At 64.5% G+C, this 228904-nt stretch carries 201 protein-coding genes (1 of these 201 cut by a window edge); 78 read left to right on the top strand and 123 right to left on the bottom strand.

The features are described from left to right. The 5 genes from shc to ACFDR6_RS21120 form a co-directional block, all read right to left on the bottom strand. Window positions 1–1854, bottom strand: partial view of a squalene--hopene cyclase gene (gene shc / locus ACFDR6_RS21140; protein ID WP_317240408.1) — the 5' portion only. Its footprint begins 99 nt before the window's first position; the window shows 1854 of its 1953 coding nt (coding positions 1–1854); it begins with the start codon at window positions 1852–1854; its stop codon lies off the left edge, out of view. A gap of 65 nt (window positions 1855–1919) precedes the next feature. Then, on the bottom strand, window positions 1920–3176 hold the full coding sequence (gene hpnE / locus ACFDR6_RS21135) for a hydroxysqualene dehydroxylase HpnE (RefSeq protein WP_375859375.1): 1257 nt from the start codon (window positions 3174–3176) through the stop codon (window positions 1920–1922). Then, window positions 3176–4015, bottom strand: coding sequence for a presqualene diphosphate synthase HpnD (gene hpnD / locus ACFDR6_RS21130; RefSeq protein ID WP_375859374.1), 840 nt, complete (start codon window positions 4013–4015; stop codon window positions 3176–3178). The genes hpnE and hpnD overlap by 1 nt, the downstream gene beginning before the upstream one ends. After that, window positions 4005–4889, bottom strand: a complete 885-nt coding sequence (gene hpnC, locus ACFDR6_RS21125) for a squalene synthase HpnC (RefSeq protein WP_375859373.1) — start codon at window positions 4887–4889, stop codon at window positions 4005–4007. Before hpnC ends, hpnD begins: the two co-directional genes overlap by 11 nt. Window positions 4890–5077: 188 nt before the next feature. After that, a complete protein-coding gene (locus tag ACFDR6_RS21120; RefSeq protein WP_212081253.1) occupies window positions 5078–5311 on the bottom strand; it encodes a hypothetical protein in 234 nt (77 codons plus the stop codon). Window positions 5312–5769: 458 nt separating this feature from the next. Between ACFDR6_RS21120 and ACFDR6_RS21115 the strand changes: the two genes are divergently transcribed. Then, on the top strand, window positions 5770–6267 hold the full coding sequence (locus ACFDR6_RS21115) for a hypothetical protein (RefSeq protein ID WP_212081252.1): 498 nt from the start codon (window positions 5770–5772) through the stop codon (window positions 6265–6267). Window positions 6268–6359: 92 nt separating this feature from the next. Then, a complete protein-coding gene (locus ACFDR6_RS21110; protein WP_375859371.1) occupies window positions 6360–7193 on the top strand; it encodes a hypothetical protein in 834 nt (277 codons plus the stop codon). A gap of 113 nt (window positions 7194–7306) precedes the next feature. Here the strand turns inward: ACFDR6_RS21110 and ACFDR6_RS21105 are convergent, their stop codons facing one another. The 4 genes from ACFDR6_RS21105 to ACFDR6_RS21090 all read right to left on the bottom strand — a co-directional run bounded on the left by ACFDR6_RS21105 (window position 7307) and on the right by ACFDR6_RS21090 (window position 13789). Then, the gene (locus tag ACFDR6_RS21105; protein ID WP_375859370.1) at window positions 7307–9673 is read right to left on the bottom strand and encodes an efflux RND transporter permease subunit; all 2367 of its coding nucleotides are present in this window, start codon (window positions 9671–9673) and stop codon (window positions 7307–7309) included. Between the two features lie 207 nt (window positions 9674–9880). Continuing rightward, window positions 9881–10666, bottom strand: coding sequence for an ethanolamine ammonia-lyase subunit EutC (gene eutC / locus ACFDR6_RS21100; RefSeq protein ID WP_375859369.1), 786 nt, complete (start codon window positions 10664–10666; stop codon window positions 9881–9883). Continuing rightward, window positions 10663–12249, bottom strand: coding sequence for a B12-binding domain-containing radical SAM protein (locus tag ACFDR6_RS21095; protein WP_375859368.1), 1587 nt, complete (start codon window positions 12247–12249; stop codon window positions 10663–10665). Before ACFDR6_RS21095 ends, eutC begins: the two co-directional genes overlap by 4 nt. Window positions 12250–12406: 157 nt before the next feature. Next, complete coding sequence (locus ACFDR6_RS21090) at window positions 12407–13789, bottom strand: ethanolamine ammonia-lyase subunit EutB (protein ID WP_375859367.1); 1383 nt, start codon at window positions 13787–13789, stop codon at window positions 12407–12409. A 223-nt stretch (window positions 13790–14012) separates the two neighbouring features. Here ACFDR6_RS21090 and ACFDR6_RS21085 point away from each other — a divergent pair, with 223 nt between their 5' ends. Further along, window positions 14013–15752, top strand: coding sequence for a methyl-accepting chemotaxis protein (locus ACFDR6_RS21085; protein WP_375859366.1), 1740 nt, complete (start codon window positions 14013–14015; stop codon window positions 15750–15752). A 66-nt stretch (window positions 15753–15818) separates the two neighbouring features. Here the strand turns inward: ACFDR6_RS21085 and ACFDR6_RS21080 are convergent, their stop codons facing one another. The 14 genes from ACFDR6_RS21080 to hpaR form a co-directional block, all read right to left on the bottom strand. Next, window positions 15819–16310: a septal ring lytic transglycosylase RlpA family protein gene (locus ACFDR6_RS21080; RefSeq protein WP_317243973.1), complete on the bottom strand. Its 492-nt coding sequence runs from the start codon at window positions 16308–16310 to the stop codon at window positions 15819–15821. Window positions 16311–16639: 329 nt separating this feature from the next. After that, entirely contained in the window at window positions 16640–17854 is a 1215-nt protein-coding gene (locus ACFDR6_RS21075; RefSeq protein ID WP_375859365.1) for an acyl-CoA dehydrogenase family protein, read from the bottom strand. 185 nt (window positions 17855–18039) lie between these two features. Next, window positions 18040–19251, bottom strand: coding sequence for an ABC transporter substrate-binding protein (locus tag ACFDR6_RS21070; RefSeq protein ID WP_375859364.1), 1212 nt, complete (start codon window positions 19249–19251; stop codon window positions 18040–18042). Between the two features lie 130 nt (window positions 19252–19381). Continuing rightward, complete coding sequence (locus ACFDR6_RS21065) at window positions 19382–19957, bottom strand: HdeD family acid-resistance protein (RefSeq protein ID WP_317240418.1); 576 nt, start codon at window positions 19955–19957, stop codon at window positions 19382–19384. Window positions 19958–20111: 154 nt separating this feature from the next. Further along, window positions 20112–21008, bottom strand: a complete 897-nt coding sequence (locus ACFDR6_RS21060; protein ID WP_375859363.1) for an alpha/beta fold hydrolase — start codon at window positions 21006–21008, stop codon at window positions 20112–20114. Window positions 21009–21042: 34 nt separating this feature from the next. Further along, window positions 21043–21870 carry an HD domain-containing protein gene (locus ACFDR6_RS21055; RefSeq protein WP_212081241.1) on the bottom strand — a complete coding sequence of 276 codons (828 nt, stop codon included), beginning with the start codon at window positions 21868–21870 and terminating at the stop codon, window positions 21043–21045. 214 nt (window positions 21871–22084) lie between these two features. Next, window positions 22085–22963, bottom strand: a complete 879-nt coding sequence (locus tag ACFDR6_RS21050) for a transglutaminase family protein (protein ID WP_212081240.1) — start codon at window positions 22961–22963, stop codon at window positions 22085–22087. After that, entirely contained in the window at window positions 22960–25485 is a 2526-nt protein-coding gene (locus ACFDR6_RS21045; RefSeq protein ID WP_375859362.1) for a circularly permuted type 2 ATP-grasp protein, read from the bottom strand. Before ACFDR6_RS21045 ends, ACFDR6_RS21050 begins: the two co-directional genes overlap by 4 nt. A gap of 27 nt (window positions 25486–25512) precedes the next feature. Then, window positions 25513–28782: a transglutaminase family protein gene (locus ACFDR6_RS21040; protein WP_375859360.1), complete on the bottom strand. Its 3270-nt coding sequence runs from the start codon at window positions 28780–28782 to the stop codon at window positions 25513–25515. Between the two features lie 341 nt (window positions 28783–29123). After that, entirely contained in the window at window positions 29124–30428 is a 1305-nt protein-coding gene (locus ACFDR6_RS21035; protein WP_375859359.1) for a methyl-accepting chemotaxis protein, read from the bottom strand. Continuing rightward, on the bottom strand, window positions 30406–30924 hold the full coding sequence (locus ACFDR6_RS21030; RefSeq protein ID WP_212081236.1) for a PAS domain-containing protein: 519 nt from the start codon (window positions 30922–30924) through the stop codon (window positions 30406–30408). Before ACFDR6_RS21030 ends, ACFDR6_RS21035 begins: the two co-directional genes overlap by 23 nt. 227 nt (window positions 30925–31151) lie before the next feature. Beyond that, window positions 31152–32675 (bottom strand): UxaA family hydrolase, encoded by a 1524-nt coding sequence (locus ACFDR6_RS21025; RefSeq protein ID WP_212081235.1) that lies wholly within the window; start codon window positions 32673–32675, stop codon window positions 31152–31154. A 98-nt stretch (window positions 32676–32773) separates the two neighbouring features. Beyond that, complete coding sequence (locus tag ACFDR6_RS21020) at window positions 32774–33550, bottom strand: HpcH/HpaI aldolase family protein (RefSeq protein ID WP_008549964.1); 777 nt, start codon at window positions 33548–33550, stop codon at window positions 32774–32776. 184 nt (window positions 33551–33734) lie between these two features. After that, window positions 33735–34253: a homoprotocatechuate degradation operon regulator HpaR gene (gene hpaR, locus ACFDR6_RS21015; RefSeq protein ID WP_317240426.1), complete on the bottom strand. Its 519-nt coding sequence runs from the start codon at window positions 34251–34253 to the stop codon at window positions 33735–33737. Between the two features lie 110 nt (window positions 34254–34363). Between hpaR and hpaH the strand changes: the two genes are divergently transcribed. The 6 genes from hpaH (at window position 34364) to ACFDR6_RS20985 (ending at window position 40768) form a co-directional block, all read left to right on the top strand. Then, window positions 34364–35170, top strand: a complete 807-nt coding sequence (hpaH, locus tag ACFDR6_RS21010) for a 2-oxo-hept-4-ene-1,7-dioate hydratase (protein ID WP_212081233.1) — start codon at window positions 34364–34366, stop codon at window positions 35168–35170. A 32-nt stretch (window positions 35171–35202) separates the two neighbouring features. After that, window positions 35203–35601: a 5-carboxymethyl-2-hydroxymuconate Delta-isomerase gene (locus ACFDR6_RS21005; RefSeq protein WP_212081232.1), complete on the top strand. Its 399-nt coding sequence runs from the start codon at window positions 35203–35205 to the stop codon at window positions 35599–35601. Next, the gene (gene hpaE / locus ACFDR6_RS21000) at window positions 35594–37132 is read left to right on the top strand and encodes a 5-carboxymethyl-2-hydroxymuconate semialdehyde dehydrogenase (protein WP_375859358.1); all 1539 of its coding nucleotides are present in this window, start codon (window positions 35594–35596) and stop codon (window positions 37130–37132) included. Before ACFDR6_RS21005 ends, hpaE begins: the two co-directional genes overlap by 8 nt. 129 nt (window positions 37133–37261) lie before the next feature. After that, the gene (gene hpaD / locus ACFDR6_RS20995; protein ID WP_375859357.1) at window positions 37262–38245 is read left to right on the top strand and encodes a 3,4-dihydroxyphenylacetate 2,3-dioxygenase; all 984 of its coding nucleotides are present in this window, start codon (window positions 37262–37264) and stop codon (window positions 38243–38245) included. Further along, window positions 38245–39114 (top strand): fumarylacetoacetate hydrolase family protein, encoded by an 870-nt coding sequence (locus ACFDR6_RS20990; RefSeq protein ID WP_375859356.1) that lies wholly within the window; start codon window positions 38245–38247, stop codon window positions 39112–39114. The genes hpaD and ACFDR6_RS20990 overlap by 1 nt, the downstream gene beginning before the upstream one ends. A 25-nt stretch (window positions 39115–39139) precedes the next feature. Next, entirely contained in the window at window positions 39140–40768 is a 1629-nt protein-coding gene (locus ACFDR6_RS20985) for a thiamine pyrophosphate-dependent enzyme (protein WP_375859355.1), read from the top strand. On the opposite strand, the gene ACFDR6_RS20980 is transcribed toward ACFDR6_RS20985, so the two are convergent. From ACFDR6_RS20980 to ACFDR6_RS20960, 5 genes are all read right to left on the bottom strand, one after another. Next, window positions 40746–41987 carry an MFS transporter gene (locus ACFDR6_RS20980; RefSeq protein ID WP_375859354.1) on the bottom strand — a complete coding sequence of 414 codons (1242 nt, stop codon included), beginning with the start codon at window positions 41985–41987 and terminating at the stop codon, window positions 40746–40748. The genes ACFDR6_RS20985 and ACFDR6_RS20980 overlap by 23 nt on opposite strands. A 55-nt stretch (window positions 41988–42042) precedes the next feature. Next, on the bottom strand, window positions 42043–42696 hold the full coding sequence (gene alkB / locus ACFDR6_RS20975; RefSeq protein ID WP_375859353.1) for a DNA oxidative demethylase AlkB: 654 nt from the start codon (window positions 42694–42696) through the stop codon (window positions 42043–42045). A 9-nt stretch (window positions 42697–42705) separates the two neighbouring features. After that, on the bottom strand, window positions 42706–43452 hold the full coding sequence (locus ACFDR6_RS20970; RefSeq protein ID WP_375859352.1) for a 2OG-Fe(II) oxygenase: 747 nt from the start codon (window positions 43450–43452) through the stop codon (window positions 42706–42708). A 180-nt stretch (window positions 43453–43632) separates the two neighbouring features. Then, on the bottom strand, window positions 43633–44319 hold the full coding sequence (locus ACFDR6_RS20965; RefSeq protein WP_375859351.1) for a DUF2848 domain-containing protein: 687 nt from the start codon (window positions 44317–44319) through the stop codon (window positions 43633–43635). After that, entirely contained in the window at window positions 44312–45661 is a 1350-nt protein-coding gene (locus tag ACFDR6_RS20960) for an amidase (RefSeq protein WP_375859349.1), read from the bottom strand. The genes ACFDR6_RS20965 and ACFDR6_RS20960 overlap by 8 nt, the downstream gene beginning before the upstream one ends. A gap of 177 nt (window positions 45662–45838) precedes the next feature. On the opposite strand from ACFDR6_RS20960, the gene ACFDR6_RS20955 reads away from it, so the two are divergent. From ACFDR6_RS20955 to ACFDR6_RS20945, 3 genes are all read left to right on the top strand, one after another. After that, complete coding sequence (locus ACFDR6_RS20955) at window positions 45839–46252, top strand: Zn-ribbon domain-containing OB-fold protein (RefSeq protein WP_375859348.1); 414 nt, start codon at window positions 45839–45841, stop codon at window positions 46250–46252. Window positions 46253–46255: 3 nt separating this feature from the next. Further along, complete coding sequence (locus ACFDR6_RS20950; protein ID WP_375859347.1) at window positions 46256–47395, top strand: thiolase C-terminal domain-containing protein; 1140 nt, start codon at window positions 46256–46258, stop codon at window positions 47393–47395. A gap of 141 nt (window positions 47396–47536) precedes the next feature. Next, on the top strand, window positions 47537–48451 hold the full coding sequence (locus tag ACFDR6_RS20945) for an SDR family oxidoreductase (protein ID WP_212081220.1): 915 nt from the start codon (window positions 47537–47539) through the stop codon (window positions 48449–48451). A 133-nt stretch (window positions 48452–48584) separates the two neighbouring features. Here ACFDR6_RS20945 and ppc read toward each other — a convergent pair whose 3' ends face one another. After that, window positions 48585–51383 (bottom strand): phosphoenolpyruvate carboxylase, encoded by a 2799-nt coding sequence (ppc, locus tag ACFDR6_RS20940; RefSeq protein WP_375859346.1) that lies wholly within the window; start codon window positions 51381–51383, stop codon window positions 48585–48587. 1166 nt (window positions 51384–52549) lie between these two features. Between ppc and ACFDR6_RS20935 the strand changes: the two genes are divergently transcribed. Beyond that, window positions 52550–53404 (top strand): arylamine N-acetyltransferase family protein, encoded by an 855-nt coding sequence (locus ACFDR6_RS20935; RefSeq protein WP_212081218.1) that lies wholly within the window; start codon window positions 52550–52552, stop codon window positions 53402–53404. A gap of 312 nt (window positions 53405–53716) precedes the next feature. On the opposite strand, the gene ACFDR6_RS20930 is transcribed toward ACFDR6_RS20935, so the two are convergent. The 4 genes from ACFDR6_RS20930 to ACFDR6_RS20915 all read right to left on the bottom strand — a co-directional run bounded on the left by ACFDR6_RS20930 (window position 53717) and on the right by ACFDR6_RS20915 (window position 57668). Next, complete coding sequence (locus ACFDR6_RS20930) at window positions 53717–54121, bottom strand: YccF domain-containing protein (RefSeq protein ID WP_212081217.1); 405 nt, start codon at window positions 54119–54121, stop codon at window positions 53717–53719. Between the two features lie 140 nt (window positions 54122–54261). Continuing rightward, window positions 54262–55065, bottom strand: coding sequence for an enoyl-CoA hydratase/isomerase family protein (locus tag ACFDR6_RS20925; RefSeq protein ID WP_375859345.1), 804 nt, complete (start codon window positions 55063–55065; stop codon window positions 54262–54264). 110 nt (window positions 55066–55175) lie between these two features. Continuing rightward, window positions 55176–56720 carry an acyl-CoA synthetase gene (locus ACFDR6_RS20920; RefSeq protein WP_212081215.1) on the bottom strand — a complete coding sequence of 515 codons (1545 nt, stop codon included), beginning with the start codon at window positions 56718–56720 and terminating at the stop codon, window positions 55176–55178. A gap of 138 nt (window positions 56721–56858) precedes the next feature. After that, complete coding sequence (locus ACFDR6_RS20915; RefSeq protein WP_317240438.1) at window positions 56859–57668, bottom strand: crotonase/enoyl-CoA hydratase family protein; 810 nt, start codon at window positions 57666–57668, stop codon at window positions 56859–56861. Window positions 57669–57784: 116 nt separating this feature from the next. Here ACFDR6_RS20915 and ACFDR6_RS20910 point away from each other — a divergent pair, with 116 nt between their 5' ends. Then, a complete protein-coding gene (locus ACFDR6_RS20910; RefSeq protein ID WP_212081213.1) occupies window positions 57785–58657 on the top strand; it encodes an SDR family oxidoreductase in 873 nt (290 codons plus the stop codon). Between the two features lie 283 nt (window positions 58658–58940). Beyond that, the gene (locus tag ACFDR6_RS20905; RefSeq protein ID WP_212081212.1) at window positions 58941–60518 is read left to right on the top strand and encodes a fatty acid--CoA ligase; all 1578 of its coding nucleotides are present in this window, start codon (window positions 58941–58943) and stop codon (window positions 60516–60518) included. A 176-nt stretch (window positions 60519–60694) separates the two neighbouring features. Here the strand turns inward: ACFDR6_RS20905 and ACFDR6_RS20900 are convergent, their stop codons facing one another. Continuing rightward, complete coding sequence (locus ACFDR6_RS20900) at window positions 60695–61969, bottom strand: acyl-CoA dehydrogenase family protein (protein ID WP_375859344.1); 1275 nt, start codon at window positions 61967–61969, stop codon at window positions 60695–60697. Between the two features lie 215 nt (window positions 61970–62184). On the opposite strand from ACFDR6_RS20900, the gene ACFDR6_RS20895 reads away from it, so the two are divergent. Beyond that, complete coding sequence (locus tag ACFDR6_RS20895) at window positions 62185–62964, top strand: enoyl-CoA hydratase-related protein (RefSeq protein ID WP_375859343.1); 780 nt, start codon at window positions 62185–62187, stop codon at window positions 62962–62964. Between the two features lie 130 nt (window positions 62965–63094). Here the strand turns inward: ACFDR6_RS20895 and ACFDR6_RS20890 are convergent, their stop codons facing one another. From ACFDR6_RS20890 to ACFDR6_RS20880, 3 genes are read right to left on the bottom strand one after another with little or no spacing between them, the layout of a single operon-like run. Further along, window positions 63095–63472 (bottom strand): DUF6285 domain-containing protein, encoded by a 378-nt coding sequence (locus ACFDR6_RS20890; protein WP_375859342.1) that lies wholly within the window; start codon window positions 63470–63472, stop codon window positions 63095–63097. Between the two features lie 3 nt (window positions 63473–63475). Continuing rightward, window positions 63476–64462, bottom strand: coding sequence for a phosphotransferase family protein (locus tag ACFDR6_RS20885; protein WP_375859341.1), 987 nt, complete (start codon window positions 64460–64462; stop codon window positions 63476–63478). Further along, window positions 64459–65247: an enoyl-CoA hydratase/isomerase gene (locus ACFDR6_RS20880; protein ID WP_375859340.1), complete on the bottom strand. Its 789-nt coding sequence runs from the start codon at window positions 65245–65247 to the stop codon at window positions 64459–64461. Before ACFDR6_RS20880 ends, ACFDR6_RS20885 begins: the two co-directional genes overlap by 4 nt. A gap of 202 nt (window positions 65248–65449) precedes the next feature. On the opposite strand from ACFDR6_RS20880, the gene ACFDR6_RS20875 reads away from it, so the two are divergent. The 5 genes from ACFDR6_RS20875 (at window position 65450) to ACFDR6_RS20855 (ending at window position 69764) form a co-directional block, all read left to right on the top strand. Next, the gene (locus ACFDR6_RS20875) at window positions 65450–66229 is read left to right on the top strand and encodes an SDR family NAD(P)-dependent oxidoreductase (RefSeq protein ID WP_375859339.1); all 780 of its coding nucleotides are present in this window, start codon (window positions 65450–65452) and stop codon (window positions 66227–66229) included. 131 nt (window positions 66230–66360) lie between these two features. After that, window positions 66361–66741, top strand: a complete 381-nt coding sequence (locus ACFDR6_RS20870) for a VOC family protein (RefSeq protein WP_212081205.1) — start codon at window positions 66361–66363, stop codon at window positions 66739–66741. A gap of 267 nt (window positions 66742–67008) precedes the next feature. Beyond that, window positions 67009–68286, top strand: a complete 1278-nt coding sequence (locus ACFDR6_RS20865; RefSeq protein ID WP_212081204.1) for an acyl-CoA dehydrogenase family protein — start codon at window positions 67009–67011, stop codon at window positions 68284–68286. Between the two features lie 113 nt (window positions 68287–68399). Beyond that, on the top strand, window positions 68400–69017 hold the full coding sequence (locus ACFDR6_RS20860; protein ID WP_375859337.1) for a flavin reductase family protein: 618 nt from the start codon (window positions 68400–68402) through the stop codon (window positions 69015–69017). A gap of 21 nt (window positions 69018–69038) precedes the next feature. Beyond that, complete coding sequence (locus tag ACFDR6_RS20855) at window positions 69039–69764, top strand: N-acetyltransferase (RefSeq protein WP_375859336.1); 726 nt, start codon at window positions 69039–69041, stop codon at window positions 69762–69764. Window positions 69765–69850: 86 nt separating this feature from the next. Here ACFDR6_RS20855 and yghU read toward each other — a convergent pair whose 3' ends face one another. Continuing rightward, window positions 69851–70726 carry a glutathione-dependent disulfide-bond oxidoreductase gene (yghU, locus tag ACFDR6_RS20850; protein ID WP_375859335.1) on the bottom strand — a complete coding sequence of 292 codons (876 nt, stop codon included), beginning with the start codon at window positions 70724–70726 and terminating at the stop codon, window positions 69851–69853. A 280-nt stretch (window positions 70727–71006) separates the two neighbouring features. On the opposite strand from yghU, the gene ACFDR6_RS20845 reads away from it, so the two are divergent. Further along, the gene (locus tag ACFDR6_RS20845; RefSeq protein ID WP_317240447.1) at window positions 71007–72140 is read left to right on the top strand and encodes a nitronate monooxygenase; all 1134 of its coding nucleotides are present in this window, start codon (window positions 71007–71009) and stop codon (window positions 72138–72140) included. A gap of 47 nt (window positions 72141–72187) precedes the next feature. Continuing rightward, window positions 72188–73696, top strand: coding sequence for an acetyl-CoA acetyltransferase (locus ACFDR6_RS20840; RefSeq protein WP_375859334.1), 1509 nt, complete (start codon window positions 72188–72190; stop codon window positions 73694–73696). Between the two features lie 45 nt (window positions 73697–73741). Here the strand turns inward: ACFDR6_RS20840 and ACFDR6_RS20835 are convergent, their stop codons facing one another. From ACFDR6_RS20835 to ltnD, 7 genes are all read right to left on the bottom strand, one after another. Continuing rightward, window positions 73742–74938: an efflux RND transporter periplasmic adaptor subunit gene (locus ACFDR6_RS20835; protein ID WP_212081199.1), complete on the bottom strand. Its 1197-nt coding sequence runs from the start codon at window positions 74936–74938 to the stop codon at window positions 73742–73744. Continuing rightward, window positions 74925–78104, bottom strand: a complete 3180-nt coding sequence (locus ACFDR6_RS20830; protein ID WP_212081198.1) for an efflux RND transporter permease subunit — start codon at window positions 78102–78104, stop codon at window positions 74925–74927. Before ACFDR6_RS20830 ends, ACFDR6_RS20835 begins: the two co-directional genes overlap by 14 nt. Window positions 78105–78274: 170 nt before the next feature. Further along, window positions 78275–79972, bottom strand: coding sequence for a methyl-accepting chemotaxis protein (locus tag ACFDR6_RS20825; protein ID WP_317240450.1), 1698 nt, complete (start codon window positions 79970–79972; stop codon window positions 78275–78277). Window positions 79973–80222: 250 nt separating this feature from the next. Beyond that, entirely contained in the window at window positions 80223–81914 is a 1692-nt protein-coding gene (locus tag ACFDR6_RS20820; protein WP_317240451.1) for a methyl-accepting chemotaxis protein, read from the bottom strand. A 167-nt stretch (window positions 81915–82081) separates the two neighbouring features. Next, window positions 82082–83359: a 3-oxo-tetronate kinase gene (gene otnK / locus ACFDR6_RS20815; RefSeq protein WP_375859333.1), complete on the bottom strand. Its 1278-nt coding sequence runs from the start codon at window positions 83357–83359 to the stop codon at window positions 82082–82084. Next, window positions 83356–84138, bottom strand: coding sequence for a 2-oxo-tetronate isomerase (otnI, locus tag ACFDR6_RS20810; RefSeq protein ID WP_212081194.1), 783 nt, complete (start codon window positions 84136–84138; stop codon window positions 83356–83358). Before otnI ends, otnK begins: the two co-directional genes overlap by 4 nt. A gap of 11 nt (window positions 84139–84149) precedes the next feature. Next, window positions 84150–85067, bottom strand: a complete 918-nt coding sequence (gene ltnD / locus ACFDR6_RS20805) for an L-threonate dehydrogenase (RefSeq protein ID WP_212081193.1) — start codon at window positions 85065–85067, stop codon at window positions 84150–84152. A gap of 105 nt (window positions 85068–85172) precedes the next feature. On the opposite strand from ltnD, the gene otnC reads away from it, so the two are divergent. Next, on the top strand, window positions 85173–85859 hold the full coding sequence (gene otnC, locus ACFDR6_RS20800; protein ID WP_375859332.1) for a 3-oxo-tetronate 4-phosphate decarboxylase: 687 nt from the start codon (window positions 85173–85175) through the stop codon (window positions 85857–85859). A gap of 163 nt (window positions 85860–86022) precedes the next feature. Here the strand turns inward: otnC and ACFDR6_RS20795 are convergent, their stop codons facing one another. The 6 genes from ACFDR6_RS20795 to ACFDR6_RS20770 form a co-directional block, all read right to left on the bottom strand. Further along, window positions 86023–86727 (bottom strand): ABC transporter ATP-binding protein, encoded by a 705-nt coding sequence (locus ACFDR6_RS20795; protein ID WP_212081191.1) that lies wholly within the window; start codon window positions 86725–86727, stop codon window positions 86023–86025. Next, on the bottom strand, window positions 86711–87442 hold the full coding sequence (locus ACFDR6_RS20790; protein WP_212081190.1) for an ABC transporter ATP-binding protein: 732 nt from the start codon (window positions 87440–87442) through the stop codon (window positions 86711–86713). The genes ACFDR6_RS20795 and ACFDR6_RS20790 overlap by 17 nt, the downstream gene beginning before the upstream one ends. Then, complete coding sequence (locus ACFDR6_RS20785) at window positions 87439–88422, bottom strand: branched-chain amino acid ABC transporter permease (RefSeq protein WP_212081189.1); 984 nt, start codon at window positions 88420–88422, stop codon at window positions 87439–87441. The genes ACFDR6_RS20790 and ACFDR6_RS20785 overlap by 4 nt, the downstream gene beginning before the upstream one ends. Further along, entirely contained in the window at window positions 88422–89300 is an 879-nt protein-coding gene (locus ACFDR6_RS20780; protein ID WP_212081188.1) for a branched-chain amino acid ABC transporter permease, read from the bottom strand. The genes ACFDR6_RS20785 and ACFDR6_RS20780 overlap by 1 nt, the downstream gene beginning before the upstream one ends. Window positions 89301–89449: 149 nt before the next feature. Continuing rightward, window positions 89450–90694: an ABC transporter substrate-binding protein gene (locus ACFDR6_RS20775; RefSeq protein WP_375859331.1), complete on the bottom strand. Its 1245-nt coding sequence runs from the start codon at window positions 90692–90694 to the stop codon at window positions 89450–89452. A gap of 88 nt (window positions 90695–90782) precedes the next feature. After that, window positions 90783–91598, bottom strand: coding sequence for a putative hydro-lyase (locus ACFDR6_RS20770; RefSeq protein ID WP_212081186.1), 816 nt, complete (start codon window positions 91596–91598; stop codon window positions 90783–90785). A gap of 120 nt (window positions 91599–91718) precedes the next feature. Here ACFDR6_RS20770 and ACFDR6_RS20765 point away from each other — a divergent pair, with 120 nt between their 5' ends. The 4 genes from ACFDR6_RS20765 to ACFDR6_RS20750 all read left to right on the top strand — a co-directional run bounded on the left by ACFDR6_RS20765 (window position 91719) and on the right by ACFDR6_RS20750 (window position 96064). Next, a complete protein-coding gene (locus ACFDR6_RS20765) occupies window positions 91719–92636 on the top strand; it encodes a LysR family transcriptional regulator (RefSeq protein WP_212081185.1) in 918 nt (305 codons plus the stop codon). 32 nt (window positions 92637–92668) lie between these two features. After that, complete coding sequence (locus tag ACFDR6_RS20760; RefSeq protein WP_212081184.1) at window positions 92669–93919, top strand: Zn-dependent hydrolase; 1251 nt, start codon at window positions 92669–92671, stop codon at window positions 93917–93919. A 12-nt stretch (window positions 93920–93931) separates the two neighbouring features. Then, window positions 93932–94843 (top strand): NAD(P)-dependent oxidoreductase, encoded by a 912-nt coding sequence (locus ACFDR6_RS20755; RefSeq protein WP_212081183.1) that lies wholly within the window; start codon window positions 93932–93934, stop codon window positions 94841–94843. Window positions 94844–94990: 147 nt separating this feature from the next. Next, on the top strand, window positions 94991–96064 hold the full coding sequence (locus tag ACFDR6_RS20750; RefSeq protein ID WP_375859330.1) for a malate/lactate/ureidoglycolate dehydrogenase: 1074 nt from the start codon (window positions 94991–94993) through the stop codon (window positions 96062–96064). Window positions 96065–96260: 196 nt separating this feature from the next. Here the strand turns inward: ACFDR6_RS20750 and ACFDR6_RS20745 are convergent, their stop codons facing one another. Further along, complete coding sequence (locus tag ACFDR6_RS20745) at window positions 96261–97334, bottom strand: tartrate dehydrogenase (RefSeq protein WP_212081181.1); 1074 nt, start codon at window positions 97332–97334, stop codon at window positions 96261–96263. 155 nt (window positions 97335–97489) lie between these two features. Between ACFDR6_RS20745 and ACFDR6_RS20740 the strand changes: the two genes are divergently transcribed. The 3 genes from ACFDR6_RS20740 (at window position 97490) to ACFDR6_RS20730 (ending at window position 100458) form a co-directional block, all read left to right on the top strand. Continuing rightward, the gene (locus ACFDR6_RS20740; RefSeq protein ID WP_194407007.1) at window positions 97490–98266 is read left to right on the top strand and encodes an SDR family oxidoreductase; all 777 of its coding nucleotides are present in this window, start codon (window positions 97490–97492) and stop codon (window positions 98264–98266) included. A gap of 112 nt (window positions 98267–98378) precedes the next feature. Continuing rightward, window positions 98379–99797: an amidase gene (locus ACFDR6_RS20735; protein ID WP_375859329.1), complete on the top strand. Its 1419-nt coding sequence runs from the start codon at window positions 98379–98381 to the stop codon at window positions 99795–99797. A gap of 10 nt (window positions 99798–99807) precedes the next feature. After that, the gene (locus ACFDR6_RS20730) at window positions 99808–100458 is read left to right on the top strand and encodes an aspartate/glutamate racemase family protein (RefSeq protein ID WP_375859328.1); all 651 of its coding nucleotides are present in this window, start codon (window positions 99808–99810) and stop codon (window positions 100456–100458) included. Here ACFDR6_RS20730 and ACFDR6_RS20725 read toward each other — a convergent pair. Next, on the bottom strand, window positions 100455–101102 hold the full coding sequence (locus ACFDR6_RS20725) for a TetR/AcrR family transcriptional regulator (protein ID WP_212081177.1): 648 nt from the start codon (window positions 101100–101102) through the stop codon (window positions 100455–100457). The genes ACFDR6_RS20730 and ACFDR6_RS20725 overlap by 4 nt on opposite strands. A gap of 153 nt (window positions 101103–101255) precedes the next feature. On the opposite strand from ACFDR6_RS20725, the gene ACFDR6_RS20720 reads away from it, so the two are divergent. The 4 genes from ACFDR6_RS20720 to ACFDR6_RS20705 are packed head-to-tail and all read left to right on the top strand — an operon-like array spanning window position 101256 to window position 104702. Beyond that, window positions 101256–101465, top strand: coding sequence for a ferredoxin (locus tag ACFDR6_RS20720; protein WP_212081176.1), 210 nt, complete (start codon window positions 101256–101258; stop codon window positions 101463–101465). Window positions 101466–101522: 57 nt separating this feature from the next. Then, a complete protein-coding gene (locus tag ACFDR6_RS20715) occupies window positions 101523–102752 on the top strand; it encodes a cytochrome P450 (RefSeq protein ID WP_212081175.1) in 1230 nt (409 codons plus the stop codon). Window positions 102753–102788: 36 nt separating this feature from the next. Beyond that, entirely contained in the window at window positions 102789–103451 is a 663-nt protein-coding gene (locus ACFDR6_RS20710; RefSeq protein ID WP_212081174.1) for a sulfite oxidase-like oxidoreductase, read from the top strand. A gap of 27 nt (window positions 103452–103478) precedes the next feature. Continuing rightward, complete coding sequence (locus ACFDR6_RS20705) at window positions 103479–104702, top strand: bifunctional alpha/beta hydrolase/OsmC family protein (protein WP_212081173.1); 1224 nt, start codon at window positions 103479–103481, stop codon at window positions 104700–104702. Between the two features lie 9 nt (window positions 104703–104711). On the opposite strand, the gene pdxR is transcribed toward ACFDR6_RS20705, so the two are convergent. Then, complete coding sequence (gene pdxR / locus ACFDR6_RS20700; protein ID WP_375859569.1) at window positions 104712–106142, bottom strand: MocR-like pyridoxine biosynthesis transcription factor PdxR; 1431 nt, start codon at window positions 106140–106142, stop codon at window positions 104712–104714. Between the two features lie 101 nt (window positions 106143–106243). Here pdxR and ACFDR6_RS20695 point away from each other — a divergent pair, with 101 nt between their 5' ends. Then, entirely contained in the window at window positions 106244–107158 is a 915-nt protein-coding gene (locus tag ACFDR6_RS20695; protein WP_375859327.1) for a DMT family transporter, read from the top strand. Here the strand turns inward: ACFDR6_RS20695 and ACFDR6_RS20690 are convergent. The 16 genes from ACFDR6_RS20690 to ACFDR6_RS20615 form a co-directional block, all read right to left on the bottom strand. Beyond that, entirely contained in the window at window positions 107137–108195 is a 1059-nt protein-coding gene (locus ACFDR6_RS20690) for a YeeE/YedE family protein (RefSeq protein WP_375859326.1), read from the bottom strand. The two genes, ACFDR6_RS20695 and ACFDR6_RS20690, sit on opposite strands and share 22 nt — an antisense overlap. A 2-nt stretch (window positions 108196–108197) precedes the next feature. Beyond that, entirely contained in the window at window positions 108198–109202 is a 1005-nt protein-coding gene (locus ACFDR6_RS20685; RefSeq protein ID WP_375859325.1) for a quinone oxidoreductase family protein, read from the bottom strand. Window positions 109203–109278: 76 nt separating this feature from the next. Next, window positions 109279–110610, bottom strand: coding sequence for a phenylacetate--CoA ligase PaaK (gene paaK, locus ACFDR6_RS20680; RefSeq protein ID WP_375859324.1), 1332 nt, complete (start codon window positions 110608–110610; stop codon window positions 109279–109281). 25 nt (window positions 110611–110635) lie between these two features. Then, window positions 110636–111085 carry a hydroxyphenylacetyl-CoA thioesterase PaaI gene (paaI, locus tag ACFDR6_RS20675; RefSeq protein WP_375859323.1) on the bottom strand — a complete coding sequence of 150 codons (450 nt, stop codon included), beginning with the start codon at window positions 111083–111085 and terminating at the stop codon, window positions 110636–110638. Window positions 111086–111186: 101 nt separating this feature from the next. Beyond that, window positions 111187–112269, bottom strand: a complete 1083-nt coding sequence (gene paaE / locus ACFDR6_RS20670) for a 1,2-phenylacetyl-CoA epoxidase subunit PaaE (RefSeq protein ID WP_375859322.1) — start codon at window positions 112267–112269, stop codon at window positions 111187–111189. Between the two features lie 2 nt (window positions 112270–112271). After that, window positions 112272–112775, bottom strand: coding sequence for a 1,2-phenylacetyl-CoA epoxidase subunit PaaD (gene paaD, locus ACFDR6_RS20665; protein WP_375859321.1), 504 nt, complete (start codon window positions 112773–112775; stop codon window positions 112272–112274). After that, on the bottom strand, window positions 112769–113545 hold the full coding sequence (paaC, locus tag ACFDR6_RS20660; RefSeq protein ID WP_375859320.1) for a 1,2-phenylacetyl-CoA epoxidase subunit PaaC: 777 nt from the start codon (window positions 113543–113545) through the stop codon (window positions 112769–112771). Before paaC ends, paaD begins: the two co-directional genes overlap by 7 nt. Next, complete coding sequence (paaB, locus tag ACFDR6_RS20655) at window positions 113545–113832, bottom strand: 1,2-phenylacetyl-CoA epoxidase subunit PaaB (protein ID WP_008136594.1); 288 nt, start codon at window positions 113830–113832, stop codon at window positions 113545–113547. Before paaB ends, paaC begins: the two co-directional genes overlap by 1 nt. 9 nt (window positions 113833–113841) lie before the next feature. Beyond that, complete coding sequence (gene paaA, locus ACFDR6_RS20650; protein WP_212081164.1) at window positions 113842–114834, bottom strand: 1,2-phenylacetyl-CoA epoxidase subunit PaaA; 993 nt, start codon at window positions 114832–114834, stop codon at window positions 113842–113844. 77 nt (window positions 114835–114911) lie between these two features. Further along, a complete protein-coding gene (gene paaX, locus ACFDR6_RS20645) occupies window positions 114912–115778 on the bottom strand; it encodes a phenylacetic acid degradation operon negative regulatory protein PaaX (protein ID WP_317240469.1) in 867 nt (288 codons plus the stop codon). Between the two features lie 90 nt (window positions 115779–115868). Beyond that, window positions 115869–116639, bottom strand: a complete 771-nt coding sequence (locus ACFDR6_RS20640) for an esterase/lipase family protein (protein ID WP_317240470.1) — start codon at window positions 116637–116639, stop codon at window positions 115869–115871. Between the two features lie 202 nt (window positions 116640–116841). Beyond that, the gene (locus tag ACFDR6_RS20635) at window positions 116842–118128 is read right to left on the bottom strand and encodes a DUF445 domain-containing protein (protein ID WP_375859319.1); all 1287 of its coding nucleotides are present in this window, start codon (window positions 118126–118128) and stop codon (window positions 116842–116844) included. Between the two features lie 182 nt (window positions 118129–118310). Further along, on the bottom strand, window positions 118311–118766 hold the full coding sequence (locus ACFDR6_RS20630; RefSeq protein WP_375859318.1) for a phasin: 456 nt from the start codon (window positions 118764–118766) through the stop codon (window positions 118311–118313). A gap of 199 nt (window positions 118767–118965) precedes the next feature. Further along, window positions 118966–119559 carry a GNAT family N-acetyltransferase gene (locus ACFDR6_RS20625; RefSeq protein WP_375859317.1) on the bottom strand — a complete coding sequence of 198 codons (594 nt, stop codon included), beginning with the start codon at window positions 119557–119559 and terminating at the stop codon, window positions 118966–118968. Then, on the bottom strand, window positions 119556–120638 hold the full coding sequence (locus tag ACFDR6_RS20620; RefSeq protein WP_375859316.1) for a PHA/PHB synthase family protein: 1083 nt from the start codon (window positions 120636–120638) through the stop codon (window positions 119556–119558). Before ACFDR6_RS20620 ends, ACFDR6_RS20625 begins: the two co-directional genes overlap by 4 nt. Beyond that, entirely contained in the window at window positions 120635–121018 is a 384-nt protein-coding gene (locus ACFDR6_RS20615) for a hypothetical protein (RefSeq protein WP_375859315.1), read from the bottom strand. Before ACFDR6_RS20615 ends, ACFDR6_RS20620 begins: the two co-directional genes overlap by 4 nt. A 163-nt stretch (window positions 121019–121181) precedes the next feature. Between ACFDR6_RS20615 and ACFDR6_RS20610 the strand changes: the two genes are divergently transcribed. Next, on the top strand, window positions 121182–122096 hold the full coding sequence (locus ACFDR6_RS20610; RefSeq protein ID WP_212081156.1) for an alpha/beta fold hydrolase: 915 nt from the start codon (window positions 121182–121184) through the stop codon (window positions 122094–122096). A gap of 118 nt (window positions 122097–122214) precedes the next feature. Next, window positions 122215–122679, top strand: coding sequence for a nuclear transport factor 2 family protein (locus tag ACFDR6_RS20605; RefSeq protein WP_317240474.1), 465 nt, complete (start codon window positions 122215–122217; stop codon window positions 122677–122679). 20 nt (window positions 122680–122699) lie between these two features. Here the strand turns inward: ACFDR6_RS20605 and ACFDR6_RS20600 are convergent, their stop codons facing one another. From ACFDR6_RS20600 to ACFDR6_RS20575, 6 genes are all read right to left on the bottom strand, one after another. After that, window positions 122700–123374, bottom strand: coding sequence for a spermidine synthase (locus ACFDR6_RS20600; RefSeq protein WP_375859314.1), 675 nt, complete (start codon window positions 123372–123374; stop codon window positions 122700–122702). 99 nt (window positions 123375–123473) lie between these two features. After that, the gene (locus ACFDR6_RS20595; protein WP_375859313.1) at window positions 123474–126710 is read right to left on the bottom strand and encodes a bifunctional cytochrome P450/NADPH--P450 reductase; all 3237 of its coding nucleotides are present in this window, start codon (window positions 126708–126710) and stop codon (window positions 123474–123476) included. Between the two features lie 140 nt (window positions 126711–126850). Further along, the gene (locus tag ACFDR6_RS20590) at window positions 126851–127846 is read right to left on the bottom strand and encodes an alpha/beta fold hydrolase (protein ID WP_317240477.1); all 996 of its coding nucleotides are present in this window, start codon (window positions 127844–127846) and stop codon (window positions 126851–126853) included. Between the two features lie 10 nt (window positions 127847–127856). Further along, a complete protein-coding gene (locus ACFDR6_RS20585; RefSeq protein WP_375859312.1) occupies window positions 127857–129407 on the bottom strand; it encodes a WS/DGAT/MGAT family O-acyltransferase in 1551 nt (516 codons plus the stop codon). 47 nt (window positions 129408–129454) lie between these two features. Further along, on the bottom strand, window positions 129455–130255 hold the full coding sequence (locus ACFDR6_RS20580; RefSeq protein ID WP_212081150.1) for an esterase/lipase family protein: 801 nt from the start codon (window positions 130253–130255) through the stop codon (window positions 129455–129457). Further along, window positions 130256–130513, bottom strand: a complete 258-nt coding sequence (locus tag ACFDR6_RS20575) for a DUF6489 family protein (RefSeq protein WP_212081149.1) — start codon at window positions 130511–130513, stop codon at window positions 130256–130258. 304 nt (window positions 130514–130817) lie between these two features. Between ACFDR6_RS20575 and ACFDR6_RS20570 the strand changes: the two genes are divergently transcribed. The 12 genes from ACFDR6_RS20570 (at window position 130818) to ACFDR6_RS20515 (ending at window position 144890) form a co-directional block, all read left to right on the top strand. Next, window positions 130818–132413, top strand: a complete 1596-nt coding sequence (locus ACFDR6_RS20570) for an ABC transporter substrate-binding protein (protein ID WP_375859311.1) — start codon at window positions 130818–130820, stop codon at window positions 132411–132413. 103 nt (window positions 132414–132516) lie between these two features. Further along, window positions 132517–133497 carry an ABC transporter permease gene (locus tag ACFDR6_RS20565; RefSeq protein WP_212081147.1) on the top strand — a complete coding sequence of 327 codons (981 nt, stop codon included), beginning with the start codon at window positions 132517–132519 and terminating at the stop codon, window positions 133495–133497. 11 nt (window positions 133498–133508) lie between these two features. Next, window positions 133509–134480, top strand: a complete 972-nt coding sequence (locus tag ACFDR6_RS20560) for an ABC transporter permease (RefSeq protein WP_375859309.1) — start codon at window positions 133509–133511, stop codon at window positions 134478–134480. 28 nt (window positions 134481–134508) lie between these two features. Then, the gene (locus ACFDR6_RS20555) at window positions 134509–135495 is read left to right on the top strand and encodes an ABC transporter ATP-binding protein (RefSeq protein ID WP_317240481.1); all 987 of its coding nucleotides are present in this window, start codon (window positions 134509–134511) and stop codon (window positions 135493–135495) included. After that, the gene (locus ACFDR6_RS20550) at window positions 135492–136481 is read left to right on the top strand and encodes an ABC transporter ATP-binding protein (protein WP_375847627.1); all 990 of its coding nucleotides are present in this window, start codon (window positions 135492–135494) and stop codon (window positions 136479–136481) included. The genes ACFDR6_RS20555 and ACFDR6_RS20550 overlap by 4 nt, the downstream gene beginning before the upstream one ends. Window positions 136482–136562: 81 nt before the next feature. Beyond that, on the top strand, window positions 136563–138368 hold the full coding sequence (locus ACFDR6_RS20545) for a gamma-glutamyltransferase family protein (protein ID WP_375859308.1): 1806 nt from the start codon (window positions 136563–136565) through the stop codon (window positions 138366–138368). 9 nt (window positions 138369–138377) lie between these two features. Further along, a complete protein-coding gene (locus tag ACFDR6_RS20540) occupies window positions 138378–139088 on the top strand; it encodes a DUF1028 domain-containing protein (RefSeq protein ID WP_375859307.1) in 711 nt (236 codons plus the stop codon). Beyond that, a complete protein-coding gene (locus ACFDR6_RS20535) occupies window positions 139085–140074 on the top strand; it encodes an ABC transporter ATP-binding protein (RefSeq protein ID WP_375859306.1) in 990 nt (329 codons plus the stop codon). Before ACFDR6_RS20540 ends, ACFDR6_RS20535 begins: the two co-directional genes overlap by 4 nt. Before the next feature lie 175 nt (window positions 140075–140249). Further along, entirely contained in the window at window positions 140250–141353 is a 1104-nt protein-coding gene (locus ACFDR6_RS20530; RefSeq protein ID WP_375859305.1) for an ABC transporter ATP-binding protein, read from the top strand. Window positions 141354–141376: 23 nt separating this feature from the next. Then, the gene (locus ACFDR6_RS20525) at window positions 141377–142900 is read left to right on the top strand and encodes an ABC transporter substrate-binding protein (RefSeq protein WP_375859304.1); all 1524 of its coding nucleotides are present in this window, start codon (window positions 141377–141379) and stop codon (window positions 142898–142900) included. Window positions 142901–143057: 157 nt separating this feature from the next. Continuing rightward, on the top strand, window positions 143058–143999 hold the full coding sequence (locus ACFDR6_RS20520) for an ABC transporter permease (RefSeq protein WP_375859303.1): 942 nt from the start codon (window positions 143058–143060) through the stop codon (window positions 143997–143999). A gap of 3 nt (window positions 144000–144002) precedes the next feature. Beyond that, window positions 144003–144890 (top strand): ABC transporter permease, encoded by an 888-nt coding sequence (locus tag ACFDR6_RS20515; RefSeq protein ID WP_375859302.1) that lies wholly within the window; start codon window positions 144003–144005, stop codon window positions 144888–144890. 49 nt (window positions 144891–144939) lie between these two features. On the opposite strand, the gene cnbZ is transcribed toward ACFDR6_RS20515, so the two are convergent. From cnbZ to ACFDR6_RS20470, 9 genes are all read right to left on the bottom strand, one after another. Further along, complete coding sequence (gene cnbZ / locus ACFDR6_RS20510; RefSeq protein ID WP_212081137.1) at window positions 144940–145686, bottom strand: 2-amino-5-chloromuconate deaminase CnbZ; 747 nt, start codon at window positions 145684–145686, stop codon at window positions 144940–144942. A gap of 9 nt (window positions 145687–145695) precedes the next feature. Beyond that, window positions 145696–146946 carry an adenylate/guanylate cyclase domain-containing protein gene (locus ACFDR6_RS20505; protein ID WP_375859301.1) on the bottom strand — a complete coding sequence of 417 codons (1251 nt, stop codon included), beginning with the start codon at window positions 146944–146946 and terminating at the stop codon, window positions 145696–145698. Then, window positions 146943–147332 carry a response regulator gene (locus ACFDR6_RS20500; RefSeq protein WP_212081135.1) on the bottom strand — a complete coding sequence of 130 codons (390 nt, stop codon included), beginning with the start codon at window positions 147330–147332 and terminating at the stop codon, window positions 146943–146945. Before ACFDR6_RS20500 ends, ACFDR6_RS20505 begins: the two co-directional genes overlap by 4 nt. After that, a complete protein-coding gene (locus tag ACFDR6_RS20495) occupies window positions 147329–149377 on the bottom strand; it encodes a sensor histidine kinase (protein WP_375859300.1) in 2049 nt (682 codons plus the stop codon). The genes ACFDR6_RS20500 and ACFDR6_RS20495 overlap by 4 nt, the downstream gene beginning before the upstream one ends. 155 nt (window positions 149378–149532) lie before the next feature. Continuing rightward, window positions 149533–152628, bottom strand: coding sequence for a MexW/MexI family multidrug efflux RND transporter permease subunit (locus tag ACFDR6_RS20490; protein WP_212081133.1), 3096 nt, complete (start codon window positions 152626–152628; stop codon window positions 149533–149535). 72 nt (window positions 152629–152700) lie between these two features. Continuing rightward, the gene (locus tag ACFDR6_RS20485; RefSeq protein ID WP_212081132.1) at window positions 152701–153894 is read right to left on the bottom strand and encodes an efflux RND transporter periplasmic adaptor subunit; all 1194 of its coding nucleotides are present in this window, start codon (window positions 153892–153894) and stop codon (window positions 152701–152703) included. Between the two features lies 1 nt (window position 153895). Beyond that, complete coding sequence (locus ACFDR6_RS20480) at window positions 153896–154582, bottom strand: TetR/AcrR family transcriptional regulator (protein ID WP_375859299.1); 687 nt, start codon at window positions 154580–154582, stop codon at window positions 153896–153898. Between the two features lie 158 nt (window positions 154583–154740). After that, on the bottom strand, window positions 154741–155331 hold the full coding sequence (locus ACFDR6_RS20475; protein WP_375859298.1) for a thiamine pyrophosphate-dependent enzyme: 591 nt from the start codon (window positions 155329–155331) through the stop codon (window positions 154741–154743). Beyond that, window positions 155328–155870, bottom strand: coding sequence for a phosphonopyruvate decarboxylase (locus tag ACFDR6_RS20470; protein WP_212081129.1), 543 nt, complete (start codon window positions 155868–155870; stop codon window positions 155328–155330). Before ACFDR6_RS20470 ends, ACFDR6_RS20475 begins: the two co-directional genes overlap by 4 nt. A gap of 105 nt (window positions 155871–155975) precedes the next feature. Here ACFDR6_RS20470 and ACFDR6_RS20465 point away from each other — a divergent pair, with 105 nt between their 5' ends. Both ACFDR6_RS20465 and rocD read left to right on the top strand, forming a co-directional pair. After that, window positions 155976–157196, top strand: coding sequence for a cytochrome P450 (locus ACFDR6_RS20465; RefSeq protein WP_375859297.1), 1221 nt, complete (start codon window positions 155976–155978; stop codon window positions 157194–157196). 206 nt (window positions 157197–157402) lie between these two features. After that, a complete protein-coding gene (gene rocD / locus ACFDR6_RS20460) occupies window positions 157403–158617 on the top strand; it encodes an ornithine--oxo-acid transaminase (RefSeq protein ID WP_212081127.1) in 1215 nt (404 codons plus the stop codon). 367 nt (window positions 158618–158984) lie between these two features. Here rocD and ACFDR6_RS20455 read toward each other — a convergent pair whose 3' ends face one another. Further along, entirely contained in the window at window positions 158985–159752 is a 768-nt protein-coding gene (locus tag ACFDR6_RS20455; protein WP_249153043.1) for a hypothetical protein, read from the bottom strand. Between the two features lie 12 nt (window positions 159753–159764). Here ACFDR6_RS20455 and ACFDR6_RS20450 point away from each other — a divergent pair, with 12 nt between their 5' ends. Then, window positions 159765–160682 (top strand): Spy/CpxP family protein refolding chaperone, encoded by a 918-nt coding sequence (locus ACFDR6_RS20450; RefSeq protein ID WP_375859296.1) that lies wholly within the window; start codon window positions 159765–159767, stop codon window positions 160680–160682. A gap of 18 nt (window positions 160683–160700) precedes the next feature. Here the strand turns inward: ACFDR6_RS20450 and ACFDR6_RS20445 are convergent, their stop codons facing one another. The 9 genes from ACFDR6_RS20445 to ACFDR6_RS20405 form a co-directional block, all read right to left on the bottom strand. Next, window positions 160701–161564, bottom strand: coding sequence for a sugar phosphate isomerase/epimerase family protein (locus tag ACFDR6_RS20445; protein ID WP_375859295.1), 864 nt, complete (start codon window positions 161562–161564; stop codon window positions 160701–160703). Further along, complete coding sequence (locus ACFDR6_RS20440; RefSeq protein WP_375859294.1) at window positions 161564–162754, bottom strand: dihydrodipicolinate synthase family protein; 1191 nt, start codon at window positions 162752–162754, stop codon at window positions 161564–161566. Before ACFDR6_RS20440 ends, ACFDR6_RS20445 begins: the two co-directional genes overlap by 1 nt. 136 nt (window positions 162755–162890) lie before the next feature. Continuing rightward, window positions 162891–164042: a Gfo/Idh/MocA family protein gene (locus ACFDR6_RS20435; protein WP_375859293.1), complete on the bottom strand. Its 1152-nt coding sequence runs from the start codon at window positions 164040–164042 to the stop codon at window positions 162891–162893. Next, entirely contained in the window at window positions 164039–165436 is a 1398-nt protein-coding gene (locus tag ACFDR6_RS20430; RefSeq protein WP_375859292.1) for a hypothetical protein, read from the bottom strand. The genes ACFDR6_RS20435 and ACFDR6_RS20430 overlap by 4 nt, the downstream gene beginning before the upstream one ends. A gap of 4 nt (window positions 165437–165440) precedes the next feature. Next, entirely contained in the window at window positions 165441–166271 is an 831-nt protein-coding gene (locus ACFDR6_RS20425) for an ABC transporter ATP-binding protein (protein ID WP_375859568.1), read from the bottom strand. A gap of 14 nt (window positions 166272–166285) precedes the next feature. Then, window positions 166286–167278: an ABC transporter substrate-binding protein gene (locus ACFDR6_RS20420; protein WP_212081121.1), complete on the bottom strand. Its 993-nt coding sequence runs from the start codon at window positions 167276–167278 to the stop codon at window positions 166286–166288. A gap of 71 nt (window positions 167279–167349) precedes the next feature. Then, entirely contained in the window at window positions 167350–168159 is an 810-nt protein-coding gene (locus ACFDR6_RS20415) for an ABC transporter permease (protein WP_375859291.1), read from the bottom strand. A gap of 224 nt (window positions 168160–168383) precedes the next feature. Further along, window positions 168384–169043, bottom strand: a complete 660-nt coding sequence (locus ACFDR6_RS20410) for a TetR/AcrR family transcriptional regulator (protein ID WP_249153134.1) — start codon at window positions 169041–169043, stop codon at window positions 168384–168386. A 247-nt stretch (window positions 169044–169290) separates the two neighbouring features. Continuing rightward, window positions 169291–170139, bottom strand: a complete 849-nt coding sequence (locus tag ACFDR6_RS20405; protein WP_375859290.1) for a VOC family protein — start codon at window positions 170137–170139, stop codon at window positions 169291–169293. Window positions 170140–170358: 219 nt separating this feature from the next. On the opposite strand from ACFDR6_RS20405, the gene ACFDR6_RS20400 reads away from it, so the two are divergent. Together ACFDR6_RS20400 and rbsK are read left to right on the top strand one after the other, a co-directional pair. Further along, window positions 170359–171252 (top strand): sugar kinase, encoded by an 894-nt coding sequence (locus ACFDR6_RS20400; protein ID WP_212081117.1) that lies wholly within the window; start codon window positions 170359–170361, stop codon window positions 171250–171252. A gap of 17 nt (window positions 171253–171269) precedes the next feature. Continuing rightward, on the top strand, window positions 171270–172184 hold the full coding sequence (rbsK, locus tag ACFDR6_RS20395; protein ID WP_212081116.1) for a ribokinase: 915 nt from the start codon (window positions 171270–171272) through the stop codon (window positions 172182–172184). Here the strand turns inward: rbsK and ACFDR6_RS20390 are convergent, their stop codons facing one another. After that, window positions 172185–173405, bottom strand: a complete 1221-nt coding sequence (locus tag ACFDR6_RS20390) for an NAD(P)/FAD-dependent oxidoreductase (RefSeq protein WP_375859289.1) — start codon at window positions 173403–173405, stop codon at window positions 172185–172187. It lies immediately after the preceding gene. Window positions 173406–173645: 240 nt separating this feature from the next. Here ACFDR6_RS20390 and ACFDR6_RS20385 point away from each other — a divergent pair, with 240 nt between their 5' ends. Both ACFDR6_RS20385 and ACFDR6_RS20380 read left to right on the top strand, forming a co-directional pair. Then, on the top strand, window positions 173646–174440 hold the full coding sequence (locus ACFDR6_RS20385; protein ID WP_375859288.1) for an enoyl-CoA hydratase/isomerase family protein: 795 nt from the start codon (window positions 173646–173648) through the stop codon (window positions 174438–174440). Then, a complete protein-coding gene (locus ACFDR6_RS20380; RefSeq protein WP_375859287.1) occupies window positions 174437–175042 on the top strand; it encodes a histidine phosphatase family protein in 606 nt (201 codons plus the stop codon). The genes ACFDR6_RS20385 and ACFDR6_RS20380 overlap by 4 nt, the downstream gene beginning before the upstream one ends. Before the next feature lie 62 nt (window positions 175043–175104). Here the strand turns inward: ACFDR6_RS20380 and ACFDR6_RS20375 are convergent, their stop codons facing one another. After that, on the bottom strand, window positions 175105–176823 hold the full coding sequence (locus ACFDR6_RS20375) for an IlvD/Edd family dehydratase (RefSeq protein WP_375859286.1): 1719 nt from the start codon (window positions 176821–176823) through the stop codon (window positions 175105–175107). Window positions 176824–177644: 821 nt separating this feature from the next. On the opposite strand from ACFDR6_RS20375, the gene ACFDR6_RS20370 reads away from it, so the two are divergent. Next, a complete protein-coding gene (locus ACFDR6_RS20370; RefSeq protein ID WP_375859285.1) occupies window positions 177645–178640 on the top strand; it encodes a DUF6662 family protein in 996 nt (331 codons plus the stop codon). 77 nt (window positions 178641–178717) lie between these two features. On the opposite strand, the gene ACFDR6_RS20365 is transcribed toward ACFDR6_RS20370, so the two are convergent. Further along, window positions 178718–179143: a hypothetical protein gene (locus ACFDR6_RS20365; protein WP_375859567.1), complete on the bottom strand. Its 426-nt coding sequence runs from the start codon at window positions 179141–179143 to the stop codon at window positions 178718–178720. Between the two features lie 220 nt (window positions 179144–179363). Continuing rightward, the gene (locus ACFDR6_RS20360) at window positions 179364–180188 is read right to left on the bottom strand and encodes an NAD-dependent epimerase/dehydratase family protein (protein ID WP_375859284.1); all 825 of its coding nucleotides are present in this window, start codon (window positions 180186–180188) and stop codon (window positions 179364–179366) included. Window positions 180189–180277: 89 nt separating this feature from the next. Between ACFDR6_RS20360 and ACFDR6_RS20355 the strand changes: the two genes are divergently transcribed. After that, window positions 180278–181255 carry an SMP-30/gluconolactonase/LRE family protein gene (locus ACFDR6_RS20355; RefSeq protein ID WP_375859283.1) on the top strand — a complete coding sequence of 326 codons (978 nt, stop codon included), beginning with the start codon at window positions 180278–180280 and terminating at the stop codon, window positions 181253–181255. 197 nt (window positions 181256–181452) lie between these two features. Here ACFDR6_RS20355 and ACFDR6_RS20350 read toward each other — a convergent pair whose 3' ends face one another. Further along, window positions 181453–182883: an aldehyde dehydrogenase family protein gene (locus tag ACFDR6_RS20350; RefSeq protein WP_212081108.1), complete on the bottom strand. Its 1431-nt coding sequence runs from the start codon at window positions 182881–182883 to the stop codon at window positions 181453–181455. Window positions 182884–183182: 299 nt separating this feature from the next. Continuing rightward, window positions 183183–185546 carry a thiamine pyrophosphate-binding protein gene (locus tag ACFDR6_RS20345; protein ID WP_317240510.1) on the bottom strand — a complete coding sequence of 788 codons (2364 nt, stop codon included), beginning with the start codon at window positions 185544–185546 and terminating at the stop codon, window positions 183183–183185. A 134-nt stretch (window positions 185547–185680) separates the two neighbouring features. On the opposite strand from ACFDR6_RS20345, the gene ACFDR6_RS20340 reads away from it, so the two are divergent. Both ACFDR6_RS20340 and ppk2 read left to right on the top strand, forming a co-directional pair. Then, window positions 185681–186142, top strand: a complete 462-nt coding sequence (locus ACFDR6_RS20340) for an Lrp/AsnC family transcriptional regulator (protein ID WP_317240511.1) — start codon at window positions 185681–185683, stop codon at window positions 186140–186142. 92 nt (window positions 186143–186234) lie between these two features. Then, window positions 186235–187155 (top strand): polyphosphate kinase 2, encoded by a 921-nt coding sequence (gene ppk2 / locus ACFDR6_RS20335; protein WP_317240512.1) that lies wholly within the window; start codon window positions 186235–186237, stop codon window positions 187153–187155. 47 nt (window positions 187156–187202) lie between these two features. On the opposite strand, the gene ACFDR6_RS20330 is transcribed toward ppk2, so the two are convergent. The 11 genes from ACFDR6_RS20330 to ACFDR6_RS20280 all read right to left on the bottom strand — a co-directional run bounded on the left by ACFDR6_RS20330 (window position 187203) and on the right by ACFDR6_RS20280 (window position 200002). Beyond that, the gene (locus ACFDR6_RS20330) at window positions 187203–188282 is read right to left on the bottom strand and encodes a zinc-binding dehydrogenase (protein WP_375859282.1); all 1080 of its coding nucleotides are present in this window, start codon (window positions 188280–188282) and stop codon (window positions 187203–187205) included. A gap of 59 nt (window positions 188283–188341) precedes the next feature. Further along, the gene (locus ACFDR6_RS20325; RefSeq protein WP_375859281.1) at window positions 188342–189283 is read right to left on the bottom strand and encodes a DMT family transporter; all 942 of its coding nucleotides are present in this window, start codon (window positions 189281–189283) and stop codon (window positions 188342–188344) included. Between the two features lie 187 nt (window positions 189284–189470). Next, window positions 189471–190310 (bottom strand): aldo/keto reductase, encoded by an 840-nt coding sequence (locus tag ACFDR6_RS20320; RefSeq protein WP_375859280.1) that lies wholly within the window; start codon window positions 190308–190310, stop codon window positions 189471–189473. A 45-nt stretch (window positions 190311–190355) separates the two neighbouring features. Next, the gene (locus ACFDR6_RS20315; RefSeq protein WP_375859279.1) at window positions 190356–190550 is read right to left on the bottom strand and encodes a hypothetical protein; all 195 of its coding nucleotides are present in this window, start codon (window positions 190548–190550) and stop codon (window positions 190356–190358) included. Between the two features lie 142 nt (window positions 190551–190692). Then, complete coding sequence (locus ACFDR6_RS20310; protein ID WP_375859278.1) at window positions 190693–193395, bottom strand: molybdopterin-dependent oxidoreductase; 2703 nt, start codon at window positions 193393–193395, stop codon at window positions 190693–190695. Between the two features lie 27 nt (window positions 193396–193422). Then, window positions 193423–194640: an NAD(P)/FAD-dependent oxidoreductase gene (locus ACFDR6_RS20305; protein WP_375859277.1), complete on the bottom strand. Its 1218-nt coding sequence runs from the start codon at window positions 194638–194640 to the stop codon at window positions 193423–193425. A 10-nt stretch (window positions 194641–194650) separates the two neighbouring features. Next, entirely contained in the window at window positions 194651–195079 is a 429-nt protein-coding gene (locus ACFDR6_RS20300; RefSeq protein WP_212081099.1) for a globin family protein, read from the bottom strand. Between the two features lie 122 nt (window positions 195080–195201). Beyond that, complete coding sequence (locus ACFDR6_RS20295; protein ID WP_317240518.1) at window positions 195202–196581, bottom strand: MFS transporter; 1380 nt, start codon at window positions 196579–196581, stop codon at window positions 195202–195204. A 335-nt stretch (window positions 196582–196916) separates the two neighbouring features. Beyond that, on the bottom strand, window positions 196917–197711 hold the full coding sequence (locus tag ACFDR6_RS20290; protein WP_212081097.1) for an ABC transporter ATP-binding protein: 795 nt from the start codon (window positions 197709–197711) through the stop codon (window positions 196917–196919). 11 nt (window positions 197712–197722) lie between these two features. Then, on the bottom strand, window positions 197723–198619 hold the full coding sequence (ntrB, locus tag ACFDR6_RS20285; protein WP_317240519.1) for a nitrate ABC transporter permease: 897 nt from the start codon (window positions 198617–198619) through the stop codon (window positions 197723–197725). Window positions 198620–198679: 60 nt separating this feature from the next. Next, window positions 198680–200002 (bottom strand): CmpA/NrtA family ABC transporter substrate-binding protein, encoded by a 1323-nt coding sequence (locus ACFDR6_RS20280; RefSeq protein ID WP_212081095.1) that lies wholly within the window; start codon window positions 200000–200002, stop codon window positions 198680–198682. A 670-nt stretch (window positions 200003–200672) separates the two neighbouring features. Here ACFDR6_RS20280 and ACFDR6_RS20275 point away from each other — a divergent pair. The 3 genes from ACFDR6_RS20275 (at window position 200673) to ACFDR6_RS20265 (ending at window position 205689) form a co-directional block, all read left to right on the top strand. Continuing rightward, window positions 200673–201512 carry a formate/nitrite transporter family protein gene (locus ACFDR6_RS20275; protein ID WP_212081094.1) on the top strand — a complete coding sequence of 280 codons (840 nt, stop codon included), beginning with the start codon at window positions 200673–200675 and terminating at the stop codon, window positions 201510–201512. 60 nt (window positions 201513–201572) lie between these two features. Then, window positions 201573–203309 (top strand): bifunctional protein-serine/threonine kinase/phosphatase, encoded by a 1737-nt coding sequence (locus ACFDR6_RS20270; RefSeq protein ID WP_375859566.1) that lies wholly within the window; start codon window positions 201573–201575, stop codon window positions 203307–203309. Window positions 203310–203469: 160 nt separating this feature from the next. Then, window positions 203470–205689: a heavy metal translocating P-type ATPase gene (locus ACFDR6_RS20265; RefSeq protein ID WP_434056902.1), complete on the top strand. Its 2220-nt coding sequence runs from the start codon at window positions 203470–203472 to the stop codon at window positions 205687–205689. 3 nt (window positions 205690–205692) lie between these two features. On the opposite strand, the gene ACFDR6_RS20260 is transcribed toward ACFDR6_RS20265, so the two are convergent. Continuing rightward, on the bottom strand, window positions 205693–206166 hold the full coding sequence (locus ACFDR6_RS20260; RefSeq protein ID WP_375859276.1) for an SRPBCC family protein: 474 nt from the start codon (window positions 206164–206166) through the stop codon (window positions 205693–205695). Window positions 206167–206208: 42 nt separating this feature from the next. Further along, window positions 206209–207078 carry an SDR family oxidoreductase gene (locus ACFDR6_RS20255; RefSeq protein WP_375859275.1) on the bottom strand — a complete coding sequence of 290 codons (870 nt, stop codon included), beginning with the start codon at window positions 207076–207078 and terminating at the stop codon, window positions 206209–206211. 102 nt (window positions 207079–207180) lie between these two features. On the opposite strand from ACFDR6_RS20255, the gene ACFDR6_RS20250 reads away from it, so the two are divergent. Then, window positions 207181–208071 carry a LysR family transcriptional regulator gene (locus ACFDR6_RS20250; protein WP_375859274.1) on the top strand — a complete coding sequence of 297 codons (891 nt, stop codon included), beginning with the start codon at window positions 207181–207183 and terminating at the stop codon, window positions 208069–208071. A 131-nt stretch (window positions 208072–208202) separates the two neighbouring features. Then, entirely contained in the window at window positions 208203–208673 is a 471-nt protein-coding gene (locus ACFDR6_RS20245) for a MaoC family dehydratase (protein ID WP_375859564.1), read from the top strand. 16 nt (window positions 208674–208689) lie between these two features. Here ACFDR6_RS20245 and ACFDR6_RS20240 read toward each other — a convergent pair whose 3' ends face one another. Then, window positions 208690–209607, bottom strand: a complete 918-nt coding sequence (locus ACFDR6_RS20240; protein WP_375859273.1) for an intradiol ring-cleavage dioxygenase — start codon at window positions 209605–209607, stop codon at window positions 208690–208692. Window positions 209608–209765: 158 nt separating this feature from the next. Here ACFDR6_RS20240 and ACFDR6_RS20235 point away from each other — a divergent pair, with 158 nt between their 5' ends. Then, window positions 209766–211040, top strand: coding sequence for a serine hydrolase domain-containing protein (locus tag ACFDR6_RS20235; RefSeq protein WP_212081088.1), 1275 nt, complete (start codon window positions 209766–209768; stop codon window positions 211038–211040). 51 nt (window positions 211041–211091) lie between these two features. Here ACFDR6_RS20235 and ACFDR6_RS20230 read toward each other — a convergent pair whose 3' ends face one another. The 3 genes from ACFDR6_RS20230 to ACFDR6_RS20220 all read right to left on the bottom strand — a co-directional run bounded on the left by ACFDR6_RS20230 (window position 211092) and on the right by ACFDR6_RS20220 (window position 214005). Next, window positions 211092–212411, bottom strand: a complete 1320-nt coding sequence (locus tag ACFDR6_RS20230) for a TRAP transporter large permease (protein ID WP_212081087.1) — start codon at window positions 212409–212411, stop codon at window positions 211092–211094. Beyond that, complete coding sequence (locus ACFDR6_RS20225; protein ID WP_212081086.1) at window positions 212408–212923, bottom strand: TRAP transporter small permease; 516 nt, start codon at window positions 212921–212923, stop codon at window positions 212408–212410. The genes ACFDR6_RS20230 and ACFDR6_RS20225 overlap by 4 nt, the downstream gene beginning before the upstream one ends. An 83-nt stretch (window positions 212924–213006) precedes the next feature. Next, window positions 213007–214005 carry a TRAP transporter substrate-binding protein gene (locus ACFDR6_RS20220; protein WP_375859272.1) on the bottom strand — a complete coding sequence of 333 codons (999 nt, stop codon included), beginning with the start codon at window positions 214003–214005 and terminating at the stop codon, window positions 213007–213009. 370 nt (window positions 214006–214375) lie between these two features. Between ACFDR6_RS20220 and ACFDR6_RS20215 the strand changes: the two genes are divergently transcribed. The 7 genes from ACFDR6_RS20215 (at window position 214376) to ACFDR6_RS20185 (ending at window position 220669) form a co-directional block, all read left to right on the top strand. Beyond that, window positions 214376–215833 (top strand): sensor histidine kinase, encoded by a 1458-nt coding sequence (locus ACFDR6_RS20215; RefSeq protein ID WP_212081847.1) that lies wholly within the window; start codon window positions 214376–214378, stop codon window positions 215831–215833. 158 nt (window positions 215834–215991) lie between these two features. Next, on the top strand, window positions 215992–216813 hold the full coding sequence (locus tag ACFDR6_RS20210; RefSeq protein ID WP_212081084.1) for a FadR/GntR family transcriptional regulator: 822 nt from the start codon (window positions 215992–215994) through the stop codon (window positions 216811–216813). Between the two features lie 87 nt (window positions 216814–216900). Beyond that, window positions 216901–217722 (top strand): ABC transporter permease, encoded by an 822-nt coding sequence (locus ACFDR6_RS20205; protein ID WP_212081083.1) that lies wholly within the window; start codon window positions 216901–216903, stop codon window positions 217720–217722. Beyond that, window positions 217719–218525: an ABC transporter permease gene (locus ACFDR6_RS20200; protein WP_212081082.1), complete on the top strand. Its 807-nt coding sequence runs from the start codon at window positions 217719–217721 to the stop codon at window positions 218523–218525. Before ACFDR6_RS20205 ends, ACFDR6_RS20200 begins: the two co-directional genes overlap by 4 nt. After that, the gene (locus ACFDR6_RS20195) at window positions 218522–219280 is read left to right on the top strand and encodes an ABC transporter ATP-binding protein (RefSeq protein ID WP_212081081.1); all 759 of its coding nucleotides are present in this window, start codon (window positions 218522–218524) and stop codon (window positions 219278–219280) included. Before ACFDR6_RS20200 ends, ACFDR6_RS20195 begins: the two co-directional genes overlap by 4 nt. Continuing rightward, the gene (locus ACFDR6_RS20190; protein ID WP_212081080.1) at window positions 219277–219609 is read left to right on the top strand and encodes a hypothetical protein; all 333 of its coding nucleotides are present in this window, start codon (window positions 219277–219279) and stop codon (window positions 219607–219609) included. The genes ACFDR6_RS20195 and ACFDR6_RS20190 overlap by 4 nt, the downstream gene beginning before the upstream one ends. Before the next feature lie 4 nt (window positions 219610–219613). Further along, a complete protein-coding gene (locus ACFDR6_RS20185) occupies window positions 219614–220669 on the top strand; it encodes an ABC transporter substrate-binding protein (RefSeq protein ID WP_212081079.1) in 1056 nt (351 codons plus the stop codon). A gap of 219 nt (window positions 220670–220888) precedes the next feature. Here the strand turns inward: ACFDR6_RS20185 and ACFDR6_RS20180 are convergent, their stop codons facing one another. The 4 genes from ACFDR6_RS20180 to ACFDR6_RS20165 form a co-directional block, all read right to left on the bottom strand. Then, a complete protein-coding gene (locus ACFDR6_RS20180; protein ID WP_317240528.1) occupies window positions 220889–222649 on the bottom strand; it encodes a peroxidase family protein in 1761 nt (586 codons plus the stop codon). 46 nt (window positions 222650–222695) lie between these two features. Then, window positions 222696–222968 (bottom strand): hypothetical protein, encoded by a 273-nt coding sequence (locus tag ACFDR6_RS20175; protein WP_212081078.1) that lies wholly within the window; start codon window positions 222966–222968, stop codon window positions 222696–222698. A 141-nt stretch (window positions 222969–223109) separates the two neighbouring features. Beyond that, window positions 223110–223841 (bottom strand): cytochrome c biogenesis CcdA family protein, encoded by a 732-nt coding sequence (locus tag ACFDR6_RS20170; RefSeq protein WP_212081077.1) that lies wholly within the window; start codon window positions 223839–223841, stop codon window positions 223110–223112. Between the two features lie 205 nt (window positions 223842–224046). Continuing rightward, entirely contained in the window at window positions 224047–224313 is a 267-nt protein-coding gene (locus ACFDR6_RS20165) for a hypothetical protein (protein WP_212081076.1), read from the bottom strand. A gap of 483 nt (window positions 224314–224796) precedes the next feature. On the opposite strand from ACFDR6_RS20165, the gene ACFDR6_RS20160 reads away from it, so the two are divergent. From ACFDR6_RS20160 to ACFDR6_RS20145, 4 genes are all read left to right on the top strand, one after another. Further along, the gene (locus ACFDR6_RS20160) at window positions 224797–225846 is read left to right on the top strand and encodes a LysR family transcriptional regulator (protein ID WP_375859271.1); all 1050 of its coding nucleotides are present in this window, start codon (window positions 224797–224799) and stop codon (window positions 225844–225846) included. A gap of 29 nt (window positions 225847–225875) precedes the next feature. Next, window positions 225876–226247 carry a helix-turn-helix domain-containing protein gene (locus ACFDR6_RS20155; protein WP_020608151.1) on the top strand — a complete coding sequence of 124 codons (372 nt, stop codon included), beginning with the start codon at window positions 225876–225878 and terminating at the stop codon, window positions 226245–226247. 275 nt (window positions 226248–226522) lie between these two features. Then, on the top strand, window positions 226523–227344 hold the full coding sequence (locus ACFDR6_RS20150) for an enoyl-CoA hydratase (protein WP_375859270.1): 822 nt from the start codon (window positions 226523–226525) through the stop codon (window positions 227342–227344). Between the two features lie 104 nt (window positions 227345–227448). Continuing rightward, the gene (locus ACFDR6_RS20145) at window positions 227449–227736 is read left to right on the top strand and encodes a hypothetical protein (protein WP_212081073.1); all 288 of its coding nucleotides are present in this window, start codon (window positions 227449–227451) and stop codon (window positions 227734–227736) included. 34 nt (window positions 227737–227770) lie between these two features. Here the strand turns inward: ACFDR6_RS20145 and ACFDR6_RS20140 are convergent, their stop codons facing one another. Continuing rightward, a complete protein-coding gene (locus ACFDR6_RS20140; protein ID WP_375859269.1) occupies window positions 227771–228850 on the bottom strand; it encodes an isocitrate/isopropylmalate dehydrogenase family protein in 1080 nt (359 codons plus the stop codon). Window positions 228851–228904: the final 54 nt, after the last annotated feature.

Genomic DNA, 228904 nt, shown 5'->3' with positions numbered 1-228904 from the left:
TAGATAGAACACGCGGGGGAAGCCTGTGGCGGTGTACCGCTGCTCATCCCACAGTCCTTTTTCGTTCTGTGTTGCAATCAGGTACTCCACCCCGCGGGCGACGGCCGGGTGATCAACCTCGCCTGCCGCCATGAGGGCAAGCAAGGCCCATGCCGTTTGCGAGGCGGTCGAGGGCGCAGCTTCCCATCCCCGGTAGTCCAGGCGGTAGCTGACGGCATCCTCGCCCCAGCCGCCGTCCTCGTTCTGGATCGAGGCCAGCCAGTCGGCGGCCTTCCGAATCATGGGATCGTCATGGCGGACGCCGGCCATGTTCAGGGCGCAGAGCACCGACCACGTTCCATAGATGAAATTCATGCCCCAGCGGCCGTACCAGGACCCCTCCGGGTGCTGGGTCTTCCGCAAGTAGGCGACCCCGTCGGCCACATGCTTGCTGGTCGCCTCGGTCTCGCCGAGCTGGGCCAGCATCGAGATGCAGCGCGCGGTGACGTCCTCGGTCGGCGGGTCGAGCAGCGCGCCATGGTCCGAGAACGGGATGTTGTTCAGGTAATATTCGAGGTTGTTGACGTCGAAGGCAGCCCAGCCGCCGTCGTCGCTCTGCATGCCCTCGATCCATTCCCGGCCGCGGGCGATCGCGGCATCGTAGCCGGTGGCGCCGTGCTCCCGGCGCATGCGGTCCATCGACATCACGACCACGGCGGTGTCGTCGAGGTCGGGGTAATGCGCATTGTTGTACTGGAAGGCCCAGCCGCCCGGACGCACGTCGGGCCGCTTCACCGCCCAGTCGCCCTTCACCTCGAGCTCCTGCCTCGGGATCAACCAGTCGAGGCCCTGCTTGGCCGCCGGCACCGCCTTGTCACCGCCGGCTTCCAGCAGCGCATGCGCGGTCAGCGTCGTGTCCCACACCGGCGAGACGCAGGGCTGGCAATAGGCCTCCTCGCCGTTGATGACGAGCAGCTTGTCGATGCCGCGGCGCGTCGTTGCCCGCGGCGGATAATTCTCGTCCTTGCCGAGCGCGTCGTACATCATGACGATGTTGGCCATGGGCGGATAGATCGCGCCCATGCCGTCCTCGCCGTTGAGCCGTTCCTCGGTGAAGGCGAGCGCCGCATCGATCGCGCGCTTGCGCAGGCTCCTGGGAAACATCGGCTCGATCACGCGCAAAATGCCATCGAGCGCGCGGAACAGCACGAACCAGGCCATGCTCTGGTGCGGCGCCTTGGCGGTCATGCCGATCGAACGCGGATCCTGCAGGAACAGCTCGTCGATGCCGACGCCCTTCGGATTCTTCGCGCGCGGCTTCAGCGCCGCGAGCACCATCAACGGCACCATGGTGGTGCGCGCCCAATAGGAGATCTTGTTGAGGTGGAACGGCGACCAGAACGGCAGCAGCACGATCTCGATCGGCAGCACCGGCACCGCACGCCAGGTCACCACTCCGTACATCGCAAGCAGGAAGCGCGTGAAGACGTTGCTGTGGATCGCGCCGCCGCGGGCATGGATCGCCTCGCGCGCACGCACCATGTGCGGGGCGTCGACGGGATCGCCGATCATCTTCAACGCGAAGTAGGCCTTCACGCTCGCGCTCATGTCGAACTCGCCGTCATGCACCAGCGGCCAGCCGCCATGGGCGCCCTGGATGCGGCGAAGATAATTGGCGATCTTGGCTTCGAGCGCGGCATCGACCGGCTCGGCGAGATAATGGCGCAGCAGGACGTATTCGGCGGGGATCGTGCAGTCGGCCTCGAGCTCGAAGACCCAATGGCCGTCGGATTGCTGAAGGCCAACGACGCCTTGCGTCGCCGATGCAATGCTCGATTCCAAAGCTTCGCGGCTGGTCGCGTTCACGGAATCCATCTCGCTCGATTGCTCCGATAGTCGATTGAATTTGGCCGGGGATTTTTGCCCGTCAGGGCCGCCTTTCAGGATCCTTTGGCGGCGAGAACCAGATCGGCTGCGCGATCACCGGACCGCACCGATCCCTCGATGGTCGCAGGCAATCCCGTAGCAGTCCAATCCCCTGCAAGAAACAGGTTTTTCAGCGCCGTGACCGGCCCCGGGCGCAGGGCATTCTGGGCCGGCGTCGCCGCAAATGTGGCACGGCGCTCGCGCACGATCTGCCACGGAGGCAACTCGCCGGAGACGCCGCCGGCCTTGCAGACGTCGTTCCAGATCGCCTGCGCGAGTTCCTCGCGCGGCATGTCGACCAGACGGTCGCCGTTGCTGATGGTGACGGACAGCCGGTTCGGGAACGCGAACAGCCACTCCACGACGCCGCCGATCACGCCGAGGATCGGCGCCGACCCTGGCGGCGGCGTGATGCGGAAATGCGCATTCACGATGGCGCGGAATTCGGTCGGCGTCTTCAGGCCCGGCAGCAGGCTGGCGGCGGCGCGCGGCGGCACCGCCATCACGACGACGTCACCCTCGCCGAGCTGGATCACATCCTCGCCGCCGAAATTCAGCGCACCGGCCCTGCCGTCACTGGTCGCAAACGAACGCAGCTCATGGCCGAGCTGAACGGTGTGGCCGCGATCAACCAGGAATTTCACGGCCGGCTCGATCAGCACGGCGCTGAGGCCGTCGCGCGCGATCAGGGGACGGCAGGCCTGTCCACCGGCAAGCAGCGTCTCGCGCACGATCGCACCGGCAAGCCCGGCCGAGCCCTCGGGCGGATCGACGTTGAGGGCTGCGAGCAACAGCGGCTGGACCAGGCGCTGATAGAGCACGCCCTCGGTCGGAATCGACTTGCCGACCAGCGTCTCCTCCGACGCCCAGATCAGCGGAGCCAGCTTCAGATAATCGGTGAGCCCCGTATCAGGCACGCGGCGGCTCTCGTCGAGCACCCAGGTCGGCAACCGGCCCGCGCCGAGATCGATCTGCCAGCGCTGCCCGGTCTTGATGTCGACGAAGGGAAACTGCGCGCTCTCGGGGCCGACGAGACCAGCCTCGCTGCCGATCGCTCGCGCATAGGCACGCGCATGGCTGTTGCCCGACAGCAGCAGATGATTGCCGTTGTCGATGGTGAGATTGGTGGCGCCGTCGAAAAAGGAACGGCAGCGGCCGCCGGCCTGCTGCGTCGCCTCGTGCACGGCAACCTTGAATCCGGCATTGGCGAGCCGGACGGCGGCGGAGAGGCCGGAAATTCCAGCACCGATGATGTGAGCTGTGTTTTGCATCAGATGAAAGCGTAGCGGAGCAGGATCAGGATGCGCGTGATCTTCGACACACGCACCGGCTCGCGCGGCGCATTGAAACCGCGCGCAATCAGCAGATCCAGAATGGAATGATAGTATTTCGACATGATCCGCGGCGCGCGCACGGCGCGGCGCTTGTTGCGGTTCATGATCTCGTCCGACTTCTCGAAATGCATCTTCGCGCGCTGCGTCAGCGGCAGGCAGACTTTCGGCAACGCACGCTCGGCGATCACGCGGTTCGGGTCGTCGGAGGTGATGCCGGCATGCAGCAGCGCCTCGCGGGGCAAATAGAGTCGGCCAAGGCCCGCGTCCTCGTCGATGTCGCGCAGGATGTTGGTGAGCTGAAGCGCGCGGCCCAGATGATAGGCAAGCTGGATCCCGTCCTCTTCCGGCAGGCCGAAGACCCGCACCGACAGCCGTCCCACGGCGCTGGCGACGCGATCGCAATAGAGATCCAGCGTCGCCAAGTCGGGCGCGCGGATGTCCTGCGGCACGTCCATTTCCATGCCGTCGACGATCGCCAGGAAATCCTCGCGCTTGAGGCCGAAGGTCTTCACCGGGGCGACGTAGTCCTTCAGCCTCGGCGGCGGATTGCCCTGATAGAGCGCGTCGATGTCGTTGCGCCACTGCTGAAGCGCGGCGAGACGCTCTTTGCGCGGGCCGTCGGAATCGGCGATGTCGTCGACCTGGCGGCAGAAGCTGTAGATCTGGAACATCGCTTCGCGCTGGTCATGCGGCAGGATGCGCATCGCGGCATAGAACGAGCTGCCGGATGCGGTCGAGCCATAATTGGCGCCGGGCGAGGTCGCCTCAAGCGTCATGCGCAGTCCCCGGTCTGGAAATGGCCTTGCGTCCGATCGCGCGACGGCCGACTTCGCCGATCATCCCGGCGAGGCTGAAAGTGAGCAGCTCGAATTTGTTCAGGTGCACGCGCTCGCGCAGGGGATCCCGCACCTTGAGCAGGCGCACGATGCGGTCGGCATAGGCCTGGATCACCGCGACATCGACGCCGAGGCGGATATCCCGGATCTCCGCAGCCAGCGACCTGCCCTCCTCGAGCAGCGCTTCGTTGCGAACGGCGAGCGCCTGCAGGCACGCCAGCATCGCCGGCGGCGACTGCGCGAGGGCGAGCTGCTCGACGGAGGCGCCGTGTGCTGCCAGCGCATCGCGCGGCAGATAGACGCGGTTGAGCTCGCGGAAATCCTTGCCGCAATCCTGCAGGTGGTTGTTGATCTGCAGCCCCGCGCAGAGCGCATCCGATGCGGCCCAGGTCGAGGTGCTCTCGCCGTGGACGTCGAGCATGAAACGGCCGACCGGCATCGCCGAGTAGCGGCAATAGTGAATAACCTCGTCCCAGTTCTCGTAACGGAGCTTGGTCACGTCCATGCGGAACGCGATGAGCACGTCGAGCGCATGGCGCGGCGCCATGCCGCGTTCGGCGAGCGCGCGGCGCAGGGTCACGGCCTCGGCCTGGGTGTCGCCCTTGCCGAGCAGCTCGGCCTCGAGCAGGTCGAGATAGGCCAGCTTCTGGTCAGGCGGCAGTGTCGCGTGGTCGGCGATGTCGTCGGCGGTGCGGACGAAATTGTAGTACGCCAGGATCAGGGCGCGATGACGCGGATGAATGATCCAGGACGCGACGGGAAAATTCTCGTCGCGGTCACCCTTGCCGGATCGCAATTCGCTCGCAGAGGTCATCGAGGGCTGGCTTACAATCGTTTGGATAGAAAGGGCTTCTTCGCTCGCGGGCTCATGCCGGCGATCCGCGGCGGCCCCCATATAGGGGAATACGGCCGCAAAACCAATCCTGTCTCTCGATGGCTGCCGTTTGCGGATTGCACCCGAAAAGCGGCCCTGGGGCCGCTTTCATGGGCCAATGGCCGAGCTTACTGGTTGTGGTTCTTCAGGACCTGGTCGCAGGCCTGCGAGATCTTGGCCCGGTTCTCCTTGAGGCAGGCCAGGATGGTGAAATCGCCCTGGTCGATGACCGGACGGCAGAACTTCTGCACGTCGCGCGTGCAGGCCTTCTGCTCGGACTCGGAGCCGCGCCCTTGCTGGGCCAACGCCGCCGTCGAAACAGATGCCGACAGCAGGGTGAGAGCGACGAGAAGCTTACGCATTGTATTCCTTCATTCTGACAGCAGAATCGCACCGGACCCGGCTGCACAGGGCGGACGACCGGAGCGGATTGTTCTGATGGCAAGTCGCCGCGGGAGGTGCGGCCTCAGAGAAGGCACAAGCACTGGCAAATGCGGCCAAATTGGCGCCACGTCCACCAGATCAGGTCTTCCCCGAGCCCTCATTGGCAAATGTAAGGGGTTGATACTACGTCATAATTCAGGGACACTGCGTTTTACTGCATACCTGTTGCAGAGCTGCATCTCTGCGCCCCATCTTTCCTGCCGGAAACGTGCGGAAACAGGGCAAATCGGCGAATCCGAGCCTGGCGCGGGGCGTCGTGAACCACCATCTCTGGCGGCTCGGCTTTGAACCTGACACTGGCTCGGAGCACTAAACTTTCGATGTGGCGAGACGTTCTCAAGGGTAAGCGGGCGTCGTTCCAAAACGGGATATTGAGATGACATTCTTTGGGCGATCTGGACTGGCCATCAAGGCGGCGGGAATCGGGGCGGCGCTGCTCTTTTCGGTTTCGACGAGCCACGCACAGTCGTCTGGCCCGTTTGCCGGTTTCGACGGCGCGTGGACCGGCACCGGCACGGTGTCGCTGTCCGACGGCTCCACCGAGCGGATTCGCTGCAAGGCAGACTATAAGGTCGCCGGCAGCGGCCTCAACCTGAAGCAGGCTCTGCACTGCGCCTCCGACAGCTACAAGTTCGACCTCACCAGCGACGTGACGAGCCAGGGCGAGCGGATCTCCGGCAATTGGAGCGAATCCAGCCGCAACATCTTCGGCAATCTCCAGGGCACCGCCGGCGGCGGCCAGATCGACGTGTTCGTGGAGGCCAACGGTTTTGCCGCCAACCTCTCGCTGCGCACCAACGGCACCAAGCAGACGGTGCAGATCTCGTCCAAGGGCGAGATCCGCGGCGTCAACATCACCATGACGAAGAGCTGATCCGCTCTTCTCGGCCAGAGAAATACGGCCCCCGGTTCGCGCGAGCCGGGGGCTTTTTGCTGGCATGAACTCACCGGGGCGAACTTGCCGAGATGGATCCGATACGCAGACATCTGCTCACGGCCGCCGGGCTCTTCGTGGCCACCCGGGCCTTCGCCAATGACCAGCAGGGAGCGACCATGCCGCCTTCAGCGGTGAAGCCGCGCCACGTGCTCTGCTTCCTCGGCAAGGACGAAAGACTGCTACAACCGCCGAAGGCGCTGGCCAGGACCATCGCCGATTTCGACTTCGAGATCGACCGCACCCATTCGCAGGCCAGGCCCGACGCGAACATGGCGCGATCGTTCGGGGTGTGCTGGGACCGCGTCTTCCCGAAAGCATGGACCGCCTCGGACGAGGCCGCCGTGGCCAATCACAAATCGGTCCTCTACGTGCTGAGCCCGCCGATGGCTCAACAGAAGACGGCAGCGTATTCGGCCGCCGCACTGCAGATCGTGGACGAGATGTTCGACGCGGGAGCCGTTGCCGCAAAAGGCGAGAGCGCCGGAATTGCCCACGGCGTCGCGCGGTGGCGCGCTCTCATGGATCAGGCGCGCAAGGGCTCGATCACCAGCCAGGGCCTGCGCATGACCCCCGCTGTCACCAAGGCGTGCCGTCTCGCCTTTGCCAAGCGCCCGCTCGCCGGCGATCGTTATTACGAGACCGTCGGTTATCACCTCGTCGGCTTGCCCGAGGTCTATGTCGCGACATCGCGCGGCAGCGATCGCGACGCGGTCAAGCTGATGGACGAGATCGCCGACGCCATGAACGAGCATGGCATCGAGACCACGCTACGCGACCGCAAGCTCACACTGTCGCGGGAACAGGACTACGCCGAGGGCGATTTCAAGTTCAATCCCTACGGGATCGTTCGGATCGACGCGTGAGCGGGACAACAGCGACCAGCAATCCGAGCAGTCCGTATGCCGCACCCAGAGCGCCGAGCTCAACAGCCCAATAGGCGTCATCGCGGCATTGGCCCGATCAGAAGATCGCTGCGCTAGATCGCCGGCTTGTCCGGTCCGTGCAGCTTGGCGTGCAGATTGATCAGCCACATCGCGGTCGGCCTGAGGATGAAGAGGTCGGCGACCAGCGCCATCACCATCGAGAAGGCACTGAGCCAGCCGAACAGCCGCAGCGACGGCAGGTCGGAGAACACGGTGACGACGAGCCCGCAGGCCAGCACCACCGTGGTCAGAATCAGCGCAGGGCCGACCAGCACGGTCGCCCGCTCCACCGCCAGCGCCGAGCCGACGCCTGGCTTGTTCTCCAGCCTGAGCCGGTTGAGGAAGTGGATGGTGGCGCTGAGCCCCAGCCCGAACGAGACGGTGAGCGCGACGACGCTGGCGAATTGCAGGCCCTCGCCCATCGCCCACAGCACCGTTCCCGACATCACGACGGGGAAGATACCCGGCAGGATGCAGGCGAACATCACCACCCAGGATCGGAAGGCAAGGCCGATGAAGATCGCGACCAGCGCGAATTCGATGGTGAGCCCGTGGTTCAGCTTCTGGATCATGTTGGCCGAATTGCGCGCGGCGATCGCGGCAAGGCCCGTCACCGCGACTTCGTAGCCCGGGTGCTTCTTGCGGACAGCGTCGAGCTCGGAATCGAGCTTGTCCACGATCGGCAGGAGCTGGCTGGAATCCTTGTCCGGCACACGGCCGGCCACCACGACCGCGTCCTGCTCGGCGTCGATGAAGCGCCGCACCAGATGCTCGGGGATGACGCCGACATATTCCTTCAGCGTCGCGACGTCGGCGGTGCCGGCCTTTTCCGCGAGCCAGCGGCGCAGGGTCTCGACCGACCAGACATTGCCGACACCGGCCGCCTTCTCCACGGTCGCATGCACGTCCGCGATGGTCTGGAGCGTCTCCGGCGAATAGAGCGATTCACCCTTCGGGAACTGGATCAGCACGTTGACCGGATTGGCGCCGGTGAGCTTGGCATCGAGCCGGTCGCTGGCGGCGACCGCCTGCCGCTTGTCCGGCACCTGATCAGCGAGCCGGTAGCGCGGCTCCAGATTGGCGTAGATGACGCCGAGGCCACCGACGAACAGCACAGCGATCAGGCTGAACAGGCCGGGGCGGCCGACCATGCGCACCGCGATCCAGTAGCAGAAATTGCGCAGCGCCTGGACACCGGCATCCGCGCTCTGGAACTTGACCGCGAACGTCTTCTCGTTGCGCACCAGCAGCACGCCGAACACCGGCACCAGCGACAGCACCGCGACCAGCGCGATGATGGTGGCGGCCAGACCCGCCTCCCCGAACTTGCGGATCAGGTCGGAGTCGGAGAACATCAGCGCGATGAAGGAAATGCCGGCGGTGCCGTGCGTCAGCACGCAGGCCGGGCCCACCACCAGCACCGCGTTCTTGAACGCGGTGAACTTGTCCTGGCCCGCGATCAGCCGGTCGCGCGCGGCGAAGGTGAGCTGCATCGAGTCCGAGAAGCTGATGACCATGATGAGCGGCGTCATCACGTTCAGGAACATGTTGAGATTGAAATTGGCCCAGCCGAGCGCGCCGAGCGCCAGCAGGATCGCGATCATCGGCGGGAATGCCGCAGCGACCATGAACGAGATCTTGCGGAAGAAGATGATGGCGATGACGCAACCGGCGAGGATGCCGAGGATGTTGTAGGTGAGGCCGTCGCGCTCGACCGCGTTGCGGATCTCGAGCTGCATCACGGGCACGCCGGAAAGCTGCACGTTGAGCCCGGTGTCGCCGAGATCCTCCTTCATCAGCGCGCGGATGTCGGCGACGGTCTTGGTCAGCTTGTTGGAGGCGACCACCTCCGGATCGAGCGACAGCACGATCAGCGCCAGCGTGCCGTCTTCCGACAGCAGCTTGCCGCGGATGATCTCGTTGTTTTTGACGGTCTCGATGAACCTGTCGTAGTCGGCGCCCTCGGGCAGTTCGGCCGGGAAAAGCGCCGCCGGCAGCTTGCCCGGCGCCGGCGCCTGGCGCGCCGAGAACAGCGAGACCAGCCCGCGCGTGCCTTCGACCAGTTGCATGTCGGTGACGAAGTCGCGCAGCTTCTCGAGGTTATTCCGGGCCAGCAGGGTCTTGCCCTCGACCACCACGAGAACGTCGAATTCCTCGGCCGGGAACTTCTTCGTCACCTCTTCATATTGGCGGAATTCACGGCTGTCGGAGCGGAAGAGCTGCGACAGCGAATCGTCGATCTTGATCCGGTGGATGCCGAATATGGCGCCGACGATCAGGACGAGCAGGACGATGCAGGAGACGATCGGCGCCCGGACAGCGATCAGCCCGAGACGCTCCAGCCCGAAGGCGATCGAGGACGTAGGTCCCTGCTCGACCTTGTCGACATGAACCTCATTCTCGCTGTGCTTTTCGAGCATGCCTTATCCAGTTCCTAAATCGGCTCGGTCTTGAGAGCTTATCGCGCCCCGCGAACGGCTTGAAAACGCCATACCAATGGGAGGCTTGCCCCTTGAAAATGCGCGGAAAATCGCCGTGGGGGGTTTAGCAGGTCAATCGCCCTTCTCGCAAGCAGGCGAAGTGTGGGCGAATCGATCAAGATGCGGCGATTTCGGGTCTGCCCCCGGTCATCCGGGCGAGATTGTGCCAATTCGACGCGGCGCGCGGTCCGCGCTCTCGTCCTTGAGCGCCACGCCGCTGACCTGCCGCGCCAGCCCCTCTCGGACCAGCCAGGCGATCTTGAAGGCGGCCTCGTCATAGCCGAGCCCGGCGTGGTGAATGTTGGACACGCAATTGCGCTCGGCATCGGTCCGGCCGGGCTTCGGCGCGAACGTCAGATAGGCGCCGAGACTGTCGGGCGCCGACAGACCCGGCCGCTCGCCGATCAGCGTCGCCACCATGCGCGCGCCGAGAATAGCGCCGATCTCGTCGCCGAGCGCAACGCGGGCCCCCGAGGCGACGACGGCATGGCCGACCGCGACGTCATCCCCTTCCGCGAGCAATGGCAGCAGGCGCCTCACCAGGGCCACCGCATGGGCGTGGACCGCGGCCGCGGACAGGCCGTCGCCGATCACGAGCGCGAGCTGGCACGGCGCCGCGGCCGCTTGCGCCAGAACCTCGACCGAGCCGGATTCAAGCCGTCGTCCCAGATCCGGCCGCCGCAGATAGTCCCCGCGGTCAACCGCCTGGCTCCTGACCTCGGTCACGGCAAGTCCAAGCGCGCCGAGATCGGCGACCAGACGCGACGCGTCGAAGGCGGCGTGCACGGCATCGCGGGCGCGGGCATGATCGAGCGTGAAATCGAGCAGCGCCTTGGTCGGCACGCTCGCGCCGCTGCGCCCGAGCGCGACGCGCGCGGGCGTGAACGACCTGAGGTCGAGGGTCGGGCGAGCCGGGACGGACTTCTCACTCATTCGGCGGGAACGGCGGCCTCACGCAGCCGGATCGAGTAGTTCGAGGCGTTCTGCCTGCCGCTGGAGGCCGCGCGCGCAAAGGTGATGAGATGGTGCGCGATCAGGGTGCAGCCGATCAGGCCTTCGAGATCGCCGCGCTTGATGCGCCCCACCGCGAACTTCCAGAACACGCGCCTGTAGTCGCCGAGCACACCGACCTTCCAGAAGATGTTGCGCAGCATGACGAGGCCGCGCCGGATGTTGGGCCAGGTCTTCATCTCGTCCGGCCTCGGCATCTTGAGCCGGCGCACATAGACGTGGTCGCATTGATGCTGGTAGCGTGCGTAGACCTTCTCGGGCGCATAAGCGACCGCCATGGCGTGCTTCCAGGATGCGACGACCTCGTCGTACGGCAGCAGGAAATCGACGTTGGAATCGCGCGCGTCGTCCTCGATCAGGCGTCCCTCGCGTTCCAGCCGGTCCCATAGCGGCGTCTTCGGCAGCGCCTGAAGCAGGTTGATCGTGAGCAGCGGAATCCGGGACTCCTCGACGAAGTCGAGCAGCGCCTCCGACGTATTCGGCTTGTCGGTGTCGAGCCCCATGATGATGCCCGAGACGACCTCCATGCCGTAGGAGTTGATGGTGCGCACGCCCTCCAGGATCGGGACCATCATGTTGTGGTCCTTCTGCATCGCCTTCAACGCGTCGGGATCCGGCGTCTCGATGCCGCAGAAGATGGTGACGAAATAGGCCTCGCGCATCTTCTCGAGGATCTCTGGTCTCTTCGCGATGTTGAGCGTCGCCTCGCAGGCGAGCCGCACCACGTAGCCGGTCCGCTTCTGCCATTCGATCAGGTGCGGCAACAGGTCCAGGGCTGCCTTGCGGTTGCCGATGAAGTTGTCGTCGACGAAATAGACGGTGTCGGTCATGCCGCATTCGCGCAGGCGATCGAGCTCGGCGATGATCTGCTGCGGCGACTTGATGCGCGGATTGCGCCCGTAGAGGCCGGGGATGTCGCAGAACTCGCACTGGTAGGGACAGCCGCTGGAGTATTGGATGCTGCCGAGGAAGTATTTCTTGACGTCGGCAAGCTCGTAGGCCGGGATCGGAAACTCCGTCATCGGCACGCGGTCTTTGGTGGTCAGCACCACCTGCTGCTCGGGCCGCGAGGTGTCGCGCGACAGGATGTCGATCAGCTGGTTGGTGGCATCGCCGAGTTCGCCCACATGGAGATAGTCGAACGACGGATAATAATCCGGGCAGGCGCTGACGGAGGGGCCGCCGAGCACGACCGGCAGGTCGAACTCATGCGCACGGCGGCAGATGTCGTTCATCTGCTGGCGCTGGATGTGCATGCCGCTGACGAAAACCGCCTCGGCCCATTCGAACTCTTCCCTGGTCGTGCGGCGGAGGTTCTCGTCGACAAATTTGACCTGCCAGTCTTTCGGCAGATAGGCGGAGATCAGCAGAAGCCCTTGCGGCGGCATGAAGGCGCGGACGCCGTCGGTCAGGGGATAGGAATGCTCGAACGTCCCGAATGAAGAGGTGTATCGCGGAAATACGCAGAGAATCCGCCGTGACGTTCCGTTACTTTCAGCTCGCATCAAAGCTCCCCCGCCACGCTCGACCGAATGGTGCGGAAATTGCCAGCCAGACATATAGCGTAATGCTGCCGCCGGAATTTCTCAATATTGTGGCATAAGCACAATTCCGAAAGACGCCGATGGTTTCCTGAAGGGAAACTTTGATGCTTCGGACCGCTCACGCGATCAGCCGCGAGGCAAAATCGGGCAGCAGGCCTGCATCGCCGGCAAGTCGGAAATCGGCGCCTGCAATTCCCGACCGCGCCAGCCAGTCGTCGAATTCCGGCGCGCGGCGCAGACCGAAGACGTCGCGGACATAGAGCGCGTCGTGAAAAGACGTCGATTGATAGTTCAGCATGACGTCGTCCGCGCCGGGGACGCCCATGATGAAGGTGACGCCGGCCGCGGCGAGCAGCGTCAGCAGATTGTCCATGTCGTCCTGGTCCGCCTCGGCGTGGTTGGTGTAGCAGATGTCGATCCCGAGCGGCAGGCCGAGCAGCTTGCCGCAGAAATGATCCTCCAGTCCCGCACGGATGATCTCCTTGCCGTCATAGAGATATTCCGGGCCGATGAAGCCGACCACGCTGTTGACCAATAGCGGGGCAAAGCCGCGGGCGACCGCATAGGCGCGCGCCTCGCAGGTCTGCTGGTCGAGGCCATGATGGGCGCCCGCCGACAGCGCCGAGCCCTGGCCGGTCTCGAAATACATCACGTTCTGCCCGACCGTACCGCGCCGCAGCGACAGTCCGGCCTCCTGCGCCTCTTTCAGAAGCTTGAGGTCGATGCCGAAGCTGCGGTTGGCGGCCTCGGTGCCGGCGACCGACTGGAAGACGAGATCGACCGGCACGCCCTGCCCGATCAGCGACAGCGTCGTCGTGACATGTGTCAGCACGCAGCCTTGCGTCGGGATCTTCAGCCGCGCGATGATCTCGTCGAGCAGCCGCAGCAATTGCCCGATGACGGCGGGATCGTCGCTGGCGGGGTTGATGCCGATGCAGGCATCGCCGGCGCCAAGCAGGATGCCGTCGAGGATCGAGGCGGTGATGCCCCTGGCATCGTCGAACGGATGGTTGGGCTGCAGCCGCGTGCTCATCCGGCCCTTCAGGCCGATGGTGTTGCGGAAGGCGGTGGTGACCTCGCATTTCCGCGCCGCCAGGATCAGGTCCTGGTTGCGCATCAGCTTCGACACTGCAGCCGCCATTTCCGGCGTGATACCGCCCGCCAGCCCGCGCAGGACGTCTGGCGTTGCGGCATCCGACAACAGCCAGTCGCGGAAGCCGCCGACCGACAGGGATGCCACCGGTGCGAAGGCCTTGGCGTCGTGGCTGTCGATGATGAGGCGGGTGACCTCGTCGGCCTCATAGGGGATGACGGCTTCCTGCAGGAACTGGGCGAGCGGAACGTCGGCGAGCGCCATCCGCGCCGCGATCATCTGCTCGGCAGTGTCGGCGGCGATCCCGGCCAGCCGGTCGCCGGAGCGCGGTGGCGTCGCCTTGGCAAGGAGATCGCGCAGGTCCGGGAAGGTGTAGCTCGTCGCATCGATGGTGTGACGGTAGATCAAGGGCCTCTCCGGGGTTCGTCGGCCAACGGCCGCGTCCAGCGCGATCCCGAGACTATACCCTCAGATCAAGGCGCTGAAATATCTTACTTTTCTTTCGACTAAGGGCGAGGGGCCAAACCCCGCCGTTAACGCCGCATCCATCTTCGTTCTGCATAGTTTTGCATCAAATCCAAACGACCGTGCTCACCGGCCGCTCCAGGCCATCTCAGGCCCCTTGAACGCCATGACATCAGACCGATCTGGGAATGCCGCCGGCCTCGTCGGCCGCTTCACGCTTGCCACCAAGCTCTATGCGATCTTCGCACTGTTCGCCCTGCTCACGGCGGCGATCGCGGGGCTGTCCGAGTATAACAGCCGCCGCAGTGCCGACCTGGCCAGCGCGATCGAGACGGCGAATGCTGCCGCACTGAACGTCGAGCGGGTCAACTCGCTGGTCTATGCGGTCGTGATGGAGTCGCGCGGCGTCTACATGTCCACCGAGCCCGCCGTCGTGAAGAAATACGGCGAGGGTCTGCTCAAGTTCAACGCCCAGATCCTCGACGTCGTGAAGCGCTGGGAAACCATCGTCAAGGCCGACGACGCCGAGCAGTTCGCCACCTTCAAGAAGCGCATCGAGCAGTTCGTCGAATTCCGCAAGGAGTTGGTGCGCCGCGGCGTCGAGATCAATGCGGCCGCGGGCCGCGAATGGGGCGACAACGACGCCAATCGCAGCGTCCGCTCGGCGCTGAACAAGGACCTCGAAGCGCTCTCCAAGGTCTATGCCGAACGCGCCAGGCAGATCGCGCAGCAGACCGAGACCAATCGCACGCTGACCTTCGTGCTGACCTGTCTCGGCGGCGTGGCGCTGGCCCTGGTCGTGATCGGCATCGTCATCATCGCCCGCTCGATCGCACGGCCCCTCTCGGCCATCACCGCGACCATCAAGCAGGTCGCCGACGGGACCGAGGACGTCGTGGTGCCCTATAGCCGCCGCGCCGACGAGATCGGCGCACTGGCCCGCGCGATCGAGGTCTTCCAGAAGGCGATGGGCCGCAACCGCAACCTCGCCTCGCAGGTCTCGCAGGACGCCGCCGCACGCGAGGAGCGCGCCCGTCACATCGAACGATCCGTCGAGGCGTTTGGCGAGGCGATCGGCGCGATCATGCGCGGCCTCAGCGACAACGCTTCGGTCATGCGCGAGACGGCACAGACCATCACCCGTGTCACCGCGGACGCCAGTAGCCGCGCCGGCACGGCGGCGAACGCCACCGAGCAGGCCTCGCACAACGTCACGGCGGTGGCGGGCGCGGCCGAGGAACTGTCGGCCTCGGTGGTGGAGATCGGCCGCCAAGTCCGCCAGAGCGCCGGCGCAGTCGAGCAGACCGGCCAGCGCACCGAGAAATCGATCTCCGAGATCGAGAGCCTTGCCGCGGCCACGCAGCGCATCGACGGCGTGCTCAGCCTGATCCAGGCGATCGCCGAGCAGACCAACCTGCTCGCGCTCAACGCCACCATCGAGGCCGCCCGCGCCGGCGATGCCGGCCGCGGCTTTGCCGTCGTCGCCCATGAGGTGAAGGCGCTGGCGGGACAGACCGCGAAGGCGACCGCCGAGATCGGCGAGAACGTCGCGATGATCCAGACCTCGACCCGCAACGCGGTCGACGCCGTGCGCGAGATCGGCGGCGCGGTGCGCGAGATCAACGAGGTCACCTCGGCGATCGCCGGCGCCGTCAGTCAGCAGGATCAGGCCACGCGCGAGATCTCGTCCAACGCGCAGAGCGCCGCACAGGGCAACGAGACGCTCGTGGCGAACATCACCTCGTTGCGCGACGCCATCGGCGAGACCGACACCGCGGCGGCGTCCGTGCTGACGGCGGCGAGCAGCCTGACCGAGACGGCGGACACGCTGTCGCGCGAGGTGGAGAAGTTCTTCCAGAACCTGCGCGCCGGATCGGCGGAGAGCCGCATCACCAAGGCGGCATGACGAAGCGCCCGCCGCTCACGACGACGGCGGTCGACATGGGAACGCGGTCCTCCTCCGGCATAGCGTTCAGCCAACGGGCCCAGGGATCCAATAGTCGCCAGACAGCGGCTTGACCGACACATCAGGAATGACTCCGAGTTCCATGCTCGGATCGAAGTGGCGCATCGTCCGCTCATTGAGGTCGATGATGCGACCGGGCCTGAGCGGCCCGACGTCGTTGATCTTGACGATGACCTTCTTGCCGACGGCCTCGACGAGAGCATATTTCGGTCTCGCTCCAAATTTGATTCCACCAAATTTCTGACGCAAGCTCGTCTTGATGGCAGCCGTCCAAACCGAGGGATCATAACGCTCGCCGGAGGCTGTGCTCGGGCCGCCCTCCTCCTTGCCGGGCTTGAACGGATTATACGTGGATGCTGCGCCGACGATCGCTTCCCCGGAGGCGGCATCGACGACGGCGCTTGAATGAACCCTACCTGTTTCGCTTCGAGCGACCGTTACAGAAACGACAAGCGCAATCAGGGCGCTGCAAATCGCAGCGCTCCAGCGGAACACCATTACATCTCCTTTGATTTTCTCGATCGTCCGGTTCACGACGCCGCAACATGGGCAAGCGAACGCGAAAGCGTTCGGGGCTTGCGCCAATCTCGTGCGGAATCCAGCCAACCCGACTGCGGAACCGTCGTGGGAACCAGAGCAGTCCCCACACAGTGTTTTAGTTGCCACCGTCTAAGACAGCGATTGCGTCAGCAGCATGACACCGGAAGCGAGGCTCGGCGTCGCAGTCTCACGTGTTCGGCGGTATGAGCGCTTTGCGCCACTTCCCAACAGCGCGAGATTGCAGGACACGTTGCATATCGTTGTTCGGCAACAGGAGGCTTCTCCTCCTACCCCATCACCCCGCCGCGCCTGATCAGCTCCTTGCCCACCGCCGCCAGATGCACCTGGTCCGGGCCGTCGCCGATGCGGATGAAGCGGGCGTAGACATAGGCACGGGCGAGGAAGGTGTCCTGCGAAACGCCGGCGGCGCCGTGAATCTGGATGGCGCGGTCGATGACGCGCGCGGCCATGCTGGGCACCACGATCTTGGCAGCGGCGATGAGGTCGCGCGCCGCCTTGTTGCCCTCGCGGTCCATCTTGTCGGCGGCCTGCAGCGTGAGCAGGCGCGCCTGCGCGATCTCGCAGAAGGAGTTTGCGATGTCCTCGCGCACCGAGCCCTGCTCGGCCAGCGGCTTGCCGAAGGCAACGCGCGAGACCGACCGCTGGCACATCAATTCCAATGCGCGCTGGGCGCAGCCGATCAGCCGCATGCAATGATGGATGCGGCCGGGCCCGAGCCGCCCCTGCGCGATCTCGAAGCCGCGGCCCTCGCCGAGCAAAATGTTCTCCGCGGGCACGCGGACGTTCTCGTAGACGATCTCGGGATGGCCGACAGGGGCGTCGTCATAGCCGTAGGTGAGCATGTCGCGCACGATGCGCACGCCGGGCGTATTTTTCGGCACCAGGATCATGGATTGCTGGCGGTGGCGGTCGGGATCGTCGGGCGCGGTCTTGCCCATCACGATCAGGATCTCGCAATCCTCGTTCATCGCGCCCGAGGTGAACCATTTGCGTCCGTTGATGACGTAGTCGCCGCGATCACGGCGGATCTCGCACTGGATGTTGGTCGCATCGCTGGAGGCGACCTGCGGCTCGGTCATCGAGAAGCCGGAGCGGATGCGCCCCTCGAGCAGCGGCTTCAGCCAGCGCTCCTGCTGCGCCGGCGTGCCGTAGTTCGCGAGCACCTCCATGTTGCCGACATCGGGCGCCGAGCAGTTGAAGACCTCGGGCGCCCAGAGAATGCGGCCCATGATCTCCTTCACGGGCGCATATTCGAGATTGGTCAGGCCCGGTCCGTGCTCGCCTGACAGGAACAGGTTCCAGAGCCCCTGCTCGCGCGCCAGGTGCTTCAGGTCCTGGAGGATTAGTGGCGTCTTGTAGCGCGATGCTTCCGGCTTGACCTGCTCGTAGTAGAGCTCCTCGACCGGCTCGACATGCGTTCGCATGAACTGGCGGACACGTTCCTGGAGCTCCAGCGAACGGGGAGAGTGTTGAAAGTACATGGTAGCCTCCTTCTTCCTTCTCCCCTTGTGGGAGAAGGTGGCGCGAAGCGCCGGATGAGGGGTTCTCTCCTCCGGCAACACCGTTCGCGAGGAGAGAGACCCCTCACCCGGCTGCGCTTCGCGCATCCACCCTCTCCCACAAGGGAAGAGGATGAACCGTTTCTGTGGTCGCTATCTGTCCCGCCTCACGTCCCCTTCAGCAGCTCGCTCGCGACGACCCAGTCGTTGCCGTCGAACTGCAGCATATAGCCGTCCTTGATCGGGCGGAAATCCTGCGGCGTGGTGTTGAGCGTGATGCCTGGCATCAGCAGCGACAGCGGCACGTTCTTCAAATTCGCCGCCTGCGCCATGATGTTCTCGCGCGTCAGATTGTCCTTGCACTGCTTCAGCAGCACCACCAGTGCCTCGGCCACGGTGTAGCCGTAGAGGCCGGCGACGTTGTTGATGTCGGCGTTGGGCAGGCGCTTCTTCATCAAGTCGATATAGGCCGTCATCGCCGGATCGTTCTTTGGCTGCTCGACGAACGGCTTGAGCGCACCGAGCGAGAGCACGCCCTTGCCGGCATCGAGGCCCGCCGGCGCCATCACGGTCGCCTTGTTGGCGCAGCCGGAAGCGAGGAAGCGCGTCGGCTGCCAGCCGACCTCGTGCGCCTTGCGGATCGCCTGCGCACAGGCGCGCGGTGTCACCGAATAGATCATGAAGACATCGGCCTTGGTGTTCGCCAGCGTCAGCACCTGGGAATCGACGGTGGGGTCGGCGACCTCGAAGCTCGAGGCCATCGCGATCGCCTTGTCGGCGTCGGCACCGAGCGCCTCCTTGACGCCGCGCAGATATTCCTTGCCGGCGTCGTCGTTCTGATAGAGCACCGCGAAACGCGCATTCGGGTTTTTGGCGCGGGCATAGGCGACGTCGATCGCGGCCTCGCTGGTGTAGTTCGGCGCCCATGGCAATGCCATCGACCAGGGCATGTTGGCGGGATCGTTCCACTTGGAGGCCGAGCTGATCAGGAAGAGCTGCGGGACCTTGTTGCTGTTGAGATATTTCGCGATCGCCGAGCTCGGCGCCGTGCCCATGGTCGCGAAGATGAAGGCAACGCCGTCGCCCTCGACGAGGCGCCGTGCCGCTTCCATGGTCTTGGGCGGCGAGAACGCGTCGTCGAGCGAGATCAGATTGAGCTTGCGGCCATTGACCCCGCCTTTCTCGTTGACCTCGTCGAAATAGGCCGCAATGACCCGCCCGGTGATGCTGAGCGGCGAGGCCGGGCCGCTATAGGGCATGGTATTGCCGATCTTGATCTCGGTGTCGCTGACGCCGGGACCGTAGGATTTCTGCGCGGCGGCGGGCGTGGACAGGCAGGCGGCAGCCAGCGCTGCGGCCAACACCAATGCGGCTTTCATGGTTTCTCCCCGATGATTGTCGCCGCTAAGCCATGAGGCGGTCGCGCGGCGCGCTGCTTTTTGTCAGCGCGTCAGATCAACGGAGTTGCGTCACACGGTCTTGCGTCGAGTTGCTGATGACCCGGCGCGGTCAACGACGCCGCTTCAGACCGAGGCCCAGACTGATCCATCCGGCTCCCGCCATGATGAGGTCGATGCCGAGGAACAGGCCGAGGATGTAGACGCTGTTGACCGGCCAGCGCGCGACGATCAAGAGGCCAAGCAGAAGCGTGATCGCGCCCGAGACCGCCACCCACACCCACGGAGTCTCACGCTTCATGTTGAAGGCGAGGAACAACCTGATGGCGCCGGAGGCAATCAGTGACGCACCCAAAAAGAGCGTCAACAGCACTGCCGCGAGCAGCGGGTTCTGAAAGGTCACGAAGCCCGCGATGACGTAGAGCACGCCGAGCAGGGCCCAGATCAGGAACTTGCCCCAGCTTTTCAACTGGAATGCGCCGATGATTTCGGCGACACCGGCGACGATCATCATGGCGCCGACCACGACCACGCTCGCAATCGTCGCCATCGCCACGCTGCCGAGCGCGACGAAGCCGGCGATCAGATAGACGACACCGAGCGCGACGATCCAGCCCCATTTGGCATGCAGCGCAGCAATGCCCGAGCCCAGACTCCCGTGGGGAGACGTATCCGAAGCACTTGTCATGGCGGTTCACTCCTGCTGCGAAGCCCCCGACGCACAATTCAAGATAGCACGAGCCGTACCGGGACGACAGCAAGCAGAACACCGCCGTCCGGCAGCAACATTGATGCAGGTCAAGATCGAATGCAGCGAAAATGTCTGGTCTCGCCTTCGATGGTCAGGCGCGCTCGGCCGCCTTGCGCACGTCGATCACGGCCCGCGCCCATTCGGCCGGCCGCTCCTGTGGCAGATTGTGGCCGGCATCGGTGAAGACGCGCCGCTCGAACGAGCCTTCGAATTTGCGCGCGTGATGGGCGGTGCCGGGATTGACGCCGTCGCTGTCGCCGTCGATCGCGATGGTCGGGACGCGGATCGCCGGCTGGCCTGCGAGCCTCGCCTCGATCGCGGCATAGGCAGGATCGCCCGCGACCAGTGCGTAGCGGTGGCGGTAGGAGTGGATCACGACATCGACGAAATCAGGATTGTCGAAGGACACCGCGCTCCGCTCGAACGTGGTGTCGTCGAACGCCCATTTCGGCGACCACATCGACCAGAGCTGTCGCGCGAAACCGCGGCGGTTGCGTTCCAGCGCAAGGCGGCCGCGCTCGTTGTGGAAGAAATATTGATACCAGAGCGCGGCTTCCTCCGGCGGCGAGGCCGGCTCCATGGCGCGGGCGATGTTCTGGATGTTGTAGGAATTGCCGGAAACGAGACCGATCACGCGCTCCGGATGAAGCGCCGAGACCACGCAGGCCGCGCGTCCGCCCCAGTCATAGCCGCCGACCACCGCGCGCGTGATGCCGAGCGCGTCCATGAAGGCCAAGAGATCGGCGCCGAGCGCCGCCTGCTCGCCGGAGCGCGGCGTCCCGGGAAAGCGAAACCGCGTCGGCCCATAGCCGCGCAGCCAGGGCACCAGCACCCGCGCGCCTCCTTGCGCAATGAGGGGCGCCGCCTCGGCATAGGCGTTCACGTCGTAGGGAAAACCGTGACCCATGATGCAGGGCCAGCCGTCCGGCGCGCCGTATTCGCGATAGGCGATGTCGAGGATATCCGTGGCGATCGTTTTTTGTTGCATGGTTGCTCGCGGCGCCGGGAGACAGTCGCCCGAACTATCTCTGCGGGCCGGACAGCGAGATGTCGCGCTCGGCGCGGAACACGTTGCTGTAGAGATTGGCGATCCATTGCCGACCGATCTCGGTCTTGTTGAGATAGCCGATCTCGGTCTGGATGTGGGGCGCGACGCTGTTCCAGTAGAATTGCGGATAGCGGTTCACGATGTCGGCGGGCGAGTCGTAGCCGAGCTGGCGGTTCATGCCGACCTCCTCGAACTCGTAATAGAGCGCGTTGGCCTTGCGCAGATAATTCGGATCGCCGAGCTGCCCAATGAAGTCGGCGGCGCGCAGGATCGAGGCTTCGTCGTCATAGTCCTGGCCTTCGCGGGCCGGAAAGCGCGTCCCCTCGATGGCGCGGGCAACGCGCTCCGGATCTACACCGGGAATATGCCGCAGCCTCCGGGTCACGTAGAGCTTCGAGCGATCGACGTGATACATCATCAGGCTCGCATCCGATGCACCACGCGGTAACGATATCTTGGTGTCGGCCGCGTCGATGACGAAGCCGTCGGAATCGTCCTCCTCGAACAGCCCGCGCACATAGCCGATGTCGTGGGCGAGGCAGGCGATCAGGACATGGACGTAATCCTCGGCCGACAGGTGGGTATGAAGGCTTCGGCCGCCGAGGATCGCCTGGGCCGCCAGCGTCACCAGCATCGTGTGCTCGATATTGTGGTAGAGCGCATCGCTGTTGCCGATGCATTCCATCGCGGTGCGGGTCGCGCTCTCGACGATATTGGCAGAAGTCTCATCGTACCGGCGACGCATGAACTTGCCGAGGAATTGCTCCAGGGATTCAGCCGCCAGTCTCGGTAAGGTTATCATGGATGCAGCCCCGTCCGCTGGTGTCCCATGCCATCTCCCGACGTCTCATAATTGTCCGCGACGCAACGGGAAGCATAGCCCATCTTGGGCCGGCTGGCCAAACCCTTGGGAACGCGATTACGGAAATATGTTACCGTTGTGCTATGCGACATCGCGGTTGCGGCAGCGGCCCGATACATCCTCGCGGGCAGGCAGCGGCACGGGAGCCCCGCTTCTACTCCACCAGCACCACGTCGACGGCGACGCCGAGCTTCTGCTTCGGCGAGCCGACGATGATGCCGTCGACCGGCGAGACGTCGGAGAAATCGCGCCCCACTGCAAGCACGATATGGTCGTTGCCAATCAGCAGATCGTTGGTCGGATCGAAATCGACCCAGCCAAGCTCGGTCCCGCACCACAGCGACACCCAGGCATGGGTGGCATCGGCACCTTGCAGGCGTGCCTGGCCAGGCGGCGGAATGGTGCGCAGATATCCGCTGACATAGGCCGCTGGCAGACCGAGCCCGCGCAGCCCCGCGATCATGACATGGGCAAAATCCTGGCAGACGCCATGACGCTTGTCGAAAACCTCGCCAAGCGGCGTCGAGATCACCGTCGCCTTGGAGTCGTAGCGAAACTGGTTGTGAATACGATGCATCAGATCAACCGCGCCTTGGAGGATGCCTGCGCCGGGCGGAAAGCTTTCCGCCGCATAGGCGCTGACGGGACGCAGCACCGGCACCAGCGGGCTGGCGAAGACATAGCCGACCGGCGAGGCCGGCCCGAGGCTCGTCGCCTCGAAGGCGATATCGCGAACGCTCTCCCAGGGCGGACTGAGCGCATCGCGCGCCGGCGGCTGGCGCGACACCGTGACGCGCGAGCGCGAGTCGATGCGCAGATTGCGATGCGCGGCCTCGATCACGACGCTCTCGGTGAGCGTGCCGAAGAAATCGCGCCGCACCGTCCGCTCGGCAGGCCGCGGACGTATCTCGACACGGTGCGAGATCAGCTGCTGGCCGCCGCCACTGCGCGGCTCCAGCCGCAGCGTGCAGCGGGCAAAGCTGACGGGATACTCGTATTCATAGGTCGTGACGTGACGGATGTCGTAGATCACGCCAGCCCCGTCAGCTTTTCCGGCCGGCTGGCATTGGGACCATGCGGGAAATAGTGCTGCCCGATCGCCTCGGCGAGGCTGAGCAGATCCTGCTCCAGCGCGAACAGCGTCTTGACCTCGAGCTTCTCGGCCTCCGCGGTCGCAAGCATCGCCTCCATGGCGACCGCAAGGCGTTGCGGCTTCTCGATCAGGCCGTGCTCCTTCAGGCTCGGCAGCGCCGCGATGTGCTCGTTCAGCGTCGTGACCTGGAACGCGACCGAGCGCGGATTGTAGGGATCGAGCACGGCAAGATCGCGCACCGGCGCCAGGATCGGCGCCAGCAGATAGCGCGAGCGATAGGTGATCTGGCAATCCACCAGCGTCAGCAGGATGTCGAGATCCTCGTCGCCGGCCTCGTCATAGGCGAACTGGCGCGTGAAACGCGTGGTGTTGATGGCGCGCTCGGTGCGGCGGCCGATGTCGAGGAAGCGCCAGCCGGCGGCGCGGTTCATGTTCTCCTGTGCCAGGCCGGCAAAGCTGGCGAGCTCCTGCAAGGTCAGCTCGGCCGCGCTGACCACGCTGTCGTCGTCCTCCACCTCGTAAGCCAGCCGTTCGGCCATCTCGGTGATGACCTGCCAGGCGTCGGGCGACAGCCGCTCGCGCAAGGAGGTCGCCGTGCGCTGCGCCGCGCGCACCAGCGACAGCGCCGAACCGAAGCGATCCGGACTCTGCAACGCCTCGGCGACGATGCGCCCGTGCGCGGTGCGCGATGTTTGCGAAACCGCGCCCCAGGCCACCAGAAGCCGCTGGATGCGTTCGGTCGATTGCAGCGAGGCCGCCGTGCCCTTGTTGGGGCCGCTCGGCGAGCCCAAGGCGCGCACGAGGCGCAGCGTCGCCTCGGCGCGTTCGAGATAGCGGCCGAGCCAGAACAGATTGTCGGCGGCGCGGCTCGGCAGCACGCCCGCGATGCGGCGGATTCGTACCTTGTCGGTCGCCGGCAGCAGGGTCGCGGTCGAGACCTGCTTGTCGGAGACGACCCAGACGTCGGCAGCGCGCGCACCGTCGCCCATCGACACCGCGCGCGCGTCGGGCTGCTCGGCGATGCGGCAGAAGCCACCGGGCATGATGGCCCAGCCATCCGGCGTCGCCGCCGCGAACACGCGCAGCACGAACGGACGCGGGCTGATCTGGCCCTGGTCCCACACCGGCATGGTGGAGAGCCGCACCACCTCCTGGCCGACATAATCCATGCCGCGCGCACTGATGGCCTCGACCAGACGCTGGCGATCGCCGGCATCCAGTTCGCTTGCCAGCACCGGGCCCGCGCGGTCGAGACCGGGCACGGCGCGCTGATAGGCGCCTTCGATCGCGACCTCGTCGAGCCGCGCCAGCACCTCCTCGCGCGCCGATCGCTGCCCGCACCACCAGGTCGCGATGTGCGGCATCTTCAGCTCTTCGCCAAGCAGGCGGCGGCTGAGTGCCGGCAGGAAGCCGAGCAGCGCCCGCGCCTCCAGGACGCCCGAGCCCGGCATGTTGGCGACGACGACGCCGTCCTTGCGCAGCACGTCAATGAGGCCGGGGACCCCGAGATGCGAGGAGGCATCGAGCTCGAGCGGGTCGAGCGAGTTGGAATCGACCCGGCGCAGCAGCACGTCGAGCCGCTTCAGCCCGGCGACGGTGCGGATGTGGATACGGTTGTCGCTGACGGCGAGATCGTCACCCTCGACGAGGAGGAAGCCGAGATAGCGCGCCAGCGTCGCGTGCTCGAAATAGGTCTCGCTGAAACTGCCGGGGGTGAGCACACCGATGCGCGGCTCGTCGCGATCGGCGCGGGCGCGAAGTGAATCGCGAAAGGCCTCGAAGAACGGCGCAACGCGCGGCACGTTCATCGACTTGTAGAGGTCGGAGAGGGCGCGCGAGAGCACCAGGCGGTTCTCCAGGGCGTAGCCCGCGCCCGACGGCGCCTGGGTGCGGTCGCCGAGCACCCACCAGCGGCCGTCGGGCCCGCGGCCGACATCGGCGGCATAGACCGAGAGATAACGCCCACCCGGCGGCGGCACGCCGCAGACGGGGCGGAGATATTCGGGACTGCCGGCGATCGCAGCCGCCGGCAGCGCGCCTTCGGCGACCAGCCGGCCTTCGCCATAGATGTCGCCCAGCACGCGCTCGAGCAGCTCGGCGCGCTGGGTGATGCCGGCGCAAAGCTGCCGCCAATCGGCCTCGTCGATCAAAAGCGGCAGATGGCTGATCGACCAGGGCCGATCGGCGCTGTCGCCGGGGGCGCGATAGGTGACGCCGGCCTCGCGGAGGTGACGGTCGGCCATGCCGAAGCGCCGCTCGATCTCGTCGGGCGCGAGCGCGCCGAAGGCATCGAAGAAGCGGCTCCAGACCGCGCGCGGGGCGCCGTCGGGCCCCAAGAACTCGTCGGGAATACCGGGCAGGCGCCTATAATCGCGGACCCACTGCGCAAGGCGGCGCTGGCCTTCGCGCTGGCCTTGCGTTCTACCCGCCTTGTCGTCCTGTTCGGCCGCGCCCTCGCCCATGCGCCTCTCCCTGCCCCACCATCATACTCATTGCAGGAGCGGGGTCCGCAAGTCGAGGGTCAGCGGAAACTCATTTGTGCGTTCCTCGGGCGGTGGCCGGACCGGTCCCGGCGTATGGCCGTGATCCTGGAAGCGCGCCAGCCGCCGCGCCTCGGCCTCATAGGTGTTGACCGGCTTGGTCTCGTAGCTTCGGCCGCCCGGATGGGCGACGTGATAGACGCAGCCGCCGAGCGAGCGGCCGTTCCAGGTGTCGATCAGATCGAAGGTCAGCGGCGCGTGGACCGGGATGGTCGGGTGCAGGCCGGAGGCCGGCTGCCAGGCCTTGAAGCGGACGCCGGCCACGGCCTCGGCCGAGCGGCCGGTCGAGGTCATCGGCAGGCGGCGGCCGTTGCAGGTGACGATGTGGCGGCCCTCGACGAAGCCCTCGGTCTTGACCTGGAGCCGCTCGACGGATGAGTCGACATAGCGCACGGTTCCGCCGGCCGAGCCCTCCTCGCCCAGCACGTGCCAGGGCTCCAGCGCCTGGCGCAGCTCCAGCGTCACGCCGCCATGATGGACGCGGCCGAAAGCGGGAAAGCGGAATTCGAGCTGGGCCAGATACCATTCCGGCTCGAAAGGGTAGCCGAACTGCTTCAGCTCGGTGAGCACGTCCAGAAAGTCTTCCCAGATGAAATGCGGCAGCATGTAGCGGTCATGCAGCGCGGTGCCCCAGCGCACGAACTTGCCGGTTTGTGGCTCGCGCCACATCTTTGCGATCAGCGCGCGGATCAGGAGCTGCTGCGCCAGCGACATGCGCGGATCGGGCGGCATTTCGAGCGCGCGGAATTCGACGAGCCCGAGCCGGCCCGTGGTCCCGTCGGGCGAATAGAGCTTGTCGATGCAGATCTCGGCGCGATGAGTGTTGCCGGTGATGTCGACGAGCAGATGCCGGAACAGCCGGTCCACCAGCCACAGCGGTGCCTGGGTGCCCGGCGGCGGCACATGCGAGAGCGCGATCTCGAGCTCGTAGATGCTGTCGTGGCGGGCCTCGTCGATGCGCGGCGCCTGGCTGGTCGGGCCGATGAACAGGCCGGAGAAGAAATAGGACAGCGACGGATGCCGCTGCCAGTACAGCACGAGGCTCTTGAGAAGATCAGCCCGGCGCAGGAATGGTGAATCCTGCGGCGAGGAGCCGCCGACCACGACGTGGTTGCCGCCGCCGGTGCCCGTGTGGCGGCCGTCGACCAGGAAGCGGTTGGCGCCGAGGCGCGTCTTGCCGGCGTCCTCATAGAGCCCGACGGTGATGTCGACCGCGTCGCGCCAGCTCCTGGCCGGCTGGATGTTGACCTCGATGACACCGGGGTCGGGCGTCACCTTGATGACTTCGATGCGCGGATCGAACGGCGGCGGATAGCCCTCGACATGAACCTGAATCTGCATCTCTTCGGCGGTCGCTTCGAGCGCCGCGATCAGTTCGAGATAATCCTCGATGCGCTCGACCGGGGGCATGAAGGCGCAGAGCACGCCGTTGCGGACCTCGACCGACATCGCGGTGCGCACGGGGACCGAGGTGTTGAGATGCTCCGGCTCGACCCGCGGTCGCGCTTCCGGACGCGCCGGTGACGTGAACACCGGCAGCTTGCCCCGTACCTCCATCGGATCTTGCTCGACGATGTAGGGATATTGGTTGGGCGGGACATAACCGAGCGAGCCGATCGGCAAGCGCAAGCCGAGAGGCGAATCGCCGGGCATCAGGAACAGATGATTGCGCCGGAGTTGCCAGCGCTCGCTGCGCCAGCGCGGCGGCGCGTTCCAGCGCTGCACCGGCAGCACGAAACCCCGCGGCGTGTTGAGACCCTCGTCGAACACGCGCGCCATGCGCGCGCGGGCCTCCGGATCGGACAATTTGGAGTCGGAGGGATCGACGTTGACGGGAAGCTCGGCCTCCTTCTGGAGCCAGTACGCAGTGTCCTCATAGGCCGGCATGATGTAGCCGGGATCGAGGCCGAGCCGCAACGCCGCACCCTCCACGAACGCCTGGGCGTCCTTGACCTCGGCGCGCCGCGGATTCTCGATCTTCGCGATCAGGTCGCCATTCTTCCAGATCGGCACGCCGTCCTTGCGCCAGTACAGGCCGAAGGCCCAGCGCGGCAGGCTTTCGCCGGGATACCATTTGCCCTGGCCGTAATGCAGCAGCCCGCCGGGCGCGAAGCGCGTGCGCAGGCGGCGGATCAGATCGTCGCCGAGCCCGCGCTTGGTCGGACCGACGGCTTCCGTATTCCACTCCGCCGCTTCGAGATCGTCGACCGAGACGAAGGTCGGCTCGCCGCCCATCGTGAGCCGCACGTCCTGCGCGGCGAGATCGCCGTCGACCTGCTCGCCGAGATCGTTGAGCCGCGCCCAGGATTCGTCCGAGAACGGTTTTGTGATGCGCGGCGCCTCGCGGATGCGCTTTACGCTCATGTCGAATTCGAACTCGACCTCGGCAAAGCCGGCGCCGCCGGAGATCGGTGCGGCCGAGCGATAATGCGGCGTGGCGGCGACCGGGATGTGGCCCTCGCCCGCGAGCATGCCGGAGGTCGCATCGAACCCGATCCACCCCGCGCCCGGCAGATAGACCTCGGCCCAGGCGTGCAGGTCGGTGAAGTCGTTCTCGACCTCGGGGGGGCCCTCGATCGGATCGATGTCGGGACGGATCTGGATCAGGTAGCCGGACACGAAGCGCGCGGCGAGCCCGAGATGACGCAGCGTCTGGATCAGGAGCCAGGCAGAGTCGCGGCACGATCCGGCGCCGGAGGAGAGCGTCTCCTCCGGTGTCTGCACGCCCGGCTCCATACGGATGATGTAACGGACGTGCTTCTGAAGCTCGCGATTGAGATCGACCAGGAAGTTGACGGTGTTCGGGGCGTCATGCGGGATCGTGTCGAGAAATTTGGCGAACAGGCGATCGGGTTTGACGGTCTCGAGATACGGCGCAAGCTCGGTCTTCAGGTCCTTGGGGTACTCGAACGGAAAGCTGTCGGCGTAAGGCTCGACGAAGAAGTCGAACGGGTTGACCACCGTCATCTGCGCCGTGAAGTCGACCTCGATCTTCAGCTCGGTCGTCTTCTCCGGGAAGACGTAGCGGGCGAGCCAGTTACCCTGCGGATCCTGCTGCCAGTTCACGAAATGGTTGGATGGCGTGACCTTGAGCGAATAGCTCAGGACCGGCGTGCGCGTATGCGGCGCCGGCCGGAGCCGGATGGTCTGCGGTCCCAGATCGATCGGGCGGTCGTATTTGTAGTGCGTGACGTGATGTAATGCGACGTAGATCGACACGGGGTGCGGTGCTCCAGCAGCTTTTTTGAGCAGAACACCTGATGTGGGTGCGATCAAGCACTAACAACGGGCAAAGGGTGCCTAGGAAGTATCCCGGTCACATCGTAGACCGGGCGGCACGGCGCAAGTGCGCCTTTGCCCACCCCACGAGACCGCCAGGTAAGATGCGGGCTAGGTGCTTTCTTCCTTCTCCCCTTGCGGGAGAAGGTGGCGCGCAGCGCCGGATGAGGGGTATGTCACCGCTCGCAGAGCTGTTCGTGAGGAGAGAGCCCCTCACCCGTCTCGCCGCTTTGCGGCGAGCCACCCTCTCCCGCGAGGGAAGAGGGAACGAGAGCGCCTCCCTACGCCGCCGAGGTCAGCCGCTGCAGAAACTGCGTGACCTCGCGCCGGAGCGTCTCGACCTCGCCACGGACGCGTTCGGAGGCGCTGTTGACGCGGCTGGCCACCCGGCCGGTATCGGCGGCGGCTTCGCTGATGCCCGACACGTTGGAGGAGACCTGCGAGGTGCCGGCCGAGGCCTCCTGGACGTTGCGGGCGATCTCGCGCGTCGCAGCGCCCTGCTGTTCGACTGAGGCCGCGATCGCGGCGGTGATGCCGTCGATCTCGCCGATGGTCTGCGCGATCGCCTCGACGGCTGCGACCGAATTGGTCGTCGATTGCTGCATCTCGCCGACCTTGGCGCTGATCTCCTCGGTCGCCTTCGCAGTCTGGTTGGCGAGGCTCTTGACCTCGGAGGCCACCACCGCGAAGCCGCGGCCCGCCTCACCTGCCCGCGCCGCCTCGATCGTGGCGTTGAGCGCGAGCAGGTTGGTCTGCTCGGCGATCTCGCTGATCAGCTTGACGACGTCGCCGATCCGCATCGCGGCATCCGCGAGGCTGCGAATTTCGCTGCCGGCACGATTGGCCTCGTCGACGGCGCGCCCGGTGCTCGTGGTCGAACCGGCGACCTGGCGGCTGATCTCCGCGATCGAGGACGCGAGCTGCTCCGCGGCGCTCGCCACCGTCGCGACATTGCTCGAGGCCTGATCTGACGCGCTGCGCATGCCCGAGGTCTGGCGGCTCGTGATCTCCGCCGCCGCCGCCATCTGGCCGGCATCGGATTCCAGATCGGTCGCGGCGCTCATGAGCGTGCCCGCAACCTCGTCGAGATGCGTGCCGAAGTGCTTTGCGAGGCCGGCGATCTCGACCACGCGGCGGCCGAGGCTGTCGGTGCCGGCATTGATCACGCTGGCCGAGCGGCGGAACGAGCCGGGCAAGCCGCGCGCGAGGATCTTGCGGAAATACTTGCCCCGGCTGGCATAGTCCATCGACGCCGAAGCCTCGCGGACGAAGGCGTCGGTGATGTCGAGCATGTCGTTGACCGACTTCTGGATGGCGCCGATCCGCCCGGCCTGGCGCTCGCTCAGGATCCGCGCTTCGAGATCGCCGCGCGCCGCCTTGCGGCACACATCGGCCACCTCATCAACGGCCATTGCCGCGCGGTGCTGACACCAGAGGGCATAGCCGAGCAGCGTGATCGCCGCGCCGAGCGGCGCTGCGCTGACGATTCCGCTCCAGCCGAGCAGTGAGACGGCGAACGCGACGGCGACGAGAAGACACGCGAGCGCGGTCGCTGCTTTCGCCTTAGAGAGAGAGCACGAATTCATCGTAAGCAACACCGTTTTGCTTGAGCAGAGCGACCATCACGTCGAAGCTTGCGCGCATGCCGTCCTTGGCATTGGCGTGGCGCGCCTCTTCCGCGCAGAGCGCTTTGTAGATCGGCTTGATGCGCTCGACAGGCGCCGGATCGGGCCTGCGTCGATTGGAGTGATAGCCGATGATGTTGCCGCGATCGTCGAGCGTCGGGGTGACATGGGCGAACACCCAATAATGGCTGCCGTCCCCGGCGAGATTGACGACGTAGGCGAAGATCTCCTGCTTGGCCTGGAGCGTATCCCACAGCAGCTTGAAGACGCAGCGCGGCATGTCCGGATGGCGGATCAGGCTGTGGGGCGCGCCCATCAGCTCCTTCCAGGAGTACTTCGCCATGCGGAGAAAGACGTCGTTGGCGTAGGTGATGCGGCCCTTGAGATCGGTCTTCGATACGATCAGCTCCTCCTCACCGAGGAGATTTTCCACCCCCGTGGGACGTATCGCTTGCATCGCTTGATCCTTGAACACAGGCTGGCCCCACCACGCTGTGGAGCCGCATCACACCCTGTCTACGGCAACAGTGTTAATCAGGTGTGAGTTTGGGAACCTCGGGGCGGGATGCGCGCCTCCGTATCATTACTTAGCGAGGGATCGTTGCATCCCGCGCAACCACACGCGCCCCTGTTATCACTTGATTCAATTGCGACTGCGTCGCGATTGCGCCGCACGCCGCGCGACTACATCGTCGCGCCGAGCACCCAGGGCGCGAACTCGGCGCCGCCGAAATCGAAGCTTTCGCTCTTGGTCGGTTGACCCGAGGCGGTCTTGAGGATGAGTTCGAAGATGCGCTGGCCGCATTGCTCGACGCTCTCCTCGCCTTCGAGGATGGTGCCGCAATTGACGTCCATGTCCTCTTCCATGCGCTTGTACATCGGCGTGTTGGTGGCGAGCTTGATCGAGGGCGCCGGCTTGCAGCCGAACACGCTGCCGCGGCCCGTGGTGAAGCAGACGAGATTGGCGCCGCCCGCCACCTGGCCGGTCGCCGCGACCGGGTCGTAACCGGGCGTGTCCATGAAGACGAAACCCTTCTTGGTGATGGGCTCGGCGTAACGCAGGACCTCGACGAGATTGGTGGTGCCGGCCTTCGCCATCGCGCCGAGCGACTTCTCCAGAATGGTGGTGAGACCGCCGGCCTTGTTGCCGGGGCTCGGATTGGCATTCATCTCGGCGCCTTCACGCGCTGTGTATTCGTCCCACCAGCGCATGAGGTCGACCAGCTTCTCGCCGACCTCGCGGCTGACGGCGCGGCGCGTCAAGAGATGCTCGGCGCCATAGGTCTCCGGCGTCTCCGACAGGATCACTGTGCCGCCGTGGCGCACGATGAGATCGCTGGCAGCACCGAGCGCGGGATTGGCTGACACGCCGGAATAGCCATCCGAGCCGCCGCATTGCAGCGCCACGGTGAGCTCGCTCGCCGGCACCGTTTCGCGCTTGACCTTGTCAGCATCAGTCAGCGCCTCGCGCACGAAGGCGATGCCGGCCTCGACCGTCTTGCGGGTGCCGCCGACCTCCTGAATGTCCATCGCGCGCAGGCGGCCGGCGAGCTTCTGCTCTTCCATCAGGCCGCCGATCTGGTTCACCTCGCAGCCCAGCCCAAGCACGATGACGTGGGAGAAATTGACGTGGCGTGCGTAGCCGCCGAGCGTGCGGCGGAGCAGCGCGAGCGGCTCGTTCTGCGTCATGCCGCAGCCGGTCTTGTGGGTCAGCGCGACCACGCCGTCGACATTGGGGAACTCGGCCAGCGGATTGTCGCCGGTGAAGGGATTCTTCTTGAAAACGTCGGCGACGAGGCTCGCGACATGCGCGCTGCAATTCACCGAGGTGAGAATGCCGATATAGTTGCGCGTGGCGACACGGCCGTCCGGGCGGCGGATGCCCTCGAAGGTCGCCGGCAGATCGAAATTCGGCGTCGGCTTGACGTCGGCGCAATAGGCATAGTCCTTGGCGAAATCGCCCATGCCGCAATTCTGCACGTGCACGTGCTGGCCCGGCGCGATCGGCACCGTCGCAAAGCCGATGATCTGGCCGTAGCGCTTGACCGGCTCGCCGACCGCGATCGGCTTGATCGCGACCTTGTGGCCGGAGGGAATGCGTTCGACCGTGGTCACGCCATCCGCCACCACCGTCCCCGGCGGCAGGCTGGCGCGCGCGATCAGCACGCCATCATCGGGATGCAGGCGGATGACTGGGCTGATGGTCATGGCAGGTCTCCTTCGGAGGCGAGTAGCGAATGGTGAGTGGCGAATGGAAAAAGGGAGTAGCCCTATTCGCTACTCCCCATTCGCCATTCGCGAGTTTCTTAAGCCTTGCCGCCCGAATCCTTGCGGGTCGCGTTGACCTGCATCTTGGCGTAGGTCGTCATCAGGCCGACCTCGTTCGACAGCGTCACCAGCTTGAAGCCCATGTTGATGGCGCGCGCCGCGCCTTCGGCGCCGCTGCAATGGATGCCCGGATTGAGGCCGCGCTTGCCGCACTCCTTGATGATCTTCTCGTAGATCGCGAGGATCTCGGGCTCGCTGCGGTCGAGCTTGGGTTCGAGGCCGTAGGAGAATCCGAGATCGGATGGCCCGATATAGACGCCGTCGATGCCTTCGACGTCGAGGATCGCTTCCATGTTCTCGACCGCGGTCTTGGTCTCCATCATCGGCAGCAGGATGGTGTCGGCATTCGCGGTCTTCTGATACGAGCCCGCGGTGCCGTACATGCCGGCGCGGATCGGGCCGTTGGAGCGCACGCCCTGCGGCGGATATTTGGAATAGGAGACCAGGTTCCTGGCTTCCTGCGGCGTGTTGACCATCGGGCAGATCACGCCATAGGCGCCGCCGTCGAGCACCTTGCCGATGATGCCGGGCTCGTTCCAGGGCACGCGGACCATCGGGGTCACGGGATGCTTGTCCATCGCCTGGAAGCACTGGACCATCGATAGATAGTCCTGCACGCCGTGCTGCATGTCGACGGTGACGCTGTCGAAGCCGCATTGCGCGATCATCTCGGCCGAGAAGCCGGAGGGAATTGCGAGCCACGCGTTGACCACGGCCTTGCCCGACTTCCAGATTTCCTTGACCTTGTTCGCCACGTTGCCTTCCTTCTTTGTTGTTTGGACCGTCGTCATTGCGAGCGACAGGGAGCAATCCAACATCCCTCGGCGGTGACACTCTGGATTGCCTCGGGGGCCGAGCCCTTCCCGATGGGCCGCACTTTGAGCGAAAAAAAGCGTGAATGTCCATGGCTATCGGCCGCGCGCGCGCGCATATCTGGCTTCACTCCTCGGCACTTGCCTCCTCGCCTGTCCCCAGCCCTGCGAGACTCTGTTCGAGCGCGCCTAGCATGTCCTGCAATTCGGCGAGCTTGCGTGCGCCAAAGCGCCGCGTGATCTCGGCATAGATCGCCTCCGAATTCGGCGCCACCGAGGCCATCAGCTTCACCCCCTCTTTCGAGATCGAGACCATGCTGCGGCGCTGGTCCGCCTTCGCGGTCTTGCGCTCGATCAGATTGCGCCCCTCGAGATCGCGCAGGATGCGTGACAGGCTCGGTCCGAGCAGGAAGGCGGTGCGCGCGAGTTCCGTAACCTCGACCGCTTCGATCGCCGCCAGCGCGCGCAGAATGCGCCATTGCTGCTCGGTCAAGCCGTGCTCGCGCAGCGAGGGGCGGAACTGCCGCATTACCGCTTCGCGGGCCCGCAGCAGCGACATCGGCAGCGAGCGCGAGAAATCGCGCATCGGCACCTGGCGCGCGGCAGGCGCGCTTCCGTTCGCTGGATCAGCCAGTCTCTTCACCATGACGCCCTTTCAAACCGCAATACGTTTGCAGTGCAGCAAGCCGAAATTGTGTTTGACGCATTCACTTAACATGTTAAGTATCTCCCGGCATCCCGATTTGTAAGATCACAATGGCGCTCTCCAACGACGATATCCAAGCTTGCGCGAGGCGTCTGCACCAGGCGGAGAAGACCCGCACGCAGATCAGGCAGCTCTCGCAGGACTTCCCTGGCATCACCATCGCTGATGCCTACGCGATTCAGAAGGCCTGGGTCGACGTCAAGATCGCCGAGGGCCGCATCGTCAAGGGCCACAAGATCGGCCTGACCTCGAAGGCGATGCAGAGCGCGCTCAATATCGACGAACCCGATTCCGGGGTGCTGCTCGACGACATGTTCTTTGCCGATGGCGGGCTGGTGCCGACCGAGCGCTTCATAGCGACGCGCGTGGAAGCCGAACTCGCCTTCGTCATGAGCAAGCGGCTTTCAGGCCCCGACTGCACGCTGTTCGACGTGCTCAATGCCACCGACTTCGTCGTGCCGGCACTGGAGATCCTGGATACGCGGATCGAGCGCGTCGATCCCAAGACGAAGGCGACGCGGAAGATTTTCGACACCATCGCCGACAATGCGGCCAATGCGGGCATCGTGCTCGGCGGACGGCCGATCCGCCCGCTCGACACCGATCTGCGCTGGATCGGCGCGCTCTGCTTCAGAAACGGACAGCTCGAGGAAACCGGCCTTGCCGCCGGCGTGCTCAATCATCCCGCGACCGCCGTTGCCTGGCTCGCCAACAAGATCGCGCCGCTCGGGCTCGCGCTGGAGCCCGGCCAGGTCGTGCTCGCCGGCTCCTTCATCCGGCCGATCGAGACCCGCAAGGGCGACACAATTCAAGCCGATTATGGCGCCTATGGCTCGGTGAGCTGCTACTTCGCGTAAAGCAATAAGACGACACAGGGAGTGAAGCTGCGATGCCGCATTTCACGATCGAATATTCGGCCAATCTCGACGGCCGTCTCGACATGAAGCTGGTGTGCGAGGTCGTGCGCAAGGCGGCGGTTGAGACCGGTATCTTCCCGCTCGGCGGCATCCGCGTGCGCGCCATCCGCTGCGAGCATTATGCGATTGCGGACGCACGACAGGACTACGGCTTTCTCGACATGGTGCTGCGCATCGGCGAGGGCCGCGATCTCAAGACGCGCCAGAAGGCCGGCGAACACGTCTTCCAGGCGCTCTCCCGCCATCTCGATCCCGTCTTCGCCGCCGGCAAGTTCGCTCTGTCGTTCGACATGCAGATCAACGACAAGGACACGAGCTGGAAGCGCAACAACATCCACGACGCCCTGAAAGCGGAAGCCGCCCATGGATAAGCCCAGCCCCAAAGCCGATGTGTTCCAGGCCAACTGCGACCGCGTCGCGCCGCTGTTGAAGCAGCTGCGTGCCGACGGAATCGGTCACATGATCGACGGCAAGACCGTTGCCTCGACCTCGGGCGAGACGTTCGAGACGAAATCGCCGGTCGATGGCACGACGCTCGCGAGCGTCGCGCGCGGCAGCGCCGAGGACATCGACCGCGCCGCAACGGCCGCTGCGCTCGCCTTCAAATCCTGGCGCGACATGGGTCCGGCGATGCGGAAGAAGCTGCTGCATCGCGTGGCCGACGCGATCGAGGACAATGCCGAGGACATCGCGGTGCTCGAATGCATCGACACCGGCCAGGCCTATCGCTTCATGGCCAAGGCCGCGATTCGCGCCGCCGAGAATTTCCGCTTCTTCGCTGACAAATGCGCGGAGGCGCGCGACGGCCTCAACACGCCGAGCGACGAGCACTGGAATGTCTCGACGCGCGTGCCGATCGGACCGGTCGGCGTGATCACGCCGTGGAACACCCCATTCATGCTCTCGACCTGGAAGATCGCCCCCGCCCTCGCCGCTGGCTGCACCGTCGTGCACAAGCCGGCCGAATGGTCGCCGGTCACCGCCGACATGCTGTCGAAGCTGGCCAAGCAGGCCGGTATTCCCGACGGCGTGCTCAACACCGTCCACGGCTTCGGCGAGGAAGCCGGCAAGGCGCTGACCGAGCATCCCGCCATCAAGGCGATCGGATTCGTCGGCGAGAGCGCGACCGGCTCGGCGATCATGGTCCAGGGCGCACCGACCCTGAAGCGCGTGCATTTCGAGCTTGGCGGCAAGAATCCGGTGATCGTGTTCGACGATGCCGATCTCGACCGCGCGCTCGATGCCGTGGTTTTCATGATCTACTCCCTCAACGGCGAGCGCTGCACGTCGTCGAGCCGACTCCTGGTTCAGGCCAGCATTGCGGACAAGTTCACCGAGAAGCTGACCGCGCGCGTGAAGGCGCTGAAGGTCGGCCATCCCCTCGATCCCGCCACCGAGATCGGACCGCTGATCCACGAGCGGCATCTGGCGAAGGTCTGCTCCTATTTCGACGTCGCGCGCCAGGACGGCGCGACGATCGCGGTCGGCGGCAAGGCCCATGACGGCCCGGGCGGCGGACATTATGTCGAGCCCACCCTGGTGACCGGCGCGCACGGCAAGATGCGCGTGGCGCAGGAGGAGGTGTTCGGCCCCTTCCTCACGGTGCTGCCGTTCAGGGACGAGGCCGACGCGATCGAGATCGCCAACGACATCCGCTATGGCCTGACCGGCTATGTCTGGACCAACGACGTCGGCCGCGCGTTGCGTGTCGCCGACGCGCTGGAGGCCGGCATGATCTGGCTGAACTCGGAAAACGTCCGCCATTTGCCGACGCCGTTCGGCGGCATGAAGGCGAGCGGCATCGGCCGCGACGGCGGTGATTATTCGTTCGACTTCTATATGGAAACCAAGCACGTCTCGCTGGCGCGGGGCACGCACAAGATTCAGAAGCTGGGCGTTTAGCGGCGGTGTCATTCCGGGGCGGCTCGAAGAGCCGAACCCGGAATCCATCGAGCAGCAGAGTTGGTGGATGAATGGATTCCGGGTTCGCGCTTCGCACGCCCCGGAATGACAGAATGAGGGGAAACGCACATGCCCGTACCGCAACACGTCTTCGAGCCGCCGTTCAACATCATCCGTTCCAGCCACGTCGTGCTCGACGTGACCGATCTGAAATTGAGCCGCGAGTTCTACGAGACCATTGTCGGCCTGCATGTCGAGGACGCCGACGACAAGGTCGTGTACTTGCGCGCCGCCGAGGAGCACCAGCATCACTCTCTGGTGCTGCGGAAGGCCGCGGTGCCGGCCTGTGCCCGGCTCGGCTTCAAGGTCGGCAATGACGGGGATCTCGACAAGGCCGCCGCCTTCCTCTCCGAGAACGGCCTCGGATACGCGTTCGTCGATCAGCCCTTCCAGGGCCGCACCCTGCAATTCACCGACCCCTTCGGCTTCCAGATCGAGCTCTATGCATCGATGGACCGGCGGCCGCATCTCTTGCGCCGTTACGACCTCTATCGGGGCTGCCATCCGCAGCGGCTGGATCATTTCAACGTCTTTGCCGCCGAGGTGCAGGACACCGTCGATTTCTATGCGCGGCTCGGCTTCCGCCTCACTGAATACGCCGAGGAGGATGGTCCGAACGGACGCATCGCCGCCGCCTGGATGCATCGCAAGGGCAACGTCCACGATTTTGCGATCACCAATGGCAAGGGCCCTCGCCTGCACCATTTCGCCTACTGGACGCCGACGGCGATGAACATCATCCATCTCTGCGACGTCATGGCTTCGCAAGGCTTCGTCAAGAACATCGAGCGTGGCCCGGGCCGCCACGGCATCTCGAATGCGTTCTTCCTTTACGTGCGCGACCCCGACGGGCATCGCCTCGAGCTCTACACCAGTGACTACTTCACCGGGGATCTCGACCACGAGCCGCTGCGCTGGTCGCTGCGCGATCCGCGCCGCCAGACGCTGTGGGGCGCGCCGGCCCCGCGCTCGTGGTTCGAGCAAGGTTCGCCTTTCTCAGGGCAAGCCGTGCGCGAGCCGAAATTCGTGGCCGACGTGCTGGTGGCGGACTGATGAAGCTGCCTCGTCTCGCCACCTATTCCGTCAAGGGTGATGTCAGCTATGGCGCCGTTCTGGAAGGCGGCATCGTCGATCTCTCCGCGCGTCACGCGAGAGACTATCCCACGCTGCGCGAGGTGATCGCTGCGGGCAAGCTCATCAGCCTTGCCGAAGAGGCCGCCGGCCGCAAACCGGATCACGCGCTCGGCGACATCACCTGGCTGCCGCCGGTGCCTGCGCCGGAGAAGATCATCTGCATCGGCGTCAACTATCCCGACCGCAATGCCGAGTACAAGGACGGCCAGGAGGCGCCGAAATATCCGAGCATGTTCATGCGCTCGCCCCGCTCCTTTGTCGGCCACGACACGCCGCTGGTGCGCCCGCGCGCCTCCGCGCAGCTCGACTATGAGGGCGAGATCGTGCTGGTGATCGGCAAGGAAGGCCGGCACATCCCGGAGAGCGCAGCGCTCGATCATATCGCCGCGCTCACGCTGTGCAACGAAGGCTCGGTGCGCGACTGGCTACGCCACGCCAAGTTCAACGTGACGCAGGGCAAGAACTTTGATTCCAGCGGCAGCCTGGGGCCGTGGCTGGTGCCCTACACGACGGAAGCGCAAATTGCGGACGTCAGGCTCACCACGCATGTCAACGGCGAGCTCAGGCAGGACGATCGCACCAGCCGGTTGATGTTTCCGTTCCGCTATCTCTTGAACTATATCTCGACCTTCGCAACCCTCGTCCCCGGCGATATCATCGTCACGGGCACGCCGACCGGCGCTGGTGCCCGGTTCGATCCGCCGCGTTACCTGAAGCCCGGGGACATCGTCGAAATCGAGGCCGAGGGCATCGGACGCTTGCGCAACGGTGTCGTCGACGAAGCCTGACCAACAATCGAAGTGGAATAGCCAGATGACCACCCTCACCGGCGGCGAAGCGATCGTAAGCGGGCTCGTCGCCCATGGCGTCGACACTGTGTTCGGCCTGCCCGGCGCGCAGGTCTACGGCCTGTTCGACGCCTTCCACCAGGCCCAGCTCAAGGTGATCGGCGCACGGCACGAGCAGGCCTGCGGCTACATGGCGTTCGGCTATGCCCGCTCCAGCGGCAGGCCCGGCGTGTTCAGCGTGGTGCCGGGCCCCGGCGTGCTCAATGCCAGCGCGGCGCTGCTCACCGCGTTCGGCTGCAACGAGCCGGTGCTGTGCGTCACCGGCCAGGTGCCGACGCAATTTCTGGGCAAGGGCCGCGGCCATCTGCACGAGATGCCGGACCAGCTCGCGACCTTGCGAACCTATGTGAAGTGGGCTGATCGAATCGAGTATCCCGGCAACGCGCCGACGGTCGTCGCGCGCGCCTTCCAGGAGATGATGTCGGGACGGCGTGGTCCGGCCTCGGTCGAGATGCCCTGGGACGTCTTCACCCAGCGCGCAGACACCGCCGCTGCCCGGATGCTGGAGCCCCTGCCCGCTCCGCAGCCCGATGCCGATCTCGTCAAGCAGGCCGCGGCGCTAATCAAGGCCAGCAAGGCGCCGATGATCTTCGTCGGCAGCGGCGCGATCGAGGCGGGCGAGGAGATCCTCGAGCTCGCCGAGATGATCGATGCGCCCGTGGTTGCTTTCCGCAGCGGCCGCGGCATCGTCTCCAACGCGCACGAGCTCGGCCTGACCATGGCAGCGGCCTACAAGCTGTGGCCGACAACCGATGTGATGATCGCGATCGGCACCCGCGCGGAACTGCCGGCGTCGGGCTTCCGCTGGCCCTTTCAGCCGAAGGGGCTGAAATCCATCCGGATCGACATCGATCCGGCCGAGATGCGCCGGCTCGCCTCCGATGTCTCCATCGTCGCCGACGCCAGGGACGGGACAGCCGATCTCGTCGCAGCCGTGAAGAGGGCCGGCTATTCCAAAAGCGGCACGCGGCGCCAGGAGATCCGCGAGGCCACGGCGACGGCGCAGGCGGAGATCCAGCGCATCCAGCCGCAGATGGCCTATCTCAACATCCTGCGCGAGGTGCTGCCCGCGAATGCGATCGTCACTGATGAACTGTCGCAATTCGGCTTCGCGTCCTGGTACGGCTTTCCGGTCTACCAGACGCGCACCTTCATCACCTCGGGCTATCAGGGCACGCTGGGCTCGGGTTTCCCGACCGCGCTTGGCGCCAAGGTCGCCAATCCCGACAAGCCCGTGGTGGCGATCACCGGCGACGGCGGCTTCATGTTCGGCGTGCAGGAGCTTGCCACCGCCGTTCAGTTCAACATCGGCGTGGTGACGCTGGTGTTCAACAACAACGCCTACGGCAACGTCCGCCGCGACCAGCGCGAACGTTTCGACGGCCGCGTGGTGGCGTCCGATCTCGTCAATCCGGACTTCGTCAAGCTCGCCGAGTCATTTGGCGTCGCGGCGGCGCGTGTCACCGCGCCGGATCAGTTCAAGGCCGCGATGGAGAAGGCGCTTAGCCACGGCGGGCCGTATCTGATTTCGGTGGAAGTGACGCGCGATTCGGAAGTCAGCCCCTGGGCGTTCATCCACCCGCCGAAGCCTTGAGCTCGACACCGGCCTGTAGCCGCGCGGCTGCGATCACCAGGAGGCCTGCACCTGCGACCGACCAGCAGGCGACCGGCGTCCAGTGCAACAGCGGCGCATATTCCGGCATCTTCTGCAGGCCGCCGGCGACCGCCGCCATGCGCGCAAACGTGCCAAACGCGAGTGCGGAGAAGACCAGCCCCGTCACCTTGCCTTCCGCGCCCGTCGAGCCGATCGCGAGCGCGGCCGAGATCGCGCTCATCAGCATGCAGCCCCACGCGGCGCCGGCGAGAAACTGCGCCGCGATCAGCGCGTTGAGGCTGCCGGCAAGCTCGGCCGCCGCGATCGCGACTGCGCCGAGCAATCCGGCGGCGCCCATCACGATCAGGCCGCCGCGATGCTTGACGACGAGGCTCGCCGGAAACATCGCGATGTTGAAGCCGATCCAGAATACCGGCATCAGCCATTGCAACTCGCCGGGGCTGGCGAACCGCAAGTAGGACGGTGCGCTGTTCATGGCGAAGTGCAGCTGGTAGCCGAGTGCGAGTGCGACCATCGCGACGATGAAGGCGATGGGCACCAGTCCGAGCGGCTTTGCTGCTTCGTCCGGCCGGGGCGGCACGGTGTCGCGCGCCACGTCATGCTCGATCCGCGACAGCCCGAGCGCCGTGAGCAGCAGCACGACGCTGGAGATCACGAACGGCAGCCGCGCATCGTGCTCGCGCAGCACGACGCCGAGATAGGGCGAGACCGCGCCTGCCACGCCGTAGCCGAGCATCGCAAGCGCCGCGAGGAACGGCACCTGCGGCTTGGCGCGATACTTGCCGAGCAAGGTCAGCGGCGGCGCGCGCAGCGCGGACGACGTAACCGACCAAACCACGATCAGTGCGATGAACCAGCCTTGCGCGGCCGCACCGGCTCCGGCGACGAAGGGCAGCGCCACGAACGCGGCGCAGGAGACGGCAGCCACGACCCCGACGAACAGGCCGAGCCTGCCGACATAAGGCGCGACCTTGTCGGCGGCGATACCCATTGCGGTGTCGGCAATGGTGAAGATCGCCTGATCCAGCATCAGAATGAAGATGACGGCGGACGGCGCAATGCCGACCTCGGCGGCAAGTTTCGGCAAGTAGACGACATAGGTCGTCCAGCCCAGCGTGAACACCAATTGCAACAGCGCCAGATAGAGACCGGTCCGGCGTGCCGTTCCCGTATCGCCCGAATGCTCCGTGGTCGTCATGGCGCCGCTTCCCCCTGACGCCAGCTTAGCGCAAGCAGGCCGGCGAGCAAACGCGTCACCGCGTTCTCCGGAACGTCAGATTGATCCGCTTCCGCCCGAGCAGCGCATGCTCGCCGTCGGCGAGCGGCGCGACACCGTGATAGGCCAGCCTGCTGGCCCCGCCCCAGACCACGACGTCGCCATGCACCAGCCGGAAACGGCGCGGTTTGTCGCTTCGCGCGAGCCCGCCGAACAGGAAGGTCGCTGGCAGTCCGAGCGAGACCGAGACGATCGGCGCGGAATAATCCAGCTCGTCCTTGTCCTGATGCAGCGACAGCCGCGTGCCGGGCTCGTACCGGTTGACGAGGCACGCATCGGGCGCGAAGTCTTTGAAGCCACCTTGCTCTGCCGCGCGGCGGGCGAGATCGCGCAGCACCGGCGGCATCGCCGGCCAAGGCGCGCCGGTGCGCGGATCGATGGGATCATAGCGATAGCCGGTATGATCGGTGATCCAGCCGCGCTCGCCGCAATTGGTCATCGCCACCGACATCAGATGGCCGCCGGGCGTCGTCATCCGCCGGAACGGCGACTGCGCCACGATCGCGCGGACCGCTTCGATCAACTCGCTCTCGATCGGCTTGACGAATCCGCGCAGCAGCACCGCGCCGTCCGCAATCTCCTCGCGCGACGGCTGCGTCTCGTCGACGCTGTCGAACAGATCAGCCGTCAATCGCAACACTCATTTGGCATCATGGAAGATCACACCCAGCGTGTGGCGCTGGCCGGACCTGATCCGGCTGACGCCATGGCGCATGTTAACGCGATAGGTGCCGCGTGTCCCCTGCACCGGACGATGATGCACGGCGAAAGCGACCGCATCACCTTGCGCCAGCGGTACCACTTCGGCGCGGGACTGCATACGCGGGCGCTGCTCGGTCAACACGAACTCGCCGCCGGTGAAGTCGCGTCCCGGCTCGGACAGGAGGATCGCAACCTGGATCGGGAATACGTGCTCGCCATAGAGGTCCTGGTGCAAGCAATTGTAGTCGCCGGCTTCATACTGCAGCAGCAGCGGCGTTGGCCGGGCCTGTCCCGCCTCGTGGCAGCGCTTCAGGAACGCTGCATGCGCGGTGGGATAGCGGATGTCGATGCCCATCGCCTCGTTCCAGCGGTTGGCGACGCCTTGAAGCTGCGCGTAGAGCGCCGGGCGGAGTTGCGCGATCAGATCGGGCAGCGGATAGGCGAAATACTTGTACTCGCCGCGACCGAAGCTGTGGCGGCCCATGACAATGCGACTGCGGAAGTGCGCATCGTCCGGGTAGAGCGCGGCGATAGCGCGGCATTGGTCGGGCGTCAGCAGGTTCTTCAGGACGGCGCAGCCCTGAGAGTCGAGTTCGCCGGTGATCTGAGGCCAGTCGAGGGCTTCGATGCGGGTGGCGCGATCGGTCGTCGGGCTTGCGGCCGAGATACGTTTCGCGGTTGCCATAGCGACATCCTATCTACATCCGTCATTCCGGGGCGCGACGCAGTCGCGAGCCCGGAATCCATTCCTCCACCGATTTGCTCCACGATGGATTCCGGGTTCGCGCCAAGAGGCGCGCCCCGGAATGACGAAGAGTGTTTGGCAGAACGCAACGGCTACGACCACCCGATTCCCGTAGGGAACCTAGCCCCGCACCGGCAGCGTCACGACGTCGTAGCCGTGCCTGATCGTGCGCTTCAGCACGGGGTCTTCCAGCTCGAAGTCGAAGCGCTCCGCAGGGCGGATGCCGCCCTTGGCGGCGAAGGTGCCGCCGAACATGGCGCAGCCGTCGGGGAATTTGCCCCCCTCGAAGCCGCGCGCGATCAGGTCGTTCACCGGCAGCATCGCATCGAGCGTGCCTTCCTGGTAGAGCACGCGCTCGCCGTTGATCGTGGCGAAGGAGCGCAAGATCATCTTGTCCCAATGGCCGATGACGTCTTCCAGCTCCCAGAGCGTCGAGGCGATCGGCTTGTCGCACATCTGCTTGGAGACGGTGACGTTGTAGGCCTCGACCTTGCGGTCGGTGTGGTCGGAGCCGCAGCCGACGAAGGTGCGGCCCTGCCAGCCTATCAGCACGAACTCGACCTCGCCGGAGGAATCACCGCCGGTGCATTCGATGCTGTCCTCCTGGGTCAGCCGCCGCGCCGATGCGCGATAGTAGATCGGCGTCGAGGCCGGCGGGGCAATGCCCATCTCCTGCAGCTCTTTGATATGCTTGTCGCGCGCAACGGGATCGCGGCCGGTCCAGCCGGCGATGACCATCTGGTCGATCGCCAGCGTCAGCGGCGTGGTGGTGTCCCGGGCATCGACGGTGAAAGTGAGATCAAACACGAATGACGGCCTCCATGCCGGCAGCAAGCTCGAAAATACGACGGTCCGATCCGCCCGCGCCCGCCAGCATCAGGCCGACGGGAATTTCGCCCTGGCGATGCGCGGGCAGCGAGATGGCGCAGCCGTCGATCATGTTGATCAGGGTGCAGTTGCGCAAGGCGCGCAGGTTCTCCCTGGTGAAGGCCTTGTCGTCGGCGAGATCGGCGATCTTCGGCGGCGTGTTCGCGGTGGTCGGCAGCACCAGCGCGTCATAGGGCGCGATGCGCGCGTTGACGCGGGCGATCAGCGAGCGGCGCTCGTTGAGGAGATCGATGTAATCGGCCGCGCTCTGCGCCTCGCCGCGCATGATCCGCACGGAGACGCGGGGATCGTAGACGTCGCCCTTCGCGTTGATGAGATAGCGATGCCAGGCGTAGCTCTCGGACGCGGCAAAGCCGCCCTTGGCGTTCATCGGGCCGATATCGTGGAACTCCGCCATCTCGATGCGCTCGATGATGGCACCATGATCGGACAGCGATTTCAGCGCTCGCTCGAAGGTATCAGCCACCTCTGTGTCGAGATCGTCGAGTGCGATCGTGGTCGGCACCGCAAGCCGCATGCCTTTCACGGGCCGCGGCTTCAGCGCCGTGATCGGCTCGTTGGCGAGCACGGCATCAAGTATGGCACAGCAACTGACCGATCGTGCCAGCGGCCCGATGCTGTCGAGCGAGAACGACAGCGGCACGGAGCCATCGAGCGGCACGCGCCGCTGCGTCGGTTTGTAGCCGACAATACCGTTGAAAGCCGCGGGAATCCGGCAGGAGCCGCCGGTGTCGGTGCCGAGTGCGCCATGCGCCATGCCGTCGAGCACGGAGACCGCAGCACCCGAGGACGAGCCGCCGGGCACGTGGCCTTCGGCACGGTTCCAGGCACCTTTCGGCGTGCCGTAATGCGGATTGATGCCGATGCCGGAATAGGCGAACTCGGTCATGTTGGTGCGCCCGATCACGACGAAGCCGGCCTTGCGCAAGCGCGCTACCGTCGCGGCATCCTGCTCGGCCGGCGGGGAATCGTCGAGCGCGCGCGAACCGGCGCGCGTCACCTGGCCCCTGATGTCGAACAGGTCCTTGATCGAGATCGGGATGCCGGCATAGCGCGACGGCGCCGCTTTGGCTTTGCGCAGGCCGTCCATCGCGTCGGCCGCCGCAAGCGCGGCCTCCTTGTCGACATGGATCAAGGCGCGCTGGCCTTCGCCTGAGGGATCGGCAATCCTGGCGATACAGGCCTCGACCAGCTTGCGGGCGGTGGTGCGGCCGCTTTCGAGGTCCTCGGCGAGCTTCGCCAGTGTCGGAAATTCGGGCATGTCTGTCTCACGGAATATTGTCGCGCGCAATCTATAGCGCTGCCTCAGTTCGACACAAGCATTGTGCGCATGATGGCATGCATGCGTATTGCTGGACCGTTGACGCCCCATGGTCGATTGTCGCATCAAGATCGAAACAGGCGGGCGTGAAGCCTGTTTCCTGGAGGAGCCGCCGAGATGGCCGAACCGCAGCGCGCGCGACCGAAACCGACGCCGGAGACCCAGCATTTCTGGGACGGCACGAAGGCAGGCGAATTGCGCCTGCAACGCTGCGACGCCTGCGCGCATGTCTACTTCCCGCCGCGCCCATTCTGCCCCTCCTGCGCCTCGCGCAAGGTTTCGATCTTCAAGGCGAGCGGCAAGGGCTTCCTCTACAGCTACGTGATCAACCACCGTCCCGCCGCGCCCGGCTTTACACCGCCTTACGCGATCGCGGTGGTCGAGCTCGACGAGGGGCCGCGCATGATGAGCAACATCGTCGACTGCCCGCAGACGCCGGAAGCGCTCGAACTCGACATGAAGCTGGAGGTCGCCTTCCAGGCACTCGACGACAAGATCACCCTCCCCGTCTTCCGTCCGGCGAAAGGGTAAGTCATGCGCAGCAACCAGGTTGCCGTCGTCGGCGCTGCCGAGACCACCGAGCTTGGCGTCATTCCCAACGCCTCGCAGCTTCAGCTTCACGCGGATGCCGCGCTCAACGCCATCGCGGATGCCGGGCTCAAGCTGTCCGACATCGACGGTTTTGCCACCGCGGTCGAGACGCCGCAGCAGGTCTGCCACTATCTCGGCATCAAGCCGACCTGGGTGGACGGCACCTCCGTCGGCGGCTGCTCCTTCATGCTGCACGTCCGCCATGCGGCCGCGGCGATCGAGGCCGGCCTGTGCAAGACCGTGCTGATCACCCATGCCGAGAGCGGCAAGTCGATGATCGGCAAGCTGCCGCGCTCGACGCCGGCCGACAGCCTCAACGGTCAGTTCGAGGCACCCTATGGCGTCTACGGTCCGCCCAGCATGTTTCCGATTCCCGTGCTGCGCTTCATGAAGACCTACGGCATCACGCATGAACAACTCGCCTCGGTCGCCGTGGTGCAGCGGGAATGGGCGGCGAAGAATCCGCGGGCTATGATGAAGGACCCGATCACCGTCGCCGACGTGCTCAGCTCGCGCATGATCGCCTATCCGTTTCGCCTGCTGCAGTGCTGCCTCGTCACCGACGGCGGCGGCGCGCTGATCCTGACCTCGGCCGACCGCGCCAGGGATTTTCCGAGGAAGCCCGTTTACATCATGGGCACCGGCGAGAGCGTGGAAACGCCGATGGTCAGCCAGATGGAGACCTTCAACTCCTCGCGCGCGTTCAAGACCGCGGGTCCACTGGCCTTTAGGGAGGCCGGCATCGCGCACAGGGACGTCGATCATCTCATGATCTACGATGCGTTTGCGCATCTCCCGCTCTTCGGCCTCGGCGACCTCGGCTTCATGCCGTATGAGGAGACCGGACAATTCATCGCGGACGGCAATACGCGGCCCGGCGGCAAGCTCCCGCTCAACACCAATGGCGGCGGATTGAGCTACATGCATTCGGGCATGTACGGCATGTATGCGCTCCAGGAGAGCGTGCGCCAGATGCGCGGGATCGCGCCGGCGCAAGTGCCGAATGCGAAAATTTCGGTGTGTCACGGCGTCGGCGGCATGTTCGCGGCGAGTGGCACGATCGTGTTTACGAACGAGAGGTAACTGACTGTCATTCCGGAGCGCGCGCAGCGCGAGCCCGGAATCCATCCGACCGCAACGACGGTAGCGGGATGGATTCCGGGTTCGTGCTTCACTCCGCCCCGGAATGACAGCGGAATTTGAAACGCATAGCGGAGAACCCACATGAGCAAATCACTGCAAGACAAGGTCATCATCGTCACCGGCGCAGGCCGCGGCATCGGGCGGGAGATCGCGCTGCTCTGCGCGGCCGAGGGTGCCAAGGTCGTCGTCAACGATCCCGGCGGCGCCGCCGACGGCGCCGGCTCGAACGCTGCGCCGGCCGAGGAGGTGGTCGAGGAGATCAAGAAGCGCGGCGGCACCGCGGTCGCCAATTTCGAATCGGTCGCCGAAGCCGTCCCCGCCAGCAAGATCGTGAAGACTGCGACCGATCATTTCGGCCGGCTCGACGGCGTCGTCAACAATGCCGGCATCCTGCGCGACATGATCTTCCACAAGATGAGCGTGGAGGCGTTCGAGGCCGTCATCAAGGTGCATCTGATGGGCTCGTTCTACGTCTCTCACGCCGCGGCGCGTATCTTCCGCGAGCAGGAGAGCGGCTCCTTCGTGCACTTCACCTCGACCTCCGGCCTGATCGGCAATTTCGGCCAGGCCAACTACGCCGCCGCCAAGCTCGGCATCGTCGGGCTCTCCAAGTCGATCGCGCTCGACATGGGCCGCTTCAACGTCCGCTCCAACTGCGTCTCGCCGTTCGCCTGGACGCGCATGATCGGGACCATCCCGACCGAGACCGAGGCCGAGAAGGCGCGCGTCGAGAAGATCAAGCAGATGGGACCTGAGAAGATCGCCCCGCTCTGCGGCTATCTGATCTCCGATTCCGCCAAGGACGTCACCGGCCAGATTTTCGGCGTGCGCATGAACGAGATCTTCCTGTTCAGCCAGAACCGCCCGATCCGTTCGGTGCAGCGGAGCGAAGGCTGGACTCCCCAGTCGATCGCCGAACACGGCATGCCCGCGCTGAAGGGCTCGTTCTACAAGCTCGACCGCTCGGCCGACATCTTCACCTGGGATCCGGTGTAAGCAGCACACTCTCTACGCGTCATGGCCGGGTTCGTCCCGGCCATCCACGCCTTGACCCACGGCACGAAGAACGTGGACGCCCGGGACAAGCCCGGGCATGACGTCGGGAATGGAGCGGCAACATCGCTCTCAATTACCCCGTATTCCGCAGCCCTGCCGAGATGCCGTTGATCGTCAACTGAATCCCGCGCAGCACCTGCTCGTCCGGGTTCTGCGCGCGATGCTCCTTCAAGAGCTCGACCTGAACGTGGTTGAGCGGATCGAGATAGGGGAAGCGGTGACGGACCGAGCGCTCCAGCAGCGGATTGCCCTGCAGCAGCCGGTCCTGGCCCATGATGTCGAGCAGCGTCTCGATGCAGGAATGCCATTCGCGGCGGATGCGGCCGAAGATCTTCTCGCGCAACGCCTCGTCCGGCACGAGCTCGGCATAGCGCGAGGCGATCGCGATCGAGCTTTTCGCCAGCACCATGTCCATGTTCGACAGCAGCATGCGGAAGAACGGCCATTCCTGGTAGAGCTCTTTCAGGAACGGCATCCCCTTGTCGGGATGATCCGCGATCCACTGCTCGACCGCGCTGCCGAAGCCGTACCAGCCCGGCAGCATCAGGCGGCATTGCGCCCAGGAGAACACCCACGGAATCGCGCGCAGATCCTCAATCGCGCGGGTCTTCTTGCGCGAGGCGGGGCGGCTGCCGATGTTCAGCGTCGCGATCTCGTTGATGACGGTCGAGGACCAGAAATACTCCACGAAGCCGTCGGTCTCGTAGACGAGGCCGCGATAGGCTTTGAAGGCGAGATTCGACAATTCGTCCATCGCGGTGAGATATTCGCGGCGCGGTGCGCTCTGGCGCGGATGCAGGAGACTTGCTTCGAGCGTCGCAGCCGCTAGGATCTCCAGATTGTTGCGGCCGACCTCGGCATTTGAATATTTCGACGAGATGATCTCGCCCTGCTCGGTGATGCGGATCTGGCCGTTCACCGCGCCGCCGGGTTGCGCGATGATGGCATCATAGCTCGGCCCGCCGCCACGGCCGACCGAACCGCCGCGGCCGTGAAACAGGCGCAGCCGCACATGATGCCGCTCGAACACCTCGACGAGACCGATCTCGGCCTTGTAAAGCTCCCAGCCCGAGGTGACGAAGCCGCCATCCTTGTTGCTGTCGGAATAGCCGAGCATGACCTCCTGCACGCTGCCGCGGCTGTCGACCAGACGCCGGTAATCGTGCAGCGACAGCATGCGGTCCATGATGCCGCTTGAGGCCTGCAGATCCTCGATGGTCTCGAACAGCGGTACGATGTTGATGGCGCTGCGCCCGGAGGGATGGACGAGACCGACCTCCTTCAGGAGCACCGCGACCTCGAGCATGTCGGACATGCCCTTGCACATCGAGATGATGCATTGGGGGATGGCGTCCGAGCCGAACTTCGCGTGCGCTTCCGCGGCGGCATGGAAGACGTTGAGCTCCCCCATGGTCTCGTCGCTGTACTTGACGAAGGGTGAGACCAGCGCGCGCGTCGAGCGCAGTTCGTTGGTGAGCAGCGAAATGCGGGCGTCCTCGCCGAGCGCGAGGTAGGACATGCCCGGGTTCGCGGCGTCCATCAGCTCGGCGATGGTGCGCTCGTGCACCGCCGAGTTCTGGCGGATGTCGAGCCGGGCGAGGTGAAAGCCGAAGCAATCCACCGCTCGCCTGAGCAGCCGCAACCGGCCGCGGGCAATGACGCGCGCGTTGTTGGAGATCAGCGAGCGGTGCAGCACGTCGAGATCGGCCTGCAACTCCTTCACGCTCTCGTAAGGCTTGCCCTTGCCGACCGGCCGGCGCGTGATCTCGACCTCGAGCTTCTCAGCCGTTGCGGTAAGGCGCGCATAGATGCCGGAGACCGCGAGGCGATAGGGCTCGCCGCTCCGGTGCGGCGAGGTATCCGGCGAGCGCTCCGCCAGGTTACGCAGCTCCTCGGAGACATCGGCCAGATGCGCCGCGATGGACAATTCCGAGCCGAGCACGTGCACTTCGTTCAGATAGAACTGCATGACGCGGCTCGACTGCAGCCGCAGCGTGCCGCGCATGACGTCGGCGGTGACGAAGGGGTTGCCGTCGCGGTCGCCGCCGATCCAGCTGCCCATGCGCAGGAACGAGGCAAGCTCGCCCGCCGCCTGCTCGCCGCCCTCGGCGAGCTTGTCTTCCAACGCATTGACGAGGCGCGGCACCTCGCGCAGGAAGGTGTAATCATAGAACGCCAGGCCGTTGGCGACCTCGTCGAGCACAGTGAGCTTGGTCCGGCGGAGCAGATTGGTCTGCCACAGCGTCAGCACCTCGCGGCGAAGCTGCTCGTCGCTGGCATCCGCCTCTTCCGCAGTCAGCGCGATGCGCTCGCGCCGATCCAGCAGCGCGGCCACCTCCATTTCGCGGTCCATCGTGCTCTTGCGGCGGACTTCGGTCGGGTGCGCGGTCAGTACGGGGCTGACGAGAGCGTCCTTGAAGAACGTCCTCAGTTCGGCCGCGCTCAAACCCGCATCCTTGGCATTCGCCAGCGTGCCCGCGAGCATCCCTGCCCCGCCGCTCCTCGAGGCGCTGCGTGCGCGCATCTGGCGGATGTTGTTGTGGTCCTCGGCGATGTTGGCAAGGTGCGAGAAATAGCTGAAGGCGCGCACGATCCGCAGGGTATCGGGGATCGACATGCCGTCCAGGATTTGCTCGAGCTCGCGGCGGGCGAGCCGGTCCTCGTCGCGGTGAAACCGGATCGAGGTCTGGCGAATGCGCTCGACCAGGTCGAATACAGCAGCGCCCTCCTGGTCGCGCACAGTGTCCCCGAGGATGCGCCCGAGCAGACGGATGTCATCCCGCAGCCGCGTCTCCGCTTCCGTGGCCTGGACGTCCTCGGGACGGTTGGGGCGCTGCTCGGCGCTATCGGATGGAATGGTCTGGAGGGACATGGCTCGCTCCTCTCGCAGAGCTCCCTGCGGCTCCCCGGCCTGTCGAGTGTGCGATATTTTTCTACCGCAACGCAAGATGAACTTGGGAGCGGTGCACACGGCCACTGCGCCGTGTCCCGGACCTGCTGCAATGCCTCCTAGCGTTGCTGCGCAGAGCCGACCCCGGAGCCGCACCGTTCGCGATGTGGGCCCCGGCTCTGCAGCGTGTCGCTAAGGAGTGCCGCGCTGCGTCCACGGCAGTAGAGCCGATCTCGGCAAGCACGCCTTCGCGGCCTCGCGGCGCGTTCCGCCCGAGCTTTGCTGTCCGTTTCGCCCCCATCGAGAACAAAGGGCGCAGGGAAGGCCGGGCGCCGCCGGCACCCAGGGTCCGCACGCGAAAGACGCACGCGGGGTGACCACAGGTGACGCCGGGACATTCCGGCCCTCCCTGCGCAATGGTTTTACGGCTTATGGCGTGCTCTCCCCGGGGAGCGATGCACTATTGCCCCCGTCGCCTTGCGGATCGCTGATGCGCGCACCCGGTCGGGCCGCGTCATCACCGCAAGCCTTGACGCACAGACCCGGGGCGTCAGGACCACACGCTTTTGCCGTCCGCGGACGTCCCTCCCCGGACAGTCGGAAGCTCGCGCGTGCTCGCCCCCAACGCCGAAAAGAAACGCTGTGACCACGCCGTGTCGTATCGCGGATCGCGATGGCTCACGAGGCTAGCCCGCCCTGCCATCCCGTCGCGCGCCGGCGCTACCGCGTCCACCGCATCCCGGCCACCGTATCGTGACGATCGCGAAACCTCCCTTTGACGGGCCGGGATGGAATGCGGTTTAGCCGAAACATCGAATTCGGTCAATCAGAATATTTCGCAGTGATGTCCCTTGACCATCATATGGCGTGTTTTGCCCGTCGGGTGGCGCGAGGCGTTGTGTGGGCAGCACCGACTGAGAACGCGTAGCGCGCAGGATGGGGCGAGCCTTGCGAAACCACCTACCTCGTCATCGACGGACGGATGGATGAGCTTCGCTGGCGCTCTACCCATCCTGCGAGCCAAGCACGCCTGCACAACCGATGCGTTAGTCACTGACGGGCGCTGCCATCGATCCACGTGGCACCGGCCGTTGCTCCGATTCGGCTTTCCGGATAAATTCCATCGAAAGCTCGGGGGAGCCCATCCAATGAGTGCGCCTTCATTTGATCAGAAAGCTTGGCTGGATCGCATCGGACATACAGGCTCGCTTCAACCAACTCTCGATACTCTGCACAGACTCATTTTTTCTCACTCTCATACGATTGCTTACGAATCTCTCGACATCATGCTCGGCAGAACGCCGAAGCTCGACATTGCTTCTCTGCATCAAAAGATGATTGTCGGCGGTCGGGGCGGCTACTGCCTCGAGCAGAACATGCTGTTCCGCGAAGGCCTCCGGTCGCTTGGCTACAATGTCACCAGTCTGCAAGGGCGGGTCGTGCGGGGCATGGCGATCGACGCGCCGCGCCCGGCGATCCATATGCTGCTCCAAGTGAACTTGCCCGAAGGTCCATATTTGGCAGATGTCGGCTTCGGCAATCTCGCGCCGACATCAGCCCTGCTGCTGCGTGAGCATGTCGAGCAGGATACGCCGCACGAGCCCATGCGCTTCATAGAGGTTGGCGGAGAACTCACGCTGCAGGCAAGGCTTCGAGACGAATGGGAGCATATTTATCGAGTGATCCCGTACCCGAAGTACGACGGCGAGTATGAGATCACGAACTGGTATACGGGCACGCACCCGGATGCGCCCTACCAGAGCAACATCATCGCGGCGCGCCCGGGCCCCAATCGAACACGCATCACTATATTCAATCGCCGCATCACCGTACGACATGCAACGGGAGAAGCGGAGAGACGCCAGGTGGCGGACGAGGCCGAGTTCCAAACCGTCCTGCGAGACCAGTTCGGACTCAACATGTCGGATGAAGAGATCCGAACCTGTATCGATGTCATGGAGCGCAAGGGCGAGAAGGGCGCCCCTCATCCGTTCTTCGCTTGACATACCCACAAATAAGCAAGGCGTGGAGATAGTTTTCTTATGCGCGCCGATGAGGTGCTCGAATGACTGAAGCCCGCTCCTGAATCCCGCTGGCTATACGCTTGCAATATTTCGCTCTGTTGGATTAGCAGGCGCCCTCTTCCTCCGATTCAAAATCGAACAGACGACTCCCGCCTCGGGTCATCAATGCTTAGGATGGGTTGAGCCCTTGCGAAAGCAATCTACTTCGTCATCGGCGGACGGATTGATGGGTTTCGCCTTTGCTCTACCCATCCTACGAACGGAGAACTGCCGCCGGAGTGGGTACGCGCCTCAGGCGGGCACGATCACCTTGCCGATCGGCCAGAGCGCGATGCCGGCGAGCTTAAGGTGGGCCCAGGCAAAGGGGATGCCGATGATGGTGATCGCGAGGGCCAGCGCAGTCAGGAGGTGGCCCAGCGCCAGCCACCAGCCGGCGAGCACGAACCAGATGATGTTGCCAATCAGCCCGAGCGGGCCGGTTCCGATATCGCTCATGCCGGTCACGTCGTAGCGGTTGACCGCTCGCGAGCCGAATGGCAGCAGCGTGTAGACGGCGATATTGAACGCCGCCCGCGCCCAGGGCAGGCCGATGATGGTGATGGCCATGATGATCGCAGCGATCAGCCAGCCGAACGCCATCCAGGCGCCGCCGATGAGGATCCAGAGGATGTTGAGGAGGATGGAAACGGGGGCCATGGGATGATCCGTTAGACGATGACGCCCTCTATATAGGATCTAAATCTGTCTCTGCTAAGACGGCAAGGTTAGCCCGGATGAACGAAGCGACATCCGGGACTTAACTCTCACCGTCCCGGGTATCGCTGCGCTCACCCGGGCTACCGCCCTTCAAATTTCGGCTCCCGCTTTTCCATGAACGCCTTCATGCCCTCGGCCATGTCCTGGGTTTTGAACAGCGGCAGCAGCTGGAGATAGACGTGGTGGACGTGGTCGTGGAAGGTCTCGTTGAGGCCCATCCGCATCATACGCTTGGAGGCCTGCACCGCAAGCGGTGCGTTGGCGGCGATCTCGCGGGCGATCGCGGTGGCACGGGTCATCAGCTCCGCGTCCGGTACGACCTCGTTGGCGAGGCCCCATTCGAGGCATTCGCGGGCACTGAGGGTGCGGCCGGTGAAGATCAGCTCGGACGCCTTGGCCCAGCCGAGCATGCGCGGCAGCAGCCAGGTGCCGCCGGATTCCGGCACCACGCCGCGCTTGACGAAGGCAGCGGCCAGTTTCGAGGACTCCGCCATGATGCGGATGTCGCAGCCGAGCGCGGTGTCCATGCCATAGCCGGCCGCGCCGCCGTTGACGGCGCAGATGGTCGGCTTGTCCATCGCCTGCAGGACTGTCGGCGGCGTGTTGCGGAGGTTGATCGTGGTTGGCGACGACGCGGCGCTGAGGCCGTTGCCGTCGCGCTCTTTGCGCAGATCGAGCCCGGCGCAGAACGCCCTGCCCTTGCCGGTGAGGATCACGACGCGGACGTCCTTGTCCTCGTTGGCTTCGGTGAGCAGCCGCGCCAGATCGTTCAGCATCGGCCCGGAGATGGTGTTCATGCGTTCCGGCGCGTTCAGCGTGATGGTCGCGATGTGATCGGCGATCTTGTAGAGGACTTCGTCGGTCGCAGCTGCCGCGTCGTTCATGGAGGTCCCTTCCCTGATCGTTTCTGTAGCCCGGATCAACGAAGCGACATCCGGGGCTCTACTCTCATATCGTCCCGGCTATCGCTGTCGCTCATCCGGGCAACGGACTGTCAGATCTTCCGACCCGCCTGCTCCCAATAGGGATCGCGCAGGCGGCGCTTGAATATCTTGCCGGAATCCTCGCGCGGCAGGCCGCTGCGGATCTCGATGTGCTTGGGCACCTTGTAGTCGGCGAGATGCGCCTTCAGCGCGGCACGAACGCCGGCGACCTCGAGCGTGACACCGGCTTGCGGCTCCACCACCGCCATGAGCGCCTCGCCGAATTCGGCGTCGGGGATGCCGAACACGGCGCAATCATGCACGCCGGAAACGGCATGCAGCACGGACTCGATCTCGGCCGGGTAGATGTTGACGCCGCCCGAGATCACCATGTCGCGCTTGCGATCGCAGATGAAGACGTAGCCGTCTTCGTCGATATAGCCGACATCGCCCGAGGTAATGAAGCCGTCGCGGTCGATCTCGGTACGCTTCTCCGGCTTGTTGTGGTAGGTGAAATCGGCCAGTTCGGCCATGCGGGAATAGATCTCGCCGATCTCGCCCACGCCGAGCAGGCGACCGTCCTCGCCGAGGAAGCGCAGCTCGGCGCCGGGCGAGATTTTGCCGACGGTGCCGGGCTTTTTCAACGCGTCCTCGGAGGTGGCGAAGGTGACCGCGCTGGATTCGGTCGAGCCGTAGAATTCATAGATCACCGGGCCCCACCATTCGATCATGGCGCGCTTGATCTCCGCCGGACACGGCGCGGCGGCGTGGATGACGTGGCGCAACGAGGAGACATCGTATCTCCTGCGCACCTCCTCCGGCAGCTTCATCAGGCGGATGAACATGGTGGGCACCATGAAGATGGTGTCGATCCTGTACCGTTCGATCGCTTCGAGAAATTCTTCCGCTTCGAAGCGCGGCATCAGCACCAAGGCGCCGCCGAGCTTGCCGGCGCGGATGCCGAATGAGTTCGGCGCGGAATGATAGAGGGGGCCCGGCAGCAATGCGCGGGCGCCGGGCTTCAGCCCATAGATCATCGCGCGCATGCGCTCGCCGGCCGCCTGCTGCTCCGGCGTCGGGGCATTGCGGCGGACACCCTTGGGATGGCCGGTCGTGCCGGACGTGTAGATCATGTTCATGGGCTGCGGCACCACCGGGCCGTCATAGGGCTGGTGCTGCGCGAGCCAGGATTCGAAATCGATCGCGAAGTCGGGCGTCGTCAGACGGTCTGGATCGATCCTGTAGTTGGACAGGATCTCCGGCGGCGTCGGAACGCTGAGCACGGTGACGCCCTCCGGAATCGCATCGCGCAAGGCGTGCAGCATGTCGGCATGTCCGATCAGCACCGACGTGCCAGTATCGTCCAGGATGTAGTTGATCTCTTCCGGCTTGAAATGCCAGTTGATCGGAACGCCATAGGCACCGAGCCGCATCGCGGCATAGGCCGCCTCCAGGAACGCGATGTCGTTGCGCATCAGCATGCAGACGCAATCGCCTGGCTTCACCCCGACCCTGGCGAGGCCGGAGGCGATGCGGTCGGCACGGGCTGCGACTTCGGTGTGGGTGCGGCGGCGATCGCCGGAGACGATGCCGAGGAAGTCGGACGTTTCGCTCATTTTTGCTTTTCTTTGGAGTTGTGATCGTCATTCCGGGGCGATGCGAAGCATCGAACCCGGAATCCATTTGGCGACGGAGCGTGCGGCTCGATGGATTCCGGGTCTGCGCCTCCGGCGTATCCCGGAATGACAGGAGGGCTAATCCGCATACTTCGCCGCGCGCTTCTCCAGATTGGACCGCACCGCCTCGGTCTGGTTCGGGCTGCCGATCAGCTTCTGCTGCTCGACTGATTCCGCGAGCAGCGCCGGACCCGGATCAACGGAGAGATTGTTGAGCAGCCGCTTGGCGGCGCGGATCGCATCGGGACTCTTGCCGGCGATCTCGCGCGCGGCTTCCAGTGCCGCGGCGCGCGGGTCGTCGCAGATGCGGGTGGCGAGGCCGTAGGTCATCGCCTCCTGCGCCGAGAAGATGCGGCCGGTGTAGGTGAGATCTCGCAGGATATCGTCGCGCACGAGGCTTGCCAGGATCGGGGTGCCCGCCATGTCAGGCACGAGGCCCCATTTGATCTCCATGATCGACATCCGCGCATCCGCCGAGAGGAAGCGCATGTCGGCGCCGAGCGAGAGCTGGAAGCCGCCGCCGAAGGCGACACCATGTACTGCTGCGATGACGGGCACCGGAAGCTGGCGCCAGCCCCACACCGCCTGTTGCGGGAAGTTGGCCTGGCCGTGCGTGCGCTTGGTGAGATCGCGATTTTCGCCACCCGGAATTCCGTTGCCGCCCTTCTCCTTCATGGCGGCAAAGCGCCCCATGTCGAGCCCGGCGCAGAAGGCTCGGCCCTCGCCTGAAAGCACGACGGCGCGCACGCCTTTGTCCTTCGAAAGCCGGTCTGTGGCGGCGACAAGCGCCTCGAACATCGCCTGATCCAGCGCGTTCATCTTGTCCGCGCGCACCAGGCGCACGTCGGCGACGCCTTCCGAGATCGAGATCGAGACGCGCTCTTCCATGGACGAATTCTCCCCGAGTTCTTGCCTGTTCTTGTTCAGTGCCGCTTTACAGGACGCCTGCAGCCGGATTTAGTCAATCGACCAATTAACTGACAATCCGTACGGGAGAAACAGCCATGTTCAAGGAAAATCTTCTGGCCGGACGGCGCATTCTCGTGACCGGCGGCGGAACCGGGCTCGGCAAGTCGATGGCGGCGCGCTTCCTCCAACTCGGCGCCGAGGTGCACATCTGCGGCCGGCGCAAGATCGTGTGCGACGAGACCGCGACCGAGCTGATGGCCGAGTATGGCGGCCGTGTCACCAGCCACGGCGTCGACATCCGCAACGCGCTCGCGGTCGAGGAGATGGTCGAGACCATCTTCCGCGACGGCGGTCTCACCGACCTCATCAACAACGCCGCCGGCAATTTCATCTCGCGCACCGAGGAGCTGTCGCCGCGCGGCTTCGACGCCGTCGCCAACATCGTCATGCACGGCACCTTCTACGTGACCCATGCGGTCGGCAAGCGCTGGATCGCGGACAAGCAGCCCGGCAACGTGGTGTCGATCACCACGACGTGGGTGCGCAACGGCTCGCCTTACGTGGTGCCGTCGGCGATGAGCAAATCGGCGATCCACGCCATGACGATGTCGCTCGCCACCGAATGGGGCCGCTACGGCATTCGCCTCAACACCATCGCGCCCGGCGAGATCCCGACCGAGGGCATGAGCAAGCGCATCAAGCCCGGCGACGAGGCCGGCGCGCGCACCAAGGCGATGAACCCGATGGGCCGCGTCGGAACCATGGAGGAACTGCAGAACGTCGCGGTGTTCCTGATCTCCGGCGGCTGCGACTGGATCAGCGGCGAGACCATCGCGATGGACGGTGCACAGGCGCTCGCGATGGGCGGCAATTTCTACCAGCTCCGCGACTGGAGCGACGACGACTGGAGAACCGCGCGCGAAAGCATCATGGCGCAGAACGAGAAGGATCGGGCGAAGCGGGGGTGATGGCGCGTTTGCAACGGCGAGGATGTGTGAGGGGTTAGCGCTGTCACCACGCCCTCGCGTGTCGTCCCCGCGAAGGCGGGGACCCATAGCCGCAGGGAGATGTGTGGCGCGCGGCTGGTAGCTCCGAATCTTCGCCAAATCCTTGCTGCGGCGTATGGGTCCCGGATCTGCGCGCGCTTATGGCGCGCTTGTCCGGGACGACAGTGTGTCCATCTCCACCTTGTCTTCACTCGCGGATGACGCCACACTCCCCGGCATAAAAACAAGACTCCACGGGAGAAACATGTCCACACAGCCATTGGCAACTCTCGCCGACATGGTGCGCGAACGCGCCAAGAGCCGCGGCAACGCCGTCGCCTACGAATTCGAAGGCCGCCTCACCAGCTTTGCCGAGTTCGATATCAAGACCAACAAGGTTGCCAATGCGCTTCTCGCAATGGGCGTCAGACACGGCGACCGCATTGCCTATCTCGGCAAGAACAGCGATCTCTATTTCGAGCTCTTGATGGGCGCGATGAAGGCCGGCGTCGTGATGGCGCCGGTGAATTGGCGGCTGGCGGGGCCCGAGGTCGCGTTCATCGTCGAAGACTGCAAGGCGCCGGTGCTGTTCGTCGGGCCGGAGTTCATTACACAGGTCCGCCAGATCAAGGACCAGCTGCCGGGCGTGCGCACGATCATCACCACCGAGGGCGGCGCGGCGGAGTGGCAGGATTTTGCGGCGTGGCGCGATGCGCAGAGCGGCGACGATCCCAAGGTGCCGATCGCTAGCCGCGACATCGCGATCCAGCTCTACACCTCGGGCACCACAGGCAAGCCGAAGGGCGCGATGCTGTCGCATGCCAATTTCCTCAACCTCGTGCAATCGGGCAATGCCGAGGACAAGCCGGAGTGGAACCGGTGGTCGACCGACGACGTGTCGCTGGTGGCCATGCCGGTCTTTCATATCGGCGGCTCGGGCTGGGGCGTGATGGGGCTCTATCACGGCGCCCGCGGCGTCATCGCGCGCGAATTCGATCCGACCAAGGTGCTGGATTTCTTCGAACAGTCGGGCATCACGAAACTGTTCATGGTGCCCGCGGCGATGCAGTTCGTGGTGCGGCAGCCGCGCGCCAGGACGGTCGATTTCTCGCGGCTGAAATACATGCTCTACGGTGCCTCGCCGATACCCGCGGCGCTGCTGAAGGAGTGCATCCAGGTCTTCAAATGCGGCTTCGTGCAGCTTTACGGCATGACCGAGACGACGGGCACGATCGTCGCGCTGCCGCCGGAGGATCACGTCGAAGGGCTGGAGCGGATGCGCTCGGCCGGCAAGGCGCTGCCGGGTGTCGAGATCGCGATTTTGGACGCCGAGGGCAAGCCACTGCCGCCCCGTGAGGTCGGCGAGATCGCGACGCGCTCGGGCTCCAACATGGCAGGCTATTGGAACCTGCCGGAGGCAACCGCCGCGACGCTGCGCGGCGACGGCTGGCTGCGCACGGGCGACGCCGGCTACATGGACGAGGACGGCTACCTCTATATCCACGACCGCATCAAGGACATGATCATCTCCGGCGGGGAGAACATCTACCCCGCCGAGGTCGAGAGCGCGCTGTGCGACCATCCTGACGTCGCGGAAGCCGCCGTGATCGGCGTGCCCGACGACAAATGGGGCGAAGCGGTGAAGGCCGTCGTGGTGATGAAGCCGGGCAAGCAGGCGAGCGTCACCGACATCATCAACTTCGCCCGGACGCGCATCGCCGGCTACAAGACGCCGAAGAGCGTGGAGTTTTTGCCGGCGCTGCCGCGGAATCCGTCAGGGAAGATCCTGCGGCGGCAGCTACGGGAGCCCTATTGGGCAGGGAAGGATCGCAGGGTGAATTAGCTCCAGCTCTCTCCGCACGGTCGTCCCGGGGGCGCGCGCAGCGCGAGCCCGGGACCCATAACCACAGGCAACAGTTTTGCGAAGACTCGGGGTTGCCGGCCAACCCCAAATTACTCCCTGGGGTTATGGGTCCCCGCCTTCGCGGGGACGACCGTGGGGAGACCTATGTGCAAGCCTCAATGCTTCCCCGGCCCCATATAGCCAAACAGGAATCCCGCCACTTTGCGCATCTGGATCTCCTCGCTGCCTTCGGTGATCCGGTAGCGGCGGTGGTGGCGGTAGATGTGCTCGAACGGCTTGTGGCGCGAATAGCCCATGCCGCCATGAACCTGCATGGCGCGGTCGGCGGATTCGCAGCAGAGGCGGTTTGCCCAATAGTTGCACATGGAGACGCGATCGGAGAGCGTCCGCTCGATCTGCTCCTCGGTGAGCTGGTCCATCTCCCAGGCGGTCTTGCGGATCAGAAGACGCAGCATCTCGGCTTGCGTGACGAGCTCGACCAGCGGGAACTGGATCGCCTGGTTTTCGGCGAGCGCCCTGCCGAACGGTTTTCGCTCGCGCGCGTATTTGACGCTCTCGTTGATGCAGTAGACTGCAGCCCCCAGCGAGCTCGCGGCCTGGCGGATGCGGTTCTGGTGCACGAAGCACTGCGCCAGCGACAGGCCGCGGCCGACCTCGCCGAACAGGGCGTCCTCGGCCACGAACACGTCGGTAAAACTGACACGGGGATGGTCGGTCGGCATGTTGAAGGTCCACATGTATTCCTCGACCTTCACGCCATGGCTTTTGGCCGGCACCAGGAAGCAGGTGATGCCGCGGGCATCGCCGTCATTACCGCTGGTGCGCGCGAACAGCGCGCAGTGGGTGGCGACGTGCATGCCGGTGGTCCACATCTTCTCGCCATTGATGATCCAGCCCTTGACGTTGTCGCGGGTCGCGGGCACCGCGCGCGTCTCCATGTGGGTCGCATCCGAGCCGTGATGCGGCTCCGTCAGTCCAAAAGTGATGCGGTACTTGCCCTTGATCGAGCCGTCGATCATCGCCTTCTGGTCGTCGCGGCCGTAGCGATCGAGCATGGTGACGACGGGGAAGTTGCCGACGATGGAATGCTCGTTCTGGAGGTCGTTGTGCAGGCCGAGACCCTTGGCGGCAAAATGCTCGCGGATCACGGCCATCCAGAGATTGGACCCGTCCTTGCCGCCATATTGCTTCGGCACCGGGAAGCGCAGATGCCCCGCGGCGTCCGCAAGGTCCTTCGCCTTCCGCAGCAGCGCCTCCCATTCGTGCCGCGGCAGGCCGCCATTCTCGAAATCGGTGCGCGCCCATTCGCGGCGATGATCGAAGAAGCGGATGTTGTCATCGGCCTCTTCCAGCGGCTTGATCTCGCGCTCGATGAAACGGTCGAGCTCTCCGAGATAGGCGACGAGATCGGCAGGCAATGAGAAATCCAAGGGTTCTCTCCCGGAATGATCTTGTTGTTTTGCGTCAAGGCGCTAGGCGCGCTTTTGCTTCACATGATTAAGCGGAGAAGAGTGCGCACAAGTCAAGCAACGCGAGGCGTGTCGGGCACGCAAGGCGCACCAGCGCAATTCGATGGTGTCGAACGGGACCCGCGCGCTACTATGCCGGCCAATATTCCTTCACGAGAAAATGCGGGGAGCACGCGATGGAGCTGAAATTCTCGAAGGTGGAACGCAAGGGGCCAATCACGATCGTGACGCTATCGCGTCCCGAGGTCTACAACGCGCTGCATACCGATGCGCATTTCGAGCTGCAAAAGGTGTTCGACGATTTTTCCGCGGACCCCGAGCAGTGGATCGCGATCGTCACCGGCAGCGGCGACAAGGCGTTCTGCGCCGGCAACGATCTGAAGTGGCAGGCAGCGGGAGGAAAGCGCGGCTGGGACAAGGGCGGCTTTGCCGGCCTCACCTCGCGCTTCGACTGCGACAAGCCGATCATCGCCGCGGTGAATGGTGTGGCGATGGGCGGCGGCTTCGAAATCGCACTGGCGTGTGACCTCATCATCGCCTCGGAGAACGCGACCTTCGCCCTGCCCGAGCCGCGCGTCGGCCTCGCGGCACTCGCCGGCGGCCTGCACCGGCTGCCGCGGCAGATCGGACTGAAGCGCGCGATGGGCATGATCCTGACCGCGCGCCATGTCAGCGCCAAGGAAGGCCTCGAGCTCGGCTTCGTCAACGAGGTGGCGCCGCAGGGTGAAGCGCTGACGGCCGCGCTGCGCTGGGCCGAGATGATCGGCAAGAACTCGCCGATGTCGATCCGCGCCTCGAAGCAGGCGATCCAGAAGGGGCTTGCCGTGTCGCTGGAACAGGCGATCGAGGAGCAGCGGGACTATCCGGCCGTGAAGGCAATGGTAGCCTCGCAGGACTACATCGAGGGGCCGAAGGCGTTCTCGGAGAAGCGGCCGCCGAAATGGGTGGGGAAGTGACCGCGCTTTGCGCGGTCATTCCGGGGCGCGCCGACAGGCGCGAGCCCGGAATCCATTGAGCGTCAGAGACGGTGGATGAATGGATTCCGGGCTCGTCGCTTCGCGACGCCCCGGAATGACGGGGAGAGAGCTAGCCTTCTCGGCCCAGCTCCCGCTTGTACGACGCGTAATTCGGCTGATCGACGGCGAGCTTGTCCATGGTGGTTGCCCACAGATGCCGGGCAAGGCCCGGTGTTGCGAGATCGACCTCGCCCTTCGCGATACGCTCCGCCAGCGCGCGATTGAGATCGGTCACCGAGCCGTCGATGCCGAGCAGCGCACGCAGGCGATCCACCTCCTTCGCATCACTCCCCTCCTCCCGCGTCAATTGCCGCGTCACGAGGTCCAGGATGTTGATGGCGACGCGCAGCTTGAAGGACTGGTGACCGGAAATCAGCGGCGTGATGTCGTTGCGGAGGAAGTCGGCGACTGCCTTCGTCAGTTCGACGGGTGTTGGCTCGTCCTGCATGTGTCAGCTCCCGCGCGGCGCCAGCAGCCGCAACAGATCGATTTCGGTCTCGGACGCGCGGCGGCCGATCATGGCGCGCTCCATGGAGTGATCCGGGCCTTCGCGAAAACGCTGCATCATGCCGCCGCACATGATGCCCCAGCGCAGCGTGCCCATCACCTCCCAGAATTTCACGCGTGACGGATCGACCTTGCGGCCCGCGGCCTCGTAGCCCGCGAACAGCTCTTCACGCGAGCCAAAGCCGCCGACGGGCTTGTCGATCTCCCCGAAACGCCAGGAGTTGACGCAGACCCAGCCGAGATCCTCCATGGGGTCGCCGAGATGGGCGAGTTCCCAATCGAGCACGGCACGGACCCCGTCGGCGCCGATGATCAGATTGCCGTTGCGGAAATCGCCGTGCACCAGCGTGGTCTCGGCTGACGGGCCGGGATCGTGGTCGCGCAACCAGCGCAGCGCCAACTCGAACACCGGCTTTGGCCAGTTCAGGCTGCGATAGTCACGCTCGAACTCGGAGATCTCCTGAGTTGCCCCGCGGCTGCGCAGCTCCGGCAGCTTGTCCTTTGGCAGTCGATGCAGGCCAGCGAGAATGCCGCCGATCTGGCGCGCGAGATGCGGCCGCGCCGCGGCATATTCGTCATCGCGAAGAATCTTGCGTGCAATGGTCTCGCCCTCGACCCGTTGCATGATGAAGCCGGTGCCGAGGTCGTCCTCCGGTCCGAGCACGTGCATCACGGACGGCGACGGCACGCCGGCCTCGTAAGCGAGCTGCATGAGTTGCGCTTCCGCCGCAAGACCCGCCGCGCGCGTCGGCGCAGCGCCATAGCCTTTCGGCGAGCGGCGCAGGATCGCACCGATCGGCCCATCGGGATGCACGACGTCGAAGCGCCAGGTTTCCTGGCTGGCGCCGCCGGACAGTTTTGCTGCGCCGCTGACGCCGGTCGCCCCCTTGCACCAGCGCCGGACGCTGCGCGAAAGCTCCGCCTCGATCATTTGCCTTTGAACTGCGCCGGCCGCTTCTCCAGGAACGCGCCGACGCCCTCGCGGAAATCCTGGGTGTCGCCGGCGCGAAGCTGGCACTGGAATTCGAGATTGAGCTGATCCTCGAAGGAATTTTCCGGGCTGTCCCAATAGAGCTTGCGGATCAGCGACAGCGCGATCGTCGGGCCACTGGCGAGATCGCGCGCAAGCTTCATCGCCTCCTCCATCAGCGCACCGTCATCGTAGACGCGGTTGACCAGACCCCATTCCAGCGCCTTCTCGGCCGGCAGCCGCTCGCCCATCAAGGACAGTTCGATCGAGCGCGCCCGGCCGATGAGGCGCGGCAGCAGCCAAGTGGAGCCGCAATCCGGCACGAGGCCGATGCGACGGAACGCCTGGAGGAAATACGAGGAACGCGCGCATAAAATCATGTCGCCGAGCAGCGCGAAGCTCATGCCGGCACCCGCCGCAGGACCGTTGACCGCGGTCACGATCGGGCAGTGCAGATTGCGGATACGGCGCAGGAAGGGATGAAAGCCGGTCTCCAGCGTCAGCCCGGCCTTGGTCTTCTTCGACTGGTTGTTGCGGCCCTGGAGGTTCGCGCCGGTGCAGAATGCCCGCCCCGCGCCGGTCAGCACGACGCAGCGCACCTCGTCCTTCTTCTCCTCGATCGCGTCGAGCGCTTCGGCGAGGCCACCCAGCATATCCACGGAGACCGCGTTCATCACCTCCTGATGGTCCAGCTTGAGGATCGCGACCGAACCGTCGAAATCGAGCGTGACGTGTTTGAACTGCATGGTTTCCTCGTGAGTTACCGGCCTTGAATCAGTTTCGCTGCCCGGAATTTGCTTTGGCGGCGAGCATATTTGATTTTTGGCGCGGTCTTGTCCATGGTGATCAGAGCATAGCAAGCAATCTTGCGCGCAGCTGCTAATGGGCCGCATGCCAGAAGGCTTGCCAAGAACTTGCCAAGAACTCGCCAATAACAGGAAACGCGCCATGAACCTTTTCGACCTCACCGGCCGCGTGGCCGTGATCACCGGCGGCAATGGCGGCATCGGCCTCGGCATCGCACAGGCGCTCGCAGGCCAGGGATGCAATGTCTCGATCTGGGGCCGTAATGCTGACAAGAACAAAGCTGCTGCCGCGAGCATGGCGGGGCTATCCGGCAAGGTCGACGCCCGCGTCTGCGACGTCACCGATCCGGCTTCGGTCAACGCAGCGATGAAGGCGACGCTCGATACGTTCGGCCGGGTCGATGGCTGCTTCGCCAATGCCGGCATCGGCGGCGGGGGCCGGCGTTCCTTCGTCGAGCGCACCGAGGAAGAATGGCGAACGATGTTTTCGACCAATCTCGACGGCGTATTCCACGCTTTCCAGGCCGCCGCGCGTCACATGACCGATCGCGCCAATGCGGGCGACCCGTTCGGCCGGCTGGTGGCGACCTCGAGTCTGGCCTCGATCTTCGGCACCGCGCGCAACGAGCATTATGCGGCGACCAAGGCCGCTATCAATGCGCTGGTGCGCGCGCTCGGCGTCGAACTGGCGCGCCATGGCGTCACCGCGAACGCGATCCTGCCCGGCTGGATCAAGAGCGACATGACGTCCGGTCTCATGGCGAACGACAAGTTCGTTGCCAACGTGATGCCGCGGATTCCGGTGCGGCGCTTCGGCGAGCCAAGCGATTTCGGCGGCATCGCCGTCTATCTGATGAGCAAGGCGTCGTCGTATCACACGGCCGACACGTTCGTGATCGACGGCGGCTATACCGCGTTCTGATGCCTCGCAGGGTGGACAAAGGCGCCCTTGCGCCGCGCCCACCACAGGCATTTTCCAATGTCGTGGTGGGCACGCTGCGCTTTGCCCACCCTCCGGCTCCTCGTATTGCAAGCGCAGAAGGGAATGGGCAAATGTTCTCGCACGTGATGATCGGCACCAACGATCTCGACAAGGCCAAGTCATTCTACGACAACCTTCTGAGCACGCTCGAAGTGCGACCAGCCAGGGTGGACGGCCACCGCATCTTCTACATCACCAAGACCGGCGTGTTCTCGGTGTCGAAGCCGATCAACGGCGAACCGGCGACCTGCGCGAACGGCGGCACCATCGGCTTTGCTGCCAACTCGCCCGAGCAGGTCGATGCCTGGCACGCGGCGGGTGTCGCGGCCGGCGCAAAATCGATCGAGGATCCGCCCGGTGTGCGGCAGGGCCCTGGCGGCAAGCTCTATCTGGCCTATCTGCGCGATCTCGACGGCAACAAGATCTGTGCGATGCATCGGATGCCGAACTGACAGGTGCGTGTCCCGGACGCGCTGCAACGCGACAGCGTTGCAGCGCCGAGCCGGGACCGAGGAAACCCTCAGCCAGGAGCGGCATGGCCCAGGCGCTGCGACGCAGCGCTAAAGGGCGCTGCGCCGCGTCCGGGGCGCGAGAGTTAGATCGCACGCAGCATCGCGCTTTAAACATTGTTTGATCTGCGCCCGCCCAAAAACCACACTCGCCCTTTGCGCTCGTCGCGTTTATTGTCGCGCCGACGCGGCTCAGCAACGGGAGGAACAATGACAAAACACACCTACATTCCCCGCACCACCAACTACACTCTCAATCCCGGCGACGAGCTCAACGATCTGCGCATGTCGGACCAGGTCCGACCGCTCTATGACCACGTCAAGAAATTCATTCGCGACACCGTCGAGCCGATGTCGATCGAGTTCGCCAAGGCCGGCGAGGGCAAGGAAGATCGCTGGAGCTTCACGCCGAAACAGCTCGAGGTGCTGGAGAAAGCCAAGAACAAGGCCAAGCAGGAAGGCCTCTGGAACTTCTTCCTGCCCGATGACGAAACCGGACAGGGCCTGAAGAATCTCGACTACGCCTATATCGCCTCCGAGCTCGGCAAGAGCCCGCTGGCTTCGGAGAGCATGAACTGCTCGGCACCCGACACCGGCAACATGGAGGTGCTGGAGCGCGTCGGCACCAAGGAGCAGAAGGAGAAGTGGCTGAAGCCGCTGCTCAACGGCGAGATCCGTTCGGCCTATGTCATGACCGAACCGAATGTCGCCTCCTCCGACGCCAAGAACATCTCGACGACGGCAAAGCTCGTCGGCGACGAATGGGTCATCAACGGCGAGAAATATTACATCTCCGGCGTCGGCGATCCCCGCTGCAAGATCCTCATCGTGATGGTCAAGACCAATCCGGATGCGGCGCCGAGCAAGCAGCAGTCGCAGATCCTGGTGCCGCGCGATACGCCCGGCGTCGAGGTGCTCGGCCCCATGTACGTGTTCGGCCAGGACCACGCCCCGCGTGGCCATATGCACATGCGCTTCAACAATGTGAGGGTCCCGAAGGAGAACATCCTGCTCGGCGAAGGCCGCGGCTTCGAGATCTCGCAGCTTCGTCTCGGCCCGGGCCGCATCCATCACTGCATGCGCACCATCGGAAAGGCCGAAAAGGCGCTGGACCTGATGGTGCAGCGTGGCCTCACCCGCGAAGCCTTCGGCAAGAAGATCGCTCATCTCGGCGGCAACATGCAGATCATCGCGCAGGCGCGCTGCGAGATCGAGGCAATGCGGCTGATGGTGCTGAAGGCCGCCAAGGCGATGGACGTCCTCGGCAACAAGGAGGCCCGCGTCTGGGTCTCCATGGTCAAGGCCATGGTGCCCGAACGCGCCTGCAAGATCATCGATCAGGCGATCCAGATGCACGGCGCCACCGGCATCTCGCACTGGACCCCGCTGGCCGAGATGTACCAGGACGTCCGCCATCTGCGCTTCGCCGACGGTCCGGACGAGGTGCACTGGATGGTGGTCGGACGCCACGAACTGAGCATGGCGTGATCTCAACTCGTCATGCGCGGGCTTGACCCGCGCATCCATCGAAGGAAGCATTTCTTCAGGATTGATGGATTGCCGGGTCAAGCCCGGCAATGACGGCTTGCCCAGGAGCCCCTATGGAATATGCCGCCAGCGACCTCACGCCTCGCGAGCGCTACAAGGTGCTGACCTCTTTCATCCTGCCACGGCCGATCGCCTGGGTGACCACGATCGGCCCGACCGGCGTCGTCAACGCCGCCCCCTTCAGCTTCTTCAACGCCTTCTGCGAGGATCCGCCGCTCTGCATGTTCGCGGTGAACCGCAAGCCAGACGGCCAGGACAAGGACACCTTCCTCAACATCCAGAGCACTGGCGAATTCGTGGTCAATATCGCCGATGAGCCGCTGGCGCGCGCCATGCACGAGTCTAGCGGCGATTTTCCGGCTGAGATCGGCGAGCCCGACTATCTCGGCCTGAAACTCGCACCGTCCAAGCGAATTGCCGTACCCCGGCTGGCCGATACGCCTTGGGCGATGGAGTGCAAGCTCTGGAAGCTGATCGACGTCAATGACGATCGCAAACTGATCATGGGCGAAGGCCTCCACTTCCACATCCGCGACGAGCTGTGGGACGACGAGGCCATGCGCGTGCACATGGACCGCTATCACCCGATCGGCCGCATGTTCGCCGACCGCTACTGCCGGACCGACGATCGCGTGGTGTTTCCAGGGGCGGAAGGCGTGAAGGCCAAATAGTCGAACCAGGGAGGCGAGATGATGCCCGAAACTTTTCGCGACAACGAGGAACGCGGTCGGTTCGAGCTCGACGTCGACGGGACGATCGCCTTCGTCACCTACCGCAAGACCGAGGGCGCGATCACGCTGGTGCACACCGAGGTGCCGCCGGAGCTCGGCGGCCGCGGCATCGGCTCGAAGCTCGGCCGCGCCACGCTGGATGCGGTACGGGCGCAGGGGCGCAAGCTCTCCGTCGAGTGCGACTTCATTTACAACTTCATGCGCAAGAATCCCGGCTATAACGATCTCTTGACGGATGAGAGGGATGCGCAGGCCGAGCCTGAGGCGAGCTATCGCGCCGGTTGCTTCTGCGGAGCGGTCGAGGTCGAAGTGAGCGGCAAGCCGATGTTTGCGGGATATTGCCATTGTGCCGACTGCCAGGCCTGGTCGGCGGCGCCGATCAATGCTTTCAGCCTTTGGAAGTCGGACGGTGTGCGCATCACCAAGGGCGAGGCAGAGCTCGGGACATTCAACAAGACCGAGCATTCCTATCGAAAGTTCTGCAGGCGCTGCGGCGGCCACGTCATGACCGAGCATCCGCGGATGCGGCTGACCGACGTGTACGCCAATCTGCTAAAGGGGTACCAGCACCAGCCGACGCTACATGCGAACTACGCGAGCAAGATGGTCTCGGTCAGAGACGGCCTGCCGAAATATGCTGACTTGCCGGCGGATCTCGGCGGCTCTGGCGAGATGCTGCCGGATTGATCGTAGGACGGATGAGCGAAGCGCAATCCGCCGAGCAATCTCCAAGGGATGGCGGATTACGCCTTCGGCTCATCCGCCCTACGCCTCTACGTCGCGGGCGCGATCTTGTCCTGGGTCTTGGTCTCGAAATCGGACGCGTCATGCCGCTCGTGGAGCTGGCTGGCGGGATCGCCGGAGACGCGGTTGACCATGCGGCCGCGTTTCACGGCGGGGCGCTGCGCGATCTGGTCGGTCCAGCGCTGTACGTTCTTGTAGTCCTGCACCGAGAGGAATTCGCCGGCGCCATAGACCAGTCCCTTGGCAAGCGCGCCGTACCACGGCCACACCGCCATGTCGGCGATCGTATACTCCTTGCCTGCGAGATATTCGTTGTCCGCGAGGCGCCGGTCGAGCACGTCGAGTTGGCGCTTGGTCTCCATCGCGAAGCGATCGATGGCGTATTCGATCTTGGTCGGCGCGTAGGCGTAGAAATGGCCGAAGCCGCCGCCGAGATAGGGCGCGCTGCCCATTTGCCAGAACAGCCAGGACATCGCCTCGGTGCGGGTCTTGACGTCCTCCGGCAGGAAGGCGCCGAATTTCTCGGCGAGGTAGAACAGGATCGAGCCGGACTCGAACACCCGGATCGGCTCCGGACCGGAGCGATCCATCAGCGCTGGAATCTTCGAGTTCGGGTTGATGGCGACGAAGCCGCTGCCGAACTGATCGCCGTTGCCGATCTTGATCAGCCAGGCGTCGTATTCGGCACCCTTGTGGCCGAGCGCCAGAAGCTCTTCCAGCATCACCGTGACCTTCACCCCGTTCGGCGTCGCCAGCGAATAGAGCTGGAGGGGATGCTTGCCGACCGGCAGTTCCTTGTCGTGGGTCGGGCCGGCGATGGGGCGGTTGATGCTGGCGAACTGCCCGCCATTCTCCTTGTTCCAGGTCCAGACCTTGGGCGGCACATAGGCGGGGGTGTCGGTCATGCGAGGGCTCCGGCGGAAAGATGCGCTTGCATTAATTAGCCCGGGAATGGCCAATGACAAGGGCACCGCAACGCATTGCCGGGCGAGGCTGCTTCACGTTTTGTCATGGCACCCCTTCCCCGCTGTCAATCCGGGGCGCCTGCAAGACGGCGCGGCCTGCGGATGGAGCCGACGCCTACACACAAGATGCCTCGCCGAATCCGGCATGTCATCGATCGGGTCGCGTCAGCTTGCTTCGCGACGAAAGCAGCGAGAACGCGCAGGCCGCCGGGAGGGAGCTATGAAATCGCCGATCTGCGACATGCTGGGCATCGAGTTCCCGCTACTGGCTTTCAGCCATTGCCGCGACGTCGTCGCCGCCGTCAGCCGGGCCGGCGGCTTCGGCGTGCTGGGTGCCACGGTGCACACACCTGATACGCTCGAACGCGAGCTGAAATGGATCGACGATCACGTCGACGGCAAGCCCTACGGCATCGACGTGCTGATTCCCGAGAACATCTCGACCGCGGGCGAGAAGGACGTCACCTGGAAGAGCCTCGAAGCGCGCGTGCCGCAGGAGCACCGCAGCTACACGCGCGATCTCCTGAGGAAGTACGACATCGAGCTGACCACGACTGAAGTGGACGCCAACCAGCCGCAGCCCTTCGACGGGAAGACGGCGCTCGAGCTGCTCGAGGTCGCGTTCAATCATCCGATCCGACTGATCGCCAATGCGCTCGGCGTGCCGCCGAAGGCAATGATCGAGATGGGCAAGAAAAACGGTGTGCCGGTCGCAGCGCTCGTCGGCGCCAAGGAGCACGCGCTGCGCCAGGTCGCGGCCGGTGTCGACATCCTCGTGGTGCAGGGCACCGAGGCCGGCGGCCATTGCGGCGAGGTCTCGACCATGGTGCTGGTGCCCGAGGTGATCAAGGCGATCAAGAACATCCGCGACGTGCCGGTGCTGGCGGCCGGCGGCATCATGACCGGTCGTCAGATGGCGGCCTGCATGGCGATGGGCGCGGCCGGCGCCTGGACCGGCTCGGTGTGGCTTGCGACGGTGGAGGCCGAGACCACCGAGATCTTTCGCGAGAAGATGATCGCGGCGTCCTCGCGCGACGCCGTGCGATCGAAGGGGCGCACGGGGAAGCCGGCGCGGCAGCTTCGCTCGGTCTGGACCGATGCCTGGGATCGCGCGCCGGACAGCCCGGGCGCGCTGCCGATGCCGCTGCAGAGCATCATCAGCCGCGATGCCTTCAACTCGATCGACCGGGCTGCCGCGAGCGGCAACGCGAGCGCGCGCGATCTCGTCAGCTATTTCGTCGGCCAGGGCGTCGGCCTGATCGACAGCGTGAAGTCCGCCGGCGCCGTGGTGCAGGAGTTCAAGGAAGATTTCGCCGAAGCCATCGAGCACATGAATGCGCTGGTGGCGGAGTGATACGCGGCCAGCGTGCTCGAAATCTGAAAACGTGAAGCAAAGAAGAAATGACCAATACCCAAGAAGACCGCATCCCCGTCATCGTCGGCGTCGGCGAGATCGTCGACCGTCCGAAGGAGATCACCGAGGGCCTCGAGCCGCTCGATCTGCTCGAACAGGCGCTGCGGCGCGCCGAGGCTGACGCCGGCGCAAAACTGCTCTGCCAGGTGCAATCGCTCGACGTCGTCAACTTCCTGAGTTGGCGCTATCGCGATCCGGAGCAGCTGCTGGCGCAGCGGCTCGGCATCTCGCCCGCACATTGCTATTACGGCCCCGTCGGCGGCGAGAGTCCAATCCGCTACATCCACGAAGCAGCCAAGCGCATTGCGCGCGGCGAATGCACCGTGGCCGCAGTCTGTGGCGCCGAGGCGCAGTCGACCGCGACCAAGGCGGAGCGTGCGGGCGTCAAGCTGCCATGGACCCCATTCGCCCATGACGTCGAGGAGCCCAAGCGCGGGGCGGCGTTTCAGAAGCCGCTGGCGGTGAAGCTCGGCGTGTTTCGCCCCGTCACGGTCTATCCCTTCTATGAGGCCGCCTCCGCCCCTCATTGGGGCCAGACGCCGCGCGAGGCGATGACCGAATCCGGCACGCTGTGGTCACGCTATTCGGTGGCCGCCGCGCAAAATCCCAATGCCTGGCTGAAGCGGCGCTATGCGCCTGAAGAGATCACGACGCCGACCGCGGACAATCGTTTGATCGCCTGGCCCTACAACAAGCTGATGGTCGCCAACCCCAGCGTCAACATGGGCGGCGCGCTGCTGCTCACCAGCCTCGCCAAGGCGCGTGCGGCGGGCATTGCGGAGGACAAATTAGTCTATCCGCTCGGTGGTGCCTCGGCTGAGGAGCCGCGCGACTATCTCTTGCGCGACCAGTTCTACGAAAGCCATCCGCAGAATGCGGTTCTGAAGTCCGTGATGGATCTCGCCGGCGGCGACGGCAAGAGGTTCGACGCGATCGAGCTCTACAGCTGCTTCCCCTGTGTGCCCAAGATGGCGCGGCGGACGCTCGGGCTTGGCGCCGACGTGCAGCCGACGGTGACGGGCGGCCTCACCTTTTTCGGCGCGCCGCTCAACACCTACATGACGCATGCCGCCTGCGCGATGGTGCGGCGTGTGCGCGACGGCGCCAGACTCGGCCTGCTCTACGGCCAGGGCGGCTTCGTCACCAAGCATCACGCGCTTGTGCTGTCGAAGACGGCGTCGCGTGAAGCGCTGGCGCAGGAGACCAGCGTGCAAGGCGAGGCGGACCGCAACAAGCGCGCGGTGCCGGAGTTCGTGACGGAGGCAAATGGCAAGGGCAAGGTGGAGAGCTTTACCGTGCTCTACGGCCGCGGCGGCGAGGTCGAGCATGGCGTGGCGATGCTGCGGACGCAGAACGATCGCCGCACGCTCGCGCGGATCCCGGCGAGCGATGGCGCGACGCTGGCGCATCTGCTGAATATGGATCGGACGCCGGTGGGATCGACTGGAGAAATCGCAATGGCGGCGGATGGCGTGCCGGAGTGGCGGGTGGCGTAGCTCGCGCTCGTGTCCCGGACGCGGTGCGGCGCGAAGTGCCGCCCCTCACCCCTTCGTCGGCTGCTTCTCCGACGCGGTCGCCGGCTTGGCCTTGGCGCCAACCACGCGCACTGCGTCCCCGTTGGAAAGGCCGTCCGGCGGCGCTGTGATGACGCGATCGTCCGCGGCGATGCCCGAGGCCAGCTCGATCTCGCGGCCGAGATCGCGGGCGATGGTCACGGGCTTGAACAGCACTCTGTCGTCCGGGCCGACGGTCGCGACACGCAGGCCGTTGCTGTTGAAGATCAGCGCGCTAGCGGGGATGCTGAGCGGCGCAGAGTCGCGCTGGAGATTCAACTTCACGCTGGCATAGCCGCCGGGCATCAGCTCGCCTGACGAATTATCGAGCCCGAGCTGCATGCGCGTGGTGCCGGAGGCGACGTCGACGGCCTGCGAGGAAGCTTCCACGGTCGCCTGGAAGGTCCGGTTCGGGTATTCGGGCAACGTGATGGTGGCCTTGGCGCCGATCTTGATCGCCGGGACATAGTTCTGGGGAACATTAACGTAGACGCGCAGCTTGGTGATATCGGAGATCACGAACATCGCCGGGCCCGAGCCGCCACCAGCATTGATCAGCGCGCCGACGTCGGTATCGCGCGCGGTCACGACGCCATCGAATGGTGCGGTGATCTTCTTGTAGCCGGCCAGTGCTTCCAGCCGCTCGACATTGGCCTTGCCCGAATTCACAGCAGCGTTCTTGTTGGAAAGATCGGCGGTGCGCTCGTCGATCTCCTGCGCCGAGACGAAGTTCGAGGCGACGAGCGTCTTACGCCGGTTCAGCGTCGCTTCCGACAGCCGGGCGCTGGCCTGCTGGCTGGCGAGGTCGGCGCGGGCCTGCAAGAGTTGCTGATCGAGGTCCGGCGCCTCGATCTCGGCGATCACCTGCCCTGCCTTGACGCGGGCGCCGATGTCTGCGTTCCAGCTCTTCAGGTAACCCGACACGCGCGCGAAGATCGGGGCGCGATAATAGGCCTCCAGCCGGCCCGGCAGATCGAGGGTGGCGTGGAGCGCCTTGGCGTTGGGCTGGGTTACCGCGACGCTGGGAATGGCCTGATCGTCGGTCCATTCCTTCAGCTTGGTGCCCTGCTCCTCGCGGGCGCGGATGCCGGTGCCGACCACAAGGCCTGCCGCAATCAGCGCCACCACGCCGAAGATGCCCAGTTTCCGGTGCGACACCGGGGAGCGGGGTTCAGTGGGCGACATGCGCGGTCTCCGATGGGGCGGCGGCTTTGGCGCCTTGTTTCTTGTGTACCATGCTGAACACCACGGGAACGAACATCAGCGTGGCGAAGGTTGCAAAGATCAGGCCGCCGATCACGGCGCGGCCGAGCGGCGCATTCTGCTCGCCGCCCTCGCCGAGCCCCAGGGCCATCGGCGCCATGCCGATGATCATGGCGAGCGCGGTCATCAACACGGGACGGAACCGGACGAAGCCGGCTTCGAGCGCGGCCGCGATGGGATCGCCGAGTTCCTCGTATCGTTCGCGGGCGAAGGAGATCACGAGCACGCTGTTTGCGGTGGCAACGCCCATGCACATGATGGCGCCAGTGAGCGCGGGTACTGACAGCGTCGTCTCGGTCATGAACAGCATCCAGACGATGCCGGCGAGCGCGGCCGGCAAAGCGGTGATGATCACGAACGGATCGGACCAGGACTGGAAGTTCACAACGATCAGGAAGTAGATCAGCACGACGGCACCCAGCAGGCCGAACAGCAGGCCGGTGAAGGCACTGTTCATGGTCTGCACTTGGCCGAGCAGCACCACGGAAGACCCCTTCGGCACCTCCTTGGCGGTGTTGGCTATCAGCTGACGGATGTCGGCGGCGACAGCGCCGAGATCGCGGCCTGTGGTCGTGGCAAAGATCTGCACCATCGACTGGATGTCGTATTGCGACACCACCGCGCTCGAGGTCGAACGCTTGATCTCGGCGATGCCGCCGAGGATCGGCGACTGCGAATTGCCGGCCGCGGTGATCGGCAGCGTCTGCAGCGCGCTGAGCGAATCGATCTGGTATTGCGGTGTCTGCATCACGATCGAGTAGGACACGCCGTTATCAGGGTTGAGGTAGTAGGTCGGCGCCACCTGCGAGGATCCGGCGAGATTGACCACGAGGCTGTTGGTGACGTCGCGCTCGGTCAGGCCGACATATTGCGCGCGGGTACGGTCGACGTCGATGTTGAAGGTCGGGTTGTTCGGCGATTGCTGGATACGCGCATCGGCAACGCCGGGAATCTTGCGGACCTTCGCCAGCAGGCTGTTGGCGTAGGCGAAGTTGGCGCTGAGATTGGCGCCGCGGATTTGCAGGTCGATCGGCGCCGGCGCGCCGAAGTTCAGGATCTGGCTGACGATGTCGGCCGGCAGGAACGCGAAGCTGACCCCGGGGAACAGGCGCGGCAGCTGCTCACGGAGCACCCTGACGTGCTCCTCTGTCGGCTTGTGGCCCTCCTTCAGCTTGATCTGAATGTCGCCGTCCTGCGGGCCGATCACGCCGGTGTTGTTGTAGGTCATGTTGATGCCGGAGATCGGCATGCCGATATTGTCGGTCATGGTTTCGATCTCACCCGGGATCAGCTTGCGCACCGCCTTCTGGATGTCCGCGAGCTGGTTGGCGGTCTCCTCGACGCGGGTGCCGACTTGCGTGCGGACATGCATCAGGATGTTGCCGGCATCGACCGCCGGAAAGAAATTGCGCCCGAGAAACGGCACCAGCGCGAAGGACGCGCCGACGACGCAGAGGAAGCCGATCACGAACACCGCGCGATGCGCCAGCGCAAGTCCAAGGAAATTATGGTAACCGCCGCGGATACGCTCGAACCGCGCCTCGAAGCCGCGCTGAAACCAGACGAAGGGATTGCGCGATTTCGGCGGCCCGCCTTCGTGATGGACGTGCGCCTTGAGCAGATAGTTCGCCATGGTCGGCACCAGCGTGCGCGATAGGATAAACGACCAGATCATCGCGAACATCACGGCTTCCGCCATCGGCACGAACAGGAAGCGCGCGACGCCACTCAGGAAGAACATCGGCACGAACACGATGCAGATGCACAGCAGCGACACGAAGGCCGGCGTCACGATCTGGTTGGCGCCGTCGAGTATCGACTGCTCGACCGGCTTGCCCTGCTCCAGATGGTAGTTGATGTTCTCGATCGTCACCGTGGCGTCGTCGACGAGGATGCCGACCGCGAGCGCAAGCCCGCCGAGCGTCATGATGTTCAGCGTCTCGCCGATCGCCGACAGCATGATGATGGCACCCAGCACCGACAGCGGGATCGACACCGCGATGATGATGGTCGAGCGCCAGCTGCCGAGGAACAGCAGGATCATGACGCTGGTGAGCAGCGCCGCGATCACACCTTCGAAGGCGACACCCTGGATTGCGCCGCGGACGAACACCGACTGATCGCCGATGAAGCCGATCTTCAGCGCGTCGGGCATCTGATCCTTGACGTCGATGACCTTCTGCTTGATGCCGGCGATGATGTCGAGCGTCGAGGTCGCGCCCGCTTTCAGCACCATCATCAGCACCGAGCGATTGCCGTCGACGTGGACAATGTTGGTCTGCGGCGGATTGCCGTCGCGGACGGTCGCAACGTCGCGCACATAGACCATGGCGCCATTGACGGTCTTGATCGGCAGATCGCCGAGCTCGTCGATCCGGAGCGGCGAGTTATTGAGCTGGATGTTGTACTCGAACTGACCGATCTTCTGGGTGCCGACCGGTGTGATCAGGTTCTGGGCGGCCAGCGCATTGGCGACGTCCTGGCCCGAGAGGCCGCGGGCCTGGAGCGCAGTGGGATCGAGGTCGATCTGGACCTGACGCTGCTTGCCACCGAAGGGGTACGGGATCGCCGCACCGGGCACGGTGACCAGGGGCGTGCGCAGCTGGTTGATGCCGATATCGGCGAGATTCTGTTCGGTGAGCCCCTCGCCTGACAGCGCGACCTGAATGATGGGCACGGTGGAAGCCGAATAGTTCAGGATCAAGGGCGGCGTCGCACCCGGCGGCATCTGCTTCAGCAGCGTCTGCGAGATCGCAGTGACCTGGGCGTTGGCGGTGCGGATGTCGACGTTCGGCTGAAAGAATATCTTGATGATGCCAAAGCCGTTGTACGAATTGGCTGTAATGTGCTCGATGTCGTTGACCGTCGTCGTCAGAGCACGCTGGAACGGCGTCGTGATGCGGCCGGACATCTGGTCGGGCGGCAGGCCGGTGTACTGCCAGACCACGCCGATCACGGGAATGCGAATGTCCGGGAAGATGTCGGTCGGCGTCCGCAGCGCCGCGAGCGGTCCGATGATCAGCAGCAGAAGCGCGAGCACGACGAAAGTATAGGGCCGGCTCAGGGCGATACGGACCAGTGCAATCATGCGCCAGGCAATTCCAGGTCAAACGAGAATGTGGAATCCGCCCCCCGGGCGATCCCCGTTCCCCTTTACCTGAGCACCGCCGGAAACGCTAACCTCCGGCAGACTTTCCGCCTTCACTTCCTTGCTACCGCACTGCGAAATCTACATCGCAGCCATGCGGCCGCTCCGCCTCACGCGGCGCGGACGGAGTTGAGGAACTTGCCGACCTCGAGCTTGAGACGGTTGGAATCGCGGGACAGCATCTGCGCCGCCGACAGCACCTGCGAGGACGCCGAGCCGGTTTCGGACGCGCCGCGCTGGACGTCGCCGACGTTGGACGAGACCTGCTGGGTGCCCTGGGCGGCCTGCTGAACGTTGCGGGCGATTTCCCGGGTGGCCGCGCCCTGCTGCTCCACGGCCGCCGCAATCGCCGCGGCGATTTCCGACAGACGCGCGATGGTGCCGCTGATCTCGCCGATGGCGCTGACTGAATCCTGCGTCGCCGCCTGAATGCCGCCGACCTGCTGGCCGATCTCGCCGGTGGCCTTGGCCGTCTGCTCGGCGAGCGCCTTGACCTCGGAGGCCACGACGGCGAAGCCGCGGCCGGCCTCGCCCGCCCGTGCCGCCTCGATCGTGGCATTGAGCGCCAGCAGATTGGTCTGGCCGGCGATCGCATTGATGAGCTCGACGACGTCGCCGATCCGGGATGCGGCCCGCGACAATTCGCTGACACGTTCGGTGGTGGCATGGGCCTGGCTGACCGCTTCGCTCGCGATCCGGGAGGAGTCCTGCACCTGACGGCCGATCTCGCGCACCGAGGACGACATCTCTTCGGCGGCCGACGCCACCGAGTGGACATTGGTGGATGCTGCTTCCGAGCCGGATGCGACCACTGTAGCCAGCTCCTGCGCCCGGCCCGCGGTCGAGGACAGCGTCGAGGCCGACGCCTCGAGCTCGGTCGCGGCCGACGAGACAGTCTCGACGATCTCTCCGATCGCGGCCTCGAATCCGTCCGCGAGTTTGGTCATATCGGCTTTGCGCTGCGTCTCGGCACGGCGCTGCACCGCCTGCACCTCGTCGCGGCTGAAGCGGATGATGGTCTGCACGGTCTGGAGGTTGCGCAGGGCCTCACCGATCTCGTCGTCACGCTCGATCACGATGCGGTTGTCGAGCTTGTCCTGCACCAGGTTGACCAGGGTCTCGTTGAGATGCTGCATTGGTCCCTGGATCGCGCGCATCGTGGCAAAGCCGGCGAAGCTGACGACGGCGGCGCCGACGACGGCCAGCAGCGACAGGATCAGGCCGGCCGAGCCGCTGGTAGAGAGCGTCGCACCGCCGATGCCGAGCGCAAGCATGAACAGCAGCTGGAGTGCCATCGTCGTGACGAGTCTCGCCTTCAGCGTGCCGGTGAAGACGCTGAACCGGTCGAGCCACGAGCGGCGGCGAATGATGCCGGCGTCGATGCGATAGCCATGCGGCTTCTTCTCGCGGATCGCAGCGTAGACCTGTTCGGCGAGCTTGCGCTGGTCGGCCGGCAGTCTTGTACGGATCGAGGTGTAACCCTTGACCTGACCGTTCTCGCGGATCGGAGAGGCCGTCGCGAGCACCCAGTAGAAGTCGCCGTTCTTGCGGCGGTTCTTCACCGCGCCGAGCCAGGGCTTGCCCGCCTTCAGCGTGTCCCAGAGGTTGTCGAACGCCTCGGGCGGCATGTCGGGGTGACGAACGATATTGTGCGGCTGGCCCATGAGTTCCGCCGACGTGAAGCCGGCGGCGGCGATGAAGTCCTCGTTGAAGTAGCTGAGCTTGCCCTTCAGATCGGTCCGCGAGACGATCAGCGTCTCGTCGCTAACCGGATACTCGACATCGGTAACAGGAAGATTCTTGCGCATCGGGGCTCCAAAGACCGCATTCAGGATGAAATTATTTCAATACGAGCCCTGCCACGCACCAGCCTGCTCTCTCCCAACTTTAGTAAATCCGATTTAACCATCGATGAAACGACTCGCCCGTAGGATTACGGGCGAGTCCTGAACACGCCAACTGCGGGCGGCGCCATGCCAGCCGGCAAGAACGAGACGAGCGGCGCTTTTGGCGCCGCTCGTGTTTTGATCGGACGAGGATCTGCGCCGCGCGGACGTTCTACGCCGCGCGGACGTTGGTCAGGAACTTGCTGACCTCGTTCTTCAATCGGCCGGAGTCGTTGGACAGCATCTGCGCCGCCGACAGCACCTGCGAAGAGGCGGTGCCTGTTTCGGTCGCGCCGCGCTGCACGTCGGTGATGTTGGAAGAGACCTGCTGGGTTCCATGCGCCGCCTGCTGGACGTTGCGGGCGATCTCCTGTGTCGCCGCACCCTGCTCTTCCACCGCGGCCGCGATCGCCGAGGAGATCTCCGACAGGCGTTCGATGGTCGAGGAGATCTCCTTGATGGCACCAACCGAGTCGTTGGTCGCCGCCTGGATGCCGGAGATCTGCTGCCCGATCTCGCCGGTCGCCTTCGCTGTCTGCTCGGCGAGCGCCTTGACCTCGGAGGCCACCACCGCAAAGCCGCGGCCGGCTTCACCGGCACGTGCGGCTTCGATGGTCGCGTTCAGCGCCAGAAGGTTGGTCTGGCCGGCAATGGTATTGATCAGCTCGACGACGTCGCCGATCCGGGCAGCCGCCTTGGACAGCTCGCTGACGCGCTCGGTGGTGGCGCGCGCCTGGCCGACGGCATCGCCCGCCATCCGCGCCGATTCCTGCACCTGACGGCTGATCTCGCCCACCGACGAGGCCATCTCCTCGGTCGCCGACGCCACCGATTGCACGTTGGTCGAGGCTTCCTCCGAGGCTCCGGCAACGGTGGTCGCCAGCCTCTGGGAGCGGTCGGCCGTCGAGGTCAGCGTCGAGGCGGAGGCCTCCAGCTGGGTCGAGGCCGACGACACGGTCTGGACGATCTCACCGATCATCGTCTCGAATTCGCGAGTGATGTCGTCGACCCGGCGGCCGCGCTCGATCTTGGCTTCGGCATCCGCGGCCGCAGCCTCGTCCGCCGCCTTCTTCGCGATCAGCGCCTCCTTGAAGATCTGGAGCACGTCGGCCATGGCGCCGATCTCCGTCTTCTCGCCGCGATGCGGGACTTCGGCCGAAAGGTCGCCCCGGCCCAGCGCCTGCATCGGCTCGGTGATGGAATTGATGCCGCTCGAGACGTCGCGGACGAGATAGAGGCTGAGACCAATGCCGATCACGACGGCGACGCCGAGAATGACCGACACCAGCATGAAGGCATAGGCGTAGCTGTCGGCGGCATCCAGAGCGGCCTGTTCGCCGCCCTTGGTGTTGAGCTCGATGTCCTTGTTCAGGATCTCATCGGCCTGAAGACCGATCTTGTTGACCGTCTTGCTGTTGAGCTCCTGCGCCTCTTGCGGCACCTTGCCGGCCTCCTTGCGCGACAGCGCCATGACCTCTTCGGTGCCCTTCTTGTAATCGTCCCAGAGCTTGGACCATTGGCCGTAGAGTGCCCGCTCTTCCGCAGAGGTGATCATCGGTTCGTACCTGGCCCGCACCTTGGCGAGCGCCTCTATCACGGTGGCGGCGGTCTTCTCCGTCGCGAGCTTGTCCTCCAGGGTCGGGGCCAGCATGTGCTGACGAACCACGTTGCGATACGTGATGACGCTGGCGCGCAGATCCCCGATCACCCGCACGCTGGGCATCCAGTTCGTGGTGATGTCGACGGTGTTCGCGTTCATCGACCGCATCTTCGTGATGGCGAGCAGGCCCATGCCGGTCATCGCGACCAGCAGGAACGCCACGACGCTGATGATCTTGGCGCGAATGGAGATATTGGCGAGCATTATCGGGTCTCTTTGTGCTGGAGCCGGCGCGCGTCCGGGAATACGAATCAATCAAAGGGAGCAGCGCCGACATCCCACACCAGAGCACCTGAGCAGACGTTAACTACGACTCCGTACGAGTACGGAAGCCAGAAAGAAATGAATGGGGGCCTAAGAATGCCCTGCGCTCAGCGCATGAGCCCAAGCGCATCGGAGAAGAACTCAGCGCCGCCGAAATTTCCCGACTTCAGCGCAAGCAACATCTGGCCCGCCTCCGCACCGACCGCGCGCAGCACCGGGACGCCCGCCGCAATTTCTACTCCTACGAGAAATCCGGGAATCTTCAGCCGGTCGACCACGGCGCCCGAGGTTTCACCACCGGCAACGATCAGGCGCCGAACGCCCGCCTGGACCAGGCCTTCGGCAATGTCGGCCATGGCCTGCTCGATGGCATGCCCGGCGGCGTCGCGGCCGTGGCGCGCCTGAACGGCGGCAACGGCTTCCGGTGTCGCGCTCGAGGCGATCAGAACGGGACCATCCGCCAGCCGAGGCCGGGCCCAGGCGAGCGCGCGCTGCGCTTCGCCAGTACCTGCAACGACCTGCTCCGGGTCGAGATGTAACACCGGCATGACACGTTCGGCATTGGCGATCTGCTGAAGCGTCGCCTGCGAACAGCTTCCGGCAAGACATGCTGCTGGCCCGCCGACGGCAGCTCCGGACTCGCTGCTCGCGGCGGCGGGCTTGACCTTTCCGGTCGACACCAGCGCCCGCGCGAGGCCGAGGCCGATGCCGGACGCACCGACCGACAAGCGATGTTCGCCGGCCACGAAGCCGATGGTTTCGAGGTCGCGGTCGAACACGGCGTCGATGATGGCCGCGCCGATGCCCTTGCCCGCAAGCTCCGCCAGCCGCGCTCGCACCGCATCGGCGCCGCGCGTGACGGCGGCGAGGTCGACGAGGCCGATCTGCGTCTTGCTCTGGCGCGCCAGCACGCGCACCAGATTGGAGTCCCGCATCGGGTTGAGCGGATGGTCCTTCAGCGGGCTCTCGTTGAGCGGGACGGCGCCGACGAACAAATTGCCCTGGTACACGGTGCGACCGGTCTCGGGGAATGCGGGCGTCACCAGCACGTTCGCCTCGCCGCAATCGGCGCGCAGCGCGTCCATCACGGGGCCGATATTGCCGGCGTCGGTGGAATCGAAAGTCGAGCAGATCTTGAACAGGACATGGCGCGCGCCACGGCTGTGCAGCCATTTGTCTGCCGCGCGCGAACGCGTGACGGCAAGGCCGGCCTCGATCGAGCGGCTCTTCAGCGACACCACGACGGCGTCGACCTCGGGCAATGACAGATCGTCCGCCGGCACGCCGATGGTCTGCACGGTGCGCAGGCCCGCGCGCGTCAGCGTGTTGGCGAGATCGGACGCGCCGGTGTAATCGTCGGCGATGCAGCCCAACGCAAGTGTCACGGCTTCACTCCTGCGTAAGGCTTGAACCAGGCAAGGCCGTCGGTGGTCTTGCCGCGCGGGTTGTATTCGCAGCCGACGAAGCCGGTATAGCCGAGGCGGTCGAGCTCAGTGAACAGGAAAGGGTAGTTCAACTCCTCGCCGTCGGGCTCGTTGCGCGAGGGAATGCTGGCGATCTGGATGTGGCCGATGACCGGCATCATCTCGCGCAGACGCATGGTGACGTCGCCATGGATGATCTGGCAGTGATAAATGTCGAACTGGAGTTTCAGGTTCGCAAGCCGCAGTTCCTGGATCAGGTCGCGCGCGAAACCGAAATCGTTCAGGAAGTAGCCGGGCACGTTGCGGGCGTTGATCGGCTCGATCACGATGTCGATGCCGTGGGGGGCGAAGAATTCGGCGGCCCACGCGACCGATTTGTAGAAGGCCTCGATCGCGACGCGCTCACCGCGGTTGGCGATGCCGGCCATCAAATGCAGGCGCTTGACGCCGGTCGCCTTCGCATAAGGCAGCGCGGTCTCCAGGCTCGCCTTGAGATCGGAGAAGCGCGAGGGGAGCGCGGCGAAGCCCTTCTCGCCGGCATTCCAGTCGCCCGGCGGCAGGTTGAACAGCGCCTGGGTCAGCCCGTTGCGCTCGAGCCGCTCGCCGACCGCCGCCGCCGGATGATCGTAGGGAAAAAGAAACTCGACCGCGGTGAAACCGGCCTGCGCGGCGGCATCGAAGCGATCGAGGAACGGCACCTCGGTGAACATCATCGAGAGATTGGCGGCAAAACGCGGCATCGGAGTTCCCCTTACTTGTCGCCGGGCAGCTTGACGCCGGTGACCTGCGCATACATCCGCGCCACCGACGCATCATCGTCGCGGCCCATGCCGGCGGCCGAGGTCATCAGGAACATCTGGAGCGCTGCGGCCGAGACCGGCACGGGGAATCGGGCACTGCGCGCCATGTCCTGGATGATGCCGAGATCCTTGACGAAGATTTCGACTGCGCTGCGCGGCGTGTAATCACCGTCGAGCACGTGAGGCATGCGGTTCTCGAACATCCAGGAATTGCCGGCGGAGGCCGTGATCACCTCGTAGACCTTGCGGATGTCGAGGCCCTGCTTGGCCGCGAATGCCATGGCTTCGCTGGCGGCGGCGATGTGCACGCCGGCGAGCAACTGATTGATCATCTTGAATGCCGCGCCCTGCCCGGCGGCATCTCCGAGCTCGTAGAGCTTTGCGGCCATGGCGTCGAGGGCGGGGCGCGCTTTCACAAACGCGGCGGGACTGCCGGAGGCGAGAATCGTCAGCTCTCCCTGTGCGGCGCGCTGCGCCCCACCGGAGATCGGCGCATCCAGATAATGCCGGCCTGTCGCCTCCAGCTGCTTGGCGAGGCGCCGCGCCACATCCGGATCCATGGTCGCCGAGGATATGAAGACGCTGTCCTTCGGCATGGTCTCGGCGGCACCATCCTTGCCGAACAGGATCGTCTCGGTCTGCGCGGCGTTGACGACGACGCTGACGACGATATCGGCCTCCTTGGCCGCCTCGGCCGGCGTCTTGGCGCCCGCGCCGCCATCCTTCACGAACCGCGCCACTGCGTCAGCCGAAACATCGCAGCCGGTGACGTTATGGCCGGCACGCTTCAGCGAGGTCGCCATGCCGTATCCCATCGAGCCGAGGCCGACGATGGCGATGTGCTGTTTTTGAGACGTGGAGGCGGACATATGCAACTGACCCTTGCGACGTTTCCCGGACGGCCGGCCTTCGCGGCGGCTCGGCGAACCGATAACACGGCTTGGCCGCGCTGCCAAAGCGTGAGACAAGCGGACATGACGGCCATGAGGACTGAAAACAGCAACGAGACCCGGCTGCGCGAGGACGTTTGCCGCTTCGGACGGTCCCTGTTCGAGCGCGGGCTGACGCCAGGCTCCTCCGGCAATATCAGCGTCAGGCTGGATGGCGGCGGCTGGCTGGTGACGCCGACCAATGCCTCGCTCGGCTTCCTCGATCCCGCAAAGCTGTCGCGGCTGGACGATCAGGGCCGGCTGGTCTCGGGCGATGCGCCGACCAAGGAAGTTCCGCTGCACAATGCGCTCTACGACACGCGCGGCAGCGCGCGCGCAATCGTGCATCTCCACTCCACGCATTCGGTCGCGCTCTCGATGCTGCCCGAGATCGACCCGCGCGCCGCGCTGCCGCCGATGACGGCCTATTACCTGATGAAATGCGGCGCCACTGCGCTCGTGCCCTATTATCGCCCCGGCGATCCCGCGGTCGCGGACGCGATCAAGGGACTGGCAGGAAAATATTCATCGGTGCTGCTCGCCAATCACGGTCCTGTCGTCGCCGGCGACACGCTGGAAGCCGCGGTGTTCGCGACCGAAGAGCTGGAGGAGACGGCGAAGGTGTACCTGCTGCTGCGCGGGATGAACCCGCGCTATCTGTCGCCGGAGCAGGTGCAGGATCTGGTGAAGGTGTTCGGGGTCGCGCTGCCGGAACACGGGCACGGGCATTAGCGCCACATGCACCGGCGTCATCCTGAGGTGCGAGCCTTGCGATGCAATTGCATCGCAAGGTGAAGCCTCGAAGGATGGGCTACGGACGCTCGCAGCGCATCCTTCGAGGCGCGCGAAGGGCGCGCACCTCAGGATGACGGCAGAGTATGCCGTGGCAATCTAGCTACAGCCCCAGATACGCCTTGCGCACATCCGGATTGCCCTTGATCTCGCTCGCTGCGCCCTGCATCAGCACGCGGCCGGTTTGCAGGATGTAGGCGCGGTCGGCGATCTCGAGGCACTCGGCCATGCGCTGCTCGACGATCAGCACGGTCATGCCGGAGTCGCGGATGAGCTTTACGGCTTGAAAGATCTCGTCGACGAGCTTCGGCATGATGCCCTGCGACGGCTCGTCCAGCATCAACAGCCGCGGGCGTGTCATCAGCGCGCGGCCGATCGCGAGCATCTGCTGCTCGCCGCCAGAAAGCGTCTCGGCGCGCTGCTCCAAACGTTCCTGGAGACGTGGGAACAGCTTGAAGACGAGATCGAGCGGCTCTTCGCGGTTTGCCTCGCTTCGGTAGAGGTAGCTGCCGAGGCGGAGATTGTCGCGCACCGACAGGCGTGGAAACAGGCGGCGGTTCTCCGGGACATAGGCGATGCCGGTCGCTGTGATGTGATGCTGCGCCATGCCGTCGAGGCGCTTGCCGTCGAACGTCACCGTGCCCGAACGCGGGCGCTCGGCACCGGCGATGGATTTGAGCAGCGTCGACTTGCCCGCGCCGTTGGCACCGGCCACGCAGACGATCTCGCCCTTCTGGACCTCGATCGAGACCGCGGAGATCGCGACCAGGCCCTGATAGGCGGTCGTGACTTCACGCACGCTGAGCATGACGATCTCCCAGATATGCGCTGATCACCTTGGGATCGCGGACGACATCGGCGGGTTTGCCCTCGACCAGCACCTTGCCGAGGTCGAGCACGATGGCGCGGTCGACCAGCGGCATCACGATCTCCATGACATGCTCGACCATCAGCACGGTGATGCCGGCATCGCGCACCTTGCGCACAAGTGCGACACCGGTCTGCGCCTCGGTCGGCGTCAGGCCGGTGAGGACTTCGTCGAGCAGCAACAGCTTCGGCTCGGTCGCGAGCGCACGGGCGACTTCGAGGCGGCGCTTCTCGGCCGGCACGAGGTCGCTTGCGAGCACGTCGGCGCGCGCCGCAAGGCCGGTGAACTCCAGCACCTCATGCGCCTTGCGGCGGGCCTCACGCATCACCGTGTTGCGCACGAGCGCACCGACGATGACGTTGTCGATCACGGTCATGGTCTCAAAGCTCTTGACCACCTGGAAGGTACGACCGATGCCGCGTTGGCAACGCTGGGCCGCCGGCATGCGGGTGACGTCCTCGCCATCGAACAGAATCGAGCCTTGGGTGGGCGGCAGCACGCCGGCGATCAGGTTGAACAGCGTCGACTTGCCGGCACCGTTGGGACCGATCAGGCCGACGATCTCGCCGCGGCCGACCGAAATCGAGACGTCGCTGTTGGCGACGAGGCCGCCGAAGCGTTGCCAGACCCCGCGGGTTTCGAGAAGCGGCGTCATCGTGCGGCTCCCGTCTTCTTAGGGCGTGAAAACAGGCTCAGCAGGCCTCGTGGCAGGGCCAGCGAGATCAGGACGATCAGCGTGCCGTAGACGATGAGGTCGACACCGCGCCCCGAGCCGCCGAACTTGAAGCGCGTCAACTCCGTCAGCGGGATCAGAATGGCGGCCCCTAACACCGGCCCCCACAGGGTGCCGATGCCGCCGAGCACGGCGGGCAGCGCCATCAGCAGCGAAAACTGGAAGCCCATGACGCTTTCGGGATCGATGTAGGAGACGAACTGGGCGTAGAAGCTGCCACCCACCGCGACCAGGAAGGCAGAGACGGCGGCCGCGCCCATCTTGGAATTGAACACGTCGACACCGAGACTCTCGGCCGCGTCAGGATTGTCCTTCACCGCGCGCCACCAGAATCCCCATTTGGAGTTTTCCAGCCACCAGGTGACGAACCAGGCAAGGCAGCACAGTGCCAGCGCGAAATAGAAATACGGCAGCTTGGTGCGCAGGAACTGGAATTTCAGCCAGCTGTCGCCGCGGATCGGAATGGTGATGCCCATCGCCGCACCGGCCCATTCCCAGTTGTGGAACAGCAGCAACCCGATCTCGGCGATGACGATGGTGGCGATCACGAAGTAATGGCCACGCAGGCGGAAGAAGGGATAACCGAGCCCCATCGCGATCAGCGCCGACACGACGCCACCCGCCAGCATCCCGAACCATGGCAGCACGCCGAACTTGGTGAACAGCAGTTCGGTGGTGTAGGCACCCAGGCCGAAATACAAGGCGTGCCCGAGCGAGATCTGTCCGCAATAGCCGGACAGGATGTTCCAGCTCTGTGACAGTCCCGCATACATCAGCGTCAGGATCAGGATGTTCTGGACGACGACGTCCTTCACGAACAAGGGCGTTGCTGCGGCGATCGCGGCAAGCATCGCAGCGATGATGAGGTCGCGGCGGCGCCGCGTTGCAAAATCCTTGTCCATCACATCGATCCGAACAGGCCGCGCGGCCGAATGAAGACGACCAGCAGATAGACGGCGTAGATGCCGACCGATTTCAGCGACGGCGGCAGCACCAGGGCCGTGGTGGCTTCGACGAGGCCGACGATGATGCCGCCTGCGAAGGCGCCGAACACGCTGCCGAAGCCGCCGAGCGCTACCGTGACGTAGGCGATCAGGGCAAAGGACGCGCCGACGTCGGGATAGATGTAAAAGAAGCTCGCCATGATCGCGCCGGCAAGCCCCACCAGCGCAGCGCCGAGGCCCCAGCCGAACGCGAACACGCGGTTCTTGTCGATGCCGACGAGTGCGACGGCGCCGGGATCTTCGCGGGTGGCTTCGATCGCGCGGCCGAAATCGGTGCGGTGGATGAAGAAGTAGAGGCCGGCAAAAGCCGCGATCGAGACCAGCGCGCCCACCAACTGGGGCTCCGGCAGGAAGATGCCGCCAATCGAGACGGTTTTGCCGCCGAGCCAGGACTGCGGAATGCTGCGATAATCCGGCGTGAAGAAGAACTGCGCGAGGCCGCGCATGACGATGGCAAGGCCAAAGGTGGTGAAGATCTGCACCATGCCGGCGTTGGCCTTGGCCCGCATGGCGAAGCGTACAATGAGTAAGTAGATCACCGCCCCGAACACGAAGAGCGCCGCAGCGACCAGCGGCGCCGACAGCAAGGGGTCGATGGCGAAGAACGCGAACAGGAAGAAGGACAGGTACATCGCGATCATCAGGAACTCGCCATGGGCGAAGTTCGTGACGTCCATCAGGCCGAAGATCAGCGCAAGGCCGACGGCGATCAGTCCGTAGAGCAGGCCCATGAGCAGGCCGCTCGCGAGACTCTGGATAATGGCTTGGGCTGTCAAAAGTCGTCCCCCAAAATAGATCCTGCCCCTGAGGAGCGCGCAGAAGGGCGCGTCTCGAAGGATGGCCAGCCCCGTCCTTCGAGACGCGGGCTATGCCCGCTCCTCAGGATGAGGGCGGGAGCTGCACCTGAGCTCCCGCGTTCCCAATCTTACTTCATCGGCCAGATCGCCTCGGCGATCGCGGCCTGCGGCGGGAAGATGGTGACGAACTTGCCGCCGACATATTGCAACAGCACCGGGTCGGCATCGTTGTTCTGGCCCATCTCGTCGAACTTCACGCGCTTCCAGGGCATGATGGTCTGCTCGCCCGGGATGTCGGTCGCCGCCAGCGCATCGCGGATCTTCTCGCCGTCGGTCGACTTGGCGCGGCTGATGGCGTCCGCGAGGATGATCAGGCCCATGAACTGGCGCGAGGTGAGGTCGTTGAAGTCCTTGCCCGACCGCGCCTTGAACATGTCGTTGATCTTGCCGACCATCGGGCGCTTCTGCGCGAGGTCGAGCGAGAAGGTGCCGCGCGAGATCACGCCTTCGAGCTTGTCGCCGACGGCATCATAGAGCGCCTTCTCGGAGAATCCGGCGTCCTGCGCCACGATCGCGTTCGGCTTGTAACCGAGCTCGGCCATGGTCTTGACCAGCAAAATGCCGTCCGTGGTGTAGCTCGATGGCATCAGCACGTCCGCATTCGCGGACTTGAGCTGCTGCACCTCGGCCGAGAGCGAGGGCGAGTTGGCGCGGTACTTGATGTCGGTGACGATCTTGTAGGCGCGTTCGCCGGCGATCTTGGCCTGGGCGTTGCCGGAATCGGTGCCGAAGATGGTGTCCTCGTGGAACAGCGACAGCGTCTCGATCTTGGTGCCCTTCTTCTTCATGGCATCGAAGAAGTCGAACATCGCGGCCGAGTACATCTCGTCATGCGGCGCGGCGCGGAAGTAATATTTCAGGCCGCGGCGATGCAGGCTCGGCGAGGAATTGTCGGCGGAAACGAACGGGACCTGGTAGCGTTCGCAGATCTGGCTGACGGTGACGGCGACTGCGCTCTGATAGGTGCCGATGATGGCGCAGACCTTCTCCTGCGCGATCAGGCGCTCGGCCTCGGCGCGGCCCTTCTGCGGATCGGCCTGGTGGTCGGCGAACACGAGACGGATCTTCGCACCACCGAGACCCGGCAGGCCCTCGCCCTTGGCCAACGGAAGGTCGAAATCGGCATCCTTGTTGATGACCTCGAGCGCGGTCTCATAAGCCTTCTGCGCGTCGACGCCCTGCTGCGCGCTGCCGCCGGAGAACGGATAGATCACGCCGATCACGACTTCAGGGGTCTGGGCGCGCGCTGCCAGCGGCACCAGCGCAGCGGTGGCGGTGGCTCCCAACAACACGTCGCGGCGAGTGATCGTCATGGCAAAGTCCCCTGTCATTGAATTTGGCTGATCGAATGAAGCGATTGATGGATGCGGTAAAGCCCGAACAAGCAGCAGACGCTGCCTACTAAATCACGGCCATGGTCTTGTTCTTGAGATCCGTCACCAGCATCAGGCCGGGCGAATGCGTGATCGCGAACGGCAGCTTGGCGGCGTTGATCACTGATTGCGGCGTCACACCGCACGCCCAGAACACCGGGATCTCGTCATCGGCAACCGGCACCGGATCCCCATAGTCAGGCTTGGTGATGTCCTTGATGCCGATCAGATGCGGATGGCCGAGATGCACGGGCGCACCGTGCACGGCTGGATAACGCGAGGTGATCTGCACCGCACGGATCGCGTCCGCCGGCTTGAATGGGCGCATCGACACCACCATGGGACCGGCGAACGGCCCCGCCTCGCCGCAGGCAATGCTGGTGCGGTACATCGGCACGCGCACGTTCTGCTCGATGTGGCGGATCGGCATGCCCTCGTCGAGCAACGCCTCTTCGAACGAGAAGGAGCAGCCGAGCACGAAGGTGACGAGATCGTCGCGCCAATGCTTGGTCACGTCGGTCGGCTCGTCCACGACCTCGCCGTCGCGCCAGACGCGGTAGCGCGGCACGTCGGTGCGGATGTCGAGATCGGCGCCGAGCGCCGGGATGTGTGGACTGCCGACGTCGGACATACCGATGATCGGGCACGGCTTCGGGTTGAGCTGGCAGAAGCGGTGGAAGGCGCCGGCATATTCCGCAGGCAGGATCGCCAGATTGCCCTGGACGAAACCGGGGGCGACACCGGCGGTGGAAGCGACAAGCCCCCCGCGATAGGCCAGCCGGGCCTTGCGGCTCGGAAGGGCGTCGGGCGTTTCAGTTTGCTGCGCTGCCACCAAAACAGTCATGTAATCGACCTGCCTATAAACTCGACAAGGACAAGCCAACACCAAGCGTGCTATAAAGTCTAATCGTCGTTTCTAATCAATCTCGATAAATAAAGTTTATCGACTGGGGAAATCCTTCCAATGCTGGACTTCAGGTCGATCGAGACATTCCTCTGGGTTGTGAAGCTCGGCAGCTTCCGCGGCGCCGCGCAACGGCTCAACACGACCCAGCCGGCGATCTCCCAGCGCATCGCCCAGCTCGAGCGCGAGATGGGCGTGAAGCTGCTCAACCGCGATCATCGCGTGGCCTCACCGACCCCGAGCGGCCGGCAGATGATGGTCTATGCGGAGAAGCTGATCGGCCTGCGGGCTCAGATGATCGCGGAGATCGGCGACCGGTCGGCGATGCGCGGGGTGATGCGGCTCGGCGTGGCCGAGACCATCGTGCACACCTGGCTGCCACGCCTCGTGAAGAGCGTGAACCAGGTCTATCCGAACCTGTCGCTGGAGATCGAAGTCGACATCACGCCGAACCTCACTTCGCGCCTGCTCGCGCAGGAGATCGAACTCGCGTTCGTCGTCGGACCGCTGTCCGCCTCTGGCGTCCACAATCGCGTGCTCGCCGACTATCCGATCGGCTTCCTCGCAAGCCCCTCCCTCGGCCTTGGCAACGGCCCGGTGACGCCGGCGGAGCTCGCACGGTTTCCAATCATCACCTTCCCGCGCAAGACCAAGCCTTACGAGGTCGTACGCGAGGTCTTCGACCGCCCCGACCTGCCGCCGATCCGTCTGCACGCCTCCGCTTCGCTTGCGACCGTGATCCACATGGCGGTGGAAGGGCTCGGCGTCGCCGTGATCCCCGACGCCATTGTGGAGCACGAGATCGCCGACGGGCGGCTGCAGCTGCTCGACACCGATCTTGCGATCGCGCCGTTGACCTTCACCGCGAGCTGGCTCGCCTCGCCCGACGTCGTCGCCGTGGAGCGCGTCGCCGAGCTGGCCCGGCAGATTGCGCAGAGCAGCCTCGCGGTTGACGCGCCCGCGCTGGCGCGTCATTGAAACAGGCGCCGGACAAAAGAGAGAACGACCGCATGAGCCGAGCCGCCACCAATTTGCAAATCGATTCCGCCCGCCTCTGGGGGTCGATCCACGAGACCGCACAATTCGGTGCGACAGCCAAAGGCGGCGTGCGGCGGCTGACGCTGAGCAACGAAGACAAGCAGGTTCGCGACTGGTTCCGCAAAGCGTGCGAGGACGCCGGACTCGAGGTTCACGTCGACGCGCTCGGATCACAGTTCGGCCTGCGCAAGGGCCGCGACATGTCGAAGCCGCCCGTCGGCATCGGCTCGCATCTCGACACCCAGCCTACCGGCGGCAAGTATGACGGCATTTTGGGGACACTCGGCGCGCTGGAAGTGATCCGTACGTTGAACGATGCCGGCATCGAAACCGAGGCGCCGATCTGCGTGGTCAACTGGACCAACGAGGAAGGCTCGCGCTTCGCACCTGCGATGATGGCCTCCGCGGCTTACGTCGGCGACTTTACCACGGACGACATTTTGTCGCGCAAGGACGCCGAGGGCACGACGGTCGGCCAGGCGCTCGACAGCATCGGCTATCGCGGCGACAAGCCCGTCGGCTTCCAGAAGCTCGGCTGCTTCGTCGAGCTGCACATCGAGCAGGGACCGATTCTGGAGGCCGAAGGCAAGACCATCGGCGTGGTCGATTCCGGCCAGGGCGTGCTCTGGTACGATGGCAGGATTTCCGGCTTCGAGAGCCACGCCGGCTCGACGCCGATGCCGCTGCGGCGCGATGCGCTGGCGACGTTGTCGGAAATCGTGCTGGCGATGGAGTCCATCGCGAAGAAGCACGGGCCGAACGCGGTCGGCACCATCGGCGAAGCCGTCATCGCAAATCCCTCGCGCAACGTCATTCCCGGCGAGATCGCCTTCACCATGGATTGCCGCAGCGCCGATGGCGCCATCATGGACGCGCTCGATCGCGATCTGCGCGCAGCGATTGCGGAGATTGCCGCGCGTCGCAAGGTCGAGGTCAAGATCGACCTGGTCTGGCGCAAGCCGCCGACGCATTTCGACCCCAAGCTCATCGCGGCGGTCGAGAACGCGGCGAAGACGCTCGGCTATTCCTCTCGCCGCATCACCTCCGGCGCCGGCCATGACGCCTGCAACCTCAACACGGTCATGCCGGCGGCGATGGTGTTCGTGCCCTGCAAGGACGGCATCAGCCACAACGAGCTGGAGGATGCCACGCAGCCGGATTGCGCCGCTGGCACCAACGTCCTCATGCATACCGTGCTGGCGATCGCCGGCCTCGCGTCCTGACCGGAGAAAACCATGCGCGGAGTATTCGTCGACGCCAATGAATCGCTGGCCGTCATCATGGAGCGGCTGGAGCAGCCCGGCGATCCCAAGGTGCGGATCAACCGGAATCCCGACATCAGGTCGGAGCAATATCCCGAGATTCTCGATGGGGCCGAGATCGCGATCGTCGACCACACCGCGCTGCCGACCGAGGTCGCGAAGAAGTGCACCGGACTGAAGCACGTCGTGTTCCTTGGCACCGGCGCACGCAGCTACATGAACCCGGAAGAACTCGCCGAGCTCGGCATCTCCGTGCACCTGATCAAGGGTTATGGCGACACGGCCGTGGCAGAGTCTGCAATAGCGCTGATGTGGGCCTCGGCCCGCGTCATCGCAATGATGGACCGCGAGATGCGCGCCGGCAACTGGCTGCGCGAGGATGGCATGCAGCTCACCGGCAAGACGCTCGGCCTGATCGGGTTCGGCGGCATCGCAGCAGAAGTTGCGCGCATCGCGGCGGGCAGCGGCATGAAGGTGATCGCCTGGAACCGCTCGCCGAAGAGCCATCCGGGCGTGGAGTTCACCGATCTCGACACGCTGCTGGCGAAGAGCGACGTGGTGTCGCTGCATCTGCTGCTCAACGACGAGACGCGCGGCATGATCACGCGCGAGAAGATCCTTGCGATGAAGCGGGGCGTCATCTTCGTCAACACCGCGCGCGCCGCGATCGTCGACGAAGCGGCGATGATCGACGCGCTGAAGTCGGGTCACATCCGTCATGCCGGTCTCGACGTCTTCAACACCGAGCCCCTGCCTGGCGATCATCCGCTGACGAAGATCCCGAACGTGACGCTGTCGGCGCACTCGGCCTTCCGGACGCCGGAGGCCAGCGAGAACCTGATTGAAGCGGCATTGGTCCACTGTCGCCGGATCGTGAATTCGTAGGGTTGGTTAGCCCTGCAGAGGCGCGAAGCGCGTCGGCAGGGCGTAACCCACCATTGTCTATTCCGCGGGGACAGAAGCGGTGGTTACGGTTTCGCCTAATCCACCCTACGCTCCCCGCCAAATCGCGAAGGGATAAGAGCAACAGCAATGGCCGACTATCGCACCATCAAGGCAGAGCCGCTCACCAACGCCATCCGCGCCATCGTCAAGGCCGGCGGCTCCTCGGACCGCGAGGCCGAGCTCGTGTCCAGCAATCTCGTCGAGGCCAATCTCAAAGGCCACGACTCCCACGGCGTCGGCATGATCCCGCGCTATGTTCAGAGCGTCACCAATGGCGGCCTCGCCGTGAACGCGCACGTCAAGATCGTGCTCGACACCGGTCCGCTCCTCACCCTCGACGGCCTCACCGGCTACGGCCAGGTGATCGGCCATGAAGCGATGGAGCTCGCGGCCGAACGCGCCAAGAAAAATGGCGTCTGCCTCGTCGGCCTTTCCAACTCGCACCATATCGGCCGCATCGGCCACTGGGCCGAGCAGTGCATCGACCACGGGCTGGTCTCGATCCACTTCGTCAACGTGATCTCTCGGCCGATCGTGGCGCCCTGGGGCGGCAGCGATGCGCGCCACGGCACCAACCCGTTCTGCGTCGGCATCCCGCGTGCAGGCAAGGACCCCATCGTGCTCGACTTCGCCACCAGCAGGATCGCGCAGGGCAAGACCCGCGTCGCCCACAACAAGGGCGTCGCGCTGGAGCCCGGCACCGTCATCGACAATGAAGGCAAGCCGACGGTCGATCCGCGCTACACGGTGATCCCCCCGTACGGCGCCATCCTTCCCTTCGGCGAGCACAAGGGCTCGGGGCTTGCGCTGGTGTGCGAAATCCTCGGCGGCGCGCTCTCCGGCGGGCAAGTGGTCAAGGGCCCGTCCGACGGCAAGTACAACGTCCTCAACGGCATGCTCTCGATCGTCATCGATCCCGCCAAGCTCGGCACCGGCGAGAACCTCGCGCGTGAAGTCGAGAGCTTCGTCGCCTGGCACACCGGCTCACCGCCCGCTTCCGGCGTCGACAAGGTCAAGATCGCCGGCGAGCCAGAGCGCGAGACCAAGACGAAGCGCCTCGCCGAAGGCATTCCGGTCGACCCGACCACCTGGCAGGAGATCATCGAGGCCGGGAAGAAGTTCGGGCTGGATCAGGCGGCGATCGAGAAGATCGCGGGCTGAACGGCCTGACGCGGCGCGCAGTCTTCCCTTCTCCCCTGTGGGAGAAGGTGGCGCGAAGCGCCGGATGAGGGGTTGCCTCCGCACGCAATTCCTCAAGTCATGGGCCGGCATCTGCCGAGACAGACCCCTCACCCGGCTCGCCGCTACGCGGCGAGCCACCCTGTCCTACAAGAAGAGTGGGCAAGAACGCCCAGCCTCAATCCACCATGTCCGCAACAGCCTTGCCGCAAGCCGTCGTGTCGGCGTTGCCGCCGAGGTCCTTCGTCCGCAGCGTGCGTTCGGCGAGCGTGCGCTCGATCGCCTCCACGATCGAACGGCCGGCTTCCTTTTGGCCGAGATGCTCCAGCATCATCGCGCCCGACCAGATCATGCCGATCGGGTTGGCGATGCCCTGCCCGGCGATATCGGGCGCCGAGCCGTGCACCGGCTCGAACACCGAGGGGAAATCGCCTTCGGGATTGATGTTGCCTGACGGCGCGATGCCGATCGTGCCGGTGCAGGCCGGGCCGAGGTCGGACAGGATGTCGCCGAACAGGTTGGAGCCGACCACGACGTCGAACCAGTCGGGATGCAGCACGAAGTTCGCGGTCAGGATGTCGATGTGGTACTTGTCCCACTTCACGCCGGGAAACTTCTTGGCCATCGCCTCCACGCGCTCGTCCCAATAGGGCATGGTGATGGAGATGCCGTTGGACTTGGTCGCGGAGGTCAGGTGCTTCTTCGGCCGCGACTGTGCGAGCTCGAAGGCGAACTTCAGGATGCGGTCGACACCGGTGCGGGTCATCACCGTCTGCTGCGTCACGAACTCGCGGTCGGTGTCGGGGAACATGCGGCCGCCGACGGAGGAATATTCGCCTTCGGTGTTCTCGCGCACCACCCAGAAATCGATGTCGCCGGGCTTGCGGCCCGCCAGCGGCGACGGCACGCCGGGCATCAGCCGCACCGGGCGCAAATTCACATATTGGTCGAACTCGCGGCGAAACTTGATCAGAGAGCCCCACAGCGAGACGTGGTCCGGAATCTTGGCCGGCCAGCCGACCGCGCCGAAATAGATCGCATCGTGCTTGCCGATCTTCTCCTTCCAGTCATCCGGCATCATCTGGCCGTGCTTCTCGTAATAGTCCCATGACGAGAAGTCGAAATGGTCGAAATGCAGGGCAACGCCGTGCTTCTTCGCCGCGGCTTCCATGACGCGCAGGCCCTCGGGCATGACTTCCTTGCCGATGCCGTCGCCGGGAATGACCGCGATCCGGTATTGTTTCTTGCTCATCGAGAACGTCCCTTTTTGGTCCGGCAGCCGCCGCCTTTCTGATCGCACTGCAATGGACCAAACGCGCCAGCAGTGCAACGCTGCACTGCAATGTTGACCGTGGCGCGGCCATGCGCCTACTGGTTTGATCCTGTTCCCATTCCGAGAGTACCCTCATGGATCTGCATCTGCGTGGCAAGCGCGTCCTGATCACGGGCGCGTCGAAGGGCATCGGCGCTGCCGCGGCCGAAGCATTTGCCGAGGAAGGCGCGCATCTCCTGCTCGCCGCCCGCAGCGGCGATCAGCTCAAGGCGCTGGCCGAGCGCTTACGCTCGGCGCACCAGATCGATGCCGCAACGAGCATCGTCGATCTACGCAAGGCCGAGGACGTGGCGCGGCTGGCGAAAGAAGCCGCCGACATCGACGTGCTCGTCAACAATGCCGGCGACATCCCCGGCGGCTCGATCGACAAGATCGACGAGGCGACCTGGCGCCACGCCTGGGAATTGAAGGTGTTCGGCTATATCAACCTCACGCGGCAAATCTACGCGCAGATGAAGGCCAAAGGCGGCGGCGTCATCGTCAACGACATCGGGGCTGCCGGCGAGAAGTTCGACGCCAATTACATCTGCGGCAGCGCCGGCAATGCCGCGCTGATGGCCTTCACCCGCGCGCTCGGCGGCAAGAGCCTCGCCGACAACATCCGCGTGGTCGGCATCAATCCGGGGCCCGTCGGCACCGATCGCCACGTCACGCTACTGAAGACGCGGGCCAAGCACCAGTTCGGCGACGAGAGCCGCTACAAGGAATTCCAGAAGAGCCTGCCGCTCGGCCGCCCTGCGCATGCGCGCGAGATCGGCGACCTCATGGCGTTCCTGGCCTCGGACCGCGCGGGCTATACGTCGGGCGTGATTTATACGGTGGACGGCGGCATCAGCGCCGGGTGGGGTTAGTTTTCCGTCATTGCGAGCGGAGCGAAGCAATTCGGCAATGTGTCCGGGGCGGCAGTCTGGATTGCTTCGCTGCGCTCGCAATGACGACACAATGAGCACAGGAGTGAAATAATTGTCTCAAGACCTGATCCGCGAAACCGCATGCACTGTCGTCGACAAGCTGCGGTCTGGCGATGTCTCGCCGCTCGAGCTCCTGGATGTGCTGGAGAAGCGCGTCGGTGAAGTCGACGGCAAGGTCAATGCGCTGCCGACACTGTGTTTCGATCGCGCGCGGGACAGCGCCAAGGCCTTGATGCGCAAACCCGCCGGCGCGCGCGGGCTGCTCGCGGGCCTGCCGGTGCCGATCAAGGATCTGACCGACGTTGCGGGCGTCTTGAACACACAGGGCTCGCCGATCTTCAAAGACAACATCCCCGCCAAGTCCGACCTGATGGTCGAGAACCTCGAGGCCAATGGCGCGGTCGTCTACGCAAAATCTAACACGCCGGAATTCGGCGCCGGCGCCAACACCTTCAACGAGGTGTTCGGCGCAACGCTCAATCCCTGGGACACGACGAAATCCGCGGCAGGCTCCTCCGGCGGCGCCGCGGTGGCGCTGGCCACCGGCATGGCCTGGCTCGCGCAAGGCTCGGACATGGGCGGATCCTTGCGGAGCCCCGCAGCCTTCTGCGGCATCGTCGGCATGCGCCCGAGCATCGGCCGCGTCGCGCATACGCCGAAAGTAGCGATCGATCGCAACCTCGGCGTGCAGGGCCCGATGGCACGCAATGTCGAGGATCTCGCGCTGCTGCTCGATGCCATGAGCGGCGATTATGCCGACGATCCGCTGTCGCTGCCGGCGCCCGCGACCTCGTTCCTGACATCCGCACGATCCGCCAAGAAACCGAAGCGCATCGCCTATTCACCTGACCTCGGCATCACCCCCGTCGATCCCGAGGTGAAGGCGATCACGCGGAAGGCGGCGGAACGCTTTGCCGAGACCGGTGTCATCGTCGAGGAAGCGCATCCGGACTGGCGCGAGGCGCATGAGTGCTTCCACGTGCTGCGCGCCTTCGATTTCGCGATCAGCAAGGCGGAGCTGCTGCGCACGAAGCGCGAGCTGCTCAAGCCCGAGGTGATCTGGAACATCGAGGAAGGCCTCAAGCTCACCGTGGAGCAGCTCGCGCGCGCCGAGGCCCAGCGCGTCGGCATGACCGCGCGGGCGGTCGAGTTCTTCAAGACCTATGATCTGCTGCTGACACCCACCACAATCGTGCCGCCCTTCCCGATCGAGCACCGCTATGTCGCCGAATGCGCCGGCAAGACGTTCGACAATTACGTCGAATGGCTCGGCATTGTCTACGCCATCACACTGGCCTGCTGCCCCTCGCTGTCGCTGCCGTGCGGCTTCACGACGTCCGGCCTGCCGGTCGGCGTGCAGGTCGTCGGCGCACCGCGGAGCGACGCCGACGTGCTCGCGGGCGCGAAGGTGCTGGAGGATATATTGGGCCTGCGTAGCACGACGCCGATTGATCCGAAGGTGAAGAACTGACATCTCTCCAATGACGACGCCCCCTCGCATCGCCCTCATCCACGCCCTCAAGCACTCCATCGCCCCGATCGAAGCGGCTTTTGCGAAGGCGTGGCCGGAGGCGCGGCTGATGAACCTGCTCGACGACAGCCTGTCGGCGGACCTGGCGCGCGACGGAGCGCTCAACGACACCATGACCGAGCGCTTCCTGGCGCTCGGCAATTACGCGGCGACGACCGGAGCGAACGGGATTCTGTTCACCTGCTCGGCCTTCGGCCCCTGCATCGAGGCCGTCGCGCGAGCACATGCGCAGATGCCGGTGCTCAAGCCCAACGAGGCGATGATCGAGCGTGCAGTGACGATGGGCAAGCGCATCGGCCTGCTTTCGACCTTCCCGCCGACGCTAATCTCGATGCCCCCGGAGTTTCCGGCGACCGTCCAGATCGTGCCAAAGCTTGCCGAGGGCGCGCTGGCGGCGCTCGACCACGGCGACCGTGCCACACACGACCGGCTGGTCGTCGAGGCGTCAAAGGACCTGTGCGATTGCGACGTGGTCGCGCTGGCGCAGTTCAGCATCGCAGCGACGGCACCGTTGGTTGCGGAGGCCACCGGCCGCCCCGTCGTGACGACGCCTGACAGCGCGGTCGACAAGCTGATGAGACTACTGAAAGCAAAGGCTTAAGCGCCGGTCTTCTTCTGACGGCGTGCGTCCTTGATCGCCGCCGCGAGCGCGGCCTTGGTCTCGTTGACGAAATCCTCGACCAATTCCTCGCGCGTGGCATGGGCGGCCTCGCCGGTGAACAGGCCCTGCTCTGCCAGCATCACCACGCCGTGCAACGCCGCCCAGATCTTGAGCGCTTGCCGCTCGCGCAAATAGCCGACGGCAGGCGCTTCGAGGGCTTCGATCACGAGCGAAAAAGTCTCGCGCGTGGCCTCGTGCAGCTCGCTGCCCTTGGCTGCGCATGAGACGGTGCGCGATGCGAACATCAGACGGTAGATGCCATTGCGGCGCAGACCGAAATCGAGGGTGACCTGCGCCAGTCGCGACAGCTTTGATTGCTTCGACGTACCAGTCATCGCCTCGCGCAGGATCGCGCTGAGCTGCCGGAACGCCTCCGCCGTCACCGCTGCAAGCAGGGCCTCGCGGTCGGCGAAGTGCCGATACGGCGCCGGCTGAGAGACGCCGAGTTGCTTGGCCAGCGCCTTGATGCTGATCGCCTCGGCGCCACCGTGCTCCGCCTCGCGCAGCGCGGCCTTGATCAGTGCGTCACGGAGATCGCCATGATGGTAGGTGTTCTCGGGCTTGCGAGCGAGTTGGGAGCGCATGTCGAAGGCAAGCCTATAAGTTTGCGCTTGACAGGGGAAGCCTGTCGCGAATGTAATAGCATATAACTTAGAACAAGCGGCAAATGCCGCGACAATGTCGTCAAGAGGAACGCGCCGCCTTCCAGCAGCGCGCATACGACCGAGGAAGCCGCCATGACAGAGCGATTGAGGGTTCACGTCGATCCCGACAAATGCCAGGGCCACGCCCGCTGTAAGGCGCTCGCGCCCGAGCTGTTCGAACTCGACGAATACGGCAATGCGCACGAAGCCGGCGACGGCATTGTCCCGCCGGGCCTTGAAGACAAGGCCTGGCTCGCCAAATCCAATTGCCCGGAAATCGCAATCGACGTGACCGAGGAGTAGCGCGGGCTCCCTGTGCCCGCGTGCCCGATCCGAACACCAGCCCGAGGATTCCCCGACATGTCCGACGTCAGCCAGCCTGTCGCCCATCCGCCGGTCACCGACTGGGTCAACGATTTCGACCACACCGACCCGCAATGGACGGAAGATCCGTTCCCGATCTGGGATGAACTGCGCGCCGCAAGCCCCGTCGTGCACACCGACCGCTTCCTCGGCTGCTACATGCCGACGACCTATGAAGCCGTGCGCGAGATCGCCAACGACACCGAGCATTTCTCCTCACGCCGCATCATCGTCCGCGACGTTCGTCCAGAGGTCGCGAGGAACGCCGCTCCGCCGATCACCTCGGATCCGCCCGTGCACAAGCCGGCCAAGCAGCTCCTGCTGCCGCCGTTCACGCCGGACGCGATGAAGAAGCTGGAGCCGCGGATGCGCGCGATCTGCAACGAGCTGATCGACGGGTTCATCGCCGACGGCAAGGTCGACGCCGCAGCACGCTACAGCAAATACATTCCGGTTCGAGCCATCGCGCATATGCTGGGCATCCCAGAGAGCGACAGCGATCTGTTCATCCGCTGGATCCACATGATCCTCGAACTCGGCATCAAGGACGAGAGCAAGCTGCTCCAGGCCGTGCAGGAGATGAGCGCCTATTTCAGCGCGCATATCGAGGCGCGCAAGAACAAGCCGACCGACGATCTCGACGATCTCATCTCCTACCTGATGAACGCCAGGGACAAGGAAGGCAACCCGCTCGAAGACTCGCACGTCCTGGGCTCGCTGCGCCTGCTTCTGATCGCCGGCATCGACACCACCTGGAGCGCGATCGGTTCCTCGCTCTGGCATCTTGCGAAGACACCGGCCGACCGCGAGCGGCTGCTCGCCGAGCCCGCACTGATTCCGACCGCGGTAGAGGAGCTGCTCCGCGCCTATTCGCCGGTGACGATGGCCCGCGAGGTGGTGAAGGAGACGACGATCTCGGGTTGCCCGGTCAAGGCGGGCAACATGGTGCTCCTCTCTTTCCCGGCCGCGAACCGCGACCCCAAGGTGTTTCCGGATGCTGACAAAGTCGTGATAGACCGCCGCGAAAATCGTCACGCCGCCTTCGGCCTCGGCATCCACCGCTGCGTCGGTTCCAACCTGGCGCGCATGGAGATGCAGGTTGCGCTGGAGGAATGGTTGAAGCGCATTCCAGACTTCGCGCTCGATCCGGCAGGCACCGTGACCTGGTCGCAGGGCACGGTACGAGGCCCGCGCCAGTTGCCATTTCTGCTGGGAAAGGCGATGTAGGTCTTTCCAACACGAGTATGGAGAGGCTGGACGGCCATGGCTGACGACAACGAGCCGCCCGACAGCAAACTGACGCGCACCAAGGAGAAGTGGGCGCGCGAGGGCCGCTTTCTCACGGGGAAGATCACCCGGCCGCAGGAACAAAGACTGCCGCCCGGCCAGCACCTCACCAAGGACTGGCCCGTGCTCGATCTCGGGGTCGTGCCGCCGGTGTCGCGCGAGCGCTGGCGGCTCGACGTCTACGGTGCGATCGAGACTCCCGTGTTCTGGACCTTTGCGGAGTTCGCTGCGCAGAAGCAGGCCCGGTTCACCTCCGACATCCACTGCGTCACCACCTGGTCGCGCTACGACAACGAGTGGGAAGGGCTCGCCACGCGCGAGCTGCTCGCGGCCTGCCAGCCCCGCGAGGATGCACGCTTCGTCACACTGCATTGCCATGACGGCTACACCACCAACCTCGCGCTGGAAGACTTTGCCGCCGAGGACGCGCTGCTCGCCCATAGCTGGTCCGGCCAGCCGCTGACGGAGGAGCACGGCGGCCCCGTGCGTCTGGTCGTGCCGCATCTCTATTTCTGGAAGAGCGCCAAATGGCTCCAGGCCATCGAATTCCTGACCGAGGACGCGCCGGGCTTTTGGGAAGTCCGCGGCTATCATAACCGCGGTGATCCCTGGGCCGAACAGCGCTATTCAGACGATTAGAATTCCAGGCAAGAACGGGGGAAGCCCATGCCGACCGAGCGCTTTCAATTCACCGGCGAAGGCGGTCATCAGCTTTCAGCCGCACTGGAATTGCCCGACGGCGAGCCCGCGACCTACGCGCTGTTTGCGCATTGCTTTACCTGCGGCAAGGACACGCTGGCGGCCAAGCGCATCGCGGTCGCGCTCGCAGCCAAGGGCATCGCGGTGCTGCGCTTCGACTTCACCGGACTCGGCTCGAGCGAAGGCGATTTCGCCAATTCGACGTTTTCTTCGAATGTCGCCGATCTGGTCCGCGCCGCCGATCATCTGCGCAGTGTCCGCAAGGCGCCGTCGATCCTGATCGGCCACAGCCTCGGCGGCGCTGCGATCCTCGCGGCCGCTGAAAATATCCCGGAAGCCAGGGCCGTCGCGACCATCGCGGCCCCATCCGACCCGGCGCATGTGACCGGCCTCTTCAAGGAGCACCTCGACAACATCCGCACGCAGGGCGAGGTCGAGGTGTCGCTCGCTGGACGCCCGTTCCGGATCAAGCGCGAATTCCTGGAGGACATCGCCGAGCACGCGCTGATGACGGATATCACCGGTCTGCACAAGGCGCTGCTGGTGATGCACTCGCCGGTCGATGACACCGTCGGCATCGACAATGCGACCAGGATCTTCGTTGCCGCCAGGCACCCCAAGAGCTTCGTCTCGCTCGACCATGCCGATCATCTGCTCACCAAGCCGGCCGATGCGCTCTATGCGGCCGATGTGATCGCGGCCTGGGCAAGCCGCTACATCGACACCGCCAAGCCCGCCAAGGCGATGGATCTGCCCGAGGCGCCGCGCCAGGTGGTGGTGCAGGAGACCCGGAAAAGCAAGTTCAACCAGATCATCACCGTCGGACCGCATCGACTGGTGGCGGACGAGCCGGTCGCCGCCGGCGGCGAGGACGCCGGTCCCGGGCCCTATGATTTCCTGCTCGCAGGCTTGGGGGCCTGCACCTCCATGACCATGCGGCTCTATGCCGACCGCAAGTCGCTGCCGCTCGAACGCGTGACCGTCGCGCTGAAGCATTCCAAGATCTACGCCAAGGACTGCGCGGAGTGCGAGACGCGCGAGGGCATGCTCGACCAGATCGAGCGCGACATCACGATGGACGGCGCTCTCGATGCCGACCAGCGCAAGAAGCTGATGGAAATCGCGGACAAATGTCCGGTGCACCGGACACTGACCTCGGAGATCCGGATCGTGACGAGGGCGGCGGACTAGCCACTTGCACTAGAAGCACGATGCCATCGTCCGCACGGCCGCGCTGATCTCGCTCTCGCGCCAAGCCGCAAAGCCGAGCAGAAAGCCGTGATCGCGGCGCCGACCAAGCGCCAGGCTGGACAGGGCGCGCGTCTCGACCCCCGCGGCGACCAGCCGCTTCACCGCCTCCTGGTCGGCAGTGCCGCGCTTGAAGCGGGCGACGAGCTGGATGCCGCCCGGAGGCACTTCGACAGAGAGCTTCTCACCCAGCTGCTGCTCCAGTTCCTCGACGAGATGATCGCGGCGCGCGCGATAGAGGCGGCGCGTGCGGCGCAGATGTGCGAGGAAGTGGCCGTCGGCGATGAATTCGGCCAGGGCCTCCTGAACGTGGCTGGCGGCGATGAGCCCGACATGGCGCTGCGCGATCTCCAGGGTGCCGACCAGCGCCGGCGGCGCGACGAGATAGCCAAGCCGGATATCCGACGTCATCACCTTCGAGAAGGTGCCGACATAGAACACGCAGCCATGGGCATCGAGCCCCTGCAAGGCCGGCACCGGCCGGCTGTCATAATGGAATTCGCCGTCGTAATCGTCCTCCACGATCCAGGTCTTGCCGGGCCTGCTCAGGCTGAGAAACTCGGCGCGGCGGGCGAGCGACATCAACCGCCCCGTCGGATGCTGATGCGAGGGCGTCATGAAGATCAGCCTTGGCGCGGCAAGTCCCGGCATCCGTCGCATGCCCTGCTCGTCCAGTCTGATACCGGTCACGCGCGCGTTGGAGGCCCGGAAGGCAGCCACAGCACCGGGATAGCCGGGATCCTCGACCCAGACCTCGTCACCGGCCGCAACGACGGTTGCGGCAATCAAGTTCAATGCCGCCTGCGCGCTCGGCAGGATCATGATCTGGTCCGCGCTCGCGCGGACGCCGCGGCTGGTGGCGAGATAGTGCGCCAGCGCCTCGCGCAGGCGCGCCCGGTTCACCGATCCGAGCCCACGCTTGGCCGCACCTACGGCGCTACGGCGCAGACAGCGCGCCCAGACCTCGTTCGGAAATTCCCTGAAATCGCCGTGCCCCGGGCGCAACGGCTTCAACTCTCCCTGATAGGACATCGGCCAGTCGACCTGCTTGAGCCTCGAAGCCCAGGGTGAGAGCCGCGGCCTTGCGGAGCGCTTGCTCGATACGACGGCGCCGGTCCATTCGGTAGGCTCGCGGCCGTCGACAGCGACCACCGGACGGCGGCCGGGCGAGGCTTCGAGATATCCCTCGGCAGCAAGTTGCTCGAACGCATAAGTGACGGTGTTCCTGGAGACGCCGAGATCACGCGCGAGCCGGCGGCTCGACGGCAGCGTGCGGCCTTTGCCGAGGCGGCCGCTCGCGATCAGCTCTCTCAGCCGGCTCGTGAGCTGGGCCACCAGCCCCTCGCCGTCAGCCCGTTTCAAGTCGATCAGGGCCCAGATCATATCATCGGAAACTGGCACCTTGTTCTTCTCCAATCTGGCACTTTTTCAAGTGCCAGATTGGATGCTATCCGCGCAACCGGATTGCTTCAAGGAGATCCGAGATGAAGGCCCTGTCACCTCGCGCCGCCGTCGGCCTGTTCCTCATCGTGGTGCTGGCCTGGGGCGTGAATTGGTCGGTGACGAAGCAACTGGTGCAGTTCGTCCCGCCGCTTTGGAGCGCGGCGATCCGGAGCTGGATCGCGCTGATCAGCCTCACGGTGATCCTCGGACTGAGCAACAATCTCGTGATCCCGGAACGACGCGACGTGCCTGTCATCCTCAGCGTCGCGCTGCTGCACATGACGCTGTTCTCGATCCTGGTCGCCGCCGGCCTTCGCTTTCTGCCTGCCAGCAAGGGCGTCGTGCTGGGCTACACCACGCCGCTCTGGGTCGCACTCGCCGCGCCCATGCTCGGAAAGGACACGCTGACCGCGCCGAAACTCGCCGGCGCCCTGCTCGGACTGGCCGGGCTTGCCGTCATCCTGAATCCGTCGTCGATCGACTGGACCAATACAGGAATCCTGCTCGGCGCCGGCATGGTCATCCTCGCCGCAATCTCCTGGGCCGCGAACATCATCTATATGCGCGCGCATCGCTGGATCGCCTCTCCGCTCCAGCTCCTGCTCTGGCAGGTGCTCGTGGCCACGGCCTTGCTCTCGACCCTGGCAATGACCTTCGACGGGCTGCCGCAAATCGAGTGGTCATGGAGGCTCGTGTCGCTCTTTCTGTATTCGGGACTGATCGGGACGGCGCTGGCCTATTGGGCGATGTCGATGGTCAACAAGAGCATCTCGGCGCTGACGACATCGCTCGGCACCACCGGGACGCCGCTCGTCGGCATCGCAAGTGCTGCGATCCTGCTGGGGGAGCCGATCGACATCAGCCTTGCCATCGCGGCCGGACTGATCGTCTCCGGTATCGGGCTTGCGACACTCGGCGACCGCCTGTTGCGCGGTCAGGCCGTTGCGAGCGGCTGAACCCGCAAGTTTCCGCGCAGGCCGGCCGTCGTGCCGAGAAGGATGCCCGCGACTGCGACGGACGAGCCCAGCGCGAGTGTCGACATGCCGGTGAGCCCCTGCCCGACCGAACAGCCGAACGCCATCACGCCGCCGATCCCCATCAGAGCGGCGCCGCCGCCCGAACGCAGCATGTGGCGCGGCGAGGAATAGCCTTCAAGCTTGAAGCGGCCCGTGGCCAGCGCCGTCGCGAGGCTGCCCGCGAAGACGCCGGCCACGGTCGCGATACCGAAGTTCAGCGTCAGGCCGGTCGAGAGCATCGCGTATTGCAGGCTGTCGGCGATCGGCGCGACGAAGGTGAGCGAGGTCACCGCGACCGGATTGAAGTCGTCGGCGCCGAGATAGCCGGTGACGAGCCAGCCGGCCGCGACGAGGAGACCGACGATGACGCCCGCTGCGATCTGGCCCGGCGAGCGGCGGAACCCCGGATGCGCGACGGCAAACAGGACCAGCGCGGCGACGATGACCGCCGCAGCCAGCGCGCGAGAGAGAGGTTCGGCGAGACCGAGTGTCCCCAGCAAGGACGGCAGCGAATTGGCGCTGACGGTGGTTTGCGAGGCCTGAACCAGCACGATGCGCGCCGGCGCGATGAGGCCCTTGAGCGTCATCTGCGCGGCAATGGCAAGCACGATCACGACGACGAAGGAGCGGAGGTTGCCGCGGCCGAGCAGCACCAGCGCGCGCGAGCCGCAGCCGTTCGACAGCACCATACCATAGCCGAACAGCAGACCGCCGAGGAACAGCACAGGCACCGAGAAAGTCTGTTGCAGGTAGATCGTCCTGCCGAGATCGACCATGCCCTTGCCGGCGAGGAATTGGCTTGCGGCGATCGCCACCCCGATCGCCAGCGCATAGGTCCGCACCAGCCGCCCGTCCCCCTCGCCCAGCCAGCCGCGCATGCTGCTCATCAGGCAGAAGCCGCTGAGCAGGCCGACGGCGCCGTAGATCAGGCCGATGACGAGGCCGGCGAGGACGACGAGCTGAGCGGACGCTTCCATGATCACGGCTTCAGGATCACCCGGTCACGCGAGGAGCCGGCAACGGCGACGTAGGACTCCTTGGCACGCTCCAGCGGATAGACGGCGCTCGGCTTGATCGGGAACGGTTTCAAGTGGGCGCTGGCAAAGCCGGGGCCGAGATCACGGAGCACCGCACCGGTTGCGGCCGAGGACAGGCCGAGCGTGTCGATGCCGACATAGGTGTGCTGTCCCCGGTAGAACTCGAGAATGTTGAACTGCACGATGCGGTCGATCGCGGCGATCAGGATCTGGCGGCCGCGCAAGGCGAGCGACTTGTGCGCCGCCTGGAAATAGGGATCGCCTACGGTGTTGAAGACGATATCGGCGCCCTTGCCGCCGGTCAGTTCGCGCACGCGCACGGCAACGTCCGTCGCGGAGGCGTCGATCACCTCGATCGGTACGTTGGCGTGGCCTTCGTAAACTTCCGCCTTGCGCACCACGCCGATGACGCGTGCACCCTGCCAGGTCGCGATCTGCACGGCAGCCTGGCCGACCTTGCCGTTGACGCCGAACACCAACACGGTCTCGCCACTCTTCGGTATGCCGGCGCGGCGAAAGCCTTCCATGGCCGTGACGAAGGGAACGCCGATACCCGCGGCTTCCTCCCAGGAGACCGTCTTCGGCTTCTCCACCACGGCATCGGCCCCGACCACGAGATGGCTGGCGTGGGTGCCGTCGCGCCGGATGCCGAGATCACCCGAGGAGCCGAACACCTCGCGGCCGATCGTGCCGGCGGGCCCGTCGATCACCACGCCGGAATAATCTCGGCCGGGCGTCCGCGGGAACACCGCATAGGGCATCAACCCGGTCGCGGCCTTGACGTCGGACGGGTTGACGGCCGCGGCCCTCACCTCGATCAGGAGATCGTTCGGGCCGCGCGAAAGCATCTGAGGCTCAATCGCCGGCGCAAGTGCAGCCGCGTTTTCAGCCTTGGCATTGAGGCGCACGCAGCGCGCTTCGACGGTTTTGGTATCGGCTGGCGACATAGAAAGACCCGTGATTTATCGCGGCCTTGTCGCCTTTGAGGCCGGTCAAGTCAATCCGTCAAGACAACACGTCAAGTCAGTCTTTGGGCCGCTTGTCGTACAGGCGCTTGGCCTTGCCGAGCGAGCGTTCCAGCGTGGCCGGCGCGACCACTTGCACCTTCGAGCTGATCCCGATGGTGTTCTTGATGTGGGTTGAGACGCGATCCGCATGATCGACGAGCCCCCGGCCATCCCAGCTCTCCGACCTCGCCTCGGCGATGATGGTCAACTCATCCATGCGGCCTTCGCGGGTCAGCTCCAGAATGAAATGGCCGCCGCACCAATCGGTCGCGAGCAGCACTTCCTCGATCTGGGTCGGGAACAGATTGACGCCGCGCAGGATGATCATGTCATCCGAGCGGCCCGTCACCTTCTCCATCCGCCGCATGCCGGGGCGCGCCGTGCCCGGCAGCAGCCGCGTCAGGTCGCGGGTGCGATAGCGGATCACGGGAAAAGCTTCCTTCGTGAGTGAGGTGAAGACCAGCTCGCCCTTCTCGCCGTCCGGCAGCACCGCGCCGGTCTCGGGATCGATCACTTCGGGATAGAAATGATCCTCCCAGATGTGCAGGCCGTCCTTGGTCTCGATGCATTCCTGGGCGACGCCCGGGCCGATCACTTCGGAGAGACCATAGATGTCGGTCGCGTCCATGTCGAAGGCGTCCTCGATCTCGCCGCGCATCGCATTGGTCCAGGGCTCGGCACCGAAGATGCCGACCTTGAGCGAGCATTGGCGCGGATCGAGCCTCTGGCGCTTGAACTCGTCGAGGATCGCCAGCATGTAGCTCGGCGTCACCGTGATGATATCAGGGCGGAAATCGTTGATGAGCTGCACCTGCCGCTCGGTCATGCCGCCTGAGATCGGCACCACGGTGCAGCCGAGCTTTTCCGCACCGTAGTGGACACCGAGCCCACCGGTGAAGAGACCGTAGCCATAGGCATTGTGGATGATCATGCCGGTGCGGCCGCCGGCCGCGCGGATAGAGCGCGCCATCACGTCCGACCAGGTATCGATATCGGCCTGCGTATACCCCACCACGATCGGCTTGCCCGTGGTGCCGGAAGAGGCGTGCACGCGCACCAGCTTTTCGCGCGCCACGGCGAACATGTTGAAGGGATAATTGTCGCGCAGGTCCGTCTTCACGGTGAACGGGAATTTGGAAAGATCGGAGAGCTCGCGAAAGTCGGACGGATGCACGCCGGCTTCGTCGAACGCCTTGCGATAATGCGCGACGTTGTCATAGGCGTGCTTCAGCGACCAGGCCAACCGCTGCTTCTGCAGCGCCATGATCTCGTCGCGCGAGGCGCGCTCGTGCGCGTCCATCTCGGCGCTATAGGAGCTGCCACCTTCCTTGCGTCTCGTCAGAGCCATCCTCGTTTCCCCACATTGGTCGTTCTTATTTGTCTTGCCCCGGCAGCCACGTGCCGGGAATGACACGCGAGTGACCGCGGAATTCCGCGATGACGGTGTCGCCTGCGGTGACACGCACGTCATAGATGCCGGAACGGCCTCCGCGTGTGACCTCACGTGCCTTCGCAACGAGGCGATCCCCAAGCTTGCCCGGCTTGATGAAGGTGATCTGTCCTTGCGCGGCAACGACGCGATGGTCGTGCGAGTTGCAGGCAAACGCAAAGGCGGAATCGGCGAGCGTGAAGATGAAGCCGCCATGAGCGATGCGCTGGCCATTGACCATGTCCGGCCGCACATTCATTGCGAGCGTCGCAAAACCCGGGCCGATCTCGACGATCTCCATGCCGAGACCCTTGGAGGCATCGTCCTCCGCCCACATCGCCTCGGCGCAGGCGCGGGCAACATCCTCAGGCGACAAAGCGGCTTTGACGTTCACGCGCCTCTCCCGGTCAAATGCTTGCCCATGATGTTCTGCTGGTTGGCCAAAACTGTCAAATAATGCGACGCATTTGCATCGCCGGCGTCTGATGCGCCTGCTCAGACATGGTCATAGTCGACCACGACGCGCTCCGACGACGGCTTGGCCTGGCAGGTCAGGACGAAGCCTGCCTTCAGCTCCCAGGGTTCCAGCGAATAATTGATCTCCATCGGCGCTTCACCTTCGACCAGCTTGGCGCGGCAGGTCGAGCACATGCCGCCCTTGCAGGCGAAGGGCAGATCGATGCCCGCGCGTAGCGCGGCATCGAGGATCGCCTCATCCTCGGCGACCGGAACGTCGCGGCGCTTGCCGTCGATGATCAGCGAGGCGATTGCTTTCGGCGGCGCGTCAGAAGCCACCACCTTCTTCGGCCGCGGCTTGCCGCCGAATTCGGAAACGAAGCGCTCGACGTGAATGCGTTCCTGCAGGATGCCGAGCGCGCGGCAGGTCGCCTCGATATCTTCGCTCATGCCAAGCGGCCCGCAAATGTAGACATGATCGACGCTTCCCGCCGGCACCAGCGAGCGCAACAGCACCCTCACCTTGTCGCCGTCGAGCCGGCCATGCAGGATCGGGATGTCCTGCTCCTCCCCGGAGATGACGTGGAAGATCGAGAGGCGATCGATGAATCGGTCTTTCAGCTCCTCGAGCGCTTCGAGGAACATGATATTATCGGTGGTGCGGTTGCCGTAGAACAGGAAGAAGCGGCTGCCAGGCTCACGCGCCAGCGTCCCCTTGACGATCGACAGGATCGGCGTGATGCCTGAGCCTGCGGCAAAGCCGACATGGATGCGCGCGGCGTCGGCCTGGGGGATCGCACCGAAGCGGCCCGTCGGCGTCATCACGTCGAGCTCGTCGCCGCATTTCAGCTCGTCCGCCGCCCAGTTCGAAAACGCGCCGCCGTCAACCTTCTTCACGGCGATGCGGATCTCGCCGTCGTCGGGGCCGGAGCAGATCGAATAGGAGCGGCGTACTTCCTCGCCGTCCAGCGTGGTGCGAAGCGTGAGGTACTGGCCGGGCGTGAAGGCGTAATCGCAGGCGAGTTCGCCGGGAATGGCGAAGGTCATCGAGACGGCGTCGGAAGCCTCGCGACGGAGGTCGCTGACGGCGAGGCGATGGAAGCGTGGTGCGGCGGCTGACATGATCAATGACACTTGAAATAGTCAAAGGGTTCGCGGCAGGACTTGCAGCGCCACAGCGCCTTGCAGGAGGTCGAACCGAATTCGGACAAGACTTCGGTCTTGTCAGAACCACATTGCGGGCAGGCCACCGCCTGTTCACCGAACAGCGCCCGGCGCGAGCTCGAGGCTTGCGGCGGTGCGATGCCGTAGGCGCGTAGCTTTTGGCGGCCCTCCTCGCTCATCCAGTCGGTTGTCCAGGCGGGGGACAGCACGGTGCGGACCTTGGGACGGTGAAAGCCTGCGCGTTCCAGCGCCATCTCGATCTCCAGCGCGATCATGTTCATCGCCGGACAGCCGGAATAGGTCGGCGTGATCGCGACCTCGACATGTTCACCATCGAGCGCAACCTCGCGCAGCACGCCGAGATCGGCGATGGTCAAGACCGGGATTTCCGGGTCGACCACGCTTGCCGCGGCATCCCAGGCACGCCGACGCAGCTCGCTATCGCGCTCCAGTACCGTCACCATGTCAGCCCCGGGAAGGTACGCTGCATCGATTGCAGCTCGGACAGGAGATGGCCGAGATGCTCGCTGTGCCGGCCCACGCGGCCGCCCTGCTGCATCCAGCCGTTCTGCGGCAGCTCGAGTGTCGCCTCGCGGGCGACATCAGACACCGTCGTCAACCAACGAACGCGCAGGCTCTCCGGATCGATGGCGACACCGCCATGGATCAAGGCGCGCTCGCCATCGTCAACTGTAAACATCTCGCCGGTGAAGGCCCAGAGCTGATCAACCGCGGCCTGGGCGCGGGCGTGGCTCTCATCGGTGCCGTCGCCGAGCCGAATGATCCACTCCGAGGCATGGCGCAGATGATAGGCGCTCTCCTTCTCGGACTTGGCGGCGATCGCGGCAAGCGTCGTATCGCGCGAGGACATCATCGTGCGCCAGTAGAGATCGGCAAAGGCGGAATAGAAGAACTGCCGCACCAGGGTCTGCGCGAAATCGCCATTGGGCTGCTCGACCAGCAGCAAATTGCGGTACTGCCTGACGTCGCGCAGATAGGCGAGCTTGTCCTCGTCGTTGTCCCTGCCTTCGACCTTGGCAGCGTAGCTGTAGAGCTCTCGCGCCTGGCCGATCAGGTCGAGCGCGATGTTGGAGAGCGCCATGTCCTCTTCCAGCATCGGCGCATGCCCGCACCATTCCGACAACCGATGCCCGAGGATCAGCGCATCGTCGGCGCGGCGCAGCGCGTAGAGCACCAACGGCGTTTCGGAGACCTCGATGTTGGCGGTCGCCATCACATGTGCCCCACTTCCTCGGGCACCTCGTAGAAGGTCGGATGCCGGTAGATCTTCGATTCCGCCGGCTCGAACATCATGCCCTTCTCGGCGGGATCGCTCGCGGTGATCGCGGTGGACGGCACGACCCAGATCGACAGACCCTCGCCGCGACGCGTGTAGATGTCGCGAGCGGCCTGCAGGGCCATCGTGGCATCGCTCGCGTGCAGCGATCCCACATGCTTGTGCGCGAGCCCGTTGCGGCTGCGAATGAAGACTTCCCACAGCGGCGTGTTCGGCGTGGCCATATCGATCTCCTATTCGGCGGCTTGTGCGGTCTGACGCTGCGCGCGCTTTGCGGCGTAAGCGGCCGCCGCTTCGCGCACCCAGGCGCCTTCTTCATGTGCCTTGCGCCGCACGGCTATGCGATCGCGGTTGCACGGTCCATTGCCGGCGAGTACCTGCTTGAATTCCGTCCAGTCGATCTCGCTGTAGCGCCAGTGCCCGTCGGCGTCCTGAATCATGCCGGGATCCGGAATGGTGAGGCCGAGATATTGCGCCTGCGGCACGGTGGCATCGACGAATTTCTGGCGCAGCTCGTCATTGGAGAAGCGCTTGATCTTCCACTTCGTCGAGGTGTCGCTGTGCTGGCTCGTCGCGTCCGGCGGGCCGAACATCATCAGCACCGGCCACCACCACCTGTTCAGCGCATCCTGCGCCATCGCCTTCTGCTCGTCCGAGCCGCGGCACAGCGTCAGCATGATCTCGTAGCCCTGGCGCTGGTGGAACGACTCCTCCTTGCAGACGCGGATCATCGCACGCGCATAGGGGCCATAGGAACAGCGGCACAGCGGGATCTGATTCATGATCGCGGCGCCGTCGACGAGCCAGCCGATGGTGCCGATATCGGCCCAGGTCAGCGTCGGATAGTTGAAGATCGAGGAATATTTGGCCTTGCCGGCCAGCATGGCGTCGACCAGCTCTTCGCGCGAGGTGCCGAGCGTCTCGGCCGCGGCGTAGAGATAGAGCCCGTGGCCGCACTCGTCCTGCACCTTGGCGAGCAGCGCGGCCTTGCGGCGCAGCGTCGGCGCGCGCGTGATCCAATTGCCTTCCGGCAGCATGCCAACGATTTCGGAATGGGCGTGCTGGGAGATCTGGCGGGTGAGCGTCTTGCGATAGGCCGCCGGCATCCAGTCGTTCGGCTCGATGCGCTCTTCGGCATCGACTCTGGCCTGGAACTGCGCGGCTTTGCCAGCGTCCTCCAGACCGCGATCGTCAGCCTCGGCCGTGTTCAGCGCCTGGGTATACATGCGCTTTCCTCCCATTTTGTTGGGAGACAATATATAACAAAAATCACCTCATGCAAGATATTTCTGTAACATGAAACTTAGACCCCGAACCTCCTTTCCAGGAGTTTTCGCGCAGGCGGCAATGGCCCTTTCTCGTTGGTTCCATGGCCATCAAGCCATTGTTCGGAGGGGACAAGCAGCGCGCGATAAATTTCACCGCAGACCTGCCGCGCCGCCCTACCCGGCCAGTCCCGCGGCAGCAGGCTTTCCGGCAGCAGCGGATCGCGCAGCACGACGCGGCGGTAATAGTGGATGAGCAGGATACGTGCGGTGAAGGCGTCGGCCCCGGACAGATCCGTGCCGCGCGCGATCGCGGCGCGAAGCGGCTCGAACGTCTTCATGAATTTCAGATAGGCGTCCGCGGTGCGGTCCAGCGGCCAGCTCGCGCTGAGCAGACGACGTCCACTGTCATCTTCCGCCGAGACCTCGAGACGGATCGCACCCGAGGCTTCATCCGGCACCGGCACGCCTGAGGGGGCAACCCACACTCCTGGCAGCGGACTGCCGAAACCGGCATTGCGCAGCGCTTCGCGCGAGACGTCTCGGTCCTCGCCATTGCCGATCAGCAGCAGTTCGAACCGCCCGGTCCAGTCGGACGGCGGCGGATCGTAGATGTGGCGCGTCGCAGCCTCGAATGTCTGCCGGCCCTTGTCGGCCAGGCGATAAAAACTGTTGCGGCCGACCTTCTCGCGCGTCAGCCAGCCATCGGCAGCAAGACGAGACATCGCGGTTCGGACGACGCCGCTGTCGATATCCAGGCTTTCGAAGAATTCCAGCAGCGTACCCAGCCACACGGAGCCGCCACGCGGCACGATGGCATCGCCGAACACGGTGATGACGATGGACCCGGTGCGCGACGGTTCACGCTTGAGCTGGTCGATGATGCGGGAGAGCGGATGCGCCATGCGCGAGGCATAGCGCGTTTGGTGTCGCTGCGACAATGGATTGGCGGCTGCTCTCCCTCCCCCGCGAGCGGGGCAGGATCAAGAAGCACACTAACGATGCGGATCGGGATATACCACGCTGCGCCAGCCGCTGCGGTCGAAGGGACGCCACTGGCCTTCCTTCTGCGCGAGGCGATCGGCGACCGCGTAGACCACGGCGGGATGATGGCCCATGCCGCAATGGCTGCTCTCGACCTCGATGCTCTCGGTCTGAGCCCCCGTCTTCTCCATGCAGCCCTGCCAGGCACAGACGCCGTCGGTGCGGCTGAAGATGGCGGTGGTCGGCACCGGTGGCGGGGCGGCGAGCTCGCCGCCGAACTGCGGGTCGATTTCGTCGGACTTTCGCCCGCTCGCCCATTCATAGACGCGCCAAGCGTTGGTCGAACGCGGATCGCCGGCAAACGGACTGCCGAGCGTGATCACCTGACGCACGCGCTCCGGCATCATCTTGGCGAGCTGACGCGCATAGAGGCCGCCGAGACTCCAGCCGACCAGGCTGATCTTGCGACCATGCGTGTCGCTGAGCTCCCGAACCAGGTCCACCATCGCATGCTGCACGCCATCGCGCAGGCCGTAATTGCGGCCCTGGCGCCAGCCGCTCATTGCATAGCCCTTGCTGGTCAGAAATGCCCGCAGCGCGCGCGTGGACGCGTCGGAGGCCACGAGGCCCGGCAGCACCAGCACCGGATGCCCATCGCCGCGCGGCGCGAGGCTCAGCAGCGGCAGCGCACCGAGGAACGCGCCGAACTCATGGATCGCGCGCCCTTCCAGGAACATCAGAGTACGGGACGGCGGACGCAACGTCTGGGCAGTAGCGGTCATCAATAGTCCCCTGGGAAGAATTGCTGAAAAGGCCGCCGGCCGCGACGCCGGCAAAACGGGTATGAATTCCAACACGCCGGCGACTTGATCGTTCCGCAGCGCAACATGAATCAGCTAGGCGGCCGGTTCCCGACATTCAAGCGGGAGAGGCGCGAGGCTACAATAGGCCTGCGCGTTAATGCTAACGGCAGTGACGCAAAAGTCACAGCCATCGGAGCAGGAACTCTACGGAGTACAACGCGAGCCCGGCGAGGCCGCCGATCAGCGAACCGTTGAAGCGGATGTATTGCAGGTCGCGTCCGATGTTGATCTCGATCAGCGAAATCAGCTGCGCCATGTCCCACGCCTTGACCTGGTCGGAGATGAAGATCGAAACGCCGCTCTTCTGGTCGGCGACGAAGCTGCGCAGCACCGCCACCAGACCCTTGTTGATCTCGCCGCGCAGCTCGGCATCGCCGGCGAGCGCCTCGCCCGCCGCGACGAACATGCCCGCGAGATGATGTTGCAGCACCTGTGTCTCACCGCTCGCACTGCGCTCGATGAATGAGCGCGTGTTGGCCCACACCGTGCGGGCGAGATCGGCAAGCTCGGGCCGCGCCAACAGATCGCGCTTCAATCCGTCGATGCGGTCGATATAGGCCTGATCGCTGCCGAGCCGGTCGACGAAGCTCAGCACCATGCGGTCGAACTCACCGCGGAACGGATGCTTGGGATCGCTGCGCACCTCATTGAAGAACGCCGTGGCGGACGCCACGATCTTGTTCACCAGAAACTTGTCGGCGCGATACAGCCTGAGCAGGGTCGGCAATTCCGCACGCACCTTCTCGCGGATCATCCCCATCGTCTCTTGCTGGTTCAGCGTCTCGTGCATCACGCGCAGGAGATCGTCGAACAGGATCTGGTGCCGTCCCTCCGCGACGAAGCCACGCAGCGTACCGGCGGCGAGCGGCGCAAGATCGATCGCCTGGAGCTGGGAGGACATGCGGCGGATGATGAAGGTCATCAGTCCCGAACTTTCCGTCGCGGAGACAGCCTCGGGCAGCAGGCGCAGCGCAAAGCGTGCAAGGTCGTCGCTGCGCTTGCGATCGCGCAGCCAGTCGGCGACGAAGGAGCCGAAATCGATCTCCTTCAGCTTGGCCTCGACGGGGCCCGCTTCCAGGAAATGCACCTGGATGAATTCGCCGAGCTTGTCGGCGATGCGGGCCTGGTTGCTCTGGATGATCGCGGTATGCGGGATCGGCAGGCCGAGGGGCCGCTTGAACAGCGCAACCACCGCATACCAGTCGGCGAGGCCGCCGATGGTCGCAGCTTCCGCGAAGGCGGCGACGAAGCCGAACACGGGATGCACGGGGAGAAGCCACTTCGCGACGACGAACAGCGCCAGCGTCGAAGCCAGCACGAGCGTCGCCAGCGCCTTGACGCGGCGCAGCTCGGCCGCGCGTTCGGCATCGCCGGGGGAATCGAAGGAGAAGGTGGCGGGTGGGGTCATCGTGAATTGGAGATTACGTCATTCCGGGGCGGTCCGCAGGACCGAACTATGGTGCGCACTTGCGCACCAGAGAATCTCGATTCCGGGCTCGCCCTTCGGCGCCCCGGAATGACGGCTGTGACAAAAAACAAAAGGCCCGCCGAAGCGGGCCTCAAATTTCAGTTTGCACTCAAGGCGCCGGATCAGGCCGTCTTGTTGTAGACCTTGGCGAAATTGTCCTGAGCGGACTTCGCGCCATTGGCGGCGAGCTTGCCGAAATAGTCGGCGGTCGCCTTGGCACGCGAGACGAACACTTCGCCGCGCGAGCGGAGCAGGCCCGACTGGATCTCGACGGCCTCGCTGAACGACTTGGCGGAAGCCAGCTTGTCGATGCTCGCGAAGAACGCCTCGGCGTCCTCGTAGATCGCCTGCTGGATGTTGCGGCTGATCTTGCCGGCCTCAGTGACGGACTCGGTCACCGCGTTCTCGACGGCGGCGGTCACCCGCTCGGAGCCGGCGAACACCTCGGCAGCACGGTCCTTGGCGGTGTTGGCGGTCTTCTTGACGAACTCGCGGGCGGCCTCGGGAACTTCCAGATTCTGGATGTTCTTGAAAGCGTCCTTGAAGCCCTCGAAAGCGGTGTTGGTTTCAGTGGTCATGGGGTTCTCTCCATCCTCATTGGTCTGAGCTATGGGCTCACCCCGTCCGCATTGGCCCGGGGCCCGATCTATATGGCATAGTTAATTGTGCGATGCAACATCTGTGTTGCGATGCGATATCACGAGATCGTGAACAGCCTTAACGAGAGGCAATCTGGTGCCTCCTTGCCCAGGCGGGTTCCCGCGGCCCCCGCCGGCGCTAGGGCTGCACCGCCCCCGGCAGCCCATAGGCCTCCATCTGGGCCTGGACCTGCGCGATGTTGTGCCCGAGCACGACGATGTCGTGGGTCTTGCCATCGACATCCCGAACGTGGTCCCGCAGCAGCGCTTCAGCCTTGAAGCCGAGGCTCTCGAACACGGCGATCGCCGCCTGCTGGTCGACCGTCATCTGGACCGAGAGTTTCTCCAGGCCGGCGCCGAGCGCGAGGGCAAAGGTCTCCTGCGACAGCGCCCGCCCCACCCCCTTCCCGCGCACATCGAGCGAGACCACCATGCGGATCTCGCCGACATGGGGCGACCAGGAGTGAGGATCGCGCACCAGGGTGCCGCAGCCGACAACCTTGCCGTCCCTGACCGCAAGCAGGCTCGTGATCGCGCCGCGCTCGATCTCCTTGACCCAGGCCGACAGCACCTTCGGCTCGCTGATGTTGCGCGGCAGAAACAACAAATCGTGGGTCGGCAGGCCCTTGCCGAACGCGAGCACCGCGGCCTCATCCGCGGGCGCCATCAGGCGAATCTCGATATCGCCCGCGTCGGTTCCGACGTGACGCGGATAGGAACGCCGTTCGCTCATGTCGATCTCTTTCCCAGCCAGGAATCCAGTTTTGGCCATAGCCGCTTCACCGCGTTGGCGCCCGCGACGAGCGAGACGTGACCGCCTTTCAGCATCACCTCTTCCTTGTCCGCAGATCCGATCTTCGCAATCAGGTGCTTTGCGGCCTCATAAGGCACGATGTGATCGTGCTCGGCGACCGCGTGCAGGATCGGCACCTGGATGTCTTCGAGCTTCGCCGCGCGGCTGCCGACCGACATGGTGTCGTTGAACAGCTTGTTGTCCCACATCAGGTCCTTGGTGATGGTGCGGAAATACTCGCCGGCCAGCGGCAGCGTGTCAGTCGCCCAGCGGTCGAACATGCGGTACGATTTGACGAACTCGTCGTTCCAGATGTTTTCCCAGAGCTGGATCTGGCTCACCGTGCGCGAGGCCGGGCGCAGCATCTCGAACGAAGACAGGATCATCTCAGGCGGCACATTACCGACGCTGTCGACGAGACGGTCGACGTCGAAATAGCGGCGGTCGGAAAAATTCGAGAACAGCTTCATTTCGCGGAAGTCGATCGGCGTGGTGAAGCAGATCAAATTCTTCATCGGCCCGTCCTTGTGGATCGAGCCGTACAGCAGCGACAGCACGCCGCCGAAACAATAGCCGATGACGGAAACGTCCTGCTCGCCGGAATCCTGCTGCACCCGGCGGACGCAATCCGGAATGAAGTCGAGGACATAGTCCTCCATCCGCAGGCTCTTCTCCTCCGGCCGCGGCGCGCTCCAGTCGAGCATGTAGACGTCGTAGCCGCGCTTGAGCAGGAATTCGATGAAGCTCTGCCCAGGGACGAGGTCGAGAATGTAGCCGCGGTTGGTGGTGGCCATCACGATCAGCACCGGCACGCGGTAGATTTCGTCCGACATCGGCCGGTAGTGGTAGAGGCTCATGGTGCCGCGCGAATGCAGCACGTCTTTCGGCGTCGAGCCGAGCGAAGGGCCCGAGGTCGAGAAATATTCGACGCCCTTGATGCTGCGCTGAATCGCACGCTGCACCTCGGACTGGATGCGCTCCGGAATAGCTGCGAAATCGAGCCCCGTCGGCGCGTTCATGTCTGCTCTCCGCCTTCTGAGGGCGGACGCTTCGTCCGTGGTGGCCGCGGCGCGCCGTCGAACCCTTGCGGGATCCCCGAACGTGCCGCCATCTGGCTCAGCATGGACTTCATCTCGCCGATCTGAGCTTCGATCGACTGGAGGCGCTCGGCAAGACCCGTGACTTGCTCCCGGCTCGGCAGGTTCATGGTGACCAGGTATTTTTCCATGAGCTCGCCGAGCTGCTTCTGCGCACCTGCAGCAGCCCCGCCCGCACGGTTCATCGCCTGTGAAAATTCCGGCGACGACATGGCTTGATTGGCGAAAGAGTTGAACCCCTTCTCCATCTCGCCCACCATCTTCTGCCACATGGCAACGGGATCGTTGGTCTTGTCGGTCATCGGCATCCTCCTGAAATCGAGAGCTGCGATGCCCTTCTTTTCCCGCCATACCACACCGTTGCGCGGTGCCGGTCAACCGGCAGGTCGCCCAGTGCGACGCACACCGCTTCTTTACGGCGTGAAACCGTGCGATACACGAACATCAAAAGCCAAGGGAACGCCCGTGACCACTCATCAGCCGCCCCAGACCGTCCGCGCCAACGGCATCGACATCTGCTACGAGATCTTCGGCAACGACAACGCCGAACCGCTGCTGCTGATCATGGGGCTCGGGGCGCAGATGATCCATTGGGACGATCCGTTCTGCGAGCAACTTGCCGCGCGAGGCTTTCGCGTAATCCGCTTCGACAATCGCGACATCGGCAAGTCGAGCCATCTGACCGGCGGCAAGCGGTTAACGCCGTTCGAGCTGCTGAAGCTGCGCTTCCTCAAGATTCCCGTGACGGCGACCTACAAGCTGATCGACATGGCCAGGGACACGATCGGGCTGATGGATGCGCTCGGCATCAAGTCGGCGCATCTGGTCGGCGCGTCCATGGGCGGCATGATCGCGCAGGAGGTGACACTGTCGTTTCCGGAGCGCGTCCGTTCGCTGACCTCCATCATGTCGACCACGGGTAATCCGCGCGTGCCGCCGCCGACACGCGAGGCCGCCGCCATGCTGATGGCACCGCCGCCGCGCAGCAAGGAGGAATTCATGATCCGGTTCGGCCAGACCTGGAAAGTGCTGCGCGCCGGGCATTTTCCCGAGGAGGAAGCGCTGGACGTTGGTCGGGCCGAACGGGTGTTCGCGCGCGGGCTCAATCCGGCCGGCGTTGGCCGGCAGCTCCGCGCCGTCCTTGCTTCCGGCAGCCGCAAGGAACGGCTGCAAGGCGTGAAGATCCCGACGCTGGTGATTCACGGTACCGTCGATCCCCTGGTCCGCCCCGAGGGGGGCAAGGACACGGCCGAGTCAATTCCGGGCGCAAAGCTCCTGATGATCGAGGGGATGGGCCACGCGCTGCCGATGCGGTTCTGGCCGGAGATCATCGGCGCAATCGACAAGCATGCGCATGGCGCGGCGGCGCGGGCGGCGTAGACCGCCGGTCTCCTTGCGGTGACCATGTGAGCGGCCGGTTACTCCTTAACGAGAGCCGGCACGGAAGCTATACAGGTCCTCCTCAATCCCAAAGAGGCCGCGGCCTCGCGGAGTTCACATGCATTCCATTGTCCGGCCAGGCGCCACGATCGTTGCCGCCATCCTCATGCTCTCGCTGGCCAATGGCGCCGCGATGGCCGGTAGCACGCAAGACGAAGCCAATCGCAAAACCGTGCTCGACTTCTACGACAAGGGACTCAATCAGAAGGACGCCGATGCCGCCCTCGCCCATGTCGGCGACCGCTATGTCCAGCACAATCCGAACGCGGCCGATGGCGCGGATGGCTTTCGAAAATTCATCGGATTCCTGCGCGAAAAGTTTCCGAATTCGCGCAGCGAGATCAAGCGCAGCTTCGTGGACGGCGACTACGTCATCCTCCACGTTCACGCGGTTCGCGAGCCCGGCACCCGAGGCAATGCGATTGTCGACATCTTCAAGCTGGAGAACGGCAAGATCGTCGAGCATTGGGACGTCGTGCAGCCGATCCCGGAAAGCCCCGCGAACAACAACACGATGTTCTAGCTCGGAGCGTAGCCCGCCGTTTAACTTTTCTTTGCGATCCAGATCACGTGGCGTGCGCCGCCGCCCCTTCCGGTGGCGCGGACGTTGACTTCATTGACGTCGAAACCGGCGCGGCCAAGGCGTTTGGTGAACGCCGGATTGGGTCCGGACGACCACACCGCGAGCACGCCGCCGGGCCGCAGCGCCATCTTCGCCGCCGAGAGCCCGCTCGCGCTATAGAGCGCATCGTTGCCCTTGCGGGTCAGTCCTTCCGGCCCGTTGTCGACGTCGAGGAGAATGGCGTCGAAAGCCGACCGCTTTGCCCGGATGATGTCGCCGACATCCGTTTCCCGGATACTTACCCTGGCATCATCGAGACTGTCGCCGAAGACCTCCGCCATCGGGCCTCGCGCCCAGGCCACAACAGACGGGACGAGCTCGGAAACAACGATCTTCGCCTGGCCTCCGAGCACCTTCAGCGCCGCACGCAACGTAAAGCCCATGCCGAGGCCGCCGATGAGGACGACGGGCTTTGCAACCTTCTCGATCCGCTTGGCCGCCAATGTTGCGAGGGCCGCTTCCGAGCCTGACAGCCGGTTGTTCATCAGCTCATTGGTGCCGAGCTTGATGGAGAACTCCTTGCCCCGCCGCATCAGGCGGAGCTCCTCGTCGGAGCCGGGGATCTTGGCGGTGTCGATCTTTTCCCAGGGAATCATGCCAGACGTTTAGCACGATCGAAAAGGTTCGCCGAAGCATGGTCGGTTACGCCGGGCGATTGCGCTATGCGCAATCGCAGGGCTGACCCGCCCTACGATCTAGCCGCCCGCCCACACGTCCAGCACATAGCGGTTCTTGGTCCCCATCTCCTCGATCCACCGCGCGCCGGCGGCCGCATCGCTGCCGCTCTTCTCGCGATGGATCGCGACCAGCGCTGCCTTCACGTCCGGCTCCATCTTCCCGCCGTCGCCGCAGACATAGATGACAGCCCCCCGCTCGATCAGCGGCCACACCTTGTCCTTCTGCACGGCCAGCACGTGCTGCACATAGGTCTTCGGTCCGTCCGCGCGCGAGAATGCCGTGAACAGCTCGGTGATGCCGCTTGCCGCCAGCGCCTTCAGCTCGTCCGCATAGAGAAAATCCTGGTCGGGATGGCGGCAGCCGTAGAACAGCATGGATGGCCCGAGCGTCGCGCCCTTCGCCTTGCGCGCGGCGCGTTCCTGGAGAAAGCCGCGGAACGGCGCGAGGCCCGTGCCGGGGCCGATCATGATGATCGGCACCGAGGGATCGTCCGGGAGCCGGAAACCGGCCTTGGTCTCGCGCACGGTGGCGTAGATCGCATCACCGGTGCGCCGGTTGGCGAGATAGTTCGAGCAGATGCCCTTGTAGGTGCCGCGCCCCGACGCGGCCGGCCCTTCGACCACGCCGACCGTGATGCTGCAGCGCGCCGGGTCGACCGACGGCGAGGACGAGATCGAGTAATAGCGCGGCGCCAGCAGGGAGAGCATTTCGAGATAGACGTGAAACGGCAATTCACAGGCCGGATATTCGAGCAGCAGGTCGAACACAGAATTGCGCCGGGACAGAATCTCGCTGCGGTAACGCTCGAGTGGCTCGCCCTCCTCTCCGACGAAGGCCAGCAGCTTTGGCTTGGTGACGGGGCAGCGCGTGTGCTCGGCCATGATCTGGATCTGCTTCCGTGTCGCGACCTGCTGCAGCTCGACGAACTCGCTGAGCAGGCGGCCGACCGAGACGGCATCCCCGACCGGCAATTGCGCGCGGCGCCCTTCTGCGACCTGCAGCCTGATCTGGTCGGCCGGCAGGAAACCGAAACGGCGGGCAACAGAATCCACCAGCGTCGGATCGTTGCGCGGGACGACGCTGAGGTGATCACCGACGCGATAAGTGACGTTGGCCGGCAACTGCACCTCGATGTGGCGCGTCGAACGCTCGGACGGATTCGAGCCGTTCTTGTTCTGAAGCTCGTCGCTGACCAGTACCTTCATCGCCACGGCGCCGCCCTGGGCGACGATGGTGTTGACGGCGGTCACCGCCACCGGCTGGATCGCGTAAAGCGGATCGTCCTCTGCGGTGCGGGTGAAGTTCCAGTCGATGCCGAATTCCTTGGTGGCGACCTGGGCGGCAGCCGGGAACCATTTCTGGAACTGGCCGTCGAGATCGCTGCGCGCATCGCCCTCGCCGCGCGGAAAGACCGCGCGCGCGCCGTGAGCCGACAATTGCTCGTCGATCAGGCGCGGCACCGATTGATAGGTCGCAGCCCAGTCACTGTTGCCGCAACCGAACACGGCGTAACGCACACCGGCAAAGGCATCCTTTGGCAAGTCGCCGCCGAGCCATTTGACGAACTGCGTGGCATTGTCCGGTGGCGCGCCGTTATAGGAGGCGCAGATGATCAGCACGCCGCCCTCCTGCGGCAGCTTGCCGACGTAATCGTCGAGCGGGCCGAGATGCACGGCAAAGCCGTTGATCTCGGCAAGGTCCGCCATGCGCGTCGCGAGCTCTTCCGCCGTGCCAAGATTGGAGCCATACAGCACCAGCATCGGCGTGTTGTGGCCGGGCCGGGCCGTCGGCTGGCGCGGCGCCTTCGGCGCCGAGGATACAGCCGCGACGGGCCCGCCATAGACACCGCGCTCGCGATCGGCACGGGGGCGCACCTTGATCTTGAAGCCTTCCGGCTTCATCGTCAGCGTCTCCTTCAGGTGCATCTGGTAGCGCTGGTGATCGATCAGCTTGAAGCGCTGCAGGATCATGCCGAGCGCCAGCGCCGCCTCGTGCATCGCAAAGCCCCGGCCGATGCAGGCGCGCTGGCCGTTGCCGAACGGCTTCCAGGCATTGATCGGCCGTTTGGCCTCCGCCTCACGGCTGAAATTCTCGGGATCGAAGGCATCGGGATTCGGCCCCCACACCGAGGGATCGCGATGCAGCGCGGTCACCAGGATGGTGGTGAAAGTCCCCTTCCTGAGCTTGTACTTGCCGCCGCCGATGGTCTCGTCGTTCAGCGGCGAGATGCCGTAAGCCGGCGCCGGCGGCCACAGCCGCAGCGCCTCCTTCAGGATCTGCGTGATGTAGGTGAGCTGCGTCACCTGCTGGTAAGTCGGCTTTGCATCGACATTCGGACCGAGGACGCGATCGACCTCGTCATAGGCCTTCTTGAGAATGTCCGGATGCTTGAGCAGCGCATAGATCGTGCACGACAGCAGCCCGCTGGTGGTCTCGTGTCCGGCGATCAGGAACGTGTTGATCTGGTAGCGGATGTTGACGTCGTCGAGCTGCTCGCCGGTCGAGCGGTCTACGCCGGTCATCATCGCGGCCAGCATGTCCTTCTTGTCGTCGATCCCCTCCGCACTCTTGCGGCGCTCGGCGATGATCTCGTCGACCATCTTGTTCATGAAGGCAACGTCTTCGGCGAGCGTCTTGCGCCGCTTCTGCATCCAGAGCTGCTCGAGCGGCAGGCCGCGTGTCATCATGATGGTTTCGAGCGAGCGCACCAACGACTCGACGAAGGGATGGTAGTCGCGGCGGTAGAACGAATTGAAGCGGTACTCGAAGCCGCACAGGCCGATCGTGTCCAACGTCAGCGCGGTCATGTCGTGGACGACATCGATCTCGTCGTCGGCATTGAGCCGCTCCCATTTCTGGACGAGTTGCTCGGCAATGTCGACCATGCTCGGGTGATAGGACTGCATGGCGCGATTGCCGAACGGCTGCAGCAGGATGTTGTGCGCCTTGCTCCAGTTCGGCTCTCTGGTGTCGGCCGTGAACAGACCATCGCCGCCGACCGCACGCACGCGCCGCAGTGCGCCGCGCACCGTCTTGTCGAACCGCTTCTCGTCGGAGAGTTCGTCGACGAGATCGTGGCCGGAAACGACGACGATCGGCGAGCCCATCATGTCGAGCCAGAAGATCGGACCGAGCTCCTTGGCAAGTCGCGTCAGGTGCTGCACGGGGGCTGCCGCGTCCAGCGACAGCATGTTGCCGACCACCGGCTTGGTCGGCGGATGCGGGATCGGATCCAGTCGGTTCTTCGATGACATTAAATGCGCTTCCCCCTTATAGGATCGTCATTGCGAGGAACTCGCGACAAAATTGCGAAGCAATCTTGCGCTGATGCGACGAAGCAATCTGCCTCCCGGATACATTCCTGGATTGCTTCGCTTCGCTCGCAATGACGAATCTAGCCAAATCGCCTTCTACGCCATTCGATCAGCTTGGCGCTGACCTCCTCCGGCTTCTCCTGCTGCGTCCAATGACCGCTATCCTTCACCAGGTACTTCTCGAGATCGCCGATCAGCTTCTCCATGCCGTCGGCAGCCGATGGCGGCAGCACCGCATCGTTCTCGGCCATGATCATCAATGACGGCACATGGATATGATGGTCCAGCCCTTTCGACCGCTCCCAATTGCGCGTGAAGTTGCGATACCAGTTGATGCCGCCGGTGAAGCCGGTTTTCGTGAAGGTGTCGACGAACACTTTCTTCTCGTCCGCGGAAAGAATCGGCGTGCGCGGATCGACCTTGGCATCGTAAGCCGCGATCATCTGCGGAAAGGCCAGGTTGGTCTTTGCCGAAGCGCCAACGCCTGCGATCGGCGGCGCTTCCGGTTTTGCCTCCGGCCGCGCCAGCGGCTTGCGCATGAAGGCGTCGAACGTCTGCTCGACGCGGCTGCCGAAGATCTGGTCCGGCTTGCGCGCGGGATCCTGGAACTGGACGATATACATCTGGTCGCCGAAGCGCTGGCGGAACAGCGCGATCGGGTCGATCGGGCTGCGGTCCCAATGCGGGGTGTTGACGCCGACGACGCCGGCCACGCGCTGGGGATGCCGCAGCGGCATCTGCCAGACGACGAAGCCGCCCCAGTCGTGACCGACGAAGATCGCCTTGTCGATCCCGAGATGATCGAGCAGACCGACGAGATCGCCGGTCAAATGCTCCATGTCGTAGTCCTCGACCGGCTCCGGCCGATCGGACGCGCCATAGCCGCGCTGATCCGGTGCGATCACGCGGATGCCGGCCTCGCTCAGCGCCTTGATCTGATGACGCCAGGAGAAAGCGAGCTCGGGCCAGCCGTGGCACAGCACGACCGGCGGCTTGTCGTCGGCCGGGCCTGCCTCGTAATAGCCCATGCGGATTCCGTTCGTCGTCGCGAACTTGAGCGGCGGCATTTCAATCATTGCAACATTCCTACTCAGCGGCGCCTTTGATGTCCGCCGCCGGCGGCGCGTAGGCCGCCTCCAGCGCGGCAAACTCCTCCGGCAGCATGTCGCACATCACCTGCACATGCGGAATGATGTTGGCACCGACGATGAAGCCGAAATCGAGCTGGTCGCGATAGCTCTGCACGGTGATATTGAGGGCCTGGCCGTGGGTCGAGATCGAGACCGGGAAGATGTGCAATAGCTCCGCGCCGGCGGCATAAAGAGTCTGCCGCGGTCCCGGCACGTTGGACACGGTAATGTTGGCGGCCGGCGGCAGCACGTCCGACAGGTTGGAGCGGCTGTAGAGCAGCGCGAGGATCTGCACCATGATCGGCGCGCCCAGCATCGAGATGTTGGAGACCTGCGGCATCAGTGCCCGCAGCGGATGCGACATCTCCTTGGACTTGGTCGACTGCGCGATGATGGCCTCGAGCCGGGCCTTGGGGTCCTCGATGTTGGTCGCGATCGAGCAGATCATGCCGAACACCTGGTTGTTGGCCTCGGTGTTGCCCTCCTCCCGCAACGAGATCGGCACGGCGGCGGTCAAGGATTTTGCCGGCAGCGTGCCGTATTGCTGGAGATAGCGGCGGACCACACCGGAGGCGAGCGCCAGCACGACGTCGTTGAGCTTGCCGCCGGCCTGCTTGGCCAACGCCTTCGCCCGTGACAACGAAATCGACACGCCGGCAAAGCTGCGCTCGGAGGAAATGGTCTTGTTGAGCATGGTCGGCGGCGACACCATGCTGGCGAGGCTCTCGCGCGACTTCGGATCGGAGACCTTGCCGAGCACCTCGGAGACGCTCTTGAGCACGGTGGGAATGTTGCCGGCGAAGCGCACCGCGCTCTCGATCTGGTACATCGCATTGTCGAACAGGATCGAGCCGATGTCGCTCTTGCCGGTGCGCGGCAATTGCAGGTTCTTCGCGGCGGCCGACGCATCGAGCGGCTGAGTGAAGAGCTGCTGATAGGAATCGAGCAGGTTGGCGGCGATGTCGCGCGGCTCCTGTCCGGGCTTGCTTCCAGCCGCCGGCGGATCGACCTTCCGGGGCACCGGAGAGACATCGTAGATCATGCTGGTCAGCGCCGCACCGGCGCCGCCGTCGATGGCGGCATGGTGCATCTTGGAATAAAGTCCGACCTCGTTGTCCTTCATGCCCTCGAACACGTAGAACTCCCAGAGCGGGCGGGCCCGGTTCAACAGTTTGGCGTGCATCCAGCCGACGATGCGCTCCAGCGTGGCCCGGTCGCGCGGCTGCGGCAGGCTGGCGCGAAAGATGTGGCGGTCGATGTCGAACTGATCGTCCTCCACCCAGGAAGGATGATCGATGTCGAGTGGTGCTTTCTCCAGCCGCGCCTTCAGAATCGGCGCGATGTGAAGGCGTGAGACGATCATTGCCTTGAAGTCTTCGAAGAAGTCGCCTTTGTAGTCGTCGGGCAGGCGAAAGATCGCCATGCTCCCGACATGCATCGGCATTTCCGGCGTTTCCAGATAGAGAAACGACGCGTCCAGCGACGACAGCTTCTTACCGTCAGCCATAGTTCCCTCCCGCTAGATTTGACGGGCGCCTTGGCCGGCGCTTCTCGTCAGCTCGATACTGCCTGTTCCGGCGGGGCATATGCAATGGCAAACGGCCCTGCCCGGTCAAATGGCGAGAATTCCCCTTCCGGTTGGGCCAGACGGTCGGCCACGGCCCACAGCGCCGCAGGATTCACCCCGAGCCCGATATGGCTCGCCAGGTGCACCTCGATGTTCTCGGCACGGTCGGAGGGCCGGAGCAAGCAGGTTCGCCAGTTCACGACACCGTCGGCGCGCGAATAGATCGACGTCGCCGGCACCGGCAGATCGCCCGCGATCGCTTCGCGAGCTTCCGCAAAATCCTCGACCCGCTCGCCGGACAGCGCCTCGTAAAGCCGCGTGGCGTTGGTTGCCCGCACGTCGTTGGCGAAAGGGCTGCCAAGCGTGATGACATAGCGAACCTTGTCGGGTGCCCACAGCGCGAGATCGCGGGCATAGACGCCGCCGAGACTCCACCCGACCAGGCTGACCTTGCGCCCCGTGGCGGCGTGGATTTCGACGAGACGGCTGCGCAACGAATCCCGCATCCGCCCCAGTCCACCAAGGTTGCGGCCCATTCGCCAGGCATGTGCATCGTAGCCGAGTTCGCTGAGATAACGCCGCATCGGCATCATCGAGAGATCGCTGGCGAGAAAGCCCGGCAGCGCCAGCACCGGATGGCCGTCGCCCCTGGGCGCGCGCATCAGAAGCGGCGACAGCAACAGGCTGGCGTTGAATTCGAACAGGCCGCGAGCCTCGGCGAGCAGCAGGCCGAGGCTCGGTGGACGAAGTCGATCTGTTTCCAGCGCCCCGGCCGGCCCGGCCGACATTTACTTCTTCTTGTCGCTGCTGCGCGAGCCGCCGAGACCGGCCATGGTGACGAACATGTCCTGAAAACGCTCCGCGATCTTCGGATCGAAGGTGAACCAGCTCTGGATCAGCGATTCCGGGGAGACCTTGTCGATGTTGGACATCATCTGTTGCTGCAGCTTGTCCATGACAGCGGTCTGCATCGGCATGACGTCCGGAAGGCCAAAGAACTGGCGGGCCTCGAGGGGGGTGCAGTCGATTTCGATGTTAACTTTCATGTCCCCTCCGGATTGAGATTCGAGCGACTTTGCGGAGTATCGCCGCGAGTTGTGGTGCGACGCAAGCGACCTGATGCAGGCGCGACTTGCCCCGTCCCGCAATCGGCCGGTATGGTCAACCAAAGTCGAAAGATGCGGTCCTCCATGCCAGGCGCCACGGTCAGCCTTGCTGCACAGCGGCGCAACTTGGCGCGTTCCTTGCTGGAATGGCGCTTGCACCGGTCGAGAACTCTGGGCAACATGGATTAATCGGCCGGCCGAACAATCAAAAACCACCGGCACCGCGACGTGGAGAGGGTCAAGAATGTCAGTATGTCGAAGTCTGTTTGCGGCGACTCTCGCCGGTACGTTCGCATTGGCGGCCTCGCCTGCGACCAGCCAGACGCTGCGCTATGCCAACCAGGGCGACCTGAAGTCCCTCGATCCCTATACGCTCAACGAGAGCACCACCCACGCCCATCTCGGTCACGTCTATCAAGGCCTCACCGCGCGCGACAAGGACCTCAAGATCATTCCGGCGCTGGCGGAGAGCTGGGAAACTCCGGAGCCGACCCGCTGGCGCTTCCATTTGCGCAAGGGCGTGAAGTTCCACAACGGCGATCCCTTCACCGCCGACGACGTGGTGTTTTCGGCCGATCGCGTCCGCAAGAAGGGGTCCAACATGCAGACCCGTCTTGCGCCGGACGTCAAGGTCGTCAAGGTCGACGACTACACCGTCGACTTCATCCTGCCTTCGCCCAATCCCATCCTGCATAATTCGTGGGATGTCTGGTACATCATGGACAAGAAGTGGGCCGAGGCGAATAACGTCGTCGATCCGACGCCGGTGGCGGCGACCACGCCGAGCTACGCCTCGCTCAACGAGAACGGCACCGGTCCGTTCACCATCGAAAGCCATCAACCCGGCGTGAAGACGGTCTTCAAGGCCAACCCCAATTACTGGGGCAAGGTCGAAGGTAACTTGAAAGAGATCATCTTCACCCCGATCGCTTCGGACGCAACCCGCGTCGCTGCGCTGCTCTCCGGCGAAGTCGACGTCATCGAGCCGGTGCCGATCCAGGACATCTCCCGCGTCGATTCCAGCCCGAACGCCCAGGTGCTGAAGGGGGCGGAACTGCGCACCATCTTCATCGGCTTCGATCAGATGCGCGATGAGCTGCTCTACTCCAACATCAAGGGCAAGAATCCGTTCAAGGACGTTCGCGTCCGCGAAGCCTTCTACAAAGCGATCGACATCGAGCTGATCAAGACGCGCGTGATGCGCGGACTGTCGACGCCCTCGGCCCTGATGATCGCGCCGGAATTGTTCGCACTGTCCAAGGAGTTCACGCGGCCGAAATTCGACCCTGATGGCGCCAAGAAGCTCCTGACCGAGGCCGGCTATCCCGATGGCTTCGAGGTCACCATGGACTGCCCGAACGATCGTTACGTCAACGACGCCGCGATCTGCCAGGCCGTGGTCGGCATGCTTGCTCGCATCGGCGTCAAGATCAATCTGCTGGCGCAGCCGAAGGCGCAATACTTTGCCAAGGTGCTGAAGCAGGGCGGCTACCAGACCTCGTTCTACCTGCTGGGCTGGACGCCGAGCACGATGGACTCGCACAACGTGCTCTACGACATCATGGGCTGCCGCGACGATGCGAAGTCTTCGCGGGGTGAGGCCAATCTCGGCGGCTACTGCAACAAGGAGTTCGACGCCATTACCGACAAGGTGCTGGTCGAAACCGACACCGCCAAGCGTAACCAGCTGATCAAGCAGGCCTACGAAATCGGCAGCAAGGACTGGTCCTACATCCCGCTACACCAGCAGGCGCTGGCCTGGGGCGTGTCGAAGAAGGTCAACCTGCCGCAGCGCGCCGACAATTTGGTCATGTTCCATTGGGCGACCAAAAAGGACTGACGTCAGTTGAACACCAGGTCCCGGCGGCGTCAGGCTTCCGGGACCTTTCCTTTTCCGGCTGACAGAGGCGTCGGCCGCACGCACACCAAGGACAGTGGAAGGCATGCTCGCTTTCACTCTTCGCCGCGCCGTTCAGGCCATCGGCGTCATGTTCGCCGTCGGCATCATCGCCTTCTCGATGTTCCGCTTCGCCGGCGACCCCGTCAACCAGATCGTCTCGATCGACACGTCGGCCGCCGAACGCGAAATGGTGCGCAAGTCGCTCGGCCTCGACGATCCGGTGCCAGTGCAGTTCGTGCGCTATTTCGCCGACGCCGCGCAGTTCAAGTTCGGCGTCTCCTACCAGTTCCGCCAGCCGGTCTCGACGCTGTTGATGGAGCGTATGCCGGCCACGCTGGAACTCGCGGTCTGCGCGACCGTGTTTGCCATGGTGTTCGGCATCCTGATGGGCGTCTATTCGGCGCTCAAGCGCGACACCGTGCTCGCCAAATTGTTTCAGGCGGTTTCGCTGATCGGCATCTCGTTGCCGACTTTCCTGATCGGCATTCTGCTGATCTATCTGTTTGCGGTGACATTGGGGTGGTTGCCCTCGTTCGGCCGTGGCGAGGTGATCAAGCTCGGCTGGTGGAGTACGGGTCTGCTCACACTGTCCGGACTGAAGGCATTGATCATGCCCTCGATCACGCTCGGCCTGTTCCAGATGACCCTGATCATGCGGCTGGTGCGCGCGGAGATGCTGGAAGTGCTGCGAACCGACTATATCCGCTTCGCCCGCGCCCGCGGCCTGACCACCCGGGCCATCCATTTCGGCCATGCGCTGAAGAACACGCTCATTCCCGTGATCACGGTGGCTGGACTTCAGTTTGGCTCGGTTATTGCATTTTCGATCATCACCGAGACCGTATTCCAATGGCCGGGCATGGGACTTCTGTTCGTGCAGGCCGTGCAAAATGTCGACATCCCGATCATGGCCGCCTATCTGCTGATGGTTTCGCTGATCTTCGTCACCATCAATCTGGTGGTTGACATCCTCTACACCGTGGTCGATCCGCGCCTGCGCGCGACCGTCGGCCGAGCCGCATAAGGCAGCCCTGCATGTCCGACGCAGCCGCCTCCAACTCCGACAAGCAGAGCACCCCGCCCGCGCATGCCGGCCGCAGCTGGCTCAGCCGCGCTCTCGACAGCGACATCTTGTACTCGTTCCGCCGTTCCAAGCTGACGATGGTGGCGGCGGCCGTTACCCTGCTGTTCTTCCTGCTCGCGATCTTTGCATCCGCGCTCGCCGTGCAGAACCCGTTCGATCCGGCGCAGCTCCAATTGATGAACTCTCGGATCTCGCCGCTCTGGACCGCCGATGGCCAGAGCCCCTTCCTGCTCGGCACCGACGAGCAGGGCCGCGACGTGTTCTCCGCCATCCTCTACGGCATGCGCATCTCGCTGGCCGTGGGCGTCGCCGGCGTGATCTTCGCCGGCGCCCTCGGCATCGCGCTCGGCCTGATCGCCGGCTATTTCGGTGGCGCGGTCGATGGCGTGATCATGCGGGTCGCCGATGTGCAACTCACTTTCCCCGCGATCCTGATCGCGCTGCTGGTCAACGGCATCGCCAAATCGATCTTCGGCAACCGGCTGGATGCCAACAGCATGCTGGTGGTGCTGGTGATCTCGATCGGCCTGAGTTTCTGGGTGGGGTATGCCCGAACGGTGCGCGGCTCCGTGATGGTCGAGAAGAACAAGGACTACGTCGCCGCCGCGCAGCTGATCGGCCTGCCCGCGCCAACGATCATGCTGCGGCACGTATTGCCCAACACGATGGGCCCGATCCTGGTCATTGCCACCATCAACCTTGCGCTGGCCATCATCACCGAGGCGACGCTGTCCTTCCTCGGCGTCGGCTTGCCCGACACCATGCCCTCACTCGGCACGCTGATCCGCATCGGCAACAACTATCTGTTCGCCGGCGAATGGTGGATCGTCGCTTTCCCCGGCATCGCGCTGGCCGGGCTGATCCTGTCGATCAACCTGCTCGGCGACTGGCTGCGCGACGCGCTCAACCCGAAGCTCCGATGAGCAACACTTCGACAAGAGCGTCTCATTCATGACCGAGCCCGTTCTCTCCGTTCGTGATCTCCGCGTGGAGTTCGCCTCCCGCCGCGGCACGCTGCGGGCCATCGACGGCGTCTCCTTTGATATTGCCAAAGGCGAAGTGCTGGGCGTGGTCGGAGAATCCGGCGCCGGCAAGTCCGTCACCGGCCTGTCGGTGATCGGCCTGATCGACCCGCCCGGCCGCATCGCCGGCGGCGAGATCCATCTCGCCGGCCTGCGCATCGACAATCTGCGGCCCGACGAGATGCGCCGCATCCGTGGAAAGCGGATCGGCATGATCTTCCAGGACCCCCTCACCTCGCTCAATCCGCTATACCGGGTCGGCGACCAGATCGTCGAGACGATCAGAACCCACCTGAACCTGTCCGAGACCGCCGCCCGCCGCCGCGCCATCGACCTGCTCGCCGAGGTTGGTATCCCCGCGCCGGAAAAACGCATCGACGGCTATCCCCACGAATTCTCCGGCGGCATGCGCCAGCGCGTCGTGATTGCGCTGGCGATCTGCGCCGAGCCCGAGCTGATCATCGCCGATGAGCCGACCACCGCGCTCGACGTCTCCGTGCAGGCGCAGATCATCTCGCTGATCAAGCGGCTCGGCCGCGACCACGGCACCGCCGTGATGCTGGTGACGCACGACATGGGCGTGATCGCGGAAACCTCCGACCGCGTCGCGGTGATGTATGCCGGCCGCGTCGCCGAGATCGGTCCGGTCCAGGATGTCGTCAGAAATCCGCTGCACCCTTATGCCAAGGGCCTGATGGGCGCGATCCCGACACTGGCCGGCGACGACAAGCGCCTCATGCAGATTCCCGGCTCCATGCCGCGCCTCTCCGCGATCCCGCGCGGTTGCTCGTTCAATCCGCGCTGCGCCTTCGCGTTCGATCGCTGTCGTGTCGATCGGCCGGAGCCGCTGCCACACGGCACGCAATCGGTCGCCTGCCATCTCTATGACAACGTGCCGACGGAGAGCGCGGCATGAGCGCCCCCTTCGTTCAGGCCAGGGATCTGCGTCGCGTCTTCGACGTCTCGAAACCCTGGCTCAACCGCGTGCTCGAAGGCGGCCACCTCGAATATCTCAAGGCTGTCGATCACGTCACATTCGACATCAGGAAGGGCGAGACCTTCGCACTGGTCGGCGAGTCCGGCTCGGGCAAGACCACGGTGGCACGGATGGTCGTCGGCCTGTTGCCGCCGAGTTCCGGCGACGTCCAGATCGATGGCGTCTCGATGACGGATCCGCGGCAGGCGCAGGCACGCCGAAAGCTGCGCCGCCGCATCCAGATGATCTTCCAGGACCCCTATGCGAGCCTGAATCCGCGCTTTCGGGTCGATGCCATCATCTCCGAGCCGATCCGCGCCTTCGACCTGATCCAGGGCGAGCGCGACATTCAGGGGCGCGTCGGCGAGCTGCTCGGCCTCGTCGGCCTGCATCCCGACGACCGGCTGAAGTTTCCGCACGAATTCTCCGGCGGCCAGCGCCAGCGTATCGCGATCGCGCGCGCGCTGGCTTCCGACGCCGAGTTCATCGTCTGCGACGAGCCGACCTCGGCGCTCGACGTCTCCGTGCAGGCGCAGATTCTCAATCTGATGCGCGACCTCCAGGACAAGTTCGGCCTGACCTACATGTTCATCAGCCACAACCTCGCCGTGGTCCGCCACATGGCGAGCCGCGTCGGCGTGATGTATCTCGGCCGCATCGTCGAGATCGCCGAGGGACGCGAGCTGTTCGCCAATCCGCGGATGCCCTACACCAAGATGCTGCTGGGCGCCGTGCCTGATCTTGCCATGAGCGGCCGCCAGCGCATTCCAGTGAAGGGCGAGATTCCGAACCCGATCAATCCGCCGCCCGGCTGCGCCTTCAATCCGCGCTGCCCACTCGCGTTCGATCTCTGCCGCAAGGAAGCGCCGGAGCTGATCGGCGGCGTCGCCTGCCACGCGGTCAACACCGCGCCGGTCCCGGCGTGACGCGCGCGTGCCATGCCGGCAGCGCATTGGCGGCGCGGCATCTCCTGTGATCAATTGCGCGCGTCGCAAGTGAGGTAGCCCATGGCCAGCAACGTCAATCCCGATCCCTTCACGACACGCCCCGAGATCGAGGGCACGTTCGGGGTCGTCGCCACCACGCACTGGATCGCGACCGCCGTCGGCATGGCCGTCCTCGAAAAGGGCGGGAACGCCTTCGACGCCGGCGTCGCCACGGCCTTCACGCTCCAGGTGGTCGAGCCGCATCTGAACGGCCCCGGCGGCGATGTCCCGATCATCGTGCACGACGTGAAGCGTAGGCGCACCGAGGTGATCTGCGGTCAGGGACCGGCGCCGGCACGCGCCACCATCGCGCATTACAGGAGCGAGGGGCTCGACATGGTCCCTGGCACCGGCCTGCTCGCGGCCTGCGTTCCCGGCACCTTCGAATCCTGGATGATGCTGCTGCGCGATTATGGCACGATGCGCGTGCGCGACGTGCTGGAACCGGCGATCTCCTACGCCCGGGACGGCTATCCGTTGGTCGAGCGCGCCTGCGCCACGATCCAGACGGTCGAGCAGCTGTTCCGCAAGCACTGGCCGACCTCGGCCGCGGTCTACCTGCCGAACGGCGAAGTGCCAAAGCCCGGCACGCTGTTCACCAACACGACGCTGGCCGCGACTTACCAGCGGATCCTCAACGAGGCCGAAAGCGGCGGCGGTGGCCGCGAGGGCGAGATCGAGCGCGCACGCAAAGCCTGGTCGCAGGGTTTCGTCGCCGAGGCCATCGACAAGTTCTGCCGAACGCAGGAGGTGATGGACGTCAGCGGCTCGCCGCATCGCGGCGTGCTCTCCGCCGACGACATGGCGCGCTGGCAGCCGACGGTCGAAGCGCCGCTCACCTACGATTATGGCCGCTACACCGTCTGCAAGGCCGGCGTCTGGAGCCAGGGGCCGGTGACGCTGCAACAACTGGCCCTACTGAAGGGTTTTGCTCTCGACGGGCTCGATCCGACCGGACCCGAGTTCATCCATCTCCAGATCGAATGCGCCAAGCTCGCCTTCGCCGACCGCGAGAAATTCTACGGCGATCCCAAGTTCAGCGAGATTCCGATCTCGACGCTGCTGTCGAACGCCTACAACGACGAGCGCCGCAAACTCGTCACCGACAAGGCTTCGCTCGAACTCCGGCCTGGCTCGGTCGAAGGCTTCGGCGGCGTGGTCAAGCTCCGCCGAGCCGAGGGCCAACGCGAGGCCGTCGGCGCGCTCGGCGCCGGCGAACCGACCGTGGGGCGCTTCGGCGAGGTGCGCGGCGACACCGTGCATTTCGACATCATCGACAAGGCCGGCAACATGGTGTCCTCGACGCCTTCAGGAGGCTGGCTGCAATCCTCGCCTGTCATTCCCGAACTGGGCTTCTGCCTCGGCAGCCGCGCCCAAATGTTCGATCTGGAAGAGAACCAACCCGGTTCGCTCGCACCGGGCAAGCGGCCACGCACCACGCTGTCGCCGACCATGGCGCTGCGCGACGGCGAGCCCTACCTCGCCTGGGGCTCGCCCGGCGGCGACCAGCAGGACCAGTGGATCACCCAGTTCTTCCTGCGCCACGTCCATTGCAATCTCAATCTCCAGGAAGCCATCGACGCGCCGGCCTGGCATTCCGAGCATTTCCCGATCTCGTTCTGGCCGCGCACCGCACGCCCTGGCGTGCTCGTGGTCGAGAACCGCGTGCCGAAGGCGACGATCGAGAACCTTCGCGAGCGCGGGCATATCGTCGAGGTCGGGCCCGACTGGTCCGAAGGCCGCCTCACCGCGGCCTCCCGCGTCGGCGTCCGCCGGCGCGCCGCCGCCAATCCGCGCGGCATGCAGGGTTACGCCGCGGGACGCTAAAGGCAACACATGACCTGGTCGATCATCGCGCGAGATCCTGCCACCGGCCAGTTCGGCATCGCGGTCGCGACCCGCTTCTTCGCCGTCGGCGCACGTGTGCCCTATATCGCGGCCGGCGTCGGCGCCATCGCGACCCAGGCCTTCGTCAATCCCTATTACGGCATCGACGGCCTCAAGCTGCTGCGTGAAGGCCTGAATGTGCATGACGTTCTCGCCGCGCTGCTCGCCACCGACGACGGCCGCGAGAGCCGGCAGGTCCACATCATGGACGCGACCGGCGAGATCGCCGCCCATACTGGGCGCGACTGCGTCAACTGGTGCGGGCACGTCGCAGGCAGCGGCTTTTCGATTGCCGGCAACATGCTCGCCGGCGCCGACGTGCTCGACGAGACCGCAAAGACCTATATCGCCAACGACAGCCTGCCCTTCCCGCGCCGCCTGCTCGCGGCGATGCGCGCCGGCGAGGCCGACGGCGGCGACAAGCGCGGCAAGCAGTCCGCCGCGCTGCTGATCCATGGCGAGGAGGAATGGCCGGCGCTGGACATCCGCGCCGACGATCATCCCGATCCACTCGGTGAGCTCGAACGGCTCGAACGTGTCAGCCAGGAGCTCTGGGTGCACTTCCGCCCTTCCATGCCGACGCGGCAAAATCCATCCGGCAACACCGATCGCAGCGTCATCGAAGCAACTATCGCCGCGGCACAGGCAAGGCAGGCATGAGCGCCGGTCCTCTCATCGAGATCACGGATCTACGCATCCGCTTTCACGGCGACGACGGCCGGATCACCCATGCGGTCGACGGCGTTGATCTCAGTGTTGCCAATGGCGCGACGCTCGGCCTCGTCGGTGAATCGGGCTGCGGCAAGAGCGTGACCTCGCTGGCCATCATGGGCCTCCTGCCGAAGCAGAGCGCGGAGATTTCAGGCGCGATCCGCTTCGATGGTTTTGACCTGCTGAAGACGCCGGACCAGACCCTGCGCGACTTGCGCGGCAACCGGCTCGCGATGATCTTCCAGGAGCCGATGACCTCGCTCAACCCGAGCTTCACCATCGGCGACCAGATCATCGAGACCATCCTGCGCCACCGCGGCGGCTCGCGGAAGAGCGCGCGCGAGCGGGCCATCGAGCTGTTGCGCCGCGTCCACATCCCCTCGCCCGAGCGGCGCATCGACGAATATCCGCACAAGCTCTCGGGCGGGATGCGCCAGCGCGTGATGATCGCGATGGCGCTCGCCTGCGATCCGCGCCTCTTGATCGCGGACGAGCCGACCACCGCGCTCGACGTCACCCTGCAGGCGCAGATCCTGGAATTGATGCGCGAGCTGAAGGCTGCGAGCGGCGCCGCCATCATCCTGATCACGCACGATCTCGGCGTCGTCGCCGAGGTCTGCGACGAGGTCGCGGTGATGTATGCCGGCGAGATCGTCGAGCGTGCGCCGGTGGATGAGCTGTTCTCCGCGCCGCAACACCCTTACACCGTCGGCCTGCTCGGCTCGATCCCGCGGCTCGACCACCGCGCCGAGCAGCTCGCGACGATCGAAGGCATGGTGCCGAACATGGCGCAGCCGCCGGCCGGCTGCCGCTTCGCCGCGCGCTGTCCGTTCGTGCTGGAGGCCTGCACCAAGGCGCCGCCGCCATTGATCGAGGTCAGCCCCGGCCACCTCTCGCGCTGCATCCGCGCGCCGCTCGAACGACTGGTGTCGTGATGGCCTCGTTCTCCCCTCTCCTGCCCCGGGCGCGGTGCAGCACAAGCGAAGCGCCATGGGCCGCCGCTGAACCGGGGCCCATCGCGCCGCAGACTGGGTCCCGGTTCAGCGTCACAACACTTCGTGTTGCGCCGCGCCCGGGACACGAGACCTCCACCGACGAGGAGCAGACACAATGACCGCGCTGCTCGAGGTCAAGGGCCTGGTCAAGCATTTCATCGCCGAGCGCTCGCTGTTCGGCCGGCCGCTGGCGCATGTGAAAGCGGTCGACGGCGTGTCCTTTTCGCTCGACGCCGGCAAGACGCTGGCTCTGGTCGGCGAATCCGGTTGCGGCAAATCCACCGTCAGCCGGCTGGTGCTGCGGCTGATCGAGCCGGATGCGGGCTCGGTGCGCTTCAATGGTCGCGACCTGCTCGCGCTGGATGCCGATGGCTTGCGAAAATTCCGCCGCGAAGCGCAGATAATCTTCCAGGATCCATACGCCTCGCTCAATCCGCGCATGACCGTCGGCCAGATCCTGACCGAGCCGTTGGCGCTGCTCGGCCTCGTGCCGTCAGCGCAGCGGCGCGAGCGCGTCGCCGAGCTATTGCGCCTGGTAGGCCTCGAGCCACGGCTGGCGCGGCGCTATCCGCACGAATTCTCCGGGGGCCAGCGTCAGCGCATCGCCATCGCCCGCGCGCTCGCGGTCGAGCCGAAGCTGATCATCTGCGACGAGCCGGTCTCCGCGCTCGACGTGTCGATCCGCTCGCAGATCCTGAACCTGCTGCGCGAGCTGCAGGACCGGCTCGGCCTTGCCTACATCTTCGTCTCGCACGATCTCGCCGTGGTCAAGCACATCGCCGACCACGTGGCGGTGATGAATCTCGGCCAAATCGTCGAGACCGCGGAAGCGGACTCGCTGTTCGCAGCACCAAGCCATCCCTATAGCCGGGCGCTTTTGTCCGCGATCCCCGTGCCTAAACCGCAGGCAAAGCGCAGCCGGATTGTGCTGCAGGGAGAGATCCCCAGCGCGCTCAATCCGCCGCCGGGATGCCGCTTCCACACCCGCTGCCCCTACGTGGTCGAGCGCTGCCGCAGCGAGATGCCTCAGCTGGCCGCGGATGGCATCGGACATGCAACGGCCTGCCACCGAACGTCGGAACTGCCGCCCTCCGCGGCGATCGTCCCGTCCGACGGCGGCTTTTCGCCGGTCCTTGAAAAATTGGTCGCCGCCTTCAGCGGCGGCCCGGAAGCAGTCCGCGGCAGCGGGGTTAGTTCATTGGGAACGGACCCGGTATAGCCGCAAAACAGAGGTTGAGAGCGATGAGTTTCATGCGTTTGGCAATCCTGGTGTCGGCCGTGCTGACGTCGCTCGCGGGCGCAGCCCAGGACCAAGTCCAGGCTCAGACCACGCTGCGCATCGGCATCGCCGAGGACCCTGATATCCTCGATCCCAGCATCGGCCGCACCTATGTCGGCCGCATCGTGTTCTCCGCTTTCTGCGACAAGCTGTTCGATATCGACGAGAAGCTCAACATCGTGCCGCAGCTCGCGCTGTCCCACGAGACCTCGGCCGACGGCAAGGAGATGACGATCAAGCTCCGGCCGGGCGTCAAATTCCACGACGGCGAGCCGCTCGACGCGGAAGCCGCAAAATTCTCGATCGAGCGCCACATGACGCTACCGACCTCGTTCCGCAAGTCGGAGCTTGCCAGCGTCGACCATGTCGAGGTGGTCGATCCCCTGACGATCAAGCTGGTGCTGAAAACGCCATACTCACCCTTGATCGCCCAGCTCACCGACCGCTCCGGCATGATGGTCTCACCGAAGGCGGCGAAGGAAGCTGGCGACAAGTTCGGCCTGCATCCGGTCTGCGCCGGCCCCTACAAATTCGTCGAGCGCGTCCAGCAGGACCGCATGGTGTTCGAGAAATTTGCCGATTACTGGAACAAGGACAACATCCATATCGATCGCGTGGTGTTCCTGCCGATCGTCGATGCGACCGTGCGGCTTGCGAACCTGAAGTCAGGGGGTCTTGATCTGATCGAGCGCGTGCTCGCCACCGACATCAAGGACGTCCGAGCCGATCCCAAGCTGGTGCTATCGACCGCGCCGGAGCTCGGCTATCTCGGCCTGACCGTCAATATCGGCAATGACAAGGCCAAGGGGCCACTGAGCCAGTCGGCGAAGGTACGCCAGGCGCTCGACCTCTCGATCGACCGCGAGGCCCTCAACCAGGTCGTCTTCAACGGCGAGTTCACCCCAGGCAATCAATGGGTCAGCCCGACACATCCCTACTACCAGAAGGCATTCCCGGTCCGCGGTCGTGATATCGCGAAAGCCAAGGCGTTGTTGAAGGAAGCCGGCGTCCCCACGCCGGTGACGGTGGATTACATGATCCCCAAGGGCGCGGAGAACGAAGCCGTGGCCCAGGTCGTCCAGTCCATGGCCGCCGAAGCGGGCTTCGACATCAAGATCCGTGCTGTCGAATTCGCCACGACCTTCAAGCAGGCCCAGGCCGGAGAATTCCAGATCTTCCAGATCAACTGGAGCGGCCGTATCGATCCCGACGGCAATTCCTACATCTTCATGCGCAGCAAGGCACCGCAGAACGACGGCGGGTACGCGAATCCGGAAGCCGACAAGCTGATGGAAGACGGGCGGGCGACCTCCAATGTCGAGGAGCGCAAGGCGATTTACGCCAAGCTGACAAAAATCCTACTCGACGATTTGCCGATCATCTACATCTATCACCGCACGCTCCTGATCGCACACACGACCAAGCTTCAGGGCTACAAGCAGATGCCCGACGGGCTGGTGCGCGTGGTCGGATTGAAGTTCAAGTGACGAATCTGACGATAGGTGCGTGTCCCGGACTCGGCGCAGCCCGCAAGCGCCGCACCGCAGCGCCGGGACCCATAGCGATGACACATCGTGATAGATGGGTCCCGGTTCAGCAGCGCAGCATTGCATGTTGCGCCGCGCCCGGCACACCGGCCTAACCATGCTGAGATTCCTTGCCCACCGCATCGCTCAGATCGTGCCGACACTGTTCTTCGTGTCGGTGCTGATCTTCTCGCTCCAGCAATTGCTGCCGGGCGATCCCGCGCTGGTGATGGCGGGCGAGGAGCGCGATCCCGCCGTGATCGAGCAGATCCGGCAGCAGTACAAGCTCGATCAGCCGATTCCCGTGCAGTACGTCTACTGGCTCAAGGGCGTCCTGACCGGAAACTTCGGCGAGTCCTTGCGCAACAAGATGCCGGTGCGCGAGCTGATCGCGCAAAAATTGCCGGTGACGCTGCAGCTCGGCTCGATGGCGATCCTGATCGCGTTCTTCATCGGCATTCCCGCCGGCATCGTCTCCGCGGTGAAGAAGGGCACGGCCTGGGACTATGGCGCCAACCTGTTTGCGCTGTGGGGGATCTCGACGCCGAACTTCTGGCTCGGGATCCTGCTGATCTTCCTGTTTTCGATCAAGCTCGGTTGGCTGCCGGCATCGGGCTATGTCCCGCTCACCGAGAACTGGCGCGCGAGCCTTGCCGCCACCATCATGCCGGCCTTCGTGCTCGGCAATGCAATCTCCGCGGTCCTGATGCGGCATACGCGCAGCGCCATGCTTCAGGTGCTGGAGAGCGACTATGTCCGCACCGCGCGCGCGAAGGGGCTCTCCGAGCGCTCCGTGATCCTCAAGCATGCCATGCGCAATGCACTGACGCCCATCATCACGCTCGGCGCGCTGGAGCTCGGCACGCTGCTGTCGGGTGCGGTCCTGACCGAGCAGATCTTCTCCATTCCCGGTTTTGGCAAGCTGATCGTGGATGCCGTCTTCAACCGCGACTACGCGGTGGTGCAGGGGGTCGTGCTGGTCACGGCCACGGTCTACATCACGCTGAACCTCGTCGCCGATATCGCCTATATCCTCGTCAATCCCAAGCTAAGGGGTTAGGCGATGACCGACGCTGCCCTATCAACCACCCCTGCCACGCAAGCCTTTGAACTTGACAGCCCGGCGCGCCGCGCCCGGCGGCGGCTATTCAAGCGCAAGGCCGCCGTGTTCGGGCTCGTTGTGATCACGGCGTTCATCCTGCTTGCGGCCTTCGCCCCGCTCATCGTGCCCTATGATCCCATCGCGACGAGCTGGAGCCTGGTGCGCAAGGCCCCCACCGCGGCGCACTGGTTCGGCACCGACGAGCTGGGCCGCGATATCCTCAGCCGCGTCGTCTACGGCGCGCGCGCCTCGCTGCTCGCGGGCCTCATCTCGGTCGCGATCGCGCTCGGCATCGGCGTGCCGCTTGGTCTCCTCGCCGGTTATCGCGGCGGCTTCCTCGATGCACTGATCAGCCGGATCACGGACGCGATGCTGGCCTGCCCGTTCCTGATCCTGGCAATCGCGCTCGCCGCATTCCTCGGGCCGAGCCTCGGCAATGCCATGATCGCGATTGGCATCTCGGCGACGCCGATCTTCATCCGCCTGACCCGTGGCCAGGTCCTCGTCGTCAAGGCCGAGGATTATGTCGAGGCCGCGCGCGCGCTCGGCAATCCGCCGTGGCGGATCGCGATCGCGCATATCCTGCCGAACATCCTGCCGGCACTGCTGGTACAGGCGACGCTCTCGATCGCCGCCGCCATCATCGCCGAAGCCGCATTGTCGTTCCTCGGCCTCGGCCAGCAGCCGCCGGCGCCATCCTGGGGCAGCATGCTCAACGCCGCGCAGCGCTTCCTGACCCAGGCGCCGTGGATGGCGATCTGGCCGGGACTTGCGATCTTCCTCGTGGTGCTGTCGCTGAACCTGCTCGGCGATGGCCTGCGCGACGCTCTCGATCCGAGGCAGCGGTAGAAGCCGAAACGGCCCTTTCACCTCTCCCCTTCGGGGAGAGGTGAGGACCTCAAATCACCACTTCCCGCATCACGCGGCGGCAATCCATCTCGTATTCGAGATCGACCACCGGCGGCCGGGCGAAATGCCAGGTCAGGCCGGAACGCAGAGCGCCGCGGCGGACCAGTTCGTCGACGAGGGCATGGTGGAAGTCGTGCACCGAATAAGCCTGCACGCCGGTAGTTTCCTTCCAGCCGAATCCAAACGCCGCCAGCCGGTTCTCCATCTGCGACGTCGTGGTGAAGCGCACCTTTTCACGCAGCCCCTCCGGGCTGAGATCGCGATAGCGGACGGTGCGCTCGACGTAGGTGCCGCCGCCCTCGCGAGCCTCGGCGCCACCCGCTATCACGAAGCTCGGCGCCTTCGAGCGGGTCGGACGCGTGAAGGAGAACGCGTAGAACGACGGCTCGGACGGCGGGTCGATCTCGGGACAGACATTGCTGCGCGCCACCGGATTGGTGGTGCCGTCGAAGATGCTCCATTCGGACAGCGTCTTCACATAGTGCAGGTTGAACGCGCGAAAGCCCTCTTCGCTGAAGGCCGCGGGTGAACGCAGCTCGCAGGCGCAGAACGCCGTCAGGGGACGACCTGCCTCCTGAATGAATTTTGCGGCCAGTGCAAATCCTTCCGCGAGCGGCACCAGACGGTCGAAGCGGACACGCTCGATCTCATAGCCGTCGTCCGCGGCGGCACCCGCTGAGTATTGAAACACGGACGGAATGAAGCGGTAATTGCCGGCAGAGAACTGACGAATCATGACGAACTCCTATTCAAGCTGCATGCGAATGCCTTTGGCGCCATTGAGTAGGCGCTTCAGGTGAAAGCCGGCCAGGGAATCGTCGGCGTGCATGCCGACCAGCGCGGCAAAGGCCGGCATGGCCGCGGCATCGCCGGCCTCCATCTTGGCGAAAGCCTCCGAATACAGCGCCGTCTCCGACGCTTCGTATTTGGCGGGCGGCAATGGCTCGAACGCGCGCAACGGCTCGCTGCGTCCGCGCAGCATCAGTTCCCCGACGGGGCGGCCTTGAAAGTTCTCAGCCGCCTCGGCGACGCTACCGCTGACGCAAATGCGGGTGCCCAAATGCTTGTTGGCGGCCTCCAGTCGCGCCGCGATGTTGATGGAATCTCCATACGCGGTGTAGTCGAAGAAGCGGTTGCCCCCGAAATTGCCGACCAGCGCAGGGCCGGCGTGAATGCCGATGCGGGTGGCACCGAAGGTCACGCCCGTGGCGCTCTGGTGCGCGCGGAAGTCCTGCGCCCAGGCATCGAGTTCATGAGCGCAGGCGACCGCGCGCGTGGCATAGTCCGGCTGATCTCCGGGCGCATTGAAGAGCACCTGAATCGCGTCGCCGATGATCTTTGCGACCGTGCCCTCATGCTCAAAGACGATCTCGGTCATGCCGCCGACATATTCATTGAGCAGCTTGCCCAGCGTCTCGGGCGGCGCGCTTTCCACCAACGAGGTGAAGCCGGTAATATCGGTGAAGATGGTGGCGACATCGCGCCACTGCACTTCGATCCCCTCGCCGTCGCCGCTTGCGGCCAGACGCTTGGCCAGCTCCGGCGAGAAATGACGCGATAACGCGGCATGGGCGCGCTCGGCTTCGATCTGGCGCCGCCTCACGTCGCGCAGCATCTCCACATGGCGGATGGTCTTCTCGATGGTGGCTTCCAGATCGGCGAAGTCGATCGGCTTGGTCAGGAAGTCGAACGCGCCGCGGTTCATGGCGGTTCGGATGTTGCTCATGTCGCCATAGGCGGAGACGATGATGGTCGACTTCTTGTCCTCGGCCTCCTGGAGTTTCGCGAGCAGCGACAGGCCGTCCATCCTTGGCATGTTGATATCGGAGACCACCATGTCGACATGCGGATTTTGCTCGAGCGAGGCCAGCGCATCGAGGCCGTCGCGGGCAAACATGATATCGATCTGCCCGTCGCGAATCTGCCTGCGGAACTTTTGCAGGATCAGCGCCTCGAGATCCGGCTCGTCGTCGACGAAGAGGATGGTCGCAGTCATGCTGCTTGCTCGAGCCTCGTATCGATCTCCTGACGCAGCAGCGCAAAGTCGATCGGCTTGGTGAGGAGCCCGACTGCGCCGCGCTCGATCGCCTTGCGCCGCGTCTCGGCGTCGCCATAGGCCGTGATCATGATGACGGGAACGTCAGGATGCGCAGCGCGCACCTTTGGCAGCATGTCGAGCCCGCTCATGCCGGGCATGTTGATGTCGGACAGGATCAGGATCAACGAGGGATCGCGAACCTCGGCAGCGCGCTTGAGTGCGTCGGGCCCCGACGAGGCGAACTCCATCTGGAAGCGGCCGGCGCGCAACTCGCGCCGGAACTGCTGCCGGAACAGCGCCTCGACGTCGGGCTCGTCGTCGACGACCAGGATGTAAACGTTCAAGACTTGCCTCCGGGAGTGCCGCCTACCGCCATCGTGCGCGGCAGGCTGATGATGAATTCGGTAAATACACCTTGTGCGGTGTTCACGTCGATGGTGCCACCGTGCTGCTTCACGACGATGTCATGGCTCATGGACAAGCCGAGTCCGGTGCCCTCGCCGGCCGGCTTGGTGGTGAAGAAGGGATTGAACATCCTCTCCTTCACCTCGGGTGGGATCCCCGTGCCATTGTCGCGGATCCGGATTTCGACCCTGCCGCCGAGATCCTTCGTCGCAACGCTTAGAGTGGGCTCGAAGGCCTCGCCGGCGCTCTCCTTGCGCTTGGCAGTGGCATAGAAGCCGTTCGAGATCAGGTTGAGCAAGACGCGCGTGATCTCCTGGGGAAAGATGTCCACCATGCCGGCAGCGGGATCCAGCTCGCGCTGCAGCGTGACGTTGAAGGACGGCCGTTCGGCGCGCGCGCCGTGATAGGCTAGATTAAGGCTCTCCTCCACGACCACATTGATGTCGACGGCGCGATGCTCGCCGGAGCCCTCGCGCGAATGCAACAGCATGTTCCTGACGATGGAATCGGCGCGCTTGCCATGCTGCACGACCTTCTCGAGGTTGCTTCTGAGCATGCCAGTCAGCTCGTCGACCTCCTGCCTCGTCTTGTCCTCGAGCGCGGCCGATTGCAGGGTCTCGTTGAGCTCCTCGATCAGCTCGGTCGAGACCGCGGAGAAATTGTTGACGAAATTGAGCGGGTTCTTGATCTCGTGGGCAATGCCGGCGGTGAGCTGGCCGAGGGAAGCGAGTTTTTCGGTCTGGATCAGGCGGTCTTGCGCGGTTCGAAGCTCGTGGAGGGATTGTCGCAGTTGGGATGTCCGCTGCTCGACTTTCTTTTCCAGATCCGCGTAGGATTCCTGCAGGCGCGCGCCCATGTCGTTGAACTGGTCGGCAAGCCCTTCGAGCTCATCGCCAGTGCGGATCGAAATGCGCTGGGAGAAGTCGCCACCGCCGATCCTTTCGGCGCCGCTGCGCAGCGCTTGAATCGGCCCGACCATGCGGCGCGCGAGGAATATCCCCGCAAGCACCGCGAAGATCGACGCCGCGAGCAGCACGATCGCGAGCCGCTGCAGCGAGGCGTAGAGCGATGCATAGGCCTCCTCGACCGGCAACTCGACGAACATGGTCCAGTGCAGCGGCGCGATCGGCGCCGATGCTGTCAGGACCTTCCGTCCCTGGATGTTGCGCGCTTCCTCGAGCGCATTCGCCATCGTGCCGCCGCCAGCCTGCGCGGCGCGCACCTGTGCGAGGCCGGACATGTCGGTATTGCGCAGGACCAGACTGATGTCGGGATGCGCGATCAGGCGACCCTCCGGCCCCACGACATAGGCATGGCCATTCTCGCCGACCTTGATCTGGGAGACGACGTCCCAGATCAGCTTGAGATTGACCTCGGCGATACTGACCCCTGCGTCCTTGCGCGCGCCGGCCAGCGCCAGCGTCATATAGGGCTCGGACTCCCGGCGGAAATAGACAGGGCCGTAATAGACCTTGTGCGCCACGGCCTCGGTGAACTTCGGATCACTGGAGAGGTCGATCCCGCTCTCGATGGCATCCATCGCCAGCCGCGAGACCCGCAGCCGTTCCTTGCCGGTCGAATCGACCTGGGCGAGCTCGGTGATCCCGGGCACCTGGCGCAGCAGCCGCAGCGCGTCGAACCGGCGCTGCTCGATCGAGCCTGCCGACCACGGCAACTGCGTGGTCCAGCCGAGCTGGCTTTCGATCTCCTTGACGAACTGGCCGATCTTGGCCGCGGCCGCCTCGGCCTGCTCGTGCTGGACCCGGATCAGCGAAGCCTTGTGCTCGCGATAATAGAAGAAGACCTCGAACAGGCCGTTCGCCAGCAGCGCGATGGCGACGACGGCCACGAACAGCGCAACATACTTGGTGAACAGCCGGGTCCTGATGCCCCGTCCTTCCCCTGCACCAGGGGCAGCGCCGTCCGGCACCGCACTCGGCAGCGTGCCGGCTCGCGAGGTGTCGGGATGGAGGGAAAGGCTCATCCTGCGGAACCTAGCAAGAAGACCGGGCCTTGTCTCTCGCAAGCGCGGCAAGGCCCCCGCCCGACGATCGCGGCGTCGAATTGATGCGGTGGCAGAACGAAAAGGGCGGCAACGGTTTGGCCGCTGCCGCCCTGTGGCTTCGCCTGCGTGCGGCCTCAGGTCGGCCGCAGGGCCTTGGCGTCGAGGTCGAGTTCGGCAACCTGCCTGTTCCGCTCGGAATCGGCCGCCGCGCGGTGGTCGGTCGCCAGCACCACGTACACGGCCGGCAGCACGAACAGCGTGAACAGGGTGCCGATCGACATGCCGGCAACGACGACCAGACCGATCGAGAAGCGGCTGGCCGCACCCGCGCCGGTCGCAGTCAGGAGCGGGATCAGGCCGGTCACCATGGCGGCCGTCGTCATCAGGATCGGACGCAGGCGGATACGGGCCGACATCTCGATGGCCGAGCGGCGGTCGAGCCGCTCCTTGACCTGGAGCTCGTTGGCGAACTCCACCATCAGGATGCCGTGCTTGGTGATCAGGCCGACCAGAGTGAGCAGACCGACCTGGGTGTAGATGTTCATGGTCGCAACGCCGAAGAACAGCGGGATCAGCGCGCCGACGATCGCCATCGGCACCGAGATCATGATCACGAGCGGGTCACGCAGGCTCTCGAACTGCGCCGCCAGCACCAGGAAGATGATGATCAGCGCGAAGCCGAAGGTGATCGCGAGCTGGTTGCCTTCCTGCACGTACTGCCGGGAGTCCGCGAGATAGTCGTGGCTGAATCCTTGCGGAAGCTTCTTGGCCTCGCCTTCGAGGAAGTCGACCGCTGCGCCGACGGTCACGCCGGGCATCGGCACGGCGGAGAAGGTCGCCGAATTGAGCTGGTTGTAGTGCGTCAGCGAATTCGGATCGGTCTTGGTCTCGATCGACACCACAGTCGACAGCGGAAGCTGCTGGCCGGTGTTGGTCGTCACGTAATAGCCACCGAGCGATTCCGGCGACAACCGCTTGGTGCGGGGCACCTGAGGGATCACCTGGTAGGACCGGCCCTCCAGATTGAAGCGATTGACGTAGTTGCCGCCGAGCAGCACCGCGAGCGTGGCGCCGAGGTTCTGCATGTTGACGCCAAGGTCCTGCGCCTTGTTGCGGTCGATCGTCACCTTCACGTTCGGCTGGTTGTAGGCAAGATCGCTGTCGGAGACGATGAACATGCCGCTCTTGCGCGCAGCGTCCTTCAGCTTCTCCATCTGCTCATAGACCGTCTGGAAGCCGGCGGTGGAGTTGATCACCATCTGCACCGGCAGACCGCCCGGCCCGCCCGGAAGCGGCGGCAGGTTGAAGGCGAAGGCCTGCACGCCCTCGATCTTGGAGAGCTCGGCCTGCACTAGCGGCTTCAGGGCAATCGAGGAGCGCGTGCGCTCGTCCCAAGGCTTCAAGAGCATGCCGGCAATGCCGCCCTGCGGGCCGTTGATGCCGTTCAGCACGAAGCGCAGATCGGTCTCGGGGAACTGCTGGAATTTCTCGTCGAGTTTCTCGCCGTAGAAATCGACATAATCGATGTTGGCGTATTTCGGAGCCTTGGTCACCGCGAACACGATGCCCTGGTCTTCCTCCGGCGCCAGCTCCTTCGACGTGTGCATGTAGAGGAAGCCGACGAGCCCGAGGATGGTTACCGCGAACAGGCCCGTGATGGCCTTGTAGTCGAGCGAGCGGTCGAGCCTGCGGCCATACCAGCGCGTGAGTGCGCCGAACACCTTGTTGACGCCCTTGGCGAAGCGGCCCTCTTCGGTGTTCTTCAGCAGCACCGAGCACATCATCGGCGACAGAGTCAGCGCGATCACGCCCGACACGATCACCGAACCCGCGAGCGTGAACGCAAATTCGCGGAACAGCGAACCGGTGAGGCCGCCGAGGAAGCCGATCGGCGCGTACACAGCGGCGAGCGTGATGGTCATCGAGATGACGGGGCCTACGATTTCACGCGCACCTTGCAGCGACGCCTGGACCGGCGTCTTGCCCTCCTCCAGATGGCGATGGATGTTCTCCACCACGACGATGGCATCGTCGACCACGAGGCCGATCGCCAGCACCATCGCGAGCAGGGTCAAAAGGTTGAAGCTGAATCCCAATGCGAGCATCAGCGTGCAGACGCCGATCATCGAGAGCGGAATGGTGACGACGGGAATGATGACCGAACGGAGCGAGGCCAGGAACAGGAAGATGACCACGATCACGATGATCACGGCTTCGCCCAATGTATTCTGCACCTCGTCGATCGAAGACTGGATGAACTTGGTCGAGTCGTAGGCGACCTTCATCTTCATCGAGGGCGGGAGGTTGCGTTCGAGTTCGGGGAACAGCGCGCGCACACCCTTGACCAGCGTCAGCGGGTTGCCTTGCGGCGTCGCCTGCACGCCAATGAAGATCGCGCGCTCGCCGTTGAAGGCAACGCTGGCGTCCGTGCTCTGGGCCGCAAGTTCGACGGTCGCGATGTCCTCCATCCGCACGAAGCCGCCGTCCTTGGCCTTGACGATCATCTTCTTGAACTGATTGACGTCGGTCAGACCCGTGTTCGTCGAGACGTTCGAGACGATCAAATAGCCCTTGGTCTGGCCCGCCGCAGACTGGAAGTTGTTGGCCTGGATGGCCGCGGCTACGTCCGCCGGGGACACGTTGCGGCCGGCCATCTTCTCGGGATCGAGCCACAGCCGCATCGCGAAGGTCTGCCCGCCCAAGATGTCGGCGGACGCCACGCCGTCGACGGTCGACAGCACCGGCTGCACCACACGCGTCAGATAATCCGAGATCGCCGAACCCGAGAGCTCCTCGGACGAGAAGCCGAGATACATCACGGCCGTGGTCTGGCCCGTGGTCTTGGTGACGATCGGGTCGTTGGATTCCTTCGGGATCAGGTATTTGACCGAATTCGTCTTCGCCAGCACCTCGGTGAGCGCCTGGTTCGGATCGAAGTTCAGCTTGATGTAGACCTGGATCGTCGAGGTGCCGAGCACCGAGGACGAGGTGATGTAGTCGACGCCCTCGGCAGACGCGACCGCCTGCTCGATCGGCGTCGTGATGAAGCCCTGGATCAGGTCCGCGGACGCGCCCGGATACACGGTCGTGATGTTGATGACCGTGTTCGACAGTTTCGGATATTGCCGGATCGGCAGCACCATCGCCGCGCGCAGGCCGATCAGCAGGATCAACAGGCTGACGACGACCGACAGAACCGGGCGCTTGATGAAAATATCGGTAAGGGCCATCGCGGCGATCTCGATTTTCTTTGTCTCAAGAGAAGTGATCCGGCCAGGCCGGATCACCCGAATGTCATGGGATCAGTAGCGCGGCGGCTGCGCCGGGATCTGCGGAACCGGGTCGGTCGAAATCGACACCGCCGCGCCCGATTGCAGCTTGAGCTGGCCGACGGCGACGACCTTGTCGCCCGCCTTCAGACCCTTGACGATTTCGACGCGACCTTCGACCCGGGTGCCGGTCTGCACGAAGGTGCGCACCGCGGAGAGACTGGTCTTACCGTCCTCTTCCTTCTTCTCGGTGATCACGAACACGGAGTCGCCGTACAGCGTGTAGTCGACCGCCGTCTCCGGGACGGTGATCACGGCCGGCTTGTCCGGCAGCACCACCGTGGTGGTCACGAACATGCCGGGCTTCAGGATCTTCTCCGGATTGGCGACCGTCGCCTGCACGCGGATATTGCGGGTGTCGCTCGCGATCTGCGGCTCGATCGTGGTGATCTTGCCCTCGAAGGTGCGGCCCGGATAGGCGTCGACCTTGAGCCGGACAGTCTGGCCGACCTTGAGGCTGCCGGAATCCTTTTCGGTCACGGTGAAGTTGGCCCACAGCGCGGAAAGGTCGGTCAGCGACACGATCGCCGTACCTGCCGTCAGATATTGGCCGACCTCGACCTTGCGGACGCCGAGATCGCCGGCGAAAGGTGCGCGCACCAGCTTCTGCGAGATCAGCGCCTCGGTCTTGGCGATGCCGGCCTGCGCCTGGTCATAGGCGGCCTGCGCGGTGTCGACGGTCGCCTGCGGACCGAACTGGCGCGCGGCGAGCTGCTTGGCGCGGTCGAGCGACAACTGCGCGACGGTCGCCTGGGCCTTGTAGTTGGCAAGGTCGCCCTGCTCCGGCGCGTCGAACAGCTGTACCAGCGGCGTGCCGGCCTCGACACGCGTGCCGGGCTCAAACTTGATCTCGGTGACGCGGCCATTGACGTCGGCGCTGACGTCGACCTGATGCACGGCGACGAGGCCGCCGACGGCGGTGAGCAGGTTCGGCACCACCTCGGACTTCGCCTCGGCCGCGCTGACCGCGGTCGGCGGCGGCTTGTTGTTGGCGAAGAACTGCTTGATCATCTGGCCGCGGAAATAGTTGAACCAGACGAGACCGCCGACGAGCACGGCGAGCAGCGTGCCGACGATGACGAACCATAGCACCGGCCGGACCGGACGCTTGGGAGCCTTGTTGTCGATCGGTTCGCCCGAAATCTTGTGTTCGGTTACGATGTTCATGTCATGCACTTTCTGCAATCGCCGTCCTGCCGGCATCCGCGGCCTGATCGTGGCCCAGATGCGAAGCAATTGCGGCGTCGTTAAGTCCGATACCCCTCAGGAGAAACTCGCAGAGCTGCTGCTCCAGATCGTTCGCCTTGCCGTAGTCGAGACAGGGCGCCGCCGGCAGCCTGGTCAGCGCAGCGGTCATCACCGTGTGATGCGCGAACCAGAACAGGTTGAGCGGTTCGCCGCGGCATGGCCGCGCGTCACCGCTCGCAATTGCCCGCTCGAGCGAGGCAACGAAGATCGCCCCGATCAGCGTCTCGATCTTGGCATACATCAGACGGGCGAATTCGCCATCATCCAGATGGCTCGTGGCCATCAGCCGCAGGCGCTGCACCTCTTCCTGGTCGGGGCCGTCGGCCATGCGAAGGAAGTGGTCGACCATGCCGCGGACCAGCTCGACCAGCGTCGCGGTCGACGGCTCGCGCTCGAGCAGTTCCATGAAGTCCGGATCGGCCTCGCATTCGTCGCTGAGGATTTCGGCGTAGAGAGCCGCCTTGGAGGGGAAATGCTTGAACAGCAGCGCCTCGGAAATGGCAGCGGCGGCCGCCACGCTCTTCGTCGTGGTGCCGGTATAGCCATGTCGGGCAAAGCAGCGCTTTGCGGCACCGAGGATCAATTGACGCCTCAGGTCGCTCGTCATACGCAATGAGCTCATGGCGGGTGAGTAAGCACTCACCCACGCGGAAGTCAAGCACTATGTTGCATCGCAACCTAAGTGCGTTGTAGATTCAGTGGAAATCGGCTCCGCCCGCACGGACCGCGTGCAGGACCTGGGCGCCGCGGAATGGATAGGCCTGCCTAGATCGGCTGAAAGCCGAGGTCTCCGCGTATCCGGTTGAGGATGTAAGTCCCATCCCGGCTCGGCAAAATCCGCTCCAGGCCGGCGCTGTCGATCTTCACATTGGCAAAACGCGGCCCGGCCGAGACGTCGTGGACGGCTTTGGCAAAGGCTTGGACCTCGGTCATGGTCGAGACAGCGCGGCTGTCCTCGATGCCGCAGGCCTTCGCGATGCCGACGAGATCGGCGGCGGCCGCGGTGTGGCTGGTCTGGCCGCCCGTCTCGCCATAGGCCTCGTTGTCGAGCACGACGATGGTGAGATTGGCCGGCTTTTGCAGCCCGATGGTGGCAAGGCTGCCGATACCCATCAGCATCTCGCCGTCCCCGGTAATGACCAAAACCGGCAACTTCGGCTGCGCCAGCGCCAGGCCGAGCCCGATCATCGCGGCACCGCCCATGCCGCCCCAGAGATAGAAGTTGCGGGCGTGGTCGCCGGCCGCGCACATGTCGTTGGTCGAGGCACCCAAGCCGCCGATCGCAACGACGTCCTTGCGGTTCGAGAGCAGCGTCGAAACCACTTGGCGGCGGTCGAGGAGATTGGCCTTGCTCATTTGGTGAAAACCTTGGCGCCGATCAGGCGCTGCGACAGAAGGACGGCGGTGGGGGTGAGCGCGTTGTAGGCCTGCGACGCGGCAGCCTCCAGCACGGCCGGCACCTCGGCTGCGGTCGAGGCGCGCAGCACCTGGACGCCAGACAGCTCGAACACGCCCTGCGTGGTCGATCCCATCGGCACCTGCCACGGATTGAACTCGCCCCACTCGCCGCGCATGGTCACGAGGGTGAGGAACGGAAAGCGCAGGATCGGGATCAGCGACAGCATGTTGATGCAATTGCCGACGCCGCTCGACTGCATCAGCAGCACGCCGCGCTGCCCGCCGGTCCAGGCGCCGGCCAGGAGCGCCACGCCCTCCTCCTCGGTCGTCAGGGGAATTCCGCGCATGGTGGCGGAATCCAGCACGCGCTGGATCAGCTTCGAATGGCCGGCATCGGGCACATAAGGCACCTGCCGGACGTCGAAGCGCTGCAATGTTGCGAAAATATCATCGGGCCAAGTTGGGGCCGTGTCGGGAGCGTCAGCGCGCGCGTGCATTTTCCTGTCCGGTCAGCTAGCAGTATCGAAAGACTGTAGACGCGTACGCGCGTCATTCAGAACAACAAAAACGGCATATCGGCTTTAACCGGCGAGTATAACGGGATGAACGCAGATGCGAAGGCGCTGGCTGCAAGCTTCGACCTCGAGAAGCTGACGCCGGAGTTCTACGACAACCCCTATCCGACCTATCGTGCACTGCGGGAGAACGAGCCGGTCAAGCGCCTGCGCAGCGGCACCGTGTTCCTGACCCGCTATGACGATCTCGTCACCACCTACAAGAACACCAAATCGTTCAGCTCGGACAAGCAGCGCGAGTTCGCGCCGAAATACGGCGACACGCCGCTCTACGAGCACCACACCACCAGCCTCGTCTTCAACGATCCGCCCGCGCATACCCGCGTACGCCGCCTGATCATGGGCGCGCTGTCGCCGCGGGCGATCGCGGGGATGGAGCCTGATATCGTCAAGCTGGTCGACGGCCTGCTCGATGCCATCGCCGCCAAGGGAGCTTGCGAGCTGATCGAGGACTTCGCTGCCTCCATCCCGATCGAGGTGATCGGCAATCTGCTCGACGTGCCTCACGAAGAACGCACGCCGCTGCGCGACTGGTCACTGGCGATCCTGGGCGCACTCGAACCGGTGGTGTCGCCGGAAGCGGCCGCGCGCGGCAACAAGGCGGTGCAGGACTTCCTCGCCTATCTCGAAACGCTGGTCGCGCGCCGGCGCCAAAAGCCCGGCAATCCTGATCGCGACGTGCTGACGCGCCTGATTCAGGGTGAAGAGAACGGCGAGCGGCTGACCGAGAAGGAGCTGCTGCACAATTGCATCTTCCTGCTCAATGCCGGCCACGAGACCACCACCAACCTCATCGGCAACGGCCTCGTCGCGCTCGACCGTCACCCCGAGCAGAAGCAGCGTCTGATCGGCAATCCCGACCTGATCAAGGCGGCGGTCGAGGAGATATTGCGCTACGAGAGCTCCAACCAGCTCGGCAACCGCATGACCACGGAGAAGGTCGAACTCGGCGGCGTCGCGCTCGATGCCGGCACGTCGGTGACGCTGTGCATTGGCGCAGCCAACCGCGACCCCGCGCAGTTTCCGGACCCCGAAAGCTTCGACATCGCGCGCACGCCGAACCGGCACCTCGCCTTCGCCACCGGGGCGCACCAATGTGCCGGCATGGCGCTGGCGCGGCTGGAAGGCGCGGTCGCGATCTCGCGCTTCCTGGCGCGCTTCCCGAACTATGCCGTGAGCGGGACGCCGGTGCGGGGCGGACGGGTCCGGTTTCGAGGGTTTTTGAGCGTGCCCTGCTCGGTCGGGTGAGGCCTCCAAACAAAAACTGCGAAAACAACCCCATGCACAGTAGAAACCGGGTCGGCGAACGATGCCGTGTGGTTCCGCAGATCCATCTGACATTGCGGGCAAATCAGGCCTCGCCCCGCAATCGGGCGCATGAAGGCTTCCAAGGCGACAGGCCGATACCCAAATCAAGTTGAGAGCCAGTGCGCGCAGCAATGGAGCGACGACTGATGAGCTCATCCGTCATCGATTTAGTCGCAACAGAAGCACGCTTTGGCGCTCACAATTACGAGCCGATCGGGGTGGTCCTGTCCCGCGGCGAAGGTGTCTGGGTCTGGGATACCGAAGGTAACCGTTATCTCGATTGCCTCTCGGCCTATTCGGCGGTCAGCCAGGGCCACTGCCACCCCAAGATCCTGACGGCAATGGTCGAACAGGCACAAAGGCTGACGCTAACCTCGCGGGCGTTTCACAACGATCAACTCGCCTTGTTCTACGAGGAGATCGCGGCGCTCACCGGTTCCCACAAGGTGCTGCCGATGAACAGCGGCGCCGAGGCGGTGGAAAGCGCGATCAAGTCGGTCCGCAAATGGGGCTATGAGGTGAAGGGCGTGCCGGACGGCCAGGCCGAGATCATCGTCTGCGCCAACAATTTCCACGGGCGCACGCTGGGCATCGTCGGCTTTTCAACCGACCCCGAGACGCGCGCGCACTTCGGGCCATTCGCGCCAGGCTTCAAGATCATCCCGTTCGGCGACGCCGCAGCGCTGCAAGACGCAATCACCGCGAACACGGTTGCCTTTCTGGTCGAACCGATCCAGGGCGAAGCTGGCGTCATCATTCCCCCGGCCGGCTATTTCACTGAGGTGCGAGAGCTCTGCACCGACAACAACGTCATGCTGGTGCTCGACGAGATCCAGACCGGGCTCGGCCGCACCGGCAAGCTGCTCGCCGAACAGCACGAGGGCATAGAGGCGGACGTGACGCTGCTCGGCAAAGCGCTGTCCGGCGGCTTCTATCCGGTGTCGGCCGTGCTTTCGAACAACGAGGTGCTCGGGACTTTGAGGCCCGGCCAGCATGGTTCGACCTTCGGCGGAAACCCGCTTGCCTGCGCGGTGGCGCGGGCGGCGATGCGCGTGCTGGTCGAGGAAGGCATGATCGAGAACGCGGCGAGGCAAGGCGCGCGCTTTCTGGAAGGTTTGAAGGATATTCGTGCCAACACGATCCGCGAAGTGCGCGGGCGCGGCCTGATGCTGGCGGTCGAGCTGCATCCCGAGGCCGGGCGCGCCCGCCGCTACTGCGAGGCGCTTCAGCGCAAGGGCATCCTCGCCAAGGATACCCATCAGCAAACAATCCGTATCGCTCCACCTCTGGTGATCACGAGCGACCAGGTCGACTGGGCGCTGGAACGGCTCGCTGCCACCCTGACGCAGGACTTCTCTTGAGGCGGCCTGCGTCGGAAGATCGCAATGCCAGCCGCGGCCAACGACGAACGATTCCGCCGGATGTGCGTTGACATTCGTGGGCGATTACGAGTTGGGAGCTATGATCATGCTTCCGCGTGGCGTTTGCCTTACGACTGTTTTCGTTGGTGTCTCGATGCTGGCCGCCAGCGTCGGCGCGTTCGCCCAGGGGCCCGGCCATGGACATGGAAGGGGCGGACCACCAGGGCCAGCCGCAGCACCGGCAGCGCCACCAGCCATGGCCCGTCCGGCGGCGCCGCCAGCCATGGCGCGTCCCGCGCCGGCCGTCCAACCGCCAGCCATGCCGCAGCGACCGGCGATGGCGCCGCGGCCGGCGCCCCACATCGCCTCACCGCCGCCGCGTCAGTCCCCACATTTCAGCGCCCCGCGAGCCGCCCCCCAGGTGGCGGCGCCAAGGCGCGAATTCCATCGGGCGCCGGCAGCGCCGCAACGTCCGGCCATGGCGCCGCGGCCGACACCGCATATCGCAGCCCCTTCTCGCCCAAGTGCACCCCCGGCCGTGAGCGGGGGATCGGGACCGCCACGCGAGATGCTTTCGCGCCAATCCGCGGAACGCCAGGACCGCATCGACCGCTTGCAGCAACGCGTGCAGCAATTGCAATCGCAGAAGCCGGAAGGCGCAAGGGCGCAGCACCAGCAGCAACGGTTGTTGCAGTCGCAGAGCCGCCTTCTTGAGCGCGAGCAACGCGTCCAACAGCGCTCGCAGCACGTCGAGCAGCGACAGCGCGAGATGCTGTCGCGCCAGACGACGGAGCGCCAGACCCGCATCGATCGCCTGCAGCAGCGCGTTCAGCAATTGCAATCGCAAAAGGTGGAAGGCGCGCGAGCCCAACGCGAGCAGCAGCGGATGCTCCAGACCCAGAACCGCTTGCTCGGCCGTGAGCAGCGCGCGCAACAACTCGACCTGGCTCGTCAGCAGCGGCTCGGACTCCAGGCTCCGGAGGGGCGCGCTCCGGCGCTTGCGGCGGCCACGCAAGCCGCCGAGCGTGGACGATTTGCCGAGCGCTTCCGTCAGCAGACTACGCCGCAGACCCAGGCGGCCCTCGTCGCCCGTCAGAGCGGCTGGGCGCCCCGGCAGGCTTGGCGTCACCGTCATCCTGCGGTGTTCGTGGCGTGGCTTGGGCCGGTGTTCTGGCCTTACGCCTATTCCGACATCTTCAACTACACCTTCTGGTCCTATGCCTACGAGCCCGGCTATTGGGCGTACGCCTATGACGACTTTGTCGACACCGTGTTCTGGGGTGGTGACGGCCCCTATTCCGCCTATGCCAGCATCAACCCCAATGACTATCCGCAAGGCGGCAGCGGCCGCGCGCGGCCGCGCGCCAGCGTGAGCCCGCAGACGCTGCAGCAATTGTGCGGCGCACCGGATAAGGGCGTGACCGCCTGGCCGCTTGCCGATATCGCGCGGGCTGTGCGGCCGGCGCCGGAACAACGCGCGCTGCTCGACGAGCTGAGGACCGCGGCTTCGGAAGCTGCCGATGTGTTCAAGGACTCCTGCGCGGAGACCTATGCACTAACTCCGCCTGGCCGCCTGCGCGCCATGATGAACCGCATCAGCGTGACGCTGGAAGCCGTCAAGATCGTGCGGCCAGCCCTGGAGAGGTTCTACAACTCGCTCGGCGACGAACAGCAGGCCCGCTTCAACGCGCTTGGCCCCCATGTCGGCGAGCGCGCGTCACAGCCGCAGGAAGCCGGCGCCGAGGCCTGCGGCGATCCCAAGTCCAGCCTGACCCAGTTGCCGATCCAGAGGATCGAGGCCGTGCTCCACCCCGCAGGTAAGCAAAAGGAGGCGCTCGACCGCCTCGGCGAAGCAACGGCGAAGGGCGTTGAGGGCCTACAAGCGGCCTGTCCGAACGATGTGCCTCTGACGCCGGTCGGACGGCTTGAAGCAATGCAGCACCGGCTCGAGGCCATGCTGACGGCCGCCAAGCTGGTCGAACCCGCGCTGGACGAATTCTATGCCACGCTCAGCAGCGAGCAGAAGGCGCGCTTCAACACGCTGCAACAGGTCGCAGGGCCATGAGGGTAGCGCGCCCTCGACCTACACGACCGTTTTATGGCGCGCGATGCAGGTGCGCAGCACCTCGTCCATCGGCTTGTCCCACCACTCGTTGGAGAAGATCTCGATCTCGGAATAGCCGGCAAAGCCCTGCGCTTCGACCGCCTGGCGCACCGATTTGATGTCGATGACGCCGTCGCCCATCATGCCGCGGTCGTTGAGGATGTCCTTGGTCGGGACGAGCCAGTCGCAGACATGGAACGCGAGCAGACGATCCCGGCCTGCACGGGTGATCTGGTCCATCAACTCGGGGTCCCACCAGATGTGATAAACATCGAGCGCGACGCCGAGCATGCCGCTGTGAGCCGGATCGAGCCGATCGCAGAGATCGAGCGCCTGCTTCGTCGTGTTCACGCAAGCGCGGTCGGCCGCATAGGCTGGGTGTAACGGCTCGATGGCCAGCGGCAGGTTTGCCTGTCTCGCATAGTCGAGCATCTCGGCCAGCGCCTCCTCGATCTGTCCGCGCGCCGCCGCGATGTCCTTCGACGCTGCGCTGCCCGGCCGCGAATATTGCGGCAGGCCGCCGACGACGAGGACGATGCAGGGCGCGCCCAGCGCCTTGGCTTCATCGACGCAGCGCCTGTTGTCGTCGCGCACCTCACTCCGGCGCGAGAGGTCCGAGGTGAACATGCCGCCGCGGCAATAGCCCGACAGATCGAGGCCGGCATCGCGCACCGCCCGCGCGGCACGCTCGAGACCGACGGATGCGACCTGATCGCGCCAGGGATCGATGGCGTGGATGCCGTGCCTCGCACAGGCATCGACGATCGCGACGAGGTCACCCTGCTTGCGGACGGTCGCCGTGTTCAACGACAGCCAGCGGTGGTCGGATGAAAAGTCGCGCATCAGGGTTCGATACCGTGGGTGGCGAGCACGGCCTTCATCCGCCGTGTCGCGAGTTCAGGGTTGGCGAGCAGGCCGGCCTTGTCAGCCAAACGGAACAGCTCGGCCAGATGCAGCGTGGAGCGCGTGCTCTCCTGGCCCCCGACCATGGTGAAATGATCCTGGTGGCCGTTGAGATAGGCCATGAACACGACACCGGTCTTGTAGAACCGCGTCGGCGCCTTGAAGATGTGTCGCGACAAAGGCACCGTCGGCCCCAGCACGTCGTGGAAGCCGGCTTCATCGCCGGCTGCCAGCCGCGACAGTGCATAGGACGCTGCCGGCGCGATGGCATCGAAGATACCGAGCAGCGCATGCGAAAAGCCTTCGCTGTCGCCGGCGATCAGCTCGGCGTAGTTGAAATCGTCGCCGGTATACATCTTGATGCGCTTGTCGAGGCGGCGACGCATGTCGATCTCGCGCTGCTTGTCCAGCAGAGAGACCTTGACGCCGTCGACCTTGCCGGCGTTGCCATTGATGATGGCGACGGCCGTATCCATCGCTTTGTCGAGATCTCTCGTGCCCCAATAGCCCGTCAGCGCCGGATCGAACATGTCGCCGAGCCAATGGATGATCACGGGCTCGCGAACCTGCGACAGCACGCGGTCGTAAACCCTGGCATAGTCATCGGCGTTGCAACCGAGCTTTGCCAGCGCACGCGACGCCATCAGGATGATGCGGCCGCCGACCTTCTCGACCGCCGAGACCTGCTCCTCATAGGCGCGGATCACGTCGTCGATCGACTTGGCGTCCTCAACCGCGAGATGATCGGTGCCCGCGCCGGAGAACACCAGCGCGTTGCGGCGCTTGGCGGCCGACACCGAGCGCGTGATCAGCTCCAGCGAGGTCGGCCAGTCCAGTCCCATGCCGCGCTGCGCGGTATCCATCGCCTCGGCGACGCCCAGGCCGAGATCCCACACGTGCTCGCGGAAGGCGATGGTCTTGTCCCAGTCGACCGCGACCGACAGCCAGGGATCGTTGTCAGCGAAGGGATCGGCGACCGTGTGCACGGCCGAGAACGCGATGCGGCTCAACGGTCCCTCGAGCTTTGCGGGGAACGTGCGCGAGGCAGCTAACCGGTAAGTCTCGATCGAGCGATCGGCCTTCGGCAGCTTGAGCGACAGTGACGACATGGGTTGGACGGTCTTATTCATGATCTCGAACCTCTCCTCGTCATTGCGAGCGAAGCGAAGCAATCCAGAATGCCTCCGCGGCGCCAGTCTGGATTGCTTCGTCGCTTCGCTCCTCGCAATGACGATTTGGTAAACATCGCGACTGATCCAATAGACCTCACGCCTTGATTGGGGCGACGTCGATCCAGCGCCGCTCCTTCCAGCTCTTCAGCGCGCATTCGGCGAGCTGTACGCCCTTGGCGCCTTCGAGCAGGGTGAATTTGTAGGGGGCATCCTCGTAGACGTGCCGGATGAACATCTCCCACTGCTCCTTGAAACCGTTGTCGTAGGTGACGTTGTCGGGCAGCTTCTGCCAGTCGCCGTAGAAATCGTGCAATCGCTTCTCGTCGGGATTCCACACCGGACGGGGCGTCGCCTGTCGCGCCTGGATCATGCAGTCGGTAAGACCTGCGACCGCCGAGCCGAGCGTGCCATCGACCTGGAAGGTGACGAGGTCGTCGCGATAGACGCGCGTCACCCAGGACATGTTGATGTGGGCGATGACGCCGCCCTCGAGCTGGAACGTGGCGTAGGCGGAATCGTCCGCGGTCGCCTTGTACTTCTTGCCCTGCTCGTCGTACCGCTCAGGGATGTCGGTATTGCCGATGCAGCTCACGCTCTGGACGTTGCCGAAGAGATTGTCGAGGACGTAGCGCCAGTGACAAACCATGTCGAGGATGATGCCGCCGCCGTCCTCGTCGCGGTAATTCCAGGACGGCCGCTGCGCCTCCTGCCAGCCGCCTTCAAACACCCAATAGCCGAACTCGCCGCGCACCGAGAGGATGCGGCCGAAGAAGCCGGAATCCCGCAAAAAGGCGATCTTCTTCAGGCCCGGCAGGAACAGCTTGTCCTGCACCGTGCCGTGCTTGACGCCCTTGGCATTGGCGAGCTTCACGACCTCGAGCGCTTCCTCGAAATTCGTCGCGATCGGCTTCTCGCAATAGACGTGCTTGCCGGCATTGATGGCCTGGGTCAGAAGACCGGGCCGCGCCTGCGTGGTCGCGGCGTCGAAGAACATGGTATCGTTCTTGTCCGCGAGCGCAGCATCGAGGTCGGTGCTCCAGCGCGTGATGTTGAAGCGCTTGGCGAGCGCCTCGACCTTATCGGCGCTGCGGCCGATCAGGATCGGATCTGGCATCACGCGATCGCCGTTCTTCAGGCGGATGCCGCCCTGGTCGCGGATCGCGACGATGGAGCGGATCAGATGCTGGTTGAGCCCCATCCGGCCGGTGACGCCGTTCATGATGAGGCCGAGGCGTTGGGTGGTCATGCCAGTTGCTCCTGAAGTGATTTTGGCTGTTCGAGCGGGCGCAGCGCCGACCAGTCCGGATGGCCCGAGGTCGCAAAGCCCGCAGCATGAAGCGATCCCGTCAGGAGATCACCGTCGTGAATGGAGAGGCGGATGCCCTGCCCGGCATCGGCGTAGAGATCGGGATGCGCGGCCGCGAAGGCCGCAACTTCGGCGAGAGGCGTCTCGCCAAAGCCGTCGACATAGTGATGGCCGTTGCGCTCGGCATGGGTCACGCCGAGGAAGGCACCGAGCGCAAGGTCCTGCTGCACGGCAAGGCCTGCCTGGCAGGTGAGGTCTTCGCCGGTCACGAAGAACTTTTCGCCGCCCGCACTCCATTTCGCCGCGCGCGTCGCATTGACGATGGACTTGTAGAGGCCTTTGCAGGATTTCGACGATATGCCGCAGTAGCCCAACGCCCGTGCTGCCGGGAACGCATCGTAGGAATCGTCGGCCTCATCGATAATGAAGCCATGCGAAGCCAGCGAGCCGAGCGGCGATTGCCGCGTAATGTCGCGTGGCATCGGCTGCTCGACATAGAGCAAGCGCGTGGCGATCGGGCGCAGCGCCGCATCATGATCGAGCCGGTCTATCAGCGCCTGTAACGCCGCGAGGTCGGCATACTGCTCGTTGGCGTCGAGCGTCACCTTGGTGCCGCGCCCGAGTGTATCCAGCTCCTCGCCGATCCGCACCAGCCGCGCCGCATCGGCCACAGGATCGCCCGACAGCTTGAGCTTGAAGTACTGAGCACCGGCATTTTCACGCGGATCGGCAACGCCGCCCTCGCCTTCGACGGCATCATCAAGGCCGACCGTATGTCTGATGGCAACACGTTCCAGCGGCTCGCGGCCGGAAAGAAACGTCCTGATATCCCTCTCGCTCAGATCAGGAGAAAGCCGCGCATCGATACCCGCAATGTTGGCAGCCATTCCGTCGAAGAAACTGGTCCCGGCGGCGCGCAGTAGCGCATCGAGGACCGCTTTGTCGATCTCGGCCGGGCCGTAAGCCGCTGCGAGCGGCGGAATGTTCTTCTTCGCGCAGGTCGCGACCTGGGCACCGATGCACGAGGCATGCAGATCGAACGCTGTCTGGTACTCGGTGCGGGCAAGATAGAGCGCGCGTGCGATCTCCAGCGACCGACGCAACTCGTCCACCGTCTGAGCCGGCGACAGCTCCGGCCGCTTGTCGAACCATTTCGGCACCAGCAGCTCGGCGCTGGCGCCGACCGCGGTGCCTCGGCCCTCGACCTCGATCTCGACCCGCACGAACAGCTGCGGCGTCGCGTTGATCGTGATCGCGCCAAAGCGGAACGGCCGGGCGAACTGCACGGGTCGTTCGAAGAAGGCGATATCTCGCAGCTTCAGGCGCGGCGCCATGGTCTTAGTCCAGAGAACCTTGCGAGAAAAAGTGCTTGCGGATGCGCTGCACGAGCTCAGTGAAGACAGGATCGGCCATCGCGTCGAGCGAGCGCGGGCGCGGTAGCGGCACGTCGTAGATCGCGGCGATCGCGCCGGGGCGCTCGGTCATGACGAGCACGCGGTCGGCGAGGAACACGGCCTCGGGAATCGAATGCGTGATCAAGAGCACCGTCTTCTTCGTCTCGCGCTGGATCCGCATCAACTCGACATTCATGCGCTCGCGCGTCAGCGCATCGAGCGCGCCGAACGGCTCGTCCATCAGCATGATCCTGGGATCGTGCACCAGCGCACGGGAGATCGAGGCGCGTTGCTGCATGCCGCCGGAGAGTTGCCAGGGCAGTTTCTTCTCGAAGCCTTCGAGCCCGACCATCTTCAAGAGTGATTGGGCGCGTTCGAGATATTTCTGCCGCGGCAGCCGCTTCATGTCGATCGGCAGCATGACGTTGTTGAGGATGTTGCGCCAGGGCAGGAGCAGCGCGTTCTGGAACACGATGCCGACATTGCCGTGCGGCGTCGTCACCTTCTCGCCTTCGACCAGGATTTCGCCCGTGGTCGGCGGCAGCAGGCCCGAGATCAGCTTGAGCAGCGTGGACTTGCCGCAGCCGCTGGGGCCCACCACGACGAAGAACTCGCCGTCGTTGATGTGGAAGTCGAGCGGCCGCAGCGACGGCACATCGCCATCGCGCGTCCGGTAGGTCTTCGACACGCCTGACAGCTTGATGCCCGACGCCTCGCCGGCAGCCCGGTCGCTCACCAGTCTCAGATGTGCGGCCGGCTGCGCGGTTTCACTCATGACTGTCGCAGATTTCACGTGCCACTCTTCGGCAGATAGTCGTTGGTGTAGAAGGCCTTCGGGTTCTCCTTGGCCTTCGCATCGAGACCGCCATATTCGACCATCAGATTGACCGAGTCCGTCATGTTCTGGTCGGTAACCTGGAACGGCCGCTTGCCCTTGGTCTCCGCGGTCCGATAGAGCGGAATGGTCAGCTCGAAACCTTGCGTCAGCGTGTCGATCTTTCCGCCCTTGGGGTTAGCGTCGAGGATCGCCTGCGCAGCGGCCCTCGGCTCCTTCTCGGCGGCTTCGACCGCCTTGGTCGTCGCCGACATGAAGCGGCGGACGAGATCGGCGTTAGCCTTCACATAATCGGTGTTGGCGATGACGCCTGACGACACCATGTTGATGCCGTAGTCGGCGAACTTGATCGGATAGACGTCCTTGCCGGTGGCGTCCTTGATCTTCATCGACTGGTCCATGACGTAACCGAGCAGGAGATCAGCCTGGCCGTTGATCACGGCGTTGAGCTTGGTCTGGCCGTCGCCGGCAACGGTTTTGAAGTCGCTTTCCTTCAGGCCGGTCTTCTTCAGGAACAGCGGCCAGATCTGGGTCATGGAATCGGCCGGCGTGATCGCGACCGTCTTGCCCTTGATGTCCTCGGGCTTCCTGATGTTCTTGTCGGCGAAGCCCATGGCGGACATCGGCGAGGTCTGCAGCAGAACGCCGGTCGCAACCACGGGCGCCCCCTTGATCGCAGCGCGCATCATGGTGGGGACGTCGACATAGCCGAAATCGGCGGTCTTGGCAGCGACGGCCTGCGTCGTCGCGGCCGAGCCGCGGCCTTCCTGGATCTCGAGGTCGATGCCCTCGGCGGCGTAGATGCCCTTGGCCTTGCCGTAATAGAACGGCGCGTGCTCGCCATAGACGTACCAGTTGAGCATCAGCACGACCTTGTCGGCGGCCTGCGCCGGCATGGCCGCGAAGGTCATCAGCACCGCCGAAACGGCCCCTATCCACTGCTTCATCGTCACTCTCCCTTTGCCGTTTACGTCGGCCATTGTTGGCCGATCATCGTTTCACGTCAGAACCAAAATCCTTAAGAGGCGAAAATCACGTCCTCGCGCTGGCTGACATGCCAGGGAATGACCAGCTTCTCGATGCGGTCGACGATCCAGAACAGAACCACGCCTAGCAGCGCGAGGATCACCAGTGCGGCGAACATGGTCGGCAGATCGAACGTGCCGATGGAGCGCTGCATCACGTAGCCGATGCCGGAATTGGAGCCGACGAATTCGCCGACGACGGCGCCGACCACGGCAAGCGTCACCGACACTTTGAGCCCCGAGAAGATCGCGGGCAGCGCGTGCGGCAGGTTCACCGCACGGAACACCTGGAAGCGGCTGCCCTGCATCGCACGCGCGAGATCGACCATGTCAGGGTCCACCGACTTGAAGCCCTGCACCGCGGAGACGACCACCGGGAAGAAGCCGAGCAGGAACGCCGAGATGACTTTTGGAATGATGCCGAAGCCGAACCACACCACGAACAGCGGCGCGATCGCGATCTTCGGCACGGACTGCGAGAACACCAGCAGCGGATAAACGTAGCTCTCCACCGTCTTGGAGCCCGCGATCAGCATCGCCACGGGAATACCGAACAGCGCGGACAGCGTGAAACCGCAGACGGTCGCATAGGTCGTCGGCCAGGACTGGCGCAGCAGTTCCGGCCATTCCGTTCGCAGCACCGCGACGACATCGAGTGGCGCCGGGATCTGGTACGCGGGGATCTTGAACAGGCGGATCGCGAGATCCCAGGCGACGACGATGAAGACGAGGAACAAAAACGGCCGAACCCAGGCTGCATTCAACAGCTTGGAAACAGCGTTCTGCGGCTTCGGCTCGGCCAATTTTCACTCCCGGCAGTCTTCTTCGTTGTGACGAGAAATTAACCCGTTGGATAAATACTGTCCAGAACTTTCCCTGTGACGTTTTGCGGCGGGTTCCGGCGCGCCAAAGCATTCCGGGTCGATGCGAAGCATCGAACCATGGGTGCTTTGCGCACCTGAGAATCGTGAGATTTCCGGGTTCGGTCCTACGGATCGCCCGGAATGACGGCGGGGAAATTAGCGGACTAGACCGTCTGCACTACGGCCGCGCGCGACTTCGGTGCCTTCGCGATCTCGAACAGCGCGACCGACTGTCCCGTCAGGGCAGCCAACACGAGGCCCACCATGTGCGCCAAGCGCTCGTCCTTGGCCTTTTTTTCCAGCAGATCGCGGCCGAAGATCACGCTGAGGGTCGCCGAGTTCGAGAGGTAGAAGAAGCACAGCCCTGCGATGGAGATGTAGAGCTGCACCGGATCGACCGCGACCTGGAAGTCGCCGCTGTCGACGCCGCGCCGCACCACGGTGCGGATCATCTCGACGAAGGGGGAGTGCATCGACTTGACCTTGGTCGACTTCTTCAGGTGCTTTGCGCGTGCGAGGTTCTCGGTCTGGAGCAGCGACAGGAACTCGGGATTGCGCAGGAAGTAATTCCAGGTGAACTCGATCAGGCGTCTGATCGCCTCGGGCGGCTCGAGATGCTCGAGATCGAGCCCCCGCTCCTCGCTGCGGATCTTGTCGTAGGCGCCTTCGAGCACCGCCAGATAGAGTTCGTCCTTGTTGCCGACGTGATAGTAGAGCATGCGCTTGTTGGCGCCGGCTTTCGCTGCGATGCGGTCGACACGTGCGCCGGCCAGGCCGTGGGCGGAAAACTCCTGCTTGGCGGCTTCGAGAATGCGCAGCCGCATCCCCTCGGGGTCACGCTGCCATTTCAGAGTTCGCTTTGCCGTTGCCTTCGCCAAACCTGGTGCTCGCTGGGTGCCGTCGCTACGCGTGTAACACGCGGGCGGGCGTTTGAGAACGCAAGGTTGCTTGGTTGGCTCCGTCATTCCGGGGCGCCCTCTTGGGCGCGAGCCCGGAATCCATTGTGCGGCAGGGGCGGAGGATGAATGGATTTCCGGGCTCGTCGCTTCGCGACGCCCCGGAATGACAGAATCACTCCACCGGCTTCGGAGAGCGCTCCAGCAGCACGGTCGCGATGCCGCAGGTGCCGCTCCGCACCGTCATGATGCGCGTTCCCGGCTTGCGGCCGTTGCGGACTTCGCTGACGTCGAGGCCGGCAGCGATCAGGCGGGCACGGGTGGCATCGATGTCGGCGACGCGCCAGCTCAGGCCCCAGAGCCGGTCATGCGCGAGGTCACCGCCGGCGACCGGCCGGCGCACCACCTCGACGATGAGGTCACCGCAGCGGAAGAACATCAGCTGGCCCCAATCCTGGTGCGAGCGGTCGAGCGCCAGATCGAGGCCGAGCCGCGCGCCGTAGAGCGCTGCGGCACGTTCGGAATCCTCGGTCGTGACCACGACATGATCGAGCGCGTCGATCGGCGCGATGTCGGTCGCGACCGATTTGGGACGCTCGTCGGCCAGCTCGAGGAAGAACATGCGCACGCCGCGCGTGAGCTCCGTGGCCGCACGCGTTCGCTTCCAATGCAGCACGGCGTCGGTGACGGTATCGCTGCTTTCGACCTCGGCGATCGGATCCGGCCTCAACGCCACCCGCTCCAGCCGGCGATGCATCTTGCCGATTTCCGCGACACGAAAGCACAGGCTGGCGAGCACGCCGTCATGGTCGTCGAGCAGCGCGCGCATGCGGTCGGCGGTGACGCTGAAGCCGCTCGGCGCCATCAATTCGATCGTCGTGTTGTCGAGGGTGAACAGCACCCGGTCGGCGCCCTCGCCGGAGTTCTGCCAGGCCGGCGCGCGCCCCAGAAGCGTCTGATAGGCCGCCTTGGCCGCACCGATATCCCGGACCAGCGCGACGACGTGATCGAGGCCCGTGATCATCTTTCCCCCTTGATCGGCCTATGAGTGACCGGAACCGTGAGCCGAAACACGGCATTTGCCCGGGCTTGGCATTGCCCTGTCATGGTCGTATTCCGGCAACATGCTGACCTCAAGCGCTTCGGGCGACAGATTTGCGAATAATTTCAGCGTCCCCCCGGAGCGGAACCGGTGCTAGAGTAATCTCTCCGGCCGGGACCACAAGCGCATCACGGACAAGCAATGCAGGCTCTCTTCATCGGACAGACCTATATCGACGTCGTCTTCATCACCGACCACATGCCGACCGGCGACGAGAAGCACGTGGCCTCGGACTACGCAGTGTCGTTCGGCGGCAACGCGGTGACGGCGGCGTTCTGCTGCGCCAAGCTGGGCATCGTGCCGGATCTCATCGCCACCGCGGCCAATGACTGGCTCGGGCGCATGTTCCAGGACATGTGTGCGAAATACGCGATCTCGCTGCACGGGCGGAAGGTGAACCAGTCCTCGCTCTCCTTCATCATGCCCAAGGACGGCAAGCGCGCCATCGTCCGCTGCCGCGACGACGAGCACATCCACCCCTTCCCGATGCTCAATCTCGGCGGCTGCCGCGCGCTGCATGTCGACGGACATCAGCCGGATGCCGCGCTCCATTACGCCAAGGTCTGCCGCGAGGCCGGCATCCTGACCTCGCTCGACGGCGGCGGCCTGCGCACCAACACGCATGAGCTGCTGGAATTCATCGACGTCGCGATCGTCGCCGAGCGTCTGTGCGAGCAGATGGACCTGACGCCGGAGAAGATGCTCGATTATCTCAAGGGCCGCGGCTGCAAGATCGGGGGCATCACCATGGGCGAGAAGGGCCTGCTCTGGTACGACGAAACAGGGACGGTGCAGGTGATGCCGGCGATGCCGATTCCGCGTGAGCGCGTGATCGACACCAACGGCGCCGGCGACGTCTTCCACGGCGCCTACGTCTATTCCTACCTCGCCCATCCCGGCAAAAGCTGGCGCGAGCATTTTGACTTTGCCCGCGCCGCCTCGACCTTCAAGATCCAGCGCCTCGGCAACGAGGCCGGGCTGCCGACGCTGGTCGACATCGCCAAGGTCAGGCACGAATTCGAGGTCAGGGTCTAGCGTTCGCCGAGGTTATCATGGGGCGCGTCTTCGTCGCCGGAAGCATCAACATGGATGTGGTGGCGACGGCCGATCGGCATCCGCGGGTCGGCGAGACCGTCGCGGGCAAGCAGGTGCTGTACTTTCCGGGCGGTAAGGGCGCCAACCAGGCGGTGGCGGCGGCGCGGCTCGGCGCAGGGACGACCCTGATCGGGCGGCTGGGCAAGGATTCGTTCGGGGCCGAGCTGAGGACGTTCCTCGGCGATCAAGGCGTCGATCTGGCCTCCGTCCGCGACGCGGATACGCACACCGGCACTGCGATCATCACGGTCGCCGAGGCTGACAACACCATCGTCGTTATCCCCGGTGCCAACGCACTGGTCAGCGCGGACGATATCGCCGATATGCCACTGGCGAAAGGCGACGTCGCGGTCAGCCAGTTCGAGATCCCGCTGCCGACCATCGCCGCCTTCTTCCGGCGTGCCCGCGAGGCCGGGACCACGACCTTGCTCAACCCGGCGCCGGCGCAGGAGATGTCGGGCGAACTGCTCGCGCTGATCGACATCCTCGTGCTCAACGAGACCGAGCTCGGCTTTCTCGCCGGCGTGGGGGTGTCCGACAGCGACGAGGCCGCACGGATCTTCGACGTCGCGCGGAAACTTCAGGCGCGGCAGGACCAGACCATCTGCGTCACGCTCGGCAAGCGTGGCGTGCTTGCGCTTGCGGGGCGCGAAGAGATCACCGTGCCCGGGCGCACCGTGAAGGCGATCGATACAACCGGCGCAGGCGACTGCTTCGTCGGCGCAATGGCGGCGCAACTGGCCGGCGGTGTGCCCTTGCGCGCCGCCCTCACCTTCGCCAACGCCGCAGCGTCGATCAGCGTGCAGCGGATGGGCGCCGGGCCATCGATGCCGACGGTCGGGGAAGTTGCGGCTGTTCTCGGCGCCGGTTAGTCACGCCAGCGCGCTCTTCAGGTCAAAACTTTCGTCGGCGGCCTGCTCCGCCGTGATCGAGCGGTCCATGGCCTGCAGGCGGCGGCCGAACATGTGATCTCCGGCGCGATTGATGGATTCGATGCCGAGCAGCTTCTCGCCCTTGTAGCAGAACGCGGAAAACGCCTTGTTGGCGGGATCGCCGCGCAGAACGACGCGGTCGTATCCGGTGGTCAGCCCTGCGATCTGCAGCTTATCGTCGCCCTGGTCGCTCCAGAACCAGGGATGGCCGTCATAGGGCTTTCGGTCGCCGGTCAGCCGCGCGGCGAGGCAGCGGGCGTGGTCAGTGGCGTTCTGCACCGATTCCAGCCGCAGCGATCCGCCGAAGCGCGGGCTGGCGAACAGCGCGCAATCGCCGATTGCGGAGATATCAGCGTCAGCCGTCGAGAGGTATTCGTCGACGATGATGCCGGCCGCAACCGGAAGTCCCGCCTCGGCAGCCAGCTCGATGTTCGGCAGCACGCCGACGCCGACCACGACGAGGTCCGCCGGCAGATGCCGTCCGTCGCTCAAGGAGACGCCGGTGACCTTGCCGTTCTCGGCTTCGATCGAGGTGGCCTGCACACCGAGATGGACGCGGATGCCGGCCTGGCGATGGCGTTCCTGAAAATACTCCGAAACCTCCGCCGTCACCGCCCGCGCCATCACGCGCGGGGCAAGCTCGAGCACGTCGACCTCGAGGCCCTTGATCCGGGCCGTCGCTGCGAATTCCAGGCCGATGAAGCCGGCGCCGATGACCACGACCCGTGTCTTCGACGGCATGATCGCGCGTAGCGCCTCGCTCTCGTCGAGAATGCGCAGATATTTCACGTCGGGCAGATTGGCATTCGGCAGATCAAGCAGCCGGTTGCGCGCGCCCGTCGCCAGCACGAGGTGACCGTAGGCAAGCGTCTCGCCGGACGCGAGATGCAGCTTGCGCCCCGCGCGGTCGATCGACACCGCGCGGCCCGCGACCAGCTCGATCTTCTGGTCGTGGTAGAATTTCTCCGGCCGGAACATCAGGCTCTCAGGACCGGCCGAGCCCTTGATGTAGGCTTTCGACAGCGGCGGCCGCTGATAGGGCAAATGCGCCTCGTCATTGATGAGGCAGATGCGCTCGGAAAAGCCCGCCTGGCGCAGGGATGCCGCGGCCTGATAACCGCCATGGCCGGCACCGACGATGATCACCGGACCGTCGGTCATTGGAGCAGCCCACTTTCGGAGACACGAGCGTGACCCATGTCGTCTCCTCTTCGCTGATTTTGATTTGCTGGCCTCAGGAGGAGCCGGCGCTCGTGTCCGTTCCTTGGCAAAGGCGAGTCTATTTGAGCCTATCGGTCCGCCCAGCGCAAGGGCTGCCGGGGCACTGGCCGCCCGGGGATTGTCACCCCGTGCCTTCTGCGATTTAGTTGCTGCTAATCACGTCCTGCCGGAGATTTCCAAATGAGTGCGCCCGCCTCCCAGCCCGATGATCCCGCCCTGCTACGGATCGACGGCCCGATCGCGACCATCACGCTGAACCGTCCCGCCGCGTTCAACTCCATCAACCTCGCCATCGCGCAGAAGCTCGAGCAGCTCGCGGCCTCCATCGAGAGCGACGACAACATCCGCGTCGTCGTGCTCGAAGGTGAAGGCCGCGCGTTCTCGGCCGGTGGCGATCTGCAGACGATCGGGGCGGCCGCCGAAGCGGGTACGGTAACGCCGGTCGTCGGCGAACTCTTGAAGCACTATCACGCCTTCATCGAGATCATCCGCCGCATGGCGAAGATCTCGCTGTCGAGCGTGCACGGCTCGGCCGCCGGGGCCGGCATGGGCCTCGCCTTCGTCACCGACCTCTGCATCGCCGCCGACGATGCCAGGTTCACGCCGGCCTATGCCAAGATCGGGGTGTCGCCCGACGGCGGCTCCACGGTCGGCATCGTCGGCACGGTCGGCTCCCGCCGCGCGCTGCAGCTCTTCCTCGCCGAGGACAATTTCACCGCGCAGCAGGCCCATGAATGGGGTCTCGTTGCCAAGGTCGTTCCCGCCGCGGAATTGAAGGCGGCCACGCGAAAACTTGCCGAGCGTCTCGCGCAGAACCCGCCGGCCGCAATCGCCGGCACCAAGCAGCTGGTCTACCAGGCCGCCACCACGGCGGTGAAGCAACAGTTGGATGCCGAGGAGCACAAGATCATCATGGCGATGAACACGGAGGAATTCCGCGTTGCGGTGAAGAAGTTCACGAGCAAGTCGAAGTGACGCCCGCGCGCGGTTTCTACGGACTTCGCCACGGCGCAACCGACTGGAATCGCAAGGGGCTATTCCAGGGCCGGACGGACAACCCGCTGAACGAGGACGGCCTGCGGCAAGCGCAGGAGGCAGCCCAGATGTTACGCGGCGTCGGCATCAGCCGCATCATCGCAAGCCCGCTGGTCCGCGCGGTGCGGACCGCCGAGATCATCGCAAACGCAATCTCGGTGCCGCTCGCCATCGACGACGGCATCGTCGAGTTCGATTTCGGCAGCTTCGAGGGCCTCCCCGTCCGCGATCTCATGATCAAGCACGGCGTCACATCGGCGACGGGCCTCGTGTCGATCCTTCCGACCGACGGAGAAAACTGGGATGCCATGGCCGGACGGTCGCTGGCTTGCGTCTCCGCGTGGCTCGAGCGACATCCCGGCGACGACCTGCTGTTCGTCTGCCACGATGCGGTGATGCAGGCCATGGCGAACGCGCTGTGCGGCAGCTATTTCAAGAACAGCCATGGCGTGCCGTTCCACTACGTCTGCGAGGTCGGGCAATGGCGGATCGAGCAAGTCGCTACGGCGGACAGATATGGCCCGTCCCCGCCGGCGACTTGAGGCAGCCGACCGATTTCGGCGCCCGCCGCTCGTGCGGTCCGAACGTTCGTTCGAAGGGTTGATCAGCCCTTCTCGGTCTTCTTCCCGTTCCTCTGCATGAAGTCGAAATCGCAGCCCTCGTCGGCCTGCATGATGGTCTCGTGGAACAGCCAGGCGTAGCCGCGCCGCGCGTCTTCCGGCGCAGCGGCCGGCTTCAGCATAGCGCGGCGCTGTTCGAGTTCGGCCGCGTCAACCAGCAGCTCGATGCTCCGCCTGGCAACGTCGAGGCGGATCATGTCGCCGTTCTGCACCAGCGCCAGAGGCCCGCCGACAGCAGATTCCGGCGTGATGTGCAGCACGATGGTGCCGAACGCGGTACCGCTCATGCGCGCGTCCGAAATGCGCACCATGTCCTTGGTGCCGCCGCGCGCGAGCTTCTTCGGAATCGGCAGATAGCCGGCCTCGGGCATTCCGGGCGCACCCTTGGGGCCGGCATTGCGCAGCACCAGCACGTCGTCGGCGGTCACATCGAGATCGGGATCGTCGACCCGCAGGGTCATGTCCTCGACGGATTCGAACACGACCGCCCGCCCGGTGTGCTGCAACAGCCTGGGGCTTGCGGCCGATTGCTTGATCACCGCACCGCGCGGCGCGAGATTGCCGTGCAGGACGGCGAGGCCGCCCTCTTTCTTGATCGGATTGTCGCGCGAGCGGATCGCGTCCTGGCCGGGCACGTCCTCGGCATTCGCGACGACATCGCGCAGCGTCTGGCCTGAGATGCTCTTGGCGTCGAGGTCGACGAGATCGCCGAGTTGCGCCAGCAATTTCGGCACGCCGCCGGCGTGGTGGAAGTGCTCCATGTAATGTTCGCCGGACGGCTTGAGGTCGACAAGCACCGGCACCTCCCGGCCAATCTGGTCGAACACTTCGAGGTCGAGCCGGTGTGGCGAGCGATGTGCCATCGCGGTCAGATGAATGAGGCCGTTGGTCGAGCCGCCGATTGCCTGAAGCACCACCTGCGCATTTTTGAAAGACGCCGGCGTCAAGAGCTCGCTCGGCTTCGGCCCTTTCGCCTTCGCCATCTCGGCCGCCACCTTGCCGCTCGCCTCGGCCAGTCGGAAACGCTCGGCATGCGGCGCCGGGATCGTCGCGCTCATCGGCAGCGACAGGCCCATGGCCTCGATCATGCAGGCCATGGTCGAGGCCGTGCCCATCACCATGCAGGTGCCGACCGATGGCGCCAGGCGCCCGTTCACCGCCTCGATCTCGGCATCGTCCATCTCGCCGGCGCGATACTTGGCCCAGAGGCGGCGGCAATCGGTGCAGGCTCCTAACACCTCGCCCTTGTGATGACCGACGACCATGGGACCGACCGGAATGACGACGGTCGGCAGGTCAGCGCTGATCGCTGCCATCACCTGCGCCGGCAACGTCTTGTCGCAGCCCCCGATCACGATCACCGAATCCATCGGCTGTGCCCGGATCATCTCCTCGGTGTCCATCGCCATCAGGTTGCGCAGATACATCGAGGTCGGATGCGCAAAGCTCTCGGCGATGGAGATGGTGGGGAACACGAACGGCATCGCGCCCGACAGCATCACGCCGCGCTTGGCGGCTTCGATAATCTGAGGGACGTTGCCGTGGCAAGGATTGTAGTCGCTATAGGTGTTGGTGATGCCGACGATCGGGCGTTCCAGCGCGTCGTCGGAATAGCCCATGGCCTTGATGAACGCCTTGCGCAGGAACAGCGAGAAGCCGGCATCGCCATAGCTGGTCAGTCCCTTGCGCAAACCACTCGTCATCATGCCACTCCTTCCGGCTTACTATCGTGGTATCCCCTCAGGTCGGATTGTCAATAAGATCGACCCAAACAGTCACGCGCTACGGCACCTTCCGTCGCTTCGAGCGCCAAGCGTGATGCGGGCGCGGCATCGTTCGCTACGAGAAACATGTCGCCGCAACCGTTGCGGTTCTACTCCACGGACGAAGGTGCGGCAGATCTTCGGGATCAGGAAGATGCCGACACGCAACTGCCCGGAGCAATCGCATGAAGCACCCGGCTTCCCGATCGCAGCGGCCTTCAGCCCTTGCCGCGGAGTATGTCGGGTACGACCAGCCCGCTTTCATGAATCCCGACGTCACGTTCAGCACATCCTCCTCGGAACATTTGAAAGCGCGCAGCAGTCGGACATGCGCTGGTCGATCCTGACAGGCCACATTCGAGGCATAGTGTTCAGTTGGGGCCGGCGCACCGGGTTATGTTTGCGGAGGTGTCGAGGCAAGAGACAAGTCCGGCCGGTTCAGCGCTCGCTTCGGTGGTCCCCACGCGCGCCAGGATCAATTTCCGTCTCGGCACCGGCGATCGCAGACCGGTCACAGAGTCGGTGCAGCCAGATTTCGGGTTCCTAATCAGGTCGGCCTCCGGGACCGGGCTTGCATGTCGTGCCTGGCGCGCCCCAGCCTCAGGCAAGCGATGGAAGCGGGAACCTACCCCCGGCAGCCGCGACATTTGAACGCAACTAAGAACGACTCGCAACAATTGCATCACGGCCTGTTCCGTGGAATCTTTTGCGAATGACTTGCATTTGCATAGCTCCGGCTTGGCCTGGGAGCATCCCGATGCATGCATCGCGGAGATTTGGGTGAGGGTGGATCGTTCGTGCCTAGAAAATTGAGCTTCCCACGCGCCGCTGCAGTCGCAACGATGTTCGCTGGTCAACTGGCGAGCTGCGTTTCAGCCTTGGCCGAGGATAAGTCGAAGCAGGCGCCTGGCAGCTCGCAGAGCCATCGCACTTCGAAGCCGACGCAAAGCCTGCCATCAGCCCACGTGGACATCGACACCGAGCACATCTTCGGCTTCAGCATGGGCTCCGATATCGGCAATCCGGGGGACATCGAGGTCGAGTTCGAGAATGTCGGCGCGTTCGGAAAGCGTTCGGGCACTTACGCAGCTTGGGCCAATCTCAATCAGGTCAAATACACGGTGTCGGATAATTTCCGGATCGCACCCGGGTTTTCGCTGAGCGGACAGCACATCAAGGGCGTGCCGGGACTTGCCGATCATCGGGATATTGCTTTCAGCGGCGCAGCGCTCGAGCTGCGCTACAAGCTGGTCGACCGCACAGTCGCGCCGTTCGGATTGACCCTCCACGCGCAGCCCGGCTGGAGCCGGATCGACGACGGCAGCGGCATGCATATCGCCCAATATGGCAGTGAATTCGCCGCGCTGTTCGACAGCGAACTAATCAAGGACAGGCTGTTTGCGGCTTTCAACGTCTGGTACGCGACGGGTGGAACGCGCGAGATCGCGACGAACCTGTGGCGGCACGATTCCGAGATGCAGCTCCAGTCCGCGATATCTTATGTGTTGACGCCCGACCTCGTGCTCGGCCTCGGCGTTCGCTACGCGCGGGCCTATGACGGTGGCGCGCTGAACCGCTACGTAGGCGATGCTGTCTTCGCGGGGCCCACCTTCTCCTACACCATCTCGAAGGAGGTCGGCATCTCCGGCACCTGGCAGATGCAGGTTGCGGGCAACGCCGTCGGCGACGGCCGCAGCCTCAATCTCGAGCAGTTCGAGCGGCATCAGGCGTTGTTGCGCATCAACCTGCATTTCTGATGTCGACCGCCGCGACGCTGAAGGTTTTCTCCACTCCCGCCGACCGATCTGCGGGCCGGCTGGAGCGCTGACTATCGTCAATACCGTCTTAGCAGACCGCGCCCCACGCCGGCCTCGCCATAATCGGCGCAGGCTCTCCTTGGGTCTTTGATCAACTCTGCCCGAACGCGCCTGAACGTTTTGCTGGCCGCTTCGGACACCTCGGGGCGAAACTTGGTGAAATCGTAGGTGTCGCCGTCACGCGCCTTGATGGCAGCCGAATAGGCGTCAATCATGGCCATCGCTGCATCAGGGTTGCCGAGCATCCGGGCGCCGAGTTGAACACTGCCGGCACCATCGACCTCGTAACCGACGCAGCGCTGCTCGAGCACCACGGACGCGGTGACGAGCTGGTCGAGAAACGTCGCCTCGGCATCGCTCAGCGTTGCGGCTTGCACCGGCCCGGGCACGAGTCCAAGCACGATCGTCGCGAGCATCGCGACATCAGACATTTTGATTTTCATTGTCGTGGCACTCGAATTGCGCTCGCGCATATCGAGAACCCCAGCGATTCTTCGGTGTTGACCTAGATCAACGGGAACGCCGTGTATGTTTTGCCCGCGGCCAAGTCATGCACCCGAACGCGTCATTGCGAGCGCAGCTAAGCAATCCAGAGTCGTTTGCCGCGGAGGGATTGAGGAGTGCTTTGCTGCGTTCGCAATCAGGATGATGCTCCAGCGAGGACTACCGCTTATTCCAGTCGATCACGCGACTTGTATCAGCGTCGAACTCCATGCTGCAGAACGTACCGCCCTGAAAGTAATCGCCGACCGGGTCCGGCTTCAGCTTGGCCTGCTCCGCCATTGCGTGCTCGCGGAAATCTTCGGCCCGGCCCGTGGGGCGATAGCCGAATTCGTAGGCACGGTGATTGTCCCACCAGGCGCGTTCGTTGAAGGAAGCGCCGTAGAAGACTTCGAAATGGATGTCGGGATGCTCGAGCCCGATGCGGCAGAGCTGCACGAGGTCATCGGGCTTGAGCCAGATCGAGAGCCGGCGCTGGTCAAGCGGCATGTCGCCGAAATTGCCGATGCGCAGGCAGGTGACCTTCATGCCGTGCTTGTCGGCATAGAGCGCGCCGAGAGCCTCGCCGAACACCTTGCTGACGCCATAGCGGCCGTCGGGACGCGGGGTGACGTCGGTGCCGATCTTGTGGTGGCGCGGATAGAAGCCGACGGCGTGGTTCGACGAGGCGAACACGACGCGCTTGACGCCCTTCCGGTAGGCGGCCTCGAACAGATTGTAGCCGCCGATGATGTTGGCCTGGAGGATTTGATCCCAGGTACCTTCGACCGAATAGCCGCCGAAATGGAGGATGCCGTCGACGCCCTCGCAGATCGCCTCGCACTGCGCGAGATCGGCGAGGTCTGCCGCCTTGAACTTTTCGTTCGCGCCGAGATCGGCGGGCGGCTTGATGTCGGAAAGCAGGAGATCCGGATAGATCGGCGGCAGCAATTTCCGCAGGCTCGTACAGATTCCGCCCGAAGCTCCCGTCATCAAAATGCGTGGCATGTCTTTCCTCACCTGTAGTGGCCGATTTGCGGACACGTGTCCCTAATGATAGCAGGATTGTCCAGAGGGAACGAAACGAGAGAACCGACATGAATGAGGCATCGTCCCACTCCCAGGAACGTCCGGGCTGGCGGCCGGCGACCTATTACCCCGATCCCGCGATCAAGGCGCTCGATCCCCGCTTCGAAAAATACTGGCTGAAGCTTTCGGCGGTGGAACGGTTGGCGACCGGCCTGCGCTGGGCCGAAGGCCCGGTATGGTTCGGCGACGGGCGCTATCTCCTGTGCAGCGACATCCCGAACCAACGCATCATCAAATGGGAGGAGGAGACCGGCGCGGTCTCCGTGTTTCGCAAGCCTTCAAATTTCGCCAACGGGAACACCAGAGATCGCCAGGGCCGGCTCGTCACATGCGAGCATGGCGGCCGCCGCGTAACTCGCACCGAATATGACGGTAGCATCACCGTGCTGATGGACTCGTTTGGCGGCAAGCGGCTGAACTCGCCGAACGACGTCGTGGTGAAGTCGGACGGCTCGATCTGGTTCACCGATCCGACCTTCGGCCTGCTCGGCAATTACGAGGGCTACAAGGCCGAGCCGGAGATCGAGCCGAACGTCTATCGGTTCGATCCCGCGACCGGCAAGGCGACCATCCTCGCCGAGGGCGTGCTCGGTCCGAACGGGCTGTGCTTCTCGCCGGACGAGAAGATCCTGTACGTCGTGGAATCCCGCGGCGTGCCGAACCGCAAGATCCTCGCTTATGACGTTTCGCCTGACGGCACCTCGATCTCCAACAAGCGCGTCCACATCGATGCCGGCCCGGGCACGCCTGACGGCATGCGCTGCGACGTCGACGGCAATCTCTGGTGCGGCTGGGGCATGGGCGATCCCGAGCTCGACGGCGTCGTGGTGTTCGCGCCCGACGGCGTCATGATCGGCCGCATCGCCCTACCCGAACGCTGCGCTAATGTCTGCTTCGGTGGCGTCAAGCGCAACCGCCTGTTCATGGCGGCAAGCCAGTCGATCTACGCGCTGTATGTGAACACGCAAGGCGCGGCGGGGGGATAGGCGCCTGCTCTTCCCCGTCATTCCGGGGCGCGCCACTTCGGCGCGAGCCCGGAATCCATCGTGCGACGGTCTCTGTGGATGAATGGATTCCGGGTTCGTCGCTCCGCGACGCCCCGGAATGACGAAGAGAGAGATGCGAAAATAAAACGCCGGAGCGGCTTCCCGCTCCGGCGCTATGTTTGTTCAGACGCTAAAGCTTACGCCGCGTTGAAGCCGGCGACCGCCTTCACTTCGAGGAAGTCCTCGAGGCCGTACTTGCCCCACTCGCGGCCATTGCCCGACTGCTTGTAGCCGCCGAACGGTGCGGTGCGGTCGTTGGGGACGCCCTGGAGATTGACGTTACCCGCACGGATCTGCCGGCCGACGCGCTTGGCGTCCTCGACCGAAGCGCCCGTGACGTAGCCGGCGAGCCCATAGGGCGTGTCGTTGGCGATGTGCACGGCTTCGGCTTCGTCCTTGGCACCGATGATGGTCAGCACCGGTCCGAAGATCTCTTCACGGGCGATCGTCATGTCGGGAGTGACGTCGGCGAAGATGGTCGGACGGACATAGAAGCCCTTGTTGACGCCCTCGGGCAGGCCCGGGCCGCCGGCGACGAGAGTTGCGCCCTCGTCGATGCCCTTCTTGATCAGGCCCTGGATCTTGTCCCACTGGCCGCGGTTGACGACCGGACCGATGGTGGTGCCTTCAGCGCGGGGATCACCGGCCTTGGTCTTGTCGGCGACGGCCTTCGCGATCGCGGCGACTTCCTTCATTTTCGACAGCGGCACAATCATGCGCGAGGGCGCGTTGCAGGACTGGCCGGAGTTGTTGAACATGTGCATCACGCCGCCGGTCACCGCCTTCGTGAGGTCAGCACCTTCGAGGATGACGTTCGGCGACTTGCCGCCGAGTTCCTGGCTCACGCGCTTCACGGTCGGCGCAGCACGCTTCGCTACATCGATGCCGGCGCGGGTCGAGCCGGTGAAGGAGATCATGTCGATGTCAGGGTGCTCGCTCATGGCGGCGCCGACCTCGGGGCCGAGGCCGTTGACGAGGTTGAACACGCCCTTCGGCACGCCGGCTTCATGCAAGATTTCCGCGAAGATCAGCGCAGAGGTCGGCGTGAACTCCGACGGCTTCAGGATCATGGTGCAGCCGGCGGCCAGCGCGGGCGCAACCTTGCAGGCGATCTGGTTCAGCGGCCAATTCCAGGGCGTGATCATGCCGACCACGCCGATCGGCTCGCGCAGCACCATGGCGGTGCCGACCGGCTCCTCGAAATGATAGTTCTTGAGCACGTCGAGCGTGGTCATGAGATGACCGAGGCCGGCACCGGCCTGGAGCTTCTCCGCCATCGGCAGCGGCGCGCCCATCTCGTCGGAGACCGCAGCACCGATCTCCTTGAGACGGCCCTTGTAGATCTCGATGACTTTCGAAAGCAGCGCGACGCGCTCCTCGCGGCTGGTCTGGGAGAACGTTACAAAGGCGCGCTTGGCGGCGGCGACGGCCTTGTCCACGTCGGCCTTGGAGCCCAGCGCAACCTCGTACATCGCCTCTTCCGTCGCGGGGTTGACCACGGCGGTGGACTTCTTGACGGCGGGATCGACCCAGGCGCCGTCGATGTAGAATTGCATGCGATTGACCATCGTTAACCTCTTCTTGGGGGCATGTGGGGGCGTTTCGGGAGGCATCCTTGCACGAAAGCGCCGGCAATTGAACCCGCCATATGCGGGGCCAGCGTTGCGGCGGACGCGCGGAATATGGGACGCGATTTGGAGCGAAGCAAGCGGCCATGGGTCCCGGCTCGGCGTCGCGTCATTTCATGCCGCAACGCGTCCGGGACACGAGATTATAACGAGTCCAGACTCTCACGTGCCCCGGACGCAGCGCAGCGCTACTTCAGCGGTGCGCTGCAGAGCCGGGGCCCATGCGGGGGTTACCCCGACTACACCGCCATCTTCCGATGCAACACGGGCGCGCCGGTGGTGAGGCTTTCGGCCGCATCGATGATCGCATTCGCATCGATGCCGTAGTGCCGGTACAGGTCAGCGATGGTGCCGGTCTGGCCGAACTGCTCGACGCCCAGCGCCTCGACGCGGTGGCCACGGACGCTGCCGAGCCAGCCGAGGGCGGAGGGATGCCCATCGATCACGGTCACGATGCCGCAATCGCGCGACAGCGGCGCCAGCAATTTCTCGATGTGGCTGAGATGCTGCACGCCGCGACGGTCGCGCCGCAATTTTCGCGCAGCGGTCCAGCCTGAATGGAGTCGATCTGCCGAGGTGATCGCGAGCAGGCCGATGTCGCGCCGGCTCTCGCCGATGAAGCCGGTCGCCTCGATCGCCTCCGGCGCGACCGCGCCGGTATAGGCGATCACGAGTTCGGCATTCGGCCCCGGCTTGCGCAGCCAATAGGCGCCCTCGGTGACGCCCTGCGCAAGCTCCGGCGTCATGATCCGCTGCGCCTGCTCGATGCTGCGCGTCGAGAGCCGCAAATAGACCGAGCCGCCCTCGCCCGGCTCGCGCTGCATATGGTTGAAGCCCCAACCCATGATCACGGCGAGCTCGTCGACGAAGGCCGGCTCGAACGCGGCGAGCCCGTCCTGTGCCATGCCGATCAGGGGCGTTGCGATCGACTGGTGCGCGCCGCCTTCAGGCGCCAGCGTGATGCCTGATGGCGTCGCGGCCACCATGAAGCGCGCATCCTGGTAGCAGGCATAGTTCAGCGCATCGAGGCCGCGCTCGATGAAGGGATCGTACAGCGTGCCGACGGGCAACAGCCGCTCGCCGTTGATCTGGTGCGACAGGCCGAGCGCCGAGAGCATGATGAACAGGTTCATCTCGGCGATGCCGAGCTCGAGATGCTGGCCCTTGGGTGAGGCGTCCCAGTTGTAGGTGGACGGAATTTTCTCACTGCGGAATAAGTCCGCCTTCTCGGCGCTGGCGAACAGGCCGCGCCGGTTCACCCAGGGGCCGAGATTGGTCGAGACCGTGACGTCCGGCGAGGTCGTCACGATGCGCTTTGCCAGTTCGCTGTCGCCGCGGGCGATCTCGTTCAACACGAGGCCAAACCCCTGCTGGGTCGACATCTGCGGCGACGGCTTGAACGCGAGCTGCGGGGGCACCTCGACAACCGGCGCGGTCAGGCGGCGGCCGTCCTGGTTGAACGGCACGCGCGCGAGGAAGGCGTCAAGCTCGCCTGCGGATTGCGGGAGGCCCTCGTATTTGTCCCACTCATGACCGGGTCGAATGTTCTGGCTGTCGCGATATTTCTCCATCTGCGCGACCGTCATCAGGCCGGCATGGTTGTCCTTGTGACCCTGGAACGGCAGACCGACGCCCTTGATGGTGTAGGCGATGAAGCAGACCGGGCGATCGTGGTCGATGGACTCGAACGCCTCCAACATGCTCGCCATGTCGTGGCCGCCCAGATTGGACATCAGCGCCAGCAATTCCTCGTCGCTGCGCTTGTCGATCAGTTGCGTGATCTGGCCCTGGTCGCCGATCTCGTCGTGCAGGTGCTTGCGGAACGCAGCGCCGCCCTGGAAGCACAGCGCGGCATAGAGTGCGTTCGGGCAATTGTCGATCCAGCGCCTGAGGGCCTCGCCGCCGGGTTCGGCAAAGGCCTCGCGCATCAGGCGACCGTATTTCACGATGACCACGTCCCAGCCGAAATTGCGGAACATGGTCTCGAACTTTTCCCAGAGACCTTCGCGCACCACCGCATCGAGCGACTGCCTGTTGTAATCGACCACCCACCAGGTATTGCGCAGGCCGTGCTTCCAGCCCTCCGCGAGCGCCTCGAAGATGTTGCCTTCGTCCATCTCGGCATCACCGACCAGGGCAATCATGCGCCCTTCGCGGCGATCCTTCATCCAGCCATGCGCCTTGACGTAGTCCTGCACCAGCGACGAGAACAGCGTCTGCGCGACGCCGAGGCCGACCGAGCCGGTGGAGAAATCGACGTCGTCGACATCCTTGGTGCGCGAGGGATAGGATTGCGCGCCCTTGAAGCCGCGAAAATTCTCAAGCTTCTCGCGGCTCTGCCGGCCGAACAGATACTGGATGGCGTGGAACACCGGGCTCGCATGCGGCTTCACCGCGACGCGATCCTCAGGTTTCAGCACGTGGAAATACAGCGCCGACATGATGGTCGCGAGCGAGGCGGACGAGGCCTGGTGGCCGCCGACTTTGAGGCCATCCGCGCTCGGGCGGATGTGGTTGGCATGGTGGATGGTCCATGACGACAGCCACAGCGCCTTGCGGGCCAGAGCGTTCAGGGTGTCGAGACGGGTGGAATCAACGGGCATGGCAATGCTCCCGGCAACAGGTACCGCCGATGATACGCCCGCGGGCGGCGGTAAACTTCTCAATTTATCGCGCAATACCCGCTGATATTGGGATACCATACCAATATCGTCCAGAATATGCAGGTTTCATCCCAATGCCAGAGCTCGACACCATCGACCGCAAAATCCTCGCGCTGCTCCAGGCCGACAGCCGCATGACCATGCAGGAGCTCGCCGACAAGGTCGGGCTATCGGTCTCGCCCTGCCACCGGCGGGTCAAGCTCCTGGAGGAGCGCGGCGTCATCTCGCGATACATTGCGACCGTCGACCAGAAGGCGCTCGGGCTGCACGTCAGCGTGTTCATCTCGATCAAGCTGGCGCGGCAGAAGGAGGAGGACCTCAACCGCTTCGCGCGCGCGATCTCGAAATGGGACGAGGTGCTGGAGTGCTATCTGATGACGGGCAACCGCGACTACCTGCTGCGCGTGGTGGCGGCCGATCTCGCCTCCTACGAGACGTTCCTGAAGACCAAGCTGACACGGCTCGACGGCATCGCCTCGATCGAGTCCAGCTTTGCGCTCAGCCAGGTGAAATATTCGATCGCGCTGCCGGTGTGACCGGCGTCAGCGGGATTGCACGTTGTCACATGGGCGCAACAAACCCCGCCGATGGTCGTTGTGACTGGTAATTCGAGCCGAGAGATGGACCCATGACCGCATCCGATCGCAAATCCCAGATGTCCAAGCGCGAGCGCATCATCCAGGAACTGGCCGACGATCTCGACGAGGAGCTGGAGATGGAGCTGGATGATACCCGTCTCGACGAGCTCCTGGACGAGACCGAAACGCTGAGCCCGACGGTCGATCGCAGGCTCTATTTCCGGGAACTGCTTCGCCTTCAGGGCGAACTGGTCAAGCTCCAGGACTGGGTGCAGAGCGAGAAGAAGAAGGTCGTCGTGCTGTTCGAGGGCCGCGATTCCGCCGGCAAGGGCGGCGTCATCAAACGCATCACCCAGCGGCTCAATCCCCGCATCTGCCGCGTCGCGGCGCTCCCTGCTCCGAACGAACGCGAGCGAACGCAATGGTACTTCCAGCGCTACGTCGCGCATCTGCCGGCCGGCGGCGAGATCGTGCTGTTCGACCGCAGCTGGTACAACCGGGCGGGCGTCGAGCGCGTGATGGGCTTCTGCACGGAGGACGAATATCAGGAGTTCTTCAAGACCGTGCCCGAGTTCGAGCGCATGCTGATCCGCTCCGGCATCATCTTGGTCAAATACTGGTTCTCGATCACCGACGACGAGCAGCAGTTCCGCTTCACCATGCGCATCAAAGATCCGCTCAAGCAGTGGAAGCTGAGCCCGATGGACGTCGAATCCCGCAGCCGCTGGGAGGCATACACCAAGGCCAAGGAGACGATGCTCGAATACACGCACCTGCCGGATTCGCCCTGGTGGATCGTCGATGCCGTCGACAAGAAGCGCGCCCGCCTCAACTGCATCGCGCATCTGCTCAGCCAGATCCCCTACCAGGAGGTGTCGCGCGCGCCCGTGGTGCTGCCGCCACGCGTCCGCAATCCCGACTATCAGCGCGGTCCGGTTCCGCCGGAAATGTACGTGCCGGCGAAGTACTGAGTAGGTCTTGTAGAGTGGGTAAAGCGCCTTTGCACCCTACAAGAGCGTCACCGCCACGGCTGCACGATGATCTTGGTGTGCGCCTCTGGGTTGGCAAGATCGGCGAACGCCTTTGCGACGCCGTCGATGCCGACCTCGGCCGTCACCATCGCCGCCGCGTCCACCTGCCCTTCCGCGATCAGCCGCAGCGAGCCTGCGAACTCCTCCGGCGTATAGCCCAGCACGTATTGGACGTTGAGCTCCTTCATGATGCCGAGCATCGGCTCGTTTCTGTCGCTCTCCATGCAGACGCCGACCACGACGATTCTGGCATCGCGCGGGGCGCCCTCGAAAACCTGCTGCAACAAGCCGGGCACGCCGACGCATTCGAAGATGATGGCAGGCTTCAGCGCCGGCAGCATGGCCTGGAACGGCGGCCGCGCCGCCTTCTCCGCGTCCGACATCTGCGCGTGCTCCGCCCAGGTCGCATAGGGTTGCGACATCTTGGGATCGACGACGATGTCCGCGCCGAGCTTGGCGGCGAGCGCGCGGCGCGCCGGCGAATAGTCGGCAGCGATGATCGGATGCAGGCCCTTGATCCTCAGCGCCGCAATCACCGCAAGCCCGACCGGCCCGCAGCCGATCACCAGCGGCACCTCGCCGCCACGGATATTGGCTTTCGCCACAGCGTGGACGCCGACCGCGAGCGGCTCGGTCAACGCGGCGTGTTCCGGCGCGAGACCGTTGGGCACTTCGAGCAGCAGCGCTTCGCTGAGCAGCATCGCCTCGGCATAGCCGCCGATATTGTCGTTGGAGTAGCCGATGCCCTCGATGCCCTGCGGCGTCACCAGCGCCGGCAGCGAGCAGACGCGCGTGCCCGGCTTGAGCTTGCGCGTGGTACCGGATCCGTAGTCGACGATCTCGCAGCAGAACTCGTGGCCGAACACGATGTCGCGCGACAGATCCATCGGCTTGCGCCCGGTCTTCCGCGCCATCTCCACCATGCGGTGAGCATGCTGGCGCGCGTGCAGGTCGGAGCCGCAGATGCCGCAGGCGAGCGTCTTGACCAGCACCTGGCCGAGCCCCGGCGTCGGCTCGGCCATCTGTCCCACGACAATCTCACCGTTCCTGAAAATCGCAGCGCGCATTCGGCTCCTCCCTTATCGTTGGAGCCGTTGATAGCACGAAGCGGACGCGCGGACTTGCGTCAGGGGTTCGGGGAACGCTCTTCCAGCACCAGCAGTTGGGCCCGACGCACCCGCTCGCGATGGGCGATGTAGAGGCCGCTCGCAACGATGAAGGCCGCGCCGACGATGGTCCAGAGATCAGGCACTTCGCCGAAGATAAAGAAACCCAAAATGCTGACCCAGAGCAGCTGCGTGTAGGAGAACGGCGCCAGCACCGAAGCATCGCCATAGCGGTAGGCCAGCACGATGATCCACTGGCCGACGGTCGACGCAACGCCGATCACGATGCCAAGCCCGATTGCGGTCCAGCTCGGTGTGACCCAGACGAACGGCACCATCACGCTGAGGATCGCAACGCCTGTCAGCGCCGAATAGGCCATCGTGGTGAGGACGGCCTCTCGGCCGCTCATCATGCGCGTCAGGATCAGCGCGGCAGCCCAGCAGAACGCCGAGATGATCGGGAAGAATGCGGCGGCATGAAAAGCACTCGTGCCCGGCCGCAGGATGATCAGAACGCCGGTCAAGCCAATGCCCGTGGCGATCCAGCGGCGCATGCCGACCTTCTCGCTCAAGAAGATGATCGACAGCGCGGTGACGAACAACGGCGAAACAAACCCGGTGGCGGAGGCTTCCGCGATGGGGAGGAAACTCAAGCCCGTGATGAAGAACAGCGAGGAGCCCAGCAACGCGGCGCCACGCATCAGCTGCAAGCCAAGACGCTCGGTGCGCATCGCATGCAGCGGCGAGCCCGGCATCATCACCGGCGTGAACAACAGCGCGAAGGTGACGAAGCGGATCCAGGTGATCTCGATCGACGGCAGGCTGGTCGACAGGTATTTCGCGGTGACGTCGGAGCAGCCGAGAAAGATCGTCGACAACAGCACCAGTGCAATGCCTTTGAAGGGATGATCGACGCGCGCGAGCGCGCGGCGAGCGTTCTGCTTCTTCTCCGGCGCGGGCATGGGAATACTATCGAGCCTTGCGGCTACGGCGGGCGGCGGTGTCACTGTGGGAACCCGGCAAAATGCGAATCGAGAACAGTCGTAAAAAACGACAATTGCGCCGCGTTCACAACTTCCGAAAACAGGATGCCGATATGCGCCGGCCGCCGCGCGCGTCAATGCTCCGTTAATAATAGGCCTTTGTGCATTACAGCATGGGCAGGCTGCGCGGCTTCGGCCCGCGCGGAAACGCCGCATCGAGCGCGGAAATCTCCTCTTTCGTCAGCACGAGATCACCGGCCCCGGCATTCTCGCCGGCATGTTCTGCGGACGACGCCTTCGGGATCGCGAACACCGTAGTTGCACGGGTGAGAAAGCTCAGCGCGACCTGACGCGGCGTCACGCGACGCGCCTCCGCAATCTTCGCCAGCACAGCGCCGCCCTTGCTGCGCGCATCCGGGAAATCGTCGTGGCCGAACGGTGAATAGGCAACCACGGCGACGCCATTCCGCTCGCACCAGGGGATCACCGCGTGTTCGATCGCGCGTTCCTTGAGGTGATAGAGCACCTGATTGCAGGCGATGCGGCCTTCGCCGGCGACCTCGAAAATCTCGTCGAGATCGTCGACGTCGAAATTGGAAACGCCCCAGGATTTGATCTTGCCTGACGTCACCAGCTCCTCGAACGCAGCGACGGTGTCTTCCAGCGGATAGGAACCGCGCCAGTGCAGGAGATAGCAATCGAGACGGTCGGTGTTCAGCCGCTTCAGTGAGCGCTCGCAGGCGGTGATAGTTCCGCGGCGCGAAGCGTTGCTCGGCAGCACCTTGGAGACCAGGAACACCTCATCGCGCCGGCCAGCAATGGCGTCGGCAATGACGAGCTCTGCATCGCCATACATCTCGGCGGTGTCGATGTGGGTCATGCCGAGATCGAGCCCGCGCCGAAGGGCCGCGATCGCGCGCTCGCGATCGCCGTGGTCGAGATACCAGGTGCCCTGCCCGATCACGGAAACACTGGTGCCGGTCCTGCCGAAGGGTCTGGTGTTCATGTTCGCTCCGCTGTCGTTCTTCTGCTCAGGCAACCGTTACCAGGTTCAGGAGTTCAATCCGCTGACATCGGCGACCAGCGCGCTGCCGGTCGACGACTCCGTGATGTAGGGCCTGTCTGTCCTGGCGCCACCATCACCGTTGGAGGCAAGGTGCAGATCGCCCTTGCGGCGGACCTTGTCGGGCATGGTGAAGCGGAGCCTGGTCTCGATCAGGCGCGGCGGCGTTTCCATATGCATCATTGTTGTTGTGGTGGTTGGCTGGCGGGACGCGCAGCAGCATAGGACACAAACGAGCGCGCGTCGATTGGCGGCGGGCAAGGCTGGGTCCACGCTACTCTCATGTCCCGGACGTGCTGCGCAGCATCCGGGGCACGAGACCTACCTACCCCACCGCGCTTGCGATCTTCGCTTGCTTCATCGGCACGTCCGTCGTCGCGATCAGCCGCTTCAACTCGGGGATGCAGGAGCCGCAATTGGTGCCGGCCTTGAGCTTGGCCCCGATTTCGGCGGCCGTGCGTGCGCCGGTGGCGATGCTGTTGCAGATGGTGTCGCGGCCGACGCCGAAGCAGGCGCAGACGATCGGTCCGCCAGAAGCGGCCCCCTCGCCGGACTTGCCCGACAGCAGCATGCGACGCTGATCGTCGGTGACGTGGTCGGCCACGAACAGGCTCTTCACCACCTCCCAATCGCCCGCATCATGCGCGGGTCCCACGAACAAGCAGGTTTCGATGCGGTCGCCCGCGAAAGACGCGGCGCGATAGACCCCGCCGCCGAAGTCGCGATAGTCGGCGACGTCCTCGCCGGCGACGCCCTCCAGCCAGGCCGGCCAGCGCGAAAGGTCCGCATTGTCGGCAAAGAGATAGCCGAAGCCGTCGGCGACAGTGACGCGGGTCCATAACAGGTTCGGTGGCAGATCGAGTTGTTTCCGCGACAAAGCAAAGCCGCGGAAGACATATTCGTAAGGTGCGATCGCGGCCGGCGTCGCCTTGGACTCGGGCTGGCCCGAGAACGGATCGGTGAACGACTGCACCAGCGACCCGACGCGGCCATGCGAGCTATTCATCGCGCTCCAGTGGATCGGGACGAACAGCGTGCCGCGCTGCTGGCGGTCGCTGACCACGGCCTTCAGGATGCACTGGCCGTAGTCGGTGGTGATGCGGGCATAGCCATCATGGACGATGCCGTACTTGCTGGCGTCGTCGGGGTGGATCTCGACGAAGGGCTCGGGCAGATGCGCGCCCAGCCGCTGGCTGAGACCCGTACGCGTCATGGTGTGCCACTGGTCGCGGATGCGTCCGGTGTTGAGCCTGAGGGGACGTGAGGCGCCGGTCTCGCTCCGCAGCGACGGCACCTCCGGCGCAACGAAGCGGCCCTTGCCGTCATTGGTGAAGAAGCCGCCGCTCGCGAAGAAACGATCGCTCGGCGCGCCGCCTTCGCGTACCGGCCATTGCACCGGCTTCAAGGCGTCGAAGGCTTCGTCGGACAGCAAGGTCAGTGCGCTGATGTCGAAATCACGGCTGCCGTCGTTCTCGAAGGCCGAGAGCGCGGCATGCTCGCGAAAGATGTCGGCGGCGGATTTGTAGTTGAAACTATCGCCGAAGCCGAGGCGTTTGGCGGTCTCGCTCAAAATCCACCAATCGGGACGCGCCTCGCCCGGCGCCGGCAGGAACGAACGCTGGCGCGAGATGCGGCGCTCGGAGTTGGTGACCGTGCCCGACTTCTCACCCCAGGCCAGCGCGGGCAGCAGCACATGCGGCCCCGCCTCGACGGTGTCGTTGGAGAGCACGTTCTCGGAGACCACGAACAATTCGAGCTTCTTCAACGCCTCGCGCACAAAGTCCGCATCCGGCAGCGACACTGCCGGGTTGGTGCCCATCACCCAGAGCGCCTTGACCTCGCCGCGATTGATGGCCTCGAACAGCTGCACCGCCTTCAGCCCCTCATGGGTGGCGATGTGCGGGGCCTTCCAGAACCGCCTGACGCGATCGATGTCAGGCGGCGTGAAGCCCATATGGGCAGCGAGCATATTGGCGAGGCCGCCGACCTCGCGGCCGCCCATGGCGTTGGGCTGGCCGGTGAGCGAGAACGGCGAGGCGCCCGGCTTGCCGATACGCCCGGTGGCGAGATGGCAGTTCAGTATCGCATTGACCTTGTCGGTGCCCTGCGCCGACTGGTTGACGCCCTGTGAATAGAGCGTGACGACCTTCTCGGTGTCGCGGAACATCTTGAAGAAATCGGCGACGTCCTGCTCGGAGAGGCCCGTGGCGAGCGCGGTCGCGGTGGCGCTGCCGGCAATGCTCCGGGCGCGCGCCAGCGCCTCGTCGAAGCCTGACGTGTTCTGCGCGATGTAGTCCCGGTCCAGCGCGCCGTTGTCGGCGAGATGGACCAACAGGCCACAGAACAGCGCGGTGTCGGTGCCGGGCTTGAGCCCCAGGAACAGATCGACGTCATCGGCAGTGTCGGTACGGCGCGGGTCGATCACGATCATGCGCGCGCCACGCTCCTGCCGGTTCTTCAGCATGCGCTGGAACAGCACCGGATGACACCAAGCCGCGTTCGAACCGACGAAGACGAGCAAATCTGCGTGGTCGAGATCCTCGTAGCAGCCGGGCACGGTATCGGCACCGAAGGCGCGGCGATGGCCGGCGACCGACGACGACATGCAGAGCCGCGAATTGGTGTCGACATTGGCGGTGCCGACAAAGCCCTTCATCAGCTTGTTCGCGACGTAGTAGTCCTCGGTCAGGAGCTGGCCGGAGAGATAGAACGCGACTGCGTCGGCGCCGTCGCGCGCTACGATGTGCTGCATGCGATGGGCGACGTGGTCCAGTGCATCGCTCCAGGCGACACGCTCCAGCACGCCCTTGCAGCGGATCATCGGATAGAGCAGACGGCCTTCCAGCCCGACGGTCTCGCCGAGCGCGGAGCCCTTGGAGCACAGCCGGCCGAAATTGGCGGGGTGATCAGGGTCGCCGGCGATCGCAGCCCCGCCCTTGCCGTCAGGCGTTGCCAGCACGCCGCAGCCGACGCCGCAATAGGGGCAGGCCGTCCTGGTAGCACGAAGCGTGGGATCGATCGCCGTCATATCAGGCTGCCTTATCAAGCTGGCGTGTCATGCCGCCTTGGAGGGACGCGCGAGCGCGCGGCCGAACATCATGTCAGTGCGGATCGCCGCCACCTTGTCGCGATTGCGGATCAGCTCGAGGTACCAGAGCGCATCGACGGTATCGCCGATCAGCACGGCGCCGGTGAGCCGTCCGTCCGCGATGACGAGCTTCTTGTAGGTCCCGCGCCTGCGATCGGTCAGCACGAGGCTCTCGCTGCCCTCCCCGCCCATGAAATCGCCGGCGGAGAACACGCTGACGCCGGAGACCTTCAGATTGGTCGAAACCACGCTGCCCTGATAGGAAGTAGGACGTCCGGCGAGATGTCGCGCCAGCACGCGCGCCTGCTCGTAGGCGGGCTCGACCAGGCCGTAGCAGGTGCCGTGATGCTCGGCGCATTCGCCGAGCGCGAAGATGTCGGGCGAGGACGTCTGCATGACGTCGTTGACGACGATGCCGCGATTGACTGCGATCCCCGCTTCTTTCGCCAGCGCCGCGCTCGGTTTGATGCCGGCCGCGAAGATCACGGCATCGGCCTCGATGCGGCTGCCGTCGGCAAGCTCGACGGCTTCGACATGACCATCGCCATGGATGCGTGCGGTCGAGGCGTTGAGCAGGATGCGGATGCCCTTGCGCTCGACCAGCGTCTTGAGCAGGTCGGCGGCCGGCCCGTCGAGCTGACGCTCCATCAGCCGGTCCATGAGATGCAGCAGCGTCACCGGCGCGCCGGCCTTGGCGAGGCCGTAAGCTGCTTCAAGTCCGAGCAGGCCGCCGCCGACGACAACGACGCGCTTCTTGGCCGCGGCAAGCGTCAGCAACAGGTCGACGTCGCGGGTGTCGCGAAAGGTGTGCACGCCGGCGAGATCGGCGCCCGGCACGTTGAGCCGCAGCGGCGTCGATCCCGTGGCGAGCACGAGCTTGGAATATTCCATGCTCTCTTCGCCTTCGATCTTCAGCTCGCGGCGGCCGACATCGATTTCGGTGACGCGATAGCCGTAACGCACGGTGACGCCGCGATGCCGCCACCAATCCGCCGGCCGGAGTTCGATCTCGTGCGAGCCGGTCTCGCCGGCCAGCACGGATGAGAGCAGCACGCGATTGTAAGCGAGCCGCGGCTCCTCGCCGATAACGGCGACCGCGTAGCGGCCGAGGGCGGTCTTGGCGAGCTCGTCGACCAGACGCGCGGCCGCCATACCGTTACCGACGATGACCAGCGGTTCACTCACGAGGCATCTCCTATTCAGCGGCCTGCGGCTGCGCGCCGTAGGCTTCGGACATCATGTAGCCGGACAGCACGCCGTAGACATCGGTCCACGCTTTTGCGAGTTCGGGCGTCCAGTCTTCACCGAGTCCCTTCTCCAGGGTCCACAGCAGGGCCGCGCCGACCACGGGGTAGTGCTCGGCCTTGGCGCCATAGGCGACATGGCGCTTGGCGAGCACCGAGGCTGAGGGAAGAATCGAGTTCAGGTTCGACAGGCCACCGACAACGGCAGCGAGCATGCCCATCAGCTTCTTGCGCTGCTCGGTCATGTCCTCGGGAAACATCGTGCGCACGGACGGCGCCATCTCGAAAAGACGATCGTAGAACAGCACCGCAGCCTGCGCTGAAATCGGTGCGACCTTGGCGAAGCTCTGCTGGACGAGGGCGATCTGTTCTGGCGTCATGCTGTTCTCCTGTCTGTTTCGGTCTGCCTTCGCCCGCGCCGTTGCGGAAGAAGTTCATGGGTCAAACGTCATCAGAGGGACTTCTCCCCGCGTACGGGGAGAAGCGAGATTCGTACCAAGTATTAGACCCTTGCTTCGGCAAGGCTTGCCGCCCCTTCACCCTGCGGGCTGCGACGCAGGTAGAACCACCAGGTCAGAGCGAGACAGGAGGCGTAGAAGGCGAGATAGATCGCGAGCGCGAGCTGCGGCCCGCCGGTGATGGCGATCGACTTGCCGAAGCCGGTCGGGATCAGATAGCCGCCGACGGCCCCGATGGCGCCGATGAAGCCGACCGCTGCACCGCTCTCGATGCTCGCCGTCTTGAGCGCCAGCGCGCGCGCCGTGTCGCCCTTGCCGCGCACCTTGAACAGATTCTCCTCACGGAAGATCGAGGGGATCATGCGATAGGTCGAGCCGTTGCCGATACCGGTCGTCACGAACAGGATCAGGAACATCGACAGGAAGCCGATGAAATCCTTCTGCCCGACGAAGTAGAGCACGCCGACCGTCGCGCCCGCCATCACGATGAAATTCCAGAACGTGATGATCGAGCCGCCGATCTTGTCCGCAAGCCAGCCGCCGAGCGGACGCGACAGCGAGCCGACCAGCGGGCCCAGGAATGCGATGGCAATCGTGACCTGCGGGAACTGGGTCTTGATCAGCAGCGGGAATGCAGCCGAATAGCCGATGAAGGATCCGAACGTGCCGATATAGAGATACGCCATGATCCAGGTATGCTTGCGCTTCACGATCGCGAGCTGGTTCTTCACAGACGATTTCGCCGTGGTGAGATTGTTCATGAAGAACACGGCGCCGAACACCGCGATCGCGATCGGCAGCACCCACATCAGCCCGGCGTTCTGGAGGAAGATGCCGTCGACCGGCGTTGCCTGGAACAGGTTGAAGACGGCGAGCGTCATCAGGATCGGGGTCAGGAGCTGCACGCTGGAGACGCCGATATTGCCGCCGGCGGCGTTGAGGCCCAGCGCCCACCCTTTCATCCGGTCGGGGAAGAAGAACGAGATGTTGGTCATGCTGGAGGCGAAATTGCCGCCGCCCAGACCCGCGGTCGAGGCGACCAGCAGCATCAGCCAGAACGGCGTATCGGGCTGGCTGACGAAATAGGCAAGCGACAGCGTCGGAATGAACAGGATCGCCGCACTGAAGATGGTCCAGTTGCGACCGCCGAAGGTCGTCACAGCGAAAGTGTAGGGAAAGCGCATCAAGGCGCCGATCAGGCCCGGCACCGCCACGAGCTGGAACAGCTGGTCGGTGGTGTAGTGGAAGCCTGCCTGCGGCAGCTTGGTGGTGACGATGCTCCAGATCAGCCAGACCGAGAAGCCGATATGCTCGGCGACGATCGACCAGATCAGATTGCGTCGCGCGATAGACTTGCCAGTCGCATTCCAGAATGCCTCATCTTCGGGGCGCCAGTCTGAAATCCAAGTTGGATTCTTCGTCATTGAGTATCCCTTCCAGGCTCACCGCTGCGTCGTTGCAGGCTCTGCCTCACATGGAGGCGCGCTCCGAGGCTTCACCCCGGTGGCGAGTTCACGATGCTGATTGATGGTGTTGAGGGACGTCGTCGTTGGCGTCGCGCAAAGACGTTTCAATTTCCGTGCCAATTGCGCGCATGCTGGAAATCCAGGGATTTCAGCACGTTATTCGTATTGCCAGAATTCGTTGCGAAGTGTTTCCGCTCGCTAAATTTGCGATTCGCTCAATCCTTGTGCGGCGCACAAGGATTGAGCGGGATGTCGATTATTTGGGCGCAAGCATTCTCGCGTTAGCCGTTCGCTTACGCGGCCTCGACGAAGCGATGACGCTCGTAGAGGAATTCGAGCACACGCTGCCGGCACTTCAGATAAGTGGCGTTGGTCGCGAGCTCGAGCCGCCGTCGCGGCCGCGCCAGCGGCACCTCCAGCACCTCGCCGATGCGCGCGCTCGGCCCATTGGTCATCATCACGATGCGGTCGGACAACAGCACGGCCTCGTCGACGTCATGGGTGATCATCAAAATGGTGTTGCCGAGCTTCTGATGCAGCGCCATCACGGAGTCCTGCAGGTGGGCGCGCGTCAGCGCGTCGAGCGCGCCGAAGGGCTCGTCCAGCAGCAGCACCTTCGGCTCCATGGCCAGCGCCCGCGCAATGCCGACACGCTGCTTCATGCCGCCGGAAATCTCCGAGGGCCGCTTGTCCCTGGCATGGGCCATCTGCACGAGATTGAGATTGTGCATCACCCAGGCGTCGCGCTCGGAACGGGACTTGGTCTTGGCGAAGACCTTGTCGACGCCGAGCCTGACGTTCTCGTAGACGGTGAGCCACGGCAGCAGGCTGTGGTTCTGGAATACCACGGCGCGATCGGGTCCCGGCGAATTCACCTCGCGGTTCTCCAGCAGCACGCCGCCGGTGGTGGCATTGGTCAGGCCCGCGATGATGTTGAGCAGGGTCGACTTACCGCAACCGGAATGGCCGATGATCGAGACGTATTCGCCCTTCTCGATCGTCAGGTTGATCTCCTTGAGCACCTCGGTGCTGGCGGCGCCGCGGGTGAAGACCTTGTCGATGTGGTCGAGCTTCAGATAGGCGGTCATGTGCTCTCTCCTCAGTTCTGCGCGGTGCCGCGGGTGACGACCTTGCCGAGGCCCGCGATCAGGCGGTCCAGCACGAAGCCGATGATGCCGACATAGAACAGCGCCAGGATGATCTCGCTGATATGCGACGAGTTCCAGGCGTCCCAGATGAAGAAGCCGATACCGACGCCTCCGATCAGCATTTCCGCGGCGACGATCGCGAGCCAGGACAGGCCGATGCCGATGCGAAGGCCCGTGAAGATGTAGGGCGCGGCCGCCGGGATCATGATCTTGGAGAAGAATTCGAGTGGATTGAGCTGCACGACGGCAGCGACGTTGCGGTAGTCCTGCGGGATGTTGCGGATGCCGACGGCGGTGTTGATGATGATCGGCCAGATCGAGGTGATGAAGATGACGAAGATCGCCGAGGGCTGGCCGTCGCGGAAGGCCGCGAGCGAGAGCGGCAGCCAGGCCAACGGCGGAATGGTGCGCAGCACCTGGAACAGCGGATCGAGCCCGCGCATCGCCCAGACCGATTGCCCCACGAGAACGCCGAGCGCGATGCCGGCGATCGCCGAGAGCGAATAGCCAAAGGCGACGCGCTGGAGACTGGCGGACAGATGCCAGAACAGACCCTTGTCGATGCCGCCATGGTCGAAGAACGGATCGAGGATCAGCTCCTTGGTGTCAGTGAACACCTTCGACGGCGGCGGCAGAGCCGAGCCGGCTCGGCGGCAGACCAGCTCCCAAATAAGCGTCAGCAGCGCGATCACGACCAGGGGCGGGATCACGCGCACGGCCGTCTCCCGCGCCATGCGCGCGTAAGCTTCCGTGCGCGGGGGGCGCTTCGGCGTCAGCGCGACGACCGGCGCGGCGCTGGCCGCAGGCGTCGCAGTTTCAATCTCAATCTTGGCGGCAGTCATGTTCATCGCAATATTTCTCCGGCTGCAAAGGACGACGCGGCCGCCCGAAGGCGGCCGCTGGCTACATCAGACTTCGACGCGCTTGATCGCGAGCGACTTCAAATAGGCAGCCGGGTTTTCCGGATCGAACACCTTGCCGTCGAAGAAAGTCTCCTTGCCGCGCGAGGTGGACGTCGGGATCTCAGCGGCCGCGACGCCCAGCGTCTTGGCCGCATCGCGCCACATGTCTTCGCGATTGACCTTGGCGATCAGCGCCTTGGTATCGAAGCCGGCTTCGTACTTGCCCCAGCGGATGTCCTCGGTGAGGAACCAGAGATCGTGGCTCTGGAAGGGGTAAGAGGCGAAATCGCGCCAGTACTTCATGATGTGCGGCGAGTTCTCGACCACCTTGCCGGGAATGCCGTAGTCGAACTTGCCGGCAGTGCGGTCGAGCACGTCTTCGACCGGGCAGTTCATCCACTGCCGCTTGCCCATGATCGCGGCGAGCTCGGCCTTGTTCTCGGCCTTGTCGGCCCATTGCTGGGCTTCCATCACTGCCATCAGCAGCGCCTTGGCCGCCTTGGGATATTTGTCGACGAAGGCGGCGCGCATGCCGAAGGATTTCTCGGGATGCTTGTTCCAGAGCTCGCCGGTATTGATGGCGGTGTAGCCGATCTTCTGATGGATCAGCTGCAGATTCCAGGGCTCGCCGACGCAGAAGCAGTCCATGGTGCCGACCTTCATGTTGGCCACCATTTGCGGCGGCGGCACCACGATGGTCTCGATGTCCTTGTCGGGATCGATGCCGCCGGCGGCGAGCCAGTAGCGGATCCAGAGGTCGTGCGTGCCGCCGGGGAAAGTCATCGCGGCCTTCACGGCCTTGCCCGACGCCTTCTTCTTCTCCAGCGCCGCCTTGAAGGGCGCTGCATCGACACCGAGCTTGAGGTCGGCATATTCGTTGGCAACGGAGATGCACTGGCTGTCGAGATTGAGCCGCGCCAGGATGTACATCGGGGTCGGCTGGTTGTTCTGCGTCACCTTGCCCGCCGAGATCAGGTACGGCATGGGCGTGAGGATATGGGCGCCGTCGATGCCGTTGCCTTCGGAGCCGAGCACGAGATTGTCGCGCGTCGTTCCCCATGAGGCCTGCTTCTGCACGTCGGTGTCGGGCATGCCGTATTTGGCAAACAGGCCCTTGTCCTTGGCGACGAAGAGCGGGCCAGCATCGCTCAGCGCGATGAAGCCGAGCTTGGCGCCCTTGACTTCGGGACCTGCATCCTGGGCGAAGGCGCCGGCGGGGAAATTCAGTTTTGCGGCGGCGAGAAGTGCGGCGGTGGAGCCGGTGGCTTTCAACAATTGACGGCGGCTCAGGCCAGTCGATTCCGAGGGCCGGCGGGTGCGCTTGGTCATAGGCAGTGTCGTCCTTTGCATCGTTGCAGAATTGATTGGCGTCTGTGCACACGAGCAGCCCGTCCGTCCGGCGGCGCCATCTTTGGCGCATGCGAACGCACGACGGGGGAGACCCCCGTCTGGTGGCGTCAGCAAATCGGATGAGAAGTCTCGCGGGACGGCTTCAATGGCGTCGACTGGAACTATTCAAGCTTCATGCCAAGCCCGACACCGTGAAAAGGACAAAATTTTCAATGCGTTAAAGAGTTCGCGCCAGAATGTCGCAGGCCAGCGCCGCATGCGAAATTTGCGATTTGCTCAATCCTTGTGCGACGCACAAATGTTATGCAATAGCTCACGCAAGAGGCCGAGCGCGTACCAGGATCAGTTCAAGAGATCGCGCATCAGATTGATATCACTGCGTCTTTCCTGCGCCCTCGGCCGGCACGCAACTTGCATTTCCTTTGGCGTCAACGAAGACTGCGGCTTGCCGCATTGTTGCAGCCTCTGGCGGCTGCATCCCGGAAGCTCAACTGCTTCGCGGCCTTTTTGGTCCTCGTGACGCGATTCCCAAGGCTTCCAAACTCTCAATAGCTCTCGTGCGCGGCCGGCCAGCCCGCACGGCCCAAGACGTTCAGCCGCGCTCCTGAGGGGCGTGTCGATCTCACTTACGAAGCAAAAGGAACCATTGATGTCGTATCTCGCGCCTTCGGAATTCGTCACCAAGATGGTGGATGCAGGCGAGTCCAAGATCTTCATGTCCACCCGGGATACCATCATCCGCGCCTACATGGCCGGTGCCATCCTGGCGCTGGCGGCCTGGTTCGCCGTCACCATCACCGTGAATACGGGCCAGCCGCTGGTCGGCGCGCTGCTGTTTCCGGTCGGCTTCGTCATGCTCTACCTGTTGGGCTTCGATCTCCTGACCGGCGTGTTCGTGCTCTCGCCGCTTGCCCTGATCGACAAGCGCCCGGGCGTCACCTTCGGCGGCGTGCTGCGCAACTGGGGCCTCGTCTTCGTCGGCAATTTCGCCGGCGCGTTCACCGTGGCCTTCATGATGGCCTTCGTCACCACATTCGGCTTCACCCAGGCGCCCGACAAGGTCGGCGCGGCGATCGGCAACATCGGCGAGGGTCGAACGCTTGGCTACGCCGCCCACGGCGCGGCCGGCATGGCGACGCTGTTCCTGCGCGGCATGCTCTGCAACTGGATGGTCTCGACCGGCGTCGTCGGCGCCATGATCTCGACCTCGGTGCCCGGCAAGGTCATTGCGATGTGGATGCCGATCCTGGTGTTCTTCTACATGGTGTTCGAGCATTCGGTCGTGAACATGTTCCTGTTCCCGTCGGGCATGCTCCTCGGCGCGAAGTTCTCGATCATGGACTATCTGATCTGGAACGAGATCCCGACCGTGCTCGGCAACCTCGTTGGCGGCCTCGCCTTCACCGGCATGACTCTCTATGCGACGCACGTCATGACAAAGCCGAAGCGCCAGATCGACAAGGTCGCGAAGCCCCGCGTTGCGGCCTGATCGAACACGTCTCGACAGGGGAGCCTCGCCCAGCCAGGGTGAGGCTCCTCTCTCCTGGTGATGACGATGCCCCTCGGTCTCCTGATCTCGGTCGGCCAGCACTCCGACAAGGGCCGCAAGCCGGTCAACCAGGACTTTCACGGCGTTCTCATTCCCGAGGAGCCGCTGCTCAGCCTGAAGGGCATCGCCGCGGTCCTTGCCGACGGCATCTCCTCCAGCACGGTGAGCCAGATCGCCAGCGAGTCGGCGGTCAAGAGCTTCCTGATGGACTATTATTGCACGTCGGAATCCTGGACGGTGAAGACGTCCGCCCGCCGCGTGCTGGACGCAACCAATTCCTGGCTGCACGCGCAGACGCGCAAGAGCCAATATGCCTATGACCGCGACAAGGGTTATGTCTGCACCCTGACCGCCATGGTCATCAAGGCGACCACGGCGCACATCTTTCATGTCGGCGACTGCCGCGTTTACCGCGTGGCGGGCAAGGCGCTCGAACAACTGACGGACGATCACCGGATCATCGTGTCTTCGGAGCAGACCTATCTCGGCCGCGCACTCGGCATCAATCCGCAGCTCGAGATCGACTATCAGGCGTTCGAGGTCGAGGCCGGCGACGTTTTCCTGCTGGCGACCGACGGCGCCTACGAATTCGTCGACGCGCGCTTCGTCACGAGCGCGCTGAGCGAGCATGCAGGCGGGCTCGACGGAGCGGCCAAGGCCATCGTCGAGGAAGCCTACCGGCGCGGCAGCGACGACAACATCACCGTCCAGATCCTGCGCATCGACGCGGTGCCGCAGCGCGAGCCGGCCGGCATCTTCAATCAGACGTCACAATTGCCGCTGCCTGCGCTGCCGGAGCCGCGCGCGATCTTCGACGGCTACCGCATTGTCCGTGAGATTCACGGCAGCAGTCGCAGCCACATCTATCTCGCGGTCGACGTAGAGACCGAGGAGCCGGTCGCGCTCAAGCTGCCGTCGGTCGATTTGCGCGACAATACCGCCTATCTCAAGCGTTTCCTGATGGAGGAATGGATCGCGCGCCGGATCGACAGCCCGCACGTGCTGAAGCCGCTGTCACAGTCCAGGCGGCGCAGTTACCTCTACGTAGCGACCGAATTCGTCGAGGGGCAAACCTTGAAGCAATGGATGACCGACAATCCACGCCCGGATCTCGAAACCGTGCGCGGACTGATCGAGCAGATCGCCGCCGGCCTGCGCGCCTTCCATCGTATGGAGATGCTGCATCAGGACCTCAGGCCCGACAACATCCTGATCGACAAAACGGGCACCGCCAAGATCATCGACTTCGGATCAGTCAAGGTGGCCGGCGTCGCGGAAGCGGCGCCACCGGACGAGGCCGACGAAATCCTGGGCACCGTCCAGTATACAGCTCCGGAGTATTTTCTTGGGCAGGGCGGCACGCCACGCTCCGACATGTTTTCGCTGGCGGTGATCTGCTACCAGATGCTGACCGGAAAACTGCCTTATGGCACACAGGTTGCCAGGATCCGGCGCAAGGCGGACGTGCGAAGGCTCAAATACCGCCCGGCCGACGACGATCGCAACGTGCCTGCCTGGGTCGACGGCGCGCTCAAACGCGCGCTGCATCCTGATCCCTACAAGAGGCATGAGGATCTGTCCGAATTCGTCTTCGAGCTCCGCACGCCCAACCCCGTCTATCTCGACACGCGGATCACGCCGCTGTTGGAGCGCAGTCCGTTGATGTTCTGGAAGCTGACGACGGCGGCACTCGCCTGCGCGGTCGTCGTGCTGCTCGCGTTGCTGCACACGCGTTAAACGTATGATGGCGTCGATGTCAGCCCTCCGAGGAGCAAGCGGAAGCATTGTGCTCGCCGGAGCATCTGGTGATCCTGGCCGGCTGTTCGGCGTGGATTGACCCTGTCGCAGGTATAGGGTCCATATGGAGCGTCATGCCGACGAAATCGAGGTGACCGTCATGACGGTATCTGTGCCGAATGAGTCCCCTGCCGCTGCCGGCAATGCGCTCAAGCTGCGCGTTGAAGGCATGGACTGCGGCGCCTGCGCGATCAAAGTCGAGAACGCGCTCAAGCGGCTGCCCGGCGTGAGCCACATCAATATGAACTATTCGACCGAGACGCTCTCGGTGCGCCTCGACGAGGATCGAACCTCGCGAGCGGTCGTCGAGGGCAAAATCCGGGCGCTCGGCTACACACCGAAGCCGCTGAGCGGAGCGTTCCTCGGCACGTCCGACGCCACGGCCACGCACGAGCAGGCGCCGGGTGCAGAGCCCTGGTGGAAGACGCGCAGGGGCCGAATGGTTCTCGGCCTGGGCGGCCTCCTCGCGCTTGCGTTCGCCATCTCGACAGCAAGACCCGAACTCTCGTTTTGGGGCTACGGCGCTGCAGCGCTCATCGGGCTCGTGCCGGTCGCGCGGCGGGCTTTCGTGGGCGCTCTGTCCGGCACGCCGTTTGGCATCGAGACTCTCATGACCGTTGCCGCCGCCGGAGCCATCGCGATCGGTGCCGCCGAAGAGGCGGCGGTCGTCATAGTCCTGTTCGCGATCGGCGAGCTTCTGGAGACAGTCGCGGCGGGACACGCCAGGGCGGGGATCAAAGCCCTGGTTGATCTCATGCCGCGAACCGCCCGGATCGAAGAGGGTGGCCAGGTTCGAGAGGTGCCCGTCGAGCGTTTGCGTGTGGGCGACATCGTCGCGGTTCGTGCGGGCGACAGGGTGCCTTCCGATGGCGCCGTGATCGAAGGCCAATCCGAGGTTGACGAGGCGCCCGTTACTGGCGAGTCAACTCCGGTCGCAAAGGGCGTCGGCGATCAGTTATATGCCGGAAGCATCAATGCGAATGGAACGCTGCGCGTTCGGCTCACGCGCACGGCCGCTGACAATACGATTGCACGCATCATTCATCTGGTTGAAGAAGCGCAGGGATCGAAGGCGCCCACCGCGCGTTTCATCGATCAGTTTTCGGCACGCTACACGCCGGCTGCCATGGCAGTGGCAGCGCTCATCATGGCCGGACCACCTCTCGTCGCCGGAGCTGATTGGTACACCTGGATTTATCGCGGATTGGCGGCCCTGCTCATCGCGTGCCCCTGCGCGCTCGTGATCTCGACGCCCGCGGCAATCGCCTCCGGCCTTGCATCGGGTGCACGGCGCGGGCTTCTCATCAAAAGCGGAGCAGCCCTGGAAATCCTGGGCAAGGTCAGGACCATCGCCTTCGACAAGACAGGCACTCTGACCGTCGGAAGGCCGCAGGTGACCGACATCACTGCGGTCGAGGGAACCGAGAACGATGTTTTGGCGAGAGCAGCGGCAGTCGAAGGCCACTCGAGCCATCCGCTCGGCCTCTCGATCGTCGCGGCGGCGAAAGCGCGCGGTCTCGCAATTCCGCAAAGTTTCGGCGGTATTGCCATTCCCGGCAAGGCCGTTACCGCGCGTCTTCGCGAGAGCTTCGTTTCCGTGGGTTCGCCGCGTTATGCGGCCGAACTCGGGCTATTGCGCGACGATGTCGCATCCGGCATCGTGGCATTCGAGCGTGAGGGGAAAACCATCGTTGTTGTACTCGCCGGCAAGCGCGTCATTGGGTTCATCGCTCTGCGAGACGAACCACGCGAAGATGCGGCGGCCGGTATCGCTGGGCTGAAGGCGCTCGGAATTCGAACCGTCATGCTGACGGGGGACAATCGACGCACTGGCGAGGCCATCGGAAGGGCTCTCGACCTCGAAGTGCAATCCGAGCTTCTCCCCGACGCCAAGCTCGCGATCATCAATGACTTGAAGACGGCCGGCCCGATCACGATGATTGGCGATGGCATCAACGATGCCCCGGCGCTTGCGGCTGCCGATGTCGGCGTGGCCATGGGCAGCGGTACAGATGTGGCGCTGGAGACCGCAGATGCAGCTCTCCTCAGGGATCGCGTACGCGGGGTGGTCGAATTGGTCGCGCTCTCACGAGCGACGCTGTCCGTTATCCGGCAGAACATCATCATCGCGCTCGGGCTCAAGACCGTCTTTCTGGCGACCACGGTGCTCGGCGTCACTTCGCTCTGGATGGCGATCTTGGCCGACACGGGCGCCACCGTGCTGGTCACGGCAAATGCCTTGCGCCTCTTGCGCATGGGGATCAGCTTGGAAAGCGGGGCGCCCCCGAAGAGGCGGTCCCCGGGGGCATATTCGTTGTGATGATCAGAGCTTGCCTTCCGCGAGCAGTTCGCGGGTCCGCTTCAGCGTCGACAGCAGGGCGGCCTTGTAGCCCTGGTCGCTGTCGAACTGCGCCTGCTCGGCTTGCTCTTCGGGGCCGAACGGCTTCTTGCCGCGCAAGCCGGTGTAGCAATAGAACCGCAGTTGCAGCCCTCCGGCTTCATCTTCGAACAGCTCGTTGATGATCGCGCCCTCGCGCGGACCGGTGGCCTGAAAGAAGGTCACCTTGCGCTCCGGCTCGAAGGTGATGATCTCGCGCAGATCGCTGCCTGCGATGGTAGCTTCGCGCACGATGTGCGTTGCGCTCTCCTCCACCACCTCGCAACGGGTACAGAGATCGGGTGGAAGAAACAGCCGGGCGTCGCGGGCCTTGAGAACCAGGCCTTGCCAGACCTGAGCGCGAGTCAGCAGTGTCTCGCCTTGCCGATTTACGGGAACGGTGGCGGTCGAATAGATCATGATGGAATTCCTTGTTATCGTGATCGGAGAATGCCGTTGGCCTCAGGCGGAGGCCGTGATCTCGGAAACGAAGTCCCGATAGGAGCGCAAGGGGCGGCCGAGGATCTCGGTCAGACGTTCGACGTCGCCGGCATCGGGGATCATTCCCTGGGTTAGGAAACGCTCGCTCATCAGCCGCATGTCGAACGCCATCCAGCTCGGCATGAACTGCCTGAGGTTCTTCTCGAAGCCGGCGGTGTCGTCGCCGGGATAGGCGATGGTGCGCCCCAGCACCTCGGACCAGATGGCGGCCGCCTTTCCGCCGGTCAGCACATCGGGACCAACGAGATTGATGCGTGCGAGCGGAAGCGGCGTTGCAGCCCGCTCGCGACGAACGAGCTCGATCGCGGCGATCTCGCCGATGTCGCGGGCGTCGATCATGGCGAGCCCCTTGCTGCCGATCGGCATCGGATAGACGCCATAACCAAGCACGACGTCCTTGATCGTGACGTCGTTATTCATGAAGTAGGCCGGGCGCAGAATGGTGGCGTTGAAGCCCATCTGCTCGATCATGCGTTCGACACCGAACTTGCCGGCAAAGTGCGGGACGTTGACGTAGCGATCGCTGTGGATCACCGAGAGGTAGACGATCCGTTCGACGCCGGCCTCGCGGGCGAGATTGAGCGCGATCAGCGCCTGCGTGAATTCGTCCGGGACCACGGCGTTGAGCAGAAACAGCGTCGAGACGCCTGACAAGGCGCCGCGCACGGAATCAACGTCCAGCAAGTCGCCCTGGGAGACGGCGACGCCTGCCGGCAAATTGGCCTTCGCGGGATCTCGGACGAGCGCGCGCACATCGGCGCCGCGCTTGACGAGCTGTTCGACGACGTGGCGGCCAATCGTGCCGGTCGCACCAGTCACGAGGATGGTCATTGGGATCACTCCGGTTTGGGTCAGAAGACACCCCGAAATTAGCGATCCACATGCGAACCGATAGGCGCTATATATGGACAGACCGTCTCATTGGTGGAACAGATGGATTTACTTGCCCTCGCCGATTTCAATCTCGTCGCCCGCCACGGCGGGTTCGGAAAGGCCGCGCGCGCAACGGGACGTCCGAAAGCAACCTTGTCCCGGCGCGTGTCCGAACTCGAGAGCAGCCTCGATTTGCGTCTCTTTGAGCGCGGGGGACGCACTCTCAAGCTGACCCAGGAAGGACGAGCGCTCCACGAGCGGACGGGCGCACTCCTCACCGAGCTCGACGAGACGGCGGCAGCGATCGCCTCGGGCGGGGACAAGCCGAAAGGCAGGTTGCGGATCAGCGCTCCCCTGCTCTTTTCGCAAGCTGCCATGGGCAGGCTCGCGGCCGGCTTCGCCCTCAGGCATCCGCAAGTCCGGCTCGAGGTCACGACGGATGATCGCTACGTCGACATGATCGAAGAAGGTTTCGACCTCGCGATCCGGGTCAATCCCGATCCCGACGAAAGCCTGGTCGGCCGCATCTTCTTGCGCGACCGACTGGTGGTCGTAGCCAGCCCCACGCTGAAGCGACCCAAGGGCCATCTCGCCATTCCGGTCGTCGTGCGCGGAACGGAGGACGAGGCGGCCTGGGTCATCAGGCGGCCAAGCGGTACATCGCGTATAGCCGTCGATCCCGTGCTTCGCCTGTCATCGCTGATGATGGTTCGCGACGCAGTTCGGGCCGGCGGCGGCGCTGCACGGCTGCCGCTGTCGCTCGTCAGTCACGACCTTGCCGCCGGCACACTGGTGCGCTGGGGCGACGTCCAGGGATCCGACATCGCCCTTTGGACGCTCTATCCCTCGCGGCGATTGCTGAGTGCGCGCGTCTCCGCCTACCTCGATTATCTGAAGGAAGCTTTTCCGAAGGGAACGCCCGACGAGTTGGCGGCCTACATCGGGGGATGAGCGCATCTCCCGCAATTCACCAATAGCCCCAGCTTGCCGATTAGCTTAGACATTTCGCACGAGCGAGAAGGCCTAAGCACGGATTGGAGCCGAAAGTGAACGACGTCGAACGAACCGTCAGCCCGGACGCTTTGCGAGGAAAGCTGATTCCACTGACCTCATATCGTCAGCTTCTTGACGGCCCGGAGCTGATATCTGGCTGGCAGACGGTCGACCAATCCATGATCGACATGTTTGCCGATGCGACACATGATCATCAGTTTATTCATACGGACCGCCAACGCGCCGAGCAGGAAACGCCATTTGGCGGCACGATTGCACACGGCTTTCTTACGCTATCGCTTCTTTCAGCTCTCGCCTTCGACGCGATGCCCGGGGTGGAGGGAACGCGAATGGGCGTGAACTATGGCTTCGAGCGGGTCCGTTTCCTTAGCCCGGTCAGGTCTGGAGCTCGGGTCCGAGGCAAGTTCAGGTTGGCAGCACTGACAGAGCGCGCCGTGTCGATCCAGTCAGCATGGGACAGCATCATAGAGGTCGAGGGTGCGATCAAGCCTGCCCTCGAGGCACACTGGATTACCTTGGCGCTGCTCGATCAGAAGTAGCTGAAGCGGAGATCCCTCACGCCGGCTCCTCGGCTCTCACCCCGAGCGGTTTCGGCGCCATGCCGCCGCCGGGCTTGAGGCGGAATTCATAAGTCATCAGGTGCCACTTTCCGCTTGCCCTGGTGCCGTCGGGCATCGCGGGATCATTACGCGGCTCGACCTTGGCAATGAGGTCGTCCTTGACTCCGAACACCACGTCGGAATCCAGATATTTGTCGCCGTCCATGAAGACGTGAGTGATCAGCGGCTCATAGCCCTTCGCGTTGACCAGGAAATGCACATGCGCCGGGCGCATCGGGTGGCGGCCGGTCTGCACGATCATTTCACCGACCGGGCCGTCGGTCGGGATCGGATAGCTGCACGGCAGGATGGTACGGAAGAAGAAGCGGCCGTCGCTGTCGGTGATGAAGCGCGCCCGCGCCGAGGCGCCGATCTCGTCGTAGTTCGGCTTCTGGGAATCATAGAAGCCGTCATCGTCGGCATGCCAGACGTCGACCGGGACGTTGGCGAGCGGCTTGCCCTTGAGGTCGGTGACACGGCTCTGCACGAACATCCGCTCGCCGGTCTGGTTGCTCGGCGAGATATCGGCACCGTGCGCGGTCACCTTGTGCTCGCCGACATAGAATGGGCCGAGCACAGTGGTCTGAGTGGCGCCGTCGCGGTCGCGATGGTTGACTGCGTCGACCAGCATGGAGACGCCGAGCACGTCGGACAAGAGAATGAATTCCTGGCGGGTGTCGGTGCATTTCTGCCCGGTCCGGGTCAGGAAATCGATGGCGTAGTCCCACTCCGCGAAGGTGAGGCCGGTCTTGCTCACGTAATCGTGCAGCGACTTCACCAATTCCTGAAGCAGGAATTTCGCGCGCGGATCGGGTGTGCTGTCGAAGCTCCTGATGACGGCTTCGGTGAGATCCGTCTCGTTGAACTGGGTCATGGTGGCTTGCCCTGTGTTTTTCTCGTTCGCCCGTGGGGGCTCCTCGGCGCTCCAGGAGCAGCCTACACCAGCCGGCCCCCTTGCGTTAAGCGCGAGCGGCTTGGAATGGGGCCGTCATTTGGCTATCAACGAACCGACAGAACCGCCCGGAGGAACTGATGCTCGCGCCCACCCCCGCCTCGCCCGAATCCGTCGGCATGTCCAAGGCCGCACTCGACCGAATCGATGCGCATCTGAAGAGCCGCTACATCGATGCCGGCCGCTTCCCCGGCACGCATCTTCTGGTCTACCGGCGCGGCAAGGTCGCGCACAGCTCGGTTCAGGGCCTTGCCGATGTCGAGCGCAAGCTGCCGGTCAAGGACGACACCATCTACCGCATCTATTCCATGACCAAGCCGCTCACCAGCGTCGTCTTCATGATGCTGGTCGAGCAAGGCCTCGTCGCGATCGACGAGCCCGTCGCCAAATACATTCCGGAATGGAAGGATCTCGGCGTCTTCGTCGCCGGCACCTATCCGGCCTTCCTGGCCCGCCCCCCGTCCCGGCCGATGCTGATCGTCGACCTCCTGCGGCACACCTCCGGCCTCACCTACGGCTTCCAGCAGCGCTCCAATGTCGATGCCGCCTATCGCGCCGAAAAGATCGGCGAGGTCGAGAAGTCGGGCACGCTGCAGACCATGATCGAGGGCCTTGCCAAGATCCCGCTGGAATTCTCCCCCGGTGAATCCTGGAACTATTCGGTCTCGACCGACGTGCTCGGCTATCTCGTCGGCAAGATCTCCGGGGTGCCATTCGAGCAGTTCCTGAAATCACGGATCCTCGATCCGCTCGGCATGACCGACACCGATTTCCATGTGCCGGCCTCCAAGGCGCATCGGTTTGCGGCCTGTTATTCCGCCGATCCCGGCGGCGGCATGACCTTCCATGCCGGCCAGCGGCGCGAGGGCCTGACGCTCCAGGACGATCCGGCGACGAGCTCGTTCCTCACCCCGCCCTCCTTCATCTCCGGCGGAGGCGGGCTGTGCTCGACGGTCGCCGACTATCTCACCTTCTGCCGTGCCCTGCTCAACGGCGGCGAGCTCGGCGGTGTCAGGCTGATCGGGCCGAAGACGCTGGCACTGATGACCAGCAACCACATTCCGGGCGGCCAGGCCCTGCCCGAAGTCTCCCGCTCGCTGTTCTCGGAAGCGACCTACAACGGCATCGGCTTCGGCCTCGGCTTTGCCGTCACAATGCGTCCGGCCGAGACACTGATCGCCGGCAGTCCGGGTGAATACAGTTGGGGCGGTGCGGCCACGACGTCGTTCTGGATCGACCCGGCCGAAGAGCTCATCACCATCTTCATGACGCAGGTGCTGCCGTCGAGCGCCTACCCGATCCGCCGCGAGCTGCGCAGCATGGTCTACGCCGCGATCACCGAGAGCAATCTGTAACCCATTTGACGGGGTCCCGCAGCCGTCGGTGCGGGACCCACTGTCAGACGCTCATTTGAGCATTTCGGGTACAATCAGGCGCGGCAGGAACAGCGACACGCTGGGCCAGACAATGACGGCCGCCAGCACGAGCAGCATCGGGATCAGCATGATCACCGTGTCCTTCAGCGCATAGCGTAGCCGCACACCGGCGATCGAACAGGCGATCATCAGACACAGGCCATAGGGTGGCGTCACCAGTCCGAACGCCAGCGAGACAATGGAAATGATCGCGAACTGGACCGGATGGAGATCGACGGACTTGGCGAGCGGCTCCAGCACCGTGCCGACGATGATGATGGCCGGGATGGCGTCGAGGAAGCAGCCCACCACCAGAAAGCAGAAGGAGATGAAGAAGCCGGCGGCAACAGCACCCATGCCCCATGTCGACACATTGGCCAGCAGCTCTTGCGGGATCTTGTAGTAGGCAAGCAGCCAGCCGAACGCACTGGCGGTACCGACGCAGAACAGCGCCACACCGGCGAGACGTCCGGTGTCGAGCAGGGCCTTGTACAATTCGCGCAGACCCGTCTCGCGGTAGAAGAACGCCGAGAGCACGACGGAATAGAGCACCGCGACGCAGGCGGACTCTGTCGCGGTGAACCACCCGAGCAGAATGCCGCCGACAATGATGAACGGCGTCATCATCGCCGGTATCGACCGCCAGATGGCGCATCGCATCTCGACCCAGCTCGACTTGGGATAGGTCGGGTAGCCGCGGCGCACCGCGTAGACGTGCACCGTCGCCATCTGCGCGCCCGCGATCAACAGGCCCGGCACGATGCCGGCCAGATACATCGCCGCGATCGAGGTCGAGATCAGCCCACCCCAGACGATCATGAGGATCGACGGCGGTATGATGACCGCCAGAACCGCCGACACCGCCGTGATGGCGATGGAGAACGAGAGGTCATAGCCCTCCTTCGTCTGCGCATCGATGAAGATCTTGGACTGGCTCGCGGCATCGGCGGTGGAGGAGCCCGAGATGCCGGCAAAGAACACCGACAGCACGACGTTGATCTGCGCCAGCGATCCCGGCCAATGTCCGACCATCGAGCGCGACAGGGACACCAATCGGTCGGTGATGCCGCCGATGCTCATCAGGTTCGCCGTCAGCAGGAAGAACGGCACCGCGAGCAGGATAAATGAATTGTAGGCGTTGAACGTCTCCTGCGCGAGCGTCATCAGCGACAGACGCGGCTCGATCAGCAGGATCGGCACGCAGGCAAGGCCGAGCGCGAAGGCGACCGGCACGCGCACGATGAGCAGGCCGACGAAGACCCCGAACAGCACCATCGCGGCCTGTCCGGCAGAAAGCACATTGCCGCTCATCGCCCTGCCCCAACCAGAATCCGCACTTCATCGATGATCTGTTCGCCGGCAAAGACGATCCACGTCACGCCGGCCACAGGCCAGGCAACGTGAATCAACCAAAGCGGCAGATCGGCCAGCTCAGACGTCCTGTTCCAGGCAAAGCGTGTGAACTCGAGGCCGGCCAGCACGAACACCAGCGCCAGCGCCAATATGCCGATCCGCGCGAGAATCCGCACCGCAGCCTCCGACCGCCGCGACAGGTCCGGCCACACGTCGACTTCGAAATGTTGCGCTTCGCGCACGCCGACCATGGCCCCGATCATGATCGTCCAGATGAACATGAAGCGCGCCATCTCCTCCGTCCAGATGTAGGACGGAATGAAGGGCGTGTAGCGCGAGATGATCTGCAGCGTGACCGGGATAACCAGAATGCCGACACAGGCCGCCAGCAGGAATTGCAGCAATTTCGCATAGGCCGCCGTGACGCGGCGCCACAGCGAGGGTGTGGACGGGACGGGCATGTCAGACATTGGGACTCCGTGCGGCAGCACATCCGCCAGGTCCGGGCAGGAAGCGGGGCCTGCCCGGAAGATGATCGGCGGTCCGAGCGACCTCAGACGACGTTGATCTTCTCGAAGATGCCTTCCGCACCGATTTCCTTGGCGTAGGCCGCCATGACGGGATCAGCGAGCTTCTTCATGGCGTCCCGCTCCTCGAAGGGAACGCGCTTGAGCTTGCCGGCCTTCTCGAGCGTGTCGAGCTTGACCACCTCTTCGCTCGACTCGAGCTGACGGCCGTAGTCGCCAGCCTCCTTGCCGGCCTTCATGATCGCGTCCTGCAAATCCTTCGGCAAGGTCTTCAGCGTCTTCACCGAGAAGCAGATCGGCCGGATCGACACGGCGTGCTGGGTCAGGTTGAGATGCGGGGCCACTTCGTAGAACTTCATCGCCTCGACGCCGGCCGCCTCGTTCTCGCCGGCCGATATCACCCCGTTCTGGATCGCGTTGTAGACTTCGTTATAGGCGATCACCGTCGGGCTCATGCCGACGGCCGCAAAGGTCTTCGACCAGATCGGCGCGCCCTGCACGCGAACCTTGAGCCCCTTGAGGTCGGCGAGATTCTTGAGCGGCTTGTTGGCGAAGATGTTGCGGATGCCGCCGCCGGCATAACCGATCAGAACGACCTCGGCCTTCGCTGCGACCTCATCGGCCACCGGCGCCAGGATATTGGCCTCGACGATCTTGTTCATGTGCTCGATGCCCTTGAACACGAAGGGCGCATCGATGAACGGGGCCGCCTTGGCGAAGGTCGACATGTGGGCCGGCGACACGATGCCGTAATCGACCGCCTTGCCTTGCGACATGTATTCGAAATACTGCTTCTCGAGGCCGAGTGAGGAATTCCTGTGCAGGGTGAAGTTGACGGGCTTGCCGTAATACTTCTTCACCAACTCCTCGAACCGTAGCAGTGCCCGGTTGAAGGCGTGGTCGTCGTTGAACTGGACCGCACCGTTCAGCGTGACGGGCGCTTGCGCCCTGAGGATCGACGGCATGCCGATCGCAGCCGCCGCAGTGGTCGCCCCGATCCCAGCGAGAAATGTCCTTCGCTTCATCGTCTCCCCTCCCTTTGATGCTCCGCCCCTGTCGCCGGGGCGTGAGCGCAGCCGGTCTACGGCCGGCGTTCGGGAAGGGTATGAAAAACTACGGCGGGACGGAAGTGATTTCGGCTGGGCTAAGGCAACTCCTTCGTCGCAGGGTGACCTGCTGTTGCACTGCAACTCGGGCTCCTGCCAGCACGCACTCCTGTCCCTTGCTTGGAGATCTGAAAATCTGTGCCCGATATGAAAATCGTGGCGCCGCGCAAGCCCCGCCCGTATGGTCTCCCCAAAACCATAATCCGGCGCCGCTGTGCCGGAACCGGGACGCCTGCGTTTGTCAAAGCTCACCCTGCCGGTCCGGCTCGCTCTTCTCGTCACGGGAACCATGTTGCCGCTGATCGTTTTTGCGGTTGGCATTGTTGTCTACAATTACCAGCAGGATCGAAGCGACGCGACCCGTCGCGTGCTGGAGAATGTGCGCAGCATGCGCCTGGTGCTGGATTCCGAGGTGCAGCGGATGACCGGCGGCTTGCAGGTGCTCGCACTGACCAATTCGCTGCGCCAAGACGACTTCGAAACTTTCCGCCGCATCGCGCTTGGTTTCGTCGAGCAGTACGGCAAGGGCGGCGTCGTGCTGATCTCCGACCGCAAGGGTCGGCTGTTGTTTTCCTCCGCGACGGAGGACGCCGCCAGCCTGCCGCAACGCGGCCATCGCGAGATCATCGACAAGGTGTTTGCAACCCGATCGCCGCAGTACTCCGATCTGTTCGCCAGTGCTATCGACGGGCAACAGGTGCTCACCGTCGAGGTTCCGGTATTCCGCGACGGCGAGGTGATCTACGACCTCTCCTTCAGCCCGCCAATCCGCGTCTTCCAGGAGCTTGTGGAGAAGCAGCGGCCCGACCAGTTCTGGACCGTATCGCTGCTCGACACCAAAGGCTTCATATTCGCGCGCGTGCCCAACCCGGGCGAGACGGTCGGCAAACAAGCCTCCGGCCCGTTATACGAGGCCATGTCTCGAACCGCCGAGGCCGCCCTTTCCACCGTTTCGCTCGACGGCGTCGCGCTGTCATCCGCCTTTACCAGATCGCAGCTGACCGGCTGGACGGTCGTGGCCGGCGTCGCCGAAAGCTCGTTGAGCGCGCCGCTCTGGCGCAACATCGCCATCACCAGCCTGATCGGCGGCGTCCTGCTGCTGACCGGACTGACGTTCGCGATCAGGATGGCTGCGACGATCGCGCGCGGCGAGATGCTGCACAATCTCCTGATCGACGAGCTCAACCATCGCGTCAAGAACACGTTGGCTCTGATGCAGGCGATCGCGGTGCAGACCTTCCGCAGCGCCAGCCGTGACGAGCGGACGAAGTTCGAGGGCCGGCTCGGCGCGCTGGCGGAGGCGCATAACCTCTTGAGCCAGGAGAAATGGGCGGGCTCCGAGCTGAGGGACGTGATCGCCCGCGCGCTTCAGCCGTTCCTTTTGAGCAACCCCGACCGCATCCGCATGGCGGGCCCTGCGGTGCCGCTGTCGCCGCGGCTCGCCGTGGTGATGTCGATGATCGTCCACGAGATCGCCACCAACGCCGCGAAATACGGCGCGCTGTCCAATGAGACCGGCCGGGTGACGCTCGACTGGGAAGTCATCAGTGAACCGCCCAAGCCTCGGCTGCGGCTGATCTGGACCGAGGTGGGCGGACCGCCGGTGACGGCGCCGGTGCAGCGCGGCTTCGGCTCGCGCCTGATCGAGCGCAGCGCACGCGACCAGCTCGGCGGTGAAGCAACCGTCGACTTCCTGCCGCGCGGCGTCGTCTGTACCGTAACCTGCACGCTGGACGAGACGCGGTGATCCACCGCCCCCGACCGAATATCGCAACGCAGCATGCATCTCCTGCGACAATTACACTCGCCTCTCCCAATCATCCGATGTTAAACATCGGATGATTGTCGCCGATGCGACATGAGACAAGAACAGGCCGAAACAGGCTGGCAGGGAGAGACGTGCGGGTGGCAAAAGCACGGCCTAAGCCAACTGACAAGTTGATCAAGCCCGGCCGCATTCGCGCCGTGCTGACGACGCTCGGGCGTGAGATCGCCCAGGATCTCATTCCCGTCGGAACGACCCTGCCGCCGGAGCCGGAACTCGAGGCCCGTTTCGGCGCGGGGCGCGGCGTGGTGCGCGAGGCGATCAAGTCGCTCGCCGCCAAGGGCCTCGTCAGCGTCAGGCCGCGCCATGGCACGCAGGTGCTGCCGCGCCACGAATGGAGCCTGCTCGATCGCGACGTGCTGAGCTGGCTCGTTGGCCAGGACGAACCGGATCGTGACCTCCTGCTGGCGATCCAGGAGGTGCGCTCGATCATCGAGCCGGCAGCCGCAGCACTTGCCGCCGAACGGGCCACCAAGAACGACCTCTGGCGGATCGACACCGCGCTGGCTGCGATGCAGACCGCAAAGGACCAGGCGAGCGCGCTCGCCGCCGACAAGGCTTTCCATCTCGCCATCCTGGATGCGACCCGCAATCCCGTCCTGCAGGGCTTCCGAGGCGCGATCGACACCATCCTCGGCACCGTCTTCACCGTCGCTGTCGGAGGCCCCGGCGGCTGGTTCAAGGATAATCTGCCGAACCACGTTGCGGCGGCTCGGGCCATCGAGAGCGGCAAACCGGAAAAGGCGCGCGCCGCGATGGAACGCCTGCTCGGCTACACGCGATTGAGGCTTGCGAACCGGAAGACAGTCACCGCGGCGGCAGCGCGCAAAAAGGACGGATCGGCCGTGCGCATGACGAAGAAGTCGGGCGTCAGAAGCAGGAGAAAACATCGTGGACCTTGACCAAAGGTCTGCACGTCATCGTCGCGATGTCAGGAATAATCAGCGCGAGATGCCGGGACAGGCATAGCTGAGCGCCAGGGAGGTCAAATGCAGGTGACGGGCAGTCTGAAGGGCCGATCGTCGCGACTGATCCGCAGCGTCAATGCGCTGGCGGGAGCTGCGATGTTCGTTGCGCCGCTGCTTGCACTGGTCGCAATCTGGGCCATCGTCGTCCCGCTGTTCAACGTCAATCCGCGCGTGTTTCCCTCGGTCGGTGCGGTCGGCGGGGCGGCCATGGAGTCGATCCGTGACGGCACTTTGTTCGCCCATGTCGGCGCGAGCCTGGTGCGCGTCGGGCTTGGCACGCTGATCGGCATCGTCACGGCCGTGCCGCTCGGCATCGCCATGGGTGTGAGCCCGACAGTTGCAGCCTTCCTGACGCCGCTGTTCCGCTTCTTCTCGGTACTCGCAGGCATCGCCTGGATCCCGATCGCGACGCTGTGGTTCGGCTACGGCTTCGGCGCGATCGTCTTCGTGATCTTCAACGCGGTGTTCTTCGTCGTCGCCTACAACACCCTGCTCGGCGTCCGGACCATTCCGCACACGCTGCGCAATGCTGCCGCCGCGCTCGGCGCCGGCCGCTGGGCGCTGCTGACCGAGGTGCTGCTGCCCGGCGCGCTGCCCAACATCGTCACCGGCATCCGTACGGGCCTCGGCTTTGCCTGGCGCGGGCTGATTGCCGCCGAGATGATCGCGACCAATGTCGGGCTCGGATACATGCTGTTCGTCGCACGCGACTTCTACCGCACCGAGGTGATCGTGTTCGGCATGGTCGTGATCGGCGTGCTCTGGCTTCTGATCGACCGTCTGCTGCTGGTCCCGCTGGAACGGGCGACCATCGAGCGCTGGGGCATGGTGAGGCGCGCATGAATCTGATGCTGCAAATCTGGGCTGGCTATACCCGCCTGACCCGGCGCTGGCCGGGGATCGCCGCGATCATTCCATTCATACCGGTGCTCGCGCTGTGGACGGCGGTCAGCGAGGCCGGGTTGTTTCCGCGCGCATTCTTCCCGGGACCTGCCGACGTCGTACGCGCCTTCTTCACGCTGACCTACAAGGGCATCCTGCCCGATTATCTCCAGGACAGCCTGATCCGCCTCGCCACCGGGGCCGCCGTCGGCATGGCGCTCGGCATTCCCTTAGGGATTCTGATCGGCACCAGTCGCTGGGCGCATCGGATCTGCTGGCCGGTGCTGCTGTTCTTCCAGGCGATCGGCGACATTGCCTGGCTGCCGATCCTCCTGATCTGGTTCGGCTTCGGCCTCACGACGATGACCTTTGTCATTGTCTACACCGTGCTGTTCCCGGTCGTGCTCAACACCGTGCTCGGCGTCGAATCCGTACCGCGCGACCTGTCGCGCGCCGCCCTGAGCCTGGGCGCCTCTCGCGCGCGCGTGCTCTGGGAGGTGACACTGCCGGGCGCGTTGCCGAACATCATCACGGGCCTACGCAACGGGCTGGGTTATGGCTGGCGCGCGCTGATCGCGGTCGAGATGATCGTCGGCACGTCGGGCATCGGCTTCATGATGTTCGACGCCCGCCGCGCCGGCTCGACCGTCGAGATCATCCTCGGCATGATCATTCTCGGATTGCTCTGGTACATCGTGGACGCCTGGATCCTCGCGCCGCTCGAGCGCGCGACCGGCCAGCGTTGGGGATTGGTGACATCATGAAGACGCTCTCGCTGCGCAATCTCGGCAAGACCTATTTCGATCCTTACGCAGGCGCGCATGTCACCGCCGTCCACGACGTCTCGCTGGACGTCGAGCCCGGCGAATTCATCTCGGTGGTCGGGCCCTCCGGCTGCGGCAAGACGACGATCCTGAACATGATCGCCGGTTTCATCCCTTATTCGAAGGGAGACATTCTGCTCGACGGCAAGCCGGTGCACGGGCCCGGCCCCGAGCGCGGCGTCGTGTTCCAGTCGTTCGCGCTGTTCCCCTGGAAGACGGTGCTCGACAATGTCGGCTTCGGCCCGAAGATGCGCGGCGTGCCGAAGGCCGAGCGCGACCGCATCGCGCGCGAATACCTCGCGCTCGCCGGACTTTCGCACGCGGCGCACCGCTACCCCAACGAACTTTCCGGCGGCATGCAGCAGCGCGTCGGCGTGGTGCGTGCACTCGCCAACAATCCCGATGTCCTGCTGATGGACGAGCCGTTTGCGAGCGTCGATGCGCAGACGCGCATGACGCTTCAGGAGGAACTGACCCGCATCTGGCAGGAGCGCAAGCCGACGGTGATCTTCATCACCCATGACGTGCAGGAGGCCGTGTTTCTCGCCAATCGCGTGGTCGTGCTGTCGAAGGGACGCGTGCTCGACCAGATCGCGGTCGACCTTCCGCGCCCGCGCGTCTGGGACGATCTCGTCAAGGACGACGACTTCAAGCAGCTCTCCGCGCGGGTGCTTCAGATGGTGCGCGCGGCATGAGCATCGCCTCCGACGTCCTGCGCTCTTCCAAAGGCCGCGTCGTGCTCGGCGCCATTGCCGCATGGGCGCTGTTTCAACTCTGGCTGACGATGGCCGCACCGGGAAAGATCTCCCCGGAGCTCAAGGGCTCCTCGGAAAAGGTGAACGTGCAGATCGAGCTGCCGTTCACGCCGGAGCGCTTCCACGTGCTCGCGTTCCAGCAATATGGACGCGTCTCGGGCACCGACGAGCATTCGATCGAACTTCGCGGCGTCAAAAGAACGGACCTCAAGGCCGTTGCCCGCCCCTATTGGGTGACGGCGGTGGGGCCGATAAAAGAGGGAGGCTGAAAATATGAAACGGTTCGTGTTGCTTGGATTCGCGCTGCTCGCCGGCATGGTGCCGGCAAGCGCCCAGACCCCGACGAAACTCAAGGCCGGCATGGTCACCGGCATCGACCAGATCGGCCTGCCGATCGCCCTCGAGCGCGGCTTCTTCGAGAAGTACGGGCTCGACGTCACGATCGCGCGCCCCTACGCGACCGGCGTCGACGCGCTGAACGCATTGCAGGCCGGCGAGAGCGAGATCGTGCAGGTCGGCGTGCCCATGATCGGCGCCGTGCTGCGCGGCATGGACCTCGTCGCCCTCGGCAATTACAGCGGCAACGCCACAAAGGCCGGCTCCGACGCCACCATGGCGATCATCGCGCGCGAAGGTTCAGGCATCGTCAAGGGCGATCTGTCGACGCTGAAGGGCAAGAAGATCGCGGCCTCCTTCGGCACGATCAACCATCTCTACATCCTGGCGACGCTGGAGAAGGCAGGGCTGAAGCCCGACGACGTGACATTGGTCAACACGCCGCCGCCGGACATGACCGTCGCCCTGCTCGCCAAAGGCATCGATGCGTTCTCGGGCTGGGATCCCTGGCCGATCGTCGCCGGCAAGGACGTGCCGGGTGCCGTCGAGATCATCCGCGGCGGCGACGTGATCTCCTACATCGGCTTCAACGTCGCGCTCAGGCCCTGGGTGCAGGCCAATGGCGAGACCATCGAGAAATTCCTCGCGGCCGTCTCCGAGGCCGACCAATGGATGCGCAAGAACCCGAAACAGGCAGCGCAGGTTGCCACGCGCTGGATTCCGGGACTCAAACAGGACGTCGCCGAGACAGCGATGCAGTTCAACGTCCAGCAGGCCGACCGCCGGCTGTCGGCGAACAATTACCGCGCGCTCTGGAGCGCCGAGGACCGGCTCTCCCGCCTCGGCATCCTCAAATCGACCTTCGACGTCAATGCGCATATCGAGCCGAAGCACATTCTCAAGGTCATGAAGGACCGTCCCGAACTGTTCGCCGACCTGCCGCCGATCCCGGAGGCTGCGGCGATCTCGCCGGGCTACGTGTTCAAGCCTTGATCTGTTGCAAACCTCTGGACCGGCGCGCTCGGCGCGCCGGTCCAGTCGTTCGTCTACAACGCCGGAAACGTCTCCAGGCTCGCCTTCATCGCCGCAACCGGCGATCGCGAGCGTCTCAAGCGCGATGAATTTGGATGAACCATCATCGCGCTTGAGGTTGTTGTTTACGCGTGATCTTTCCGGAAAATCGCTTCGCACTTTTCCGGATCATGCTTTGGTCTACACGGTCGAGATACCGTCGATCGGGCTGATATCGCCGACGAAGCGCAGCAAGTCCGCCATCGTGAATTCGCCTGGCACTTGCGACGGAAGTGTCGGCTTCCAGCTCTTGCCTTTGACCCAGAGATACGACTGGTGATCGCCATGGACGAGGCCGACGAAGACCTCGGCAAGCAGCGTCGCGCCAACCGGTCCGAGCCGTTCCCCGCCGCCCCGCTGCTCGGCCTCCTTGAGGATGTAGTACCAGAGCGGCGTATGCTGGTGCAGGCCATGCTTCCTCGCCACGGCACCGTCGCTCCCCTTCGAGATTTCTTCCGGCGTCAGCGGATTCTTGATCTTCATGGCCTTGGCAACGTCCTGCCCTGACGGCAATCCCAGCAACACGCCGCGCTTGAGGTTGCGGAACGGCAGGCTGCCGCCATCACCAGGCAGGGTATGCAGTTGCGGCACGACGAATGGGTCGATCTTGCGAGATGGATTGAGCGCCACACCCGGCGGATTGGCCGACAGGACCTGATAGAAGCGGCGCCAGTCGATGATCCAGTTGCTTGAAAGCACCGGAAGCGGAAGCGGCGGCTGAACCGGATTAGGTGCGAGATCTCCGATGATTCCTCCCGAAAGCCCCGTAAACCTGAACAGCAGGTCGAGAGTTGCAGGAATGCCGCCCGGCCCGGGCGTGAAGATCCTGTTGTGGCTATAGACCTGACGAACCATGCTGTGGCCGAAACGATAGACGGCCGCGGAAAACTCGACAGGCATATAAGGGATCTTCTTGAATCGATAGAAGCGCCGTCCCTGCTCTAGGATCTTGGCCACCAGCCCCTTCTCGGTGATCCGCTCCACGAAATCGTGCAGAACCATCCATTGATAGTGCCAGGTCACGATCTGGCGCGCTTCCTCGAATATCTCTCCCGGCGGCTTCCCTGACGCCGCGAGCCGATCGCAGACCTTGTTGTGAAATTTGAGCATCGCCAGATGGGTCTGCGCGACAAGCAAATTCTCATCGTTGCGATGGTCGCCGATCAGGGCAAACCCTTCGGGGCTGCGCGGAAGATCGTTACGATGATCACCCGTGATGCTATCGACGTTGACCGTTTTGCCGATCAGCAGCTTGGGCCCCGGTGTCTTGCCGTTGTCGGTGGCCGAGTTGCGCGCATACAAGTGGCGGCTTCCGTCGGGACCGAGACCATAGACGCAGTCGAGATCGAGCGCCGGCGTGCGAAAATTCTGCACGCCCATGGGATCGGCCTGCTTGTCGCCAAAGGAGGTCAGGTCAAGCGTGATGTCATGATCGACGAATTGGCCGAGATAGGTGAAACCCGCCGGGACGTTGAGATTGTTTCCCGCGGCGTCGCCGGGGGCGGGGTCCTTCATCGCGTCAGCGAGCTCACGCAGCGGACCGTCGTCGACAGCCAGCGGCTCCAAGGTCGGAAACATCCGGCCAAACATGCCCGGATCGTCGTGTCCGGAAAGCGTATCCAAAAATTGTCGCGTCGGTTGACGTCCGGCCTTGCCGTGACCGGGATGAACATTCACGTCGGTTCCCATCGCTTGCTCCTGCTCAAAATGCTGTAAGGGAGAGGGGCGCCGAATATGCCGATTGGTCTCAAATTCTCGTTTCAGTATACGTTCAGAAGAATTGCCCCTCAGGGTGCAGTAAAATGAAATATTACTACAGATTGCATTCTGTGGGTGGGTCCTACCGCGAGGCTTTTTGCCCCACCAGCCACACAGGCTTTTGATCGCCCGGAGCTTGAGCAAGAAAGACTAAGGCGCGATCAACGCGCCGGCTCGATCTCTCAGCGCTTCAGTGTTTGGCAGCGAACCGCGACCAGATCTCGGCGTCGGTGTAGAAGTCCACGCCGCCATCGAGATCTCTCACCAGCCACTCGCCGAGATAGACGATCTGAGTGCCGCTGCGCCGCTCGTGCCGAAGCTCGAATTTCCCGTCGGCATCCTTCTGCAACGAGCAATTCGACTGAACCCAGCTCGGCCATTCCTGCAACGGCTGTCCCAAAAATTGCCAGGCAACCAAAGCCGCGTTGTCCGACAGGGGTTCTAAGCGCAGTGTCTTGGTCACGTGATCTCCACCATGCGAGTTGTCCCCGTGCAACGCCTCGGGACCGGAAAGGTTTGGAATCGTCGTTCCGTGACAGCATGCCTGACGGAATTCAACGGTTCCTCTACTTTTCCGCCCGTGAAAACCCGGCCCCCCTGCGCTCTATCCGATCGTCTGCAACGCCGGGAACGTCTCCAGCAGCCAGATGCTCACATTCGTGACTGCACCGGTGAGGAAGCCGATACCGGTGATGACCATCAAGACGCCCATGGCGCGCTCGACGTTGACGAGATGGCCTTTCATCCGCGCGAACAGCGCAGAAAACTGTTCGATCATCAGGGCCGCCAGCAGGAAGGGAATACCTAGGCCCAAGGAATAGACGGCGAGCAGACCTGCACCCTTGGTCACCGTCGCCTCGGCTGCGGCGATCGAAAGAATCGCCGCGAGGATCGGGCCGATGCAGGGGGTCCAGCCGAAGGCGAAGGCGAGGCCCATGATGTAGGCCCCCCAGAGCCCGACGGGCTTGGGGATAGGCAGCCGCCCCTCGCGCATCAGCAGGCCGATGCGCGTCAGGCCCAGGAAATGCAGGCCCATGACGATGATGACGAGGCCAGCGAGGATCGACAGCTCTGCCGACCAGGCCCGGATCAGCCCGCCGACCAGCGAGGCGCTGGCGCCGAGCGCGACGAACACAGTGGAGAAGCCGAGCACGAACAAGAGCGCCGACAACATGATCGCGCGCTTCGACGCCGCGGCCGGCTCGTCGCTCTCGACATGCTCGATCGTGGCGCCCGTGAGGTAGATCAGATAGGGCGGGACCAGCGGCAGGACGCAAGGCGAGAGGAAGCTGACGAGGCCGGCAATCAGCGCCGCCGGGATCGAAACATTTTGCATGATGCCGTCTGAGCCATCTCAGGCGCCGGTAGGCGCGCAGGATATGCGCCCCGGCCGGAGCCGAACCGGCTCTGGTGTAGCCGATGCCGGAAAATGCGCAACAGAGGCGCACGAAACCAGGGCTCCTCCCGATGCCGTCTGTGATCACAGGTGCGGCATCGGGACGCGCACAAGTCTCGCCAAAAAGCGAGACTCGGCGGCGCGGCTACTTCACCACGCGGAGCAGCGGACGCCGGGGCTGGTCCTGCGTCTGCTTGGAAGGGGACGGCGGCTCGCTCGCAGCGCTCCGCAACATTTCGTCGCACAGTGCCTTGAGATCGGCACTGTCAATTCCTTTGAGCTTCATCCTGACGTCGAGGATGACGATGGACAGCAGCTCGGCCGATTCACGGCTCTCGCACGCGTTGAGCACCCTGCGGCACTCCTCGAGCGTTTTCAGCACCGACTGCAACTGTTCGTCTGAATGCGACACCGGCGTTCTTTCCGTTAATTCGGCCTGCGAGACGTGGTTGCGGCGCCCCCTTCGGCCCCCATGGTGTACCGAGGATAGCATGAGGCCGCGGCGCCTCCGAACCTGATTTCAAGCGGTTTCAGCCCAGGAACCGAGAGTCCAGCCAACACCGCTGCGCTGCGTAGTTGGCCATTGTCGAAGCGGTCCGGGAGCAAACGCCTGGCGTACTGTGATTGATCCGTCGAGGGAGACGGCGGTGCCTTTCGCGCAAAGTCATTCCTTGCGGACAGCGCCTGCAATCCCGCAGCCATTTGGCGGCTCGCAACGGAACTCACGCCACACCCCTCATCCGGGCAAACAATGCGCCCGATTCCCCAGCCTTGGCAGCACTCGGATACCACCCACGAGGTAGTAAGGATGACGTTCAAAACTCATCATCCCCCAACCCGCAGTGGTTGTGGTTTGCGCCAGATTCTGCCAGTTTAGCCGCCCGAAGGGAATTGTATGCACTCCTTAGCGGAAAGGGGCGTTCGTCAGGTGGAACGCCCAAAAACAAATCTCAGCGGCCTCTCTGATTGGGATACGGCCCGCATATTTCTGGAAGTCGTCCGATGCGGAAGTTTCCGCTCGGCGGCCGAGCGCTTGTCGCTGTCGATCAACGCCGTGCGCCGGCGGATCGACGATTTCGAACGTCAAACCGGCACGACGCTGTTCACCCGCGACGTTCACGGGACCCATCTGACCGATGAAGGCGCGCTGGTGGTCTCCGCCGTCGAGCGCATGGAGGCTGCCACCTTCGATGTGCTGCGCGCCAGCGATTCGATGGCCAATGCTTTGTCCGGCGAGGTTCGGGTCGCCGTCACCGAGGGGCTCGGCACGTTCTGGCTCGCCCCGCGCCTGGTTGAATTCCAGCAGGCCTATCCGAAGATCCTGGTCGACCTGCATTGCGCGATGCGTTCGGCCGACGTCTCGCGTCACGAGGCCGACGTCGCCATCCATCTATCGCGTCCCTCGGCGCTCGACATCAAGCTGGTGCGGCTCGGCCGCATGCACCTGATGTTCTGGGCCTCCGAGAAATACATCGAAAAGCACGGCGCGCCGCGTTCGGCAGCGGAATTGATCAAGCATCGCCTGGTGCTGCAATTCGCAGATCAGCTCGCCGCCAAGGAATCCTTCGAGAGTTTCTTCCCGGGCGTTTCGGAACGTGACCTTCTGGTCATGAAGACCAACGTCTCGAGCGCCAACTATTGGGCGGTCGCAAATGGCGCCGGCATCGGCGTCTTCCCCAGCTACGCCATCGCGCTCGGCGGGAAATTGATTCCACTGGAGGTCGAGCTGAACCGGCCGCTGGATATCTGGTTGTCCTACCACCCCGGTAGCGGCCGTATTCCGCGCGTGCGGCACATGATTGACTGGCTGATCGGAGCTTTCAGTCCAGCTCGTTTCCCGTGGTTTAAGGAAGAGTTCGTGCATCCGCATGAATTCAAGGACTCCTATATGGGCGAACCCCTGACCCAGCTCTTCGGGGGATTTTCAACCGAAGAACAAAGGTGAGAACGAAGATGAAAGCAGCGGCGAAAAGAATGAAGCAGCGCAGTGCCGGCAAGCCGGACATTGAGCTTGGCAAGCGGATCCGCTTGCGGCGCGTCGAGATGAAGATCTCGCAGGCCGAGCTCGGCGAGAAGCTGGGCGTCAGCTTCCAGCAGGTGCAGAAATACGAGAAGGGCGTCAATCGCGTCGGCGCGGCTCGGCTTCAGCAGATCGCCTCCGCCCTCGATGTGCCCGTGACCTTCTTCTACGACGGCGACAACAAGGCCCGCGAAGTCGAGAGCCTGCTGTTCCTCGATAGCGCCTTCAGCCTCCGCCTGCTGCGCGCCTACAGCAAGATCAAGGACCAGACGGTGCAGCGTCAGCTCGTCTCGCTGATGGAATCGATCGCGGCGAACGAAAGCTGAGACCGATCGACGGTCTGCATTTGCCGCCGACCTTCAATCCGCCGCGTCACCGGGGCGCGGCGGGATTGAACGAGACCGGACGGCATACGGCTCGCGCGCTTGCGCGCGGCCTTTCCGGGGGCGGTTCGACCGTCCCTTTTTCCTTGCGGCACGATCCGAGGACCACGCGCCATGCGATCCCGGAACAGGCGGATGCAGACTCGCGCGCCCTGCCCCGGTTGACCCCGCTGGCGCCCGCGCAGCACATTGTCCCTCGCACATGACGAGCGAGCGCGATGTCCGACATTTTGAGCACGACCGAAACGCCTTACGCCGACGGCAAGATCCTCAGGCACGCAGCCGGTGGCGTCGGGGTGATCACCTTCAACAATCCCGACAAGCGCAACGCGATGTCGCTGGAGATGTGGGAGGGATTTGGCGAGGCGCTGACGGCCCTGCGTGACGACGAGACCGTGCGCGTCGTGATCCTGCGCGGCGCCGGCGGCAAGGCGTTCGTATCAGGGGCTGATATCAGCCAGTTCGAGAAGACGCGCCATAACGCAGCGGCGTCCGAGGAATACGCCAAGCGCAGCGCGGCACAGCGCGCGCTGCTCGCCGACTTTCCCTTACCGACCATCGCCTGCATCGAGGGCTTCTGCCTCGGCGGCGGCATGCAAGTCGCGATGCTCGCCGACATCCGCCTCGCCGCACACGGCAGCCAGTTCGGGATTCCCGCGGCTAGGCTCGGCATCGCCTATGGCTATGACGGTCTGAAGCATCTGGTGTCGCTGGTCGGCCCGTCCTGGGCGCGCCTCTTGATGTACACGGGCATGCGGATCGATTCCGCAGAGGCACTGCGCATCGGTCTCGTCGAGCGCGTGTTTCCGGAGGGCGAGCTCTGGGGAGAGACCATGACGATCGCGAAGGCCATCTCCGAGAACGCTCCGCTCGCAATCAAGGCCGCCAGGATCACCATCGCGCAGGTGCTGAAGGACGAAAGCCAGCGTGACATGGAGGCGATCAAGGCGATCGGCCATGCCTGCATGGACAGCGCGGATTTCCGCGAGGGTCGCCGAGCCTTCATGGAGAAGCGCCGACCCAAATTTCAGGGGCGCTGAGTCTGAACCTTCATTCAGGAAGATTAAATCCGCGCGCGGCCGCAGCTCGGTAGCAACCAGTTGATCTGTTGGAAGTTCTCCCGCCACCAACGAGGGAGATTGCGATGAAATTCAAACTTGCTTTTCTTGGTCTGGCCGCCTTGGGCGGTGCAGCGCTCGCCTCGGGCTCGGCATTCGCGGCAATGCCGAACGGCATTCCACAAGCGGACCGAATCGCGAGCGGCCCGGCCGCTGACGTCGATCAAGTACGCTGGGTCTGCAACCCCTGGGGTCGTTGTTTCTGGCGCCCGAGCTATTACGGCGCCTACGGCTATTACGGCGGCCCGCGACGATTCTACGGACCCCGTCCTTGGGGGTGGGGTCATCGCCACCACCACTGGCGCCGCTGGTGAATGACAAAGGGGCCGCGAGGCCCCTTTTCTTTGATTACACCGCCGCGAGCACAGCTTTCGTGATGTCGGCGGTGCCGTTGCTGCCGCCAAACTCCATTGGCTTGATGCCGCCTGCATAGACCTGATCCACCGCACGCTCGATCGTCTCGCCGGCTTCGGCCGCGCTCTCGATGCCATGCTTGTCGGCGAGCCAGTCGAGCATCATCGCCGCCGACAGGATCATGCCGGTGGGATTGGCCTTGCCCTGCCCCATGATATCGGGCGCGGTGCCGTGACAGGGTTGGAACACGGCGTATTTGTCGCCGATGTCGGCCGACGGCGCCATGCCGAGGCCGCCGATCAGGCTCGCGGTGATGTCGGAGACGATATCGCCGAACATGTTCTCCATCACCATGACGTCGAAATCCCAGGGCCGCTTCACCAGCATTGCCGAGCAGGCATCGACATAGAGACGATCGGTCTTCACCTCCGGATGCTTCTTGGCGATCTCGTCGAAAATGCCGCGGAAGAAGGCAAAGGCCTTGAACACGTTGGCCTTGTCGACGCAGGCGAGCGCCCCCGGCTTGCCGCGCGCCTTGCGCCGCTCGGCGAGGCGAAACGAAAACTCGAACAGGCGCTCGGACGTCTTGCGCGTGATCACCATGGTTTCACGCGCGTCCTCATGGGTGACGACACCCTTGCCCATCGAAGCGAACAGGCCCTCGGTGGATTCGCGGATCACGACGAGATCGATGCCGCGCTGGTCGGCACCGACGATCGGGCTCGGCACGCCGGGAATGAGACGCGCGGGCCGCACGCCGGCATAGAGATCGAAGATGAAACGCAGCTCGATCTGCGGCGCGATCTCGGTATTGTCGGGGTAGCGCACCGACGGCAGACCGCAAGCTCCGAGAAGTATGGCGTCCGCCTCCTCGCACAGCTTGATCGTGGTATCAGGCATCGACTTGCCGGTCGCGAGATAGTTGTTGGCGCCGGCCGGAGCCTCGGTGAAGCGAAAACGCAAATCTGATTTCTGCTCGATCTTGCGCAGCACCTCGATGGCCGGCGCCATGACTTCGGGACCGATGCCGTCACCGGCGAGCACGGCAATGTGGAAGGCGTTGTTTGCGGACATTTAAGGCCTCGAGGAAGATGTCACCCAAGTCGTCATTGCGAGCGAAGCGAAGCA

The organism is Bradyrhizobium tunisiense, assembly GCF_042263385.1.
GTDB lineage: Bacteria > Pseudomonadota > Alphaproteobacteria > Rhizobiales > Xanthobacteraceae > Bradyrhizobium > Bradyrhizobium tunisiense.
Note: the sequence above shows the minus strand (reverse complement) of the source record. Positions and strands in the feature narration are given on the sequence as shown.

Coding starts and splice junctions, on each gene's coding strand:
- ltnD (WP_212081193.1), bottom strand. CDS start 85,067: ATGTCCGCCTCCACGTCTCAAAAACAGCACATCGCCATCGTCGGCCTC.
- ACFDR6_RS20750 (WP_375859330.1), top strand. CDS start 94,991: ATGGCCGACTATCGCACCATCAAGGCAGAGCCGCTCACCAACGCCATC.
- ACFDR6_RS20480 (WP_375859299.1), bottom strand. CDS start 154,582: ATGACGAGCGACCTGAGGCGTCAATTGATCCTCGGTGCCGCAAAGCGC.
- hpnE (WP_375859375.1), bottom strand. CDS start 3,176: ATGCAAAACACAGCTCACATCATCGGTGCTGGAATTTCCGGCCTCTCC.
- ACFDR6_RS20560 (WP_375859309.1), top strand. CDS start 133,509: ATGTCCGACGCAGCCGCCTCCAACTCCGACAAGCAGAGCACCCCGCCC.
- ACFDR6_RS20980 (WP_375859354.1), bottom strand. CDS start 41,987: ATGACGACCACGGAGCATTCGGGCGATACGGGAACGGCACGCCGGACC.
- ACFDR6_RS20535 (WP_375859306.1), top strand. CDS start 139,085: ATGAGCGCCGGTCCTCTCATCGAGATCACGGATCTACGCATCCGCTTT.
- ACFDR6_RS20345 (WP_317240510.1), bottom strand. CDS start 185,546: ATGCCCGTTGATTCCACCCGTCTCGACACCCTGAACGCTCTGGCCCGC.
- ACFDR6_RS21065 (WP_317240418.1), bottom strand. CDS start 19,957: ATGACAAGTGCTTCGGATACGTCTCCCCACGGGAGTCTGGGCTCGGGC.
- cnbZ (WP_212081137.1), bottom strand. CDS start 145,686: ATGATTCGTCAGTTCTCTGCCGGCAATTACCGCTTCATTCCGTCCGTG.
- ACFDR6_RS20690 (WP_375859326.1), bottom strand. CDS start 108,195: ATGGAAGCGTCCGCTCAGCTCGTCGTCCTCGCCGGCCTCGTCATCGGC.
- ACFDR6_RS20930 (WP_212081217.1), bottom strand. CDS start 54,121: ATGGCCCCCGTTTCCATCCTCCTCAACATCCTCTGGATCCTCATCGGC.
- ACFDR6_RS20220 (WP_375859272.1), bottom strand. CDS start 214,005: ATGAAGCGAAGGACATTTCTCGCTGGGATCGGGGCGACCACTGCGGCG.
- ACFDR6_RS21110 (WP_375859371.1), top strand. CDS start 6,360: ATGGATCCGATACGCAGACATCTGCTCACGGCCGCCGGGCTCTTCGTG.
- ACFDR6_RS20875 (WP_375859339.1), top strand. CDS start 65,450: ATGAACCTTTTCGACCTCACCGGCCGCGTGGCCGTGATCACCGGCGGC.
- ACFDR6_RS21105 (WP_375859370.1), bottom strand. CDS start 9,673: ATGCTCGAAAAGCACAGCGAGAATGAGGTTCATGTCGACAAGGTCGAG.
- ACFDR6_RS20140 (WP_375859269.1), bottom strand. CDS start 228,850: ATGTCCGCAAACAACGCCTTCCACATTGCCGTGCTCGCCGGTGACGGC.
- ACFDR6_RS20855 (WP_375859336.1), top strand. CDS start 69,039: ATGCCCGAAACTTTTCGCGACAACGAGGAACGCGGTCGGTTCGAGCTC.
- ACFDR6_RS20775 (WP_375859331.1), bottom strand. CDS start 90,694: ATGACGATCACTCGCCGCGACGTGTTGTTGGGAGCCACCGCCACCGCT.
- ACFDR6_RS20310 (WP_375859278.1), bottom strand. CDS start 193,395: ATGACGGCGATCGATCCCACGCTTCGTGCTACCAGGACGGCCTGCCCC.
- ACFDR6_RS20615 (WP_375859315.1), bottom strand. CDS start 121,018: ATGACCGACAAGACCAACGATCCCGTTGCCATGTGGCAGAAGATGGTG.
- ACFDR6_RS20485 (WP_212081132.1), bottom strand. CDS start 153,894: ATGAACATCGTAACCGAACACAAGATTTCGGGCGAACCGATCGACAAC.
- ACFDR6_RS20370 (WP_375859285.1), top strand. CDS start 177,645: ATGCATCGCGGAGATTTGGGTGAGGGTGGATCGTTCGTGCCTAGAAAA.
- ACFDR6_RS20765 (WP_212081185.1), top strand. CDS start 91,719: ATGCTGGACTTCAGGTCGATCGAGACATTCCTCTGGGTTGTGAAGCTC.
- ACFDR6_RS20270 (WP_375859566.1), top strand. CDS start 201,573: ATGACGATGCCCCTCGGTCTCCTGATCTCGGTCGGCCAGCACTCCGAC.
- paaC (WP_375859320.1), bottom strand. CDS start 113,545: ATGGCGACCGCCAACATCGAGGTCTCCGAAACGCCGTTGGTGCTCTAC.
- ACFDR6_RS20580 (WP_212081150.1), bottom strand. CDS start 130,255: ATGTCGGCCGGGCCGGCCGGGGCGCTGGAAACAGATCGACTTCGTCCA.
- hpaD (WP_375859357.1), top strand. CDS start 37,262: ATGCCCGTACCGCAACACGTCTTCGAGCCGCCGTTCAACATCATCCGT.
- ACFDR6_RS20155 (WP_020608151.1), top strand. CDS start 225,876: ATGAAGCAGCGCAGTGCCGGCAAGCCGGACATTGAGCTTGGCAAGCGG.
- ACFDR6_RS20225 (WP_212081086.1), bottom strand. CDS start 212,923: ATGTCTGACATGCCCGTCCCGTCCACACCCTCGCTGTGGCGCCGCGTC.
- ACFDR6_RS20420 (WP_212081121.1), bottom strand. CDS start 167,278: ATGAAGCAGTGGATAGGGGCCGTTTCGGCGGTGCTGATGACCTTCGCG.
- ACFDR6_RS20410 (WP_249153134.1), bottom strand. CDS start 169,043: ATGCGGCTGCGCATTCTCGAAGCCGCCAAGCAGGAGTTTTCCGCCCAC.
- ACFDR6_RS20495 (WP_375859300.1), bottom strand. CDS start 149,377: ATGAGCCTTTCCCTCCATCCCGACACCTCGCGAGCCGGCACGCTGCCG.
- ACFDR6_RS20760 (WP_212081184.1), top strand. CDS start 92,669: ATGAGCCGAGCCGCCACCAATTTGCAAATCGATTCCGCCCGCCTCTGG.
- ppc (WP_375859346.1), bottom strand. CDS start 51,383: ATGTCCCTCCAGACCATTCCATCCGATAGCGCCGAGCAGCGCCCCAAC.
- ACFDR6_RS20195 (WP_212081081.1), top strand. CDS start 218,522: ATGAAGACGCTCTCGCTGCGCAATCTCGGCAAGACCTATTTCGATCCT.
- ACFDR6_RS20545 (WP_375859308.1), top strand. CDS start 136,563: ATGGCCAGCAACGTCAATCCCGATCCCTTCACGACACGCCCCGAGATC.
- ACFDR6_RS20985 (WP_375859355.1), top strand. CDS start 39,140: ATGACCACCCTCACCGGCGGCGAAGCGATCGTAAGCGGGCTCGTCGCC.
- ntrB (WP_317240519.1), bottom strand. CDS start 198,619: ATGAACATGACTGCCGCCAAGATTGAGATTGAAACTGCGACGCCTGCG.
- ACFDR6_RS21060 (WP_375859363.1), bottom strand. CDS start 21,008: ATGCAACAAAAAACGATCGCCACGGATATCCTCGACATCGCCTATCGC.
- ACFDR6_RS20790 (WP_212081190.1), bottom strand. CDS start 87,442: ATGACGCCGCTTCTCGAAACCCGCGGGGTCTGGCAACGCTTCGGCGGC.
- ACFDR6_RS20405 (WP_375859290.1), bottom strand. CDS start 170,139: ATGATCACGGGCCTCGATCACGTCGTCGCGCTGGTCCGGGATATCGGT.
- ACFDR6_RS20695 (WP_375859327.1), top strand. CDS start 106,244: ATGAAGGCCCTGTCACCTCGCGCCGCCGTCGGCCTGTTCCTCATCGTG.
- ACFDR6_RS20255 (WP_375859275.1), bottom strand. CDS start 207,078: ATGACCATCCTCGTGACTGGTGCGACCGGCACGATTGGCCGCCACGTC.
- ACFDR6_RS20250 (WP_375859274.1), top strand. CDS start 207,181: ATGGATTTACTTGCCCTCGCCGATTTCAATCTCGTCGCCCGCCACGGC.
- ppk2 (WP_317240512.1), top strand. CDS start 186,235: ATGACCGCATCCGATCGCAAATCCCAGATGTCCAAGCGCGAGCGCATC.
- ACFDR6_RS20575 (WP_212081149.1), bottom strand. CDS start 130,513: ATGAAAGTTAACATCGAAATCGACTGCACCCCCCTCGAGGCCCGCCAG.
- ACFDR6_RS20445 (WP_375859295.1), bottom strand. CDS start 161,564: ATGCGCGACTTTTCATCCGACCACCGCTGGCTGTCGTTGAACACGGCG.
- ACFDR6_RS20385 (WP_375859288.1), top strand. CDS start 173,646: ATGAGTGCGCCCGCCTCCCAGCCCGATGATCCCGCCCTGCTACGGATC.
- ACFDR6_RS20960 (WP_375859349.1), bottom strand. CDS start 45,661: ATGCCCGAATTTCCGACACTGGCGAAGCTCGCCGAGGACCTCGAAAGC.
- rocD (WP_212081127.1), top strand. CDS start 157,403: ATGAGCTCATCCGTCATCGATTTAGTCGCAACAGAAGCACGCTTTGGC.
- paaX (WP_317240469.1), bottom strand. CDS start 115,778: ATGGCGCATCCGCTCTCCCGCATCATCGACCAGCTCAAGCGTGAACCG.
- ACFDR6_RS21085 (WP_375859366.1), top strand. CDS start 14,013: ATGACATCAGACCGATCTGGGAATGCCGCCGGCCTCGTCGGCCGCTTC.
- hpnD (WP_375859374.1), bottom strand. CDS start 4,015: ATGACGCTTGAGGCGACCTCGCCCGGCGCCAATTATGGCTCGACCGCA.
- ACFDR6_RS20320 (WP_375859280.1), bottom strand. CDS start 190,310: ATGAACACCAGACCCTTCGGCAGGACCGGCACCAGTGTTTCCGTGATC.
- ACFDR6_RS20325 (WP_375859281.1), bottom strand. CDS start 189,283: ATGCCCGCGCCGGAGAAGAAGCAGAACGCTCGCCGCGCGCTCGCGCGC.
- ACFDR6_RS20520 (WP_375859303.1), top strand. CDS start 143,058: ATGCTGAGATTCCTTGCCCACCGCATCGCTCAGATCGTGCCGACACTG.
- ACFDR6_RS20200 (WP_212081082.1), top strand. CDS start 217,719: ATGAATCTGATGCTGCAAATCTGGGCTGGCTATACCCGCCTGACCCGG.
- ACFDR6_RS20865 (WP_212081204.1), top strand. CDS start 67,009: ATGACAAAACACACCTACATTCCCCGCACCACCAACTACACTCTCAAT.
- ACFDR6_RS20600 (WP_375859314.1), bottom strand. CDS start 123,374: ATGATTCCCTGGGAAAAGATCGACACCGCCAAGATCCCCGGCTCCGAC.
- ACFDR6_RS20705 (WP_212081173.1), top strand. CDS start 103,479: ATGCCGACCGAGCGCTTTCAATTCACCGGCGAAGGCGGTCATCAGCTT.
- ACFDR6_RS21070 (WP_375859364.1), bottom strand. CDS start 19,251: ATGAAAGCCGCATTGGTGTTGGCCGCAGCGCTGGCTGCCGCCTGCCTG.
- ACFDR6_RS20635 (WP_375859319.1), bottom strand. CDS start 118,128: ATGACCCCACCCGCCACCTTCTCCTTCGATTCCCCCGGCGATGCCGAA.
- ACFDR6_RS20840 (WP_375859334.1), top strand. CDS start 72,188: ATGACCAATACCCAAGAAGACCGCATCCCCGTCATCGTCGGCGTCGGC.
- ACFDR6_RS20205 (WP_212081083.1), top strand. CDS start 216,901: ATGCAGGTGACGGGCAGTCTGAAGGGCCGATCGTCGCGACTGATCCGC.
- paaD (WP_375859321.1), bottom strand. CDS start 112,775: ATGGTGACGGTACTGGAGCGCGATAGCGAGCTGCGTCGGCGTGCCTGG.
- ACFDR6_RS20925 (WP_375859345.1), bottom strand. CDS start 55,065: ATGAACGACGCGGCAGCTGCGACCGACGAAGTCCTCTACAAGATCGCC.
- ACFDR6_RS20625 (WP_375859317.1), bottom strand. CDS start 119,559: ATGAGCGAACGGCGTTCCTATCCGCGTCACGTCGGAACCGACGCGGGC.
- ACFDR6_RS21035 (WP_375859359.1), bottom strand. CDS start 30,428: ATGAATTCGTGCTCTCTCTCTAAGGCGAAAGCAGCGACCGCGCTCGCG.
- ACFDR6_RS20360 (WP_375859284.1), bottom strand. CDS start 180,188: ATGCCACGCATTTTGATGACGGGAGCTTCGGGCGGAATCTGTACGAGC.
- ACFDR6_RS20230 (WP_212081087.1), bottom strand. CDS start 212,411: ATGAGCGGCAATGTGCTTTCTGCCGGACAGGCCGCGATGGTGCTGTTC.
- hpaH (WP_212081233.1), top strand. CDS start 34,364: ATGGCGCTCTCCAACGACGATATCCAAGCTTGCGCGAGGCGTCTGCAC.
- ACFDR6_RS20870 (WP_212081205.1), top strand. CDS start 66,361: ATGTTCTCGCACGTGATGATCGGCACCAACGATCTCGACAAGGCCAAG.
- ACFDR6_RS20340 (WP_317240511.1), top strand. CDS start 185,681: ATGCCAGAGCTCGACACCATCGACCGCAAAATCCTCGCGCTGCTCCAG.
- ACFDR6_RS20910 (WP_212081213.1), top strand. CDS start 57,785: ATGTTCAAGGAAAATCTTCTGGCCGGACGGCGCATTCTCGTGACCGGC.
- ACFDR6_RS20475 (WP_375859298.1), bottom strand. CDS start 155,331: ATGAGCAAGGCCAATCTCCTCGACCGCCGCCAAGTGGTTTCGACGCTG.
- hpaE (WP_375859358.1), top strand. CDS start 35,594: ATGGATAAGCCCAGCCCCAAAGCCGATGTGTTCCAGGCCAACTGCGAC.
- yghU (WP_375859335.1), bottom strand. CDS start 70,726: ATGACCGACACCCCCGCCTATGTGCCGCCCAAGGTCTGGACCTGGAAC.
- ACFDR6_RS20170 (WP_212081077.1), bottom strand. CDS start 223,841: ATGCAAAATGTTTCGATCCCGGCGGCGCTGATTGCCGGCCTCGTCAGC.
- ACFDR6_RS20265 (WP_434056902.1), top strand. CDS start 203,470: ATGACGGTATCTGTGCCGAATGAGTCCCCTGCCGCTGCCGGCAATGCG.
- ACFDR6_RS20145 (WP_212081073.1), top strand. CDS start 227,449: ATGAAATTCAAACTTGCTTTTCTTGGTCTGGCCGCCTTGGGCGGTGCA.
- ACFDR6_RS20630 (WP_375859318.1), bottom strand. CDS start 118,766: ATGACCACTGAAACCAACACCGCTTTCGAGGGCTTCAAGGACGCTTTC.
- ACFDR6_RS20935 (WP_212081218.1), top strand. CDS start 52,550: ATGAGTGCGCCTTCATTTGATCAGAAAGCTTGGCTGGATCGCATCGGA.
- ACFDR6_RS20970 (WP_375859352.1), bottom strand. CDS start 43,452: ATGGCAACCGCGAAACGTATCTCGGCCGCAAGCCCGACGACCGATCGC.
- ACFDR6_RS20565 (WP_212081147.1), top strand. CDS start 132,517: ATGCTCGCTTTCACTCTTCGCCGCGCCGTTCAGGCCATCGGCGTCATG.
- ACFDR6_RS20235 (WP_212081088.1), top strand. CDS start 209,766: ATGCTCGCGCCCACCCCCGCCTCGCCCGAATCCGTCGGCATGTCCAAG.
- ACFDR6_RS20240 (WP_375859273.1), bottom strand. CDS start 209,607: ATGACCCAGTTCAACGAGACGGATCTCACCGAAGCCGTCATCAGGAGC.
- ACFDR6_RS20890 (WP_375859342.1), bottom strand. CDS start 63,472: ATGCAGGACGAGCCAACACCCGTCGAACTGACGAAGGCAGTCGCCGAC.
- ACFDR6_RS20820 (WP_317240451.1), bottom strand. CDS start 81,914: ATGCTCGCCAATATCTCCATTCGCGCCAAGATCATCAGCGTCGTGGCG.
- ACFDR6_RS20470 (WP_212081129.1), bottom strand. CDS start 155,870: ATGCACGCGCGCGCTGACGCTCCCGACACGGCCCCAACTTGGCCCGAT.
- ACFDR6_RS20290 (WP_212081097.1), bottom strand. CDS start 197,711: ATGACCGCCTATCTGAAGCTCGACCACATCGACAAGGTCTTCACCCGC.
- ACFDR6_RS20715 (WP_212081175.1), top strand. CDS start 101,523: ATGTCCGACGTCAGCCAGCCTGTCGCCCATCCGCCGGTCACCGACTGG.
- paaK (WP_375859324.1), bottom strand. CDS start 110,610: ATGGCTCTGACGAGACGCAAGGAAGGTGGCAGCTCCTATAGCGCCGAG.
- ACFDR6_RS20770 (WP_212081186.1), bottom strand. CDS start 91,598: ATGACTGTTTTGGTGGCAGCGCAGCAAACTGAAACGCCCGACGCCCTT.
- ACFDR6_RS20400 (WP_212081117.1), top strand. CDS start 170,359: ATGCAGGCTCTCTTCATCGGACAGACCTATATCGACGTCGTCTTCATC.
- ACFDR6_RS20555 (WP_317240481.1), top strand. CDS start 134,509: ATGACCGAGCCCGTTCTCTCCGTTCGTGATCTCCGCGTGGAGTTCGCC.
- otnC (WP_375859332.1), top strand. CDS start 85,173: ATGACGGCCATGAGGACTGAAAACAGCAACGAGACCCGGCTGCGCGAG.
- ACFDR6_RS20505 (WP_375859301.1), bottom strand. CDS start 146,946: ATGACTGCGACCATCCTCTTCGTCGACGACGAGCCGGATCTCGAGGCG.
- ACFDR6_RS20825 (WP_317240450.1), bottom strand. CDS start 79,972: ATGCGCAAGAATCTTCCTGTTACCGATGTCGAGTATCCGGTTAGCGAC.
- ACFDR6_RS20640 (WP_317240470.1), bottom strand. CDS start 116,639: ATGACCGCTACTGCCCAGACGTTGCGTCCGCCGTCCCGTACTCTGATG.
- paaA (WP_212081164.1), bottom strand. CDS start 114,834: ATGTATACCCAGGCGCTGAACACGGCCGAGGCTGACGATCGCGGTCTG.
- ACFDR6_RS21120 (WP_212081253.1), bottom strand. CDS start 5,311: ATGCGTAAGCTTCTCGTCGCTCTCACCCTGCTGTCGGCATCTGTTTCG.
- ACFDR6_RS20895 (WP_375859343.1), top strand. CDS start 62,185: ATGGAGCTGAAATTCTCGAAGGTGGAACGCAAGGGGCCAATCACGATC.
- ACFDR6_RS21045 (WP_375859362.1), bottom strand. CDS start 25,485: ATGGGCGAGGGCGCGGCCGAACAGGACGACAAGGCGGGTAGAACGCAA.
- ACFDR6_RS20845 (WP_317240447.1), top strand. CDS start 71,007: ATGAAATCGCCGATCTGCGACATGCTGGGCATCGAGTTCCCGCTACTG.
- ACFDR6_RS20260 (WP_375859276.1), bottom strand. CDS start 206,166: ATGATCTATTCGACCGCCACCGTTCCCGTAAATCGGCAAGGCGAGACA.
- ACFDR6_RS20720 (WP_212081176.1), top strand. CDS start 101,256: ATGACAGAGCGATTGAGGGTTCACGTCGATCCCGACAAATGCCAGGGC.
- paaE (WP_375859322.1), bottom strand. CDS start 112,269: ATGTCAGCCGCCGCACCACGCTTCCATCGCCTCGCCGTCAGCGACCTC.
- ACFDR6_RS21055 (WP_212081241.1), bottom strand. CDS start 21,870: ATGATAACCTTACCGAGACTGGCGGCTGAATCCCTGGAGCAATTCCTC.
- paaB (WP_008136594.1), bottom strand. CDS start 113,832: ATGGCCACGCCGAACACGCCGCTGTGGGAAGTCTTCATTCGCAGCCGC.
- ACFDR6_RS20785 (WP_212081189.1), bottom strand. CDS start 88,422: ATGGACAAGGATTTTGCAACGCGGCGCCGCCGCGACCTCATCATCGCT.
- ACFDR6_RS21030 (WP_212081236.1), bottom strand. CDS start 30,924: ATGCAAGCGATACGTCCCACGGGGGTGGAAAATCTCCTCGGTGAGGAG.
- ACFDR6_RS20375 (WP_375859286.1), bottom strand. CDS start 176,823: ATGACGAGTGGTTTGCGCAAGGGACTGACCAGCTATGGCGATGCCGGC.
- ACFDR6_RS20885 (WP_375859341.1), bottom strand. CDS start 64,462: ATGATCGAGGCGGAGCTTTCGCGCAGCGTCCGGCGCTGGTGCAAGGGG.
- ACFDR6_RS20390 (WP_375859289.1), bottom strand. CDS start 173,405: ATGACCGACGGTCCGGTGATCATCGTCGGTGCCGGCCATGGCGGTTAT.
- ACFDR6_RS20425 (WP_375859568.1), bottom strand. CDS start 166,271: ATGAGTGAAACCGCGCAGCCGGCCGCACATCTGAGACTGGTGAGCGAC.
- ACFDR6_RS20945 (WP_212081220.1), top strand. CDS start 47,537: ATGAGCAAATCACTGCAAGACAAGGTCATCATCGTCACCGGCGCAGGC.
- ACFDR6_RS20440 (WP_375859294.1), bottom strand. CDS start 162,754: ATGAATAAGACCGTCCAACCCATGTCGTCACTGTCGCTCAAGCTGCCG.
- ACFDR6_RS20215 (WP_212081847.1), top strand. CDS start 214,376: ATGTTGCCGCTGATCGTTTTTGCGGTTGGCATTGTTGTCTACAATTAC.
- ACFDR6_RS20465 (WP_375859297.1), top strand. CDS start 155,976: ATGAACGCAGATGCGAAGGCGCTGGCTGCAAGCTTCGACCTCGAGAAG.
- ACFDR6_RS20990 (WP_375859356.1), top strand. CDS start 38,245: ATGAAGCTGCCTCGTCTCGCCACCTATTCCGTCAAGGGTGATGTCAGC.
- ACFDR6_RS20315 (WP_375859279.1), bottom strand. CDS start 190,550: ATGATGCATATGGAAACGCCGCCGCGCCTGATCGAGACCAGGCTCCGC.
- ACFDR6_RS20185 (WP_212081079.1), top strand. CDS start 219,614: ATGAAACGGTTCGTGTTGCTTGGATTCGCGCTGCTCGCCGGCATGGTG.
- ACFDR6_RS20365 (WP_375859567.1), bottom strand. CDS start 179,143: ATGAAAATCAAAATGTCTGATGTCGCGATGCTCGCGACGATCGTGCTT.
- otnI (WP_212081194.1), bottom strand. CDS start 84,138: ATGCCGCGTTTTGCCGCCAATCTCTCGATGATGTTCACCGAGGTGCCG.
- ACFDR6_RS20725 (WP_212081177.1), bottom strand. CDS start 101,102: ATGCGCTCCCAACTCGCTCGCAAGCCCGAGAACACCTACCATCATGGC.
- ACFDR6_RS20730 (WP_375859328.1), top strand. CDS start 99,808: ATGACGACGCCCCCTCGCATCGCCCTCATCCACGCCCTCAAGCACTCC.
- ACFDR6_RS20570 (WP_375859311.1), top strand. CDS start 130,818: ATGTCAGTATGTCGAAGTCTGTTTGCGGCGACTCTCGCCGGTACGTTC.
- ACFDR6_RS20430 (WP_375859292.1), bottom strand. CDS start 165,436: ATGGCGCCGCGCCTGAAGCTGCGAGATATCGCCTTCTTCGAACGACCC.
- ACFDR6_RS20920 (WP_212081215.1), bottom strand. CDS start 56,720: ATGAGCGAAACGTCCGACTTCCTCGGCATCGTCTCCGGCGATCGCCGC.
- ACFDR6_RS20490 (WP_212081133.1), bottom strand. CDS start 152,628: ATGGCCCTTACCGATATTTTCATCAAGCGCCCGGTTCTGTCGGTCGTC.
- ACFDR6_RS20540 (WP_375859307.1), top strand. CDS start 138,378: ATGACCTGGTCGATCATCGCGCGAGATCCTGCCACCGGCCAGTTCGGC.
- ACFDR6_RS20950 (WP_375859347.1), top strand. CDS start 46,256: ATGCGCAGCAACCAGGTTGCCGTCGTCGGCGCTGCCGAGACCACCGAG.
- ACFDR6_RS20530 (WP_375859305.1), top strand. CDS start 140,250: ATGACCGCGCTGCTCGAGGTCAAGGGCCTGGTCAAGCATTTCATCGCC.
- ACFDR6_RS20435 (WP_375859293.1), bottom strand. CDS start 164,042: ATGACCACCCAACGCCTCGGCCTCATCATGAACGGCGTCACCGGCCGG.
- ACFDR6_RS20590 (WP_317240477.1), bottom strand. CDS start 127,846: ATGATTGAAATGCCGCCGCTCAAGTTCGCGACGACGAACGGAATCCGC.
- ACFDR6_RS20275 (WP_212081094.1), top strand. CDS start 200,673: ATGTCGTATCTCGCGCCTTCGGAATTCGTCACCAAGATGGTGGATGCA.
- ACFDR6_RS20190 (WP_212081080.1), top strand. CDS start 219,277: ATGAGCATCGCCTCCGACGTCCTGCGCTCTTCCAAAGGCCGCGTCGTG.
- ACFDR6_RS20710 (WP_212081174.1), top strand. CDS start 102,789: ATGGCTGACGACAACGAGCCGCCCGACAGCAAACTGACGCGCACCAAG.
- ACFDR6_RS20905 (WP_212081212.1), top strand. CDS start 58,941: ATGTCCACACAGCCATTGGCAACTCTCGCCGACATGGTGCGCGAACGC.
- hpnC (WP_375859373.1), bottom strand. CDS start 4,889: ATGACCTCTGCGAGCGAATTGCGATCCGGCAAGGGTGACCGCGACGAG.
- ACFDR6_RS20160 (WP_375859271.1), top strand. CDS start 224,797: ATGCACTCCTTAGCGGAAAGGGGCGTTCGTCAGGTGGAACGCCCAAAA.
- ACFDR6_RS21080 (WP_317243973.1), bottom strand. CDS start 16,310: ATGGTGTTCCGCTGGAGCGCTGCGATTTGCAGCGCCCTGATTGCGCTT.
- ACFDR6_RS20860 (WP_375859337.1), top strand. CDS start 68,400: ATGGAATATGCCGCCAGCGACCTCACGCCTCGCGAGCGCTACAAGGTG.
- ACFDR6_RS20745 (WP_212081181.1), bottom strand. CDS start 97,334: ATGAGCAAGAAACAATACCGGATCGCGGTCATTCCCGGCGACGGCATC.
- ACFDR6_RS21095 (WP_375859368.1), bottom strand. CDS start 12,249: ATGCGAGCTGAAAGTAACGGAACGTCACGGCGGATTCTCTGCGTATTT.
- hpaR (WP_317240426.1), bottom strand. CDS start 34,253: ATGGTGAAGAGACTGGCTGATCCAGCGAACGGAAGCGCGCCTGCCGCG.
- eutC (WP_375859369.1), bottom strand. CDS start 10,666: ATGAGTGAGAAGTCCGTCCCGGCTCGCCCGACCCTCGACCTCAGGTCG.
- ACFDR6_RS20355 (WP_375859283.1), top strand. CDS start 180,278: ATGAATGAGGCATCGTCCCACTCCCAGGAACGTCCGGGCTGGCGGCCG.
- ACFDR6_RS21025 (WP_212081235.1), bottom strand. CDS start 32,675: ATGACCATCAGCCCAGTCATCCGCCTGCATCCCGATGATGGCGTGCTG.
- ACFDR6_RS21115 (WP_212081252.1), top strand. CDS start 5,770: ATGACATTCTTTGGGCGATCTGGACTGGCCATCAAGGCGGCGGGAATC.
- ACFDR6_RS20280 (WP_212081095.1), bottom strand. CDS start 200,002: ATGACCAAGCGCACCCGCCGGCCCTCGGAATCGACTGGCCTGAGCCGC.
- ACFDR6_RS20525 (WP_375859304.1), top strand. CDS start 141,377: ATGAGTTTCATGCGTTTGGCAATCCTGGTGTCGGCCGTGCTGACGTCG.
- ACFDR6_RS20755 (WP_212081183.1), top strand. CDS start 93,932: ATGCGCGGAGTATTCGTCGACGCCAATGAATCGCTGGCCGTCATCATG.
- ACFDR6_RS20295 (WP_317240518.1), bottom strand. CDS start 196,581: ATGACGAAGAATCCAACTTGGATTTCAGACTGGCGCCCCGAAGATGAG.
- ACFDR6_RS20880 (WP_375859340.1), bottom strand. CDS start 65,247: ATGCAGTTCAAACACGTCACGCTCGATTTCGACGGTTCGGTCGCGATC.
- ACFDR6_RS20300 (WP_212081099.1), bottom strand. CDS start 195,079: ATGACGCCAGAACAGATCGCCCTCGTCCAGCAGAGCTTCGCCAAGGTC.
- ACFDR6_RS21005 (WP_212081232.1), top strand. CDS start 35,203: ATGCCGCATTTCACGATCGAATATTCGGCCAATCTCGACGGCCGTCTC.
- ACFDR6_RS20550 (WP_375847627.1), top strand. CDS start 135,492: ATGAGCGCCCCCTTCGTTCAGGCCAGGGATCTGCGTCGCGTCTTCGAC.
- ACFDR6_RS20685 (WP_375859325.1), bottom strand. CDS start 109,202: ATGTCGCCAGCCGATACCAAAACCGTCGAAGCGCGCTGCGTGCGCCTC.
- rbsK (WP_212081116.1), top strand. CDS start 171,270: ATGGGGCGCGTCTTCGTCGCCGGAAGCATCAACATGGATGTGGTGGCG.
- ACFDR6_RS20150 (WP_375859270.1), top strand. CDS start 226,523: ATGTCCGACATTTTGAGCACGACCGAAACGCCTTACGCCGACGGCAAG.
- ACFDR6_RS20585 (WP_375859312.1), bottom strand. CDS start 129,407: ATGGCTGACGGTAAGAAGCTGTCGTCGCTGGACGCGTCGTTTCTCTAT.
- ACFDR6_RS20830 (WP_212081198.1), bottom strand. CDS start 78,104: ATGATTGCACTGGTCCGTATCGCCCTGAGCCGGCCCTATACTTTCGTC.
- ACFDR6_RS20835 (WP_212081199.1), bottom strand. CDS start 74,938: ATGTCGCCCACTGAACCCCGCTCCCCGGTGTCGCACCGGAAACTGGGC.
- ACFDR6_RS20515 (WP_375859302.1), top strand. CDS start 144,003: ATGACCGACGCTGCCCTATCAACCACCCCTGCCACGCAAGCCTTTGAA.
- ACFDR6_RS20605 (WP_317240474.1), top strand. CDS start 122,215: ATGCATTCCATTGTCCGGCCAGGCGCCACGATCGTTGCCGCCATCCTC.
- ACFDR6_RS20620 (WP_375859316.1), bottom strand. CDS start 120,638: ATGAACGCGCCGACGGGGCTCGATTTCGCAGCTATTCCGGAGCGCATC.
- pdxR (WP_375859569.1), bottom strand. CDS start 106,142: ATGATCTGGGCCCTGATCGACTTGAAACGGGCTGACGGCGAGGGGCTG.
- ACFDR6_RS20740 (WP_194407007.1), top strand. CDS start 97,490: ATGGATCTGCATCTGCGTGGCAAGCGCGTCCTGATCACGGGCGCGTCG.
- ACFDR6_RS20795 (WP_212081191.1), bottom strand. CDS start 86,727: ATGCTCAGCGTGCGTGAAGTCACGACCGCCTATCAGGGCCTGGTCGCG.
- ACFDR6_RS20350 (WP_212081108.1), bottom strand. CDS start 182,883: ATGGTCAATCGCATGCAATTCTACATCGACGGCGCCTGGGTCGATCCC.
- ACFDR6_RS21075 (WP_375859365.1), bottom strand. CDS start 17,854: ATGTACTTTCAACACTCTCCCCGTTCGCTGGAGCTCCAGGAACGTGTC.
- ACFDR6_RS20915 (WP_317240438.1), bottom strand. CDS start 57,668: ATGGAAGAGCGCGTCTCGATCTCGATCTCGGAAGGCGTCGCCGACGTG.
- ACFDR6_RS20595 (WP_375859313.1), bottom strand. CDS start 126,710: ATGTCATCGAAGAACCGACTGGATCCGATCCCGCATCCGCCGACCAAG.
- ACFDR6_RS20455 (WP_249153043.1), bottom strand. CDS start 159,752: ATGACGGTGACGCCAAGCCTGCCGGGGCGCCCAGCCGCTCTGACGGGC.
- ACFDR6_RS20330 (WP_375859282.1), bottom strand. CDS start 188,282: ATGCGCGCTGCGATTTTCAGGAACGGTGAGATTGTCGTGGGACAGATG.
- ACFDR6_RS20955 (WP_375859348.1), top strand. CDS start 45,839: ATGGCCGAACCGCAGCGCGCGCGACCGAAACCGACGCCGGAGACCCAG.